This is a genomic window from Actinomadura sp. NEAU-AAG7, from assembly GCF_018603865.1.
Classification (GTDB): Bacteria; Actinomycetota; Actinomycetes; order Streptosporangiales; family Streptosporangiaceae; genus Spirillospora; species Spirillospora litoris.
The window spans coordinates 136,866-362,979 of the sequence record NZ_JAHFZY010000003.1 but is presented as its reverse complement, the minus strand read 5'-3'; the positions used below and the strand labels follow the sequence as shown (position 1 = coordinate 362,979).

Below are 226,114 nucleotides of genomic sequence, written 5' to 3'. Positions count from 1 at the left end.
ATCCCGACGAGCCGTCCCGCGCCGCTCCGCCGCAGCGCGGGCGCCAGCAGCCCGAGCGGCGCCGCCGCGCCGAAGACGACCGACTCGCAGCCCTCCGCGCGCAGCACCTCCCGCGCCCGGCGCAGCACGCCCGGCACCGGCAGCATCAGCGACCCCGGGTGCCGGACGACCGGGAACGGCTGCCGCGCGTCGAACCCCGCCGCGCCCTCCCACGCCGGCGCGTACACGACCACCGAGCCGGGCGGACGGCGCGCGGCGAGGCCGTGCACGAACGCCTGGATGCCGCCCGGACGCGGCGGGAAGTCGTTGGTGACGAAAAGCGTCCGGGTCATCGGCCGGGTCCGGAAGGCAAGCGGAGGGGCCCGCCACCGGACGTCCGGTGACGGGCCCCTGCCTGCGACATCGCGGCGGCGGTCAGCGGCTGAGCGGCCGGGACTCCCGGCCCTCGACCTCGCCGTGCCCACCCTCGCCGTGCTCGCCGTGCTCGTGCTCCTCGACGGGGATGTCGTCGAAGGTCCAGGCGCGGTTGAGGCGCGAGCGCAGATGCCCGAGCGGGCCCTTGGAGCCGGGCGCCGGGATCCCGCGGGCGTCCTTGGCGGGCGCCTCGGGACGGGTGTTCTCCTTGGACAGGATCGTCACCCGCTTCTCCTCGCGCGCGGGCTCGTGCCGCTCGGAGTACCGGCCGTCCGGCGACATCATGATGATGCCGGACTCCTCGCCGTGCCCGATGATGTTCGCGTCCTTGCGCTGGAGGCCCAGGCAGATCCGCTTGGTGATGACGAACGCCAGGTAGGGCCCGATGAAGATCCCCACGCGGAAGAACCACGTGATCCCGAACATCGACAGGTGGAACTTGTCGGCCAGCACGTCGTTGGCGCCCGCGATCCACAGCATCCCGTAGAACGTCACCGCGGCCATGCCCGTCGCCGTGCGGACCGGGGCGTTGCGCGGACGCGTGTTGACGTTGTGGTGCCGCTTGTCACCGGTCACCCACGCCTCGACGAACGGCCAGACGGCCGCGCCGGTGAAGATGATGCCGAGCGGCACCGTCGCCGGGATCAGCACGTTGAAGCTGACCGTGTGGCCCCAGGCCGAGATCTCCCAGTTCGGCATGATGCGCAGCGCGCCCTCCAGCACGCCCATGTACCAGTCGGGCTGGGAGCCCGCGGAGATCGCGCCGGGGTCGTAGGGGCCGAACAGCCAGATCGGGTTGATCTGGACGAACGCCCCCATCAGCGCGAGCACGCCGAAGGTGAACAGGAAGTAGGCGCCGGTCTTGGCCATGAACACCGGGTAGAACGGGTAGCCGTACACCTGCTGCTCGGTCTGGTTCTTGACCGGCATCGCGGTGTGCTTCTGGTGCCACATGATCATCATGTGCGCGGTGACCATGCCGAGGATCAGCCCCGGGATCAGCAGCACGTGGATGGTGAACAGCCGGGGCACGATGTCCTGGCCGGGGAACTCGCCGCCGAACAGGAACATGTACAGGTAGGTGCCGACCAGCGGGATCGACTCCGTGACGCCCTGGGTGATCCGCAGCCCGGTGCCCGACAGCAGGTCGTCGGGCAGCGAGTAGCCGAACAGGCCCTCCAGCATGCCGAGCGTGAACATGCCGATGCCGATGAGCCAGTTCAGCTCGCGCGGCTTGCGGTAGGCGCCGGTGAAGAACACCCGCAGCATGTGCGCCAAGATCGAAGCCATGAACAGGACCGCGGCCCAGTGGTGGATCTGCCGCATCAGCAGGCCGCCGCGCACGTCGAAGCTGATCTCCAGCGTCGAGGCGTAGGCCTGCGACATCTTCACGCCGTTCAGCTTCGTGTACGAGCCGTTGTACACGACCTCCTGCATGCTCGGCTGGAACCAGAGCGTCAGGAACGTCCCGGTCAGCAGCAGGATGATGAAGGAGTACAGGGCGATCTCGCCCAGCATGAACGACCAGTGGTCGGGGAAGACCTTCTTGAGGTTGCGCTTCATGAAGGTCGTGGAGCCGAGCCGGTCGTCGAGCCAGTTCAGCGAGGCGTCGACCGACTGCGGAGCTGTCGTCTGGCTCATCCGCGCTCCCAGAAGCTCGGGCCGATCGGCTCGTGGTAGTCGCTGGTGGCGACGATGTAGCCGTCCTCGACCGACAGCGGAAGCTGCGGCAGCGGACGGGCGGCCGGGCCGAACACGACCTTCGCGGCGTTGGTGGCGTCGAAGGTGGACTGGTGGCACGGGCACAGGATGTGGTGCGTGGTCTGCTCGTACAGCGCGGCCGGGCAGCCGACGTGCGTGCAGATCTTGGAGTAGGCCACGATGCCGTTGACGTGCCAGTTCTCGCGGCCCTTGGCGGGCTTGAACTCGTCCGCGGGCACGTTGATGAGGATGGTCACGGCCTTGGCGGTCTCGGTGAGCACCTGCTCCTCGGGGACGTGCTCCTCGATGCCCTCCGGCAGCACGGTGATCATCGAGCCGGGCGAGGAGAAGTCGCTGACCCGCAGCGGGCGGTTGGTGCCGTCCACGACGAGCCGGACGCCCTTCTTGCCCTGCTTGTGCGCCTCCTCGACGGCCTTGGCCCAGAAGGTGCTGCGGAGCTTCTTCTCCGGCAGCGGGCCGAGGTCGCGCAGCAGCACCAGCGGGGCGAGGCCGAGCGGGGCGGAGGCCAGCAGCAGCGTGCGGCGCAGCAGCGGCCGCTTGGTGATGCCGCTGTCGACCGCCCCCTCCATGAAGTCCTCGTTGAACCCGGCGCGGGTCTCCTCGTCGGCGGCCGGCAGGTGCCGCTCCTGGATGATCGGCTTGCTGGTCATCAGCCGCCGCACCCAGATCGTGACGCCGATCGCGAGGGCGAGGAACGACAGCGCCATCATGCCGCCGAGCCAGAAGTTGGACTCCCGGGCCCGGTCGACGCCGTGCATGCCGCCGTCGCGGCCGCTCCAGCCGATGTAGTAGGCGATGAAGCCCACGCTGCCCGCGAAGGCGAGCAGGAAGAACGTCGCGACGACGCGCTCGGCCCGCTTGGCCGACGCCTCGTCGAGCTGCTCTCCCGCGCCCGCCGGGGCCGAGATGTCGCCCTCGGCGAGCAGTTCCTTGTCCCTGGCGGGGGACGGCGTGCGGATCACCCGTTCGCGCGGGGCCTCCTCACGCCGGCCGTCCCCGCCGCGGGCGCCCCTGCGCGGCTCCTCCGAGCCGGCGGCGCCGGTGTCGTCCTTGTTGTCGTCGCTCATGGCTTCTTCAGCTTCTTCGGCTTCTTCGCGGTGATCCACATGGCGGCCAGCACCAGCAGGCCGATCCCGATCAGCCAGCCCGCCAGGCCCTCCGACACCGGACCGATGCGGCCGAGGCCGTTACCGCCCGGGTTCGGCTCCTCGCGCGTCTGGACGAGGTAGGCGATGATCGCCTGCTTGTCCTTGGGCGTGAGCGTGGTGTCGTTGAACACCGGCATCGCCTGCGGGCCGGTCAGCATGGCCTCGTAGATCTGGGTGGGCGTGACGTCGCTGTTGTTCAGCGGCGGGGCGTACTTGCCGCCGGTCAGCGCCCCGCCCTGGCCGGTGAAGTTGTGGCACTGGGCGCAGTTGGTGCGGAACAGCTTGCCGCCGAGGGCCACGTCGCCGGTCTTCGGGTCGACCGCCGAGGCCGGGGGGACGTCCGGGCCGTTGCCGAGCGAGGAGATGTAGGCGCGCAGGTCGGCCAGGTTCTTCTCGGCCTGCGCCTTCTGCTTCTCGGCCGCCTCCCGCTTCTCCTTCTCCTCGTAGTCGGTCTTGATCGAGGTGTCGAAGGGGGGGATCGGCTCCTTGCGCGGCATCTGCGCGCCCGGGTTCATCGCGGGCATGCGGCCCGTGCTGACCTGGAAGTCGACGGACGCGGCGCCGACGCCGATGAGGCTCGGGGCGATCGGCTTGCCCTTGGCGTCCTTGGTGCCCTCGGCGTTCAGGCCGTGGCAGCTGGCGCAGTTCTTGTTGAACAGCTGCTTGCCGTTGCCCAGGTCCTGCGCGGCCGCGGCGGTGCCCTCCGCCTCGGCGCGGCCGGTCTGCGGCGAGAAGCCGGCGTAGATGGCGCCGATCGCCGCCAGGGCCGCCAGCACGACGGCGTAGCCCGCCCAGGGGCGCCGTCGCCATGCGGTGATCCTTCTCACGGAAATCCCCGTTCGGGTCATGTCGTCTGGTGGTTCGAGCAGGTCGTCGAGCAGGTCACGGCGTCACGTCAGTCGAGCAGGTAGATGGTGGCGAACAGGCCGATCCACACCACGTCGACGAAGTGCCAGTAGTAGGACACGACGATCGCGCTCGTGGCCTGCTCGTGCGTCCAGCGCTTGGCGGCGTAGGTCCGCCCGAGGACGAACAGGAACGCGACGAGCCCGCCGGTGACGTGCAGGCCGTGGAAGCCGGTGGTCAGGTAGAAGACCGAGCCGTAGGCCGACGAGGACAGCGTGAGGCCGTCCTTGGTGACCAGGCTGTAGTACTCGTACGCCTGCCCGGCGACGAAGTAGGCGCCCATGAGGAACGACAGCACGTACCACTCGCGCAGCCCCCACCGCCGGAAGTTCAGCAGGCCGCCGTCCCGGCCGACCTTGCCCGCCTCCGCTTTGAACACGCCCATCTGGCACGTCACCGAGGACAGCACCAGGACGGTGGTGTTGACCGCCGACAGCGGCAGGTTCAGCGGGGCGCCGGGCCACGCGCCGTGCCCGGACTGGCCGATCGTCACGGAGCGGATCGTGAAGAACATCGCGAACAGCGCCGCGAAGAACATCAGCTCGGACGACAGCCAGACGATCGTCCCCACGCTGACCAGATTGGGACGGTTTGCCCGTGCGTGAGGTGTTGTCTCTATCGCGGATGCTGTCACGGGCAGCATTATTGCGCCCCTATCCAGTGATCGACGCATGACCCCCCTTCTAGAGTTCCCCGAGCGTGTCACGGCGCGTCGCGCCGGAGGACCTCTCCGGGGCTCTTGCCTGGCAGCGGCCGGGGGCGTATCTCGTGCGCACGCACGCGAAGCGGTACCCTTCGGTGCCATGAGCACCGCCCCGGAGAGCACGGAGAGCCCGATGAAGGTTCTCGTCTACAGCGACGACGCGAACACCCGCGCCCAGATCCGGATGGCGGTCGGACGCCGCCCCGCCGCGGACGTCCCGCGGGTCGAGTTCGTGGAGATCGCGACCCAGCCCGCCGTGGTGGCGCGCCTGGACGAGGGCGACATCGACGTGCTGGTCGTGGACGCCGAGGCCCAGCCCGCCGGGGGCCTCGGGGTGTGCCGGCAGGCCAAGGACGAGGTCTACGACTGCCCGCCGGTCCTGGCGATCATCGCCCGCCGCGACGACGGCTGGCTCGCGACCTGGTCGCGCGCCGACGCCGTGGTCAGCCTCCCGCTCGACCCGATGGCCCTCGCCACCGCGCTCGCCGGGCTGATGCGGCGGCGCGCCGAGAGCCGCCTGCCCGCCCTGTAGGCCCGACTCCTCAGGCGGGGCCTGGCAGGCACAGGCCGGGCAGGCCAGAACAGATTCAGCCCGGGGCGCACCGCCCCCGGACGAACTTCCCCGGAGCGACATGGACGCCCGCACGACGTGGCCCGCACTGCTGAACGCCCTCCTCGACGGCGACTCGCTGACCAGCGAGGAGACCGCCTGGGCCATGAACCAGATCATGGCCGGGGAGGCCACGGACGTGCAGATCGCGGGCTTCGCGGTCGCGATGCGGGCCAAGGGCGAGACGGTCGCCGAGGTGTCCGGCCTCGCCGACGGCATGATGGACAACGCCACCCCGATCACGGTGGCGGGCCGCTTCGCCGATCTGGTCGGCACGGGCGGCGACCGGGCCCACACCGTCAACATCTCCACGATGGCGGCCGTGGTGGGCGCCGCGGCCGGGGTGAAGGTCGTCAAGCACGGCAACCGGGCCGCCTCGTCCTCGTGCGGCGCCGCCGACCTGCTGGAGCACCTCGGCGTCGCGATCGACCTGCCGCCGGAGGCGACCGCGCGCGTCGCCGAGGAGACCGGCATCACGTTCTGCTTCGCGCCGATGTTCCACCCGGCGCTGCGCCACGCCTCCAAGGCGCGCGGCCAGCTGGGCACCCCGACGGTGTTCAACTTCCTCGGCCCGCTGACGAACCCGGCGCGGCCGCCCGCGCAGGCGGTGGGGGTGTTCCATCCCCGGATGGCGGAGGTCGTCGCGGGCGTGTTCGCCTCGCGCGGCTGCTCGTCGCTGGTGTTCCGGGGCGACGACGGGCTCGACGAGCTGACGACGACCGGCACGTCCACGGTGTGGGTGGTCCGCGACGGCGCGGCGGTGGAGACGACGTTCGACCCGTCCGACCTCGGGATCGCGCCCGCCAAGCCGGAGGACCTGCGCGGCGCCGACGCCGCGTTCAACGGCCGGGTGGCGCGCGAGGTGTTCGCGGGGGCGCCCGGCGCCGTCCGCGACATGGTGCTGCTGAACGCCGCCGCGCTGATCACCGCGTTCGAGGGCGCGCCGGCCGCCGCCGACCTCACCGCGACGCTGGGCGCCGGCTACGAGCGGGCTGCGGCGGCGATCGACTCCGGCGCCGCGAGCGCCCTGCTGGACCGCTGGATCGAGGTCTCGCGGGGCCTGCGCGCCTGACCCCCTCCGCGCCCTCACACAGCGCCCTCACACGACGCCCTCACACGACGCCCTCACACCGGCGAGCGGGCGCCGGAGGAGAGCCGCTGCGCGATCCAGATCGGGATCACCGACAGCACGATCATGGCGGCGGCCAGCACGTTGACGACCGGCGCCTGGTTCGGCCGGAACAGGTTGCCGAAGATCCAGATCGGCAGCGTCTGGGCGCCGGGCCCGGCGGTGAACGTGGTCACGATGATCTCGTCGAAGGACAGCGCGAACGACAGCAGCCCCCCGGCGAGCATCGCCGAGCGCAGCGCCGGGAACGTCACGTACCGGAGCGTCTGGAAGGTGTCGGCGCCGAGGTCGGCGGACGCCTCCTCCAGGCTGGTCCCGGTGCGGCGCAGCCGGGCGAGGACGTTGTTGTAGATCGTGACGACGCAGAACGTGGCGTGCCCGGCGATCACGGTGAACAGGCCGAGCCCGACGCCGAGCGGCTTCAGCACGACCTGGAAGGCGTTGCTGAGCGCGATGCCGGTGACGATGCCGGGCAGCGCGATCGGCAGCACGACGGCCAGCGACACGGCCTCGCGGCCGAAGAAGCGGTGCCGGGCCACCGCGAACGCGGCGGCCGTGCCGAGCACGAGCGCGATCGCCGTCGCGCCGAGCCCGGCCTTGACGCTGGTGAGCACGGCGCGCCGGGCGCCCGCGTCGTCCATCGCGTGCGCCCACCAGCGCCCGGTGAACGACGTCGGCGGCCACCCGAACGCCCGGTCGGCGTTGACGGAGTTGACCAGCACGACCAGCAGCGGGACGTAGATCACCGCCAGGCCGAGGACCAGCACGGCGCGCAGCGCGGCGCGGGCCGCGGGCGAGAGGGTCATCACAGCTCCCTGAGCGCGCCGGTGCGGCGGGCGGCGGCGAGGTAGGCCAGCATCACCACGACGGGGATCGTGGCGACGGCGGCGGCGAACGGCAGGTTGTTGGCGGCGCCGACGTTGTCGTAGACGACGTTGCCGAGCAGCTGTGTCCGGCCGCCGACGATCTTCACGGTGATGTAGTCGCCGAGCGACAGCGAGAACGTGAAGACCGACCCGGCGACCAGCGAGGGGAAGACCATCGGCAGCACGACGGCGCGGAGCGTGCGCAGCGGCCGCGCGCCGAGGTCGCCGGAGGCGTCCAGCAGCGAGTCGGGCAGCCGCTCCAGGCCCGTGTAGACGGGCAGGATCATGTACGGCAGCCACAGGTAGGCGAGCACGAGGACGGTCGCGGTCAGGCCGTAGCCCGGCCCCGACAGCCCGAACGGGCCGAGCGCCTCGTCGGCGAGGCCGCCGTGCGCCAGCATGACCCGCCACGCGTACGCCTTGACGAGGTAGGGCGCCCACAGCGGCGCGAGCACCGCGACGACCAGGTACGGCCGCCGGCGGGGCCTCACGACCTTGGCCATGGCGAACGCCATCGGCAGGCCGATCACCATGTCGATCAACGTGACGGCGGCGGCGACGCCCACGCTGCGCAGCGCGATCGTCCGGTAGACGGGCTCGTCCCAGAGCGTCTGGAAGTTGGCGAGCGTGTACTGGTGGACCACCTCGCCGGTGAAGGTGTCGGTCGTCCAGAACGCGGTCAGGAAGATCGCGGCGAGGGCGCCGAGGTAGCCGGGCACCAGCCAGGCGAGCGGGGCGCTCAGCAGCAGCGTCAGGCGCAGCCGGGGGCGGCGGTGCAGGACGGCCGCCGCCCGGCGCCGGGGACCCGGCGCCGGGCGGGCCGCGGCGGCGACGGCGGTCAGCCCTTGATCGTCGTCCACGCCTGGGTCCACTTGGAGTAGTCCACGCACTTGACGTCCTTGCGGCCGTCGAGGCACTGCGCGATCGGCGTCGTCCAGAAGCGCACCTTGGAGAAGTAGGTCTCGTCGGTGGCGTGGAAGGTGTCGCAGAACTTCCTGTCGGCGGTCAGCCCGCACGCCCTGGCGTTGGCGGGCGCCTCACCGAACCACTCGGCGACCTGGGCGTTCGCCTTCGGGGAGACGATCCAGTCCATCCACTTGTAGGCGCAGTTCGGGTTCTTGGCCTTGGCGCCGACCATCCAGGTGTCCGACCAGCCGGTCGAGCCCTCCTTCGGCAGCGCCACCTCCACCGGCGCCTTCTCGGCCTTGGCGAGGTTGGCGATGACCTGCCAGGTCGTCCCGAGCACCGAGTCGCCGCTCTTGAACGCCTGGACCTCCTTGGTGTAGTCCGACCAGTACTCGCCGATCAGGCCGCGCTGCGTCTTCAGCAGCGCGACGGCCGCGTCGAACTGCTTCTGGTCGAGCGCGTAGGGGTTCTTGATCCCGAGTTCGGGGCGCGAGGACATCAGGTACAGCGCCGCGTCCGCGATGTAGATCGGCGAGTCGTAGCCGGTGACCTTGCCCTTGTAGGGCGAGTTCGCGTCGAACACCGCGCCCCAGGACGTCGGCGCGGGCCTGACCTTGTCCGACCGCCACATCAGCAGGTTCGCGCCGCGCCCGTGCGGGATGCCGTAGGCGACGCCGTTCACCGAGTTCCACGGCTTGAGCTTCAGGCCGGGGAACACGTCGGCGTAGTTCGGCACCAGCGCGGTGTTGACGGGCGCGACCGTGCCGGAGGCGATGAGCCGCAGCGAGGCGTCGCCGGACGCGGACACGGCGTCGTACTCCCCCGTCCGCATCAGCGTGACCATCTCGTCGGACGTCCCGGCGATCTTGGTGTTGACCTTGCAGCCGGTCTGCTTCTCGAAGGGGTGGACCCAGTCGACCTTCTTGTCGTTGGAGCCGTCCTCGGCGTACCCGGCCCAGGCGACCAGGTTGACCCGGCCCTCGCCCGCGCCGAGCGACTGCCGCGCCGCGATCTTCGGGACGGTGAACCCGCCCTGCCCGGCACCGGTCGCCTTGCCTGCCGAATCGCCGTCGCCGCAGGCGCCGGTCAGTCCGATCGCCAGCGCTGCCGTGGCGGCGAGCGCCACGCGCGTGGACCACATGGGGAACTCCTTATTTCGGGGGGTGATGAAGGAGGTGTCGTGCGGTTCAGGAGGCGGGCGCCGCCTCGGCCGCGTCGCCCCGGCCGGCGTCCGCCACCCGGAACTCGTGCGCGGAGTGCCACCGGACCCGGACGCGGTCGCCCGGCCGGTGCGGCATGTCGTCCGAGGCCGCGAGGTTCTGCCGGAGCGCCACGACCCGCTCGCCCGAGTCCAGGTCGACGTGGACCCGGGTGAGCGCGCCCGCGTAGACGAGGTCGGCGACCGTGCCGAGCGCGTGCCGGTCCCCCTGGCCCGGCCCGCGCTCCGTGCCGACCCCGTCGAGCCCGTCGACCTGGAGCTTCTCCGGACGGACGCGGACGTCCCCGACGCGGTTGGAGGTGCCGACGAAGCCCGCCACGAACGCGGTCGCCGGACGCTCGTACAGCTGCGCCGGGGTGCCGACCTGCTCGATCCGGCCGCGGTCCATCACCGCGACCCGGTCGCTGAGCGTCAGCGCCTCCTCCTGGTCGTGGGTGACGAACACGAACGTGATCCCGGCGCGGCGCTGGATGGCCTTCAACTCGGCCTGCATCTCCTCGCGCAGCCGGAGGTCGAGCGCGCCGAGCGGCTCGTCCAGCAGCAGGACGCGGGGCTCGTTGACCAGCGCGCGGGCCAGCGCGACCCGCTGCCGCTGGCCGCCCGACAGCTCCGCCGGGCGCCGCGCCTCCATGCCCTCCAGCCGGACGCCGCGCAGCGCCTCCCGGGCCCGCGCGCGGCGCTCCGCGCGCGGCACCCGCCGCACCTTCAGCCCGTACTCGACGTTGCGGAGCACGTCCAGGTGCGGGAACAGCGCGTAGTCCTGGAAGACGGTGTTGACGTCGCGCTCGAACGGCGGGAGGGAGGTGACGTCACGGCCGGCCAGTTCGACCGTTCCAGCCGTGGGACGCTCGAACCCCGCGATCAGCCGGAGCACGGTCGTCTTGCCCGACCCGGACGGGCCGAGCATCGAGAAGAACTCGCCGTCCCCGATGTCGAGGTCGACGCCCGCGACCGCCTCGACCGCGCCGAAGCCCTTGCGGAGGTCGCGGATCCGCACCGCTGAAACCGACATGGGATGAAAACATATGGATTCATAAGTTTCAGTTCAAGTGATGATCCGGTATCACTGAGTCGACGCCGGCGGGAGGGGGCCCGATGGACAGCGCGCGTCCGGCCGTGTTCGCCCCGGTCGACAACACCGCGCGGGTGCACGCGGTGGTCCGCCGCCTCGGCGACGCGATTGCGCTCGGGCTGCTCGCCGACGGGGAGCAGCTGCCCAGCGAGACCGACCTCGCCGGGTATCTCGGCGTGTCGACGGTCACCCTACGCGAGGCGCTGATGGCCTTGCGTCAGCAGGGCCTCATCGAGACCCGGCGGGGACGCGGCGGCGGGAGCTTCGTCCGCACCCCGGCCCGCCCGTTCGACCTGGACGGGCGGCTGCGCCCGCTCGCCGCCGAGGAGCTGCGCGACCTCGGCGACCACTACGCGGCGATCGCGGGCGCCGCCGCGCGGCTGGCGGCGCTGCGCTCGCTGCCCGGCGACGTCGACCGGCTGCGGCGCTCGCTCGCCGAGATGGCCGAGGCCGACCCGGGCCCTCACCTGTGCCGCCTGGACGGGCGGTTCCACCTGGAGGTGGCCGCCGCGTCGCAGTCCGTCCGGCTCACCCGGGAGGAGATCCGGCTCCAGGCCGACATCGGGCCGCTGATCCTCGCCGCGCACGGGCGTCCCGAGGCCGGCGACCGGGTCCGCGCCGAGCACGCGGCGCTCGTCGAGGCGATCGCCCGGGGCGAGGAGGGGCGGGCCCGCGATGTCGCTGAAAGTCACGTCGCGAATGCGGTAGAACATCTGATTGAACGACGGCTCGCCCTCTGACCCCGAGGTGATCCATGCGCTCCGAGCTCCCGGTGGCCCGCCCGGCCGCCGGTGCGGCCGTCGGTGCCGCCGTCGGCGCCGCCGCCGCGCGCGTCCACGCGACCCTCGACGCGGTGTTCGCGACCGTGGCGGAGGTGCGCGACGCCTCGTCCCGGCGGCTCGCCGAGGTCGCCGCCGCCGGGCGCGCGCCCGTCCGCGCCGACCTCGCCCCGCTGCGCCCGCTGCTGCTCCCCCGCCTCGGCCCGCTGGTCTGCGGGCTGGGCTTCATCGCCGCCCCCGGCCTGCTCGCCGACGCCGCCTGGTACCTGGAGTGGTGGCAGACCGGGCCGGCGGGCGCGCCGTCCCAGCTCCTGCCCGACCTCGACCCCGAGAGCAGCGCCCTGTACGACTACACCGCCTGGGACTGGTTCACCGGCCCGCGCGGCGGCGCCGAGCGGACCGTCTGCGGCCCCTACGTCGACTACCTGTGCAGCGACGAGTACGTCCTCACGCTGTCGGCGCCGGTCCACGTCGAGGGGGTGTTCGCCGGGGTCGCCGCCGCCGACGTGTTCGCCCGCACCTTCGAGAACGAGATCGTCCCGGCGCTCCGCGAGATCCCCGCGCCCGCGTTCGTCGTCAACGCGCCGGGCCGCGTGATGGCCTCCAACACGGCGGCCTGGCCGCCCGGCGCCGTCTACCGGGGCGGGCGGGGCTTCGACGCCCGCCCCTGCGGAAGCACGGTGTCGCTGCTGGTGGGCGCCCGCTAGTCGGCGTCGGGCAGGCCGAGGGCGAACGCCTGCTCCAGGTCGTGCTGGGAGTAGGTGCGGAACGCGATGTGGGTCTCGGTGTCGAGGATGCCGGGCACCTTGTTGAGGCGCCCCGGGATCACGTCGTTCAGCTCGTCGTGCTCCCGGACGCGGACCATCGCCATGAGGTCGTGCTCACCGGTGACGGAGTAGACCTCGCTGACGCCGTCCAGCGCCGCGATCGTCTCGGCCACCTCGTGGATGCGCGCGACGTCGGCCTTGACGAACACGATGGCGGTGACCACCGGCACCCTCCCTGCACCTTCGCCCTGCACATGCGGATGCCCCAACCCTATCGGGCGGCCGCTCAGCCTCTGCTCAGGGCCACCGGGCGGCGCGCGGGGCCCGCGCGGCGGGCCAGCAGCGCGAAGACCACCCCGGCGGCGAAGCCGTAGATGTGCGCGGTGTAGGCGACGTCGCTCTCCTCGTCGCCGAGCGACAGCCACTGGAGCACGAACCAGTAGCCGAGCACCACCCACACCGGCAGCCGGACGACGATCACCGGCGGGACGTAGCTGACGATGCGGCCGCGCGGGTTGAGGATCGCGTAGGCGCCCATCACGCCCGCGATCGCGCCGGACGCGCCGATCAGCGGCACCGTCGACCCGGCCGAGGTGTAGGCGAAGCCGTAGACGGCGACGAGGCCGAACAGCAGGTAGGCGAGCAGGTAGCGCAGCCGTCCGAGCCGGTCCTCGACGCCCGCGCCGACGACGAACAGCGCCACCAGGTTGCCCACCAGGTGCAGGGCGCCCGAGTGCAGGAACATCGAGGTGAACGCGGACGTCCAGGGATGCTTGGCGAAGCGGGCGGGGCCGCACTCCTCGACGGCGTCCGCCGGGAGCGGCTGCTGGACGCCGGTGGTCAGCTCCTTCGGGACGGCGCCGTACTCGTGGCTGAACCGCACCGCCTCGCACTCGCGGGCGCGGTCCTCGCCGTACCAGGTGGCGAAGTTGGACATCGGGGTCAGCAGGAACACCACGACGTTGGCCGCGACCAGCAGATAGGTCACCCAGGGGACGCGCCGCGCGGGCTGGCTGTCGTAGAGAGGCACGGCCATGCGGTGTTCGACGTCCTCTCCGTCACCCGGCGCCCACCACCGGGACCTCGCCCGTCACTGTAGCCGCCGTCACCTCAGCGGGCGGCTCCGCCCGGACGACTCCGGGTCGTGGGCGGCGTAGGCGTTGTCGATCCAGCCGCGCAGACCCTCGGCGCCGTGGGCGGGGCACGTCCACTCGCCGTCCACCTCGACGAGGCGGACGCCGGGCAGGTCGAGCCAGCGCAGCACGCACTCCATCTCCTCGGCGGTCGCGCCGCCGCCCTGCGCGGTGCCGAGCGGTACGCCTCCGGGAGCGCCGCCGACGGGCGGGAAGACCGTCTCGGCGGTGGCGGTGAGGGCGTGCACGTAGGGCCAGGGGTCGGCGCGCGGCGGGACCGTTCCGGCCGCCGCGAGCCGCCCGTAGCGCACGACCGCCAGCTCCCAGCCGTTGTCGAAGGCCGGGCGCGCCGCCACGAGCTGCCGCAGCCGCGCGAACGCGGTGAGCCGCTGCCCGCGCGCGGCGGCGCGCACGAACGCGGCCAGCCGGTCGCGCTGGGCGGCGGCCTCCTCGTAGCGCAACTCGCGCGAGAGCCGGTCGATGCGGGCCCGCGCGGAGGCCACCACCGGGCGCGCGTCCCCCTCCATGATCTCCTGGGCGGCGGTGACGTGGGCGGTGTAGTCCTCCAAGGCCTCGCTGCCGTCGCAGGGCGCGCCGCAGTGGCCCATCTCGGCGAGCGCGCAGGCGTGCAGCCGCCCGGCCTCCACCAGCCGCAGCGTGATCCGCTGCGTGCACTGCCGCAGCGGGACGGCCTCGTGCAGCGCGGCGCGCGCCTCCTCGGCCTGCCGCCGCGAGGAGATCGGGCCGAGGTAGCGGGCGCCGTCGTCGCGGATCTCGCGGACGATCGACAGCCGCGGGAACGGCTCGGCGGTGAGCTTCAGCCACAGCGCCCGCTCGGGGAACTTCGAGCGGCGGTTGTAGCGGGGCTTGTGCTCGGCGATCAGCCGCAGCTCGCGGACCTCCGCCTCCAGGCCGGTCGCGCACACGATCGTCCGGATCCGCTCGGCGAGCCCCACCATCTCCCGGACGCGGCGCCGCGTCTCCGACCCGGTGAAGTAGCTGCGCACCCGCGACCGCAGGTCGCCGCTCTTGCCGACGTACAGCGCCTCGCCCGCGGCGTCCTCGAACAGGTACACGCCCGGCGCGGACGGGACGTCGTCGGCGAGGTGGCGCTTGCGGCGCTGCTCGGGGGTGGGCGCCTTGGCGAAGCCGCGCATCTCCTCCAGCGAGGTGACGCCGAACGAGCCGAGCCGCTCGATGAGCCCGTGCAGCACCTCGACGGTGGCGCGGGCGTCGGCGAGGGCGCGGTGCGTCGGCTCGGTCGCCGTGCGGAAGAACCGGGCGAGCGTGCCGAGCTTGCAGTTGGGCACCTCGTCCTTGGACAGGACGCGGCGCGCCAGGTCGACGGTGTCGACGACGGTGAACCTCGGCCAGGCGTAGCCGTGCTCGGCGCACGCCGCCTTGAGGAAGCCGATGTCGAAGGGCGCGTTGTGGGCGACGAGCACGCTGCCGCGCGCGAACTCCAGGAAGGCGGGGAGCACCGAGTCCATCCGGGGGGCGGCGGTCACCATCGCGGTGGTGATGCCGGTCAGCGCGGTGATGAACGGCGGGACGGGCCCGCCCGGGTCGACCAGCGTGCCGAGCTCGCCGAGCTCCTCCCCGCCGCGCACCTTCACCGCGCCGATCTCGGTGATGGCCGAGTCGGCCGCCGAGCCGCCGGTCGTCTCCAGGTCGACCACCACGAAGGTGACGCCGGACAGGGGCGTACCGAGGTCGTCCAGGGTGCCCTGGACGTGCGCAGCCGTCATGCCCGGGACCGTAGAGGACGCCACCGACAGAAGTCCGGGCCGCTAGGGTTGGTCCCGCGCCGGCACGTCCCGCCGGGTGGGGGCCACGGGGGACGGCTCGGGGGTTCGGCGCGTCCGGCCGATCTCCTGCACGGAGCAGGCCGTCCCTGCATTCCCGCTGGTTAGGGTGTGTGGCGCTCGGGAACACTCGGCCCACCGGCGGCAAGCCCGGAAGGAGCGGGACCATCGACAGCCCCGAAGCGAGCCCAGGCGCCCCCGAGCAGCTGGGCGGGCCTCTGCCGGAGGCCGTCCGGCAGGGCGTGGTGGAGGCGGCCGCCGAGCTGATCGGCGCGCTGCCGATCGACGAGGTGCCGATGCCGCTGCGCCGGTTCGCGCGGTTCGAGCGGCGCAAGCGCGCCAAGCTCGCCGGCCAGCACATCGCCGCGCTGCTGGAGAAGGACGACGGGTTCCGGCGGCGGGTCGCCGGGCCGCCGCGCGAGGCGCAGCCGGAGCTGGTGGAGGCGGTGGAGGGCGGCGACGTCCCGCCTGCGGCCGACCCCGTCCGCGTCGCGGTGCTGGCCTACCTGCTGCGCCCCCCCGGGTGGACGGGGCTGGTCGAGGCGGCGCGCGCGGAGCTGGAGCGCTCGGTGTCGGCGTCGGAGGAGGAGGCGGCCGAGCGCCGCTTCGCCGCGCTGCGCGAGGAGCTGGCCGCCGCCCGCGCGGCGCGCGCCGGGGAGGTCGAGAAGCTGCGCGCCGACCTGCGCGGCGCCAAGGCCGAGATCGCCGAGCTGCGCCGCAAGCTGCACGAGGCGCGGACGCGGGCGCGCGACGCGCAGGCGAGCGCCGAGCTGCTCGCGGCGGGCGCCGAGCGCGAGCTGGCCGCCGCGCGCGAGTCGACCGCCGCCGCCGACAAGGAGCTGCGCAAGCTGCGCGCCCGCGCCGCGCAGGCCGAGGCGGCGGCCGAGGCCGCCAAGCGGGCCGCGCGCGAGGGCCGCAACGTCGACGACGTCCGGCTGCGGATGCTGCTCGACACGCTGGTGGACGCGGCGCGCGGCGTGCGCACCGAGCTGGCGCTGCCCTCCACGATCGGGCGCCCGGCCGACGTCGTCGGCGCGCAGGAGCCCCACCGGGCGCTGCCGGGCCGCGTGCTGTCCGACAGCGACCCGCAGCTCCTCGACCAGCTGCTGACGCTGCCGCAGGTCCACCTCGTCGTGGACGGCTACAACGTCACCAAGACCGGCTACGGCGAGCTGCCCCTGTCGGACCAGCGCAACCGCCTCGTGTCGGGCCTCGGCGGCCTCGCCGCGCAGACCCGCGCCGAGGTGACGTGCGTGTTCGACGGCGCGGACCTGGACGCGCCGGTGCCCGTCGGGGCGCCGCGCGGGGTGCGGGTGCTGTTCAGCAACCCCGGGCAGACCGCCGACGAGCTGATCGGCGACCTGGTGCGGGCCGAGCCGCCCGGCCGGGCCGTCGTGGTGGTGTCGGCCGACCGCGAGGTCGCGGACGCGGCGCGCCGCGCCGGTGCGCGCCCCGCGCCGTCCACCCTGCTGCTGCGCCGCCTCGGCCGCTCCTGACCCGCCGGCGGCCGTCTTCTGCCCCCGCTGAACCGCTTGTGACCTGCGCGAACCCCGTTCCGACTGTCGGTGATCTTGGTATCACGGAAAGTGGACGTACGCGGGATAAGTCAATCAAGATGTGATGTTTCGGTTGTGACGGTTGTTGTGCCTCGCTAATGTCGTCCGCTGACGTCGTGGAGCGAGAGGGGCGAATTCGACCGTGGCCAGTGATCTCATCGGGGCCTCAGCGCAATCGCGTGACCGGCGGAGACATCGCGCGCCTGGTGGCGCGGCCCGTCGCGTGGTGGCAGTGGCCTGCCTCGCGGCGACGGCGTCCTTCGCCTTCCCCCCGGTGGTGGCGCACGCGGCGCCCAAGCCGAAGGCGGCGGACGTGCGCAAGAAGCTCACCAAGCTCAATGAGCAGGTTGACCAGAACGTCGAGAAGTACAACAAGGTCAACGAGCAGCTCAAGATCGCCAAGAAGAAGCTCGACGCCGCCAAGAAGTCGAGCAAGGGCGAGGAGACGGCGTTCGAGCGGCAGCGTTCCGCGATCGCGCAGATGGCGGCCGCCGCGTACAAGAACGGCAACACCACCGACGTGTCGGGTTTCGTCGGCAGCGACGACCCGCAGGCGATCCTCGACCAGGCGGCGGTCTTCACGCACCTGTCGCAGGAGCGCAGCTCGCAGCTCACCCAGTTCCTCGCGGCCACCCAGCGGCTGCGCCGGGAGCGGGCGACGGCCCAGAGCGCCTACGACGACGTCGCGGGCAAGGCCAAGGAGCTGAAGGACAAGAAGAAGGAGCTCGACAAGCAGGTCGAGCAGCAGAAGAAGCTGCTGGCCAAGCTGGGCGAGAAGTCGCCGAGCAAGTCCGGTGGCGGCGGCGGCACGGGCGGGACCTACAACGGCCCGGCCAGCGGCTCGGCGCGCACCGCGCTGAACTACGCCTACGCCCAGCTCGGCAAGCCGTACGTCTACGGCGCGGCGGGCCCGAACTCCTTCGACTGCTCCGGGCTGACCATGCGCGCCTGGGGCGCGGCGGGCGTCAGCATCACCCGCACGACGAACTCGCAGTTCGCGGCGACCAAGCGGGTCGACAAGAGCGACCTCCAGCCGGGCGACCTGGTGTTCTTCAGCAGCCTCGGGCACGTCGGCATGTACGTGGGCGGCGGCAAGATGATCCACGCCCCGCACACCGGCGACGTCGTCCGGATCGCCGACATCTCGTCGGGGTACTACGTCTCCAACTACTACGGCGCGGGACGTCCCTGAGCGACGATCCCCCCGCCATATCGGCAACGGACCAGGCTTTGACCTGGTCCGTTGTTGATTTTGGGGGGGTTTGCCTTCTGATGGGCCTTTGGTACCTTTGCACCACTCGGGCACCCGCCAGGCGCCCGAGCCCCGCGGCGCCCACCAGGCGTCACGGCCCCCGCGCGGCCCCGTCCAGGCGCCGCGTCCGGCGGCGCGCTCCACGTGCCGTCCCCCGATTTCAGGCCGGACCCGGCCGATCGTGCGCACGCCGACGCGTGCATGGCGCTGAGCGCGCGCCACGACGGTGCCCCAGGGTCCGGTGAGGCAACGCCGAGTCCGCGCCCGCGCGGAGCCGGGGAACCAATCGACCGGCGTCCGGGAGTCCGCTTCCGGACGGGCACACCGGTCCCCGGGGTGAATCGGCGCGTCCCTCCCGTCAGGTGAGAGCCGCCGTAGGGCCACTTCCACGCCCGAACCCGTCAGCTAACCCGGTAGGCGTCTTGGAAGAAGGAGTGATGCACACCCCCCGAACAAGCCACGGCCCGCCTGCGAGCGGGCCCCTCGGGCGTGGCCGCCGATTCAGCGCGCGGCCGCGCCCGGCCCTTTCCCGGGCGGCTTCCACGACGCTCATGACGTCCTGCATAGGATCACGCGCATGACCGACGGCCCCGGCCAGGAGGAACACGACGCGGCACCGGACGCCGCGCGGAGCGTTCCACAGGACGCCTCCCTCTCCCGCCGCGGGATCCTCGGCCTGGGCGCGGGGGGCGCCGCCCTGCTGCTCGCCGGCACCGCCGGCCTCGTCCACGCGCGCTCCGGCGACGGCCGCGCCGCGTCCGCGAAGGCCACCAGGGCGGCGGGCTCCTTCCACCCCGACGCGGCCGGGGACATCCTCGCCAACCGCGCGCGCGCCGTCTCCCGGGGCGACCGCGCCGCCTTCCTGGCCACCGTCGGCTCCGCGCCCGCCGCGTTCCAGCAGGCGCAGGCGGGCCTCTACGACAACCTCCGCCGCCTCCCCCTGGACGGATGGCGCGAGCGCGTCGTCGACACCCAGCACACCGACGCCGCGTCCGGGGTCACGGTCGTCCGCGCGGAGGTGCGCTACAGGCTGAAGGGCTTCGACCGGCACGAGGTCGCCCGCGCCCGCTACCTGTCCCTCGCCCCCCGCTCCGGCGGCTGGACGATCGTCGGCGACGGCACGTCCCACGGCCTCGCCGACGACGCCGAGATCTGGGACGGCGGGCCGCTGACCGCCGTGCACGGGCGGTCGTGCCTGGTCGTCGGGGACGCGTCCGGGCTGGACGGCTTCGCGCGCAGCCTGGACGCGGCCGTGCCCGTCGTCACCCGGGTGGTCGGCCGGGGCTGGGCGCAGCGGGCCGTCGCGCTCGTCCCCGCCGACGCGCGGCTGGCGGCCGCGCTCGCCGGGCAGGGCCAGGACCTCGGCGCGATCGCGGCGCTCGCCACCGTCGCCCCGCCGGCCGGGGAGGGCCCCGGCGAGGACCGCGTCATCATCTCCCCCGGCACCTTCGGACGCCTCAACGCCCTCGGCCGCGACGTCGTCCTCGCCCACGAGCTCACCCACGTCGCGACCGGCGGCGCCCGCGACCGCACCACCCCGCTGTGGCTGATCGAGGGCTTCGCCGACTACGTCGGGTACTCCGGGACCGAGATCACGGTGCGGTCGGCGGCCGGGGAGCTGGCCCGCGAGGTGGCCGCCGGGCGCCTCCCGGCCGCGCTGCCGGACGCGGCCGCCTTCACCGGCGCCTCGCCGCGGCTCTCACAGTCCTACCAGGAGGCCTGGCTCGCCTGCCGGATGATCGCGGACCGGTACGGTGAGGCGACGCTCGTGCGGCTGTACCGGGCCGCGGGGCGCGTCTCCGAGGCGGCCGCGCTGCGGGACGCGCTCGGCCTCACCCGGGACCGCCTCACCGCCCTGTGGCGCGACTACCTGAAGAAGGAGCTCCGTTGAGCCGACGTCCCCGGATCGCGGCCGCGGTCGCCGCCGCCGCGCTGTTCGCCGCGGTCGGCGCCGTCCTGGCGCTCACCACGCCGTGGAACCCGCTCCCCGGGCGCGTGCCGGGCGGCCGCGTGGAGGCCGACCCGTCCGCCGACTTCTCCGCCGCCGAGATCGCCCGCTCCCGCGCGTTCGACTCGGCCCTCAACCCGCCCGCCTACGCCGGCCTCCTCGTCGGCCTCGTGCTCGTGCTCGCGCTCGGCCTCACCCCGGCCGGATCGCGGCTGATCGGGTGGACGACGGCGCGCGTCCGCCGGTGGCCGCTGCGCGTCATGGCCGCCGCCGTCGCGCTGACGACGCTGCTGCGGGTGGCGGGGCTGCCGTTCGACCTGTGGGGCGAGTCCGTCCTGCGCCGCTACGGGCTGTCCACGCAGTCCTGGCCGCAGTGGCTGCTCGACCAGCTCAAGTCCCTCGCGGTCACCTGGGTGATCTACACGGTCGCGCTGCTGCTGCTCTACGCGGTGATGCGCCGCTTCCCCCGCTACTGGTGGACGGGCGCGGCCGCGGGCGGCTTCCTCCTCGTCGTCGCCGTCTCCTTCCTCTACCCCGTGGCCGTCGAGCCGGTGTTCAACAAGTTCCACTCGCTGCCGCAGGGGCGGCTTCGCAGCGACCTGCTCGCCATGGCCGACCGCGACGGCGTCCCGGTCAAGGACGTCCTGGTCGCCGACGCCTCCCGCCGGACGACCTCCCTGAACGCCTACGTGTCCGGGTTCGGCTCCACCCGCCGCATCGTCCTGTACGACACGCTGCTGCGCTCGCCGCGCCCGCGGATCGAGTCGATCGTCGGCCACGAGCTGGGCCACGCCAAGCGGGGCGACGTCCTGTGGGGGACGCTCGTGGGCGCCCTGGCCGTCGCGGGGGGCGTCTGCCTGCTGTACCTCCTGCTGACCTCCCCGCGCCTCCTGCGCCGCGCCGGAGTGCCCCCGGCCGAGGACTCCGACGTCCGGACGGCCGTGAACCCGCGCTCGCTGGCCCTCGTCCTCGCCCTCGTCGCGGCGGGGACGCAGATCGGCATGCCCGTCCAGAACCTCGTGAGCCGCCGCATCGAGGCCCGCGCGGACGCGCACGCCCTCGACCTCACCCGCGACCCGTCCACGTTCGTGTCGATGCAGCACGAGCTGGCCGTCCGCAACATCTCCGACCTGAGCCCCGACGCCCTCGAACACCTCCTGTGGCTGACCCACCCGTCCGCCCCCGACCGCATCGCCATGGCGAGAGACTGGGAGCGAATCCATGGCGCGCCCCTCGGCGTCAGGCGCTAGGGCGCCTTCCTTCAACGGGCCACGCGGCGATCGCGGGCATCGCTCCGACCTCGCCTGGCGGCTCGCTTCGCGATCAGACTCTCGCTTCGCTCGCATCTGCCTTCGGACGCGATCGCAACGCTTGCGGTGGTGTGCGGTCAGTTGCCCTTCGCGCCGGGCCGGGCCGGGGTGCCGGAACCGGGTTGGGCCGACAGGGTCGCCGCGTCCACGCGCGGCGCGGTCGTCACCGAGCGCTTGAGCGCGCTGCCCTTCACCCAGTCGTTCCAGCCGAGCTGCCAGTAGCCCCAGCCGTTGTCGGGCTCCAGTTCCCGGCTCGTGCCCGTCACCGTCACCGGGTCGCCCCGGTAGGCGTGGCGGTAGAACCACGCGGCGTTGGACGGGCTGATGTTGATGCAGCCGTGGCTCACGTTGTCGTGCCCCTGGCTGCCCACCGACCAGGGCGCGCTGTGGACGTACTCGCCGCTGCCGGAGATCTGCACGGCCTTGTAGACGGTCAGGCTGTAGTAGCCGGCGCAGCCGGGCCCGCAGCCCTCCCACTCCGACGTCATCACCGTGGGGTCCTTCTTGGCCATCGCCAGGTGGACGCCGTTGGTGGTGGTGTACTTGCGGGCCCCGCCCCGCCCCATGCTGGTCGGGATCGTCTTCACCTTCCGGCCGTTGAACCTCACCACCATCTTGTGGTTGTCCTCGCCGACGGTGGAGACGTGCTCGTCCCCGACCCTGAAGTCGACGCCGTAGTTCTTCACGCCGTAGACGTCCTTGCCGGTGCGGACCCCGGACAGGTGGGCGCGGAAGCTCACCTTCGTGTGCGCGGGCCAGTACTGCCTCGGACGGAACACCGCCTCCGGCCCCTCGTCGCCCTCGAACCAGTGCCAGGCGCCCTCGACGGGCCGGTCGGAGCGCACCTCCAGCGCCCGCTCCACCGCCGCCCGGTCGGTCACCTTCTTGTCGAACTTCAAGATGATCGGCATGCCGATCCCGACCGTCTCCCGGTCGGACGGCGCGTCCAGGCCCATCGCGCTCGTCGACCTCACCTGGGCGGTCGCGAACCGGCTGCTGACCGTCCGGCTCCTGCCGTCCCGGCCGACGGCCGTCGCGTTCACCGTGTACGAGCGGCCCGGGTCCAGCGTCCAGCGCGAACGCCACTGGCTCCGGTCCGCGCTGAGGACGCCCTCCACCGCCGACCCGCCGCTCGCCACCGTCACGTTCTCGATCGTGCCGCCCCGCGAGCGGACGGCGATCTGCCCGTCCGGCCGCAGCACGGCGCCGCCGCCCGGCGTCACCGCGACGCCGAGGTCGTCGTCCCTCGCCCCGCCGCCTCCTGAGCACCCGGCCGCGCTGCCCGCCGCGACGGCGGCGCAGGTCAGCAGCGCGGCGGTGCGCCTTCCTCGGTCCCTCGGTCCTGAGCCGCCCACGCGCACGGTAGCCCCCCGGTCGTCCCCGCTGGGCGAGAGAATCGTCTGCCCAGCCCCCGAAGCCGGAACGACGCCCAGATGAAAAGGCCGGTACCCACAAAAATGTCGGTACCGGCCCCTCTTGGGCTTCTTTTACTGCTCAGTGGGCGAAATGACCCCGGTAGTACTCGAAGACCAGACCGATCGTCGTCATGATGACCGCGGCACCGCCGAGGATCACCATCCACCAGCCGAACACCACGCCGAGGGCCACGCACGCGGCCGACAGCGCCAGGAACAGCGGCCACCAGCTGTGCGGGCTGAAGAAGCCCAGCTCGCCCGCAGCGTCGGCGATGTCGCCCTCCGGGTCGTCCTCGTACAGCGGGCCGTTGTTGGCCCGCTCAAGGCGCCGGACGGTGAAGTGGATGTAGAACCCGATGAGCCCGGCGAGGCCGATGGCGAGGGCGAGCGCGGTGGTGCCCGTCCAGTCACCCGACCACAGCCAGTACACGATGTCGGTGGCGAGGAAGAAGACCGCGCACCCGTAGAACATGAACGCCTGGACGCGCATCGGCTACTCCCCCTTCGCCCCGGACAGCTCGCCCTTGGCACCCACGTGCGGGTGGTGCAGGTCGAACGCCGGGCGCTCCGAGCGGATCTTCGGGATCGAGTTGAAGTTGTGCCGCGGCGGCGGGCACGAGGTCGCCCACTCCAGCGACGAGCCGTAGCCCCACGGGTCGTCCACCATCACCCGCTTGCCCTTCTTCGCGGTGATGTAGACGTTGTAGAAGAACGGCAGCATCGACAGCCCGAGGATGAACGAGAAGACCGTCGAGACCTGGTTGAGGCCCTCGAACTCGCTGGCGTAGTCGGCGTAGCGGCGCGGCATGCCCTCGGCGCCCAGCCAGTGCTGGATGAGGAACGTGCCGTGGAAGCCGATGAACAGCATCCAGAAGTGGACCTTGCCGAGCGTGTCGTTCAGCATCTTGCCGGTCCACTTCGGCCACCAGAAGTAGAAGCCCGCGAACATCGCGAACACCACGGTGCCGAACACCACGTAGTGGAAGTGCGCCACGACGAAGTAGGAGTCGGAGAGCTGGAAGTCCATCGGCGGCGAGGCGAGGATGACGCCGGTCAGGCCGCCGAACAGGAACGTCACGAGGAAGCCCAGCGACCACAGCATCGGCGACTCGAACGTCAGTTGCCCTCGCCAGATGGTCCCCACCCAGTTGAAGAACTTCACCCCCGTGGGCACGGCGATGAGGAACGTCATGAAGGAGAAGAACGGCAGCAGCACCTGGCCGGTCACGAACATGTGGTGCGCCCACACGGTGACCGACAGGCCCGCGATGCTGATCGTCGCGAACACCAGGCCGATGTAGCCGAACACCGGCTTGCGGCTGAACACCGGGAGGATCTCGGTCACGATGCCGAAGAAGGGCAACGCGATGATGTAGACCTCCGGATGCCCGAAGAACCAGAACAGGTGCTGCCACAGCAGCGCGCCGCCGTGCGCGGAGTCGAACACGTGCGCGCCGAGCTTGCGGTCGGCCTCCAGCGCCAGCAGCGCCGCGGCGAGCACCGGGAACGCCAGCAGGACGAGGATGGAGGTCAGCAGGATGTTCCAGGTGAAGATCGGCATCCGGAACATCGTCATGCCGGGGGCGCGCATGCACAGGATCGTGGTGATGAAGTTGACCGCGCCCATGATGGTGCCGAAGCCCGACATCGCCAGGCCCATGACCCACATGTCGCCGCCGACGCCCGGCGAGCGCACCGCGTCCGACAGCGGGGCGTAGGCGAACCAGCCGAAGCTGGCCGCGCCGCCCGGCGTCAGGAAGCCCGCGATGACGATGATGCTGCCGAACAGGAACAGCCAGTACGCCAGCATGTTCATCCGCGGGAACGCCACGTCGGGCGCGCCGATCTGCAGCGGCATGATGACGTTGGCGAAGCCCGCGAACAGCGGCGTCGCGAACATCAGCAGCATGATCGTGCCGTGCATGGTGAACAGCTGGTTGAACTGCTCGTTGCTGAAGATCTGGAGTTCGGGCTTGAACAGCTCGGCCCGCATCATCAGCGCGAGCACGCCGCCGATGAGGAACATCACGAACGACGTGATCAGGTAGAGGTAGCCGATCACCTTGTGGTCGGTGGACGACATCCACGAGGCGAGGATGCGCCCCTTGCTCGTCCGCGACGCGGCGACCGGCGTACTCGGTGCGTGACTGATCGTGGTCACTTGGCACCCCCCACGGCCTTGGCCTTGGACTCGGCGATGTACGCGGCGTACTGCTCGGGCGTCACGACCCGGAGCTGGAACAGCATCTTGCTGTGGTCGACGCCGCACAGCTCCGCGCAGCGGCCCTCATAGGTGCCGAGCTTGTTCGCGGTGAACTCGAACTCGTTGGTGTAGCCCGGCATGACGTCCTTCTTGTAAAGGAGCGCCGGGACCCAGAACGAGTGGATGACGTCGTTGGAGTGCAACCTGATCCGGACCGTCTTGCCGGACGGGATCGTCATCACCGGCTTGGGGCCGCCGTCGGCGTTCGGCGCGACCGGCTGCCCGATCTCGGAGGCGACGGTCTTCTCCTGACCGCCGATCTTCTCCTTGTAGTCGAACTGCCAGCTCCACTGGAAGCCGGTGACGTCGATGGTGACCGCGGGGTTGTCCGTGGTCTTCTCGACGAAGTTCTCGTCGCGGACGGTGAAGAAGAACAGCACCGCGATGATGACGAACGGGACCGCCGTGTAGAGGATCTCGATCGGCATGTTGTAGCGCACCTGCGGCGGCAGGTCGTCGGAGCGCTTGCGGTGGAACAGCACCGCCCAGATGATCAGGCCCCACACGACGGCACCGACGGCGAACGCCGCGATCCAGGACCCCTGCCACAGCTTCAGCATGCGCTCGGCCTGGGGCCCGATCGGCTCGGGCATGCCTAGGCGGGACGCCTCACCGCCGCACGCGGTGGCGGTCAGCGCCAGCAGCCCCAGCGCGCCGGCGCTTCTCAATGCGCGGCGACCGCGCACAGGCGTACGCCGCTCCCTAGAGCGGGTCGGACTCACGGAATGCCTTCCCCACGGATGAATGCCCGGTCGTCCGGGCGGATGAGATCAGTAGTCACGCATGTGGTGGACACCCTAGCGCGAGGGTCGCGCGTACCCCCGATCGGGTGCCCGGTTAGTGTTCTGGGCGTGGCCGACTCCAGCGCGCCGGGCGCCTATCTCGACGCCGCTTCCACCGAACCGCCGCATCCCGCGGCGCGGGCGGCGCTGCTGGAGGCGCTGGACGCGGGCTGGGCCGATCCCGCCAGGCTCTACGGGACGGCCCGGAGCACCCGCGTGCTGATGGACCGGGCGCGCGCGCGTGTCGCCGGTGTCCTGCGTGCCCGTCCGGACGAGGTGTCCTTCACGTCCTCGGGCACCCAGGCGGTGCACCTGGCGGTCCTCGGGGGGCTCCAGGCGCGCCGGCGGGCCGGGCGCCACCTGGTGGTCGGCGCCGTCGAGCACTCCAGCGTCCTGCACGCCGCCGAACTGCACGAGCAGGGCGGCGGCGAGGTCACGGTCGTCGGCGTCGACCGGACCGGCCGGGTCGACCCGGCCGCGTTCGGCGCCGCGCTCAGGCCCGACACCGCGCTGGCGTGCCTCCAGTCGGCCAACCACGAGGTGGGGACGCTCCAGCCCGTCGCGGAGGCCGCCGAGGCGTGCCGCGCGGCGGGCGTGCCGCTGTTCGTCGACGCCGCGCAGTCCCTCGGACGCGTGGACGTGCCGGACGGCTGGTCCTTCCTCGCCGGGAGTGCCCACAAATGGGGCGGACCCGCCGGAGTCGGGGTGCTGGTGATCCGCAAGGGCACCCGCTGGCGCTCCCCGCTGCCCGCCGACGAGCGCGAGGGGCGCCGCGTCCCCGGCTTCGAGAACGTCCCCGCCGTCGTCGCGGCGGCCGCCGCCCTGGAGGCGTTCCGGGCGGACATGGCGGACGAGGCGCCGCGCCTGTCCGCGCTCGTCGACCTCATCCGCGACCGCGTCCCGAGGGAGATCCCGGACGTCCAGGTGGTCGGCGACCCCGTCCGGCGGCTCCCCCACCTCGTCACCTTTTCGTGCCTGTATGTCGAGGGTGAGGCACTTCTCACCGAATTGGACAAGATGGGTTTCGCGGTTTCCTCGGGAAGCTCGTGTACGGCGGATACGCTGCGTCCAAGTCATGTCCTGGAGGCGATGGGAGTGATCACCCATGGGAACGTGCGGGTGTCGCTGCCGCGTGGCACCGGTCCGGCCGACGTCGACCGGTTCCTCGCCGTCCTCCCCGGCGCCGTCTCCCGGCTGCGCCGGTCGGCGATGAACACCCCAGAGACAGGGAGGCGGTCGCGCCCATGAGGTTCCGAGGCCGCGTCAAGGGCACCGCGCCCGCCACCCCCGCGCCGTCCCCCGCCGAGCCCGCGGGCCCGCCCCCCGTGCTGGTCATCGACGCGCTCGGCCGCAAGTGCCCGATCCCGATCATCATGCTCGCCGAGCGGATCCGCGAGGTCCCGGTCGGCGAGGTCGTCGCCGTCCTCGCCGACGACGCCGCCGCCCGCACCGACATCCCCGCCTGGTGCCGCATGAAGTCCCAGGACTTCGTCCGCGAGGAGACCCTCCCCCAGGGCGGCTGGGGCTTCCACATCCGCAGAACGTACTGAACCGCGCCGCCTCCGGCGCCGCGGCGAGCGGCGCTCCTATCACGCCCTCCACCCTCGTCACTCCGGCGCCAGCGCTCCCTGCGCTCCTCAGTCCACAGTGCGCGACACACGCCCATCGCGCCGCCTCCGGCGCCGCGGCGAGCGGCGCTCCCTTCGCGCCCTCTTCCCTCGTCACTCCGGTCGCCGGCGCTCCCTGCGCTCCTCAGTCCACAGTGCGCGGCACACGCCCATCGCGCCGCCTCCGGCGCCGCGGCGACCGGCGCTCTTTCCGCGCCCCCTTCCCTCGTCACTCCGGTCGCCGGCGCTCCCTGCGCTCCTCAGTCCAGAGGGCGCGGCGCCGCTCGCGACCTCTTGCGTGCCTGGATTGAGGGGTCCACGTACCTGAGTTGCGAATGGCCGCGTCCCTTGGGTGGGGCGCGGCCATTCGGCTCGTTCGGGTTACGGGTTCGGGGTGGTGATGTGGGGGGCGACCTCGTCGGCGGCCGCCTGGCCGTAGGTGGCGGCGAAGCGGTCGATGAAGGACCCGCGGGCCAGGGTGTACTCCTGCGGGCCCGCGGCCTCCAGGGCGTGCGCGGCGATGGCGTTGCCGACCTGGGCGGCGCGCTCCAGGGGCAGGCCCCAGGCGGTGGCCGACAGGAAGCCGCCGCGGAACGCGTCGCCGACGCCGGTCGGGTCGACGACGGAGTCGACGTGGACGGGCGGGACGTGCACGCCCTCCTCGCCCTCGCGGTCGATGACGACGCCCTTGGCGCCGAGCGTGGTGACGCGGACGCCGACGCGGGAGAGGATCTCCTCGCTCGACCAGCCGGTCTTCTCCTCGCTGAGGGCCTTCTCGTACTCGTTGGTGAACAGGTACGCGGCGCCGTCGACGAGGCGGCGGACGTCGGCGCCGTCCATGCGGGCGAGCTGCTGGGACGGGTCGGCCGCGAACGGGATCTCGCGGGTGCGGCACTCGTCGGTGTGGCGGAGCATCGCCTCGGGGTCGTTGGGGCTGACCACGACGAGGTCGAGGCCGCCGACGCGCTCGGCGACGGGACGCAGCTCGATGGAGCGGGCCTCGCTCATCGCCCCGGCGTAGAAGGTGGCGATCTGGTTCTGGTCCTGGTCGGTGGTGCACAGGAACCGGGCGGTGTGGTGGATCTCGGACACGTGGACGGACGCGGTGTCCACGCCGTGCCGTTCGAGCCAGGAGCGGTAGTCGGCGAAGTCGGCGCCGACGGAGCCGACGAGGATCGACTCCTTGCCGAGGCTGCCCATCCCGAAGCAGATGTTGGCGGCGATGCCGCCCCGGCGGATCTCCAGCTCGTCCACCAGGAACGAGAGCGACACCTGGTCGAGCTGGTCCGGGAGGAGCTGGTCGGTGAACCGTCCGGGGAAGGTCATGAGATGGTCGGTCGCAATGGAGCCTGTCACGGCGATGCGCACGGGCGTCGCTCTCCTCGTCGTGGTCGTCCGGCTTGTCACCGGCTGTTTCAACCCGGAAAGACTACTTCCATCGGAGCATACGAAACGGCCCTTGTGCGGCCATCGAGGATGCCTGGACACGACCGGCGGATGCGGCGCGTCCCCGGAAACGCCGAGGGCGGCCCGGAATCACACCGGACCGCCCTTCGGGCTCATCGACGCGGGACCTAGTTGAAGCTGTCACCGCAGGCGCAGGAGCCGGACGCGTTGGGGTTGTCGATCGTGAAGCCCTGCTTCTCGATCGAGTCGACGAAGTCGATGGTGGCGCCGGTCAGGTAGGGGGCGCTCATCCGGTCGACGCGGACCGACAGGCCGCCGAAGTCCTGGATCTGGTCGCCGTCCATCTCCCGCTCGTCGAAGAACAGCTGGTAGATCAGGCCGGAGCAGCCACCCGGCTGCACGGCGACCCGCAGGGCGAGGTCGTCGCGGCCCTCCTGCTCCAGAAGGCCACGCGCCTTCACGGCGGCGGCGTCGGTGAGGACGACGCCCTGCTGCGTGGTCTCCTGCGTGGTCTCGCCTGAAACCGTCATGTGTTCAGCTCCCGGGTTCTCGCTGCGCCGCTGGTGCGGCGAACCGTCGCTTGTCTCCGAGGACGTCGTTCGACCTCTTCCCGTAGGACAACGTACCTCCCCGCAGGGCCATTCCGCGTATCGGCGGGGTTTAACTCCCGGGAGGGGTGCGGTCTACGTCACACCGCCGGATCTGCCCGGATGTGCAATCATTAGTCGTCAGAGCGACGATAAGTCCGTCGCAGGAGGGAGTCTTCCCCGTGACCACCCCAGTGCGTGATCTTCCGCTGCTGCTGCTCGGCCAGGGCGCCGACCCGGCCAGCGAGCGCGGCGTGGACTGTCCGGGCGAGCTGCCGCCCGCGTCCGACCCCCGGCTGGTCGAGCGGGCCGCCGCCGCGAAGGCCGCGCTCGGCGACCGGGTGTTCGTCCTCGGCCACCACTACCAGCGCGACGAGGTCATCCGGTTCGCGGACGTCACCGGCGACTCCTTCAAGCTGGCCCAGCAGGCGGCGGCGCGCCCCGAGGCGCCCTACGTGGTGTTCTGCGGCGTGCACTTCATGGCGGAGTCGGCCGACATCCTGACCGCGGCCCACCAGCAGGTGATCCTCCCCGACCTCGGCGCGGGCTGCTCGATGGCCGACATGGCCACCTTCGACCAGGTCGAGGAGTGCTGGGACGTCCTGGAGGACGCCGGGATCGCCGACGACGTGGTCCCGGTGACCTACATGAACTCCTCGGCCGACATCAAGGGCTTCGTCGGACGGCACGGCGGCGTCGTGTGCACCTCCTCCAACGCCAGGCGGGCCCTGGAGTGGGCCTACTCCAAGGGGAAGAAGGTGCTGTTCCTGCCCGACCAGCACCTCGGCCGCAACACCGCCGTCCTGGAGATGGGCTTCTCGCTGGACGACTGCGTCGTCTACAGCCCGCACCGCCGCGACGGCGGCCTCGACCACCGGCGGCTGCGGGACGCGAAGATGATCCTCTGGCGCGGCCACTGCTCGGTGCACGGCCGGTTCAGCAAGGAGTCGGTGGACGACGTGCGGGCCCGCGTCCCCGGCGTGAACGTGCTCGTCCACCCCGAGTGCCGGCACGAGGTCGTCACCGCCGCGGACCGGATCGGCTCGACCGAGTACATCATCAAGGCGATCGAGGCGGCCGAGCCCGGGTCGTCGTGGGCGGTCGGGACGGAGCTGAACCTCGTCCGGCGGCTGGCGAACGCCCACCCCGACAAGAACGTGATGTTCCTCGACAAGACCGTCTGCTACTGCTCGACGATGAACCGGATCGACCTGCCGCACCTGGTCATGTCGCTGGAGACGCTGGCGCGCGGCGAGGTCGAGAACGTCATCACGGTGGACGAGGAGACCGCGCACTACGCCCGCGTGGCCCTCGACCAGATGCTCGCCCTGCCGTAGCGGAGGTCAGAGGCCGGGGGCGCCCCAGACGGGGAACCACCGGCCGAGGTCGTCCTCGAAGGGGAGGTCCGCGCCGATCGCGCCGCGCACCTGGAGTTCGAGCGCGTTGTCGCGCTTGTCGCCGGGAAGCGGCGCGAACGGGTAGAACGTGCCGCGCTTGTAGAGGTAGACGAGCGCGAGCCGCCGCCCGTCAAGGCCGGCGAACCCGGCGAGCGAGCACAGCAGGTGCGGGCCGAACCCGCCGCCCTCCAGCGTCGCGTTGACCGCGTGCAGGTCGGTGACCAGCGCGGGGAGCTCCTCCGGCGGATGCTCGGCGAGCAGCCAGGTGTACCCGTAGCCGTCGGTGCTGATCTCGACCTTCGGGCCCTCGTCGGCGTCGAGCAGTTCCTGGACGTCCTGCTGGAGCCGCGCGAACGCGCCGCCCTCGGCCGCGCGGAAGCACACCGAGCCGAGCCCGGTGGGCCGGAAGCCGGCGGCGGCCTCCAGTGTGATCGCGGCGGTGGACAGCCCGAACAGCCGGTCGAGGTCGGGCTTGACCGGCTTGGACCGGCCGAGCAGCGTGTCCAGGAATCCCATCAGGCTCCCCTGCTGAGCTGGTCGGAGATCGACGACAGCTGGGCGAGGCGGCGGTCGAGCGTCGGGTGGGTGGAGAACAGCGAGGAGACGCTGAAGCCCTTGCCGAACGCCGGGGTGAAGAAGAAGGCGTTGAACGCCTGCGCGGAGCGCAGGTCGTTGGTCGGGATCCGGGCGATCTCACCGGTGACCTTCGTCAGCGCGCTCGCCAGCGCGGACGGGCGGCCGGTCAGCAGCGCGGCGGCCCGGTCGGCCGACAGCTCCCGGTAGCGCGACAGCGCCCGGGTGAGCAGGAAGCTGACCGCGTACGCGACGGCGCTGACCGCGATCACGGCGAGCAGGATCAGGCCGGTGTTCTGGTCGCCGTCGCGGCGGTTGAAGCCGCCCCACAGGCCCCACTCCAGCCCGAACCGCGTGATCAGGCCCGCGCAGATGCCGAGGAACGAGGCGATCGTCATGACCGCGACGTCCTTGTGCGCGATGTGCGCCATCTCGTGCGCGAGGACGCCCTCCAGCTCGACCGGGTCGAGGCGGCGCATCAGGCCGGTCGTGACGCACACGACGGCCTTCTTCTGGTTGCGGCCGGTGGCGAACGCGTTCGGGACGTCGGTGTCGGTGATCGCGACGCGCGGCTTCGGCGCGTCCGACATCGCGCAGATCCGGTCGATGACGCCGTGCAGTTCGGGCGCCTCCTCCGGGGAGACCTCCCGCCCGTGCATGGCGAACATCGTCAGCTTGTCGGAGAAGAAGTACTGGACGAGGAGGAAGACCAGGGCGACGCCCAGCGCGATCATGCCGATGCTCGGTGAGATCACGAAGAACGCCGTGACGAAGACGACGTAGACCAGCCCCAGCAGGAACATGGTCACGAGCATGCGCGACGTGAGCCCCCGATCGGAGGCGTACCGCGTCCGGGCCATTTCTGATCTCCCCCGTTCTCCCGATTCACCTGTAGCAACGTCCGAGAGCCGGGTTTCGTGCCGGATCAGTCCGGAATGAGCCCCTCGTCACCCAGCATCGACCGGACCTCGTCGATGTGCGCGTCCGCCGGGGGGAGGATCAGCTCCGAGGGCGCGAGGCTGTCGGCCGGCAGCGGCTGGCCCACCTTGCGGACGTTCTCCAGCAGGGCGTGCAGCGCGGCGCGGAACGCCGTCTCGTCGTCGGCCTCGATCGCCTTCTCCAGCTCGGCGTCGAGGGTGTTGAGCGCCGAGAGGTCGGCGGCCGCCACGTCCAGCTGGCCCTCGCCCATCAGGCGGACGATCACTGGGCACCCCCGGGCTTCTGCGGCCACGGGGCCTGCTGCGGGGTGTCCTGGGCCTGCTGCTGCGCCTGCGCGGCCGAGGAGCCCTGGTTCAGCTCCTTGGGCGCGGGGCCCTGGCCCAGCTCGGCCTTGAGACGTTCCAGTTCGAGGTCGACGCCGGGCCCGGAGCCCATCCGGTCGAGCTCGGCCTGGATGTCGTCCTTGGGACCGGAGAAGTCCTCCAGGGCGCCGGAGGCGAGGAGTTCGTCGATGGCGCCCGCGCGGGCCTTCATCGTCTCGGTCTTCTCCTCGGCGCGCTGGATCGCCAGACCCACATCGCCCATCTCCTCGGAGATGCCGGAGAACGCCTCGTTGATCTTCGTCTGCGCCTCGGCGGCCGTGTAGGTCGCCTTGATCGTCTCCTTGCGGGTGCGGAAGGAGTCGACCTTGGCCTGGAGCCGCTGGGAGGCGAGCGTGAGCTTCTCCTCCTCGCCCTGCAACTGCTGGTACTGGGCGCGCAGGTCGCCGAGCTGGCCGTCGAGCCCGGCGCGGCGGGTCAGGGCCTCGCGGGCGAGGTCCTCGCGGCCCACCTGGAGGGCCTTCTTGCCCTGGTCGGTCAGCTTGTTCTGCTGACCTTCCAACTGGTTGATCTGCAGCTCAAGACGCTTGCGCGAGGTGGCGACGTCGGCGACACCCCGACGGACCTTCTGCAGCATCTCAAGCTGGCGCTGGTAGGAGTAGTCGAGCGTCTCGCGAGGATCCTCCATGCGGTCCAGGGCCTTGTTCGCCTTGGACTTGAAGATCATCGACATTCGCTTCATCACGCTCATCGCGCGGCGCCGGTCCCTTCGTGCTGTCGCCTCAGTCGCAAACTGGGCTCAATGACCACTGCTGGGGTTCTTATCACCCTACGCGTTAACGTCCCAGCCTTGCGAGATGTTGCCGTCAGAGCGTCGCAGTCCCCCCATGATCGCATGGGTACCCTTCCCCGGTTCGCGGACTCGATGCTCACGAATCTCGGACGCGCGCCGCCCGGTGTCCAGTTCCCTGTCCGGTTCCGGCGGTACGGCGGGTGACGGGTCAACTCCCCTCCCGCGGCCTCGGGACGCCCCACCGCGCGTCCTCCTCCCGCGCCCGCAGGAACCGGTCCACGACCTGCGCCGCGTGCGCGACGTCTCCCCCGCAGGGGAAGAGGAAGCCGCCCCTCCCCTTCGCGGCCTCGTGGAACCCCCACCCGCCCTTGGGCACGGCCAGCACGTTCAGAGTCGTCACGACGCCCTCGCCGTGGATCCGCAGGAGCGGCTGCCCCACCCGCGCGATCTCGGGACGGTCCGTCCGCACGCACCGCCACTCGAGCTCCTCCAGGACGGGCGCCAGCTCGTCCAGGTACCGGATGACGGTCTCCCGGTGCTGCTCCGTCCGCCACCGCAAATAACGGGACCGGAGCCTGCGCCGCACCTCGTATCCGGTCAGCGAAGTTCGACCCATGCGACCTTCCCTCCTTCGTTCGGCGGACGCACGCCCCGCGCCCGAACCGTCCCCCCGCCACGATCAGCGCCGGGCCGCGCTCCGGTGTCGCCGTGTCGAACCGCTGAGGACCGCCGAGGCGCGGGAGCCCCGGTCCTTCTTGGGCCGGGGCTCCCGCGTCTGGCGTCGTGGCGGGTGGGGGCCGGTAGGCTGATCCCCGTGTTCAAGCGTCGTAGCCCAGAAGCGCCGGAGAGCCCTCCGGAGGTCGTGAAGCCCGGAGGCAAGGGCCGTCCCACGCCCAAGCGCAGCGAGGCCGAGAAGCGCCGCCGCCAGCCGATCACGGCGCCTTCCACGCGCAAGGAGGCCTACAAGCGGGCCAGGGAGCGGCAGGCCGGCGAGCGGGTCAAGGCCAAGCAGGGCATGGCCAAGGGCGACGACAAGTACCTGCTCAAGCGCGACAAGGGGCCGGTGCGCAAGCTCGCCCGCAACTACGTGGACGCGCGCCGCACGTTCGGCTCGTACCTGATGTACGCGTTGTTCGCGGTCGTGATCCTCAGCCTGATGCCGATCCCCGCCGCGCGGCTGATGGGGCTGTTCGCGCCGCCGGTGGTGCTGCTGGTCGTCCTGGCGGAGGGCGTGTTCCTCAGCCGCGGGGTGAAGAAGCTGGCCTCGGAGCGGTATCCGGACGACGACCAGCGCGGCGTGGGCCTCTACGCGGCGATGCGCGCGATGCAGATCCGCAGGCTGCGGATGCCCGCCCCGGCGGTGAAGCTCGGCGAGAAGGACCGGGTCTGACCCCGGGGTCGCGATCACCGGCCGGATAGGGTTCCGGACATGGAGTTCCGATACCTCGGCCGGAGCGGTCTGAAGATCAGCGAGATCGCGTACGGCAACTGGCTCACCCACGGCTCCCAGGTCGAGGAGGACGCGGCGCACGCCTGTGTGCGCGCCGCCCTCGACGAGGGGATCACGACCTTCGACACCGCGGACGTCTACGCCGGGACGCGCGCCGAGGAGGTTCTCGGCCGCGCGCTCAAGGGCCAGCGCCGCGAGGGGCTGGAGATCTTCACGAAGGTCTTCTGGCCGACCGGGCCGGGCCCGAACGACCGCGGGCTGTCGCGCAAGCACATCATGGAGGGCATCGACGGCTCCCTGCGCCGCCTCGGCACCGACTACGTCGACCTTTACCAGGCGCACCGGTTCGACCACGAGACGCCGCTGGAGGAGACCCTCCGCGCGTTCGACGACCTCGTCCGGCGCGGCAAAGTCCTCTACGTCGGCGTGTCGGAGTGGCGCGCCGAGGAGATCGAGCGGGCCCTGAAGATCGCGGACGAGATGGGCTTCGACCGCCTGGTGTCCAACCAGCCGCAGTACTCGATGCTGTGGCGGGTGATCGAGGAGGAGGTCGTCCCGCTGTCGGAGCGCGAGGGCCTCGGCCAGGTCGTGTGGTCGCCGATCGCGCAGGGCGTGCTGACCGGCAAGTACCGCCCCGGGCAGCCGCTCCCGGCGGGCTCGCGCGCCACCGACGACAAGGGCGGCGCCAACATGATCAGCCGCTTCCTCGACGACGGGCTGCTGACCCGCGTGCAGAACCTGCGCCCGATCGCGGACGAGCTGGGCCTGTCGATGGCGCAGCTCGCGATCGCGTGGACGCTCCAGAACGCGAACGTGTCGGCGGCGATCGTCGGGGCGTCGCGCCCGGAGCAGGTGAGCGACAACGTGAAGGCCGCCGGGGTCAAGCTGGAGGCCGACGTGCTGCGGCGGATCGACGACGTGCTCGGCGACGCGGTGTTCCGCGACGCGTCCCACACCGTCAGCCCGCCCACCCGGCCGTGAGCGAGGGGCCGCGGGGCCCGGTGCCCCGCGGCCCTCGGCCGGTTCACTCGGGGTCGAGCAGGCTCATCCCGTAGACGACGTCCTCGCCGTCCAGCAGCGTCACCTTGTCGACCTCGTCGGCGCGCAGGCCGCGCCAGTTCTCACCCAGCCAGCTCTCCGCGTCCGCCTGGGTGGAGAACGTCTCCTCCGATACCCCGGCCGGGCGGCCGTCGGCCTTTTCCAAACGCCAGTTCCACGCCATGGCGACCTCCCTCGTCGGCCCGAACACTAGTCGCCTCGGCGTGTCGTGTCCGGTCAGGACGCGGCCTCACTCGTCCGGCGGCCTCACCGGCGCAGGGCGTAGGCGCGGATGGTGCTCTGCTCGACGGTGCCGCCCGCCGCGTCGACGGCGGTGGCGGAGAGGGAGACGTACTCGGCGTCCGCGGGGTGGCGGAGGTCGATGGCCCAGCCGTCCCCGGCGGGCCGGGTGGCGGCGTCCCGCCACGTCCGGCCGTCGTCGTAGGAGACGCGGACGCGGAGCCGCTTCACTCTGGGCGCCCCGGCCCCGGGCGGGGTCTGCACCTTGGCGCCGACGCGGTGTGCGGCACCGGCGAGGGCGCGGCTGTGGCCGTCGAGTCCCGCGTCGTAGCGCACCGCCATGAGCGGGGGCGCGGCCTCGGTGCCGGTGTGCGCCGAGGTGAAGGTCCAGGCCGCGTCGGTGCGGGTGCCCAGCGGCGACCACGGGACGTTCCGCTCGGCGGTGGTCTCCAACCTGTAGCGCCCGCCTCCGCCGGGGAGCGTGAAGGTGCCGAAACCGGCGTCCTGGCTCGTGCCGATCGGCCGTCCGTCCAGCTTCAGGGTCGTGCTGCCGGTGATGTGCCCGTCCTCCCAGGGGGCGTCCCGCGGCCCGACGTGGTTGGGGACGCCGTCGGAGAACAGGGACATGTTGACGTCCAGCTGGTCTTGGCGGCGGACGACGGCGGGGGTGAGGTCGCCGCCGTTCCAGTACGCCAGCGCGGGGGTGAGCGGGGCGGTGTTCCATCGCCGGGTGTACTCACCGGCGCTCGGGTAGCGCTCCCCGCTCTGGGTCGCCTCCAGGTTCTGGAAGGCGCAGTCGTCGCCGTCCATCAGCAGGTCGTCGCTCCACCGGACACCCGGGGTGGTGTGGACGGTGTGCTCCCCCGGCGCCGTGCCCGCCAGCAGGCCGTGCGAGACGATGACGGGCAGGTCGGGCAGGTCGGGCCCGGTCCAGGTCGAGACGCAGGCGGCGCGGCCGGGCGCGGGGTAGCCCGTGCGGACCGCGGCCAGGTCGGAGCGGTGGACCCGGAACACCGGCTCGTCGGGGATGCGGCCCTTCGAGGTGGTGAGCACGGAGTACTGGTACCGGCCCTCGCCCGTGCCGCCGGGCGTCCAGGTGGTGAAGACGTGGAGCGACACGCCGACCGCCGGGGAGACGTACAACCCGTTCTCCAGCGGGAGGCGGTAGGCGTGCCGCTCCCCCTTGGTCGTCATCGGGACGAGCACGTCGCCCAGGAACATCTTCGGGCCCGGGTCGTCCAGGCTCACCTCGACCTTCCTGGTGGTGCGGGCGTCCAGCAGGACGCCGGTGTCACCGGCGACCGTCACCGACGGCCGGATCACCAGGGCGGCGGCGTCGGGGCGGCCGGGCTCCCGCGTGCGGATCCAGGTGCCCACCCGGTACGTGCCCGGCGGCACCTCGACCTGCCCCGATCCCCCGGTGAACGTGCCGTGCACCTGTTCGCCGGTCGAAGGGTCGAAGACCCCGAAACTCTCGGCGTCGCCGTCGGCGGGCGCCTCACCGGCGCGGTCGAGGACCGACACCGTGAGCCGGTGGAGCGGGCCGGCCGCCCGCCGCCGGGGGGCGCGGGACGGCGACGCGGGCCTCGGTTCGATCATCCGTGGACCGTCCCGGAGCGCCGTCTCCTCCATCGTGCCTCCGACGGCCTGGCGGGGCGTACGGTTCGCGACGGGCGCGGACCGCGCGGCGGGGTCCGACGGGGGCGCGCCGACGCCGGACGCGACGACGACCGCGACGGCGCTCCCGAACAGGACCGGCAGGCCGCGGGTGGACGTGTCCATCTGGGCTCCTCTGTGTCGATCATCATCACGGGGTCTATGTCCGCGGCCGCCGTCCGGGTTCCCGGGGGCGCGCGGAACCCCCGGCTCGTCCGCGGACACAGAAGGGCATGAGATACGTGTCGACCGACCCGGACCCGACCGACGCCGAGATGTGGCGGCGGGCCGTCGAGGGCGAGGCCGAGGCGTTCGGGGTGCTGTTCGACCGGCACTCCCGCGCCGTCTACAACCACTGCTTCCGCCGCGCCGGCGACTGGTCGGCGGCGGAGGAGCTGACCTCGGTCGTGTTCCTTGAGGCGTGGCGCCGCCGCGCCGAGGTGCGGCTGGACGGCGACTCGGCCCTGCCCTGGCTGCTCGGCGTGGCCGCCAACGTCGCCCGCAACCGCGACCGCGCGCGGCGCCGGCACCGCGACGCGCTGGCCCGCCTCCCCGAGCGCCCGGACGCCTCCGACCACGCCGACGACGTGGCGGAGCGGCTCGACGCCGAACGGGCGATGGCGCGGCTCCTGCGCCTGGTGAGGCGGCTCTCCCCCGACGACCAGGACGTCCTCGCCCTGTGCGCGGCGGACGGGCTCAGCTACGCCCAGGCGGCCGTCGCCCTGGGGGTGCCGGTGGGGACCGTGCGGTCGCGCCTGTCCAGGGCGAAGTCGCGGCTGCGGGAGCTGGCGGCGAACGAGCCCCACGCGAACGGTGAACGCCACTCGGCGCTTCAGTCGACCCAGGAGGAACTGTGAACGAGTACTCGCCGCCTCGCGAGCGCGACCTGGACCCGGCGGCCGGTGCCGTACGGAGGCGGCACCTCGTCGAGGAGATCTCGCGGCCCGCCGGACGGCGCCGGATCGCCCGGCGCGGGCCCTGGATCGCGGGCGGGGTCGCCGCCCTCGTCCTGGCGGGCGGCGGCGTCGCCGTCGCCGGGGGCCTGCTGGACGACGGAGTGGAGCAGTCCCTGGCCACCGGCTGCTACGCGCGCGCGGACCTGCAAGCCGACACGACCGCCATCGGGACCGGCACCCTCGACCCGGTCGGCGAGTGCGCCGGGCTGTGGCGGGAGGGCGTCGTGCGAGAGGGCACACGCACGGCGCCGCCGCTCGTGGCCTGCGGCATGGACAAGGCGGTCGGGGTCTTCCCCGGCGACTCCGGGGTCTGCCGGAAGCTCGGACTGCGTCCGTGGCGCCCGCTCGCGGGCGCCGAGAGGACCCGGGCCCAGGCGCTCGCCAGGCTCCGGAAGGAGCTCGTGGCCGGGTTCAGCGCCCGCTGCGTCTCCGAGCGGAGGTCGATCGCGCTCGCCGAGGGGCGGCTCGCCGCCAACGGCCTGCCGGGATGGCGCGTGGTGACCGCCGAGTTCGGCCGCGTGCACGGACGGGACGGGCGCTGCGCCTCCTTCGGCGACATCGACCCGGAGACCCGGACCATCACCCTGACGGGGGTCCCCGCCGAATGAAGCCGGGCGGGCCCGCGGCCCGTGTCTCCAGGCCACCGTAGTATTCGCGGCGTCATGGACATTCAGCTTCTCGACCTCGCGGGTCCCGGCGGCTGGCCCGCGGCCGGGTGCGGGTGCGCGTCCTGCGGCCGGCTGCGCACCGCCGGGGTCTCGCACGGGCCGACGCGGGTCCTCATCGACGGCGTGCCGCTGGAGGATTGCGCCCGCGTCCCCGTGGCCGGGGGCCACGACGTCACCGGGCCGTCCGGTGGGCGTGCGCTGGTCTCGTCCGGGCCCGGGGCCGATCCCGAGCCGGGTGCGGGGGTGGTGTACGACGCCGTCCTGCTGGATCTGGTGGGGTCACCCGAGCATCTGGGACGGCTGCGCACGGCTGGGGCCGTCACGTCCGGGACCGAGGTTCTGGCCGTGCACGTCGACCACCGGATCCGTTCGGTCGAGGAGTTGGAGCGGCGGACGGCGTTCTGGCGGCGTCCGGCGGGCGGGCCCCACCGGACGCTGCTGCTGGGCGGCGCGCGGTCGGGGAAGTCGGCGGAGGCGGAGCTGCGGCTGGCCGCGTGCCCGGACGTGACCTACGTGGCGACCGGCGTGGTCCGCGCGGACGACCCGGAGTGGACGGCGCGCGTCGAGGCGCACAGGCGGCGGCGCCCGGAGTGGTGGCGGACGGTCGAGACCTCCGACCTCGGCGGCGTGCTCGGGGAGGCCGAGGGGGCGGTGCTGGTGGACGGCGTCGGCTCCTGGCTGGCGGTCGTGTTCGACGAGGAAGGGGCGTGGGACGACCCGGACCGCGTCCGGCCGCGTCTGGACGGTCTCGTCGACGCCTGGCGGCGCACGAGGTCCCGCGTCGTGGCGGTGAGCGACGAGGTCGGCCTGTCGGTGGTGCCCGCGACCCGGTCGGGACGGGCGTTCCGGGACGCGCTCGGGCACCTCAACCAGCGGCTCGCCGCCGAGTCCGAGGAGGCCGCGCTGGTCGTGGCGGGCCGCGTCACGGAGCTGGCGTGATCGCGGGGCTGCGGCTGGCCGTCACGCTCCTGACCGTCGTGCCGCTGCCGGCGGGGAGCGTCGACCGGGGCACCGCGCGGGCCGCGATGCTGACCGCGCCCGCCGTGGGGCTGGTCACCGGCGGCGCCGCGGCGCTGGTGCTCGTCGCGGGCGACGCGGCGGGGCTGTCGCCGCTGCTGCGCGCGGCGCTCGCGGTGGCGGCGACGGCGGTGCTCACGCGGGCGCTGCACCTGGACGGGCTCGCCGACCTGGCCGACGGGCTCGGCAGCGGCCGCCCGGCGGCGGAGGCGCTCGCGATCATGAAGCGGTCCGACATCGGGCCGTTCGGCGTGGTGACGCTGCTCCTGACCCTGCTCGTCCAGGTCGCGGCGCTCGCGTCCGCGCCGCATGGCGCCGTGGCCGCGGTCATCGGGGCCGTGACCGGGCGTGCGGCGCTGCCCTGGGCGTGCCGGGACGCCGTTCCGGCGGCGCGGCCGGGCGGGCTGGGCTCGCTGGTCGCGGGCACCGTCCCGACGCGGAACGCGCTGCTGGTCACCGGGCTCGTCGTCGTGGGCGCGGCCGCCGCCGGGGCGGCCGCGAGCGGGCCCGGCGGCGCGCCGCGCGCCGCCGCCGCCGTCCTGGTCGGGCTGGCGGCGGCGGCGCTGATGCTGCGGCACGCCGTCCGGCGGCTGGGCGGGGTCACCGGCGACGTCCTCGGCGCGCTGGTCGAGATCGCCGGGACCGCCGCCCTGATCACGCTGGCGCCGTGACCGCCCGGCGGGCGTAGGCGCGGACGTCGGCGTCCGGGTCGGTGCGGGCGCGGTCCAGCGCGGCGGCCACCTCCGGGGTCGCGGGGACGGCGGACAGCGCGATCACGGCGGCCTTGCGGACGTCGAGGTGCGGGTCGTCCAGCGCCTTGATCAGCGGCCCCGCGGCGACCTCCGGGTCGGCGGCGGCCAGGCCCCGCGCGGCGCCCGTCCTGACCTGCCAGGCGGGGTCGTGCAGGGCGCCGACGGCGGCGGCGGAGAGCGGCGGCGGGCAGCCGATCCCGGCGAGCGCCTCCAGCGCCGCCGCCCTGACCAGGTCGTCGCGGTCGCCGAGCAGCGCGCCCAGGGCGCCCGCCGCGGAGGCGGCGCCGATCGTGCCGAGGCCGTGCGCGACCGCGACCCGCACCTCGCGGGACGCGTCGCCGGAGGCCGCCGCCACCCGGTCGGAGGCGTCGTGGGCGACCAGGCCCCGCACGGCCTGGAGGCGGACGCGGTGGTCGGGGTCCCCGAGCGCGTCGCCGAACACCTCGGGCGAGCCGAGCCGCAGCGCGCGCAGGACGTCCAGGACGGCCGCCCGGACCTGCGCGTCCTCGCTCCCCAGCGCACCGGACAGCGCGTCCCGCACCTCGGGGGTCGCGGGCAGCACCTCGACCAGCTCGCGCAGCGCGGTCGCGGCGGCGCGCCGGACCGACCCGTGCCCGTCCCCGAGCGCGCACGCGAGGGCCCCCGCGACGCCGTCCGGCGCGACCTCGGTGAGGGTGGCGACGGCGGCGCGGCGGACCTTCGGGTCCGGGTCCTCCAGGTAGGGGGTGATCTCCTCGACGGGCGGCTCGGTCTCGGCGAGCCGCTGGAGCTCCAGCAGGTGCGGGGACCGGCCGATCGCGGTCGCCTGCCGCGTCGTGGCCGTGCCCGGAACCGGAGTGTGCGCGGCCGAGCGCGGCGCCTCCGGGGTCAGGACGACGACGGGCGTGTCCTCGGGCGGGACGGTGAACTCCTCCACCGGCACCAGGTAGGGCGCGACGGGACGCTTGAGGAACTCCATCGTCCCGTCGTCGCGGCGCCGCAGGTCGAGGTGGTACATCCAGGACGCGTCGTCGCGCTCGGGCAGGTCGGCGCGGTCGTGGTAGAGGCCCCAGCGGCTCTCGGTACGGGCCAGCGACGAGCGGGCCGCCATCTCCGCGCAGTCCCGGATGAACGTCACCTCCGCGCAGCGCATCAGCTCGTGCGGGGTCGTCGCGCCCATCTCGGCGATCTCCCCCTCCATCCGGGTGAAGGTCTCGACCGCGATGTCGAGCTTGGCCTGCGTCTTCGGCGGCGCGACGTAGTCGTTGACGAACCGGCGGAGCTTGTACTCGACCTGCGGCTGGGGCGGGCCGTCCGGGTGGCGCAGCGGGCGGTAGATCAGCTCGTGCGCCGCCGCGATCTGGTCCTCCGGCAGCGCGGCGAGGCCCTCGCCGTAGGTGCAGTAGGCGGAGGCGTGCGCGCCCGCCAGGTCACCGAACACGAACGCGCCGATCATGTAGTTGTGCGGGACGCAGGCCAGGTCGCCCGCCGCGTACAGGCCGGGGACCGTGGTGCGGGCGTTCTCGTCCACCCGGACTCCCGAGGCCGAGTGGCCGCCGCACAGCCCGATCTCGGAGATGTGCATCTCCACGTCGTGCGTCCGGTAGTCGTGGCCGCGTCCGGAGTGGAACGTGCCGCGCGTCGGCCGCTCGGTGGTGTGCAGGATGCTCTCCAGCGCCGACAGCGTCTCGTCCGGCAGGTGGGTGAGCTTGAGGTAGATGGGCCCGCGCGCGGAGTCGATCTCGCGCTTGACCTCCGCCATCATCTGCCCCGACCAGTAGTCGCAGTCGACGAACCGGGTGCCCTCGGCGTTCACCTGGTAGCCGCCGAACGGGTTGGCGACGTAGGCGCAGGCGGGCCCGTTGTAGTCCTTGATGAGCGGGTTGATCTGGAAGCACTCGATGCCGCTCAGCTCCGCGCCCGCGTGGTAGGCCATCGCGTAGCCGTCACCGGCGTTGGTGGGGTTCTCGTAGGTCCCGTAGAGGTAGCCGGACGCGGGGAGCCCGAGCCGCCCGGCCGCCCCGGTCGCGAGGATGACGGCGTTCGCCGACACCGTGACGAACTCGCCGGTGCGGGTGTCGAAGCCCACCGCCCCGACGGCCCGCCCGCCGGAGGTGAGGACGCGCACCGGCATGACGCGGTTCTCGATCCGCACCTTCTCCCGGATCGAGCGCTGCCGCAGCACCCGGTACAGCACCTTCTTGACGTCCTTGCCCTCCGGCATCGGCAGCACGTAGGAACCTGACCGGTGGACGCGCCGCACCGCGTACTCGCCGTGCTCGTCCTTCTCGAACTTCACGCCGTAGCGCTCCAGGCGCTTCACCATCGCGAACCCGCGCGTCGCCGTCTGGTGGACGGTCCGCTGGTCGACGATGCCGTCGTTGGCGCGGGTGATCTCGGCGACGTAGTCCTCGGGGGTGGCCTTGCCGGGGATGACCGCGTTGTTCACGCCGTCCATGCCCATCGCGAGGGCGCCCGAGTGCCGGACGTGCGCCTTCTCCAGCAGCAGCACCGACGACCCGTGCTCGGCGGCGGTGATCGCCGCCATCGTCCCGGCGGTGCCGCCGCCGACGACCAGCACGTCGCAGCTCAGCTCGCGCCGCCGCCCCACGGGCGGGATCTCCATCGGCACGGAGTTCTCCATCGGCACGGATGGGGTCTCCATCAGACGGCCTCCCTCTCCTCGACGCGCGTTTCCGGCCGCGCGTCCTGAACGACTTCGGGTGCGGCGCCGAGCGCCGCGAGCAGCAGGTCGCGGGACGCGGGGACGGGGAACTCGGCCGCCACGCCGACCGCGCCGAGCACCACGATCCGGTGCCCGAGCAGCAGCGCCTCGTCCACGTCGTGGGTGACGAACACGACGGTGGCGGGCGCGTCGGCGAGGACGTCCAGCAGCAGGCGCTGCATGCTCGCGCGGGTCTGCGCGTCCAGGGCGCCGAACGGCTCGTCCATGAGGATCGCGCGCGGACCGGCCGCGAGCGTGCGGGCGAGCTGGACGCGCTGGCGCATCCCGCCCGACAGCTCGCGCGGCAGCCGGTCGGCGGCGTCGCCGAGCCCGACCCGTTCGAGCCAGCGGGCCGCCGTCGCGCGGCGCTCCCCGCGCCGGACGCCGCGCAGCGCCAGCGCCAGCTCGACGTTGCGGCGCGCCGTGCGCCAGGGCAGCAGCGCGTCGTCCTGGAAGACGAGCGCGCGGTCGGCGGAGGTGCCGGTGACGGGCTCGCCGCCCGCGACGAGGCGTCCGGACGCGGCGGGCAGCAGCCCCGCGAACGCCCGCAGCAGCGTCGACTTGCCGCATCCCGACGGCCCGAGCACGACGAGGATCTCCCCCGCCGCGACCGCCAGGTTCAGCCCCGACACGACGGGCCGCCCGGCGTAGCCGAGCGTCACCCCCTCGGCCCGCAGGGACAGCGCCCCGTTCCCGCCCATCAGCGTTCCTCCCTCGGCAGCCAGCGGGTCAGCCTGCGGCCGGCCACCTCCACGGCGGCGGAGGTGAGCCAGCCGAGCAGCCCGATGGTGGCCATCCCGACGAGCACGCCGGGGTAGTCGACGATCGTGTACGCCTGCCAGGTGCGGTAGCCGACGCCGAAGTCGCCGGAGATCATCTCGGCGGAGATCACGCAGATCCACGCCACGCCCATCCCGATCGACAGGCCCCCGAACACCCCCGGCAGCACCCCGGGCAGGACGACGCGGAGCAGCACCCGCCACCGGCCCGCGCCGAGCGTCCGCACCGCGTCCTCCCAGACGACCGGGAGCGCCTTCACCGCGTGCCGGGTGCTGACCAGGACGGGGAAGAACCCGGCGGCGAACGTGATGAAGACGATCCCCTGCTCGTTCGCCGGGAACAGCAGGATCGCCACGGGCACCAGCGCGATCGCGGGGATCGGCCGCGCCACCTCGAACAGCGGCTGGAGCAGGTCGCCCGCCCAGCGCGACCGGGCGGTCGCGACGCCGAGGACGACGCCGAGCACGGCCGCCAGCGCGAACCCGGTGAGGATCCGGACGAGGCTCTGCGCGATGTCCTGCCAGAACTGGGCCTCCTCGACCTGGCGCCCGAACTCGCGCAGCACGTCCATCGGGCCGGGGAAGCGGTCGAAGCGCACCCAGAACCGGACGTTCGCCGCGGTGAGGATCTGCCAGGCCAGCAGCGCGGTCGCGAGCGACGCCGCCCGCACCGGCCACCGCAGGAGCCCGCTCACCCGCGCCCCGCCCGCGCGCCCCGCGCCCGTGCGCGTCGCGTCGGCGCGTGTCGCGTCGGCGCGCGGTCCCCTCGCCCGTGTCGCGGTCATGCGCGCTTCACCGCCTCGTCGTAGGCCACGACCCTGGCGCCGCCGTGCGCGGACACGTACTTCTGCGCGCCCTCCTGGGTGGCGAACGGCTTGAACCGCTTGGCGGCCCCGGCCGACGGGTCCTCGACCCAGACGTCCTTGTCGGCGAACCAGCGCGTCCCGGAGGCGGTGTCGGGGATGTAGGCGGCGCGGATCTGCTTGCCCTGGCCTTGCAGCGCCTTCACGTTCCGCAGCAGGCAGACGGGGTCGGCGACGGGACGCGTCCGCGGCTCGCCCTTCACCCACACCTCGCCCGCCGTGGCGGCGTCGCCCACCTTCGTCTTGCAGACCTCGTCCGTGCCGGTGATCGCGGCGGGGTTGGCGGTGGAGGCGGCCTGCCCGTCGTAGGACGGGCCGACGACCTTCCTGATGTAGGACTCGTTGACGAAGGGGTCCACCTGGAGCGGCGTCTGGATGACCCCGATCGACTTCAGGAACGGGACGTCCTGGACGAACGCGTCCCGCAGCGGCTTCTTCACGGTCGGGTCGAACGTCGCCACCCCGCCCGCGCCGTTGTAGAGGTAGACGGTCTCCACCGGCAGCCCCGTGGCCGACGCCACCGACTCCGCCGCCTCCAGGGGGTGGGCGTGCAGGTAGTTGGTCGCGTCGATCTGCGCTTGCAGGAACGCCCGCAGGATCTTCTCGTTGTCCTTGGCGTACTGCTTGCGGACGACCACGCCGTGGAACGTCGGCACGCCCAGCTGGCCTCCGTCGTAGAGCAGCCTGGCCTCGCCCCGGTTCACCAGCAGGCCGGGCCAGGCCACGAACTGCGCGAACGCCGCCGCGTGCCCCGACTGGAGCGCCGACGCGCCGACCGTGGGCTGCTGGTTCTCGACCTTGACGTCCTTGGACGGGTCGAGCCCGTACCGGCGCGCCGCCTGGACGAACGTCCCGTGCCCGGCGGACCCGACGCTCGCCGACACCGTCTTGCCCTTCAGGTCGCGCAGCGTCTTCGCCTTGGAGTCGTTCGCGACGACCACGCCGTTCAGCGACCCGCGCAGGTTGTAGCCGGTCACCGACACCCACTCGGTGGCGGCGTCGCCGCCCTGCGCCTGCGAGCGCGAGCCGTTGATCAGCAGCGGGTAGTCGCCCATCGAGCCGATGTCGATCTTCCCGGCGAGCATCTGCGCGGTGATCGGCGCGCCCGTGTCGTAGTCGCGCCACACGACGGAGTGCTTGTCCCCGCCGAGCTCCTTGAGGCGCTTCTCGAAGTAGCCCTGCGAGCGCAGCAGCGTGCCCGCGGTGACCGTGTTGATGGTCTTGGACTGGTAACCCACGACGATCTCGCCCGAGCCGCCCCCGCCCGAGGCGTTCCCCGCCACGGTGCAGCCGGCCAGCAGTGGAACCAGGGCGGCACCGGCCGCCAGCACTCTCTTCATCGGATATGTCCCTCAGCGCAGCAGATATGGCATGTTCACGGTCACGGCCCCGGTCGGACATCTGTCGGCGCACGGGCCGCAGTACCAGCACTCGTCCACGTGCATGTACGCCTTGCCGGTCTCGGGGTGGACGGCCAGCGCGTCCAGGGGGCAGACGTCGATGCACAGCGTGCAGCCGTCGATGCAGAGCGCCTCGTCCACGGTCACGGGGACGTCGGCACGGTTCGCCACGAGGGACATGGGCTTCTCCAGGGGTCTGCGGGCATGCGGAGGACACCGCGCGGCGCCGCGCGGCAGCGGTGCGGGAAGGGTGCGGGAAGGGGTGGGGTCAGGAGCGGTGCATGGAGCCGCTCATCGTGATGCGGTCGCCGCGGAACCGGATGAACTCCAGGTCGACCGGGCGGCCGTCCGCGAGGTGGGTGAGGCGCTCGACCATGAGCAGGGCGGTGCCGCGCGGGGCGTCGAGGGTCGCGGCGGAGTGCGGATCGGCGTTGACCGCCTCCAGCGTGACCTCGGCCCGGCCGAGCGGCTGCCCGGCGATCCGTTCGAGCAGGACGAAGATGTCGTTGTGCGCCAGGTCCTCGCCGAGCAGCGGCTCGCCGAGGTCGCGGGCGAGGTAGGTCAGGTCGAGCGAGAGCGGCAGCCCGTTCAGCCGCCGGATCCGCTCGACGTAGACGACGGGCTCGCCCTCGGGCAGCCGCAGCCGCGACGAGATCTCCCGGGACGGCGCGATCAGCCCGGTCGTGCGGACCTCGTTGGTCACCTCCCCGTGCTCGCGCAGCGTCTCGGCCAGCCCGAGCAGCCGCTCCAGCCCGTGCGGGTACTTCTCGGCGACCGCGAGCGTGCCGACCCCCGGACAGCGCTCGACCAGGCCCTCGGCGCGCAGCAGGTCCAGCGCGTCCCGGACGGCGTTGCGGGACGTGCCGAACTCCCGGACGAGATCGGCCTCGGCGGGCAGCGCGCCGCTGCGGAACTCCCCGTACAGCACCTGGCGGCGCAGCACGTCGGCCACCTGCCGCGCCCGGTCGGCGCGCAGCCGCCGCGCGTCCGACAGCGTCAGCGCCCCGGCCGCCTCGGCCCTGATCACGGCGTCTCTCCTGGTCACGCAGCTAAACCTACTAAAACAATCGGAATAGGTGAATAGAGGTTCCGCTACGCCACCCCGACACGCCGGGGAACCCCTTCTGACCTGCGGTTCGTCCCGTGACCAGCGGCGTTCCGCCACCCCGCCGCCGCCCCCGCGCACCCCCCGCACGCCCCCGGCCGCCGCGCGGCGCGCCCGCCGGGCGCCGGCGGGGGCGGGGTGGAGCGGTCCGGCGCGGCACGTTCCAGGAGGGTAAGGCTTGATCCAAAAGGGCGAAACCGGTCACCGGGAGGACTACCATCGGGCTACGTGACGAGCATCAGCCTTGACAGCGCGACCCCGGCCGATCTAGACGTCGACGCGATCGTGATCGGCGTCTCCCCAGCCGAGGCGGGAGCCGCCCCGGCCGCCGGTTCCGCGCCCTTCCTCCAGGACCTCGACCAGGCCCTCGGCGGACGGCTCGCGGACGCGCTGCGCGCACTCGGCGCCACCGGCAAGGCCGGAGAGGTCGTCAAACTCCCGACCCTCGGCGCCGTCCCCGCCCCGGTCATCTTGGCCGCGGGCCTGGGCGAGAGCCCCACCGTCGAAGACCTCCGCCGCGCGGCGGGCGCCGCCCTGCGCGCGCTCGCCGGCACCGCCCGGGTCGCCGTCGCCCTGCCCGCCGCCTCGGCCGGCGAGGTCGAGGGCGTCGCGCTCGGCGCGCTGCTCGGCGCCTACGCCTTCGACGCCTTCCGCACCGGCGACGGGCACAAGAGCCCGGTCGAGGACGTCCGCGTGGCCGGCCCCGCCGCCGGGCCGGGCGGCGAGGGCGCCGACGCGGCGCTGGAGCGCGCCCGCGTGCTCGCCTCCTCGATCAACCTCGTCCGCGACCTGGTCAACACGCCGCCCTCCCACCTGCCGCCCGAGGAGCTGGCCCACGAGGCCGAGCGGGTCGCCGCCGAGACCGGCCTCGCCATCGAGGTGCTCGACGAGAAGGCCCTGGTGGACGGCGGGTACGGCGGCATCGCGGGCGTCGGGCAGGGCTCGGTGAACCCGCCGCGCCTGGTCCGGCTCGCCTACTCCCACCCCGAGGCGTCCAAGACGCTCGCGCTGGTCGGCAAGGGCATCACGTTCGACTCGGGCGGCCTGTCGCTCAAGCCGTCGGAGTCCATGGACTGGATGAAGTCCGACATGGGCGGCGCGGGCGCGGTGCTCGGCGCGCTGGCCGCGATCGCCAAACTCGGCCCGAAGGTGAACGTCGTCGGCTACCTCGCGATCGCCGAGAACATGCCGAGCGGCACCGCCCAGCGCCCCTCCGACGTGCTGCGCATCTACGGCGGCAAGACCGTCGAGGTCCTCAACACCGACGCCGAGGGCCGCCTCGTCCTCGCCGACGCGCTCGTGCGCTCCGGTGAGGACGGCCCCGACCTGATCGTGGACGTGGCGACGCTGACCGGCGCCCAGCTGGTCGCGCTCGGCACCCGCACCGCCGGGGTCATGGCCAACGACGACGACGTCCGTGAGAAGGTTGTCGCGGCGGCCGGACGCGCCGGGGAGGCGGCCTGGGGCATGCCGCTGCCCGCCGACCTGCGCAAGGGCCTGGACTCCGCCGTCGCCGACATCGCCAACATCAGCGGCGAGCGCTGGGGCGGCATGCTGGTGGCCGGGGTCTTCCTCAAGGAGTTCGTGCCGGACGGCGTCAGGTGGGCCCACCTCGACATCGCCGGCCCGTCCTTCCACAAGGGCGAGCCCTACGGGTACACCCCGAAGGGCGGCACCGGCGCGGCGACCCGGACCCTCGTCCAGATCGCCGAGGACCTCGCCGACGGCACTCTGTAGGGGCCGCCCGAACCACCGGCGTGACAAGCTAATAGGTTTTTCTCGTGGCGGTGGGGGCCCGGACGCCCGAGCCCCCGCCCCGCCAGAGGCGCCGCGGCCCACGCGGCGTCAGATCGGGAAAGGGAGCGTCCAGTGGCCAACAGCGGCCCCTTCGACATCGTCGTCCTGGGTGCCGGCAGCGGCGGATACGCGTGCGCGCTGCGCGCCGCCGAGCTCGGCAAGTCCGTCGCCCTCGTCGAGCGGGACGACTCGCTCGGCGGCACCTGCCTCAACCGCGGCTGCATCCCCACCAAGGCGCTGCTGCACGCGGCCGAGATCGCCGACCAGTCCCGCGAGGCGGCGAAGTTCGGCGTGAAGGCGACGTTCGAGGGCATCGACGTCGCCGGAGTGAACGCCTACAAGGACAAGGTCGTCTCGACGACCGTCAAGGGCCTCACCGGGCTCATCAAGTCCAAGGGCATCGAGGTCGTGCACGGCACCGGCCGGCTGACCGGCGCGACCAGCGTCGAGGTCACGACGAACGACGGGCAGGTCAGGACGCTGGAGGGCGGCCACATCGTCCTCGGCACGGGGTCGGCCCCAAAGTCGCTGCCCGGCCTGGAGATCGACGGCGAGCGCGTCATCTCCAGCGACCACGCGCTGCGGCTCCAGCACGTCCCGGGCTCCGTCGTCATCCTCGGCGGCGGCGTGATCGGCGTCGAGTTCGCCAGCGTGTGGCGCTCGTTCGGCGCCGAGGTCACGATCGTCGAGGCGCTGCCGCACCTGCTGCCGCTGGAGGAGGAGTCCAGCTCCAAGCGGCTGGAGCGGGCCTTCCGCAAGCGCGGCATCAAGTACGAGCTCGGCACCCGCTTCGAGACCGCCAAGACCACCCAGGGCGGCGTGTCGGTCACCCTGGAGGGCGGCAAGACCATCGACGCCGAGATCCTGCTCGTCGCCGTCGGGCGCGGTCCCGTCTCCGACGGCATCGGGCTGGCCGAGGCGGGCGTGGAGACCGAGCGCGGGTTCGTCAAGGTCGACGAGCTGTGCCGGACGAGCGTCCCCACGATCTCGGCGGTCGGCGACCTGATCCCGACGCCGCAGCTGGCCCACGTCGGCTTCGCCGAGGGGATCCTCGTCGCCGAGCGGCTCGCCGGGCTCACCCCGCCGCCGATCGACTACGACGGCGTGCCGCGCATCACCTACTCCGACCCCGAGGTCGCGTCGGTGGGCATCACCACCGCCACCGCCCGGGAGCGCGGGTACGAGGTCAAGGAGGTCACCTACGACCTCGCCGGCAACCCCAAGAGCAAGATCCTGGGGACGCAGGGCGAGGTGAAGGTGATCGCCGCCGTGGACGGCCCCGTCCTCGGCCTGCACATGGTCGGCGCACGCGTCGGCGAGCTGATCGCGGAGGGTCAGCTCATCTACAACTGGGAGGCCCTGCCAGGCGAGGTCGCCCAGCTGATCCACCCCCACCCGACCCAGTCCGAGGCGGTCGGCGAGGCGCATCTGGCGCTCGCCGGCAAGCCATTGCACGTGCACGGCTGAACGCCGCGCGTATTTCTCGAAGGAGTCGCTGAGAGCCATGCCGGTCTCCGTCACTATGCCCCAGCTCGGCGAGAGCGTCACCGAGGGCACCGTCACCCGCTGGTTGAAGAAGGAGGGTGAGCGCGTCGAGACCGACGAGCCGCTTCTCGAAGTGTCGACCGACAAGGTCGACACCGAGATCCCTTCGCCCGCATCCGGCGTCCTGACCAGCATCACCGTCGCCGAGGACGAGACGGTGGAGGTCGGCGCCGAGCTCGCGATCATCGGGGACGAGGGCGCCGCGCCGGCCGGCGGCGACGCCCCCGCCGAGCAGGAGGCGCCCGCCCAGGAGGCTCCGGCGCAGGAGGCCCCGGCGCAGGAGGCCCCCGCCCAGGAGGCCCCCGCCGCGGAGTCCGCGCCCGCGCCGCAGGCGCCGCCGCCCGCCGCGTGGCCGCCGCCCGCGCAGCAGCAGCCCACGGCCCCGCCCGCCCCGGCTCCGGCGGCCCAGGCCCCGTCGGCTCCCGCGCCGGCTCCGGCGTCCCAGCCCGCTCCGGCGGCGCCCGCGCCCTCGGCTCCGGCCCCGGCGGCGCCGTCGGGCGACGGCCCGTACGTGACGCCGCTCGTCCGCAAGCTCGCGGCCGAGCACGACGTCGACCTGTCCGCGCTGAAGGGCACCGGCGTCGGCGGGCGCATCCGCAAGCAGGACGTCCTGGAGGCCGCCCGCGCCGCCCAGGCCGCCCGGCAGGCCGCGCCCGCCCCGGCCCCGGCGGCTCCGGCCGCCGCCCCGGCCGCCCCCGCCGCGCCGGCCCCGGCCGGACGGCACGCCGCCCCGGCGCCCGCGGGCGCCCCCGCCGAGCAGCTCGCGCTGCGCGGCCGCACCGAGAAGATGACCCGGATCCGGCAGACGATCGCCCGCCGCATGGTGGAGTCGCTCCAGGTCTCGGCGCAGCTCACCACCGTGGTCGAGGTCGACATCACCAAGATCGCGCGGCTGCGGGAGCGGGCCAGGGCCGACTTCCAGGCCCGCGAGGGCGTGAAGCTGTCGTTCCTGCCGTTCTTCGCGCTGGCGGCCGTCGAGGCGCTCAAGGCGCACCCGAAGGTCAACGCCGTCATCGACAGCGAGACCAACGAGGTCACCTACCACGACGTCGAGAACCTCGGCATGGCCGTGGACGTGCCCGAGCGGGGCCTGATGGTCCCTGTCGTCCACAACGCGGGCCAGCTGAACCTCGGCGGCCTCGCGCAGCGCATCGCCGACCTCGCCGAGCGCACCCGCACCAACAAGGTGAGCCCGGACGAGCTGTCGGGCGGCACGTTCACGCTGACCAACACCGGCAGCCGGGGCGCGCTGTTCGACACCCCGATCCTCAACCAGCCGCAGGTCGGCATGCTCGGCACCGGCGCCGTCGTCAAGCGCCCCGCCGTCATCGACGACCCCGACCTGGGCGAGGTCATCGCGGTCCGCTCGATCGTCTACCTGGCCCTCACCTACGACCACCGCCTGATCGACGGCGCCGACGCCGCCCGCTTCCTCGGCACGATCAAGCACCGCCTGGAGGAGGGCAACTTCGAGGCCGACCTCGGCCTCTGACCCCTCTCCGGCACCGCTCGTCCCGGGACCCCCGCCGCTCCCCGCGGAGCCGCGGGGGTCCCGTGCGCGCGGCCCGCGGCCGGGCGGGGTCCGGGGAAACCCGGGACCGGGGGCGAGTCCCGGCGACGGACGGCACCGCCCGCCTAGGCTGGGATCCATGAAGGTCACCGTGACGGGTTCGTCGGGACTGATCGGCGGCGCGCTCGTCCGGTCGCTGCGCGCGGACGGGCACGACGTCCTGCGGCTCGTGCGCCGCGAGCCCGCCGCCGACGACGAGGCGCGCTGGTCCCCCGCCGACGGCTGCGTCGACCGCGCGGCGGTCGAGGGCGCCGACGCCATCGTGCACCTCGCGGGCGCGGGCCTCGGCGACCGCCCCTGGACAAGCGCCTACAAACGGCGCATCCGCGACAGCCGGCTGGACGGCACCCGCTCCCTCGCCCAGGCGATCGCGGCGGCGGGCCGGCGGCCTCCCGTCCTGGTCAGCGGGTCGGCGATCGGCTACTACGGCGACACCGGCGGCCAGGAGGCCGACGAGAAGGCGGGCATGGGACGCGGGTTCCTCGCCGGGCTCGTCCGCGACTGGGAGGCCGCGGCGGAGCCCGCGCGGGAGGTCGGCGTCCGGGTCGTCCACCCCCGCACCGGGGTCGTGCTGGCCCGGTCGGGCGGGCTGCTCGGCCGGACGCTGCCGCTGTTCCGGCTCGGCCTCGGCGGCCGGCTCGGCGACGGCCGCCAGTGGACGAGCTGGATCTCGCTGGACGACCAGGTCGCGGCGCTGCGGTTCCTCATCGACCACGAGCTGTCGGGGCCCGTCAACCTCACCGCGCCGAACCCGGTGACCAACGCCGAGTACACGCGGGCGCTCGGCGCGGTGCTGCGGCGGCCGGCGCGGCTCGCCGTCCCCCGCTTCGCGCTGCGGGCGGTGCTCGGCGGGTTCGCCGACGAGGGACCGCTGATCAGCCAGCGCGTCCTGCCCCGCCGCCTGGAGGAGGCCGGGTTCCGGTTCGCGCACACCGAGGTCGGCGCGGCCCTGGAGGCCGTCCTCTGAGGCGCCCGCGGGCCCGGGGGCGGCGGCCCGAGCGCACGCTCCAAGCCACGGTCGCGGGTCCGGACCGCCAGGCTAGGGGTGTGGCCGGGGTATAGGCAGAACTCCGAGCAGGGCGTTAGACAGGTCGGTGAACACTGCCTAGAGGCCGTCCCGTAGGGCTCAAGAAACGTCAAAGTCGGGTCCGGTTCCGATCAGCGGTCCTACGGTAGCGATCAAGTACCCCGGCCCCGAGGAGGGCGCATGAGCACCGACGGACAGCCGCACATTCTCGCGATCGGCGGCGGCGGCTTCGTCCCCGACGGCCGCGACGGGCTCGCCCCGAGCCCGCTGCTGCGGTACGCGCTGGACCTGACCGGCCAGGACCGCCCGCGCGTCTGCTTCCTGCGGACGGCGGTCGGCGACGGCGCCGAGCACATCGCCCAGTCCTACGCCGCGTTCTCCACGATGGACGTCGAGGTCAGCCACCTGGCGCTGTTCCCCATGCCGAACGTCCCCGACATGCGGGGGCACCTGCTCACGCAGGACCTCGTCTACGTGTCCGGCGGCAGCGTCGCGAACCTGCTGGCCCTGTGGCGCCTGCACGGCCTCGACGACATGATGCGCGAGGCGTGGACGGAGGGCGTCGTCCTGGCCGGGCAGAGCGCGGGCGCGCTGTGCTGGCACGTCGGCGGCAACACCGACTCCTACGGCCCGCAGCTGCGCCCGCTGACCGACGGGCTCGGGTTCCTGCCGTACTCGTGCGGCGTGCACTACGACAGCGACCCCCAGCGCCGCCCGCTGCTCCAGCAGCTCGTCGGGGAGGGCACCCTCCCGGGCGGGTACGCGGCGGACGAGGGCGTGGGCCTGCACTACGTCGGCACGGAGTTCGTCCAGGCGGTCTCCTACCGCCCGGACGCGGGCGCCTACCGGCTCGAACCGGACGCCCCCGGCACCGCCAAGGAGACCCGCCTGGAGCCCCGCCTGCTGGCCGCTCTCTGACGCCGATCGCGGGTAAGTAAGCTGGCCCGCGTGAGCGATGTAGACGTACGCGAGGCACCCCGTCCCCTCCAGGCGACTCCGGGCACGGGAGAGCTGGTGGTCGTCCACGCGGGCTTCGGGACCGCCGCCGTCCCCTACCTGGACGGCTGGGCCCTTCAGAAGCGCACCCACGCCCTGCGCGTGGACGACCGGATCCCCGACACCGTCCTGCTGATGGAGCACGAGCCCGTGTTCACGGCGGGCAAGCGCACCGCGGCGGTCGACCGCCCGCTCGGCGACCCCGGCGCCCCCGTCGTGGACGTCGACCGCGGCGGCAAGATCACCTGGCACGGCCCCGGGCAGCTCACCGGCTACCCGATCGTGAAGCTCCCGGACCCCGTGGACGTGGTCGCCTACGTGCGGCTGCTGGAGCACATGATGATGGACGTCTGCACGGAACTCGGCCTGGAGACCGCCACCGTCGAGGGACGCAGCGGCCTGTGGGTGCGCGGCGTGCCCGACCGCAAGATCGGCTCCATCGGCATCCGGGTGTCCCAGGGCGTCGCGATGCACGGCTTCCAGCTCAACTGCGACAACGACATGGGCTGGTTCGACGCGATCATCGCGTGCGGCATCCGGGACGCGGGCTCCACCAACCTCAGCCGCGAACTCGGCCGCGAGGTCACGGTCGCCGAGATCACGCCGCTGGTCGAACGGCACCTGGCGGCCCGGCTCGGCGCCGCCGAGACCCTCCACCGCACCACCGCCCAACTGGGGGTCGTCGACTAGGTCGGGGGCCCACCGCCCTCGCCCACCGCCCTCGCCCGGCGGCTCGGGCGGCGACCGCGCCTCGGCGGGCGCGGCACCGCTTCGCGATCTTCGCGGTGGGGCTCGCCTCCGGCGTCGCCCCACCGCTCGGTCACGCGTGACGGCTGAGGCCGCGCGTGCGGCCGGGCGGGAACCGCCGCGCCCGGCCGCACGCTCCCCGGCGGCGCCATACCGGGACGGCCGTCACCTCGTGGGTGTCATCACCTTGTAGACGGCCTGGCCCTCGGTCGCGGCCGCGCCGAAGAACGCCGTCAGGCCCTCGTAGGCGGGGCGCAGGAAGCGGTCCCGGGCACTGCCGTCCAGGCCGCGGGCGTCCTGGACCCCGGCCTTCGCCATCGCCGCCGGGTCGAAGCGCCCGGCGATCTCGGCGAACGGGGTCGCGGCCAGGTGGTCGGCGGCGGGCTTGACCCGCTCGGGCGCGAGGTAGATCACGTCCATGCCCAGCTCGTCGGCGCCGTCCTCGGTGAGGAGCCGCCCGCCGCACACGGCGTCCGCCTCGGGCTGGCGTCCCTCCCACGGGTCGCCGGTGACGAGGTAGTGCATCGCCTGCCAGGCGCCGCCGAGATCGAACCCCTGCGGAGCGGCGCGCCTGCGCCAGTCGGGCGTCCCGAAGATGTGGCGGGCGATCCGGCCGGGATCCTGCTCTCCCTCCAGCACCGGCGGCACCCTGAGGTACGACATTGCCAGACCCACTGCGGCCCTCCAGCCAACGCTGTTGCGTAACGACAGGGAGTCACCTTAGAGAGATCCACTGGCGGCGACGGTGAAAACACGCGAATCGGCAAGCTGAGAGAGGTTCTTGTCATGCGTTCGAGATCACACCGATACGGGACGGCGGCGAGACGGCCCGGATGTGCCGGTTCCGGTGGTCGGGACGTACGCTGAGGGGGTGACGACGGTGACACCTGAGGGGCGCAAGCTCCTGCGCGTTGAGGCCCGCAACAGCCAGACCCCGATCGAGCGCAAGCCCGAATGGATCAAAACCCGGCTGAAGATGGGCCCGCAGTACAGGGAACTCACCAACCTGGTGAAGTCCGAGGGCCTGCACACCGTGTGCCAGGAGGCCGGCTGTCCCAACATCTTCGAATGCTGGGAGGACCGCGAGGCCACCTTCCTCATCGGCGGCGACCAGTGCACCCGGCGCTGCGACTTCTGCCAGATCGACACCGGCAAGCCCGCCGCGCTCGACCGCGACGAGCCGCGCCGCGTCGCCGAGTCCGTCGCCTCGATGGGCCTGCGCTACGCCACCGTCACCGGCGTCGCCCGCGACGACCTTGAGGACGGCGGCGCCTGGCTGTACGCCGAGACCGTCCGGCAGATCCACGCGGCCGTCCCCGGCTGCGGCGTCGAGCTGCTGATCCCCGACTTCAACGCCGACGAGGGCCAGCTCGCCGAGGTGTTCTCCGCCCGTCCCGAGGTGCTGGCGCACAACGTGGAGACGGTCCCGCGGATCTTCAAGCGGATCCGTCCCGGGTTCCGCTACGAGCGCTCGCTGGAGGTCATCACCCGGGCGCGGCGGGACGGCCTGGTCACCAAGTCCAACCTCATCCTCGGCATGGGCGAGACCCGCGAGGAGGTCTCCGAGGCCCTGCGCGACCTGCACGAGGCCGGCTGCGAGCTGATCACGATCACCCAGTACCTGCGGCCGAGCCCCCGCCACCACCCGGTCGAGCGGTGGGTGAAGCCCGAGGAGTTCGTCGAGCTGTCCGCCGAGGCGGAGGAGATCGGCTTCGCGGGCGTCATGTCCGGCCCGCTGGTGCGCTCCAGCTACCGCGCCGGGCGCCTCTACAAGCAGGCGGTCGAGGCCCGCGAGGCGTAGCCCCGCGGAGATTCGGACAGACGGGGTCCGAACGGGGTTTGCGGCACGACTATCCTTGGTCATATGACGAACAAGCCCACGGACGGGGCCCAGGAGCGTCCGGGCCGCTTCAAGCAGATCCGCATGGTCGCGCAGGTGCTCCGGCAGGCCGATCCGAAGGCCCTCCCGATCGTCTTCGCCTCGGCGCTCGGCACGCTGGTCGTGGTCGTGCTGGTCGGGCTGTTCATCAACCAGCTCTGGTTCTTCATCCCGCTGGCGGTCCTCGCCGCGTTCGCGGTCGGCATGATCGTCTTCGGGCAGCTCGCGCAGCGCGCCCAGTACAAGGTGATCGCCGGGCAGCCGGGCGCCGCCGCCGCGATCCTGAAGAACATGCGCGGCGGCTGGAGCGTCACCGAGGCGGTCAGCGGCAACCGCAACCTCGACATGGTGCACCGCGCGGTGGGCCGTCCGGGCGTCGTCCTGGTGTCGGAGGGCCCGCGCAACCGGGTCGGGCCGCTGCTCGGCGCCGAGAAGAAGCGCATCTCCCGCGCGGCGCAGCAGGTCCCGATCTACGACGTGCAGGTCGGCGACGACGAGGGCCAGATCCCGGTCGACAAGCTCCAGCGGCACCTGATGAAGCTCCCCCGCAACCTCACCAAGGCGCAGGTGTCGGAGCTGAACGACCGCCTCCAGGCGCTGCCCCGCTCGATGCAGATGCCCAAGGGCCCGATCCCCCGGGGCGCGAAGATGCCCAAGGGCCCCAAGCCCAAGATGCGCTGAGCCGACAATGCGCTGAGCCGAAAATACGCTGAGCCCGAAATGTGCTGAGCCCGAAATGCGCTGAGCCCAGCGAGCACAGGGCCAGCAGGCACAGGGGCCGGCCGCCCGCTACAGGTGGACGACGACGGTGTTCGCGGCCCGGTCGTGGAGGCCGCGGTAGTCCCGGTCCCACACCAGGGCCGGGACGACCAGGAGCAGCAGCAGCGCGCGGGCCAGCGCCCAGACGGGCCCCACCGGCCCGCCGTCCGGCCGGACGACCCGCAGCCCGCACAGGCGCTTGCCGAGCGTCGTCCCCGCGAGGCCGGTCAGCAGCCACGCCTGCACGCCGAAGACGATCAGCGTGCACAGGCTCCGCTCCGAGGGCGTCCACTCGAACGCCCGCGTGAGCAGGCTCGCGACCAGCATCGACAGGCCCCAGTCGACGAACAGCGCGACCAGCCGCCGCCCGTACCCCGCCACGGACCCGCTGCCGCTCGCCGGCAGCCCGAACCGCTCCCCCGGCCGCCCGAGGTCGGCCCCCGCCGCGCGCGCGCCGCTGAGCCACGTCTGCGTCCAGCGCGGCCCGGCACCCTTGGTCCCGACGCCCTGGTCCTCACCGCTCATGCCTCTACGCTATCCCGTCCCCTCGCGAGGTTCTGACCGGCTATCCCCGGGCAGGGAGAAGAGGGGTACGACGTGTGACGCTTAACACAGTCGAAACATATGAGACATAGCGGGGAAACGGCACGTACGTAGCCTTCACAGCCCAAGAGCGCCCATAGGAGGTCGGATGTTCAGCAGCGCCGACGAGGTCCTCGGCTTCATCAGGAACGAAGGTGTCCGTTTCGTCGACTGCCGTTTCGTGGATCTGCCGGGGAAGATGCAGCACTTCACCTTCCCGGTCGAGAGCTTCGGCGAAAGCGTGTTCACCGACGGGCTGATGTTCGACGGCTCCTCGGTCCGCGGATTCCAGGAGATCCACGAGTCGGACATGCTGCTGCTGCCCGACCCGTCCACCGCCGTCGTCGACCCGTTCCGCCAGCACAAGACGCTGATCCTGAACTTCTTCGTCCACGACCCGCTGACGGGCGAGCCCTACAGCCGCGACCCCCGCAACGTCGCGCGCAAGGCCGAGGACTACCTGCGCGGCACCGGCATCGCCGACACCTGCTACTTCGGCCCCGAGGCCGAGTTCTACATCTTCGACGACGTCCGCTTCGAGACCCGCCAGAACGCGGGCTACTACTACCTGGACTCGATCGAGGGCGCCTGGAACACCGGACGCGAGGAACCCGGCGGCAACCTCGGCGCCAAGCCGCCCTACAAGGGCGGCTACTTCCCCGTCCCGCCGATGGACCACTACACCGACCTGCGCTCGGAAATGGTCTCCCAGCTGCTCACGTCCGGCATCCACGTCGAGATGCAGCACCACGAGGTCGGCACCGCGGGCCAGGCCGAGATCGACTTCCGCTTCGACACGCTCCTGAAGACCGCCGACCAACTGCTCCTCTACAAGTACATCGTCAAGAACGTCGCGCGCGACGCGGGCAAGTCCGTCACGTTCATGCCGAAGCCGATCTTCGGCGACAACGGCTCCGGGATGCACTGCCACCAGTCCCTCTGGCGGGACGGCGCGCCCCTGTTCTACGACGAGGTCGGCTACGCGGGCCTGTCCGACAGCGCCCGCCACTACATCGGCGGCCTGCTCCGGCACGCCCCATCCCTGCTGGCCTTCACGAACCCGACGGTCAACAGCTACCACCGCCTCGTCCCGGGCTTCGAGGCGCCGGTCAACCTCGTCTACTCCCAGCGCAACCGCTCGGCCTGCATCCGCGTCCCGATCACGGGCTCGAACCCGAAGGCCAAGCGCATCGAGTTCCGCGTCCCCGACCCGTCCTGCAACCCCTACCTGGCCTTCTCCGCCATGCTCATGGCCGGGCTGGACGGCATCAAGAACAAGATCGAGCCCGCGGAGCCCGTCGACAAGGACCTGTACGAACTCCCGCCCGAGGAGGCCCGCGCGATCCCCCAGGTCCCCGGCAGCCTGCCCGAGGTCCTGGACGCCCTGGAGGCCGACCACGAGTACCTCCTCGAAGGCGGCGTCTTCACCCCCGACCTCATCGAGACCTACATCACGATGAAGCACGAATTCGAGATCGACCCGATCCGCCTGCGCCCCCACCCCCACGAATTCGAGCTGTACTACGACATCTAGCCCACCGGGGCGCGCTGACCAGGCATCCCGTCAGCGCGCCCCGGCCCGGCTCCGCAAGAAGTAACGCGGACGGTAATTCCTTCTTCACTCCCTGTCATGTCACCATCGGCCCGTGGCCAAGGACGAGGACGAGCCCGACCCCTGCGACACCTGCCGGGGACAGGCCGGATGGTGGGAGCACGGCAACGGGCAGAAGGACGTCGCCAAGCCGAAGCGCTGGATCAAGTGCACGGACTGCGACGGGAGAGGCCACAGGTGACCGCCCCTGACGATGCGCGGGCGTGCCCGGGGTGCCGGGGCAAGGGCGAGATCATCATGACGGGCCGGCGGGGCGGCAACTGGATCGGCGTCCGGTGCGAGGACTGCCGGGGCACCGGCCTGGACCGGCCGCCTGGGACGGCCCCCCGCTACGACGCGCGTGGATACAGGACCCCTGAGGACGGCGACGAGTACGACGAGGCCGTTCATGGACCGGTGGCGTCGTCCCCGCTCACGTCCGCGTCCGTCTGCGGGGCCTGCTACGGCGCGGGGGTCATGCTGGCGCGGAACGGCAGCCGGTCGCCCTGCCCGGCCTGCTCGTCGGACGAGAAGCCCGGCGCCTGAAGGTCCGCCCGTCCGGGACGCGCCGTTCCTCGTCCCGGACGGGCGGCGGGCACGGATCTCGGGGGCGACGGATCCGTGCCCGGTCGTGCGGCCTCGCTCTCAGCGATCCCAGGCGCCGGGCGTCCGGCCGCACGTCGGAGCGGGCGCGACGGTCGCCGCCGCGCAGTCGAGCGACCGCCGCGCCCACGTCATGAAGGCCCCGCCATACCGAGGGCACTCTCCGACCGGATCGCCATCAGGGCCTCTCGGCCTGGGCGACCGGCACCAGTTCCCAGGAGGGCGGCGCGGCGGCCAGCAACCGCGCGGAGACTCCTTTGCGAGCCCTGACGTCGCCCGCGCCCAACGCCGCGAGCGTGTCCTGCCACAACTCCAGCGACAGCAGCATGGACGCGCGCGTCACAAGCGCGCCGCCGGGGAATTCACCCGCCTCGACCCGCCGCAGCCGCACCCGCAACCCCTCGGCCGTGTCGGCGTCCACCTCGCTGACCACCGGGCCCCGGCCCGTCCGGTCGCCGTCGCGGACCTGCCCGGCCGAACGCGTCGCCCACCACCGCCCGGTATCGGTGTGAATGATCGACCAGGCCGAGAATTCCCGACGCAGCGCCGCTTTCTGCGCCTCGGCATCTCCCACACCCGGGCGCTGCTGTGGCTTCTCCATGAACCGAACCTCACTCTTGATCGGACCGCGAACTCGGTGCTCCTCCCCGACAGAAGCCAGTAAACCCACGCCGCGCTTCGCATCGATAGTGGACAATGGGAGCCATCACAAGGGCGCCAATCCTCCGACTCCCTTGGCCCCTCGGCCAGAGCGCCGCGTTTCGAAAGGATGCGCGTTATGAGCGAGTCCGACCGCCCCATATGGGCGATACGCCTGGAATCCGAGCGGACTCAGCGCGGATGGGGCAAATGGGACATGGCTCGCCAGCTGTTCTCGGCTTCGGGGATCACGAACCCGGCAACAAAGCAGGTCAAAGGACTAGCCAGGCAGATAACCCGCTGGGAGGCCGGTACGCACTGCCCGCAGGACTGGGCGGGCACCATTGCCGACTTGTTCGGCGTTGCGGCAGATGCGCTTTTTCCTCCGCCGCCGGAGGTGCCAGTACGATCTATCTCACAAGGCATTGGGCTGAACGATCTGCTTCGGGCAGACGAGATGCGCTTCGATCTCAGCCCCGAACCCCTGAAACACCGGCCGGCTTCCCAGGATCGCTTGGCGGCCGAGTGTATCGTGGCACTTGGCATCAATCCCGACGTTGGGGACAGCGTGAGACGCCGTGCAGTGATTCAACTCCTGGCCACTCTCGGTGCAAGCGCAGGCGCCGCCCCGCTGCACCGCATCGCTGATCTGATCCTGACCGCCGCGCCCCGTGATTTGGACGAATGGCACCTCGCGTGTGCCGACCACCTGCACGCATTGCGCACACGTCCTGCCGTCCAAGCCCGTGAAGACCTGGTGTCCGACCTACTGGCCCTCAACGGTCACCTGGCCGAAGCCAAGGACGGCTACCTCACCGAACTGCAACGGGTCGAGGCCGTCCTGGCGATGCTTCACGCGCATCTGTCAGCGCGGCTGGCCGAGCACGGGGAGGCCATTCGATGGTGGCGGACGGCACGCGCCGCCGCCGACAGCACCGGAGACCTCGACCTGCGGCTGATGATCCGATGCGAGGAGGCCGGTGTGGGGCTGTACGGTCAGCGAGATGTGGGAACGGTGCTGGCTCTCGTGCGGCAGGCAGAGCAGATCGCCGGGACCGCTCCGTCCTTCTGGAGGGCCGACCTCGCCGGCACCCGCGCCAAGGCGCTCTCCCTACTCGGCCAGCATGGGCAAGCAATAAAAGCTCTGAATGTCACCGTCGAATATGGCGGGCCCGATACACCCCCCAGCATCCTGCCTACCTTGTGGAGCGGCTCCCAACCTCTCTTCGCCCAGAGCTGGGTACACGCGGGTGCGGGCAACGAGCGCGAGGCCGATCAAGCACGCGACCTGCTCCTGTCCCGTCCCAGCCACCGGGGCGGCGAAACGCCGTACGCGGCCAACGTGCGCCTTCATGAAGCCCTGTGCACGATCACCAATGGCGGTGTCGACCAAGGCGCGACCCAGGCCGCGCAAGTCCTGGACGCCGTTCCACCTGGCTGTGTCACCCAATTCACCACGGCGACCGGAATGTTCATCCTCCGCGCCGTCCCACACGAACAGCAGCGACGCCCCGCCGTTCTCGAATTCCGTGAGGTGCTGGCCAGGACCGCTCCCAAACCGGGCTCTCCCGCGTGAGGAGTGGCGGCGCGTCGGCCGGGCGTCCTGAGGGGACGCCCGGCCGGCGGGCTACTTCCAGGGCCAGTCGGCGTTGTGGCCCGCTTCCAGGAGCGGGATCATCCTGAACGTGTGGTCGGTCATACCGCCCAGCTCATGGCGCAGTCCCGTGCCGGACGGGATCGCGCCGTGCTTGTACCCGGCCAGGTTGAAGCCGTACATCGGGACGTGCGCGGGCACCGCCTCGGTGACGCTGCCGCCCCAACTACTGAACGTCTGCATGTCCGACAGGATGATCACGCGGTCGTGGCCGCGGTAGGTCGCCCGCACCGAGTCGGCGATGCGGGTGCCGTGGCCCACCTCGCCGATCCGCTCCACGAAGCGCTCCACCTCGCGCAGCACGGACGCCCCGCGCGGCACCTCGTGGCGGAACACCCCGTCCGCGAAGCCGTGCAGGTCGACGTCGGCGCCGCGGGCGGCGAGGGTGACGCCGAACAGGGCGGCCATCTGCGCGTAGGTCATCTTCGACCGCGCCGAGACGCCCACGGACGTCATCGACCCGGAGGTGTCCACGAGGACGAGCGTGCGCCCCGGGAACTCCGGCACGTTCGCGGTGGCGGCGGTGAGCGCCTTGTCCAGGGCGCGGCCCCAGCGCAGCGACCGCGCCGCCAGGTGCGCGGAGAAGAACCGGAACGGGAACTGCCGCGACCGCGCGACCTGGCCGGGGTCGGCGAGCCGCGCCGCGACCTGGTCGGCGACCTCGTCGGGGACTCCCGCCTCGTCGAAGTTGCGCAGGTTGCGCAGCAGCGCCATGTAGCCCATGGACGGGATGACCGCGCTCCAGGCGGCGGCGTCCATCGGCCCCTGGAGCCAGCCCGCGAGCCGCTCCCAGGTGAACCCGGCGCCCGCCAGACCGCCCGGTGAGGTGGTCAGCGACGGGTCGAGCACGTGCGCGCGGCGGCGCTCGACGGGCAGGGCCGCGAGGGCCCGCGCCGAGGTGAGGACGCGCAGCCGCTCCGGGATCGGCTCGTCGCGGTCGTGGCGCCGGTCGAGGGCGTGCTTGAACAGCTCGCCCTGCCACGGCTTGCCGGCGGCCGGGGACGGGTGGACGAGGTCGATGACGTCGCCGAAGCGGAAGCCGCGCGCGGCGGTGTCGTACTTCAGCAGCGACCGCTCGCCGTAGAGCCGCTGGACGGCGTCGGCGACGCCGCGCTTGACCGGCTTCGGGATCGCGCGCCCGTAGGTGGACGTCCAGTACGCGAGGGCCTCGCCGGGCTCGTCGGCGCGCTGGAGCACGCTCGCGACGAGCTGCCGGTTGCCGCCGTGCAGCCCGACGGTGAGCCGCGCCCGGACGGCCTCCAGCGCGGCGACCACGGGGGCCGAGCGCAGGTTCGCCTCGCCGCGCAGCCAGCGGACGAACGCGGCCGTCCACTCGATGTCGTCGATGGCCACGCGGTGGACGAGGTCGCGGAAGCGGGCGTCGCGGTCGGCGGCCTTCTCGTAGAAGGTGTCCTCACCGGCCATGTGGGAGACCGCCAGGAGGAACAGCTCGCCCTTGGCGTCGCGCGCGTAGCCGGGCGCGCCCTCGTGGGTGCGGCCGGAGGGCCTCGTCCCGGAACGGACGGGACCGGAGGCGGCCGCGCGGGCCTTGCCGTGGTTGAACTTCGCCATGGGGGGTTCCTTCCATGAGCGGTGGGAGCACGTTCGCGGGGGTGCCCGAGGTCAGAATCGGCTACGGTCCGCAGCCCATTGCTCTACTCATCTGAGCTACACCGCCTTTGGCGGTGGCGGGACTTGAACCCGCGACCCATGGATTAGAATGTGAAGTATCCGTTGCCTTCGCACCGGGCACCCCGCGAATATGGTGCTCCCCCCGAGATCGATGCGGTGTACGGAACCGCCCCGCCGAGGTGGGGCGTCAGGCCCGTGGGCGGGCCTGCGAGGAGTCGAACCCAGAAGTATCCGTGCACCTGCGCACCGGGAGGTGCGTGTTCAGTTGTGGAGGCGCCCGAGTTCAGGGTCGGCGAAGGTGACAAAGCGTTCTACCCATTGAACTACACGAGCCGGAGCCCGCGGCGGGACTCGAACCCGCAACCTCTCGATTCCAATTCGAAGTAACCCTCGCCTGCGCACCGGGCGCCTCTTCAGTTGTGCGTCCTTCCGAGTACGCATGCGGCCTCAGGCGGCTCCAAGGAGAGAATCCTGGGTGAGAAGTAGCCTGTGGCCTTCGCACCGGAAGGGCGATGTCCTTAGAAAACCATTGTGCCTCGCTTGCGCACAACCGAATTAAATGCGCTTTCCGCGACGCGGCGGAGCGGTGGCATCATGTGCCCGGAGAGTGAGGGAGTACCGGTTGATGGCGCAGGATGCCCGGATCGACGGCCCGCGGCCGAGGAGCGTCCAGCCCAGGGAGCTGCTGCGGGGCGGGCGCGCCCTGCTCGGCGCCGCGCGCGGACTGCTGGAGGACCACCGGCGGGCGGTGGCGGAGGTGCACGCGGCGCTCGAACCGCTTCGGCTGGACGCGGCGCGCCGCCATCTGGCGTCGATCCCCGTCGCCCGGCTCAAGGACGTGACCCGCGGGCGCCTCCGCCTCGGCCCGCTGGAGCAGGCCGGGCTGAAGACCGTGCTGGACGTCCTCGACGCCACCCCGTACCGCCTCCAGCTCCTTCCCGGCATCGGCCCGCAGACCGCGAACCGGTTCCACGCCGCCGCCGGGCAGCTCGCGGACGCGGCGGCCGCCACGGCCGGCGTCCGGATCGACGCCGAGCGGCGCGACGAGCGGACCACCCCCCTGGTCGTCGCGCTGCACCGGATGGTGGACGCCGGGCCCGACCTGCCACGGGCGCGGGCCGCCGCCGCCCGGCTGGAGGCGGAGTTGGAGCCGCTCGTCCGGGAGGCGCGGCCCGAGGCGTCGTGGTGGCGGAGGGCGCTCTGCGGGAGGCGCAGGCGGGAGCGGGCGCGAAAGGCGCTCGGCGAACTCCGGCGGGTCCTGGACGCGCCCGGCACCGGCCTCCTCATCTCGCAGGCGTCGGTCGACCTGCTGCGCCCGGCGGTCTCGGCGGACGAGGCGTGGATCGACTTCGAGCTGCGCGCGTCCGACTACCAGACGCTGCTGGCGGAGCTGGCCGCGCTGGATCCCGAGCGCGACGCGGCGGAGGGGTTCCTGCCCCGCGACATCGCGGCCAGGGTCAAGGCCCAGCCGCTCGACGACACCTACCGGCGGGTCTCGCTGCGCGGGTACCAGGCGTTCGGGGCGAGGTTCGCGCTCGTCCAGCGCAGGGTGATCCTCGGGGACGAGATGGGGCTCGGCAAGACCGTCCAGGCGATCGCCGCGATCGCGCACCTGCGGTCGGAGGGCGCCACGCACTTCCTGGTGGCGTGCCCGGCGAGCGTGCTGGTCAACTGGGTGCGGGAGATCGAGGCGCGCAGCACGCTGGCGGCGCGTCCGGTGCACGGGCCGGGGCGGGCGGCGGCGCTCGCGGACTGGGCCGCCGCGGGCGGCATCGCGGTCGCGACGCTGGACTCGCTGCACGCGCTCGACGTCCCCGGGGACCTGCCGCTCGGCATGTTCGTCGTGGACGAGGCGCACTACGCCAAGAACCACGAGACGCGGCGCGCGAGGGCCGTCGCGGCGTGGTGCGCGCGGACGGACCGCGTCCTGTTCCTCACCGGCACGCCGATGGAGAACCGCGTCGAGGAGTTCCGGAGCCTGGTGGCGCACCTGCGGCCCGAGGTGGCCGCGCGGGTCGCCCGGCGGGACGCGGTGGTCGGCGCGGCGGCGTTCCGCAAGGCCGTCGCGCCCGTCTACCTGCGCCGCAACCAGCGCGACGTGCTGCTGGAGCTGCCCGAGGTCGTGCACGTGGACGAGTGGGAGGAGTTCGGCCCGGCCGACGAGGCGGCCTACCGGAGCGCGGTCGCCGAGGGCAACTTCATGGCGATGCGCCGCGCCGCCTACGCCGTCCCGGCGGAGTCGGCGAAGCTCGCGCGGCTGAAGGAGCTGGTGGAGGAGGCCGCCGCGAACGAGCTGAAGGTCGTGGTGTTCTCCTATTTCCGGGACGTGCTCGCCGCCGTCCGGGACGCGGTCGGCGACGGCGCGCGGGGGCCGATCGACGGCGCGGCCACGGCGGAGCGGCGGCAGGCGCTGGTGGACGCGTTCACCGCCGAGCCCGGCCACGCGGTGCTGCTCGCGCAGATCCAGGCGGGCGGGGTCGGCCTCAACCTCCAGGCGGCGTCCGTGGTGATCATCTGTGAGCCGCAGGTGAAGCCGACCACCGAGACCCAGGCGGTCGCCCGCGCGCACCGGATGGGCCAGGCGCGCACCGTGCAGGTGCACCGGCTGCTCACGCCGGGCGGCGTGGACCAGCGGATGCTGGAGATCCTGGGGGCCAAGTCGCGGCTGTTCGACGCGTACGCGCGGCGCAGCCACCTGGCCGAGCGGGCGCCGGACGCGGTCGACGTCTCCGAGCAGTCCCTCGCCCGGCAGATCGTCGAGGAGGAGCGGGAACGCCTCGGCACGTCCTGAGCGGGACGTGTCCGAGCGGGGAAGAACCGGCGGGGCGGCCGTGTTGCGACGGACGAGCATCGAGCGGAGGAGACGTCATGGCCGAGGTCAGGGTGGAGCGCACCGAGGACGGGTTCCGGGCGGTCAACGACCGGGGCGCGAGCGTCGCGATCGGGGACGGCGACACCGACGGGGTCTTCACGCCGGTGGAGCTGCTGCTGGCGGCGCTCGGCGGCTGCGAGCTGGTCACCGTGGAGCCGCTGACGGCCCAGCGGGGGCACCGGCTGGCGCGGCTGGCCGCGACCGTCCAGGCCGACAAGATCGCCACCAGCGCGCTCGGCACGATCACGGTCACCTACGACGTGGAGCTGCCCGAGGGCGACGAGAAGGCGGCGGAGGTGCTGAAGGGCGTGGCCGCGCGCGTCCACGACAAGTACTGCACGGTCGGGAACGCGCTCAGGGAGCCGATGAAGGTCGATCAGATCGTCCCGTGAGGCCCTTGGGCTCCGCGGGTTCCTGGGGCCCCTTGTCCGGGGGGCAGACCGTCCCGGCCGGGGGGACGGTGCCCTGGAGGAGGTAGGCGTCCACGGTCCGGCGGACGCAGGCGTCGCCGGTGTCGTAGGCGCCGTGCCCCTCCCCCTTGAGGGTGAGGAGCGTCGCCTGCCCGCCGAGTGCCTTGGTCAGGGCGGGCGCCCACGCGTAGGGGGTGGCGGGGTCGCCGGTGTTGCCGACGACGAGGATCGGGGCGGCGGACGGCGCGGACACCTCGCGCGCCGCCGCGTCCCCCGCGACCGGCCAGCCGGTGCACTGGAGCAGGCCCCACGCCAGCGCCGGCCCGAACACCGGGGACGCGGCGCGGAAGCGCGGCAGCAGCCGCCGGACGTCGGCCGGGGCGTAGCGCGCGGTGGTGTCCGCGCAGGCGATCGCGGTGTTGGCGGCGGACAGGTTCGTGTAGGAGCCGTCGGGGCGGCGGCCGTTGCCCGCGTCGGCGAGGGCGCGCAGCAGGGTCCCGTCGCGGCGGGTGGCGGCGTCCACCAGGCCCTGCGCGAGGATCGGCCACGCCCGCCGGGAGTAGAGCGCGGCGGTGACGCCGCTGGTCGCGAGCCGCTCGGTCAGCCTCCGCCCGCCGCGCGCGGGCAGCGGCGCCCGGTCGAGCCGGGTGAGCAGCCGCCGGACGGACGCGGCGACGCCCGGCCCGTCGGCGCCGAGCGGGCAGGCGCGTTCGCCGAGCGCGGCGCAGGCCGCCCCGAACGCGCCGAGCGCCCGCTGGAACGCCTCGGCCTGCTGGAGCGCCTGCTCGGCCGGGTCCACGGCGGTGTCCACCGCCCCGTCGAGGACGGCGCGGCCGACGCTGCCGGGGTGCCGGTGGGCGTAGCTGCCGCCGAGCCAGGTGCCGTAGGAGATGCCGAAGTAGTGGAGCCGGGGGTCGCCGAGCGCGGCGCGGACCAGGTCCATGTCGCGGGCGGCGCTGACCGTCCCGACATGCGGGAGGAGCGCGCCCGACCGGGTCTGGCACCCCCGGTTGTAGGACGCCTCGTCCGCGGCGAACGCCCGCTCCTCGGCGGCGGTGTCGGGGGTGCCCTCCCGCGCGGTCAGGACGTCCATGCGGCGGTCGTCGACGCAGGTGACGGGGGCGCTGCGGCCGACGCCGCGCGGGTCGAAGCCGACCAGGTCGTAGCGGGTGTTCAGGCGCGCGTAGTCGCCGGCGGCATGGGCGAGGGTGTCGACGCCCTCGCCGCCGGGGCCGCCGAAGTTGAACAGCAGCGACCCGATACGGTGGGCCGAGTCGGTCGCCGGGACGCGGATCAGCGCGACGCCGATCGTCTCCCCCGAGGGCCTGTCATGGTCCAGCGGGACCCGCACCGTGGTGCAGCGGAACCCGGCGGGCGGCGGCTTCGCCCCGGGGTCCGGCTCGGGCAGACCCGTGCAGCGCTTCCACACGAGCCGCTCGGGCGGCGCGTCTCCGGGCCCCTTGGACGGTGAGCGACCGGACCAGTCGGACGGTGACCGCACCGACCGGATCGACGGCGACGCGGCGTCCGGGACCAGACCGAAAGCGGTCAGGATCGCAGCGAATACCACCACTTTGCCGGGTATCGAGGTGATCCTGGCCATTCGTCCCCCCGTTCGGTTCACGGGGGGCGGCCTGGACCTACCCGGTGCCTCCTATGCTGATGCCTGATCAACTTCATAGGCTCCGCGCGGGGAGCCGTCTCAGGGGTGAGGTTCCCCTGAGACCCCTCCCCCGAAAGTCCGGATACCGCATCAGGGTCGTACTACTCAAGTCTGAGACGAAGACCATTCGGCGCGGTGATCTCAATCAGGGGGCCGCGAGGCAAAGATAGGTAGCATGGCCCAGACCGCCCCCCCAGCAGCCCACCGAGGCCAGGCCCGAACGGCCCGGCGAGGTGGGCCGCGCCAGCCCGCCGAGACGGCACGTCGCCGGGTGCTCAAGGCACCGCCGGTGTGGCGCGAGCTCCTGCTGATCGCGCTCTTCTACTCCGGCTACACGCTGACGCGCATCGTCCTCGTCCAGGACGGCACCGGTCCGGCGTTCGAGCACGCCAGACAGATCCTCCACGTCGAGCGGTTCCTGGGCATCGACGTGGAGCTGGGCCTGAACCAGACGCTGCTGGACGTGCCCTGGCTGGCGCGCACCGCGAACCTGTTCTACGCCACGATGCACTTCATCGTGACGGCCGGGATCGTCGTGTGGCTGTACCGGTACCGCCCGCGGGAGTACCGCTGGCTCCGGACGTCGATCATGGTGGCCACGGGCCTGGCGCTGATCGGCTTCTGGCTCTACCCGCTCGCGCCGCCGCGCTTCCTCGGCAGCGAGGGGTTCGTCGACCCGGTGACCGCGCTGCACTCCGTCGGCCTGTACGCCAGCGACGCCTCGGGCAGCCTCACCAACCAGTACGCCGCGATGCCGTCCATGCACGCGGGGTGGGCGCTGTGGTGCGGGTTCATCCTGGTCAAGATGGCCACCCAGCGCTGGGCCAAGATCGTCGGGGTGCTCTACCCCGCCACGACGGTGTTCGTGATCCTGTCCACCGCCAACCACTACCTCATGGACGCGATCGTCGGCATCGCGATCATCGCGGGCGCGCTCGGCCTGTCCTGGATGCTCTACATGCGCTGCCCCCAGCGGCTGCTGGACGCCCGGCACGCGGTGTCGGCGCGGCTGGGCCGCCCCTGGGACCGCGGCACGGCGCGCACCCTCGCGACGAGGGTCGGCGCGGCGTTCGGCGCGGGCGCCTCCGTGACGGCCACGCACGTCCCGGTGCGGGCCACCGCCGGCACCTCGGCCGGTTCCGCGGCGCGGAGCACGGCGCGGGCCACCGCCAGCGCCGCCGCGACGAGCGCGGCCAAGAGCGCGGCCCGCACGGCCGCCCGGGTCGCCGAGTCCGGGCGGACCCGCGCGGACTCGGCCACGGCCGGGGGTGCGTCCGGCTCCGCCATTTGACACGATAGGAAGGGTGGCCAGGTCAGGGCACCCTTCCGGGTCCGGCCGCGGCGCCGGGGGCGACGTGGCGGGGGGCCGGCTCACGGCCGCCTTCGCGATCCGCGTCCGGCCGCGGCTCTGGTCGGAGCTGCTCCTGCTGGTGGTCTGCTACGGCGCGTACCAACTGGTGCGGAACCTCGTCCCGGTCGATCCGGCGACGGCGGCGCACCGGGCCCGCGAGATCCTCGAAGTGGAGTACTCGCTCCACCTGGACGTCGAGTACGACGTTAACCGGGTGTTCGCGGGGCACGGATGGCTGGCGACCGCCGGGAACTACTTCTACGCCACGATGCACTTCGCCGCGACCGTCGCCGTGATGGTGTGGCTCTACGTCCGCAGACCCGCCCGGTACGCGGTGTACCGGACGCTCCTGTTCGCCACGACGCTGCTGGGCCTCCTCGGCTTCTGGCTGTTCCCGCTGGCCCCGCCGCGGATGCTGCCCGGCTTCACCGACACCGTGGCCGTCTTCGGGACCTGGGGCTTCTACGGCTCCGGGCCCACCGCGTCGGTCACCAACCAGTTCGCGGCGATGCCGTCCATGCACACCGCCTGGTCGCTGTGGTGCGCGGCGGCGGTGATCGGCGTCGTCCGGCGGCGGTGGGCGTGGCTGGCCCTGCTCTATCCCGCGCTCACGATCGTCGTGATCGTGGGGACGGCCAACCACTTCCTCCTGGACGCGGCGGGCGGCGTGGGCGCCCTCGCGGGCGGCGCGCTGATCGCGATCCCGGCCCGGGAGCTCGCCTGGCGCCTCGTCCCGGCCCGCCCCTGCGCGACGGCCGCACCGCTCCGTGATCATCCTGCGGGCGGATCCCCTCCGCCATCTCCGCCCACGGGCTGGTAGAGCGCTCACGCGACCCGGACCCCCGGTCATGCGCGCCCGCCCGAGCGCCGCTACTCGTCGGCGCCATAGAACACACGTTCGACCACACCGCGGGCGCGGCGGGTGCGGCGGCGGTAGTCCTCCAGCAGGTCGCCCGGCCCGGGGTAGCCGAGCACGCTGGCGACGGCGGTGCGCTCGCGGTGGTGCTCGCTCGGCAGCAGGTCCGACGCCCGGCCCCGGACCAGCATGAGCGAGCCGCGGATGCGGGTGGCCAGGCACCACGCCTCGGCCAGGACGGACGCGTCCTCCTCCTCCAGCAGGCCCGCGCCGACCGCCGCGTCCAGCGCGGCGAGGGTCCGGGTCGTGCGCAGCGCGGGGACGGCGTGGGCGTGCCGGAGCTGGAGGAGCTGCGCGACCCACTCGACGTCGGCGAGGCCGCCGGAGCCGAGCTTGGTGTGTAGGGAGCGGTCGACGCCGTGCGGCAGCCGCTCGGACTCCATCCGCGCCTTGAGCCGCCGGATCTGCCGGACCGCCGCCTCGTCGACGCCGCCCTCGGGGAAGCGGATCGGGTCGATCAGCGCGCGGAAGCCCTCGCACAGCCCCGGGTCGCCGATGAGGGGGTCGGCGCGCAGCAGCGCCTGCGCCTCCCACGGCTGCGACCAGCGGGCGTAGTAGGCGGCGTAGGAGGCGAGCGTCCGCACGAGCGGGCCCTGGCGGCCCTCGGGACGCAGGTTCGGGTCGATGTCCAGCGGCGGGTCGGGGGCGGGCAGCGACAGCAGCCGCCGCAGCTCCTCGGCGACGCCGTGCGCGGCGCGGCCCGCGGCCCGCTCGTCGGCGCCGGGGAGCGGGTCGTGGACGAACATCACGTCGGCGTCGCTGCCGTAGCCGAGTTCGTGGCCGCCGAACCGGCCCATCGCGACCACCGCGATCCGGGTCGGCAGCGCCTCCCCGGTGGCCCGCTCGACCTTGCTGACGGCGGCGCGCAGCGCGGCCTCGATCGTCACGGCGGCGATGTCGGTGAGCGCGAGCCCCACCGCCTCGACCTCGGCCAGGCCGAGCAGGTCGGCGACCGCGACCCGGAACAGCTCGCGGCGGCGCAGCGCGCGCACGACCCCGACCGCGTCCTCGGCGGCCGACGCCGACGGGGCGCCCGCGTCCGGCTGGGTGTGCCGGCGGACGGCCGCGAACGCCTCGGCGCGCAGCGAGGCCCGCGGCCGGGGCGCGAGGTCGGCGGCGCTGCCGAGCGTCGCGACCGCCTCGGGCGCGCGCAGCAGCAGGTCGGTGGCGTAGCGGCTGGAGCCGAGCAGCCACGCCATCCGCTCGGCGACGACCACCTCGTCGCGCAGCAGCCGCAGGTACCAGGGGGTGGTGCCGAGCGCGTCGCTGACCTTCCGGAACCCGAGCAGGCCCTCGTCGGGGTCGGGGGCGTCGGCGAACCAGCCGAGCATGACCGGCAGCAGCGTCCGCTGGATCGCCGCGCGCCGCGACACCCCGGCGGTGAGCGCCTCGATGTGCCGGAGGGCGCCCGCCGGGTCGGCGTAGCCGAGCGCCTCCAGCCGGGCGCGCGCGGCCTCGGGCGTGAGCCGCGCCTCCTCCCCCGGCAGCCGGGCGACCGCCGGGAGCAGCGGGCGGTAGAACAGCTTCTCGTGGATCCGGCGGACCTTCCGCGCCTGCCGCCGCCACTCCCCCGTGAACTCCCGGACCGGGTCGGGGCGCAGGCCGAGGGCCCGGCCGAGGCGCCGCAGCCCGGCCTCGTCGTCGGGGACGAGATGGGTGCGGCGCAGCCGGTGCAGCTGCACCAGGTGCTCGACGCGCCGCAGGAACCGGTACGCGGTCGCGAGGGACGCGGCGTCGTCGCGCCCGACGTAGCCGCCGCGCGACAGCTCCGACAGCGCGTCCAGCGTGGTGGGGCTGCGCAGCGTCTCGTCGGCCCGGCCGTGGACGAGCTGGAGGAGCTGCACCGCGAACTCCACGTCGCGCAGCCCGCCGGGGCCGAGCTTGAGCTGCCGCTCGGCCTCGCCGGTGCGCCGGTCGAGGTCGGCCTCCACCCGGCGCCGCATGGCCTGGACGTCGGCGACGAAGCTCTCGCCCTCGGCGGCCCGCCACACGATCGGGGTGATCGCCTCCATGTAGCGGGCGCCGAGGCCGGGATCGCCCGCGACCGGCCGCGCCTTGAGCAGCGCCTGGAACTCCCAGGTCTTGGCCCAGCGCTCGTAGTAGGCGCGGTGGCTGGCGAGGGTCCGCACGAGCGGCCCGGACCTCCCCTCGGGGCGCAGCGCCGCGTCCACCTCCCACAGCGACCCCTCCGGGGTACTGGCCGAGCAGGCCCGCATGGTCGCCGAGGCGAGCCGGGTCGCGACGCGCAGCGCGGCGTCCTCGCCGTGCCCCTCCCGGGCCTCCGCCACGAAGACCACATCGACGTCGGAGACGTAGTTCAGCTCCCGGCCGCCGCACTTGCCCATCCCGATCACCGCGAGGCGGCAGGCGTCGTGCCCGGGGACCTCCGCGCGGGCGATCGCGAGCCCGGCCTCCAGCGCGGCGGCGGCGAGGTCGGCGAGCGCGGCGGCGACGTCCGCGACGTCCAGGTCGCCGCACAGGTCGCGGCCGGCGAGCGCGAGCAGCCGCCGCCGGTAGGCGACCCGCAGCGCCGCGAGGACGCCGGGGCCCCGCGCGACGGGGTCGGCGGCGGAGGCGTCGGCGCCCACGGCCTCCAGCAGCCCGGCGCGCGGGTCCCCCAGCGGCGCGCCGCCGTCGCGCAGGACGCGCCAGTCCCCGGCGTGCCGGACGAGGTGGTCGGCGAGCGCGGCGCTGACCCCGAGCACCCTGGTCAGCCGGGCCCGGGTCTCGGGCTCGGCGTCGAGCGCCGCCCGCAGCTCGGGGCCGGGCGCGGCGTCCAGGAGCCGGAGCAGGCCGTCCAGCGCGAGGTCGGGGTCGGCGGTGGCGCCGAGCGCCTCCAGCAGGCCGTCGCCGAGGGGGGCGGTCCCGGCGCGCTCGGCCTCGGCGATGAGCCGCCCGGCCCGGCCCGTGTCGGTGAACCCGAGCCGCGCCAGCCGTCCCACGAGCGAGGGACGGCGGTCGCTCCACGGATCGCCCACGACGCGGCCGGGCCGCTACAGGACGGCCATGAGCCGCTTGCGTTCGAACACCGTCACCTCGCGCCGGTACTCCTCCCACTCCTGGCGCTTGTTGCGCAGGAAGAAGTCGAAGACGTGCTCCCCGAGGACGTCGGCGACCAGCTCGCTGCGCTCCATCGCGTGGATCGCCTCGTCGAGGTTCTGCGGCAGCGGCTCGATGCCGAGCGCGCGCCGCTCGGCGGGGGTCAGCGCCCACACGTCGTCCTCGGCGCCCGGCGGCAGCTCGTAGCCCTCCTCGATGCCGCGCAGCCCGGCGCCGAGGATCGCCGCGAACGCGAGGTAGGGGTTGGCGGCGGTGTCCAGCGAGCGGAACTCGATGCGGGTCGAGTGGCCCTTGTGCGGCTTGTACATCGGCACGCGGACGAGCGCGGACCGGTTGTTGTGCCCCCAGCAGATGTAGGACGGCGCCTCTCCCCCGGCGCCCGCGGCCGAGCCGACGCCGCCCCACAGCCGCTTGTAGGAGTTCACCCACTGGTTGCAGACGGCGGTGATCTCGGCGGAGTGCCGCAGCAGCCCCGCGATGAACGCGCGCCCGACCTTGGACAGCTTGTACTCGGCGCCGGGCTCGTAGAAGGCGTTGCGGTCGCCCTCGAACAGCGACATGTGGGTGTGCATGCCCGAGCCGGGGTGCTCGGTGAAGGGCTTCGGCATGAACGAGGCGAACACGCCCTGCTCCAGCGCGACCTCCTTCATCACCAGCCGGAACGTCATGATGTTGTCGGCGGTGGTGAGCGCGTCGGCGTAGCGGAGGTCGATCTCCTGCTGGCCGGGGGCGCCCTCGTGGTGGCTGAACTCCACCGAGATGCCCATGGCCTCCAGCATCGTGATCGCGTTGCGCCGGAAGTCGTGCGCGGCGCTGTGCGGGGTGTGGTCGAAGTAGCCGCCCGCGTCCGCCGGCTCGGGCTCGCGGCCGTCCTCGGGACGGTCGTTGAGCAGGAAGAACTCGATCTCGGGATGGGTGTAGAAGGTGAACCCGAGGTCGGCGGCGCGGGCGAGGGCCCGTTTGAGGACGTAGCGGGGGTCGGCGAAGCTCGGCGTGCCGTCGGGCATGAGGATGTCGCAGAACATCCGGCCGACGCCCGGCGACTCCGAGCGCCATGGCAGCACCTGGAAGGTGGACGGGTCGGGCTTGGCGATCATGTCGGCCTCGTACACGCGGGCGAAGCCCTCGATCGCCGAGCCGTCGAAGCCGATGCCCTCGCCGAAGGCGCCCTCCAGTTCGGCGGGGGCGACCGCCACCGACTTCAGGAACCCGAGCACGTCGGTGAACCACAGCCGGATGAAGCGGATGTCGCGCTCCTCCAGCGTGCGGAGCACGAACTCCTGCTGTCGCTCCAAAGCCTTCTCCCTCGATGGTGCCTGCCGGGTTCGTCGGCAGGGTGTGCCAGCTGGGCGTGCCCCGCAGGTCAGGGGCTACGCGCCGACCCCCGGCTACTTCGCAGTATGCCCGTCCGCTGTTACCGCGACGTTACGCGGCCGACGTCCTGACCGGAACATATCCGACCCTTCACCTCTCACCCCCCTGCACACGCGCGGCGGCCGGATCAAGGACGCGGGACAGGAACTCCCGCGTCCGCTCGTGGTCGGGGTCGGTGACCATCCGGGCCGCCTCCCCCTGCTCGACGATCACGCCGCCGTCCATGAACGCGACCCGGTCGGCGACCTCGCGGGCGAAGCTCATCTCGTGGGTGACGACGAGCATGGTCATGCCCGCCTCCGCGAGCCCGCGCATGACGCCGAGGACGTCGCCGACGAGTTCGGGGTCCAGCGCGGACGTCGGCTCGTCGAACAGCATCACCTCGGGCCCCATCGCGAGCGCGCGGGCGATCGCGACGCGCTGCTGCTGCCCGCCCGACAGCTGCGCCGGGTAGGCGCCGACCTTGTCCGCCAGCCCGACCCGCTCCAGGTTCTCCCGCGCGATCCGCTCGGCGTCCCGCTTCCCGCGCCGCAGCACCTTGCGCTGCGCGACCGCCACGTTCCCGAGCGCGGTGAGGTGCGGGAACAGGTTGAACGACTGGAACACCATGCCGATCCGGCGGCGGACGGCGTCGATGTCGACGTCGGGGTCGGTGACCTCCGCGCCCGCGACCCGGACCGTTCCGGCGGACGGCTCCTCCAGCAGGTTCACGCAGCGCAGCAGCGTCGACTTCCCCGAGCCGGACGGCCCGATGACGCACACCACCTCGCCCGCGTCCACGCGGAAGTCGATGCCGCGCAGCACCTCGTTCGCCCCGAACGACTTGTGCAGCCCGCTGATCTCGATCGCGCCCGCGTCCGCTCCGGCGGGTTCACCGGTACGGGTCATCGCTGCCCCCTGCGCTGCCGCGCCTCCAGCCGTCTGGCCAGCAGGCTCAGCGGGATGGTGATGATCAGATAGCAGATCCCGGCCACGATGATCGGGGTGGTGTTGCCCTTCTGCCCGGCGAGGTCGCGGCCGAACTTGGTGAGCTCGCGCTGCTCCAGCGTGATGCCGAGGAACAGCACGAGCGAGGAGTCCTTGCACAGCAGCACGACCTGGTTGGTCAGCGGGGGGATCACGATCCGGAACGCCTGCGGGAGGATGATCGTCCACATCGCCCGGCCCTGCGACATGCCGAGCGAGCGCGCGGCCTCCACCTGCCCGCGCGGGACGGCCTCGATGCCCGCGCGGATCGTCTCGGCGATGTAGGCGGTGGCGGCCAGGCCGAGCGCGAGCCCCGCCTGCCCGACGGCGCCGCCGGGGATCTCCGTGCCGGGGAAGGCCAGCGGCACGCCGACCGCCACGAAGATGAAGATCAGCAGCAGCGGCAGGCCGCGGAAGACCTCGATGTAGGCGGTGGCGAGCCACCGGTAGGGGGCCGCGGTCGACAGCCGCATCAGCGCGACCACCAGCCCGCCCGCCAGGCCGAGGCCGAACCCGGCCGCCGTGTAGACGGCGGTGTTGCGCAGCCCGACCGTGATGATGTCGGGGAAGAGCTGCTCGGCGACCTCCTGTTTGGCGAAGTTCTCCCGCAGCGTGGGCCAGTCGGCCAGCAGCGCGACGACCACGACCGCGGCGGCGAACAGCGTGTACTGCGCGCCCAGGGACAGCCGCCGGCGGCGGCGCCGCGGCATGCCCGCGAAGAGGCCGCGGGCCGGGCCGCGCGAGGCGGCGGCGTCCACCGGCTCGACCGTCACGACGGGCCTCCCGCCGGCGGCATCGCGCCGATCCACCTCTCGTAGATCCGCTTGTAGGTGCCGTCGGCCTTGGCCTGCGCGAGGACCTGGTTCACCAGCTCGACGAGCTTCGGGTTGTGGCCCTTGCGGATCCAGAACCCGTACTGCTCGCCGGTGTTGAGGTTCGCGACGATCTCCAGGCCCGCGTTCGCCGGGTCCTTGAGCCAGCCCTTGACGACCGGGTCGTCCTGGACGATGACCTTGACCTGGCCGGTGCGCAGGCCGTCCAGCTCGGCGCCGGAGTTGTCGAAGGAGACCGGGTCGAAGCCCTTGCCCTTGACGTAGTCCTCGCCGGTCGTCCCGGCCTGCGCGCCGAGCTTGAGGTCCTTGGCCTTGACGGCGTCCAGCGAGGTGACGCCGCTGCCCTTCTTCGCCAGCAGCGACTGCGTGGCGTCGAAGTAGGGCTTGGTCACGTCCATGAACTCGACCCGGTCGGGCTTGATCGTCATGCCGCCCATGACGATGTCGCATTTCCCGGCGTTCAGCGCGGCGCCGGTCCGCATCGTCTCGAACTGGGTGTCGACGATCTTCTGCGTCACGCCGAGGCGCTTCGCGACGAGGTCGACCAGGTCGACGTCGAAGCCGACGACCTTTCCTCCCTGTTCCACCTGGAACGGCGGGTACGGCAGGTGGGTGCAGGAGGTCAGCGCGTCCTTCTTGATGAGCTTCACCCCCTGCACGGTGGCGCCCTTGTCGCCGTTTCCGCAGGACGTCGCGGTCAGCGCCAGGGCGGCCAGTCCGGTTCCGAGCGCCCAACGTGCGGTCCGTCTGGTCACATGTCCTCCTGTGTCGGTGTTTCGTTGCCGGTCTTCGTCGTCGGTCCGTTCGGCTGTCCCATTCGTCTCCGGTCTCGTGATCATCGGAGAACACCGCGGCCCGCCGCACGATCGGCGGGCCCGTCCGTGACCGTCCCCTCAATCCCGTTTCCCCAAAAATTGACGTGGCGATCATGGTTCTGACCGGTGGTGGTCATTAGCGTGGGCCGGGTCGTGGACATCTCACTTCTTCTCTCGACGTCGGACCGGGTGGCCCCGCTGGCCGCCCCGTCGGCCATGCACCCGGAGTCCTGGCAGCTGTGCGCGCAGGTCGAGTCCTGGGCGCGCGGCCGGGGCCTGGTGCTCGGCGACCCCGACACCTCGCCGCTCGGCCGGGCCAGGTGCGAGCGGCTGGCGGCGCGGGTCTTCCCCGGCGCCGACCTCGTCGCCGTGGACCTGTTCGCCCGCTGGCTGACCTGGGCGCTCGCGCTGGACGACACGCTCGACCACCCGCCGCTCGCCGACAGCGGCAGCGCCGTCCACGCCCTGTACGACGACCTGCTGCGCGCGATGCGGCGCGGGCACGCCCGGCCGGGCGCCCGCCCGCTGGAGGCGGCGCTGGTGGAGCTGTGGGACGCCACGTCCCGCTCCATGAGCCGCGACTGGCGCCGCCGGTTCATGCTGCAACTGGAGGCGCACCGGGACGGCTGCGCCGAGGAGGCCGTCAACCGCCGCATCGGGCACGTCCCGGCGCCCGCCGCGTACACGGCGCTGCGGCGGCGCGCGTGCCCGCCGTTCCTGTACGACCTGATCGAGCCGGTGCTCGGCGTGGAGCTGGCGCCGCGGCTGCTGCGCACGCCCGGCTGGAAGACGCTCGCGCACAGCGTCGCCGACGTCGTCGCGTGGACGAACGACCTCGCCTCGCACGACCTGGAGTCGGCGCGCGGCGACGTCCACAACTACCCGGCCGTGCTCGCCGCCGCGCACGGCGTGGACGCGGCGCGCGCGGGCGACATGGTCGTCGAGCGGGTCGCCGAGCGGATCGAGGACGCCTGGAAGGCGGCCCGGGGGCTGCCCGACATGCTCGAACGGCTGCACCTGAACGCCGCGCAGCGCGCCGCCGCCGCGCAGGTCGTCAAGGTGCTGCTGGACACCCCCCGCGCGCACCTGGACTGGCTCGCCGAGTCGGGCCGCTACGAGTCCGGCGGCTCGGTGACGTCCCTGCGCCTGGACGCCCTGGCCTCGCTGCGCTGAGCGCTGTTGGCGGTCAGCGCGTCGCCCTCGGGGGTGCGGACGTACAGGACGCTGCGCCCCATCCGGTGCCCGGACACCAGGCCGCAGGCGCGCAGCACGCCGAGGTGCTGGCTGACCGCGCCCGCCGTGACGTCCATCCGCGCGGCCAGCTCCGTCGTGGACGCGGGGGCGGCGAGCGCGATGAGCAGCTCGGCGCGGCGGCGGCCGACCAGCGCGGCGAGCGCGTCCGGCACGCGGGACCCGGCGCCGCGCCCGCCCGACTCCCACAGCGTCGCGACGCCGGTCGGCGGGTAGCTGAGCATCGCCTGGTAGGGCGGCAGCATCACCGACACGCTCGGCCACACGAACACGCTCGGGACCAGGAGCAGCCCGCTCCCGGCCAGCTCGCCGTGGTGGTGCCAGCGCCGGTCGATGAACAGCCGCCCGGCGCGCCAGGCGACCGCCTCGTGGAGGTCGGCGAACACGCCCTCGGCGCCCCGCGCGGCCAGCGCGCGGGTGCGGCGCAGGACGTCGCCCTCCAGCAGGTCGCGGACGCGCGGCCAGAACGGCTCCACGGCGGCGGCCCAGTAGCGTTCGAGGGCGTCGGCGATGTCCGCCAGGGCGCGCTCCGGGTCGTCGGCGAGCGCCAGCCGCTCCGGCCCGGCGCTGCCGCCGCGCTCCGTCCAGCGCAGCTCGGCGGCGACCACCTCCGGAGGCGTCGCGCGGACGACGTCCAGCTCGGCCCGCAGGTCGGGCAGCGGTGTCACCGGCGGCGGGGTGAGGAAGTCGGGGATGTAGCCCCAGGGCTTGACGAGCACGTGCAGCAGACCCAGGTCGAGGCCGTCCAGGCCGGGACGGACGGCGCGCACCCACGGCAGGTGCAGCGCGTGCCCCGACGGGTCGCCGAGGACCCGCAGGCTGCGCACCATCTCCCACAGCGGGGAGAACGCGAACCGGACGCGCGCGACGTCGTCCGGGGCGAACACCAGCTCGATCATTTAGCACAGGCTAAATCATTGTCGCCGCCGCCGGGGTGGACCGCACCATCGGTGGGTGGCCACCCTGGAAGACGCTCCCGTCGGCATGCCGCCGTCCACCGGCCGGCTCGCCGCGTTCCTGCACCCCCGCGTCGGCGGGTTCCCCCGCACGTTCTGGTTCCTGTGGGCGGGCACCCTGCTCAACCGCCTCGGGACGATGGTCGAGCCGTTCATGGGGCTCTACCTGACGACGACGCGGGGGCTGTCGCTCGCCGAGGCCGGCGCGGTCATGGCGGTGATCGGCGCGGGCTCGTTCGCCGGGCAGCTCGCGGGCGGCGCGCTCGCCGACCGCCTCGGCCGCCGCGCGACGCTGACGTTCGCGACCGTCGGCACCGGCGTCGCGATGCTCGCGCTCGGCTACGCGCAGGGCCTGCCCGCGATCATCGTGTCCGCGCTGGTGTTCGGGCTGCTGCTGGACATGTACCGGCCCGCCTCGCAGGCGATGGTGGCCGACCTCGTCTCCCCCTCCGACCGCCCGCGCGCGTTCGGGCTGCTGTTCTGGGCGGTCAACCTCGGCTGGGCGGTCGCGATGGTGCTCGGCGGGACGCTCGCGCAGCAGGGGTTCCTGTGGCTGTTCTGGATCGACGCGCTGACCTGCGCGGCGTTCGGGCTCCTGGTCTGGCGCGCCGTCCCCGAGACGCGGACCCGCGCGGCCGCGGACGCGCCGCCCGGCGGGTTCGGCCGGGTGCTGCGCGACCGGGTCATGGTCGCCTACGCGCTGGTCGCGCTGGTCTACACGTTCGTGCTGATGCAGTGCCTGACCACGATGCCGCTCGCGATGAAGGAGGAGGGCCTCGGCCCGCGCGACTACGGCGTGGCGTTCGCGGCCAACGGCGTCCTGATCATCATCGTCCAGCCGCTGGTCAACGCGTGGCTGGCGCGGCGCGACCACAGCCTCGTGATGGCCGCCGGGTTCTGCCTGGTCGGCCTCGGGTTCGGGTCGATGGCGTTCGCCTCGACGCTCGCCGGGTACATCGCGGCGATCCTGGTGTGGACGATCGGGGAGATCATGGCCGCGTCGGTCCTGCAGGCCGTCGTCGCCGACCTCGCCCCGCCCCACCTGCGCGGACGCTACAGCGGCCTGTACGGGATGGCGTGGTCGGGCGGGTTCCTGCTGGCGCCGCTCGGCGGCACCCTGCTGCTGGACGCCGGGGGCGGCCCCGCGCTGTGGCTGACCTGCCTGGCACTCGGCCTCGCGGCGGCCGCGGCGCAGCTCGCGCTCGGCCCCGCGATCCGGCGCCGCCACGCCCTCGCCTTTTCGTCACAGTGACGAAACTCGCCCGGCAAATCGGGCCGGGACGAATTAGGCTGTGATCGTGGCACAGCTCAGGATCGCGCTCGCGCAGGTGAACCCGACCGTCGGCGACCTCGGCGGCAACGCCGACCTGATCGTGGAGTGGGCCCGGCGCGCCGCCGCCGCGGGCGCGCACCTGGTCGCCTTCCCCGAGATGATGCTGACCGGCTACCCGGTGGAGGACCTCGCGCTGCGCGGCTCCTTCGTCGAGGCGTCCCAGCGGGCGCTGGCGGGCGTCGCCCGCCGCCTCGCCGCCGAGGGCCTCGGCGACCTCGCGGTCGTCACCGGCTACCTCGACCGCCAGGTGGTGGGGCTCGCCCGCGACCCGAGCCGTCCCGGCCGCCCCGCCGGGTCGCCGCTCAACGCCGCCGCGTGGCTGCACGGCGGCGAGGTGCTCGTCCGCTCCGCCAAGCACCACCTGCCGAACTACGGCGTGTTCGACGAGTACCGGATCTTCGTGCGCGGCGACCGGCTGCCCGTCGTCCGGCTGCACGGCGTGGACGTCGCCACCGTCATCTGCGAGGACCTCTGGCAGGACGGCGGCCCCGTCGGCGTCACCGCCACCGCGGGCGCCGGGCTGCTGCTCGCCCTCAACGCCTCCCCCTACGAGCGCGACAAGGACGACGTCCGCCTCGACCTGTGCGCCGAGCGCGCCCGCGAGGCCGGCTGCGCGCTCGCCTACGTCAACATGGTCGGCGGCCAGGACGAGCTCGTCTTCGACGGCGACTCCGTCATCGTCGGCGCCGACGGAACGCTCCTCGCCCGCGGCCCGCAGTTCGCCGAGCACCTGCTCGTCGCCGACCTCGCGCTGCCCGCGGCCGACCCGTCCGCCCGTCCGGGCCGCACCCCCGTGGACGCGGGGGACGGCACCACCATCACCGTCGACCGGCGCACGCTCTCCGACGCGACGCTGCCCGCCTACCCCGTCGAGCCGCAGTCCGTCGCCGAACCCCTGGACGACCTCGCCGAGGTGTACGCGGCGCTCGTGCTCGGCACCCGCGACTACGTCCGCAAGAACGGCTTCCGCTCGGTGCTGCTCGGCCTGTCCGGCGGCATCGACTCCGCGCTCGTCGCGACCATCGCCGCGGACGCGATCGGCCCCGAGAACGTGCACGCCGTCCTGCTGCCGAGCCGCTACTCCTCCGAAGGATCGGTCACCGACGCCGAGGACCTCGTCAAGCGGCAGGGGATCAACTCGCGGATCGTCCCGATCGGCGGCATGGTCGAGGCGTTCGAGGCCGAACTCGACCTGCACGGCCTCGCCGCCGAGAACCTCCAGGCCCGCATCCGCGCGAACGTGTGGATGGGGCTGTCGAACGAGCACGGCCACCTCGTGCTGACCGGCGGTAACAAGAGCGAGCTGGCCACCGGCTACTCCACCCTCTACGGCGACTCCGCGGGCGGCTTCGGCCCCATCAAGGACCTCACCAAGACGATGGTGTGGGCCCTCGCCCGCTGGCGCGACACCGTCCCGGACGGCGGCGGCCTGCCGTTCCTGCACCCGTTCGCGCAGGAGCCGATCCCCGAGGCGATCATCGTCAAGGAGCCGTCGGCGGAGCTGCGCCCCGACCAGCGCGACCGCGACTCGCTGCCCGACTACGCCGTCCTGGACCCGCTCATCGTCGACTACGTCGAGCGCGACCTCGGCCGCGACGCCCTCGTCGCCGCCGGCCACGACCCCGCCCTGGTCGAGCGCGTGATCCGCCTGGTCGACCTCGCCGAGTACAAGCGCCGCCAGTACCCGCCCGGCCCGAAGACCACCCCCAAGAACTTCGGCCGCGACCGGCGCCTGCCGATCACCAATCGCTGGCGCGAACCGTCCGCCGGCTGAGAGGCCGCGCGTGGCTGACCGACGGGACGCCGAACCCTCGGCGGACGACCTGCTCAAGCACGACGTGCACGGCGACCCGCTCCTGCGCAGGATCGGCAGGGGCGCCGCCCGGCCGTTCCGCACGTCCCCGGACGTCCAGGCGCTGGCCGATCACGGCCGCTGGGTCCAGCACCCGGTCACCACCGGGCGCCGGATCGCCGTGACGGGCATCCGCGGCGGATCGGGCAAGAGCACGGTCTCCGCGCTGATCTCCTCGGTCTTCGCCCGCTACCGGCAGGACCGCGTGCTCGCGCTGGACGTCGACCCGGAACTCGGCTCGCTGCCGCTGCGGCTCGGCGTCCCCGCCGGACGCCCGCTCGCCGACCTGGCCCGCGCCGACCTCCGCACGGCCTCCTTCGCCGAGGTCGAGCCCTACCTGACCCGCCTCGGCGAGCACTTCTGGGCCCTCCCCGGCTCCCAGGGCGCGGTCGCGGGCGCCGGTCTGGACGCCGCCGTCTACCAGGCGGCCGGCCTGCCGCTGAGCCGCTTCTTCGGGGTGACGGTGGCCGACTGCGGCGTCGGCGTCCACACCCCTCTGCACCACGCCGTCCTGGCGGGCGCGCACGCGCAGGTCATGGTCACCCCGGCCACCCCGGAGGGCGCCGCGAGCGCGGGCCGGGCCCTGGACTTCCTCTCGGCGGGCCCCCTGGCCCGCGTCGTCCCCCGGACGATCGTGGTGTTCACCGCCCACCACCCCCAGGGCCGCCGCCGCACGATCGACGTGGCGAAGGCCAGCGAGATCCTCCACGACGTCGGAGCGGAGGCCCTCTTCCTGGACCACGACCGCCACCTGGCGGCGGGCACCCGCATGGACCCCGCCCGCCTCGCCTACGCCACCCGCGTCACCGCGATAGCGATAGCCGCGGCCTCCCTCCACCGCGCCCTCTCCGGCTGACCTCCGCGGCCGGGCGCCGAGGGCGCGCGGCCGCCCCGGGTCATTCGCGGTGGTGGCTTTCGCCGGGCCAGGAGGAGACCTGGTCGGCGGGGTCGGGGTCGACGCCGGGGACGATCTGCTCGCACCAGACGACCTTGCCGGACGCGGTGCGGCGGGTGCCCCAGCGGTGGGCCAGCTGGCTGACGACGAGGAGGCCGCGGCCGTTCTCGTCGTCGTCCTCGGCGCGGCGGAGGCGGGGCAGGGCGGCAGAACGGTCCAGTACCTCGCACACGAGGGTGCGCTCCAGCAGCAGGCGCAGCTCGATGGGGCCGTGCGCGTAGCGCATGGCGTTGGTGATGAGCTCGGACGCCAGCAGCTGCGTGGTGTAGTCGAGGTCCTCCAGGCCCCACTCCTCCAGGCGGGTGCGGACGTGGCCCCGCGCGCGGCGGACCGCGGCCGGGTCGGCCGGAAGGGACCAGGAGGCGCAGCGGTCCTCGGGGAGGCGGCGCAGCCGGGCGATGAGGACGGCGATGTCGTCGCGGTGCTGGTCGGCGTAGACGCCGTCGAGCGTGGCCTTGGCGAGGTCCTCCATGGGACGCTCCACCGAGCCGGGGCCGAAGATGCCGCGCAGCCGCGCGAGGCCGTCGTCGATGTCGCGGCCGCGGTTCTCGACGAGGCCGTCGGTGTAGATGACGAAGAGGCTGCCGTCCTCGACGGTGAACTCGCGGCTCTCGATGGCCTGGCCGCCCGCGACGCCGAGCGGCGGCGCGGGCGGGACCTGGAGGTACTCGTTGTCTCCGGCGGGGCCGGCGAGCAGCGGCGGCAGGTGCCCGGCGGAGGCGATCTCGATCGTGCCGCTCGTCGCGTCGTAGACCGCGTACACGCAGGTCGCGAAGTGGGGTTCCTGCTCGCCCAGCTCGATCATCAGCTCGTGCATGACGTGCAGGGCGTCGGCGGGCGGGAGTTCGAGGTTCGCGAGCGTGTGCAGCGCGGTGCGGAGCCGTCCCATCGTGACGGCGGCGCGGACGCCGTGCCCGGCGACGTCGCCGACGATCAGCGCGACGCGGGCGCCGGGCAGCGCGATCGACTCATACCAGTCGCCGCCGACCTCGACGAGCTTGCTGCCGGGCAGGTAGCGGTGCCGGACCTCGACCGAGGACGGCGCCGACAGCCGGTTCGGGAGCAGGCTGCGCTGGAGCGCGAGCGCGGTGGCGCGCTCGCGGCTGAACAGCCGCGCGTTGTCGATGACGATCGCGGCGCGGGCGGCGAACTCCATGCCGATCTCGACGTCGTAGGCGTCGAACTTGCGGAAGCCGGGGACGCGGGTGCAGGCGATGAAGCCGAGCAGGGTGTCGCGCGCGATCATCGGCAGCAGCACCATCGACACGCCCTTGAGCAGGTCGCCCGCGGGGCCGCGGCGCCACTTGGTGCCGATGGAGCCCGCGGCGTCCTCGTCGATGTGGGGCAGGTGGACGGGGCGGGCGGTGTCCATCACCTCGCGGTAGGGGGTGCCCTCGGGGAACACCAGCACCTCGCCGACGGGGAACGCCGACGTCCACGCCGGGTTGCCGTCGTCGGAGGTCACCGCGATGCGGCGCAGCACCGCCGAGCCGGACTCGCTGTGCACCTCGTCGGCCGCGACGAGGCTCTCCAGCACCAGGACGGACGCGGCCGTGCAGAAGTGCGGGACGACCGCGTCCACGAGCCCGCGCGCGGACTGGTCGAGGTCGAGCGAGGCGCCGAACCGGGTGACCTGGTCGTCCATCAGCGCGCGGCGCATGAGCGCCGGGTCCTGGTAGCGCTCGCTGGGCGGCAGCGCCACCCGGACGAACAGCAGCCCGGCCGCGGCGCCGGCCTCGTCGCCCACCATCGGCTGCGCGGTGACGACCGCGTCGGTGACGGTCCGGTCGCCGCGCAGCACCGGCAGGACGGCGGTGCGCTCCTGCCCCGCGCCGATCGCCTCCAGCAGGGTTTCGAGTTCGGCCTTGCCCTCGTCGCCCACCAGATCGGCGGCGGGACGGCCGATCAGGTCCCCCGTCGTGCGGCCGATGACGGTTCCCACGTTCGGCCCGCACTGCACGACCCGCCGGACCCCGTCGATACCGAGGACCAGGGTCCGGGACGCGGAATCGGCGGCGGGTGCATCGCCTCGCGGCGCCATGACGGATCTCACCTGACGCGCTCCAGAAAGCCGTTCGTCTTAGCACTACCCAGCGACAGTATGGGGCATGACTAGGGATCAGGGGAGAAGATCACGGTTACCGTTGGAAAACTGATTCCGTTTTCAACTGCCGGGGGCGCCGATGCCGCGGATCAGGGTGTCGACGACGGTCTCGGCGTAGCCGTCGGGCAGCGCCTCGCCCGGCACCCGGGTCGACAGCGATCCGACGAGCATCGTGACCCCCACCTCCAGGTCGAGGTCGGCGCGCAGCTCGCCGCCGCGCACGCCCCGGGCCAGCACCGCGCGGATGACGTCGCGGCGCGGTTCGATGACGTCCTGCCGGTAGCGGGCGTACAGGGTGGGGTGCTTCTCCGCGCTGCCGACCACGTTCCAGAAGCACTTGGCGTACTTCCGCTTGCGTTCGGCGCCCATCGCGAGCGCGAGCTCCAGGAGGTCCTCGCGGACGGACCCGCCGGACGGCTCGGGCAGCGGCGCCTTCACCGTCGCGAGCGCGTGCACGATCAGCGCCTCCTTGTTGGGCCAGCGCCGGTAGATCGTGGCCTTGCCGACGCCGGCGCGGGAGGCGACCGCCTCGATGGTCACGCCCGCGACCCCCGACTCCGCGGCGAGCAGGTCGAGCGTGGCCTCGACGATGGCCCGCTCGGCCCGTTCGCTGCGCGGCCGTCCCGCCCGCCGCTCGGTCGTGGTCTCAGTCATCGGTGCTCACGCTCTCACACTCCGGCCGTCTCCTGCTCGGACGTCCGCTGGCTCGCCTCCGCGGGCGGCGCGGCCTGGCGTCCGGGCATCCACTTGAGCACCACCAGCGCGCCGAGGAAGGCGATGACGGCGGCGGCCGCGGACGCGGTGTGCATGGCGTGGACGAACGCCGCGTCGGCGTGGTCGACCAGCGTCTGCCCGCCGACGCCGTGGGCGCCCGCGATGGACTCCCCGGCCGCGTCCCGCGCGCCCGCCGGGAGCGCGGCGAGGTCGTCGCCGAGGTCGCCCCGGTAGACGGACGCGACGACGGAGCCGAGCACGGCCACGCCCATCGCGACGGCGACCTGCCGGGCGACGTTGTTGATGGCCGACCCGGCGCCCGCCTTCTCGCGGGGCAGCGCCGACATGACCGACTCGGTCGCGGGCGGCATCACGTTGGCCATCCCGGCACCCTGGAAGAAGAACACGGCGGCGAGGATCCACAGCGGCGTGTCGGTGCCGACGAAGTGGTAGCCGACCAGCGCTGCCGCGACCAGCAGCAGCCCGGACGTGCAGACCGCCTTCGCGCCGAACCGGCGCACCATCGCGGCGCTGCGGGTGGAGAACAGCAGCTGCGCCACGGCGAACGGCAGCACCATCGCGCCGGACTCCAGCGGCGACAGCCCGCGGACCGACTGCATGTAGAAGTTGGCGAAGAAGAACACGCCCGCCGCGGCGAAGAAGCACAGCGCGATGGAGGCGACGGCCGCCGACATCCGGGGGTCCTTGAACAGCGCCACGTCGAAGGCGGGCGAGGGGGTGCGGGCCTCGTGCCAGACGAACAGCGCGAGCACGGCCGCTCCGGCGAGGATCGGGCCGAGCACGGCGGGCTCCAGCCAGGCGCCCTTCTCGCCGCCCTGGATGATCCCGTAGGACAGGACGACCAGCCCGATCACCGAGAGCACGACGCCCAGCGGGTCGAGCCGTCCGGGGCTCGGGTTGCGCGACTCGGGGACGAGGACCGCCATCAGCGCGACGCCCACGACGATGACGGGCACGTTGATCAGGAAGACCGAGCCCCACCAGAAGTGGGCGAGCAGCAGGCCGCCGGTGAGCGGGCCGATCGCCACGCCCATCCCGACCGCGCCGGCCCAGATGCCGATCGCGCGGGGCCGCTCGTGCGGCTCGAACACGTTGGTGATGATCGACAGCGTCTGCGGCATCACCGCGGCGCCGCCGAGGCCCATCAGGGCGCGGGCGTAGATCAGCTGGTCGGGCGACTGCGCGTACGCCGAGGCGAGCGAGGCGACGGCGAACACCGCCATGCCGCCGATCAGCACCTTCTTGCGGCCGAGCCGGTCGCCGAGCACCCCGAAGGTGAACAGCAGCCCGGCGAAGACCAGGGTGTAGGAGTTGATCGACCACTCAAGCTGGCTCTGGGTCGCCCCCAGGCCCTTGTCGGGGTCGGCGATGGTCTTGAGCGCCACGTTCAGGATGGTGTTGTCGAGCACCACCACGAGCAGGCTCACGGTCAGCACGCCGAGGATGGCCCAGCGTCGCCGTTGGATGGTCTCCGAGTCCAAAGCAGTCCTCATCGATACTTCTGCGTCCGGTCATGGGCGCGGGCACGCCCACACCGATACGGAACCGTATCGTTTCGCAATTCATTCCCCGTCGGGCGGGGGAATGCGGCGGGGTTCCCGAATCGTTTCGAAGGTGGCACGATCGGACCGTCCGGGTACGCCACCGTGGCGCCTCGAGACCGGAGGTACACCATGTCTTCTGCCATGCCCGCATCCCCCGCGAACCCGACCGCACTGTACGGCGGTACGAGTGGACGGCGGGTCACCGTGCGCGACATCGCGGCCGCCAAGCAGCGCCACGAGAAGTGGCCCATGCTCACCGCCTACGACGCCCTCACCGCGCGGATCTTCGACGAGGCGGGCATCCCCGTCCTGCTCGTCGGCGACTCCGCCGCCATGGTCGTCTACGGCCACGACTCCACGATCCCCGTCACCGTGGACGACCTGATCCCGCTCACCGCCGCCGTCGTGCGCGGGTCCAAGCGGGCGATGGTCGTCGCGGACCTCCCGTTCGGCTCCTACCAGACCGGCGTCGCCGACGCGCTGGCCGCCGCCACCCGCTTCCTCAAGGAGACCGGCGCGCACGCCGTCAAGCTGGAGGGCGGCCGCCGGATCCTGCCGCAGGTCGAGTCGATGGTCGCGGCCGGGATCCCGGTCATGGGCCACCTCGGCCTCACCCCGCAGTCGGTGAACGCCTTCGGCGGATACCGCGTCCAGGGGCGCGGCCAGTCCGGCGAGGAGCTGATGGCCGACGCCAAGGCGCTGGAGGCGGCCGGGGCGTTCGCGGTCGTGCTCGAATGCGTCCCCGAGGACCTCGCCGCGCGCGTCACCGCGTCGCTGTCGGTGCCGACGATCGGCATCGGCGGCGGCAACCAGACCGACGCGCAGGTCCTCGTCTGGCAGGACATGGCGGGCCTCACCCCGCACACCGCGAAGTTCGTCAAGCGCTTCGCCGAGGTCGGCGCGCTGCTCGGCGACGCCGCCCGCGCCTACGCCGACGAGGTCGTGAGCGGCGTCTACCCGGCGCCGGAGCACTCCTACCGGTAGGTCTCCGCCTCGGCCCGGGCGGACCCGCCCGGGCCGAGGCCCCGCCTCCCGCCCGGGGCGGTCAGCGGTCGGGGTTGGCCCGCGCCGGTTCCAGGGGCCGCCCGCCCTCGTGGGTCCCGCCGTCGCGCGGCGGCGGGACGCGGCCCGCCTCGCCCTCGTCGGCCGTGATCTCGGCGCGCAGCGTGTCGACCGCCGCGCGCAGGACGTCGGGGCCCGCCACGTTCATCAGCAGCAGCCCGAGGTTGAGGGCCATCTGCCCGTCGGTCATCTCGCTGCCCGCGAGGGCGTCCACGGCGGTGCGCAGGTCGGCCTGGTCCTCGGCGGAGACGTTCTGCAGGAGGCCGAGGCAGTAGGTCGGGAGCGCGAGCTTCGACTTGCGGAACGACACCCCCCGCATGATCTCGCCCGCCTCCTGCGCGCGGGTCTTGGCCTGCATCCGGTCGACCCCCCGGTCGGCGGCGGCCAGCAGCGAGGTCAGCAGCGTGCTCGGGCCGACCGCGACGTCCTCGTCGCCGACCCGGACGGTGAACACCGCGCTGCGGAACACCATCATCGAGCCGAGGCTGGCGACCAGCACCTGCGTCGCGGCGACCACGTGCGGGGACTGGACGCCGAACCTCCAGTCGAAGGTGTGCAGGAGGAGCAGGGACCCGGCCCCCGCTCCCCCGTTGATCAGCACGTACGCCCAGGTGCTCGGCACCCGGACGAGCGTGGTGGGGCGGTCGCGGTACCGGCTGACCAGCTCGGCGACGCCGACCAGGCAGCTCAGCGACACCGCGACGACGTACCCGATCATCGTGCCCCGCTCGTCTCCGGGCGCCGCGCGCCCGCGCTCATCCCTCGCTCATCGCTCGGCCGGCCTCACGACTCGGTCAGCCTGACGACCTCGTCGATCTCGCGGTCGACCGCGACGAGGCCGCGCTCGCGCAGCGTGTCGACGGCGTCCGCGACCTCCAGCAGGCCGAGCCGCGTGGCGTGGTGGATCTGCTCCAGCGACAGCGGCGCGCTCGCCGCCCGGAGCTGGCCCAGCACGCGGCGGCACGCGTCCTCCTGGCCGGGCTCGGCGGCGGGCTCGGCGGCGGGGCCGTGCGCGGGGCCGGGCTCCCCCGGCGGCCTGCGCTCCCCGGCGGGCGCCGCGCCGGGCGGCGCCACCCCCGCCGCCCGCCCCGGAGGGGCGAGGAAGGCGCTCCACGGGTCGGCCGACCGGTTCTGCCTCATCTCCACCTGCCCTGTCGAACACCGATCATAGACGGCGCGGGGGCCGCCGCGGCGGCGTCGCCGGGGTCGTCCGCGCTCCGGTGCCGGCTCCGGCACCAGCATCTTGGACGCGCGTCCGGCGGCTACCGCTCCCGCCAGTCTTCCCTTCTGCTGTGGGCTTCGCCACGTGGCCCGGGGTCACGGTGCCCTGACCGGTCCCCGCACGGTCGCACGCGGGTCACACGTCGGTGACGCGGAGCCCCGCGTGCGCCTTGTAGCGGCGGTTGATGGAGATGAGGTTCGCGGTGAACGCCTCGACCTGGTGGGCGTTGTGCAGCCGTCCGCCGTAGACGCCGCGCATGCCGGGGATGCGGCCCGCGAGCGCCTGGACGAGGTCGGTCGCCTCCCGGTCGTCGCCGAGCACGAGGACGTCCAGCGCCATCTCCTCCACCTCGGGGTCGAGCAGCAGCTTGGCCGAGACGTGGTGGAACGCGGCGACGACGCGGCTGTCGGGCAGGACGGACGCGGCCTGCTGCGCCGCGCTGCCCTCCTCGACCGGCAGCGCGAACGCGCCCTTGCCCTTCTCGAAGCCGAGCGGGTTCACGCAGTCCACGACGATCTTCCCGGCCAGCTCGGCGCGCAGCGACTCCAGCGTCGCGCGGTGGCCGTCCCAGGGCACCGCGACGATCACCACGTCGGCCCCGCCCGCGGCGGCGGGGTTCTCCGCGCCCGAGACCGGCAGGTCGGCGCCGAGGTCGGCGGCGGCCTCGCGGGCGCGCTCGGCCCTGCGCGACCCGATGACCACCCGGTGCCCGGCGAGCGCGAACCGGCGCGCGAGCCCCTTGCCCTGGTCGCCGGTGCCGCCGAGGATGCCGATCGTGAGGCCGCCGGCGTCCGGAAGGTCGTGGGGGGTGCTCTGCTGCTCAGTCATGCCGCCGAGTCTGCCAGGCGGCCTTCGGGCGGGGAGCGCGGACCCGGGCGCAGGGGTCCGGCGGCGGCGGACGCCTTCCGGAAACGGCCTGTGGGCGGGCGTCCGGTGCGGCACCATGGTCCCGTGGACGCCGAGCAGGTCACGATGTTGCGCGAGGTGCTGTCGAGCACGGGCTGGCTGGAGCGGACGCGGGAGTTCGGGCGCGCGCTGCGGGTCACCTCCAGGACCCCGGGCGGGCTGCTGCTGGTCGGCACCCCCGGCGAGGACCCCTGGCACATGGCGGCGCACCTGGACGACGAGAGCCGCTTCGGCGACGCGCCCGGCCTCGCCCCCACGCTGGTGCGCTGGTCGCCGCCGCGGGACGCGCCCGCGCACCTGCGGATCGGGATGGAGCGGCTGGAGGCGGCCGAGCGCGGCGAGACGCTGCTCGTCGTCGCCGAGGAGGGCGCCCCCGTCCCGCTGCTGGAGCGGGTCGACGACGCCCGCCGCACCGGCGCGCGGGTCCTCGCGCTGGAGGGCGGCGACCGCGAGCTGCGCGGCCTCGCGCACGAGGCGCTGACCGTCCCGCCGGCGGAGGCGCTGCTGTCCTTCGACGGCGCGCAGCACCTGGTCAGCAGCGCCGCGGGCGAGGACCCCGGCCGCGCCCGGCGCGGCGCCCCCGACCCGCGCGGCCTGCGCGGACGCCTCGCCCGGCTCCTCGACGCCGTCAGCGGCCCCGTCGTCGACTGACCCGCGGGGTCAGTCCTCGTTCCGCTCGCGCCACTGCTCGTTGCGCTCGCGGGCCCGCTCCATGGCGTGCGACGCCGCGTCCTGCGAGGCGTAGGGGCCCATCCGGTCCTTGTTCGGGCAGCCCGGCCCGTGCTCGGCCTTCATGTGCTTCAGGCAGAACCACCAGTCACCCTCGTCACCGGCCATCGGCACTCCCTTCGATCTGGCGTCGGCACGTGATTCGTGCCCCGGACGCGCTGACTACACTCCATGACTATGACGACCCAACTGCTCCGGCCCGGCACCGTCTCGCCGATGCGGAAGGTCCCCGCGCACATCCCGCGCCCGGAGTACGTCGGCAAGAAGAAGCCGAAGACCGGCGAGCCGGACGTGAAGACACCGGAGATCATCGAGCGGATGCGGGTGGCGGGCAAGGTCGCCGCGCAGGCGCTCGACGAGGTCGGCAAGCACGTCCGGCCCGGGATCACCACCGACGAGCTGGACGTCATCGGGCACGAGTTCATGCTGGACCACGGCGCCTACCCCTCCACGCTCGGCTACCGGGGCTTCCCCAAGTCGCTGTGCACCTCGCTGAACGAGGTGATCTGCCACGGCATCCCCGACGACACCGTCCTGCGCGACGGCGACATCATCAACATCGACATCACCGCGTTCGTGGACGGCGTGCACGGCGACACCGACGCGACGTTCCTGTGCGGCGAGGTCGACGAGGAGTCGAGGCTGCTGGTGGAGCGCACCCGCGAGGCGACCATGCGGGGCATCCGCGCGGTGCGTCCGGGGCGGGCGCTGAACGTGATCGGGCGGGTCATCGAGTCCTACGCCAAGCGGTTCGGGTACGGGGTCGTCCGCGACTTCACCGGGCACGGGATCGGCACGACGTTCCACTCCGGGCTCGCCGTCCCGCACTACGACGACCCGGGCGCCACGACGATCATCGAGCCGGGCATGACGTTCACGATCGAGCCGATGCTGACGCTCGGCACCTACGACTACGACATCTGGGCCGACGGCTGGACCGTCGTCACCAAGGACCGCAGGCGCACCGCGCAGTTCGAGCACACGATCCTGGTGACCGAGGACGGGCACGAGATCCTCACCCTGCCGTGACGGTCCGATGATCTAGAGTCCGAACCACGCCACCTCCGGTCCGGGAGGCACCGCCAGATGAACGCGCCAGCGCCCTACGAGCCGAGGGTCCCGACCGACGACATGCCGCCCGGCCGCGCCGCGCTGAGCGTGACGTGGGCGGCGCTGCCGTTCCTGACGCTCGGCTACGCGACGGCGTTCACGTTCGCGGCGGCGGCCCTGTGGCGGCGGACCACGCACCTGGTGGTCGCCTCCGCCGTCTACATCTCCCTGTTCGCGCTGATGCTGTTCCTGGCGCCGCAGATGGGCGGCGAGGACGGCACGCAGCGCGCGGTCGGGGTGCTGCTGTTCCTGCTCGCGGTCGTGGGGTGCGGGCACGCGTTCCTGATCCGCCGCCGCGTGTTCGACCCGGACGGGCTGGCGGGCATGGGCAACGACGCGGTCGTGGAGCGCGTGCGCCGGCGGCGGCTGCTGCGCGAGAAGGCCCGCGCGCTGGCCGCCTCCGACCCCGGCCTCGCCAAGGAGCTGCGCATCGGCCGCCCCGACCTGCCGCACCAGTTCCAGGACGGCGGGCTCGTCGACGTCAACCACGCGCCCGTGCGGGCGCTGACGCTGCTGCCCGGCGTCACCACGGAGCTGGCGGAGCGGATCGAGCGGGTGCGCACCGAGACGGGCGGGTTCGTGTCCGCCGAGGAGCTGTCGGCGGTGGCGGGCCTGCCGCCCGACCTGACCGCCGACCTCGCCGACTACGCCGTCTTCATCCGCTGACTCCCCGCCGAAGGGGTGGGTACGTAGCCGGGTGTGACCCCGAAGAAGCCGAAGAGGACGCCGGCGAAGAGGAAGGGCGACCGGCTCGCCGAGTACCGGGGCAGGCGCGACGCCTCACGGACGCCCGAGCCCGTCCCGGACGAGAAGGCGCTGCCGCACGGCGACGACGACACGTTCGTCGTGCAGGAGCACCACGCCCGCAGCCTGCACTGGGACCTGCGGTTCGAGCGCGACGGGGTGCTGGTGTCGTGGGCCGTCCCCAAGGGCCTGCCGTGGTCGCCCGAGACCGACCACCTCGCCGTCCACACCGAGGACCATCCGCTGGAGTACGCGACGTTCGAGGGCGACATCCCGCGCGGCGAGTACGGCGGCGGCGAGGTCGTCATCTGGGACCGCGGGACCTACGAGACGGAGAAGTGGTCCGAGCGCGAGGTGAAGGTGATCATCCACGGCTCGCGCGTGTCCGGCCGGTACGTGCTGTTCCGGACGCGGGGGAAGAACTGGATGATCCACCGCATGGACCCGCCCGCCGACCCCGGGGCCGAGCCGCTGCCCGAGCGGCTGCGCCCGATGCGTCCGGTGCGGCGGGCCCGGCTCCCCCTCGACCGGGAGGCGTGGGGGTTCGAGTTCGCCTTCGGCGGCCGGCGGCTGCTGGCCTACGTCGAGGGCGGCCGGACGCGGTTCACCGACGGCCGGGGCCGCGCGGTGGACGGCCCCGGCCGCCTCGGCTCCCGGCTCGGCGCCGCGCTCGGCGCCCGTCCCGCGCTGCTGGACGGGGAGCTGGCCGTCCTGGAGGGCCGCGAGACCTACATGGTCTTCGACGTGCCGCACCTGGACGGCCGCCCGCTGCTGGACGTCCCCTACGGGGAGCGCCGGGAGACGCTCGACGGGCTGGAGCTGTCGGGTCCGCTGTGGCGGACCGCTCCCTGGTATCCGGGCGACGGCGACCCCGTCCGGGAGGCCGCCCGCGCGCAGGACCTGCCGGGGGTGGTCGCCAAGCGCCTGGACTCCCCCTACCGGCCGGGCGAGGAGTCGGACGCCTGGCGCCTCATCCCGGTCGGCTCCCGGTAACCGGCGGCCCCGGTGGCTCAGTACGCCACGGTGATGCGGCGGCCCACGGCCTCGCTCTTCTCCAGCTCGTCCACCAGGGCGATCGCGTAGTCCTCGGCGCTGATGGCGCTGTTGCCGTCGGCGTCGGAGAGCAGTTGGTCGCCGCCCAGGCGGAACGTGCCGGTGCGCTCGCCGGGCTCGATCAGCGCGGCGGGCGAGATGTAGGTCCAGTCGAGGTCGCCGGCCTCGGCCCTGATCACGTCGAGCAGCGCGCCGTGCGCGAGCGCCTCGGCCTTGTAGGCGTCGGGGAACCCGGGGGTGTCCACGAGCCGGACGCCCGGCGCCGCCTCCAGGCTGCCCGCGCCGCCCACGACGACCAGGCGGCGCACGCCTGCGGCGCGCAGCCCGGCGAGGACGCCGCGCCCGGCCGCGAGCAGCGGCCCCTCCGCCTCCGAGCCGTCGCGGGGCGGCGCGATCGCGAGCACGGCGGCGTCGTGGCCCTTTGCGAGCGCGGCCACGGCGGCGGCGTCGCCCGCCTCGGCCTTCGCGGTGCCCTCCGCCCCGCTCCGGGTCACGCCGGTGACCTCGTGGCCCCGGCCGCGCGCTTCCGCGGCCACCCGCGAGCCGACCATCCCGGTCGCGCCGATCAGCAGAATCCTCATTGAGACCTCCCTCGACAGCCTTACCCGGCCGAAGGTATCCATCGGATACCGCTTACTTCAAAGTTCCGCGCTTACCCCGAGGTTCCGTTGGTACCCTTCGGAAACCATGAGAGGCGACCCTTTTGACCCGAACTGCCCCACCCGGCTGATCCTCGACCGCATCGGCGACAAATGGTCGGTGCTCGTCGTCCTGACCCTGTCCGACGGCCCGCGCCGCTTCTCCCGGCTGCGCGACACGATCGGCGGCGTCACGCCCAAGGTGCTCACCCAGACGCTGCGCGCGATGGAGCGCGACGGCCTGCTCACCCGGCAGGTCTTCGCCGAGGTCCCGCCGCGCGTGGAGTACGCCCTCACCCCGCTCGGCCACTCGCTGCGGCGCCCGATCGAGGCGGTCGCCGAGTGGGCGCAGGAGAACGTCGGGGCCGTCATCGCCGCCCGCGAACGGGCCCTCCTCGGCGAGGCCCCGGCGGACGCGCGGCACGCGCCCGCCCACCCCGCCGCCCGCTGACGGCACGGAACCCCCGGCCGCCGCCCGGCATCAAACGGACGTGGTGGCCGGTTCCGGCGCGTCGCCACCGAAAACGATCAATAGCGGGCTAGAGTCCGGCCGTGCGGGCGGGTTTCTCGCGGGGGCGACCCCGACCCCCCGGACGGGTGGGACCGGTGGGAAGGCGGGGGATCCGGGCATGATGGGGAAGACGCACGCGCTGAGCGGCGCGCTCGCGTGGCTGGCGGCCGTGCCCCTGATCGCGCAGGAGCGGCTGATCGGCGACCACGCCGTCGCCCTGACGGCCGAGCAGGTCGCGGCGGGCGCGGTGGTGTGCGCGGGCGCGGCGATCCTGCCCGACATCGACCACCACAACGGGCGCATCGCCAACACGTTCGGCCCCATCACCCACGGGATGTGCAAGGGGATCGGGAAGATCTCCGGCGGGCACCGGCAGGCCACCCACTCGATCCTGTTCGCGGTCGGCGTCGGCTGGGCGATGGACGCGCTCGCCACCCACTACGTCTACGCGTGGTGGGCCTGCCTGTTCATGATCGTCGGACTGGGGCTGCGGGGCGTCGGGTTCGACTTCGAGGGCAAGGAGCCGCAGTCCGCGCTGGCCGACTGCGCGCTCGCCGCGTTCGCCGTCTGGCTCATGCACGACCTCGACATGAGCTTCGTCGGCTTCGCGGTCACGCTGGGCTGCCTCGCGCACGTCGCCGGGGACTGCCTGACCCCGCGCGGCTGCCCGGTGTTCTGGCCGCTGCGATGGCGGATCGACATCCCGATCGTCCCGCGCACGGACGGCAAGGTGGAGCGCTTCGTGGTCGCGCCCGCGCTCACGCTCGGCATCGCGATCCTCGCGGTGCGGTCGGTGCTCGGCGACGTGACCACCGAGTGGCTGACCAAGGGCTGACCCGGCGCGGGCCGGTGCCGGAGGCGCTCAGTCCAGCAGGTCCTGGAACTGCGCGCAGCTGATCCTCCCCCATCCGTGCTGGTCGGGTGCGGGCCCGTTCCAGAGCTGGACGCGCTCGACGCCGCTGATGGCCTGGGCGGTGCAGGCGATCTGGGCGAGCGCCAGGCGGGACCAGCGCCAGCGGCGGCGCTCGTCCGTGGGCACCTGGTCGACGATCAGCACCGAGGGGTCGCCCACCACCCGGGCCACGAGGGTGTGGGCCACCTCGGTGTGCAGCCCGAGGGCGAGGTCCGAGGCGGTGGGCGGCACCGACAGCTGGCCGATGGACAGGTAGGGCTGCCCCGGCAGCCCCGGGCGGACGACCGGCACCAGCCGGTCGCCGCGCACCAGGTAGACGGTGATCGCGGCGGCCTGGCTGCCGGCCGCGACCGGGCGGTCGCCCGCGCTGAGGACGCCGGTCGGCCGCACCCCGCACCCCGACGCGAGGACGCCGCCGAGCAGCACGGCGGCGAGCGCGGCCGCGAGCACGGCGGCACCGTGGCGCCTCATCCGTCCTCCCGGTCCGGGATCCACAGCGTGAACACCGCCCCCTCCGCGGCAGGCCGGTCCTCTTCGGGGGCACCGTCTCCCGCGCCCGCCGGAGCCCCCTTGTTCGCGGCCTCCAGCACGCCCCCGTGCAGCATGGCGTTCTCCTTCGCGATCGACAGGCCGAGGCCGCTGCCCTCGCTGCGCGTCCGGGCGGCCTCGGCCTTGACGAAGCGGTCGAAGACCACGGCGACGAGGTCGCCGGGCAGGCCGGGGCCGTGGTCCTCGACGACCAGCGAGAGCCCGCGGACGCCCGCCCGCCCGGCGCGGCCGAAGCGCAGCGTCACCGGCGGGCGGCCGTGCCGCAGCGCGTTGCCGACGAGGTTGGCGACGATGACGTCGAACCGGCGGGGGTCGAGGCGGGCGACCAGGTCGGCGGGGCCGGTCACCGTCAGCTCGCCGGTCCAGCCGCGCGCGTGCAGGGTCGCCGCGACGGCGTCGGCCACGTTCACCTCGTCCAGGACGAGCGCGGCGGCGCCCGCGTCGAACCTGCTGATCTCGATCAGGTGCTCGACGAGCGTGCCGAGGCGGCGGGTCTCGCGGGCGACGAGCCCGGCCGCGCTGTCCTCGCCCTCGCCGCCGGCGTCGGCGGCGAGCACGTCGGTCGCCGCGACCATCGAGGTCAGCGGGGTGCGCAGCTCGTGGGAGACGTCGGCGACGAACCGGCGGGACGCCCGCTCCATCGCGCGCAGCTCGGTCACCGTCCGCTCCAGCGCCTCGGCGGTGCGGTTGAAGGTGCGGGCGAGGTCGGCCAGCTCGTCGCGGCCCCGCACCGCCACCCGCGTCTCCAGCTCGCCCTCGCCGAGCGCGCGGGCCGCCGCGCCGAGCCGCCGCACCGGTTGCAGCACGCCGCGGGTGGCCAGCACCGCGAGCGCGAGCGCGAGCACCAGCGCCAGCGCGTTCTCGATCATCAGGACGCGGGTCAGCGACGCGAGGTCCCGCACCTCCTGGCGCAGGCTGGCGGTGACGTAGACGGTCGGCGGCGTCGTCCGCTCGCCTCCCCCCTCGCCCCTGCGGAAGCCGGTGACGTGCGTGCCGACCAGCAGGTAGGGGGTGCCGTTCCGCACGACGCGCTGAAATGCCAGCTGCTGCTGGGCCCGCCGCGCGAACTCCGCGCTGACCGGCACGTCCAGCAGGCCGGAGGCGGGGATGGCCAGGTCGCCCTCGTTGCGGGTCGGCACGGCCACCGCCTTGCGCCCGGGAGGCGCGGAGAGGGCGTCCACGAGCTGGGCGCCGAGGAACCCGCTGACGTCGGGCGGCAGCTCGGGCGGCACCTGCCGGGTCAGCGTCTGCCGGACGTCGGTGAGCACCGCGTCCTGGGCGCGCTGGAGCGTCGCGCGGCGCAGCAGCACGTAGGCGACGCCGGAGGCGAACATCGAGGCCAGCAGCGCGACCGCGGTGAAGGCCGCCGCGAGCCGCACCCGCAGCCCGGTGAACCAGCGGGTGCGGACGCGCTCACCGCGCCGCCGCGCCCGGCGCCGCAGCCCGGCGATCATGTGGCCGCGAACCGGTAGCCGAACCCCCGGACGGTCTCGATCAGCCGGGGCTCGGCCGGCTCGTCCTCGATCTTGGCGCGGACGCGCTGCACGCAGGCGTCGACCAGCCGCGAGTCGCCGGGGTACTCGTGCTCCCACACCGCCGACAGCAGGTGCTGGCGGGTCAGCGCCTGGCCCGGCCGCCGGGACAGCTCCAGCAGCAGCCGCAGCTCGGTCGGGGTGAGCCTGATGTCGGCGCCCGCCTTGGTCACCTTCAGCGAGGCCCGGTCGATGACGAGGTCGCCGTGGCTGGAGCGGTCGAGCGAGGTCTGGTCCGCCCGGCGCAGGACGGCGCGGATGCGGGCGTCCAGGACGCGCGGCTCGACGGGCTTGACCACGTAGTCGTCGGCGCCCGCCTCCAGCCCGAGCACCACGTCCAGGTCGTCGCCGCGCGCGGTCAGCAGGATGACCGGGAGCCCCCCGCCACCGCCGCCGAGGTCGTCGCGGCGGATGCGGCGGCAGACCTCGATCCCGTCGATGCCGGGCAGCATCACGTCCAGGATCGCGATCTCGGGCGGACGGGCGCGCAGCGCCTCCAGCCCGTCCTCGCCGGTCGCCCGGGACGTCACGCTGTGCCCGAGCCGGGAGAGCGCCAGCTCCAGCGCGACCCGGGCGGAGGGATCGTCCTCGACGAAGAGAATGCTGGCCATCCGGACATTATTGGACATCGGCGCCACCACCTCCGGCCATGTCACAAGATCCAGACAATTCCCGGACAAGATCATGACAGCCGGCGGGGACCGTGGTGTCCATGACGCTCGCCAAGGTCCCGCCGCGGCGGGTCGTCCCACCATCGCCCCCGCGGCCGGCGCCGCGCAGGCTGGCTGCCCTACCGTGGCTGCTGGTCGCGGGGGTCGTCGCCCAGGTGTGCGTCCGGCTCTGGTTCGCCCGCGCCCGGACGGGCCCGGTCGCCGACCCCGACGAGACGGGCTACCTGCTCGTGGCCCGGTGGCTGGCCGGCGGGCACGGGGCCGACTACTCGGGCCACACCTTCTACCAGGGCGGGTACCCGCTGCTGCTCGTCCCGGCGAACTGGCTGAGCGACGACCTGATGACGGTCTACACGCTCGCCATGGCGACCAACGCGCTGATCGGCGCGGCGCTGTTCCCGCTCGGGTACCTGGCGCTGCGCCGGCTCGGGCTCGCGCGGCGCCCGGCGCTGCCGCTGGCGTGGGCGGCGGCGCTGCTCCCGGAGACCACGTTCTTCGGCGCGTTCACGCTGACCGACGCGGTGCTGCCGACGCTGGTCCTCGCGTGGCTGCTGGCGCTGGACCGCTTCGTGCGGGACGGGCGGACCGGCTCGGCCGTCCTCGCGAGCGCCGCCGCGTCCTACCTGGCGTCGGTCCACATGCGCGGGACGATGCTGCTGGCCGTCCACGGCGCGGTCCTGGGCCTGCTCCTCCTCGCGGTGGTCCTCGTGCGGTGGCGGCGCGTGGCGGCCGCCGTCGGAGCCGACCGCACGGCGGCGATCACCCGCCGGGCGCGCGGCACGGCCGCCGGGCTCGCCGTCGCCGCCGCCGGGTACGCGGCGGGGGCGGCGCTGAACGCGCGCGTCAAGGCGGAGATGTACCCGGACGGCGCCAAGGACCACCTGGGCATCATGACGTCCCGGCTCACGTCGGTGTCCGGGCAGGAGTGGGCGCTGTCGGGCTCGGCCGGGCAGGTCTGGTACATGATCGTCGCGACCTGGGGGCTGGCCGGGATCGGGCTCGCCGCCGTCCTCGCGACGCCGCTGCGCCGCCGGGCCCCGGCCGCGGACCGCGTGATGGCCGCCGTGCTGCTGGTCGCCACCGCCGGCGTCGCCTACTCCTCCTCCGCCGCGCTGCCCGACGAGCACCGCATCGGCAACTACGCCTACGGGCGCTACCTGTCGTGCATCGTGCTGGTGTACGCGCTGGTCGGAGCGGTGGCGCTGCTGCGGTCGAGGACGCGGCGCGCCGCCCAGCTCACGGCGGCGGGGGCGCTCCTGCTCTCCGGATCGGCCGCGTGGGTCACCGCCTACGCGGGCGACAGGCTGGAGACCTTCGGCTTCATCGCGTTCGACTTCCCCGAGCCCATGTTCCTGACCGGGGACCGCACCGCGCTGCACATGCCGGAGGTCACGCTCGCGGGCGCGGGGCTGCTGTGCTGCGCGCTGCTGCTGACGCGGGCGCGCGTCCCCCGGGTCGCGGCCCTGCTGCTGGCGGGCGGCCTGGTCGGGATCAACCTCGCCGCGATGACGTTCGCGATGGGCCCGAAGCAGGACCGCGTCCGCCCCGCCTCGCCGCTGGCCGGGCCGCAGGCGGGCGGCGTCGTCGTGGACCAGTCGGTCTACTGGGTCCTCAGGGTCAAGTTCCAGTACCCGGTGGACTGGACGCGCGTCGAGCGCCCCTACGGCCAGCGGAACCGGCCGCCCGCGCCCGGCGTGTGCACCGTCGTGCTGCCGCTGCCGAACGGCACGGCCCCCGAGGCGTCCTGGCCCGCGCACCCGCCCGCCTGGCGGTTCCGCGCGGGGCGCGCCTACTCCACCGGATGGGTGACCTGGTGGGATCCGGCGTGCCCGGCCGCCCGCCGATGACGCTCCGGCGCCGGGACACCCGCCGGGTCGCCCGCCGGGTCAGTAGCGGGTGACGAGCGCGATGCGGTCGTGGTCGACCAGGAAGCCGTCGGAGACGAACGTCACCTGGCCGCCGTACTCCAGCGCGGTCTCGATGACGTCGTCGACGGCGTCGTCCACCACGTCCGCGCCGCGCAGCACGCCCGGCATGCCCTCGACCGGGACGAGGTCGTTCTCGGTCCGCACGGCGGGCGCGTAGTAGCCGCGCTCGACGACCAGGTGCTCGCCGCGCCCCTCCTCGACCAGCCGCGCGACCTCGCACAGCCCGCCCGCGTAGCGCTGGGCGCCGCGGGCGCCCTCCAGCTCGGTGAGCACGGCGACCTCGCGGCGGTCCTCGTAGGCGGCCAGCGCCGGGCGGGCCGCCTCGACCAGCGCGCTCGGCGCCGCGCCCTCGTGGCTGCCGTCGACGCGCCCGGCCACCCGGATGTGCGGGCCCGCGACCTCGTCGAAGAACGCCTGGTGGCGCGTCACGCCCGCGACGACCAGCGGGCGGCGGTCCCGGGCGAGGACCCGGTCGAGCGCGGCCACGACGTCGCGCATCATCCGGCGGTGGCGCTCGTCGCCGTTCTGCGCGCCGCGCGGGGACTGGCGGCCCGAGCCCTCCTCGTCCAGCCGGTCCGGCCCGACGGGGAAACCGTCGCGGACGTGCTCGGTGAGGTCGGCGCCCTCGCCGCCGTCGCCGTCCCAGAGCCGGGACGCCTGGTCGGACAGGGACAGCAGCCAGTAGCGGAGGGTGCGGGTGTGGTCGGCGACGAGGTCGCGGGTGGCGAACCCGGAGTCGACGACGACCCGCTCGTCCACCGGCTGGCCGACCGTGAACGCGTGGTGCTCGCCGCCGGGCGCGGCGAACAGCACCAGCCCGTCGGCGGGGTGGCGCGGGTCGAGGTCGCCGGCCGCCCGCTCCAGCCCGCGCAGGACGTGGTCGGCGGCGTCGGGCGTGACGCGGACGTCGGCGTCGAGGCGGCGGCGCACCTCGGCGAGGAGGTTGCGGAGGCGGATCGGGTCCTGGCGGTTGGCCGGGGCGGCGCGGTGGGTCGGCATCAGCACCGAGACGGCGGGATAGGCCCTCGGTTTGCGCAGGTCGGCAAGGGTGGCAGCGTCCATGATCCCCCGATCGGTAGCGTGCTCCACTGCTGTCTCTTTTCTACCCACACCTACGTAAACGAGGGGTAAGTGCCGTTTGAGGATCGTGCCCGGGCCGCCCGCTCGCCGCCCCCTGGCGGTCAGGCGCGCAGGCCGTCCAGCGCCACCCTCGTGAGGGCGTCGTCCGCGCGGGCGCCGGGGCGGCAGACCACGACGCTGAGCAGCTCGACGACCTCGCGGGGGCTGATGTCGCCGCGGACCGTCCCCTCCTCCTGGGCCTGCCGGGCGAGCGCTTCGAGCAGGCCGTTGAGCTCGTCCTGCAACTCCAGCCGCTCCTCCGGCGCCTCGTTCTCCTCGGCGAGCGCCTTGATGAGCGCGAGCGGCTGGCCCGCGCAGTAGCCGACGTAGCGCGCGATCACGTCCCGGCGCGAGAGGTCCTGCTCCGCCAGCGACCGCAGCCCCGTGCGCAGGCAGCGCAGCGACCGACCGGCGATCTCCTCCACCAGCGCCCGCCGGTCGGGGAAGTGCCGGTAGAGCGTGCCCACGCCGAGGCCCGCGGCCCGCGCGATCTCCTCCATGGACGCGGCGGGCCCGCTCCCCGCGAACCGGTCGAGGGCCGCCTCGACGATCAGCTCGCGGTTGCGCCGCGCGTCGGCTCGCACCGTCCCGCCCCCTCTCCGGCCCGGTCGCCGTCACCGGAATCCGGAATTCAGTTTATCCTGGCGGAACCTGAAGCTCCGATTCATGTTGGAGGACGCCATGCGCATCGGACTGTTCGCCCCCGCCGGAGGCGCACCCCTGGAGGACGCCGTCGGGTGGACGCGCGCCGCCGCGGCCGCCGGCCTCGACAGCGTGTTCTACGGCCACGTCAACGGCTGGGACGCGCTGATGGTCGCCGCGCTCGCCGGACGCGAGGCCCCCGGGATCGAGGTCGGCACCGCCGTCATGCCGACCTACCCCCGGCACCCGCTCGCGCTCGCGAGCCAGGCGCTGACCGCGCAGGCGATGAGCGGCGGCCGGTTCACGCTCGGCGTCGGGCCGAGCCACCGGGCGGTGATCGAGGACGCGCACGGCCTCCCCTACGGGCGGCCGGTGCGGCACGTCCGGGAGTACCTGGCGGCGCTGCGGCCGCTGCTGCGCGGCGAGGACGTCCGCTACGAGGGCGAGACGGTGAAGGTCGCGGCGCGGGTCGACGCCCCGGGCGCCGAGCCGCCCCAGGTGATCGTCTCCGCGCTGGGCCCGCTGATGCTCAAGGCCGCCGGGGAGCTGGCCGACGGCGTGACGACCACCTGGACGGGGGCGGACGCGATCGCCGACCACATCGTGCCGTCGGTCACCGCCGCGGCGGAGGGGGCGGGGCGTCCGGCGCCGCGCGTCCTCGCGGGCGTCCTCGTCGCGCTCACGGCCGACCCGGACGGCGTGCGCGCCGCCATCGCCGACCGGTACGGCTTCGCCTCGGACTTCCCCGGGTACCGCGCGGTCCTCGACCGGCAGGGCCTCGCGGGCGTCCACGAGACCGTCGTCGCGGGCGACGAGCGGACCGTCGAGCGTGAGCTGCGCCGGTTCGCCGACGCGGGCGCGACCGACCTGCTGATCAGCCCGTTCGGCGACGCGGCGGCCCGGGAGCGCGTCATCGCCTTCGCCGCCGCGCTCCGGCGGCCCGACCCGGCCGTCAGCCGGGGGTGATGAAGCCCGTCTCGTAGGCGAGGATGACCGCCTGCGTCCGGTCGCGGGCCTGGAGCTTGCCGAGGACGTTGCCGACGTGCGTCTTCACCGTCTGCGGGCTGACGAACAGCTCCTGGGCGATCTCGGCGTTGGAGTGGCCCTTGGCCACCAGCCGCAGCACGTCCGCCTCGCGCTCGGTGAGCCGCCCGTGCCAGGGCGCCGAGCCCGGGGCGTCCCCCGCGGGGCCGTGCGAGGCGGCCAGCGCGCGGATCGCGGCGGGGAACAGCAGGGTGTCGCCGTGCGCGACCATCCGGACGGCCTGGAGGATCTCCTCCGGGCGCGTCCGCTTGAGCAGGAAGCCGTTCGCGCCCGCCTTCAGCGCGTCGTAGACGTACTCGTCGTTCTCGAACGTGGTGACGACGATGATCCGGGGCGGCTCGGGAACGGTGTCGAGGATGCGCCGGGTGGCCTGGATGCCGTCCAGCCTCGGCATCCGCACGTCCATCAGGATGACGTCGGGGCGCAGCCGCGACACCGCCCCCGGCACCTCGGCGCCGTCGGAGGCCTCGCCGACCACGGCCAGGTCGTCCTCGGCGTTGATGATCGCCGCGAGCCCCGCCCGGATCAGCCGCTCGTCGTCGACCAGCAGCACCTTGATCGTCATGTCCCGGACCTTAGCGGCAGCGACACGTGGATCCGCCACCCGCCCTCCTCCGGACCGGCGGACATCTCGCCGCGCAGCACGGTCACGCGCTCGCGGATCCCGTCCAGGCCGCGCCCGCCGCCGTGCCGGGACGCCTCGCCGCCGGGCGCGCCGAGCGGATTGCTCATCTCCATCTCCAACCGCTCCCCCACCACGCCGAGGCGGAGCCGCACCGGGACCTTCCCGGCGTGCCGCAGCGCGTTCGTCAGCCCCTCCTGCACGATCCGGTACGCCTCCCGGGACACGGCGGCGGGCACCTGCCCGACCTCCGCGCCCACCTCCGAGTCGAGCTTCACGCCGGCGATCCGCGTCTGCTCCAGCAGCCGTCCGAGGTCGGCGAGCGTCGGCTGCGGCGCCGTGCGGGACGGGTCCTCGCGCAGCAGCCCGAGGACGTGGTCGAGGTCCTCCAGCGCGGCCCGCGCCGACTCCTCGATCGCGCCGAGCGCCTCCCGCGCGAACGCCGGGTCGCTGTCGAGGACGCGCCCGGCGGCGCCCGCCTGGAGCGTCACGACGCTGAGCGCGTGCCCGACCGAGTCGTGCAGCTCGCGGGCCAGCCGGTTGCGCTCGGCGAGCTTGACCGCCCGCGCCTGCACGGCGGCGAGCCGCTCGGCGGCCGACGGGCCGAGGAAGCGCGGCGCGAGCCGGGACAGCAGCGCGCCCGCCCCCACGATCACCGCGAGCAGCGCCGCGAGCGCCACGAGACCCGCGAACGGCGTCGGCCACTGGGGCCAGTAGTCCCGCCAGCCCCACGCCTCCATGAACCGCGTGTCCCAGCCGACGGCGGGCGCGAGGAGCAGCACGAGCGCGAACGGCGGCACGGCCAGGCTCAGGCCGCTGACCACCACGCCCGCGAACAGGTGCAGCGTGAACCACGCGCCCGCGCGGACGCGGCTCTCCCACGTCCGCGCCGACCCGGGCACGAGCGCGGCGGCGGGCCCGGCGAGCAGCTCCTTGGCGAGCGAGCCCTCCAGCAGCCGCACGGTCGGGACGAGCCCGGTCACGAACGTCGCCGCGCCCGGCATCACCAGCAGCATCAGCACGCTCTCGACGAAGTTGCTGCCGATCGGAAGAACGGGGATGAGGCTGATCGCGAGGAACCAGTACGGCATGAGCAGCGCGCCGCCCACGACGAGATGCGACCAGCGCCGCCAGGTCGTGCGCCGGGCGAGCGGGCCGAGTACGAGCGTCACGCCCCCGATCCTCGCAGATCACGGCGCCGCGCCCCTCCCCCGCGAGGGGGAGGGGCCGGGGCGCTCAGGAGGGGGCCTTGCCCGCGTCGTCGTCGTGCCCGTCCCCCTCGACCGCCTCCGCCAACTCGGGCTCGGGCCCGGGCCCGGCGGTGGGCTCGTCCTTCTCCCCGCCGCCCTTGGCGGCGCGGTCGCGCTCGGCGAGCTTGGCGAGGCGGGCGTTGTAGGCGGCCAGCTCGTCGTCGCGGGGGTCGCCGCCGGGCGCCCCGGCGCGGTCGGCCCTGCGGTCCAGCCGCCGGGCCTGCCGCTGGTCGTCGAAGTACCACTGGAACGCCAGGAAGATCAGGACGATGAACGTCGGGATCTCGCCGAAGCCCCACGCGATCGCGCCGCCGTTGTGCTGGTCGTTCAGGACGGTGCCGCCCCACGGCGGGTCGACGGCCTGGTACCAGCCGCGCGCCAGCGGCTGGCTGAGGTTCATCAGCGCGATGCCGAAGAACGCGTGGAACGGCATCGTGACGAACAGCAGCATCAGCCGGCCCGGGTAGGGCAGCTTCTTCGGCGCCGGGTCGACACCGAGCAGCACCCAGAAGAACAGCGACCCGGCGAGCAGGAAGTGCAGCGTCATCGCGATGTGCCCGAGATGGTTGCGCATCGCGGACTCGAACAGCGAGGTGAAGTACAGGACGAACGTCCCCGCCACGAAGATCACCGTGGCGACCGCCGGGTGCGCGACGATCGCGGTGAACCGGCTGTGCAGCGCCGCCGTCAGCCACTCGCGCGGCCCCCGGTCGCCGCGGATCGCGGCGGGCTTCAGCGCGCGCAGCGCGAGCGTCACCGGGGCGCCGACGACCAGGAAGATCGGCGTCAGCATGTTCAGCACCATGTGCTGCACCATGTGGACGCTGAACAGGATCTGCGAGTACTTCGCGACGCCCGTCTCGGTCACGAGCAGGATCGTGAGCAGCCCGACGAACCAGGAGACGGTGCGTCCCATCGGCCAGGAGTCGCCGCGCCGCCGCAGCCGGACGACACCGGCGAGGTAGACCCCGCCGAGCACGGCGACCAGCGCGGCGAACGTGAAGTCGAACTGGCCGAGCTGCGCGAGCCGTCCGGCGGTGAGCTCGGGCGGCATGTCGAAGCCGACCAGCGCCTTGACCGGCGTCTCCTCGCCGGTCGGCGGGGGCGGCGCGGTGCGCGCCAGCGCCACGGCGAGGCCCACCGTCGAGGCCATCACCACGACCTCGGCGCTCGCCAGCCGCGTGAACGCCCACGGCCTGCGGTCGGCGAGGGCGGGCAGCGTCCGGTTCCGGTGCCACCAGCCGACGTAGCCGAGGACGGCGAACGCCGCGATCTTGCCGAGCGCGAGCCGTCCGTAGTCGGTGTCGACCATCTCGGCGGGATCGGGCAGCCGGGAGATCACGTTGACGAAGCCGCTGACGCCGACGGTGACGTAGCACCACAGCGCCATGCGGCTGAACCGCTCGGCCATCACCGGCAGCCTGTCGCGGCCCAGCAGCGCGTGCGCGGCGACCACGATCAGGCCGCCGACCCAGGGCGCGATCGCGGCGACGTGCAGGGCGACGCCGGTCACGGCGACCGAGTGGTTCGCGGCGGAGGCCGAGTGCCCGGTCAGCGGCGGCGGCAGCAGCGCCGCGCCCGCCAGCGCCAGCAGCCCGAACGTCGCGGCCGGGGTGGTGGTCGTGCGGGCCAGCAGCGCCACGACGACGGCGAGCAGCACCACGAGCATCAGCGCGGTGCCCTGCGGCAGCGACCCGACGTAGCTGCTCAGCTCGCTGCCGGTGACGACCTCGCCGACCGGCTGGCCGAGCACGTCCGCGACCGTGAACACGAGGTTGGCCGCGGCGGCCGCGGCCCAGGCGGCGGCGGTCCAGGACGCGGCGCGCAGGTAGCCGACGGCGTCCGCCGACAGCGTGCCGGTGCCCTGCCTGGCGCCCGCGGCCTGCCGTCCGCCGCGCGCGGTCTCCAGCGGGAGCAGCACGGCGGCGGCCAGCAGCGTGCCGATGGTCAGCGTGGCCGCGAGGTCCATCACCATCCGGGAGCCGGGCAGCCCCCAGCGGGTGACGACGCCCGCGTCGCCGAGGCCCGGGATGACCTTCTCGGTGACCGAGCCGCCGAGGATCAGCCCCGCCACCAGGACCACGACGGCCGCGACCGAGGCGGCGGCGGCGGTGCGGGCGACCGCGAGGACGCCGCTCCTGCCCACCGCGCCCGCGCCCCGGCCCGCCGCGTCCCTGCCCGCCGCGCCCTTACTCACCGCTGCCCCTACTCACCGCTGTCGGCCGCCGGGTGCTTGCGCCTGGCCCGGAGCACGATGACCACGCCGATCAGGATGCCGACGAGCACGCCGCCGCCGATCAGCACCCACATGACCGTGCCGGAGCCGCCGTCGTCCTTCTCGGCCTGCTCCTGGTCGATCTTGAGGGGCTGCTCGTTGGTCGTGGCGGCGGCGCCCGTCTGCTCCTGGGCGCCGACACCGCCGGCGCTCGGGGACGCCGCGGGCTTGTCGCCGGTCCCGCCGCCGCCCTCGGTGCCCGCGCCGGCGCCCGCGCCGTCGGCGGTCGCGGTGAACTTCAGGTCGTCGCCCTCGATCGGGTGGCCGTCCTCGCCGACCACCCGGTAGGCGACCGTGTAGGACCCGGCGGGCAGGGCGCCCGTCAGCTTCTGCGTGACGGTCGTCCCCGACCGCTCGGCCTCGCCCGCCTGGAACGTCTTGTTCGCCTTGTCCCGGACGATCACCTTGGCGACGCTGATCTTGTCGCTGAAGACGAGCTTGACCTCGGTCACCGGGCCCGCCGACGCGCCCTTGCCGGGCGTGCTGCTGACCAGCTTGGTGTGGGCGAGCGCCGGGGTCGCGGTGACGGTGCCGAGGGCGAGGGCGACGGCGGCGGCGAGGCCGAGCCGGCGCAGCGGCCGGCGGGGCGTGTGGATCTTCATGGGCGGCCGGGTTCTCCAGTGGTGGATGGGGTGGGCCCCCAGCCTACTGACGCCCCGGCGTTACCAGACCCTGGCCCGGCAGCACATATGGAGCAGCGAGACGGTCCAGATCGTCCGCGAATGCCGCGGGGAGAGGGATTCCCATGGTCAGGCCGGGGCCGGCCCAGGTCAGCAGTCGCATCCGCAGCAGTCGCAGTCCCCGCAGCAGTCGCAGCAGTCGCAGCACCCGTCGCAGTGCCGGGTGCACCAGCAGCGGTCGCCGCAGCTCTTCGCGTGGTACTCGCTCCACTCGGGCTGGAAGACGCCGCAGGTGAAGCAGACGGCCGCGCCGGTCAGGCACGGCACCGGCCAGCCGGGGCGCCGGTCCGGGGGCCGGTGGCCGTGCCCTCCGCCACCGCCCCAGCCGCCACCGCCGCCACCGCCGCCCCAGCCGTCCCCGCCGCCGTTGCCCCAGTCCTGCGGCTCGCCGGTGCGCCGGGGCGGCGGGTACTGGCCGGGCGAGTAGCCGGGAGGCGGCGGGTACTGACCGGGCGGGTACTGCCCGTGCGGCGGCTGCCCGGGGGCGGGCGGGTAGGCGGCGAACACCCGGTCGGCGGTGCGGCGCACCTCGCGGCCCAGCAGCGCCCGGACGAGGCGCGGGTTCTCCATCTCCACCTCCGCCAGCGCGAGCCGCAGCCCGTGCAGCGCGTCCTCGACGTGGCGGCGCGCCTGCCCGGGGGTGGTGCCGGTGGCCAGGAGCGGGTTGTAGGCGCCGGACGCCCGGTCGGCGGCGACGTCCTCGACGGCGTCGACCAGGTGCGCGACGCGGCCGAAGAACCGGCCCGCCTCGGCGAGCGGCTCGGCGTTGCCCTCCCGTCCCGCGAGGACGGCGGTGTGCGCGAACACGGCCGCGACGGCGGTCTCGGTCGGCTCGGTCAGCTCCAGCAGCCCGAGTCCGGGCGCCGCCTCCAGCAGCGGCTGCCGCGCCACCGCGTCCCGCAGGACGGAGGGGTCGAAGCCGACCGCCGCGCCGGTGCGGGCGCCCGCCGCGTCCCACCGTCCGGCCACCCGGCCCGCGGCGGCCGCGACGAGGCGGCGGGCGTAGGGGCCGTCGCCGTCGGCCACGTGGTCGCGGGTCTTGCCCGCCGCGAGCAGCAGGGAGGCGGCGGCGGCGAGCTGCGCGCCGCGCGCCTTCGCGGTCACGACCTCGGCGGTCTTCAGCCCGCGCAGCGCGCACGGCCCGGCCTTGCGGCGCGGCGACAGCTCCGGCGCCTGCGCCTCGGCGAGCACCGACACCAGCAGCCCGTCATAGTTGGTGACGAGCCGCGCGGCGTGGCCGTGCTCGGCCCGCAGCGTCAGGCACAGCCCGCACAGGTGGGCCATCCAGTCCTTGAAGAGCGACCCGCACAGGACATGCCTGCACGGGCGTACGACACCGAACATTCCCGAAGAACTCCCCACCTGAGGCGACTCGCTGCATTACCGCTTTCATGATCACGTAGATGATCATTTCCGGCGGACCGGCCCCCCGGTACGTCCCCGGGTCAGACGCCCACGCAGGTCAGCGCGCGGCGGTAGGCGGCCATCTGCGGCTCGTCGGCCGGGCCCGTCGCCGCCAGCACCTCGGCGAGGTCGAACCACGCCTGCGCGGCCTCGCGGGAGGACTCCATCTCCTCCAGGCAGGTCGCGGCGCGGGTGAGCACCTCGGCGGCGCGCTCGCGGCGGCCCAGCCGCACGCACGCCTCGCCGAGCACGGTCAGCGCCCCGGCGGTCGCCCGGCGCGGCGCGTCCCCGAGCAGGTCGATGGCCTCCTCGGCGAGCCGCACCGACTCGGCGGGGCGGCCGAGCACGGTCTCGGCGCGGGCCAGCTCGGTCAGGCACCAGGCGACGTCGATCTCCCCGGCGGAGCTGGCGGTGATCTCGCCGCGCACCCGGTTCAGCATCTCGCGGGCGCGGGCGGCCTGGTCGGGACGGGCGCGCAGCAGCAGCCCGGCGTGGATGACGCGGAGCCGGTTGAGGTTGCGCGGGTCCTCGCCGTCCCCGGCGAGCATCAGCGCCCGCTCGGCGAGGGCGACGCCCTCCTCGTACTCGCCGCGGATCTCGGCGACGTAGGCGGCCTCCCAGTAGGCGACCATGCGGGCGCGCGGCGTACCGATCCGCTCGGCGCGCTCGACGAGCTGGGCGGCCAGGTGCCGGGCCCGGACGAGGTCGCCGCGCTCGATGAACGCCGACAGCAGCGCGGCGCCGAGGTGGACGGCCGCGTCGGTGGAGTCGGCGCCGGTGGAGATCAGGTGCCGCAGCGCGCCCTCGGCGGCCTGCACGCCCGCGCTGATGTCGCCGCGCTCGCGCAGGCAGCGGCTGAGCGCGACATGGACCTTCGCCCAGTGGTCGAGGTCGGCCTCGGCGGAGGCCTCCTCGGTCAGCTCCAGCAGCCCGGTGATCGCCTCCTCCAGGTCGCCGGACGCCTCCAGCGCCAGCGCGTAGCCCCACCGCGCCTGGTGCAGCATCTCCGGCAGCGCGACCGCGTCGGAGTTGGCGAGCACCTCGGCGAACCGGGCCCGCGCCTCGGCGGCGGCGCCGTTCTGCAGCGCGATCTCGGCGTAGTCGAGCGTGACGCGCAGCTCGTCCACCACGTCCTCGCTGACGCCGCTGACCAGGTAGGTGGCCGAGCAGTTCAGCTTCGCGGCGAGCAGGTCGACCACGCTCGGGGCGGGCACCCGCTTGTCGCTCTCGATCAGCGAGATGTAGCTGTCGGACAGCTCGGGGAAGGCGAGCTGCGCCTGGCTCACGCCCTGCCGGATCCGCAGGGCGCGGATGCGCTGCCCCAGTGTCTCCCGGTCCATCGTTTGACCACCGCCTACAAGGTGCTCGCCCAGCGCGTGGCGCGCGGGGCGAGGAAGAAGTCGACTCGATCCTCTAGTGTGCCGAGGTCACGGCCCGTCAGGTCCGCTATTCGCCGGATACGGTACCGAAGCGTGTTCAGTTGGACGCGCAGCCGTGTCGCCGGGCACGCCGGGAGCGGCCCGCCCGCCCGCCGCGTTCGCCGATTCTGGCATTTCACACCTGGGCAGGCTATAGCGGACGCCGCTCGTCACGCAGCACGGGACCGAAATCACCGCCGCGCGCCACCTCGCTCCACGGTTCCGGGCGGCCTGCGGCTAACCTGACCTCGCCGTTTCCCGAGACCCCGCGCCGAACCGGAGCGTCCGCATGTCCCTGTCCAAGAACGCCCAGGCCGACCCGCCCCCGTCCGGGCCGCTGGACCGGTGGTTCGACCTGACCGGACGGGGGACGAGCGTCGCGCGGGAGCTGCGCGGCGGGGTCACGACGTTCTTCGCGATGGCCTACATCATCCTGCTGAACCCGATCATCCTCGGCAAGGCGCGCGACGTCACCGGCGCGGCGCTGTCGGTCCCGCAGCTCACCACCATGACCGCGCTGTCGGCGGCGGTCACCACGGTGATCATGGGGCTGGTCGGCAACGCGCCGCTCGCGCTGGCCGCCGGGCTCGGCATCAACGCGGTCGTGGCGTTCCAGGCGGCGCCCGTGATGACCTGGCCGCAGGCGATGGGCCTGGTGGTGATCGAGGGCGTGATCATCGTCGTGCTGGCGCTGACCGGCATCCGCGAGCGGATCATGAACTCGATCCCGCTGGCGCTCAAGCACGCGATCGCGGTCGGCATCGGCGCGTTCCTCGCGCTGGTCGGCCTGGTCGACGCCGGGTTCGTCACCTCCAGCGCCACGAGCCCGCCGCTGGCGCTCGGCACCGGCGGCCACCTGGAGACCTGGCCGACGCTGGTGTTCGCGGGCACGCTGCTGCTGATGATCGCCCTGTACGCGCGGCGGATGCCGGGCGCGATCCTGCTCAGCATCATCGTCGGGACGGTCGCGGCCGTGGTCATCGAGGCGAACGCCTCGATCCCCAAGGGCGGCTGGGGCGTGGTCACCCCCGACATGCCCGACAAGCTGTTCGCCGCGCCCGACTTCGGGCTGTTCGGCGAGGTCGACCTGTTCGGCGGGTTCGGCCGCGCCGGGGTCATCACCGCGCTGGTCGTGCTGTTCACCCTCGTCCTGTCCGGGTTCTTCGACGCGATGGGCACGATCCTCGGGATCAGCGACGAGGCGGGGCTCGTCGGCGAGCGCGGCGAGGTGCCGAGGCTCGGCCGCATCCTGTCGGTGGACGGGCTGTCGGCCGCGTTCGGCGGCCTCACCAGCTCCTCGGCGAACACGGTGTTCGTCGAGTCGGCCGCCGGCGTCGGCGAGGGCGCCCGCACCGGCCTGGCCAACCTCGCCACCGGCGCGCTGTTCGCGGCGACGCTGCTGCTCACCCCGCTGGCCGCGGTCGTCCCCGCGCAGGCCGCCGCGCCCGCGCTGGTCGTGGTCGGCGCGCTGATGATGACCCAGGTCGCCAAGGTCGACTGGAGCGACCTGGAGATCACGATCCCGGCCTTCCTGACCATCGTGCTGATGCCGTTCACCTACTCGATCACGATCGGGATCGGCGGCGGGATGGTCGGCTACGCGGCCATCAAGATCGCGGTCGGCAGGTGGCGCGAGGTGTCGGTGTGGCTGTGGCCGGTGGTGGCCTTGTTCCTCGTCTTCTTCGCGATTCACCCCATTGAGGAGTGGCTGAACGTCAAGTAATCGCCTCCAGCGCCGTCCTCTCCGCCGGTTTCGATGTCCCGGACCCCGTTCCGGGTGTCAAATAGTGCCGTCATGGCGTAAGCAGAAGGTAGAGGCTTACCTCCCGGCGTGAAAGGCATGGCTGTGGCGTCCGCGGACTCTCCCCCCCACCCGTCCCCGCGCGGCCACGTCCTGCTGGCCCCGGGCCGGTTCCGCGGGGCGCTGAGCGCCGCCGAGGTCGCCGCGCACCTGGCGGCCGGGCTGCGCCGCGTCCGGCCGGACGTCCCGCTGGTCGAGCTGCCCGTCGCCGACGGCGGCGACGGCACCGTCGACGCGGCGGTCGCGGCCGGGTGGCGGCGGGTCGAGGTCGAGGTGTGCGGGCCCACCGGGCGCCCCGTCACCGCGCGGCTGGCGCTGCGCGGGCAGAGCGCGGTGGTGGAGCTGGCCGAGGCGTCCGGGCTGCGGCGGCTCCCGGGCGGGCGGCCCCGCCCGCTCGTCGCCTCCAGCGTCGGAACGGGCCAGCTCCTCGGCCACGCGGTGCGGCTCGGCGCCCGCCGCATCGTGCTCGGGCTCGGCGGCGGCGCCTGCACCGACGGCGGCGCGGGCCTCGTCCAGGGGCTCGGCGGGCGGCTGCTGGACGCGCTCGGCAAGGACCTGCCGCCCGGCGGCGCCGCGCTGCGCTCGCTGCACGCGCTCGACCTGCGCGGCCTGCCCGACCTGTCCTCCGTCGAGGTGGTCGTCGCGGGCGAGGCCGCCGGGCCGCTGCTCGGCCGCGGCGGCGCGGCGGCGGTGGGCGGGCCGCGCCGGGGCGCGAGCCGCGACGAGGTCGCGCTGCTGGACGCGGGGCTGCGCCGCTGGGCCGACCTCGCGGAGGCGGCGTCCCGGCGCGCCTCCCGCGACCTGCCGGGCGCGGGAGCCAGCGGCGGCGTCGGGTTCGCGGCGCTCGCCTTCCTCGGCGCGCGGATCGAGCCCGGCGCCTCCCTGATGCTCGACCTGCTCGGCTTCGCCGAGAAGGCCCGCGGCGCGCACCTGGTCGTCACCGGCGAGGGCTCGCTCGACAGCCGCTCCCTGCGCGGCGCCGCGCCGATGGGCGTCGCGCGGGCGGCGGCGCGGGCGGGCGCCCCGGTCGTCGCGGTCGCCGGGCAGCGCGCCCTCACCGGCGAGCGGCTCCGCCGGGCCCGGATCCAGGCGGTGTACGCGCTCGCCGACATCGAGCCCGACGAGGAGCGCCGCGTCCGGCGGTCGGGGGCGCTGCTGGAGCAGCTCACGGTCGCGATCGCCGACGAGTGGCTGCCCCCCTCGGGGCTGCCGCCGGTGCGGCCGTCCGTGCCGCCGCCCGCGCCGCCGTCCGAGCCGTGAGCGGATCGCTCCATTCCGGGCCCGGCGCGGGTCGCCGGCGGCGGGTTCTGGGCCCCTGTATTGCTTTACACAGTGTTATCGAAATCGCCGATGCGTTTGCATCCTGCTCATGGCGGGGTGCGCGCGCGGGCCCCCACGCTGGAGGCGTAGCCCCTGCCAGCAGGTCCTGGTCAGCGTTGACGGAGGAGCGGCCGTGAAGATCGGCGTCCCGCAAGAGATAAAGAACCACGAGTACCGGGTGGCCATCACCCCGGCGGGCGTGCACGAGCTCAGCCGGCACGGCCACGAGGTGTTCGTCGAGCGCGGCGCCGGGCTCGGCTCGGCGATCCCCGACGAGGACTTCACCGCCGCCGGCGCCAAGATCCTGGACGGCCCCGACGAGGTGTGGGCCGAGGGCGACCTGATCCTCAAGGTCAAGGAGCCGATCGCGGCGGAGTACCACCGGATGCGCTCGGGCCAGACGCTGTTCACCTACCTGCACCTCGCCGCGTCCCGCGAGTGCACCGACGCCCTGCTGGCGTCCGGGGTGACGGCGGTCGCCTACGAGACCGTCCAGCTGCCCGACCGCTCGCTGCCGCTGCTGGCGCCGATGTCGGAGGTCGCCGGACGGCTCGCCCCGCAGGTCGGCGCCTACAACCTGATGGCCTTCAACGGCGGGCGCGGCGTGCTGCCCGGCGGGGTGCCCGGGGTGGCGCCCGCGAAGGTCGTGGTGATCGGCGGCGGCGTGTCCGGGCTGAACGCGGCGCAGATCGCGGTCGGCATGGGCGCCGACGTGACGATCCTCGACGTCAACGTCGACCGGCTCCGCCACATCGACGCGATCTACCAGGGCCGGCTGCGGACGCTGGTGTCCAACTCGCTGACGATCGAGCAGCAGGTGCGCGCCGCCGACCTCGTCATCGGCGCCGTGCTGATCCCCGGCGCCAAGGCACCGACGCTGGTGTCCAACGACCTCGTCGCCGGGATGAAGTCGGGCTCGGTGCTCGTCGACATCGCGATCGACCAGGGCGGCTGCTTCGAGGACTCCCGTCCCACCACGCACGCCGACCCCACCTACCGCGTGCACGACTCGATCTTCTACTGCGTCGCGAACATGCCCGGCTCGGTGCCGAACACCTCCACCTACGCCCTCACGAACGTGACGCTGCCCTACGCGGTCGCGATCGCCGACAAGGGCTGGCGGCAGGCCCTGCGCGACAACACCGCGCTCGCCCTCGGCCTCAACACCCACGCGGGCGAACTCGTCTACGACCACGTCGCCGAGGCCCACGGGCTCCCCCACACCACCCTGGCCTCCGTCCTCGCCTGATCGAACCCGCCCCCGTGGGCCCTACAGTGGGGCCCATGGGGGAACTGATCGTCCTGCGGCACGGCGAGACCGAGTGGAGCCGCGCCGGACGCCACACCGGCCGCACCGACCTTCCGCTGACCGAGCACGGCGAGCGGCAGGCGCGGGCGCTCGCCGCGCCGCTGGAGGCGCGCCGGATCGTCCGCACCGTGTGCAGCCCGGCCGAGCGCGCCCGCCGCACCGCCGAGCTGGCCGGGCTCGCGGTGGACGACGTGGACCCCGACCTGTGGGAGTGGGACTACGGCGGCTACGAGGGCATCACGTCGGCGGAGATCCGCGAGCACCGCCCCGACTGGTACCTGTGGGACGACGGGGTGGTCCCGGGCGACGCCGAGCACCCCGGGGAGAGCGTCGAGAGCGTCGGCGCCCGCGTGGACGCGGTGCTGGCGCGCGTGCGGCCGCTTCTGGACGACGGCGACGTCGCGCTGGTCGCGCACGGGCATGTGCTGCGCGTCCTCACCGCCCGCCACCTCGGCCTGGAACCCGCGCTCGGACGCCTGTTCGCGCTGGGCAACGGCACCGTCTCGACGCTCGGCGCCGAGCACGGGCGGCCGGTGGTCACGTCCTGGAACACCCCGGCGGGCTGACCGCGCGGTGCCCGCCGCCACGAGCGCGGGCGCGGAGCACACGTCACCTAGCGCATAGGATACCCCTAGGGGGATCATCCCCGAGGGGTACCCCCGGAGCCGCCCCGAGATCGATTGCGAGGACGGACATGGCGACCAGCGAGACCCCCACCCGCGGGTACACCGCGACCAAGGACCAGTTGCAGACCCGGCTCCGCCGGATCGAGGGCCAGGTGCGCGGCATCGACCGCATGGTCGAGGACGACCGCTACTGCATCGACGTGCTCACCCAGATCAGCGCCGTCCAGGCCGCGCTGGACAAGGTGGCCCTCGGCCTGCTGGACGGGCACGTGCGGCACTGCGTCGCCGAAGGCGCCGAGGAGGGCAAGGGCGAGGCGATGTCGACCGAGCTGATGGCCGCCGTCGGCCGCCTCATGCGCCGAGGGTGAATTCATCGAAGCCCCGGCCCAGGGCACTCGCCTGGCGCCTCGGGGCGTGACCGCGCCTTGGGCGGGCGCGGCATCGCTTCGCGATCTTCCCAATGGGGGCTCGCCGCCGGCGTCGCCCCCATCGCTCAGCCGCGCGCCCGCGTGACGGCCGAGGTCTCTCTGGGGCTTCGCTAGTCCTCGCGGTCCTGGGACGACGGCGCGATCGGGCAGACCACCTGGAAGCCCGGGGCCCCGGCGACGTCCTCGGGGGCGGGGGACTTGGTCTCGGGGTCCGGGTCGTCCAGGGCGGCGACCTCCATCATGTGGATCATCGTGCGCCAGCCCTCCAGGAAGTGGCGGCGTTCGACCGGGCCGAGCGCCTCCAGCGTCATCCGGAGCGGGCGCAGGCGCCGCCAGGCGAAGCGCTCGACGCGCTCGCGGTGGTTCTCGTGCAGGGTGACGATCATGCGGCGGCGGTCGCGGGGGTCCGGGCTGCGCTCGACGAAGCCGCCGCGCTGGAGTTCGCCGACGAGCTGGCTGACGGTGGCGGGGCTGAGCGCCATGTGCCGGGCGAGCACGCCGACGGACACCGGGCCGTTCAGCACGAGCGCGAACAGCACGGGCACGTGCCGGGGCCCGAGACCGGCCTCCTCGCAGAGCTTGAGCAGTTCCCGGGCCTCGGCGTGGCGGCCCGAGGACTTCATCGTCCGCACCATCCGGCCCATGAGCTGGATCACCGTCTCCAGGTCGGCGTCGACCGAATTTTCGGCGCTACCTGAATCGTCGGTCATGTCTTGAAGTTCAACATATTTCGTGGTGCACTGCCAACACGTTGAAGTTCAAGACGTTTACCTAGTCACGCGAACGACCAAGGGGACCCGACCATGACCGAGAGCCCTCCCGCCAAGCTCGCGCCGCCCGGCACGGGCGCGGCCGACCCCCCGTCGGACAGGCTGGACCGGCAGGTGATCGTGCTCGGCCTCGTCATCGTGGCGGGCACGATTATGGCGATCCTGGACACCACGATCGTCAACGTGGCGCTCCAGACGCTGGGCCACGACTTCGACGCGGGCCTGTCCACCATCCAGTGGGTGATCACCGGCTACATGCTCGCGCTCGGCACCGTCATCCCGCTCACCGGCTGGGCCATCGACCGCTTCGGCGGGCGGCGCGTGTGGATGTCCTCGATCGTGTTGTTCGTCCTCGGGTCGGCCCTGTCGGGCGCGGCCTGGAACATCGAGTCGCTCATCGCCTTCCGGGTGGTGCAGGGGCTCGGCGGCGGCATGCTGATGCCGACCGGCATGGCGATCTTGACGATGGCCGCCGGGCCGCGCCGGATCGGCCGGATCATGAGCATCGTCGGCGTGCCGATGCTGCTCGGGCCGGTACTCGGGCCGGTGCTCGGCGGCTGGCTCGTCCAGGACGTCGACTGGCGCTGGATCTTCTTCGTGAACCTTCCGGTCGGCGCGGCCGCGCTGGCGCTGGCGTGGTGGAAGGTGCCGCACGAGCACGGTGAGCGGGAAGGCCGCGCCTCCACGGCGCTCGACCTGCGCGGGCTGTTCCTGCTGCCGCCCGGTTTCGTCCTGCTGATCTACGGGCTGTCGACCGCGAGCAGCAACGGGGGCTTCGGCGACGCGGCCACGATCGGCTGGCTGGTCGCCGGGTTGGTGCTGCTGGCGCTGTTCGTGCCGCACAGCCTGCAACGCAAGGAGAAGTCCCTGATCGACGTCCGGCTCTTCGCCGACCGGACGTTCGCGACCGCCTCGCTCGCGATCTTCCTCGTCGGCATCGCGCTGCTCGGGTCGATGCTGCTGATCCCGCTCTACTACCAGAGCGCGCGCGGCGAGGGCGCGCTCGCCGCCGGGCTGCTGCTCGTCCCGCAGGGCCTCGGCGCCGCGACCGCGATGCCGCTCGCGGGCGTGATCACCGACAAGTTCGGCGCCGGACGGATCGTCCCGGTCGGCATCGTGCTGCTGTGCGTCGGGACCGTCCCGTTCGCGCTGGTGGACGCGGACACCTCCTACTGGCTGCTCGGCTCCGCGCTGTTCGTGCGCGGCCTCGGGCTCGGCTCCACGATGATGCCGACGATGTCGGCCGCGCTGGTCACGCTGAACCGGGCGGCGATGTCGCGCGCGTCCAGCTCGCTCCAGATCCTCGTCCAGCTCGGCGGCTCGGTCGGGACGGCGCTGCTGGCGGTCATCCTGTCCCGCCAGATCAACGACCGGATCCCGCGGTCGGGCGGCGGCGGTGGCGCGGGCGGCATGGGCGAGATCCCCGACCGCGTGCGCGAGCAGATCGCGCCGAAGCTGGCGGACGCGTTCGGCAGCACGTTCTGGATCTCGCTCGCGCTGACGGCCGTGATGATCGTCCCGGCGCTGCTCCTCCCCCGCCAGGGCGTCCGCGCCAAAAACGCACCGCCGCCGGTGGGCTGAGGCCGCCCCCGGCGACCTCAGCCGTCGCGCGGGCGCGTGGCCGAGCGGTGGGGCCGACGCCGCGGGCGCGGCCCCACCGCGAAGATCGCGAAGCGAGGGCCGCGCCCGCCGAGGCACGGTCAGGGCACGGGCCGCCAGGCGAGTGGCGTGGGCCGGACTCAGGTGGACACGGCGTCCTCGTCGGCGTCGGCCTCCTCGTCGGCCTCCTCGTCGGCGTCCGGCTCGGTCTGCTCGGCGACCCAGGCGAGGTAGTCCATGCTGCCCGCGACGACGGGCGTCGCGATGATCTCCGGGGTGTCGTAGGAGTGCCCGTCGGTGATCAGCGAGGCCAGCTCGTCGAAGCGGTCGGCGGTGGTCTTGAAGACCACCATCCACTCCTCGGCCGACTCGATCTCGCCCTCCCACCAGTAGGTGCTGGCGACCGGGCCGACGAGCTGGGCGCACGCCGCGAGCCGCTCGGCGACGGCGGACTTGGCCAGCTCGGCCGCCTCGGGACGGGAGTCGGTCGTGGTCGTCACCTGGACGTAAGACTGCGCCATGGCCCCACTCCTTCCCGTTCGCCGCCCGGACACGCCTTGACCGGCCACGACCTAGCGCGCCGGGGTGAGGACCATCGCGCTGCCGCCACCGCGCCTGACCGGCTCGGCGACCGCCTGGACCAGGCCCGGCCGCAGGAACTCCAGCGCGGTCGCGGCGCCGATCACCTCGCGCGGCGGGCCGGGGAAGGGCTCGATCCGGTGCCCCCGCGCGGCGAGCGCCCGGCCGTAGGCGGAGATGAACGCCGGCTCGGCGAACACCTGCGGGGTGTTGCGCTGCGTCGCGCGCGGCGCGGCGAGGGCCTGCGGCAGGTCCATGCCGAGGTCGATCCGGTTGACCAGGATCTGCAGGACGGTCGTGATGATCGTCGATCCGCCGGGGGTGCCGACCGCGAGTTTCGGCCGCCCGTCCTTCAGGACGATCGTCGGGGCCATGCTGCTGCGCGGGCGCTTGTGCGGGCCGGGCAGGTTCGGGTCGGGCGGGGAGCCGGGCGCGGGCGGCTGCATGCTGAAGTCGGTCAGCTCGTTGTTGAGCAGGAACCCGCGGCCGGGGACGGTGATGCCGCTGCCGCCGAACTGTTCGAGGGTGACGTTGTAGGCGACGACGTTCCCCCACTTGTCGGCGACGACCAGGTGGGTGGTCTGCGGGCCCTCGTAGGCGAGCGCGCGGGTCTGGGTGCCGGGCGGGACGCACGGGTCGTAGCGCCCGTCGGGACTGCCGGGCGCGACGGGCGCGACCGCGGCCCGGTCGGGCCGGATGAGGCACGCGCGCTCGCGGGCGAACCCGGAGGAGAGCAGTTCGTCGAGCGGCACGTCCACCTGGGAGGGGTCGCCGACGTAGCGGCCCCGGTCGGCGTAGGCGAGCTTGGACGCCTCCAGGTAGTAGTGCAGCGCGGTGGCGGGGTCCTTGGCGTCCAGCCGGAAGTTGCCGAGGATGTTGAGCGCCTCGCCCACGGTGGACCCGCCGGACGAGGAGGGCGGCTCCCCGTAGACGTCCAGCCCCCGGTAGGCGACGTGGGTGGGCTCCCGGCGCTGCGCGCGGTAGGCCCGCAGGTCGCCCCGCCTCATCAGGCCGGGACGCACCTTGCGCCCGGCGGCGGGATCGACCGGCGGCCTGGCGGCCGTCCGCGCGACCTCGTCGCCGAGCCCGCCCCCGTACATCCAGCGCGGGCCACGCCTGCCCAGCTCGCGGTAGGTGCGCGCGAGGTCGGGGTTGCGGAACACCGAGCCGACCTCGGGGAGCCTCCCGCCGGGCAGGAACAGCTCGCGGGTCGGGACGATGTCGCGGAACCGCGCCTCGTTGGCGGCGGTCTGGTCGCGGAACTCCTGGTCGACGACGAAGCCGTGCTCGGCCGTGCGGATCGCGGGCTTGAGGAGCGTGCGCAGGTCGCGGGTGCCGAAGCGGCGGAGCGCGAGGTCCCACTGGGCGAGGGTGCCGGGGACGCCGACGCTGAGCCCGCTGGTCACGGCCTCGTCGAACGGGATCGCCTTGCCGGTGGCGGGGTCGAGGAAGGAGTCGGCCCGCATCGTCCTCGGCGCGGTCTCGCGGCCGTCGAAGGCGTGGACGCGGCGGGTCCTCGCGTCGTAGTAGGTGAGGTATCCGCCGCCGCCGATCGCGGCGACGTACGGCTCGGTGACGCCGAGGGTCGCGGACGCGGCGACCGCGGCGTCCATCGCGTTGCCGCCGCGGCGGAGCACCTCCAGGGCGGCGGCGCTGGCGTCCGGGTCGACGGTGGAGACGGCGCCGCCGTAGCCGGTGGCGACGGGCTGCTTGGCGGGCTGCTCGGCGGGCGGGGTGTGCGGGGCCGGGGACGAGGCGGGCGCCGCGCCGGCGGTGGCGGGGACCACCAGGGACGCGGCCACGGCGAGCGCCGCCACGGCGGCCGAGCGGCGGAGGGCATTCGAGGACGACGGGCTGCGGGACACCGAACCTCCTGGGGAACGCGGCGCCCCTACCGTGCCACCGATCCCGGTGGCGCGCCAGCGCCCGCACCGTCCGGCCCCGGACGCGCTTCCCCCGCTCTCCAGGACCCGCCGATGCGGCCTTGGAGAGCCGGCGAGTGGGGACGCGCAGGCGACACCCGCATTCGCGAAAGGGCGGTGAAAAGATCGACTACTCGCGACGAATCCGATTCGGTCTTCGCCCAGCGTGAGCGGCCGATTCCCCTTCGACACCGCACCCCGCCCGACCGGCGCCGGACGACATCAAGACGACATCAATCCGCCAGAAATCATTGCGATTATGCTCATACCTGGTGAATTCTTAGGGACCTTCGACCTGCCGACTTCTCGCGAACAGCGGCGCGGGTTCAGGCCAGGGGGGACACCTATGACCTGGGACATCCGCATGCGCAACAACATGTTCCGGCGCCTGCCGGTCGAGCAGGCCACCGGCCGGCTCTATGGCGGCCGGCACCGCCTCCGCGTGGTCTACCGGACGCGCGACCTCATCGTGCTCGGCCTCGGGGTAATGATCGGTTCCGGCATATTCAAGATCGCCGGAGAGCAGGCCACCGCGACCGCGGGGCCCGGGGTGCTCATCTCCTTCCTGATCGCCGGCGGCGTGTGCCTGCTGACCGCGCTCGCCTACGCCGAACTGTCGTCGATCATCCCGGTCGCGGGGAGCGCCTACTCCTTCAGCTACGTCGCGTTCGGGGAGGTGTGGGCCTGGGTCGTCGGCTGGTCGCTGGTGATGGAGCTGCTGCTGGCCTCCTCGGTGCTCGCGCGGGTCTGGTCGCTGTACGCGACGCAGGCGCTGCACGACTTCGGGGTGTCGGTCCCCTCGTGGCTCGGCGACCTGATCGGGCAGCAGAAGGGGCCCGACCTGTTCGCGTTCGGCATCCTGCTCCTGCTCATCATCATGCTCGCGACCGGCAGCCGGATGAGCCTGCGGACGCTCTGGTTCATGGTCATGGCGAAGGTCATCGTCATCGGGCTGGTCATCGCGACCGGGCTGAAGTTCTTCCACCCGGGCAACCTCACCCCGCTCACCCCGCCCTCCAAGCCCGCCCCGAACGGCGACCAGACGGTGCTGGACGCGGTGCTCGGCGCGTTCGGCAGCGGCACGCCGCACGTGTTCGGCGTCTGGGGCGTGTTCGCCGCCGCGCCCGCCATCGCCTTCGCCTACATCGGCTTCGACCTGATCGCGACCGCCTCGGAGGAGACCGACGACGCGCCCCGCAAGGTGCCGCGCGGCATCCTCATCACGCTGGTCACCGCCGTCGTGCTGTACGTGGCGGTCGCGCTCGCGCTCGTCGGCATGGTCGGCATGGACGGGTTCGCGAAGCTGAACTCCGACAAGCTGCTGCTCGCCGCCGCGTTCGACTCGGTCGGCGCGGGCGCGATGGGCAAGATCGTCGATGTCGGCGCGATGCTCGGGCTGACCACCGTGATGCTGGTGCTGCTGATCAGCCTGACGCGGGTGGTGTTCTCGATGTCGCGGGACGGGCTGCTGCCGCGCCCGCTCGCCGGGATGAGCCGCTACAAGGTGCCCTCCCGCGCGACGCTGCTGTCGGGCGGCGCCGCGCTGGTGACCTCGCAGACCATCGACGTGCTCACGCTGGAGCAGCTCGTCGTGCTCGGGACGCTGTTCGCGTTCCTGTTCGTCGCCGCCGCCGTGCTGGCGCTGCGCCGCGACCGGCCCGACCTGCACCGCCCGTTCAGGGTCCCGGCGGCGCCGGTCACCGCCGTGGTGACGATCGTCGCGGTCGGCTGGCTGATGCTGAACATCAAGGTCCAGACGTGGGGTTACTTCACGATCTGGATGGTCGCGGGCCTGCTGCTGTACCTCGCCTACGGGCGCCGCAAGAGCCAGATGAAGCTGCTGCTGGAGGAGCCGGCGCCCGAGCGCCCGGTCGCCGCGCCGATGGCCGCCGCCCCGCCGCCCGGCGCCGCCGTCTTCCCCGGCACGCGCGCCTCCGCGCCGCACGCCGCGCCCACCCCGCAGGGGACGGCCCCGCAGGGCGTCCAGCGGACCGGCGGGTACCTCAACCTCGGCCAGTCCACCGGGCAGCACCCGACGGGCGTGTACTCCTCCGGCGAGCACGGCCCGGGGCAGTACGGGTCCGGGACGTTCGGCTCGGGGGAGTACGGCTCGGGAGACTACGGCTCGGGCGGGTACGGCTCGGGCGAGTTCGGGTCCGGCGAGTTCGGGTCGGGCGAGTTCGGGTCGGGCGGGCACGCGTCCGGACGGCAGGGCTCGGGCGCCTACGGGCAGGGCCGGCGCGGGCCGGGGCCGTCCGCGTCCAGCCCGTCCGACTCCTACGGAGCCATCCCGTACGGGTCCAGCGGGTACGAGTCGGTGCCGCGTCCGACCGACCCGGGGCAGAGCCGGCCGGAGACGCCCTACTCCTCGGGGAACTTCCCGACCGGCCAGTATCCGGCCGGGGGGCAGCCGGGCGGCCGGCCCCCGAACGCCCCCTACACCTCCGACCGGCAGCGGCACGGCGGCTGGCACGACGACGAGCAGGAGGAACCGCCGAGCACCGGCGGACGCCACCGCCGCTGAGCGGATCCTCCCCCAGGCCATCGCACGACCCGAGAGCGCCGTCTCCCCTCCCCGGGAGGCGGCGCTCCCGCTTTGGGACTGGACACCCGGCCGTTCTGCGGGCTATGTTCTTCTCATAGCGAGATGAACTCAATATGAGACTTACTCAGAACGAGTCTGACAGCGGGGAGCGGGCGCATGACCTCGGATCCGGGACGCGACGAGAGCGAGTTCCTGGCGAACTACGATCCGCGCGACTACGACCCGGTCTCGGTGACCGTGGACGTGGTGGCCCTGACGATCCGCGACGGCGCCCTGCACGTGCTGCTGGTGCGGCGCGGCGCCGCGCCGTTCGCGGGGATGTGGGCGCTGCCCGGCGGGTTCGTCCAGGCGGGCGGTCCGCTCCAGGGCACCGAGGCGGAGGACCTGTCCGAGGCGGCGGTCCGCGAGCTGGCCGAGGAGACCGGGCTCAGCGCCAAGGGCGGGGAGCTCGGACGCGTCCACCTGGAGCAGCTCGGCACCTACGGCGCGCCGGGCCGCGACCCGCGCATGCGCGTCATCTCCGTCGCCTACCTGGCGTTCGCGCCGGAGCTGCCCGACCCCGAGGCGGGCGGCGACGCGGCCGACGCGGCCTGGGTCGCGGTCGGCGCGCTCGGCCTGACCGAGGCGGGCGACCAGCGTCCCGGCACCACCCGGCGGCTGGCGTTCGACCACGCGCGGATCCTGTCGGACGGGCTGGAGCGCGCCCGCGCCAAGCTGGAGTACGCGCCGCTCGCGACCGCCTTCTGCGCCCCCGAGTTCACGATCCCCGAGCTGCGCGCCGTGTACGAGGCGGTGTGGGGCGAGGAGCTGCACGCCGGCAACTTCCACCGGAAGGTCCTGTCGGTGCCCGGGTTCGTGGAGAGCACGGGGGCGACGTCCGACAAGGGCGGGCGGCGCGGCGGCCCCCGGCCCCGGCTGTACCGGGCGGGCGACGCGCGGCTGCTGCACCCGGCGCTGCTGCGCCCGAGCCGCGAGGAGGAGATCCGATGACACCGCGCGCCGGCGAGCTGGACGAGGCGCTCGCCCTGCTCGACCGGGCCCGCGTCCCGGCGGACCTGTTCGGCGACGACGCCGCCGAGGCCGCGCGCCGCTACCGGCGGCTGGCGCGGCTCCTCCACCCGGACGCGACGCGGGGGCGGACGCGCGCGGCCTTCATCCGGCTGACCGCGCTGTGGCGCGCCCACACCGGCGCCGACGCGTCCGTGATCACCACCCGGCGGCACTCCTACCGCGTCACCGGGGACCCGGTCCGCGGCGACCTCGCGCAGCTCTACGCGGCGGAGCCGGACGGCGCGCGGGTGCTGCTGAAGATGCCGCGCGACCCGCGCGACGGCGACCTCCTCGAACGCGAGGCGGTGGCGCTGCGGCAGCTCCCCAAGGACGGCGACGGGCGGTTCCTGCCGTACGTGCCGCGCCTGGTCGAGTCGTTCCGCCACCGGGACGAGGCGTCCGGCGCGCAGCGCCAGGTCAACGCGCTCGCCGCGCTGGAGGGCTTCCACACCCTGGCCGAGGTGCGGCGGGCGTTCCCCGGCGGCCTCGACCCGCGCGACGCGGCCTGGATGTGGCGGCGGCTGCTGGTCGGCCTCGGGTTCGCCCATCGCGCGGGCGTCCTGCACGGCGCGGTGCTGCCCGACCACGTCATGATCCACCCGGCGGAGCACGGGCTGGTGCTCGTCGACTGGTGCTACTCGGTGCCCGGCTGCTACGCGGGCACCGACCCCTCGGGGCGCGTCCCCGCGATGGTCGACCGGTACGCCGACTGGTATCCGCCGGAGGTCCCGGCACGCGGGACCGCGTCCCCGGCCACCGACATCTTCATGGCCACCCGCTGCGTGACCGAGCTGATGGGCGACCGCGCGCCGAAGGCCATGCGGGCGTTCGCGCGGGGCTGCCTGCTGCCCGCGCAGCGGCGCCGCCCGTCCGACGCCTGGCGGCTGCTGGAGGAGCTGGACGAGCTGCTCGAACGGCTCTACGGTCCCCGCCGCTTCCGCCCCTTCCACCTGCCCGAACAGAACTGAGGGAGACGACCATGGGAAGCGGTAACTGGTCCACCGACGTCTACGCCGCGCGCCGCAGCTACCGGGCGGCCACCGGCGCGAGCGCGTTCGCCTACAGCGACGGCGGCGCGACCACCGTCCACCCCGACCTCGACCCGCGCGGCGTGACCGTCCGGGAGAGCCGGGACTCCGAGGACCACCCCGAGTCGCTGGCGATCGCGGTGCTGTTCGATGTGACGGGCTCGATGGGCGGCGTGCCGCGCACGCTCCAGACCAAGCTGCCCGACCTGCTCGGGCTGCTGCTGCGCAAGGGGTACGTCGAGCACCCGCACATCCTGTTCGGCGCGGTCGGCGACGCGACCTGCGACCGGGCGCCGCTCCAGATCGGCCAGTTCGAGGCCGACAACCGCATGGACGACGACCTCGGCAAGATCCTGCTGGAGGGCGGGGGCGGCGGCCAGATGCGCGAGTCCTACGAGCTGGCGATGTACTTCATGGCCCGGCACACCGCGATCGACTGCTTCGAGAAGCGGGGCAGGCGCGGCTACCTCTTCATGATCGGCGACGAGCTGGGCTACCCGAAGGTGCGGCGGAGCGAGATCGCGAAGATCATCGGGGACGAGGCCCGGCAGGACGTCCCGATCGCCGACATGGTCCGCGAGCTCCAGCGCATGTACGAGGTGTACTTCATCATCCCCGAGGGCGGCTACCACTCCGGCAAGCGCGAGCTGAAGGACTTCTGGCAGGGGCTCCTCGGCCAGCACGTCCTGTACCTGGACGACCCGGGCGCGGTCTGCGAGACGATCGCGCTGACCATCGGGCTCGGCGAGGACGCGATCGACCTCGGCGAGGGCCTGGAGCACCTGGAGGAGGCGGGATCGGACGCGGGGGCGTCGGTCTCGCGCGCGCTGGCCCGGCTGGACGCCTCGCGCGCGCCGGTCGCGGTGTCGGCCACCCCGCCGGGGCTGGACGCGTCCGGCCCGGCCGCGACGACGCGGCTCTAGGGGCCCGGGGCATGGGCGGCGTCAGGGGGAACGTCATCGTCGTCGACCTCGGATTCGGGGACGCGGGCAAGGGCACGGTCGTCGACCACCTGTGCGCCGCGTCCCCGGCCCCGCCGACGGTCGTCAGGTTCAACGGGGGCGCGCAGGCGGCCCACAACGTCGTCGCGGCGGACGGGCGGCACCACACGTTCGCGCAGTTCGGGTCGGGCACGTTCACGCCGGGCGTGCGGACGCACCTGTCGCGGTTCATGCTCGTGGACCCGCTGGCGCTCGCCGCCGAGGCCGACCACCTGCGCTCCCTCGGCGTGGGCGACGCGCTCGCCCGGCTGACCGTCGACCGCGACGCGCTGCTGACGACGCCCTACCACCGCGCCGCGAACCGGGCGCGGGAGGCGGCGCGCGGCGCGGCCCGGCACGGGTCCTGCGGGATGGGCGTGGGCGAGACGGCGTCCTACGCGCTCGACCACGACGACGCGCCCCGCGCGGGCGACTGCCTGTCCCCGGCCCGGCTGCGGCGCCGCCTCGCCGCGCTCCGCGACCGGTACCGCGACGAGTTCCCGCCCGGATCGGGTGAGGACGTCCCGGACGTGGAGGCGTGCGCGGACGCGTTCGCCGCGTTCGCCGAGCGCGTCCGGATGGTCGGCGGCGGGCACCTGCGCCGCGTCCTGCGGGAGGGCGGCGCGGTGTTCGAGGGCGCGCAGGGCGTCCTGCTGGACGAGTGGCACGGCTTCCACCCGTACACGACGTGGTCGACGACGACGTTCGCGAACGCCGAGGCCCTGCTCGGCGAGGCGGAGGCGAGCGCGGCCCGGCTCGGCGTGCTGCGCGCGTACGCGACGCGCCACGGCCCCGGGCCCTTCGTCACCGAGGACGCGGCGCTCACCGGCGCGCTGCCCGACCCGCACAACGGGACGGGCCGCTGGCAGGGGGCGTTCCGCGTCGGCCACCTCGACGCCGTGGCGCTCCGGTACGCGCTGGAGGTGTGCGGCGGCGTCGACGGTCTGGCGGTCACGCATCTGGACGTCGCAGGGGCACGTCCCGACCTGCGTGTCTGCCGGGCCTACGCGATGGACGGCGAACAGGTCGCCCGGCTCCCGGCGGGCCCGGCCGACCTGGACCGCCAGGCGGCGCTGACCCGGCGCCTGTTCGCCGCCCGTCCCGTCTACGAGCCGCTCGGCCGCCCGGAGGAGACGATCGAGGACGCGCTGGGGGCGCCGATCGTCCTCCGCTCGTACGGGCCGGCGGCCGCCGACAAGCGCGCGGCGGCGCCGCTCGGGGCCGCCCATTGACCCGCCGCCGGGGAGCGTCCATGATCGCGCTGTACGCCGCGGACCCCCCGGAGGTGGACGTTGCTCCCCCGCTCCCTGACCGCCGTCCTGACCGCCGCCGTGACGCTCGCGGCGCTGACCGCGCCGCCCTCGTCGCGGGCCGCGGCCGCGCCCGACGGCGACGGCTGCGACCCGATCGACCCGGCCGCCTGCCTGCTGCCGTTCCCGAACGACTGGTACACGGACCCGGACCCGGACACGCCGACCGGCCGCCGCGTCCACATGCGGACGACGCTCCGCAACGCCTCCGGCGCGCCCGTCGCGCCCGGCGAGTGGAACCGCGCGGACGGGTTCTCGCCCGGGTCGATGCTGCTCAGCCGCGTCCCGGGCGTCGACCTGGAGCGCAGCGGCGCGGCGCCGGTCACCGACATCGGCGCGTCGCTGCGCCCGGACGCGCCGATCGTGGTCCTGGACACCGCGACCGGGGAGCGCTGGCCGTACTGGGCGGAGCTGGACGCGAACGCGCCGGACGCGCGCAAGGCGCTGATCGTCCGTCCGGCGCGCAACTTCCGGGAGGGGCACCGCTACGTCGTCGCCCTGCGGAACCTGCGCGACGCCTCTGGTGACCGGATCCGGCCGGGCGCGGCGTTCGCGCGGATCCTCGGCCCGACGCTGCCCGCCTCCGACCCGCTGAGCGCGCGGCAGCGGGACGAGCGGCGCGTCCTCGCCGACCTCGCCGCGCACGGCGTGCGCCGCGACGGCCTCTACCTGGCCTGGGACTTCACGGTCGCGAGCCGCGAGAGCCTGACCGGGCCGATGCTGCGCATCCGCGACGAGACCCTGCGCGACCTCGGCGGCCGGTCCCCGAGGTTCCAGGTCACGCGGGTGACCGACGACGTGGACGGGCTGATCGCCCGCGAGGTGAAGGGCGTCGTGTGGGCGCCGAGCTACCTCGACCGGCCGGGCGGGCCGCCCGGGTCGGCGTTCCACCGGGGCCCGGACGGGCTCCCGGCCCGGCTGCCGGGCAACGAGCAGGCCGTCCCGTTCCAGTGCGAGATCCCGAGGTCGGCGTTCTCGCGGCCCGCCCGTCCCGCCCTCTACGGGCACGGGCTGCTCGGCGCCGAGCGCGAGGTGGGCGCGGGGAGCGTCAAGGCGATGGCGGCCGAGCACGGCTTCGCGTTCTGCGGGACGAAGTGGATCGGCATGGCCGACGAGGACATCCCGAACGACCTCGCGGCGCTCGCCGACCTCACCCACTTCCGGACCGTCGCCGACCGCCTCCAGCAGGGCCTGCTCGGCTTCGTCGTCCTCGGCCGCGCCATGACCCGGGGCTTCGCCTCGGACCGGGCGTTCCAGGACGACTCCGGTGCCTCCCTCATCGACACGCGGGAGCCGCTGGCCTACGACGGCAACAGCCAGGGCGGGATCATGGGCGGGGCGCTGACCGCCGTGTCGCCCGACCTCCGGCGCGCCGTCCTCGGCGTCCCGGCGATGAACTACAGCACGCTGCTCAACCGCAGCGTCGACTTCGCCGCGTTCGGCAAGGCCCTCGACGCGTCCTACCCCGACAAGCTCGACCAGCAGATCGGGCTCGGGCTGCTCCAGATGCTGTGGGACCGGGGCGAGGCCGACGGCTACGCCTGGCACCTCACGCGGCGCCCGCTGCCGGGGACGCCGCGCCACCGGGTGCTCATGCACACCGCGTTCGGCGACCACCAGGTCGCGACCGTCGCCGCCGAGGTCGAGGCCCGGACGATCGGCGCCCGCGTGCACGCGCCGTTCCTCTCCCCCGGCCGCAGCCCGGACAAGGTCCCGTTCTGGGGCATCCCCAGGTTCGGCCCGTCCCATGACGGGTCCGCGATCGTCGTGTGGGACAGCGGCTCGCCCGCCCCGCCGACGACGAACACACCGCCGGCGCAGGGCCGCGACCCGCACAGCGACCCGCGCGACAGCGCGGACGCGCGCCGGCAGAAGGCGATCTTCCTCAAGACCGGCCGGGTCGTGGACGTGTGCGGAGGAGGCCCCTGCATGATCACACCGTGACCCGCCGGCTGAGATGATCGGTCCATGCTGCAGATCTGCCCGAACGGGACACGGAGCGGAAGCGACCACCCGGCCGTGCCGGTCACGCCCTCGGCGGTGGGCGCGGCGGTCCGCGCCGCCGCCGAGGTCGGCGCGCGGGACGCGCACGTCCACTGCAAGGACGGCGCGGGCGGCGACACCATCGAGCCCGCGCACGTCGCGGCCACCCTCACCGCCGTCCGCGAGGCCGCGCCCGGCGTCACCGTCGGCGTCACCACCGGCGCCTGGACGGCGCCCGACCCCGCCGAACGCGCCGCGCTCGTCCGCTCCTGGACGGTGCTGCCCGACCACGCCTCGGTGAACTTCCACGAGCCGGGCGCCGAACTCGTCGCCGGGACCCTGCTCGACCTGGGCGTCGGCGTCGAGGCGGGCATCTTCTCCGGCACCGACGCGGCCGAGCGGTTCCTCGCCTGGCCGCACGCGGGCCGCGTGCTGCGCGTCCTCGCCGAGGTCACCGACACCGACCCGGAGACCGCGAGGGACACCGCCAAGGACCTCCTGCACGCCCTGCGCGCGGGCCACGAGCGCCCGATCCTGCTGCACGGCGAGGACGGCGGCGCCTGGCCCGTGCTCCGCTTCGCCGCCCGCCGCGGCCTGGACACCCGCATCGGCCTGGAGGACACGCTCACGCTGCCGGACGGCTCGCCCGCCGCCGACAACACCGCCCTCGTCCAGACCGCCCGCGCCCTCATCACCACGGTCTGACTCCGAGCGGTTCCGGACGGCGCGGGCCGGGGCGGTCAGGAGTCGGCCAGGTACCGCTCCACCGAGGCGACCTTGCCGTCGAGCGCGCCCGCCACCCCCGGGCGCACGTCGGCCTTCACCACCAGGCTCACCCGGGGGGCCCGCGCGGCGACGGCGTCGGTGGCCGCCTTCACCACCGCCATCACCTCGTCCCACTCCCCCTCGACGGTGGTGAACATCGCGTCGGTCCGGTTGGGCAGGCCGCTGGCCCGCACCACCCGTACCGCCTCCGCGACGAGTTCACCGACGTCCTCGCCGGTGCCGAGCGGGGTCACCGAGAACGCGACGAGCACAGCGCACCTCCTGGCCTGCGACTACACGACCTGCCGTACCACGATCTCATTCAGCCGCCGCTCCACGATCACCCCCACCGGCCAGTCGCGGACCAGGCAGCGCAGCAGCGCCGCCTCGTGCTCGGCGAACGAGGGGTCGCACCCCTGCTGCTCCAGGCTCGACCGGATCGCCTCGACGTAGTCGTCGCCGGTGAACCCGGGGATCTCCCGGACCATCGCGGTCGTGGTGGCGCGGTGGGAGTTCAGCCCGGCGAACGAGCGGCCGCAGCCGCAGCCGCCGTCGGGGTCGTCCCGGTCGCGGGCGCAGACGACCCCGATGTGCACCAGTTCTCCCTCGACGCACCAGTCGAAGTCGTTGTCGCGGTATCCCTGGCCGGTGTCGGTGGCGGTGAGCAGTTTCATGGCCATGCCTCCTCGGCAACCCCGTCGGCGCGTCCGTGGACCCGGCCACGGTACGCCGGACCTCCGACATTCGGCCCGTCCCCTTCCCATCCCGGCCTGGGATCCGGCCCCCGTGCGCCCGTCCCCTCCGTGACGTAACGTCGCGAATATGAGCGAAGCCAGCAGCGGAACCAGCGAGGTCCTCGTCCGGCGCGACGGCGCGTTCACCACGATCACGATGAACCGCCCGCGCCGCCGCAACGCCCTCTCCCGCGCCTTCCTGCTCCAGCTCACCGCCGCGTTCGAGGAGGCGGCGGCCACCGACGCGCGCGGGATCGTGCTCGCCGCGAACGGGCCGGTGTTCTCCGCCGGGCACGACTTCGCGGACATGGCGGGCGCGTCCCACGCCGACGTCCGCGCCCTGCTGCGGACCTGCACCGAGCTGATGCTGACGATCCAGTCCGTCCCGCAGGTCGTGGTCGCCCGCGTGCACGGGCTGGCGACCGCCGCGGGCTGCCAGCTCGCCGCGAGCTGCGACCTCGCGGTCGCGGCGCGGAGCGCGGGGTTCGCCGCGCCCGGCGGCAAGGGCGGCTGGTTCTGCCACACGCCGCTCGTCGCGATCTCCCACAACGTCGGCCGCAAGCGCGCCGCCGAGATGGCGCTGACCGGCGAGGTCGTGGACGCCGCGACCGCCGCCGAGTGGGGCCTGGTCAACTACACGGTCCCCGACGACGAGCTCGACAAGGCCGTCCAAGACCTGCTCCAGCGCGCCACGCGGGGCAGCCCCCGCAGCAAGGCGCTCGGCAAGCAGGCCATGTACGCGCAGTTCGACCGTCCCGAGGACGACGCCTACGCCTACGCGATCGAGGTCATGGCCGCGTCGAGCCAGACGCCCGAGGCGCAGGAGGGCATGCGCGCGTTCCTGGACAAGCGCCACCCCGACTGGCCCGCATAGCGAAACGGCCCGCCGCCCCTGGGAGCGGGGCGGCGGGCCGGAGATCAGGCCGCCGGGGCTAGCTGGTCCGGCGCGGAACGGTGCAGCCGGCCCGGTTCAGGTCGAGGACGCTGCCGGGCGCGATGCAGGAGGCGAGGATGTAGGTCTGCTGCGCGTAGCCGATGTTGGCGCGCACCGTCACCCGGCCGCTCTCGTCGACCTCGCACGGGTTGTTGAGCGTGCAGCGGCCGCCGCTCTCGTTGATGGTGTTGTTGGCGCCGACGACCTTGCCGGTCGCGGCGTCGATGACCGGCGAGCCCGACGTCCCGCCGATGACGTTGCACTCGGAGGTGTAGCGGAGCGAGTCCTTCCAGGTCCACGCGGCCTCGCGGACCCGGTAGGCGAAGCCGTCCAGGCGGCACGAGTAGATCCGCTTCCAGTACCCGGACACGACCCGCAGGCTCGCGCCCGCGGTCGGGTGGTCGAGCGACAGCTGCAGCGCCGGGGTGTTGTTGTAGCGCTGCTTGATGTCGGCGTAGGTGCTGCTGAGCTTGTACAGCGCCACGTCGGTGTCGGTCATGGTCGCGTACAGCAGCGTCGTCGCGCGCAGGGTGCCGAGCGACCGGCTGCCGCTCGGGTCGAGCAGGCTGAACGTCCTGCTGGACGACCGGTTGGTGATGACCTGCCCGGCGCCGGGCTCGCCGCCCTCGTAGCAGTGGCCGTTGGTCAGCACCAGCGCCGGGTCGCTGTCGGCGGCGGTCGGCGTCCGCACCAGCGAGCCCGAGCAGTTGTTGAGCGCGACGATGCCGGTGAAGTCGATGGCCTTGACCGGCGCGGGAGCGGGCGCCGGGGCGGCGGAGGCGACGGATCCGGTCACGGACGCGGCGCCGAACACGGCGGCGGCGATCACGCCGAGGAGGCGTCTGGACATGGCGGGGGGTCCTCTCGATGGGATGGACGAGCGGGCAGACCGACGCGGGCGCGCACCGAAGCCGGATCGCGGCGCCGGCTTCGCCCACGTCGGCGCGATGGTAGCCGCGAACCCGCGGGCCGAGAAGCCTCCATTCCGCCGACCTGCGGCGACACCGCGGATCAGGCACGCATTGCCTAACCGTTCGGCCTGCCCTCCTTCACCACCACGGTCTCCAGGTAGGCGGCGTCGGCGACGAGCGTCCCGTCACCGGCGCGGTCGGCCGACCGCCACACCTCCGCCATGTCGTCCCGCAGGGCCGCCCGCCGCTCCTCGCCGAGCGCCGCGAGCGCGCCCCGCGCGGGCCCGTACCACTCGGCGAGGAACCCGACCGCGAACTCCACGCTCGGATAGCGGAACGGCTGCGTCCGCGTGGCCGTCCGGAGCGTCCCGTGCCCGCCGAACAGCTCCCGCACCCGCCGCGCGGTGCCCCACCCGAACGGCGACGGGACGCCCGGCGGCGGCGCGAGGTACCTCCCGATCGCCGCCGCGTACGCGCCGACCACCCCGTCGGGGCGCCACGCCAGCAGGCCGATGCGCCCGCCCGGCCGGACGACGCGCAGCAGCTCGGCCGCCACCCGCTCCTGGTCGGGCGCGAACATGGCGCCGAACGTGGACATCACCACGTCGAAGGACCCGTCCGCGAACGGCAGGTCCTGCGCGTCCGCGACGCGGACGTCGAGTTCGAGGCCCTCGACCCCCGCCAGCCGCCGCGCGGCCTCCAGCGACTCGGGGACGAAGTCGCTCGCCACGACCTCGCAGAAGCGGCGGGCCGCCGCGATCGACGCCGTGCCCGTCCCGGCCGCCACGTCCAGGACGCGCTCCCGGGCGCGCAGGTCCAGTTCCTCGCACAGCCGCTCGGCGTACAGCGGCGGGGTGCGCGCGGCCAGCATGCTCAGGTCGCCGAGGCCCCAGGCCCGGCGCTGGGCCTGGGTGACGGCGGAGAAGTCGCTCATGCCCCGACGCTAGGAGCGGCGCGCCTCCCGCGGCTTCGCCCGGACGGCCCATCCCTCCGCGCCGTATGGCCCGTCCGGGCCATACGGCCGCGCCGCGTACGCGGCCGCCGCCGCCCGCGACGGCAGGCCGAGGCGGGCGAGGATGTCGGCGACGTGCCGTTTCACCGTGTGCGGGCTGAGGACGAACCGCTCGGCGATCTGGGCGTTGGTCAGGCCGTCCGCGACCAGCGCCAGGACCTCGGCCTGCCGCGCGGTGAGCCCGGCGGGCGGGCCCGGCTCCCCGGCGAGGGTCCGCGCCCGTCCGGCGTCGGCGGCGGCGCCCAACCGGACGAAGGCCCCCAGCGCCGCGCGTGCCTCCCGGGCCGCCGCCGCGTCCCGCCCGGCGGCGCGCAGCACGGCCGCGAGGTCGAGGCGGGCGCGGGCCGCGTCGTAGGGGCCGCGCGTCCGCTCGAACAGCGCGACCGCCCGCGCGAGCGGCGGCGTCGCCCCGGCCGGGTCGCCGAGCGCGCCGCACGCGACACCCCGCGCCCACAGCGCGGACGCGGCGAGCGCCCCGCCCCCGATCCCGGCCAGCTCCTCGACGGGACCGGCCAGCGCGTCCACGAGCCCGGCCGCCGCCGACGCGCGCACGAGGACCTCCAAGACCGGGACGCGCTCCAGCCGGTCGTCCGGCGCCATCCCGTCCAGGACCATCCGGGCGGTCTCCACGGCGGCCAGCGGATCGCCCCGGTCGACGAGCAGCTCGGCCCGCCCGACCCGGGCCGCGGGCACGGCGGGCTCCCGGGCGAACAGCGCGTCCGCCTCGTCCCACCGGCCCTGGCGCCGCCGCAGCTCGCCGAGCCGCGCCCACACCTGCGCCGCGACGAGCGGACGGTCCCCGACCCGGCCCGCCGCGCGCAGGAGCTGGTCCTCCGCCTCCGCCCAGTCGCCCCGCCACAGCAGGACGGCGCTGTAGTGCGTCCGGCACTGAGAGAACGGCGACCCGAGATCCAGGCGCCGGCAGAAGTCCATCACGCGTCCGCACCACTGCTCGGCCCGCTCCCAGTCGCGGGTCCACTCGCACCCCTGGACGAGGTAGCAGCTCGGGATCCACACCGACGCGGCCTCGCTGACCTCCCCGGCGAGCGCGGCGGCGGCCGCCTCGTCCAGCAGCGCCATCCCCTCCCCGGTCAGCCCCTGGGACACGCGCACCACCCCCGCGAGCGCCATCCCCTGGATCTCCAGGTCCGCGGAGCCGAGCCGCCGCCCGATCGCCGCCGCCCGCTCCGCGAGGTCGAGCGCCGGCACGAGCTCGCCCCCCGCCCGCGCGGCCATCCCCTCGAACAGCGCGAGCAGCCCGTGCTCCTCCCCCTCGGGCACCCCCGCGAGCAGCCGCCCGGCCCGCCGGAACCACCCCTGCGCGACCGCCGTCTCCCCCCGGAACTGAACGGCCCCGTTCCCCAGCCACACCGCGGCCCGCGCGGCGGACCGGTCGTCTCCCGAAGCCCGGTGGCACCGGTAGGCCTGCTCGTACCGCGCCGTCATCTCGGCGTCGTCGTCGAGCCACCACGAGGCCGCCGCGATCCCCTCGGCCGCCGCCCCCTCGGCCGCCCCGTCCGCCAGCGCCCGCTCGAACACCTCCCGCGCGGCCCCCCACGCCCCGCGCCGAAGCAGCCCCCGCCCCTCCCCAAGCAGATCCCGCGTCCCCATCACCAGGCCATCATCGCCGAACACAACGAACACGGACACGCCCCCAGAGGTGCAACCAAAGCCCTACATCAAGAGCCCAGACGTCACGCGCTGCAAGAACAAGGAGACCCAAGCCCCGGGGGCGAAGCCCGGGGGGCAAGGGGCGAAGCCCCAAAAGCGCGCGCAGCGCGCGTCGGGGGCGTGGGGGCGAAGCCCCCACATCGGGGGTCTGGGGGTCGCCCCCCAGAGAGAAGCGAGGTGACGGCGAAGCCGCGCGAAGCGCGGCGAGCAACCACCATCCCGGGGGTCTGGGGGTCGCCCCCCAGAGGGCATTGCGGGTCCGGCGAAGCCGCACGCGGAGCGTGCGGCGAGCACGGCTCACCGACCTCGTAGGGCGGGCGGGACTCGAACCCGCGACCGGAAGATTATGAGTCTTCTGCTCTGACCAGCTGAGCTACCGCCCCTGGGGCGTGCCCGCGGGTGCCGTGGCGGGCCGGGGGCGTGCCGCGTGCCATCTTAGCGGCGGGGTCTTCGGCGGGGCCACCGGGAAAGTCCTTCTGACTTCCGGAGGGGGTCCGCATCACTCTGGAGGACGAGGCGAATCAGACCTCCTGCCGAGTGACGGGCGAGTGGGCGCGTCGATAGTGTCCGGCGTATGCCCAGACGCATCCTCGTCCTCGTCCATGCCCTGCTCGCGATGGTGGTGGTCACCGCCTGCGACGGCGGCGGGAAGGGCGGGTCGGAGAAGGCCGACTTCGACGCGGCGGGCACGCTGCGGCAGGCGTCCTCGACGATGGCGGGGACGCGGAGCGTCGCGCTGCGGATGGAGTCGGAGGGCAAGCCGCCGATCTCGGTGAAGGGCGGCGACATGAAGCTGCTGCGCAACGGGGACGGGCAGGGGACGCTGAAGGTGTCCCGGTCGGGGATGGACGTGGAGATGAAGGTCGTCGCGTCCGGGAACACGGTGTACATCGGCGGGGCGACGGGCGGCTGGCAGAAGGTCCCGAAGGTGCTGGCGGCGACGCAGTACGACACCTCGGCGGTGCTGGACCCGGAGCGGGGCATCGCGAAGCTGCTGGGCTCGTTGCAGGCGCCGAAGGCGGAGGCCGTCGAGAAGGTGGACGGCAAGGAGGCGTACCGGATCGCGGCGCGGCTGCCGAAGGACCGGGTGGCGGGGCTGCTGCCGGGGATCGACACCGACATCGACGGGAAGGTGTGGATCCGCGAGTCCGACCACCGGCTCGTGAAGGTGCGGGGGGTGTTCCCGGGCGGCAAGGACTCGGTGGAGATCACGTTCACCGAGTTCGACGCCGCCTACACGATCAGCCCGCCGAAGTGAGCGGGCGGTGACGGGGGCGCGGCGCCGGGTCGCGGCCGGGGCCGGGGGCGCGGTCGTCCTGCTGGCGGCGCTGGACGCCTATGTCGTCACGACGATCCTGGTCCCGGTGATCAAGGATCTGGGCATCCCGGTGAACCGGCTGGAGCGGCTGACGCCCGTCCTGACCGGGTTCCTGCTGGGGTACGTGGCGGCGATGCCGCTGCTCGGGCAGGTGTCGGACCGGTTCGGGCGGCGCGCGGTCCTCCAGGCGTGCCTGCTGTTCTTCGGTGCGGGCTCGGTCGTGACGGCGCTGGCGCAGGGGGTGCCGGTGCTGACGGCGGGGCGCGTCGTGCAGGGCGTGGCGGGCGGCGCGCTGCTGCCGGTGACGATGGCGCTGGCCGGCGACCTGTGGGACGGGCGGCAGCGTCCGGTGGTGCTGGGCGCGGTGGGCGCGGCGCAGGAGCTCGGCAGCGTGCTCGGCCCGCTGTACGGGGCGGGGGTCGCGGCGGCGCTGGACTGGCGGGCGATCTTCTGGATCAACGTGCCGCTGGTGGCGCTGGCGATGGCGGCGGTGCAGTACGCGGTGCCCGGCGGGAGGCCGCGCGGGCCGCGTCCCGGGGTGGACGTGGTGGGCGGGCTGCTGCTGGCGACGGGGCTGAGCCTGCTGGTCGCGGGGGTGTACAACCCCGAGCCCGAGGAGTCGGCGCTGCCGCCGTGGGGTCCGCCGCTGCTGGGCGGGGGCGTGCTGGCGCTGGTGGTGTTCGCGGTGTGGGAGGCGCGGTCCCGGACGCGGCTGCTGGATCTGAGCGGCGCGCGGCGCGGGCCGCTGCTGGCGACGCTCGGGGTGAGCCTGCTGTCGGGCGCGGCGCTGATGGTGACGCTGGTGGACGTGGTGCTGGTGGCCAAGACGCTGCTGGACAAGGACTCGGTCGACGGCGCGCTCGTGCTGACCCGGTTCCTGGTGGCGCTGCCGGTCGCGGCGGTCGCCGGGGGCGTGGCCGCGCGGCGGTTCGGGGAGCGGTGGCCGATGGCGGCGGGGATGGCGGTCGCGGCGGCCGGCTACCTGCTGGTCGCGGGCTGGCCCGCCGACCCGGCGGGCGCCTCCTACGGGCCGCTGCCCCGCATGGACGTCGATCTCGTCGTGACGGGGCTCGGGCTCGGGCTGGTGATCGCGCCGGTGTCGTCGGCGGTGCTCGGGTTCGTCCCGGCGGCGCGGCACGGCGTCGCGTCGGCGGCGGTGGTCGTCGCGCGGATGATGGGGATGCTGCTCGGGGTGGCGGCGCTGTCGGCGTGGGGCTTCTACCGCTTCCGCACGCTGACGGCGGACCTGCGGACGCCGCTGCCGTTCGGGATTTCGGACGCGGAGTTCGAGCGCCGCCTGAAGATCTACGATGCGGCGCTGCGCGCGGCGCTGCGCACCGAGTACCGGGAGATCTTCCTGATCACGGCGGGTCTGTGCGCGCTGGGGGCGGTGCTGGCGCTGGCGGTGGGCCCCCGGCGGGACGGCGCCGAACCGGTCGCGGAGGCCGAGGAGAGCCTGCTTCCGGCGGGCTGACCGCGCGCCGGCCGCCGCGGCCCGCCGGCCGGATGCGGCCGACCGTTCACGTCCCACCGTTCACAGCGGCCACGTCCTTCCCGTCCCTCCCGCGGGGGCCCGTTAGCGTGTCGTGCCACCCGGAGGCCGTGCCGGCGAGGTTTCGGTCACCGGGCCGGCATACCGGGCGGTAAATGGGAAAGGTTTTGGCCACAGGCTATGTGCCGATCAACGAGCTCGGGAATATCCTGGAAAAAGAAGGCTAAAGGCCTCTTGCCGGGAGGGCACTCCCCGGGGAGGTGACACGGATGCGCAGGTTCGGCGTCGGCCGTGGAGGCGGACCGCTCACACGGCTGCGGCGGCGGCTCGGCCTGGAGCACAACGAGCTGCGCCGCCGGGTCGACCGTGTCCAGCGCACGGTCGCGCTCGTCCTGATGGTGCTGCTGCTCGCCGCGGCGCCACCGCTCGCCGCCTGGACCAGTGCCTGGTCCTACGACTCGGGCGTCCGCGCCGAACGCGCCGAACGCGCGACCCGCCACCAGGTGGTCGCGACCGTCACCTCGACCGGCGGCGTCGGCTCCGCCGGGGACCGCTACGTCCACGAGACCGTCCAGGCGACCTGGCCGGGCGCCGACGGCAAGCCCCGCGCGGGGACGCTCCCGAGCTGGAAGAACGCCAAGGTGGGCACGCACCGGACGATCTGGGTCGACCGGGCGGCCGAGCCGTCGGTCCGGCCCCGCCCGCACAGCCGCACGGTGACCGACGCCGTCTACGCCGCCGCCGCGACCGTCCTCGGCCTGTCGATGCCGCTGCTGCTGGCCTACGCGCTCGTCCGGCGGCGCTGCGACCGGTACCGCGACGAGCTGTGGGAGGCGGACTGGGCCCGCATGGACGCCGACGCGGGCCACAACCCCCGCTCCTGACGCCGGCCCTCCCGCTATCGCTCGGCGACGAGGCGCGCCGCGATCCGGTCGAGGGCGGCCAGGTCCTCCGGCGGCAGTTCGCGCAGTTCGGGCGGCGGGGTGCCGAGGATGCGCTGGGCCCGCGCGGCGACCTCGCGTCCCGCCTCGGTGATGGTCACGATCTTGGAGCGGCGGTCGGCGTGGTTGGTGGTGCGCTCGACGAGCCCGCGCTCGACCAGGTCGTCCACCAGGAGACTCGTGTAGGGACGGTCGGTCAGCAGCACCTCGGCGAGTTCCCCGAGCGTCAGCGGCCCGGCCGCGAGGCGGCGCAGCGCCCTGGTGCGGGTGAAGCTCATCCCGGTCGCGGCGGCGACCTCCCGGCGCCGGTCGCCGCGCTCGTGCAGCAGGATCCGCAGGTTCTGCCAGGCGCGGGCCGCGAGGTCGGGCCCGGTCGGCGGGGACTCGGGCAGCGGGGACTCCGGCGGCGGGGACTCGGTCATCGGGTGCTCGCTCCGCTCACGGGACGCAGGTTCGGCTCGTGGTCGAACAGGTCGCGGACCCGGGCGGCCGAGCGCGCGGCGCGGCCTCCGGTGGTGACCGTGCCGAGCACGAGCACGGCGGCGGCGCACCCCGCGAGCACCCAGTATGCCGGGCGCGCGGCGGCGACGAACCCGGCCGCGGCGTCCGCCTCCCGCCCGGACCCGGCCCCGGCGGCGAGGACGGCGCCGATCACCGCGACGCCGAGCGCCTGCCCGACCTGGCGGCTGGTGGAGGCGACGGCCGCGGCGACGCCCGCCTGCGACCGCGGCATCCCGGACACGGCGGTGTTGGTGATCGGCGCGTTCACCATCCCGAACCCGATGCCGAACAGCACGTACGCGGCGAACAGCGTCACGTCGCGGGTCTCGGCGTCCAGCGCCGCGAACATCAGCCCGCTGGCGAGCATCGCGGCCCCGGCGATCTGGAGCGGGAGCCGGGGGCCGCGGGAGCCGACGAGCCGTCCCGACAGCGGGCCGCAGACGGCGGTCATGACCGCCATCGGCAGCAGGAACAGCCCCGCGTGCAGCGCCGACAGGCCCCGCACGTTCTGGAGGTAGAGCGCGTTCACGAACAGGAACCCGGCGAGGGCGGCGAACCCGGAGACGGCGATGACGGTGGCGCCGGAGAACGGCACGCTGCGGAAGAACCGCAGGTCGATGATCGGCTCGGCGGCGCGCCGGGTGTGCAGCACGAACCCGGCGAGCGCGAGGACGGCCACGAGCGCGCCGCCGGCGACGGCGGGCGAGAGCGGGCCCCGGCCCGGCGCCTCGATGATCGCGTACGACAGCGTCGCGAGCAGCACGACCATCAGGCCCTGGCCGGCCGGGTCGAGGCGGCGCGGACGCGGCGCCCGCGACTCGGGGACGAACAGCGCCGTCAGCACGAGCGCCGCCGCCCCGATCGGCAGGTTGAGCCAGAAGATCGCCCGCCAGCCGACCGAGTCGACCAGGACGCCGCCGACGATCGGGCCCATCGCCATGCTGAGCCCGACGACGCCGCCCCACACGCCGATGGCGCGGGCGCGCTCGCGCGGCTCGGTGAACACGTTCGTGATGATCGACATGGCGACGGGGTTGAGCATCGAGCCGCCCACGGCCTGGACGACGCGCGCCGCGACGAGCCAGCCGAGCGTGGGCGCGAGGCTGCACAGCACCGATCCGAGGACGAACAGCGCGAGCCCGGTCTGGAAGACGCGGCGGCGGCCGATCCGGTCGGCGGTGGCGCCCGCCAGGATCAGCAGCGAGGCCAGCACGATCAGGTAGGCGTCGATCGTCCACTGGAGCCCGGACACCGACGCGCCGAAGTCGCGCTGGAGCGCGGGGAGGGCGACGTTCAGGATCGTGTTGTCCAGGCTGACGATCAGCAGGCTCAGGCAGCAGATGGCGAGCACCAGCATCCGCCGGCGGGGGGAGAGTTCGGGCACGGGGAACCTCCAATGGTTATATCCCTAAAACCATTGGGGTTCTACAACTATTCCCGGGCGGCGGCGAGGGCGGCCGCACGCCGCCTGGCGACCGGGACGACCAGCGGCGTCCCGGTCTCGGGGCACTCGATCACCCGGCAGGGCAGCCTGAAGACCTCCTCGACCAGCTCGGCGGTCACCACGGCGGACGGGTCGCCCTCCGCCACGACGCGTCCGTCGCGCATCGCGAGGAGGTGCGTGGCGTAGCGGGCGGCGTGGTTCAGGTCGTGCAGTACGGCGACGATCGTCCGGCCCTCCTCGTGGAGCCGCGCGCACAGGTCGAGGACCTCGATCTGGTGCGCGATGTCCAGGTAGGTCGTCGGCTCGTCCAGCAGCAGCAGCGGGGTCTGCTGGGCGAGGGCCATCGCGATCCACACGCGCTGGCGCTGGCCGCCCGACAGCTCGTCCACCGCCCGGTCGGCGAGCCCGTCCACGCCGGTGGCCTCCATCGACTCGGCGACGACCCGCTCGTCCTCGCGCGACCACTGCCGCAGCAGGCCCTGGTGCGGGTACCGGCCGCGCGCGACCAGGTCGGCGACCGCGATGCCCTCCGGCGCGATCGAGGACTGCGGCAGCAGCCCGAGCGTCCGCGCCAGCTTCTTGGCGGGCCAGCCCGCGATGGGGCGGCCGTCCAGCACGACCGACCCGGCCGACGGCTTGAGGATCCGGGCGAGCGCCCGCAGCAGCGTCGACTTCCCGCACGCGTTCGGGCCGACGATCACGGTGAACGAGCCGTCGGGGATGGCGACGTCCAGCCCCTCGGCGACGGTCCGCCGGTCGTAGGCGAGCGTCAGCCCGGTCCCGGTCAGGCGGGGGCCGGTCGCGTTCGTTGCCGTCATCAGATCCGTCCCGTCTTGCGTTCGGTCACGAGGAGCCAGACCAGGTACCCGCCGCCGAGCAGGCCGGTCACCACGCCGACCGGGAGCCGGCGCTCCGCGAAGGCGTGCTGCGCGATCCAGTCGGCGGCCACCAGCAGCGCCGCGCCCATGCAGAGCGCGGGCAGCAGGTTCGGCCCGGTCGTGCGGGTGAGGCGCCGGGCGAGCTGCGGCGCGGTGAGCGCGACGAACGACACCGGGCCGGCCGCCGCCGCCGCGAGCGAGGTGAGCAGCACGGCCGCCACCAGCATGATCGTCCGGACCCGCTCGATCGGGACGCCCAGGCCGTGCGCCGCGTCGTCGCCCATCTCCAGCATCCGCAGCGCCCGCCCGCATCCGGCGAGGACCAGCGGCCCGAGGACGGCGAGCGCGACGAGCAGCGGCGCGGAGTCCGACCAGTCGCGCCCGTCCAGGCTGCCGGTCAGCCACAGGACCGCGCGGGCCGCGTCGGTGATGTTCGCCTGGGTGAGCAGGTAGCCGTTCACGCCGGTGAGGATCGCGGCGACGCCGATGCCGACGAGGATGAGCCGCTGGCCGTGCGCGGCGCCGCGCCCGGCGACCGCGTACACCAGCAGCCCGGTCGCGAGCCCGCCCGCGGCGGCGCCCGAGGCGACCGCGACGCTGCCGCCGCCCGTCAGCACGACGACCGCGAGCACGCCGGACGCCGCGCCCTGGCTGAACCCCAGGATGTCGGGGCTGCCGAGCGGGTTGCGGACGAGCGACTGGAAGACGGCCCCGGACAGCCCGAGCGCGGCCCCGACCGCGAGCGCGGTGCCGACCCGGGGCAGCCGGATCTCGTTGACGATGAGCGAATCGGCGGGCGAGCCGCGCCCGGCGAGCGTCGCCACGACGTCCGCCGGGCCCATCGGGAAGTCGCCGCTGCCGATCAGCAGGACGCCCAGCCCGAGCGCGGCCAGCAGGCAGGCACCGGACACGGCGAACGCGCGCGGCCGGAACCGGAACGACATGCCGCCGGGCGTCCGGACGGTCGCGAACCGCGGTGCCCGGCTCATGCCGCCGCCCCGCCGCGCGGCCGCCGGGCGAGGCGCGGCCGCCGCACGAAGTACAGGAACACCGGCCCGCCGAGCACGACCATGACGATCCCCACCTGGAGTTCGGACGGCCGGACGAGGACGCGTCCGAGCACGTCCGCGCCCAGCATCAGCGCGGGCGCCAGCACCGCGCAGTACGGCAGCAGCCAGCGCAGGTCGGGCCCGGTCAGCGCGCGGACCAGGTGCGGCACCATCAGCCCGACGAAGATGATCGGCCCGCACGCCGCCGTCGCCGCCCCGCTCAGCAGCGTCACCGCGGCGATGGCGGCGATCCGCGCGCGGGCGGGCCGGGCGCCGAGCGCGCGCGCCGCGTCCTCGCCCATCGCCATCGCGTTCAGCGGGCGCGCGAGCAGCAGCGCGAGCGCGAGGCCCGCGAGCACGAACGGCGCGACGCGCACGACCGTGGAGGGCTGCGCGGCGGCGAGGGAGCCGACCGTCCAGAACCGCATCCGGTCGAGGGAGGCGGTGTCGAGGAGCTGCACCGCGCTGACGTAGGAGTACAGCGCCGCGTTCAGCGCGGACCCGGCCAGCGCGAGCCGCGCCGGGGTCGCGCCGCGTCCGCCGCCGACCGCGTAGAGCAGGACGGCCACCACCCCGGCGCCCGCGAACGCGAACCACACGAACCCGGCGAACGAGGAGATGCCGAGAAAGGAGATCGCGGAGACGACGGCGGCGGACGCGCCCGCGTTGACGCCGAGCAGCCCCGGGTCGGCGAGCGGGTTGCGGGTGAGCGCCTGCATCACCGCGCCCGCGAGGCCGAGCGCGACACCGGCGAGGAGACCGAGCAGCGTCCGGGGCAGCCGCATCCGGTGGACGACGGTGTAGCTCGCGGAGTCCTCGTGGAGGAGACCGTTCCACGCCTGCCCGACCGACAGCGGCCGGGCGCCGACCGCGAGGCTCAGCACGAGGACGGCGAGCAGCAGCGCCAGGGCGCCGAGCAGCCCGGCGGCGCGCATGCCGGAACGCGCGCGCACGGCGGTCCGCGGGACCGCGGCACCGGCCACGGCCTGTGGCGACTTCATCAAGGACACGGGCGAGGCTCCGGGGGGACGGGCCGGGGGGCCGCACCGCCCCCACCATCGAACATCGACTTAGGTTAGGTTAACCTAAGCGCCCATCGGGTCGGAATCCAACCCACACCGACCGCTTTCAACCCCTCATCACACCGATCCGCGCACCGTCGCACGACCGCAGGAGAAGCAACCGGAATGTCGAACATCGGGGCCCGTCACCTCACCCGCCGCGGCCTGCTGGGCGCGGGCGGCGCCGTCGCCCTCGCGGCCCTCACCGGCGCGTGCGGCGGCGACGACGGCGGGGACGCCGCCGCCTCGCCCGGCGGCGGAGCCTGGTCGTTCACCGACGACCGGGGCACCAGGGTGGAGCTGAAGGCCCGTCCGAAACGCGTCGTCGGCTACGTCGGCACGGCCGCCGCGCTCTACGACTTCGGCGTCGACGAGCAGCTCGTCGGCGTGTTCGGCCCGACGAGGCTGAAGGACGGCAAGCCCGACCCGCAGGCCGGGAACCTGCCCGTCGACCGGCTCACCTCCATCGGCAACGCCTTCGGCGAGTTCAACATCGAGAAGTACGCGGCGCTGCGCCCCGACCTGCTCGTCGACAACATGTTCGTGAAGGGCGAGCTGTTCTACGTTCCCGTGGAGAGCAAGGACAAGATCTACGCGCTGGCGAAGAGCGTCGCGCTGTCCACCGGCGCCGTCCCGCTGCCGAGGCCCATCGAGCGGACGGCCGCGCTGGCCGCCGCGCTCGGCGCCGACCTGAAGGCGCCCGAGGTCACGGCCGCGAAGGCCCGCTTCGACAAGGCGGCCGAGGCGCTGCGCGCCGCCGCCAGGGGCAACCCGGGGCTGAAGGTGCTGGCCGCGTCCGCGAGCCCGGACCTGTTCTACGCCTCCAGCCCGGCCAAGAACACCGACCTCATCTACTTCAAGGAGCTCGGCGTCGACCTGATCGTGCCGGCCCGGCTCGACACCAACGGCTACTTCGAGAACCTGAGCTGGGAGAACGCCGACCGCTACCGGGCCGACGTGATCATGCTCGACAGCCGCACGCAGGCGCTCCAGCCGAAGGACCTCGGCTCCAAGCCGTCCTGGGGCGACCTGCCCGCGGTGAGGGCCGGGCAGGTCATCCCCTGGCAGCCCGAGCCCCGCTTCTCCTACGAGGGCTGCGCGCCGATCCTTGAGGCCCTCGCGACGTCCATCAAGTCCGCCAAGAAGACCGGTTGAGGAGAGACCAGATGACGGCTCCGGCCGACCCGTACGGATTCTTCGAACTGCACGTCCTGCGGTGCGCGCCGCTCGGCCCGTCGATGGTGCGCGTCACCTTCGGCGGGGCGTGCCTGGACGCCTCCGCGAGCGGCACCGACGCGTTCGTGTCCAGCGGGCGCGACCAGCGTTTCAAGCTGTTCCTCCCCCACCCGCACCAGGACGCGCCGGTGATGCCCGCCGACTGGTCGCCCGACACCTGGTTCGCCGACTGGCGCGCCATGGACCCGGCCGAGCGCGGCATCATGCGCTCCTACACCGTCCGCGCCCAGCGCCCCGGCGAACTGGACGTGGACTTCGTCCTGCACCTGGACGGCGCGTCCGGCCCGGCGGCGCGGTGGGCGGCGGCGGCGCGGCCGGGCGACCGGGTCGTCGTGCTCGGGCCCACCGGCCCGGACAACGGCGGCTACGACTTCCGTCCGCCGCCCGGCGCGCCGGTGCTCATCGCGGGCGACCTGACCGCGCTGCCCGCCGTCGCGGGCAACCTCGCCTGGCTGCCCGCCGGGACCCCCGCGCGGGTGTGGGTCGAGGCGCCGGACGCCGCCGACCACCAGGACCTGCCGACCGAGGCCGACGCCGACGTCGCGTGGGTCTCCCCCGGCGGGCTGCTGGAGGCCGTCCGCGCCGCGACCGTCCCGGACGGGACCTACGCGTGGATCGCGGGCGAGTCCGCCACCGTCAAGGCGCTGCGGCGGCACCTGGTCAACGAGCGCGGCATGGACCGCCGCTCGGTCACCTTCACCGGCTACTGGCGGCGCGGCGCGACCGAGGAGGACCTGCTCGCCGAGGTCGTCGCGGGCGGCAGCCCCGCCACCGAGGAGTGACGCGGGGCCTCACCCACCGTCCGGGGGACGGCGCGCCGCGTCGCCCCCGGACACCGTTTCGCCCCCGGACGCCGTTTCGTGTCCGGACACCGTTCCGGCCTCCGTCGCGGCCTCGGCGGGTGCCGGGGCGTCCTGGTGTCCCGGCCACCAGGCGGCATGCCCGAGCAGCACCGTCACCGCCGGGACGAGGAACATCGACATCACGAACGCCGCGAGGATGACGCCGAGCGCCACCGTCGTCCCCATCTCCTGCATCGCGTCGGCCTCGGCGAGCAGGAACGTCGCGAAGCTGCCCGCGAGGATGAGCCCGGCGGAGGCGACGGTCGGCGCGGCCTGCTCGAACGCGTGCGCGACGCCCCGCCGGGGCGGGTGCCCGGCCCGTGCCTCCTCGCGCAGCCGCGCGATGACGAGGATGTTGTAGTCGGTGCCGAGCGCGGTCACGAACAGGTACACGATCAGCGGCAGGAAGAAGATCACGCCCGTGTGGCCCTCGCCCCACTGGAACAGCGCCACGCTCGCGCCGACGGTCCCGAGGAAGCTCAGCACCACGGCGATCATCAGGTAGACCGGTGCGACGACGCTGCGCAGCAGCAGCCCGAGGATGAGCGCGATCAGCAGCCCGGCGATGGGGAACACGACCGTGTAGTCGCGGTTCATCGCCTTCTGGAGGTCGACCATGACGGCGGTCTGCCCGCCCACGACCACCTCAGTGCCCGGCGGCGCCGCCGCGTGCGCGGCGTCGCGGACGGGCCCGGCGACGGCGTCCATCGCCTCCTTCGACAGCGGGTCGGTGCTGAGCTGCGCCTCGATCAGCGCGGTGCGCCCGTCGACGCCGGGCACCGGCGGGGTGACCGCCGCGACGCCGCTCGCCGTCCGCAGCCGCGCCGCGACCCGCTCCGGCACCCCGGGCGCGAGCGGCGCGGCGCCGTGCACGAACACCTGCGTGGCGTCCTCGGCCCCGGCGGGGAAGCCCTTCTCCAGGTCGTCCAGGCCCTTGGCCGCCTCCGTCCCGGGCGGCGCGGAGGCCATGTTGAAGTTCGCGCTGAACCCGAGCGCGCACACCGACAGCGCCACCAGGACGGCGCCCGACACCAGCGCCACCGGCCACGGGCTCCGCCCGATGAAGGCTCCGAGCCGCCCCGCCCTGCGGTGCGGCGGCTCCGCCCGCCACGACCGGCTCGGCCAGAACACCTTCGCGCCGAGCAGCGACACCACGGCCGGGATCAGCGTCAGCGCCGCGACGAGCGTCGTCGCGACCGCGATGCCCATCGCCGGGCCCATCGTCTTCAGCATCCCGAGCGAGGCCAGGATCAGCGCGCTGAACGCCACGATGACCGCGCAGGCCGCCGAGGCGATCACCTCGCCGACCCGCTCGACCGCCGCGACCATCGCGGTCTTCCCGTCCTCGCCGGCCCGCAGCCGCTCCCGGTAGCGGAACAGCAGGAACAGGATGTAGTCGGTCCCGACGCCGAACAGCACGATCGGCATCAGCGACTGCGTCAGGCTGTCGCCCTTGAGGTCGAACACCTTGTTGACGGTGCCGATCAGCGCCAGCGCCACCGTCATCACCAGGCCCACCGTGACCAGCGGCAGGAACGCCGCGACCACGCTGCGGAACGTGAAGATCAGCAGTACGAAGATCACCACGACCGTGGCGCCGAGCGTGATCGCGTCGCTGCGCTCGTAGGACTTCTGCGCGTCGGCGTTGATCGCCGCGTTCCCGGTGACGCGGGCGGTCACGCCGGTGCCGCGCGTCCCGTCCGCCAGCCGGTCGCGCATCCGGTCGATGGCCCGGGTGACGTCGGGGTCGTCGAAGCTCTCCGAGGTGAACCGCACATTGATCATCTCGACCAGGCGGTTGCGCGCGAGGGCCCCCACCGACACGCGCTGGACGCCCTGGAGCCGGTCGTCCTCCAGCATCCGGCTCAGCCGCATCGTGACCATCCGGTCGGCCTCGGTCAGCGGGCCGCCGTCCGCGCGCGTCACGGCGATGATCGCGAGCTGCCCCCGGGTCTGCGGGAACGCGTCCCGGGTGAGGTCGAGCGCCCGCACCGACTCATACGAGCCGGGCAGGAAGTCCGTCTGCTCGGTGCTGGCCTTGAAGCGCGGCGCGAAGCCGGCCAGCAGCACGGCCGCGACCACCCACGCCGCGATGACCCACCATCGGCGCCGCACCACGAACCGCGCCAGCCCACCGAACATAGAGGCCCCCCGAAGATCACTCCATCCCCGGACGACCTCCTACCCACCGCAACGAACCAGACACACCGGGCGACCACCCCCGTCCCGGACGGGGCACATGTGGTTCGAACGCGTTCCACTGTTGTCGATCCAATTTTCATTGGAGCGATCCATTGTGGATACGCAGTCGAAATTTCAGTTCTTGTCCACCGATTGAACTGCGGTTATGGTCCCAATAATTAGTATACTTTCCTAATAGAAAGGACCAGGTCCACCGTGGCCACCAGCCGCTCCCCCCTCCGGACGCTCCTCTCCGGATGTACAGCGCTCCTCCTGATGCTCGGCCTATCCCTGGCCGTGACAACCCCCGCCCATGCCGAGGGCCCCACCGCCGCCTGCCGCACCGTCCAGGAATGGGGCGGCGGAGCCCAGTACGCATGCACCATCACCAACGGCGGCGGCTCCTCCATGTCGAACTGGAAACTGGAGTTCGACCTGGGATCCAACGTGCAGATGGGTTCGTACTGGGACGCCGTGCTCACCAGTTCGGGCAGCCATCACACCTTCGCCGGACGTGACTACAACTCCACGATCGCCTCCGGAGGCTCGGCGACCTTCGGGTTCCTGGTGTCCTACAGCGGGACGCTCGCCGGGCCGCAGAACTGCCGGCTCGACGGCCGGCCCTGCGAGGGCGCGCCCACGGACGCGGCGCCGAGCGTCCCGGCCAACCTGCGCACCACCGAGGTGACCGCCGACTCGGTCTCGCTCGCGTGGGACGCCTCGACCGACGACCACGGCATCAAGAACTACGACGTGCTGAACGGCACGACCGTCGCCGCGACCGTCACCGGCACCAGCGCGAAGATCACCGGCCTCGCCGCGGGCACCCGCTACTCCTTCAGCATCCGGGCCCGCGACACCGCCGACCAGCTCTCCGCCGCCACCGACGCGGTCACCGTCACCACCACCGGCACGGGCGAGGACACCCCGCCCTCCAAGCCGGCCGACCTGCGCGTCACCAAGACGACCGGCGACTCGGTCGCGCTCGCCTGGACCGCCGCCACCGACGACCACGGCGTGACCGGGTACGACGTCCTGCAGAACGGCTCGGTCGTCCAGTCGGTGACCGGCACGACCGCCACCGTCTCCGGCCTGACCGCGGGCAGCTACAAGTTCACGGTCCGCGCCAAGGACTCCGCCGGCCAGACCTCCGCCCTCAGCAACGAGGTCACCGCCACCGTCGGCCCCGGCACCGGGGGCTGCCGCCCCGACGGCCTCTACCAGACGCCGGGCGTCACCCCGAACTACTGCGAGACCTACGACAACGACGGCCGCGAGAAGATGGGCACCGGCCACCAGCGCCGCTCCATCGGCTACTTCACCGGCTGGCGCGACGGCAAGAACAACACCCCCCGCTACCTCGCCAGCGACATCCCGTGGGACAAGATCACCCACATCAACTACGCGTTCGCGCACATCGACAACCAGAACAAGGTCTCGGTCGGCGGCAGCAACGCCGACAACCCGGCCATCGGTGAGGAGTGGCCCGGCGTCAAGGGCGCGGAGATGGACCCCGCCTACTCCTACAAGGGCCACTTCAACCTTCTCAACAAGTTCAAGAAGCAGCACCCGAACGTGAAGACGCTCGTCTCGATCGGCGGCTGGGCGGAGAGCGGCGGCTACATCGACGACAGCGGCAAGCGCATCGCGTCCGGCGGCTTCTACACGCTGACCGACAGCCAGGCGAAGATCAACACCTTCGCCGACTCGGTCGTCTCGTTCGTCCGCCAGTACGGCTTCAACGGCGCCGACATCGACTACGAGTACGCCACCTCGATGAAGTACGCCGGCCACCCCGACGACTTCACCTTCTCCAACGCGCGCCGCGACAAGCTGATGGCCGGCTACGTGGCCCTCATGAAGACGCTGCGCGAGAAGCTGGACGCGGCCAGCGCCGCCGACGGCAAGTACTACATGCTGACCGCCGCCGTCTCGGCCTCCGGCTGGATCCTGCGCGGCCACGACACCTACCAGGTCACCCCGTACCTGGACTACGCCAACATCATGACCTACGACCTGCACGGGTCGTGGAACCACTTCGTCGGCCCGAACGCCGCCCTCTACGACGACGGCAAGGACAACGAGCAGGTCGACGGCGGCGTGTACAACGCCTACGGGATGGGCTATCTGAACACGGACTGGGCCTACCACTACTTCCACGGCGCGATGCAGGCCGGACGCATCAACATCGGCCTGCCCTTCTACACCCGCGGCTGGCGCGACGTCACCGGCGGGACGAACGGGCTGTGGGGCAAGGCCGCGCTCCCCAACCAGAAGGAGTGCCCGCCGGGCACCGGCGGCACCGTCGGGTCCACGACCCCCTGCGGCAACGGCGCCATCGGCCTCGACAACCTCTGGCACGACCTGGACGACAAGGGCAAGGAGCAGGCCTCGGGCAGCAACCCGATGTGGCACGCCAAGAACCTGGAGAAGGGCATCCAGGGCAGCTACATCGGCGCCTACGGCCTCGACCCCGCCAAGGACCCCGACGACCGCCTCACCGGCACCTACACCCGCCAGTACGACAACACGATGCGCTCGCCGTGGCTGTGGAACAGCACCAAGAAGGTCTTCCTGTCCACCGAGGACGACCAGTCGGTGGCCGCCAAGGCCCAGTACGTGATCGACAAGGGCATCGGCGGCGTCATGTTCTGGGAGCTCGCCGGTGACTACGCCTGGGACCCGTCCCGCAACGAGGGCAAGGGCGAGTACTTCATCGGCAACACGCTCACGACCCTGATCGACGACAAGCTCAAGACGGCCGGGCCGTACCAGAACCTCAAGTCCGACCACGCCATGCCCACCGACCTCCTCAACGTGAAGGTCGACCTCGTCAACTTCCCCGTGGGCGACGCCAACTACCCCATCAGCCCGAAGTTCCAGATCACCAACAACTCGGGCCAGACCATCCCGGGCGGTGCCGTGCTGAAGTTCGACTACGGCACCTCGGCCCCGGCCTCGATGACCCAGCAGTCCGGCTGGACCCTCTCCGTCCAGGCGGGCCACAACGGCAACAACACCGGCGGCCTGAAGGGCGACTTCCACCGGGCCACGATGACCATCCCGAGCTACACGAGCATCCCCAACGGCAGCAGCGCCACGGTGGCCCTCAGCTACCAGCTGCCGATCGCCACACCGTCCAACTTCGTCCTCACCTTCGGAGGCAAGTCCTACGCCCTGTCCCAGGACAACCCCAGAACCGCCTCGGTAGGCGGCCTGCGCCGCTGACCCCGACCCTCTGACGCAGGGCGCATGCCACCGGGCATGCGCCCTGCTCCATTTGGGAGCCCATCGAAATCGGTCGCACTGCGCGAACCATCACAACCCGACCGGATCTACGTTGTAGGGTACGGTCGACCAGCGGTCGACCCGTCCCCGTGCCCGTATACCCGCCGAGACGTGCCGCCCGAAGAAGGTCGGCTCCCCTCGAAGGCGACGAGACGAAGTTGAGGACCCCCGGCGAATGTGTCATCGCAAACGCGCGGCTCCCCCGCACCGGACGAATTCCTCAGGCCCACCCCCGCCCTTCGGCGACCCGACGCGGTCGCACCCCGCATCGCGACGGCCCCACTCCTAACACCGCCGATATCCCAGGAGGGCGATTGCCCATGAAAGCGGCGACGCCGTGAACGCGACGGCCCCCAAGACCTTCAAGGCGACCGCCACGCGTCCGCTGCCGGGCGCCCTGATCGCCGCCGGCGTCTGCGTCGCGGCCCTGGCGACCGCGGTGGCCGTGCTCGCCGTCCAGGGCTCACCGGTCATCGTCGTGCCGGCCCTGTTCATCTCCGCGGCGACCCTGTGGCCGGCCATCTCGTTGTCCAAACAGGTGCGGGCATTTCCAAAAGTGCACGTCGATTCGGGCGGGATGACGGTATCCGCGCAGAGCCACGAATGGCGCATCCTCTGGGAGCATGCCACGCAGGTGGCGGTGGTCCCGATGCACGGCCTCTCGAACCACGGATGGCTGGTCGTCTGGCCGCGGGAGGGAATCGCCAAACCGGCCCCCCGGCCGCACTTCCCCGAATGGCGGCCCGAACTGTCGGCGATAAAGTTCTGCGACCTGGACCTCCTCGGGGCCTCCCGCCCCGAGGCGATCGAGACGATCAAGAAGGCGGCCGGGCCGCTGTGGACCGACACGCCACCGCGCGTCGAACAGCGCCCGTGACGAGACTGGATGGAGAGCGACCATGGGAGCAACCGGTTTCCCGGAATTCGACCGGGAACTGAGCAAGCTCACTGAACAACTGAACCTGGCCATGGACATCCCCGAGCGGGTGGCCGCCGTCAAGGGCGAGGGCGAGTCCGCCGACCGCTTCGTCAAGGTCGTCGTCGACTCGACGGGGAAGCTGGAGAGCCTGGAGATCAACCCCCGGGCCATGCGCGGTGACTCCCAGACGCTCACGGAGTCCATCACCGCCGCCTACACCATCGCCTACGACGCGATGCAGAAGCAGATCCAGGAGATCATCGCGCCGGCGACCGAGGGCAGCGAGATGTTCGCGAAGATCGCGGAGGACCGGGCCGCCGAGGCGGGACTGGTCGACAGCCCGGAGGAGGTGGCGCGGGCGATCAGCGCCGCCCCCGACCCGGTCAGGGAAATGATGGCCCAGCTGGACAAGCTCAAGCGACTCTTCTGACCCGCTCCCCACCCACACCCCCGGAGGCCGGCATGGCAAACCTTCATTTCGACGAGAACTCGATCTACGCGGGCGCCCAGGCGATGAACGACCTGCCCCGCGCGCACATGGCCGCGGCGAAGAAGTACGTCGACAGCGACACCGAGCTCGGCATGACCGCGCTGGGCATCGTCGGCATCCCCGCGATCTCGACCTACAACGGCATGCGCCACGAGATGCAGGGCAACATCAAGAGCGGCCTCGACACGATCCAGAAGCTCGCCGACGGGCTCGCCACCGTCGCGAAGAACTACGGCAAGGCCAACGCCGCCAGCACGATCCAGGCGGGCGCCCAGGCGATCCCCTACGCCCCGGTGAAGCCGGTGGGCAGCGACGTCGGCACCCCCGAGGGCTGGGCGATGGCCGTCCCCGGCGGCCCCATGCTCGTCATCCGCGCGCTCGCCATCTACATCGGGCTCTCCAGTTGCAGCGCGGTCGACAAGCTGTGTCTCATCTCGCTCGGCATGTGGCGGCTCTTCAAGCCCGACGACGACAACCTCAACAAGGTCGCGGAGGCCTGGGTCCAGATCGAGAAGCAGCTCGGCGCGACCAAGACCACGGTGGAGACCATCACCAAGAACCAGCTGGGGCCGACGAGGTGGAAGACCGAGGGCGCCGACAACTCCAAGGCCAGCTTCGAGAACTTCATGAGCCTCACCTTCTTCAGTGAGCTGGACGAGACGAAGAGCCGCGTCGGCACCACCCACGAGAAGCTCCGCGGCATGAAGGAGGACCTCAACCTCGTCCAGAGCGTCTTCTTCGTCTACGTCATGGCCTGCCTCGCCGCGCTCATCACCGCCTTCATCGCGTCCTTCTACCCGCCCCTCAAACCCGCGGCCGAAGCGGCGAAGAAGGCCGTCGCCACCCTCCTGTCCATCGGCACCGCCGGCGCCCTGGCCGCGATCCTCGCCCTCGCCGCCAGCAAGCTGAGCGACATCGGCTCGATGTGGTTCGGCCGCGAGCAGGCCTTCCAACCGAACCGCATCAACGAGGACGGCCTCACCACGAACTTCTCCGACGTCAACAAGATGAACTGGAACTGGACCGGCGGCCAGGTCCGCCAGCCGTAGCGGCGGAGCGATCCGGTATTCGCCGAGGCTGCGAGGGCGCGTAGGCGCGGGATGGTTTCGGCCCGTCCTTCCCCATCGGACGGGCCCGATCCAAAGCGTCCTGCGCGCCTTCAAAGGCGACCGCCGCCGAAATCCCCTGCTTGTGAAATAGTGCGGTCGGCGGTGTAATGACCGCATGGGAGATCTCTTAAGATCGAAAAGCGTATTCCTGGTTGGATTCGTCGCCGTCGCGACGGCGACGATCGAACCACCGGCGAACGCGGCCCCCTTGCCCAAATGGGCCATCGTGAACCTCGGCGTACTTCCAGGTGGCAACACCAGCCGCGCGACCGCCGTCAACGACCAAGGTGTCATCGCCGGTTACAGCAACACGGCCAAAGGCACTTATCACGCGGTCCGCTGGAACCCCACCGGAGGCATAACCGACCTCGGTCTCCTCCCCGGCGGCACCTACAGCTACGCCCACGGAATCAACAACCGCGGCGAAATCGTCGGCTACGCGAACACCGCCAACGGCACCGACCGCGCCGTGCGCTGGGCTCCGAACGGAGCCATCACCGATCTCGGCACCCTCCCAGGCCGCTCCGGCGGCTACGCCGCGGCGATCAACGACACCGGGGCCGTGGTCGGCTACACGCCGATCCAGGCCGGGGTCTTCCACGCGGTGAGATGGAAGCCGGGAGGCCCCGTTTCCGACCTCGGTACGACCTCCCCGCTGGGCTCGACCACCGCCGCCGCGATCAACAAGAGCGGCGTCGTGGCCGGGACCACCTTCGAGGGATCTCAGGGGCGCGACTACCAGGCCGTCACCTGGGCCGCGGGAAGCACCAAGCTCGTCGCGCTTCCGCCACTGCCCGGCGGCGGCCCGCACAGCAGCGCGGAGGGCGTCAGCGACAAGGGATTGATCGTCGGCTATTCGCAGTCCGACCGCAATGTTCCCAACATCTATCCCATCCACGCGGCCCTGTGGGCCCGTGGCGCCGCCACGCCCACCGACCTCGGCACGCTGACCGGCGCCGGCGGCCAAAGCCTCGCGAACGGCGTCAACGCCACGGGCACCATCGTCGGCGCCTCGACGACGAGCACGCCCGGCGACAACCAGGCGGTCCTGTGGAAACAGGACAAGACCGGTTGGCACATAGCGCCACTGCCCCAACTGCCGCTCGGCAAGCAGAGCGAGGCGACGGCGGTCAACAGCACGGACGGGGTGGTGGGCGAGGCGTCCACCGTGACCGGTCAGAAGTTCGCGGTCCGCTGGAAGCAGTGACCCCGCACCCGGCCTCGGGACGCCCTCTCCCACCTGGCCACAGCGAACCCTCTTCCGCTCCCAAGACCGACCTGGTCAGCCAGTTAGTCAGGTGGGGATGAGAAAGGCCCCGGTCCGGGTTTGTGGACGGGGCCTGACCTGCGACATGGGAGCATGTTCTTGCTCCCGCGATTGGACTCGAACCAATAACCTGCCGGTTAACAGCCGGCTGCTCTGCCGATTGAGCTACGCGGGATCGTGATGCCGGGTCGGGGCGGGGCCCCGGCGGCGGGTCTAGGTTAGCGCATGTCCGGGGCTGTTCGCGCACGCGTTTCCGGGTGGGCGGGTGGAGGGGCCGATCGTGGGTAGGGGTCGGGGCACGTTACCCGCAGGAACCTGGGAGTTGACATGAAGTACACGTTCATCGCGGGCGCCGCGGTCGGCTACGTCCTCGGGACGCGGGCCGGGCGGGAGCGGTTCGAGCAGCTCAAGCGGTGGTCGCGGCAGGTGTCGGAGAACCCGAGCGTGCAGGACGCGACGGAGCGGCTGCGGTTGAAGGGCGGCGAGGTCGCCGAGGCGGCGAAGGGCAAGGCCGGGAGCATCGCCTCGTCGGCGAAGGAGCGCGTGCCGCATCAGGGCGGGCAGGATGCCGAGGAGGCCGAGGAGCCGTCGGTCCGGCCCGGTTAGAGGCCGGTCTGGCGGCGCAGGTCCTCCAGGATCTGCTCGGCCTGGGCGCGCAGGCCCGGGTCCTCCGGGTCGAGGCCCGCCTCGAAGACGAAGGACCAGCGGACGTCGCCGCCGGTGGCGGGGCGGCGGCCGGCGATGCGGACCTTGCCGCCGCCGGGGAGCCGCGCCTGGTGGCTGACGGCGACGGTCGCGGTGACGCGTTCGCGGACGGTCTCGGGGACCGAGCCCGGGTCGGTCAGGCGGACGTGGTGCTCGGCGCCCCCCGAGGTCTCCTGGACGTGGAGCCAGCCGTCCTTCCAGGAGGCGTGGTCGACGCGCTCCCACGGGACGCGGGTGAAGCCGCCCTCGGGGGTCGGGACGTGCAGGGCCGTGGTGGTGGCCGCGACGTGGGAGCCGCCCCGGGTGGCGGCGGAGGCGAGGACGCGTTCGCCGCGTTCCAGGGTGACGCCGGCGGGCACCCGGCCTCGGAGTAGGCGCATGCCCCAACCGTAGGCGATCAGACGGCCTGGGGGGCGTGCCGGGCGCCGAGGAGGTCCAGGACGAGGGCGGCCGACCAGGAGTGGTCGTGGGAGCCGCGGCCGGTCCCGTCGAAGGGGTCGAAGAACTCGCGGAAGCCGGACTGGCGGACGAGGCGCATCGTCGACCCGTACAGCAGGTCGGCGATCACCGGCAGGCCGTGGCCGAGGGAGCCGTACCACAGCAGCCAGTTCGTGCTCACCCAGGTGGGGCCGCGCCAGTAGCCGCCGCGGTCGAAGGCGGGGGCCTGGATGTCGCAGGTGGGGACGGGGTATCCGGCGGCCCCGGCGAAGCGGGCCGACAGGAGCAGGTCGACGAGGCTGCGCACGATCGGGGACGGCAGCCCCGGGTCCAGCAGGGGGCCGAACGAGCCCGCGGTGATGACGGGCAGCAGGCGGCCGTCGCGCAGGTCGCGGCCCCGGAAGCAGCCGGTCTCGGCGTCCCAGAGCCGGTCGAGGAGGGCGTCGTGGATGCGCTGCGCGCCGTCGCGGTGGGGGGCGGGGTCGGCGCCGACGAGCGCCGCGAGTTCGGCGAGGGCGTGGGTCGAGGCGAGGTAGGTGGCGTTGACCAGGGGGTCCTCGACGGCGAACGGGTGCGCGTCGCGGAGGTAGCCGGGCCGGTATCCGGCGTCGCGCATGAGGGTGACGAGGCGGACGTAGCGGTCGTGGTCCTCGCCGGTGGGGTGGGCGCGGGGGACGCGGGCGGGCGCGTAGGCGGTGGGCGGGAGCTGGAGCGCGGCGAGGGGCCGGTCCCAGGCGGGGCTGTTGTCCTGGCCCGACTCCCAGGGGTGGCAGATCGCGATGAGGCCGCCGGAGCCGAGGTCGCGGTGGCGGGCCAGGTAGCGGTGCTGGGCGACGAGCATCGGGTAGAGGCGGGCGAGGAACGCGCGGCCGGCGTCCCCGTCGGCGGCGCACTCGTACAGGCGGAGCGCGGCGAGGGCGTGCAGCGGGGGCGGGGTGAGGCCGGAGGTGTGCACGCCCCGGGGCGCGCCCGGCTGGTCCTCGCTGCGCCACAGGTCGGGCCCGGGGAAGAACGCGCGCCGGGCGAGGGTGGGGTTGAAGACGAGGTGCGGGAGCATCCCGTCCGCCCACTGGCCCCGGAACAGCGACAGCAGCTCGGCCTCGGCGCGGGCGGGGCGGTGGCGGGCCAGGCCCATGCTCACGAAGGCGGAGTCGAGGCTCCACTGGTGCGGGTAGAGGCCGGGGGACGCGGCGGTGGCGGCACCGGTCCAGTTGGCGTCCAGCACGCGGGCCGCGGCCTGCCACAGCGCGGTCTCGTCGCCGGTGAGTCGGGGGCTCATGCGCTCAGGGTGACCTCCCCGCTCGGATCCTCACCGTGATTGTGACCGGGGAAGCGGCCCACGACGAGCCCCTGGCGCCGATTGTCCTATTTGTTGTGATTATTCCGACGCGACGAGGTCGAGGAGCCGGGCGGCGATCTCCTCGCCCGCGCGGATCCCGCGGGACGCGGTGACGGCGGCGGTCGGCGACGTCCAGCCGGTGTCGTGCAGTTCGCCGTGCGCGGGACGGACGGACGCGGCGGCCGCGGCGAGCAGTTCGGCGTCCAGCAGCGAGTCCCCGGCGGCGAGCATGCGGGACGCGCCGGTGCGGCGGGCGACCTCGGCGGCGGCGGCCGACTTGGTCAGCGACGCGGGCAGGCAGTAGACCTTGCGCCCCTGGAGGGACGTGCGCCAGCCGCGTTCGGCGCACCAGCCGGTGAGGTCCTCGACCCAGCCGGCGGGGAGCGCGGCGCGGTCGACGACCAGGTAGGCGAACAGGCCGGAGGCGGTGCGGCGCTTCAGGACGAAGTCGCCGCCCACGCGGACCAGGTGGTCCTGGACCTCGGCGAGCGGCGCGCATCCGGAGCCGACCCGGGCGCGGACCTCAGCCGACCAGGACGGGTCGTCCTGGCCGTCCACGAGCAGGTGCCCGCCGTTCGCGCAGATCGCGTAGGCGGGCGGCTTCTCCAGCAGGTGGACGCGGCCGTACTGCTCGGGCGTCCGCGTCGTCGTGGGCACGAACGCGGCGGCCCTGGCGAGCGCCTCCAGGGTCTGCGCGGCCGTCTCCGTGACGTAGGAGAGCGGGGCACCCTGGTAGAACTCGACGCAGAGCAGGCGCGGCATGGCCTCGTCGGGCCCCTCCAGGGCGAACGCGGCGGCGGAGTAGATGAGCGTGCGGTCGAGGTCCGCGCACACCAGGACGGTCACTGGACGGCTCCCTTGCCGAACTTGGGGTGGATCAGGCCCACGCACGCGTACGGGATGTCGTCCGTTTCCAGGACGGGCACACCGCGTTCCTCCGCGAGGACGCGGATATGCGTCAGATCGGCCTCGGCGCCGGGGCGGGCGAGCACCTTCCAGGGGACGCGGCGCAGCAGCACCCGGGTGGTCTCCCCCACGCCCGGCTTGATGAGGTTGAGGTCGTCCACGCCGTGGGCGGCGCCGACCCTGCGGACCGCCTCCCACCCCGACCAGTCGGGGGCGCGGTCGGATGCGCGCAGGTCCGGGAAGTCCTTCGCGACCCGCTCGGCGACGTCCGCGAAGCGCGCGCACACGGTGTCGAGGAAATGGGCGGAGACGTCGTCAGCGGCGAGGTCCGCATAGAACTTCGCCCCGTGGAAGTCACCGGGGCCGATCAGTTCGTCGTTCAGGACCGTCCGGCTGACGAGACCGGACACGGTCGAGTTCAGGCACGCCGACGGGATCAGGAAATCGTCCCTGGTCCCGTAGAGGGGCGTGCACCGCCCCGGGTCGGCCAGGACGGCGAGGTCCGGCGAGAACCGGGCGGCGACGTCCCCGCAGGGGGCGTCCTCGGACAGCGCGGCGATGAGCTGGCGGGAGATGGCGCCCTTGCCCGTCCAGCCGTCCACGAACATGACCGCGGACGGGTCGTGGTGCTCGGCCAGGTACCGCAGCGCGACGGTGTCGACGCCCCGCCCCCGGACGATGCTGACGGCGTAGTGCGGCAGGTCGAGGCCGTGGGCGAACCGCGCCCAGCGGCGGACGAGGATCCCGACCGGCGTCCCGGCGCGGGCCAGCGAGGCGAGGACGGCGTCCGGGCCGCGCTCGGCGAGGATCGTCTCGCCGACCAGGCCCGCCGCGTAGGCGAGCCGCTCCGCCGACTCCTCCAGCGTCCGCTGGAACAGCCGCCGGTACTCGGGGCCCGGCTGGTACTCCACCGGCAGCGACTCGGCGTAGTGCGCGCGGCCCGCCTGGATCGCCGCCTCGCGTTCCTCGGTGGGCGCCTCCAGGCGCGCGTGGGACAGGTCCTTGAGCAGCCACGCGACGTCCTCCGCCGGATAGCTGCCGAAGTGCGGGCCGTAGAGCGGCGTGGGGAGGTTCACGGCGTGCTCCGCTGGGAGGGGACGGTCACCAGCAGCACCGGGGCGAGCGCTCGCAGCATCTCCAGGAGGCCCTGGGCGAGGTCGCCGGTGTCGCCGACGTCGTCCACGACGAACACGATCGTGTCGAAGGACGCGTCCACGTTGTAGGCGTAGCGCTCCCGTGTGCCGTCGGCGGGGTCGTCGTGCGCGGGGAAGGCCAGCCGGGTCCTGATCGCGTAGCCCGGGTCGTCCACGGCCAGGACGGGCGACCGGCTCGTCGTCGAGTACCGGACGTCCACGCCCGGCAGCGCGTCCGCGAGCGCCTCCGCCAGCCGCAGGGGCGCGTACATCAGTTCCTCGAAGCCGAGCACGAGCACGCGGGCGGCGGCGCCGAGATGCCCCTTGAGGGCGTCGCCCATGCGCGGCAGTTCCTTCTCCAGGTGCGCGCGGTGGGTGGGAAGGAACCCGTGCCGCCCGCCGTCCGGCAGGCCGCGCGGCCAGTGCGCGGAGACGCGGGTCACGTCGAAGCGGCCCGGGGCGGCCTCCGGCAAGGCCCGGGTGGACAGTTCGGCCACGAGCGCCTGCCCCGCCTCCAGAACCCCCTCCGGCAGTTCCACACGGCCGTGGGCGAGCGCCACGGCGTCTATGCGCACGCCCAGGCGGTCGGCCAGCGCCCGCATGCGGGCGCGGTCGTCCTCGCCCCTCAGGTCGACCAGCGCGGCCAGCACGTAATGGCGGCGCGGGCGGACGGCGTGCAGCGCCTCGATCGTGTTGAGGACGGTCCGCCCCGTGGACAGCTCGTCGTCCACCAGCACGGCGGGCACGTCCCGGTCCAGCGCGGACGGGTCGCCCGGCAGCAGCAGATGGCTCGTGGCGTGGCTGTGCTCCTCCTCGAACCCGCCGTAGGTGGAGAAGCCCCCGACCGGACGGCGCGTGGAGTGCAGGTAGTAGGCGCCGCCCAGAGCGTCCGCGACGGAATGCCCCAGCGCCGTCGCCGTTTCCGCGTAGCCGAGCACGAAGGCGTCCACGGGCGCGGCGGGCGTCCGCAAGGCGTCGCGGAGCCGTGCGGCCGCGCCGTCCACGCCGCGGAGCGCGCCGGTGAGGAACGTCCCGCCGCGGGGCTCCTCCGGGCGCAGCCGCGCGCGCACGAGATCGCCCAGCAGGAGCCCCGCGCCGTAGACGAGGCGCGGGTCGGTCGGGACGTGCTTGCCCAGCACGGCCGACACCAGCAGATGCGCCCGGCGCGGGTTCCGCCGGACCGCGAGCCCGACCAGATCGGCCAGATCGGCCAGCCCCGCACCGGCCGCCGCCGCGCCGTCGGCCAGCCGTACGTCCAGGCGGGCCGCGACCCACTCCCCCGGCCAGGTCACCGGCTGCCCGCCGCGTCCAGCAGCTCGACGAACGTGACGTCCTCGGCCGCGACCCCGAACACCCGGGCGCGCAGCATCAGCCGCTCCGCCCACGCGCGGTGCGGCTTCGCCTCGTTCATCTTGTTCGCGTACGCGCTGGCCATGACGCCCCCTCCGGCGACGCCCAGGATGTCGGCGGCGTCGCTGTACTCCTCGTGCGTCACGACCGACAGCGCGTGCACGGCCGCCACATGGCTCGGATGGATCACGGTCTTGCCGGTGAGGCCGTTCGCCTTGTCCAGGTGCACCTCGCGGATCAGCCCGTCCAGGTCGGAGGTGATCAGCCGCTGCCGCAGCGGCGCGGCGTGCTGCCGGTCGAACGGCGACTGCCGCAGCTGCGGCTTGAACATCCGCTCGCCCGCCGAGAAGTACTCCCACACCGGGCCCGTCACGACGAACCCGCTGCCGTCCACGCGGCCGAGGACGTTGACGACGTCGCAGATCACGCTCGCGACCGGGCGGATGTCGTAGATCGTCAGGTCCGGCGGGCGGCGCAGCCCGTAGGCCGCCGACATGTCGGTGGCGCCGAGCCGCACCGCGAGGATCCGCTCCCGGTGCTTGGCGAGCAGCCGCGCCACGTCGTTCAGCAGCTCGGTGCGCGTCTCGCTGTACACCGCCTCCGGGCTCTCGATCACCGGCATCGCCAGCAGCCGCAGCCCGGTGCGCGCGGACGTCTCCTCCAGCGCCTCCAGGAACGCTCCACCCGTCACGCCCGTGAACTTCGGCAGGACGAACCCGGTGACCAGCGACGCGGCCTCCCCGAGCCGGGCGATCAGGTCGCCCACCTGGCCCGGCTCGCGGATCCGGATGAACAGCAGCGGCAGCTCGGTGCCGCGGCGCCGCAGCTCCCGCAGCTGCGCCACCGCGTTGGCCTCGGCCGCCGGGACCTCGTCGTCGGCGACCGAGTCCTCCAGGCACACGACCATGCTCATCACGCCCCGCCGCGCGGCCTTCTCGATGTCGCCGGCGAGGAGGGGACGCGTCGCGGGGCAGTAGAGCGTCGCGCCCAGCGCGACCGCGAGCACCTCCGGCTCGTCGTGCCGGTCGAAGCACCGCGGATGCCGGTAGAAGAGGTGCTTGCGATGCGCGGTGTCAACGTGATCGAAATGCCGCATTCACAAAGTTCCCCTCAGGATCAGACCGCTGCGCGCGGATCGTCGGCCGCCTATCGGACCCTCCCCCGGAACCCTTCAAGAATAGACGCCGAGGGCATGCATTCACCGGTGGCACCGGGCGCGGAAGCGCGGATCGACCCCACTGGAACGGCACGTGACGATACCGTCACCATCCGTCACGAATCCCCCGTGGGCCCCGAACCCCGCGCCCCCGCGTTCAGACCGGCGGTACGGCCGGTGTCACAGGTGCGGCGCCACGTCCGGGAGGAGGTGCTGGAACGTGCGGCCGTTCGCGGTCGCGCCGATCGCCGTCATCGACCAGCCCGCCCCGTCCCGCGACACCTTCGCCATGATCTGCGCGTTGTGCTCGCCCGCGCCGCTCAGGTCGTAGCGGGCGATCTCCTGCCCGGTGCTCTCGTCCACCAGGCGGCAGAACGCGTTCTCGATCTGCGAGAAGTCCTGGCCGGTGAAGGAGTTCACCGTGAACACCAGTTGGACGACGTTCGCGGGGACGCCCTGGAGGTCGACGTTGATGACCTCGTCGTCGCCCTCGCCCGCGCCGGTCAGGTTGTCGCCGGTGTGCAGGACCGAGCCGTCCTTGCTGCGGAGCTGGCGGAACCACACCTGGTCGGCGAGGTTGCCGCTGCCGTCGAACAGCAGGCAGGACGCGTCCAGGTCGATGGACTGGGCCTTGGACTTGCCGAACCGGCCCTTCTTGGCGACCGCGTCCCAGCCGAGGCCCATCCTGACCCGGGTGAGCGTGCCCCCGCCGGGCTTGTCCAGGGAGACCCTCTGCCCCTTCTGCAACGAGATCGACATCGTCGGCTCCTTCGGTGGTGATTCCTACGGATGAACGCGGGGTGAGAACATTTCGGCAAGGCCCGGCTGATCAAACCCGGCTGATCAGAGCCGGCCGGACCCCGCCGCTCAGACCTTGCCCGCGTGGAGCCGTTCGTCCTCACCGGCCTCGGCGGCCGGACCGCCGCCCGCGCCCCGGTTGCGGACCACCGACGACACGAACGCGGCGATGATCAGGCCCGCGCCGAGCCCACCGGTGATCCACTCGGGGACGTGGTGGCCGATGCTGACCAGCATGCAGACGGCCAGCGCGCCGATCGCCCAGTGCGCGCCGTGCTCCAGGTAGACGTACTCGTGCAGGGTGCCCTTGCGGACGAGGAACACCGTCAGCGACCGGATGTACATGGCGCCGATGCCGAGGCCCAGCGCGATGATGATCGGGTCGGTGCTGATCGCGAACGCGCCGATGACGCCGTCGAAGCTGAACGAGGCGTCCAGGACCTCCAGGTAGAGGAACAGGAAGAACCCCGCCTTGCCGGTGGCGAGCGCCAGCGAACTCGGCCCGGACCGCCCGGACGAGCCCCGCTCGGCGCCCTCCGCGCCGTCCTCGTCCCCGTCCTCGTCGTCCTCGTCGTCGCCCGCCTCGGAGAACAGCTCGCCCAGCCCGTTGACCAGGATGTAGGTCACCATGCCGAGCACACCCGCGATCATGACGTTGCCCGGGTCGTCGGCCGACAGCCACGCCACGAACGCCAGCGAGCCGCCCGCGACGACCACCGCGAGCTGGTCCAGCTTGCCGATCCGGGCGAGCGGCTTCTCCAGCCACGGCAGCCACTTCTCGGCCCGCTCCTCGAACACGAAGTCCAGGAAGAGCATCATCAGGAACATGCCGCCGAACGCCGCGATCATCGGGTAGGCGTCGTTCATCAGCTCGTGGTACCGGTGCGAGTCGTTGAGCGCCAGGTCGACGGCCTCGACGGGGTTCAGCTTGGCGGTGATCCCCACGATGAGCAGCGGGAACACCAGCCGCATGCCGAACACGGCGATGGCGATGCCGACGGTCAGGAAGATCTTCTGCCAGAACTCGCTCATCCGGTCGAGGACCTTGGCGTTGACCACGGCGTTGTCGAACGAGAGGGAGATCTCAAGGACGGCCAGCACGGCCACCAGCGCGAGACCTGTGGCGTTGCCGTACAGCAGGGCGATCAGCAGGCCCACGACCGTGACGACGAAGGACCACCCGAAGGTGCGAAGAATCATGCGCGTATTTCTGCTAGGGAGGACGGCCCGCGACGGGCCGGCCGGCGTGCGGGGAAGGCCGGCCCTCAGCCGACGTTGACGCCGAAGTCCATCGCGATGCCGGCGAGACCCGAGGCATACCCCTGGCCGACGGCTCTGAACTTCCATTCGCCGCTGTGGCGGTAGAGCTCGCCGAACACCATGGCCGTCTCGGTGGAGGCGTCCTCGGTGAGGTCGAAGCGGGCGAGCTCGTTGCCGTCGGCGCGGTTGACGATGCGGATGAACGCGTTGCGGACCTGGCCGAAGTTCTGCTGCCGGTTGTCGGCGTCGTAGATCGACACCGGGAACACGACCCGCTCGCACTCGGCCGGGACACCGGTGAGGTCGACGTTGATCGACTCGTCGTCGCCCTCCCCCTCACCGGTCAGGTTGTCGCCGGTGTGCTCGACCGACCCGTCCGGGCTCTTCAGGTTGTTGAAGAACACGAAGTGCTGGTCGGACATGACCTTGCCGGACGCGTCGAGCATCAGCGCCGAGGCGTCGAGGTCGAAGTCGGCGCCCGTGGTGGCGCGCACGTCCCAGCCGAGGCCGACGGACACGGCGCTCAGGTTCGGGGCGGCCTTCGTCAGCGAGACGTTGCCGCCCTTGGCGAGTGAGACTCCCATTCGGGCCACTCCCTTCCCGTGGTGGGGTCCGGTGAGGACGATCGGATCGTGTGTTCGGTGATGGACGGGTGATGGACGGGTGCTGGACGGATGCTGGGCGGATGCGAAGGGCGTCCGGGACGGCCCGCCCGGACGCGGGCCCGGCCGGACGCGGGGTCAGAGGTTGACGCCGAAGTCGGTGGCGATCCCGGCCAGGCCCGAGGCGTAGCCCTGGCCGACGGCGCGGAACTTCCACTCCGCGCCCGACCGGTACAGCTCGCCGAAGACCATCGCGGTCTCCATCGAGGCGTCCTCGGACAGGTCGTAGCGCGCCATCTCCGCCCCGTCGCTCTGGTTCAGGACGCGGATGTAGGCGTTGCGGACCTGCCCGAAGTTCTGGCCGCGGGTGTCGGCGTCGTAGATCGACACCGCGAACGCGACCCGCTCGGCGGTGGCGGGCAGCGCGCCGAAGTTCACCTTGAGCTGCTCGTCGTCGCCCTCGCCCTCGCCGGTGGTGTTGTCGCCGGTGTGCTCGACGCCGCCGTCCGGGGTGCGCAGGTTGTTGAAGAACACGAAGTGCTGGTCGGTGAGGATCTTCCCGGCGGCGTCCAGCACCAGGGCGGAGGCGTCCAGGTCGAAGTCGGTGCCGGTCGTGGTCCGCAGGTCCCAGCCGAGGCCGACGGTCACCGCGCTCAGCCCCGGTGCCTGCTTGGTGAGCGAGACATTGCCGCCCTTGCTGAGACTGACGCCCACTGTGTTCCTCCAAGATCGCATGCCGTATCGGACGCCCCGGGCGTCACGCTATATCGACGTAGCAGTGATGCTATCCGTTCCCTACGTTGCGAAGGCATTACCTCAGGGGGGCTCGTCACACGGCCGGGGCCGGGGTACGCGAAAGCGCTCCGACTGCGCCAGACTGGGCACGAGGCGAAGGAGGGGGGCGGTCTTGCGGGGACCGGGCGACCAGCGGCGGCGTGGCCGGGGCGCGCAGGCGGCGGCCGCCGCGATCGAGGCGCGCGAGGCGGCCGCCGCCGCCTTCTACGACATGGACCAGGCGCAGAAGTACCTCGACGGCCGGGTCACCGTCTTCGAGGACCTCGACGCGGCCGCGGCGGCCCCGGCGCGGCGGGAGTTCACCGCGCTCGCCGAGTCCGCCGACGCCGCCTCGGTGGCCTACATCTCCGTCCTGGACGCCCACGACCTCGACGACCAGGAGCGGACGGCCGCCGAGTACGACGCCGCCCGGCGCGCGTTCGTCGCGTCCACCGAGCGGTTGCAGCAGGTCGCGCGCGACCTGAACGGGTTCGCCGAGCGCCTCGCGCCGGGGATGGCGCGCCTGGAGGCCGCGCTCGACCGGCTTCCGCCCCGCCTGGCCGCCGCCCGCGACGCCGTCGCCGCCGCCGAGGCCGCCGTGGCCGCCGCCAGGGAGGCCGGGATGGACGCCTCCGACCCCGAGGCGGAGCTGGCCCGCGCGAAGCAGGGCCTGGCCCGGCTCGGCGCGCAGGGGCTCGGCGGGCTCGGCCTCGACGGCGCGCTGCGCGCGGCCGAGGAGACCCGCGCGATCGCCGAGGCCGCCCGGGAGGCCGCCGCGGAGCTGCCGCGGATGGCCGGGAAGGTCCGCAACTCGCTCGCGTCCGTGCGGACCAGGGTGGACGTCGTCGCGGGCCGCATGGAGCCCGTCAGGCGGGCGATGAAGACGCTGCTGCGCGGCTACTCGCAGGCGTGCTGGCAGGACCTGCGCGGCGCGCCCGAGGCCATCGAGTCGGGGGTCACGCGGGCCCGCGAGCGGCTGAACGAGGCGTCCGCGCACGTCTCCCGCGCCGAGTGGAAGCAGGCGCAGCAGGCGCTCACCGCCGCGCGCACCGAGCTGAACGCCGCCGACCGCCGCGCCGGGCAGGTCACGGGCCGCGTCGCCGAGCTGGAGGCCGTCGCCGCCGACCCCGCGGCGCCGGTGGAGTCGGTGCGGTTCGCCGTCCGCGACGCGCAGCGCCTCGCCATGGCGCAGCCCGGCGGCGCCGCGCCGCGGCACGCCCGCGTCCTCGACTCGCTCGTCGAACGGCTGGAGCGGGCCCCCGGGACGCTCACCGGAGCCCACCCCGACTACTGGGCCTACCTGCGGGAGCTGGACGCCATCAAGACCGCCGCCGGTGACGTCGTCACCCGCATCCGCGCGGAACGAGCGGGTTCCTAGGGGCTATCCGAACAGGGTCTCGCCCCAGTAGCCGCCTTCCTTGACGCCCGGGGGGCAGGCGAAGACGCCGGAGCCCACGTGCTGGACGTACTCGTTCATCGCGTCCGCGGCCAGGGACTGCTGCACGCGGATGAACCCCGTGCGCGGGTCGCGCTGGAAGGCGATGAAGAACAGGCCCGCCTCCAGGCGTCCCAGGCCGTCGGAGCCGTCGGTGAAGGAGTAGCCGCGCCGCAGGATGCGCGTCCCGCCGTTGGAGTCGGGGTGGGCGAGGCGGACGTGCGCGTCGGGCTTCATCCGCGACAGGACGATCGCGTCGCGCTCCTTGCGCGCGCCCGCCGGGGCCCCCTCGCCCTTGCTGCGGCCGAAGACGTCCTCCTGCTCGCGCAGGGACGTGCGGTCCCATGTCTCGATGTGCATGCGGATGCGGCGCGCGACGAGGTAGGAGCCGCCCGCCATCCAGTCGGAGCCGTCGCCTCCGGACGCCCAGACGTGCTTGCCGAGCAGGGCGTCGTCGGTCCCGGCGATGTTCTCGGTGCCGTCCTTGAAGCCGAACAGGTTGCGCGGGGTCTGCGCGTCCGGCGTCGTCGAGGACGTCTTGCCGAACCCGAGCTGCGACCAGCGGACCGCGACGACCCCGAACCCGATGCGCGCCAGGTTCCGGATCGCGTGCACCGCGACCTGCGGGTCGTCCGCGCACGCCTGCACGGCGATGTCGCCGCCGCTGCGCGCGGGGTCGAGGTTGTCGCCGGGGAAGTGCGGCAGGTCGACGAGCGCGGGCGGGCGCCGCGCGCCGATCCCGAACCGGTCCTTGCCGTCCTTGGCGAACAGGGAGGGGCCGAAGCCGATCGTCAGCGTGAGCCGGGACGGCGGCAGCCCCTCGGCCTCGCCGGTGTCGTCGGGCGGCGCCACCGCGGGCCCGCCGGTCGCACCCTGCCCGACCGGGCGGCCCGCCGTCATCGCGGCGGCGGCCGCCGTCCAGTCCTTCAGCATCCGGACGAGCTTCGCGCGGTCGCCGGTGGTCACGTCGAACGCCGCGAAGTGCAGCCGGTCCTGGACGGGGGTGGCGATGCCCGCCTGGTGGGCGCCGTGGAAGGGGACGGCGCCGCCGGCCGCCGGGTCGTCGTCCTCCTCGGCGACCGCGACCCGGTCGAGCCCGGCCCCGGCGGCGGCGCCGACGAGCAGGCTCGCGCCGCCGAACCCGAGCATCCGCCGCCGCGACATCCGCGACACCGCGGACCCGTCCGCGGGTTCGGTCACGGGCATCGCCGCGTCCTGCCCCTCGGGACGGTCCCCGGGACCGGCGCCGGTCATTTCGCCACCGCCCCCGCGAGCTTGGAGAGCGGCTCGCCGAGCGCGTTCACGGCGTCGGCGAGCTTCTTGCGGTCGTCCTTGCCGACCTTGTCGTAGGAGACGTAGCCGTCGCCCTTCTCATACTTCTCCAACAGCGCCTCGACCGCGCCGAAGTTGTCGTCGAGGTCCTTGGCGAGCTGCGCGTCCTTCTCCTGGACGACCGGCTTGAGCAGCTCGTACACCTTCCGCGCGCCGTCCACGTTGGCCTTGAAGTCGACGAGGTCGGTGTGGCTGAAGGTCTCCTCCTCACCGGTGACCTTGCCGGTCGCGACCTCGTCCAGCAGCTCCTTGGCGCCGGCGGCCATGTCGTTGACCGGGTCGAGGGTCAGGCCGGGCAGCCGCCCCTTCAGGACGGCGAGGTCGGCCAGCAGCCGGTCGCCGTACTCCTCCTTGCCCTTGACCGAGCCGTCCTTCCAGAGCGCCTTCTCCAGCAGGTGCCAGCCGGACCAGTCCTTCTTCTCCGCCGGGCTGAGGTCGGCCTCGCGCGCGTCGACCTTCGGGTCGATGTCGCCGAACTTCTCCGCGACGGGCTCGATCGCCTCCCAGCCGACCCGGGACGGCGCGTACAGCTCCTTGGCCTTGTCCACGTCGTTCTTCTTCACCGCGTCCACGAACAGCCGCGTCTTGGCGATCGTGTCGTCGACCTGGGCGATGACGTAGGCCTTGTAGTCGGCGGCGGCCTTGGTGAGCCGCTGGTCGCCGGTCCCGTTCGCCTGGCCGCTGACCGTGATGTCCTGCGAGGGGCCCTTGCCGGTCTGCCCCGCGCTGCACAGCAGCTTGTAGGTGCCCGCCGGGAGGCTCACGACGAAGTCGACCTTGGTGCCGGGGCCGATGTTCTCGCGCTCGGCGAGGATCTTGCCGTCGGGCTTGAGCACCTCGAACTCGTTGACCTTCGACCCCTTGTTGGAGACCTTGAAGGTCGTCTTGCCCGCCGGGAGGTCCTTCTTCGCCACCTCGCAGGAGTCGTCGGTGGCGGTGACGGCGATGGAGTCGGTCGCCTCGGCCTCGCCGTCGTCACCGCCGCACGCCGAAAGGAGGGACATCGACACGGCGGCGACACCGGCGATGGCGAGCGCGGAGGCGCGGCGCGCCGGGACGCGACGTACCGGGGCACTACGCACGGGGACAGGACGCATGGGGGGCTCCAGGGCGGGCAAATTGGTTAGGCTCGCCTAAATTAGCCAAAGCTAACCTCAGTCCGTCAAGTCGCCCCCGCGACAGTGAGTCATCCCACCCCCGAGCCGATCACGGCGGGGCCGTGAGCTGGGACGCGAGGGTCAGCGGGGACGGTCGTGCAGCCCCATCGTCAGGTTGCGCGCGGCCATCGGCGGGCCGCCCGGCTGGTGCCCTTGCTGAGGAGACTGCGGGTGGCCCTGCTGGTGGCCCTGCTGGTGGCCCTGGTAGGGGGGCTGCTGCTGCGGCATCTGCTGCATGTGGTCGCGGCCCTGCGCGGCGGGTTCGGCCCAGACGGCCGTCCCGTAGGCGCACACCTCGTATCCGCCGCCGACCGCGGCCGTGTCGAAGCGCATGCCGACGACCGTGTTCGCGCCCTTGCGGCGCGCCTCCTCGCCGAGCCGGTCGACCGCCTCGCGGCGCGCCGCCGCCAGCCCGGCCGACGGCTGCTCGCCCGTCACCCGGAACGTCGCGCTGCTGCCGGGCTGCCCGTGCTGCCCGTGCCCGCCCCTGCCCTGATCGGTCTGGACGGCCGTCCCCAGGACCTCGCCGAGCACGCTGCGGATCTCGTATCCGGCCACGCCGTCAGTCGTCACGATCAGCATGCGACCACGGTAATCCACCGGGCGGACAGTTGGGGCCGCGACACCCGGCCGTCACCCCCGGGCACGCGGCACCGACCGTCGTGGTCCTCCCGGCGGGCGGCCGGAAGGACCACCGTCGAGCCGGCGCCCGGCCAGGGGTTCAATCCAGGTACTCACGGAGCATCTGCGCGCGTGAGGGGTGCCGCAGCTTCGCCAGGGTCTTCGACTCGATCTGGCGGATCCGCTCGCGCGTGACGCCGAACTCCCTGCCGACCTCCTCCAGCGTGCGGGGGTGCCCGTCGGTCAGGCCGAAGCGCAGCTGGATGATGCGCTGCTCCCGTTCCGACAGCGTGCCGAGGATGTCCTCCAGCTGGTCCTGGAGCAGGATGAACGCCGCCGCCTCGATCGGCACGACGGCGTCCGCGTCCTCGATGAAGTCGCCGAGGTCGGAGTCCTCCTCGCCGATCGGCGACTGGAGCGACACCGGCTCCTGCGCGATCCGCTGGATCTCCACGACCCGGACGGGCGAGAGCCCCATCTCCAGGCCGATCTCCTCCGGGGTCGGCTCGCGGCCGAGGTCCTGGTGGAGCTGGCGCTGCACGCGGACCAGCTTGTTGATCGTCTCCACCATGTGCACCGGGATGCGGATGGTCCGCGCCTGGTCGGCGATCGCCCGGGTGATCGCCTGCCGGATCCACCAGGTGGCGTAGGTGGAGAACTTGAACCCCTTCGTGTAGTCGAACTTCTCGACCGCACGGATCAGCCCGAGATTTCCCTCCTGGATGAGGTCGAGGAAGAGCATTCCCCGGCCCACATAGCGTTTCGCGATCGAGACCACCAGCCGCAGGTTGGCCTCGATCAGGCGTTGCTTCGCCCGCACTCCGTCGCGGGCGAGCAGTTCGAGGTCGATGCGCTCGCCCCGGGAGAGGATCGCGACCTGCGCCATCTTCTCCTCGGCGAACAGCCCCGCCTCGATCGATTTCGCGAGTTCTACTTCATCTTCTGCCGTGAGAAGCGGTACGCGACCGATCTCTCTCAGGTAGATCCGAACCAGGTCGCTGGTCGGCGCCCGCTTGCCGAGGTCTCCCTCATCCGCTCGCGCGACGTCCTCGGTCTCCTGCTGAGATTCGAGGACCTCCACCCCCTGCTCTGCGAGCATCCGGACGACCCTTTCCAGGGAGTCGTCCGGCAAGTCCGAGCGATCGAGCGCGGCAGCGACGTCATCGACGGTCACACCGCCGCGCTCTCTGCCGCGTGCGACGAGGTCCGCCACCTGATCAACCGATGGCGCCTCGCTAGGCAGCACCGAAGGGCCCACGCAGACAGTTTGCGTCAAATGCGGGCTAGATCACAGGACCTATTTTGCGGACATTTGACTTACTGTGCCCCAAGGCCCCGTTCCCGCAACACCCGTCGCTGCTGCTCACGCGCGACAAGATCGCCGAAGAGCCGGGCGTACTCCTCCGGCGCCTCGTCCGGATTCAGCCGCTGGAGTTTAGACTTCACGTCCGCGATCATTCGGGTGAGCTGGCGCTCCTGTATTCGGGCCAGCAGTTCGACGGCATAACGGTCATCCGATTCATGGGCGGACCGCACCGGCTCGACGCCCAGCATCGTGATCAAATCCTTGACCTGCGTGTTCGGGGCCTGCTCCAGCAGCAGCGCGACCCACTCGGCGACCGCACCCGCCGCCGTCACGCCGCCCGCCGCCGCGATCACCGTCCGCACCGCCGCGTGCGGCGGCGCGAGGAACGCCTCCGCCGGGACCTCGTCGAATCCCGGTCCGAGCGCCGCCGGACGCTGCACGGCGAGCTTCAGCAACTCGCGCTCCCGCTGCACCTCGGGGTCGTTCGGGTCGTAGCCGGGACGGCCCGCCGCGCCGCCGTTCTCCTCGCCCTCGTGCCCGTTCGCGCCGCGGCCGTTTCCGGCCTGCCCCGCCGCGCCGTGGCCGTTCGCCGCCTGCCCGTTCCCGGGCCGGCCTCCTCCGGCCCGCGCTCCGCCCGCCCGGTCGTCTCCGAAGCGGGGGTCGCCGGGGCGCCCGTTCGCGGCGCGGCCGCGGCCCTGGCTCTGGCGCCGCGCCGCGAGTTCGCGGACGCGGCCGAGCACGAACTGCTCGTCCATGATCCCGAGCCAGCGGTCGAGGCTGACCGCGTACATCTGGCGGAGCGCGCGGTCCTTGATGGAGGCGACGACGGGGGCGGCGGCGTCCAGGGCGCCGAGCCGCCCCTCGGCGGTGTCGAGGTCGTGCTGCTCGATCGCGCTGCGCACCGCGAACTCAAACAGCGGCAGCCGGGAGGCGACCAGGTCGCGCACCGCCGCGTCGCCGTGCCGGATCCGCAGGTCGCAGGGGTCGAGCCCGTCCGGCTGGACGGCGACGAACGTCTGCGTGACGAACTTCTGCTCGTCGGCGAACGCGCGCAGCGCCGCCTTCTGCCCGGCCGAGTCGCCGTCGAAGGTGAAGATCACCTCACCACGGAACTCGTCCTGGTCCATCAGGAGCCGGCGCAGGATCTTGATGTGGTCGTCGCCGAACGCCGTGCCGGACGTGGCGATCGCGGTCTTGACGCCGGCCAGGTGGCAGGCCATCACGTCGGTGTAGCCCTCGACCACCACGGCCTGCCGCCGCCGGGCGATCTCCTTCTTGGCGAGGTCGGCCCCGTACAGCACCGAGCCCTTGTGGAACAGCGGCGACTCGGGCGTGTTCAGGTACTTGGGGCCGTCATCGTCGTCGTAGAGGCGGCGCGCGCCGAAGCCGATGACGTCGCCGCTCAGGTCGCGGATCGGCCACATCAGCCGGCCGCGGAACCGGTCCATCGGGCCGCGCCTGCCCTCCTTGGCGAGCCCGCCCGCGATGACGTCGCGGTCGGCGAACCCCCGCGCGCGCAGGTGCCGGACGAGGCCCTCCCACTCGCGCGGCGCGAACCCGACGCCGAAGTGGGCCGCGTCGGCCGCCTCGAACCCCCGCTCGGACAGGAACTTGCGGCCGATCGCGCCCTCGGGCGAGGACAGGTGCTCCACGTAGTACTCGGCGGCGGCCTTGTGCGCCTCCAGCAGCCGGGCGCGCTGCCCGGTGTCCTGCCGGGGGCCGCGTCCGCCGCCGTCCTCGTAGCGGAGCTGGATGCCGGCCTGGGCCGCGAGCCGCTCGACGGCCTCGGAGAACGACAGGTGCTCGATCTCCTGGACGAACTTGATGACGTCGCCGCCGGCCTCGCAGCCGAAGCAGAAGTACAGGCCGCGCGAGGGCGTCACGTTGAACGAGGGCGACTTCTCGTCGTGGAAGGGGCACAGGCCCTTGAGGTTGCCGCCGCCCGCGCTGCGCAGCTGGAGATACTCGCCGATCACGGCGTCGATGGACGACCGCTCCCGAACGAGCGCGATGTCCTCATTGCGAATCCGGCCTGCCACGACGAAGGAGTCTACGGCGGTGCCACGACATCCGGCGCATCACACCGCGCCCGCTGCCCGCCCCGCACCCGCGCGGGCCGGATACTGGAGAGTATGAGGAGATCGCTGGTGTGGGTGAAGCCGGAGGGCGCGGAACTCGCGGAGGCCGAGCTGGGCCAGGGTCGGATGGCCGCGACCGGGACGGCCGTCGGCGGGGACCCGCTCCCCTACCGCCTGGAGTACGAGCTGACGACGGGCGACCGGTACGTGACGGCGCGGCTGGCCGTCCGGGCGACGGGCGTGGACGCCCGCACCGGCCCGTGGCGCAGATGGCTGGAACTGGTCAACCGGCCCGAGGGCGAGTGGAAGGTGACGGCCCGCGCCGAGGGGCACGTGCCGATGCCGCCGCCGGGCGGGGACGCGACCGTGCTGCGCGGCGCCCTGGACTGCGACCTCGGCCTGTCGCCGCTCACCAACACGATGCCGGTGCTGCGTGACGGCCTGCTGGACGGCGTGCCGGGCCCCGCCGCCTCGGTCGAGTACCTGATGGCGTGGGTGTCGGTCCCGGACCTGGTGGTGACGCCGTCCCGGCAGAGGTACACCTTCCTCCGCCGGGACGGCGACCGGAGCGTGGTCCGCTTCTCCAGCCCGGGGTTCACCGAGGAGATCGTCTTCGACCGGGACGGCCTGGTCGTCGACTACCCCGCGATCGGCCGGGCCGTACGGCCCTGAGCCGTGCGGCGGCCGCTAGCGGACCCGGAAGCGGTCGAACAGCCGGTACATGAACTCCGTGCCCTGCTGGAGCGCGGCGACGGAGATCCGCTCGTCGTTGCCGTGCATCGTGACGAGCTGGTCGTTGTCGAGGACGTAGGGGTAGACGCCGTAGCCGGGCACGCCCCGCGACGTCCACGGCCCCAGGCTCGTCCCCGCCTCGAACAGCGCGGGCGCGAACACCGCGCCCGGGTAGGTCTTCGCGGCGGCGGCACTGATCGCGGTGTAGAGCGGCGAGTCGATGCTGGAGGGCGCCTTGGCGGACGTCGCGTCCAGCCGCTTGAGCGCGTCCTCCTCGGACTCGCCGGGGTTCCCCGCGAGCCTCACGGTCACGTCCCGGCCCGCGAGCCGCTTGCGGAACTCGGCCAGGAACTCGCGCGGACGCTGCCCGCCCGGCACGCCCCGGCAGTTGAGGCGCAGCGTGGCGGTGGAGGGGATGACGTTCTCCTTGTAGCCCGCGTCCTCGATGACGAACGCGTGCGTCGTGCGCAGCAGCGCGCTGTGCAGCCACGGATAGGAACTGCGCTTGACGACCAGCGCCGCCGCCCGCTCCCGGGCGTGCTGCGAGCGCGCCGAGAGCAGGAGCCGCAGCGCCCGCTGGAACGGCGCGTCACGGGTCGCCTTGGCCAGCGCGGTGAAGTACTCGCGGGTGACGGGGGTCAGCGCGACCGGCGCCAGCCAGGTGTCGACGGCGGCCACCGCGCGCGAGAGCCTGGCGATGGCCGAGTCCGGGTTGGGCTTGGAGGAGTGGGTGGCGGTGCCGTTCGCGACGAGGTCGAGGTTGAAGTAGACCTTGTCCTGGCGGGTGACGGTGATCAGCATGGGCGTCCTCTGGTCCTTCTGGGCGAGGAACCAGCCGCCCTCCGTGAGGACCATGCCCGCGTTGATCTTGTCCCAGTGGTTCTGGGCGAGCCATCCGGAGCCGTACGGCCCGGACTCCTCGTCGCAGTCGGTGAGGACGATGATGTCCCGGTCGAACCGCCCGCCCTCCTTGAGGTGGCGCAGGAGCGCGGTGATGAACGCGGCGTTGGCGCCCTTCATGTCGAGCGCCCCGCGCCCGTAGACCTCACCGTCCCTCACCACCCCGGCGAACGGGTCGACGGACCATTTGTCACGTTCCACAGGGACGACGTCGGAGTGGCCGAGCAGCAGCAGCGGGGGCGCCGCGGTGGTGCCCTTGATCCGGGCGATGAGGTGGACGTTGTCCTTCTTCGGCGTCGGGACGATCTCGGCGGAGACCCCCGCCGACTCCCAGACGGACTTCAGCATCTCCGCGTGCGGGCGGGTGACGCCGCCCTCGCCGAAGTTCTGCGTGTCGAAGGCCAGCATGCGCTTGAGCAGGGCGAGCGGGTCGAGGTCGGCCGGGGCGATCCCGGCGCTCGCGCCCGCCGCCGGCGCCGCGCGGCCGCCGGTCGAGGCGGCGGCCGTGCCGCCCGCGAGCGCGCCGCCCGCGAGCAGGACGGCGCCCGCCCCGGTGTGGTGCAGGAAGGCGCGCCGGGAGAACCTCGGGGACGCGCCGGACGGGGGGTCGTCGCTGTGGTGGGAGTCGGCCGGTGGGGAGACGGACATGGAGAGCTCCTCCTGAACCCTGGACGGGTGGCCCTGGACGGGCCGGGCGGGAACCCGGCGCCCGCGCCGAGCCGTCAGGGAGCCCCCGCGCGGTTCGCCGCCCCCGCCCTGCCACGCAGCCTCGCACGAACGGGAGATGATCTCCAGGAGGACCCGCAAGGGCGGGAACGGCCTTGACTTCGGCAAAGACCCCTAATTTCGGTCCTGGCCGAACCCGGCCTGGTTAACCGCGAGTAACTCCGGGTGGGCTATGGACAAACGCTGCGTCGCACGATGCAATGACGCACCAAAGTTCGACCCACCCCCAGGCGGCGCCCATGACCGATGTTGTGCTCGACGGCGTCGAGAAGGTCTACCCCAGCGGCCACACCGCCGTGCGCAACATGCGGCTGCGCATCAACGACGGCGAGCTGTTCGTCCTCCTCGGCCCGTCCGGCTGCGGCAAGTCCACGATCCTGCGCATGATCGCCGGGCTGGAGGAGATCACCTCCGGGATCCTGTGGCTGAACGGAGCCGTCGCCAACGAGCTCCAACCCCGGGATCGGAACGTGGCAATGGTGTTCCAGGAGGGCGCGCTCTACCCGCACCGCACCGTCCGGGGCAACATGATGTTCCCGCTGGAGGTGTCGGGCGACGACCGCGCCCAGGCGACCGCGAAGGTCGTCGAGCTGGCCCGCGCGCTCGGCCTCAACACGATGATCGACCGGCTGCCGGGCACGCTGTCGGGCGGGCAGCGCCAGCGCGCCGCGATCGGGCGGGCGCTGATCCGCGAGCCGTCGCTGTTCCTGATGGACGAGCCGCTGTCCAGCCTGGACGCGGGCCTGCGCACCGAGCTGCGCGTCGAGATCGCCGCGTTGGTACGCTCCAGCGGCACCACCACCGTCTACGTCACCCACGACCAGGTCGAGGCCATGACGATGGCCGACCGCATGGCGGTGCTGCGCGACGGCGTCCTGGAGGACGTCGGCACGCCCGAGCAGGTCTACGCCGACCCCGCGACGGCGTTCGTCGCGGCGTTCCTCAGCAACCCGCCGATGAACATGTTCCAGGCGACGCTGTGGGCGGTCGAGGGCGAGGGCCTGCTGCTCGACCTCGGCCCGCAGCGCCTCAACCTCCCCTGGGACGACCCGCGCGCCGCGTCGCTGATCAGCCATCACGGGCAGTCGGTGATCGTCGGCATCCGGCCAGACACGCTGGTCCCGATCGAGGCGGGCTCCCCGGCGCGTCCCGGCACCGTCCTGTCCGGGCAGGTGCGGGCCCTTGAGTTCCACGGGCACGAGTGGCTCGCCTACGCCGAGGCGGGCATCCCGACCGTCGAGGCGAGCGAGGTCGGACGGGTCGCGCCGCCCGCCCCGCCCGAGCCCGAGCCGACCCGCCTCGTCGACCGGCTCCGCGCCCTGCTGGGCGGGCGCGCCGAGGGCGGCGGCGAGCCCGCGCCCGAGGAGCACGCCGGCCACCACCGCCGCTCCGACCTGATCTTCCGCGCCGGGCCCGGCGGCCGCCCGAACCGCGGCGACCGCGTCGCGCTGACCGTCGACCTGGACCGGATCCTGCTGTTCGGCGCCGACGGCCGCCGCGTCACACCCGTCCCGCGATGACCTCGCGCAGCCGCCCGAACCCCGCGTCGATCTCCGGCAGCGTCACGGCCCCGTAGCCGAGCACCAGGCCCGGCCCGCCCCGCCCGGTGACGGCGAACTCCGACAGCGCGAACAGCCCGATCCCCTCGGCGAGGGCACGGCGGGCGAGCGCCGCGTCGTCCGTCCCGTCCGGGAGGGTGGCGCTGAGGTGCAGCCCCGCCACCGACGGGATGACCGTGAGCCCGCTGCCGGACGCGGCGCCGACCAGCTCCGTGATCCGCTCGTGCCGCGCCTGGTACTCGCGCCGCGACCGGCGGAGGTGGCGCGCCAGCAGGCCCTCGTCGATGAACCGGGCGAGCGCCGCCTGCGTCGGCATGTCCGCGTGCCAGGACGAGACGTAGCGCGCCATGCGGAACGCGCGGTGCAACGACGGGGGCGCCACCAGGAACCCCAGCCGCAGCACCGGACGCATGATCTTGGAGAACGTGCCCATGTAGAGCACCCGGCCGTCCTCGTCGAGGCTCTGCAGCGGCTCGATCGGGCGTCCCGCGTAGCGGTACTCGGTGTCGTAGTCGTCCTCGACGACCACCACGTCGCGCCGCCGCGCCCAGTCGAGCAGCGCCCGCCGCCTCGGCAGCGACATCGGCATGCCCAGCGGGAACTGGTGGGACGGCGTGACGTAGACGGCCCGCGCGTCCTCCGGGAGCGCGTCGACCCGCAGGCCCTCCGCGTCCACCGGAACGCCCCGCACCCGCATCCCCGCCGCCGTCAGCAGCAGCCGCGCGGGCGGGTACCCCGGGTCCTCGACGGCCACCACGTCCCCCGGCTCCAGCAGTACCCGCACGATCAGGTCCAGGGCCTGCTGGATCCCCGAGGTGACGACGACGTCGCCCGCCCCGGCCCGCACCGACCGCGAGACCCCGACGTGCCGGGCGATGGCCCGCCGCAGGTCGAGCAGCCCCGCGGGGTCCCCCGCCGCGGCCGGGTCGTCCAGCGCCGACGGCCGCAGCCGCCCCGCCATGATCCGCCGCCACGACTCGTAGGGGAACAGCCGCACGTCGGGGACCCCGACGCGGAAGTCCCACCGCACGCCCGGCGTCCACGCGGGCCACACCGTGATCTCGTCCCAGATCGGCCGCGGCCGCAGCGGCGACGCCTCCGGCGCCCCCCGCGACACCGGCCCGGCCTCCTGGACGAACGTCCCGGCGCCCACCCGCCCGTCGAGGAACCCCTCCGCCGTCAGCCGGTCGTAGGCGACCGCGACCGTGTTGCGGGAGATCTCCAGCCGCCGCGCCAGCTCCCGCGTCGGCGGCAGCGCCTCGCCCGCGCGCAGCCGCCCGTCCAGGATCGCCGCGCGGAGCTGCCGGTAGATCTGCCCGGCGAGGTCCTTGCGGCCCTCCAGGCTCACATGCAGATCCACGCCCCGACCCTAAATCGGCTCAGCCAGTTCCTGCAATTTTGGCCCTGTACTTGGGCCTCTCCGGGTTCCTAGCGTGGGCACCATGCTTTCCGAACTCCTGAACACCGACTTCCGCCCCCTGGACCGGAAGGCGTGCGACCTCTACCTCTCCGCCGTCGAGCAGGTGCGGCCCGCGCAGCTCGCACTCCCGACCCCCTGCGCCGACTGGACCCTGCACGGCCTGCTCCGCCACCAGGTCAGCCAGGACGAGGGCTTCGCCGCCGCCGCGCGCGGTGAGGGCGCCCGCCTCTCCCACTGGCGCGACGGGGACCTCGGCACCGACCACGTCGCCGCCGCGAAGACGTCCGCCGAACTCGTCACGGCCGCCTTCGCCGAGGCGTCCCTCGACCAGGAGTTCATCCTCCCCGAGGTCCGCGAGGGCGGCGGCTTCCCCGCCGCCCTGGCGATCAGCTTCCACTTCGTCGACCTGGTCGTCCACGCCTGGGACGTCGCCACCGCGATCGGCGCCCCCTGGGAGCCGTCCGAGGAGCTGCTCACCGCGTCCCTCAAGGTCGCCGCCATCGTCCCCGACGACGGCCGCGGCCCCGGCGCGAGCTTCGACAGGCCCGTCGCGTCCGCCCCGGGCGACGCCCCCGGCAGGCGCCTGCTCAGCCTCCTCGGCCGCACCCCATGAGGATCTGGAGGACCCACTGGACCCGCGGCCCCGTCGCCGCCGAGGGCACGGTCCTGGTCAGCGTCACCGACTTCACCGGCAGGGCCCGCGACTTCCCGGCGATCTACAAGGCCGGGATGGACCTCCGCCGCGCCTGGCCCGACATGGAGGGCGCCGTCGGCCTCTGGCTCTGGGCGAGCCCCGGCCGCCGCCGCACCGGCTCGGTCTCGGTCTGGCGCGGCGAGGCCGACCTGCTCCGCTTCGTCGGCTGGAAACCGCACGTCGCGATCATGCGCCGCTTCCGCGACCGGGGCACCCTCGTCTCCCACACCTGGGAGACCGACGACTTCGCCCCGCCCACGACCTGGGCCCGCGCGGAGGAACTCCTGACCGGCACGCGCCGGCCGCCGCTGACCGCGACGAGCGGGGGCCGTAGCGGTTGAACGGGGGCGGGTGGGGTCAGGCGCCCGCGTGCACGGCCTCGGCCGGAGCGGCCTCGCAGAGCGCCCCCTGGTAGAAGCCGATCTTCCAGTGGATCTGCTCCTGCTGCTCGCGCAGCCGGGCGATCTGCTCCTCCACCCGCCGATCGTGGTCCCGCAGCAGCTCAAGACGCTCCTGGACGGTCCCGTCACCGCCCCGGGCGAGCTCGGAGTAGCGCAGCATCTCCGCGATCGGCATCCCGGTCTCGCGCAGGCACCGCAACATCCTCAGCCACACCAGGTCGTCGTCGCTGAACACCCGCCGACCGGACGAGTTGCGCGCGATGTCCGCCAGCAACCCGATCTTCTCGTAGTAGCGCAACGTGTCGATGCTGAACCCGCTCTTCTCAGCGGTCTCTGCCGGGGAGTAGCTCACCCGCCCAGAATCGCACCTGGAGCACACTCCAGGTCAACCGGCCGGCGTGCCCGTCCCGCCGTCCCGCCGGGCGCCGTCGATGACGGCGTCCAGGAGCGAGCGGGAGCGCCGCAGATCCTCGATCATGCGATCGATGCGGTCCCGCTCCACCATCAACTCGCCCACCAGGGACTCGCCCGCCGGACCCTCCCCGCACAGCGAGGGCAGCAGCGTGACGATCTTCGAGCTGCACAGACCCGCGGCGTAGAGCTCCTGGATCCGCCGCACCCGGGCCACCGCCGTCTCCGCGTACTCCCGGTGCCCGCCCGGCGTCCGCTCGGCGGGCAGCAGGCCCTCCTGCTCGTAGTAGCGCAACGAGCGCCCGCTGACGCCCGTACGCCGGGCCAGCTCACCGATTCGCATGATGCAGATCACATCATTTCCCTTTGATTCTTACATCGGCGTCAACTTCTACGTTAACCGCATGACGCACGAAACGATCGCCTCCCCCCTCCTCACACCCGCCCGCCTCGGCACGCACGAGCTGGCGAACCGCCTGGTCGTCGCCCCCATGACCCGCACCCGCGCGAAGCGCGACGGCACCCCCACCCCGCTCATGGCCGAGTACTACGCCCAGCGCGCCACGGCCGGAGCGATCATCGCCGAGGCGGCCACCCCGAACGCGGCCGGCCAGACGTATCCGAACATCACCGCCCTGCACACCGACACCCACACCGACGGATGGCGCCAGGTCACCAGGGCCGTCCGAGCCGCCGGCGGCGGCCCGATGTTCCTCCAGATCCAGCACGGCGGACGCATCGGGCACCCCGACACCAGCGGCCTCACCCCCATGGCCCCCTCACCGATCCCGCTGCCCGACCCGATCCACACCCCGTCGGGCCTCCAGCAGGCGGTCACCCCACGCGAGATGACCCCCGACGACATCAGGCAGACCATCGACGACTTCGCGCGCACCGCCCGCCGCGCCGTCGAGGCGGGCTTCGCCGGGGTCGAGGTCCACAGCGCCAACGGCTACCTGCTGCACCAGTTCCTGGCCGCCGGCACCAACCGGCGCACCGACGCCTACGGCGGAGGCGTCGACAACCGCATCCGCTTCACCACCGAGGTCGTCGCCGCCGTCGCGGCCGCGATCGGCGCCGAGCGCACCGGCCTGCGCGTCTCCCCCGGCAAGGCCGTCAACGGCATCACCGAGACCGATACCGACGACCTCTACCCGGCCCTGATCGAGGCCACCGGCGAAGATCTCGCCTACCTCCACATCGCCTTCGCCGACCCGGCCCGGCCGCTCTTCGCCCGGCTGCGCGGACTCCGGACCGGCACGCTGATCGCCAACCCCGTCCTGCCCGCCGAGCGGATCCCCGCCGACGGCGGCCGGGAGGCCGCCGAACGCCTCCTGGACGCCGGCGCCGACCTCATCGCCCTGGGCCGCCCCTTCCTCGCCAATCCCGACCTGGTCGACCGCATCCGCACCGGCGCCCCGGTCAACGCCGTCCGCGCCGAGTACACGATGTACACCGGCGGCCCCACCGGGTACACCGACTACCCCACCCTGGACCCCGCGGACCGGTGATGTGACCGGACCACGGGCTGGAAGGTGACGACCAACCCCGGCCGGTTCCGCGAGGGGCGATTCATGATCTGGACGGGTGGCGCGCCGTCTCCGCGGTTTGACCTGGAGTGGACTCCAGATCGCATAGTTGCCTCACGACGACCACTGGCGAGGAGCCGGAGAGGATCTTCCATGCGTATCGGGCTTCAGGTTCCCAGCTTCACCTACCCCGGCGGCCCGGAACAGATCGGGCCGACGTTCGGCCGGATCGCCCGTGAGGCCGACGAGGCGGGCCTGCACTCGTTCTGGGTGATGGACCATTTCTTCCAGATCCACCAGGTGGGGCCGTCGGAGGAGCCGATGCTGGAGGCCTACTCGTCCCTCGCGTACGCGGCGGCGCTGACGGAGCGGATCACGCTCGGCGCGCTGGTCACGGGTGTCACCTACCGGCATCCCGGCATCCTGGTCAAAACCGTGACGACGCTGGACGTCCTCTCAGGCGGTCGGGCGTGGCTGGGCATAGGCGCGGCGTGGAACGACGAGGAGTCGAGAGGGCTCGGCGTCGCCTTCCCGCCGACGGCGGAGAGGTTCGAGCGGCTGGAGGAGACGCTGAAGATCGCCGGTCAGATGTGGAGGGGCGACGAATCGCCGTTCAAAGGCAGGCACTTCGAGCTGGAGCGCCCGCTGAACTCTCCACCCGCCGTCCGGCGTCCCCATCCGCCCGTCCTCATCGGCGGCGGCGGCGAGAAGAAGACGCTGCGGTTCGTCGCCAAGTACGCCGACGCGTGCAACCTCTCCGACAACGACGAGCTGCCGAGGAAGCTGGACGTGCTGCGCGAGCACTGCGACCGGGAAGGGCGCGACTACGACGAGATCGAGAAGACGACGATCACCGCCGCGGAAGAGCCCTCGGTCGGTGCCGCCGTGGACACCATCGGGCGTCTGGCCGAGCGCGGCGTCGACCACGTGATCTTCAGTCAGCTCACCGGCCAGGAGTTGACCGCGATACTGGCGGAGGCCCTGCCGCAGACCGAGAAGATCACCCCGGCCGGCCGGTGAGCCGACCGGCCGGGAAGGAGCCCCGCGCGCCGTACGCCCTCGGACGAAGGCGCGCGGGGCAGCCCTAGGGCAGGATCAACGAGGGGTGGGTTCGAGCCGCAACGGCACCCCGAACAGGTTGAGCGCGTTGATCAGCGATACCAGCGCGACGAGATCACCGCGCTCGCGCGGGTCCGGGTAGTGCTTGCACAGCTCCTCCCAGAGTTCGTCACTGACCGGCTCGCGGCGGGTGACGGCCTCGGTGTAGGCGAGGGCGGCGCGCTCCGCCTCGCTGTAGAGGTATGAATTGCGCCAGATGGTCGTGTGGTGCATGCGCTCCTCGGTGTCGCCCTTCGCACGGGCGTCTCTGATGTGGATGTCGACGCAGTACGCGCAGCCGTTCAGCTGCGACGCGCGGATCTTGATGAGCTCCTGCACCTTGCCGTCCAGCGGCCCCTTCCGGATGAGGCGTGCCAGGTTCATGAACCCGCTGTAGACCTCGGGTGTCGCTTCCTGCAAGAGCATGCGTGCCATGGTCGCTCCCTCGTGGACGTCGCTGTCGCCAGGGAGACGCCGCAGGCCGCTCACCTGTGACAGCGGACGAGCCAGGGAAAATGACTACCGCGAGCGGACGTGGAGCGTGGGGAGCTTGTCGGGGTTGATCACGCGGCGGTAGGCGGTGATGCGCCCGTTCTCGATCTCCACGGTGTCGATGGCCCGGACACGGTGGCCGCCCGGCCCTCCGGGACCGATGGCGCCGAGGACGAGCAGCGCCGGTTCGCCGTTGACCTCGGCCGGAGTGAAGCGCACCGACTTCTGCCGCCCGACCCGCAGCAGGATGGCGGCGACCCGTGCCGCACCCCGGATGATCTTGCGGGCGGCGAAGACCTTGCCGCCGCCGTCCGTCGTGTAGGTCGCGTCCGGGTCGAGCAGCTCCATCAGCGCCGTCGCGTCGCCCTTCTCGTAGGCGGCGCGGAACGCGGTGAGCACCCGCTCCCGCTCGGTCCGCGACGGCGGACGGGCGGGACGCGCGGCCGCGACCTTGCGCCCGGCGCGGGAGGCGAGTTGGCGGCACGCGGCGGGCGACTTCCCGAGCACCTCGGCGATCTGCTCGTAGGGCACGTCGAACGCGCGGCGCAGGACGAAGGCGACCCGCTCGGGCGGCGACAGCTCCTCCAGGACCAGCATCATCGCGGTGCCGACGGTGTCGTCCACGAGGACCTTGTCGGCGATGTCGGGGCCGGTCAGCAGCGGTTCGGGCAGCCACGGCCCGACGTAGTCGACGCGGCGCGCGCGGGCGGTGCCGAGCACGTCGTAGGCGCGGCGCGCGGCGACGGTGACGAGCCAGGCCCGCAGGTCGCGGACGTCGTCCAGCGACTCCTGGGCGGCGGCGCGCAGCCAGACGTCCTGGACGATGTCCTCGGCGTCGGCGACGCTGCCGGTGACGCGGTAGGCGACGCCGAACACGGCGGGGCGGTGCCGGTCCCACTCGTCGTCGAGCCGGCTCGGCCGGTCCTGGAGGTTCGTGCTCATGATGTGTACGACCCCGCCGCGGCGCCGAGCATTCCCGGCCGGCTCAGGCGGTCGCGGGCGTGAAGACCCATTTCCGGTACGACCAGTAGCGGAACGCGGCGCCGAACCCGACCCCCGCCAGCAGCCCGAGGTTGTAGGACAGGCCGCCGTGCAGGCCGAGGGTGTAGTAGGTGAAGCCGGTGCAGAGGACCTGGATCAGCAGGCCGACGCCGTTGAGCGCGAAGAAGACGACGACCTCGCGGCCGGAGCCGTCGCTGTCGCGGTGCCGGAAGGTCCAGAAGCGGTTGGCGAGGTAGGAGGTGATCGTGGACACCACGGTCGGCACCACGACGCTCGTCACGGGGCTGCCGCCGAGCCAGGCGCGCATCAGGTTCGCGCCGAAGATCGTGATGAGGGTACCGACGCCTCCCACGAAGCCGAAGCTCAGCAGCTCGCGAAAGAACGTGCGGTAGGCCGAGGCGGACGCGACCGATTTGACCGGTCTTGACCGCTGCATGGTGCTCACTCGCCCAGACCTTACCCGAGCGGTACATACGCCAAGGTCACAACCCGGGCAAAAGATCAGCCGCCGGCGGTGGCGGCGGCCGGGGCCAGCAGGAATATCAGGCCGACGAGCGCGACCGGGACGGCCAGCGCCCAGCCGAGCCCGACGCCCTGCGCGACGAAGCCGATGACGGGCGGCCCGCCGAGCAGCCCGCCGTAGCCGATGGCGGTGACGCGGGAGATGCCGGTCGCGGCGGGGACGCCGGGCACGTTCCCGGCGGCGCTGAAGGTGACGGGCGCGACGACGGCGACACCGAGCCCGAACAGCGTGAACCCGGCCACGGCGGCGACCGGGTCGTGGGCGGCGAGCCCGAGGGCGAGGCCGCCGGCGGCGAGCAGCGACCCGGCGCGCATCACCCGGACGGGACCGAACCGCGCGACGACCCGGTCCCCGGTGAGCCGCCCGACGGTCATGGCGACCGCGCAGCCGGCGAAGCCGAGCCCGGCGGTCCCGGGCCCGGTGCCGAGGTTCTCCCGCAGGTAGATCGCGCTCCAGTCGGCCATGGCGCCCTCGCCGACGAAGGAGCACAGGCCGATGATCCCGAGCGTCAGGAGCAGCCACCTGCGGGCCGGGCGGGGCGGATCACCGCCGGTCGCGGCCGGCGGTGCCTCGGGCACGAGGTCGGCGGAACGATCCAGCAGATTCCGGCAGCCGACCAGCAGGACCACCGCCAGGACGACCGTCGCCGCGGGGAGATGCGCCGCGACCGGGACGTGGGCGTGCGCCGCGGCGGAGCCCACGAGGGCGGCCACGAGGGTCCCGATGCTGAACCAGCCGTGCATGCCCGACATCAGGGGCCGCCCGTAGTCGCGTTCGACGGCGACGCCCTGGGCGTTCATGGCCACGTCCATCACGCCGAGCGCGGCCCCGAACAGCAGCAGGGCGAACAGCAGCGCGCCGAGGTTCCAGGCGAGCCCGAGCGGGATGAGCGACAGCGCCCCCGCGAACCCGCCCAGCAGCGTCGTCGTGCGGCTGCCCAGGCGGGCGACGAGCGACCCGGTGAACCGGACGGCGATGGCGACCCCGACGGGCGCGCCGAGCAGCGCGACGCCCATCGCGCCCTCGCCCAGCCCGAGGTTCTCCTTGATCTGGGGGATCCGGGGGACCCAGGTGACCCCGATCAGCCCGTGGACGGTGAACGCCACCGTCACCGCGACCCGTGCCCGGACGGGCGGCGCGATCTCCTCCGTCACCACCCGGCCGACCCTACGTGCCCCGGCTCCCGCGCGGAACCGGTCCCGGACGAAAAAGATCATCGCCTCAGGTAGAGCCCACCGGAAAGCGGAGTCCGCGGAGCCGGACCCTCGAAGAGAACTACGGGACCAGGTCGGCGAGGGGCGTTCCGGGGTCGGTCAGGCGGGCCTTGTCGACGGCCTGGCCGGAGCGGATCAGGGCCTGGACGTCGCCGGTCACGTCCCACACGTTGACGTTCATGCCGCCGACCACCCGGCCGCCCGACAGCCAGAACGCGATGAACTCGCGGCCCTCGACGTCCCCCCGGTGGACGACCTCGTCGTACTCGCCGGGCGAGGCGACCCCCGACATCTCCATGCCCAGGTCGTACTGGTCGGAGAAGAAGTAGGGGACGCGGTCGTAGCTGACGTCCCGCCCGAGCATGGCGCGCGCGGCGGCGGGGCCGCCGTTCAGCGCGTTCGCCCAGTGCTCGACCCGGACCCGGCGGCCGAGCAGCGGGTTGTAGGCGTTGGCGACGTCCCCGGCGGCGTGGACGTCGGGGTCGGACGTGCGGAGCGAGGCGTCGACGAGCACGCCGTCGGAGACCTCCAGGCCCGCCTCCTCCGCGAGCCGGGTGTTGGGCCGGACGCCGATGCCGACGATCACCACGTCCGCCGGGATCTCGGCGCCGCCCGAGGTGACGACCGCCGACACCTGCCCCGCGCCCCAGAACCCGGCGACGCCCTGGTCGAGCCGCAGGTCGACGCCGTGCTCGCGGTGCAGCGCGGCGAACATCCCGCCGATCTCGGGGCCGACGGAGGCGTGCAGCGGGGCGGGCTCCGGCTCGATCACCGTCACGTCGTTGCCGTAGGCGCGCGCCGCGGCGGCGGTCTCCAGCCCGATCCAGCCGGCCCCGGCGACGACCACGCGGCGGCCGCCGTGCGCGATCGCCTGCTTCAGCGCGGCCGAGTCGGCCATGCTGCGCAGGTAGTGGATGCCCTGGAGCCTGGCGCCGGGAACCTCCAGGCGCCGCGGGGAGGCGCCGGTCGCCAGCAGCAGCTTGTCGTAGCCCACCGGCTCCTTGGTCGACAGCCGCACCTCGTGCGCGGCCGGGTCGATGGAGGCGACCGCGACGCCGAGCCGCAGCTCGACGTCGTGCTTGTCGTACCAGTCGGCCTCGTGGACGTGGGCCTTGTCGCGCGGTTCCTTGTCGAGGAGGAAGCCCTTGGACAGCGGGGGCCGCTCGTAGGGGCGCTCGATCTCCTCGCCGACCAGCACCACCCGTCCGGCGAAGCCCTCCTCGCGGAGCGTCTCGGCCGCCTTGGCCCCGGCCAGGCCGGCGCCTGCGATGACGAACGTCCCCTCGGGCATGACGACCTCCTGTAGGTGACCCCTTCTCATCCGGACTGCCCTACTGCGTCGTCCCTACAGCGGCCTCTGAGCTGAGACGAGAGTCATCGTCCGCGTGCCGGAGCGTGCGCCCCGGCGCCTTCCACGCTAGCTCAGCGGGTCTCGCCGCCGAGCATGGCGTGCCGGGCGACCGCCGAGAGATCGGTCAGCGAGGCGATCTGGTCGATGACGGCGCGCAGCCGGGCGGCGTCGTCGGCCGCGGCGGTGAACGCCTCCCGGAATCCGGCGTCGAGGGTCTCGGGCGCCCCGGCGACCATCATCTCGGCCAGCTCGGTGACCAGCGTCCGCTGCCGGGCCCTGACCTCCTCGTGGCTGATCCACACGTAGTGCGCCGTGATGCCCTTGAGCAGGGCGTTCTCCAGCCGCTGCGCGCGCGGGACGATCAGCTGCGCCGCGTACCGGGTGAGCGGGCGGGGGCCGTAGGCCTCCCGGGTCGCGGTCTCGGCGGCGAGGCAGAACCGCCCGATGAGCGTGCTGGTGAGGTTCTTGAGGGCGGCGAGGCTGCGCGGGGTGCCGTCGTAGCGGTCGGGCCAGTACGGCTCGGCGAGCAGCGTCGTGAACCGCTCCTCCAGCTCCGCGAGGTCGGCGTCGGCGCAGTACAGCTTGGTGGCGGTGGCGGCGACCAGGCGCCGCTCGGCGGGGTCGGCGAGCCGCGCGAAGTCGATGTGCCCGGCGACCAGCGCGTCCTCCAGGTCGTGGACGGAGTAGGCGACGTCGTCGCTCCAGTCCATGACCTGCGCCTCGAAGCACGGGCGGCCCTCGGGCGCGCCTTCCCGGACCCAGGCGGCGACGTCGCGGTCGTCGTCGTACACGCCGAACTTGCCGTTGACCGCCTCGTCCTGCGCCCACGGGTACTTCATCGCCGCGTCCAGGGCGGCGCGGGTGAGGTTGAGGCCGACGCTGCGGCCGTGCAGGGGCGGGCCGTCCGGGGCGAACGACTTGGGCTCCAGCCGGGTCAGGACGCGCAGGCTCTGCGCGTTGCCCTCGAACCCGCCGCAGTCGCGGGCGACGATGTCGAGCGCGAACTCGCCGTTGTGCCCGAACGGCGGATGCCCGATGTCGTGGGACAGGCACGCGGTCTCGACGAGGTCGGGGTCGCAGCCGAGGGACTTGCCGAGCTCCCGGCCCACCTGCGCGCACTCCAGCGAGTGGGTCAGCCGGGTGCGCAGGCTCTGCACGGTGTCGGCGCCCGCGTCGGCGCCGGGCGAGGCGACCTGGGTCTTGGCGGCGAGCCTGCGCAGCGCGGCGCTGTGCAGGACGCGGGCGCGGTCGCGCTCGAACGCGGTCCGGTCGCGGCGCTTGGCGGGCTCGGGCGCCCACCGCCGCCGGTCACCCGCCGAGTAGCCGCGGCCGCGCTCAGCTTGGTCGGTCATACTCGTCCAGTACCCGCTTGATCGGTCATGTGCCTCAAGGATAGGACCGGGCCGTGACGGCGGGGTGGCGATCGGGAAAGGCCACCGTGTCAGGGACTCGGCGTCCCGGTGGGCGACCCGCCGGGCGGCGCGGGCGCCGTCGGGTCACCGTGGATGATCTTGATGGTCTCGCTGGGCGTCTTCACGCTCTTGCCCAGCAGGACGTAGGACAGGTAGCCGCCCGTCTCCCGCACGATGTACTGGAACTGGGTGTCGCGGGTCTGGACGCTCGGGCCGCTGCGGGTGGGCGACGCGGCGGCGTGGATGCCGTTGTCCTCGGCCATCCGCTTGGAGCGCAGCCCGTGCCAGGGGTCGGTGACGATCACGCCGGACGACCAGTGCAGCCGCTCGAACTCCTTGCCGACCGCCTTGAAGCTCTCCAGCGTGTCGCGCCCGACCGGCACCGCGACGACCTTGGAGGCCGGGACGCCGCCCTTGCGGATCAGCCACTTCCGGCCGGACTCGGCCTCGGTGAAGTTGTCGCCGGGCGCCTTGCCGCCCACGGTGACGATCGCGGGCGCCACGCCGGCGCGGTAGAGGTCGAGGGCGTGCTGGAGCCGCCATTGCAGCGTCGGGGACGGGACGCCGTTGTACTGCGCGGCGCCGAGCACGATGATCGCGTCGGAGCGGGGCCGCTCGTCTTGGCGGGCCTGGTACCAGACCCGCGCGGCGACGGTCAGCGGCGTCAGCACCGCGATGGCGACGATCCCGGCGATGACGGCCAGCGGCACCGTGACCCAGAGCGGGCGCCTGCGCCGCCCGGCGGGCGCCCCGTCGCCCTCGGAACCGTGGTCGGCCTCGCCGCGCGGGCGTACGTCCTCGTCGTCCGGCTCCAGGTCCGGCAACCCCATTTCCACCGTCATCGCATCGGCCACGTTAGTGAGATGGTCCGCCGCGCGTGCGAAGTTCACAAGTCCGGCGTGTCGTCCCCGCCACATTCCGTTCCCGGCGCCGGAGGCGCACGGGGACGACACGCCCGACCGGCTAGCGGCTGTCGCCGCCCCCGGAGGCTCCGCCCGCCCCCGCGGCCGCCGCCTCGATCGCCGCGCGGCCCGCCTCCAGCCGGGCGACCGGGATGCGGAACGGCGAGCAGGACACGTAGTCCAGCCCGACCTCGTGGCAGAAGTGGACGGAGTCGGGGTCGCCGCCGTGCTCGCCGCAGATCCCGAGCTTGATCCCGGGCCGCGCCCTGCGGCCCTCCTCGGCGGCGATGCGGACGAGCCGCCCGACGCCGTCGCGGTCGAGGGTCTCGAACGGCGACACGCCGAAGATGCCGAGCTCCAGGTAGCGGGAGAAGAACGCGGCCTCGACGTCGTCGCGGGAGAAGCCCCAGGTCGTCTGCGTGAGGTCGTTGGTGCCGAAGGAGAAGAACTCGGCGGCCTCGGCGATCTGCCCGGCGGTCAGCGCGGCCCTGGGCAGCTCGATCATCGTGCCGATCAGCGCCGGGACGTCGACCCCGGTGGCGTCGCGCACCTCGTCCAGGATGGCGCGGGCCTCCTCGCGGACGGCCTCCAGCTCCTGCACGGCGCCCACGAGCGGGATCATGATCTCCGGACGGGGGTCGCCGCCCGCCCGCCGCCGCGACGCCGCGGCCTCGGCTATCGCTCGAACCTGCATCGAGAACAGCCCGGGAATCGCCAAACCCAGGCGCACACCCCGCAGTCCCAACATAGGGTTCTGTTCGTGCAGTCGGTTGACTGCGTCGAGCAGTCTCCGGTCCTGCGGGTCCGCGCCGTCCCCGGCGAGGGCCACCCTGACCGACAGCTCGGTGATGTCGGGGAGGAACTCGTGCAGCGGCGGGTCGATGAGCCGGATCGTGACCGGCAGCCCGTCCATGGCCTCGAAGATGCCCTCGAAGTCCTGCCGCTGGAGCGGTTCGAGGGCGTCCAGCGCCGCCCGGCGGCCGGCGTCGTCCTCGGCGAGGATCAGCTTCTCCACGAGCCGCCGGCGGTCGCCGAGGAACATGTGCTCGGTGCGGCAGAGCCCGATCCCGGCGGCGCCGAAGCGGCGGGCGCGGGCGGAGTCCTCGGGGTTGTCGGCGTTCGCGCGGACCTTCAGCGCGGCCCGCGCGTCGGCGTGCGCCATGATCCGGTCGACGGCCTCGACCAGCTCGCCGCCGCCCGCCGCGGTCAGCCCGCCCTCGAAGTAGCGGACGACGGGAGAGTCCTCCACGGGCACCTCGCCGAGGTAGACCTCGCCCGACGAGCCGTCGATGGAGATCACCTCGCCCTCCCCCACGGTGACGCCGCCGGGCGCGGTGAAGCGCCCCGCCTTGACGTCCACGTCCAGCTCCTCGGCGCCGCAGACGCACGTCTTGCCCATGCCGCGCGCGACGACGGCGGCGTGCGAGGTCTTGCCGCCCCGGGAGGTCAGCACGCCCTTGGCCGCGACCATCCCGGCGAGGTCGTCGGGGTTGGTCTCGCGGCGGACGAGGATGACGTCCTCGCCGCGCCCGGCCAGCTCCACGGCCCGCTCGGAGGTGAACACGGCCTTGCCGACGGCGGCGCCGGGCGAGGCGTTCATGCCCTTGGTCAGCCTGGTGACGTCGCCGACCTCCTCGCCGGTGGCGAAGCGCGGGAACATGAGCTGGGCGAGCTGGCCGCCGGTGACGCGGCGGGTCGCCTCGTCCACGTCGATGAGGCCCTGGTCGAGGAGCTGGCAGGCGATGCGGAACGCGGCGCCGGCGGTGCGCTTGCCGACCCGGGTCTGGAGCATCCACAGCTTGCCGCGCTCGATCGTGAACTCGATGTCGCACATGTCGCGGTAGTGGTTCTCCAGCGTCTCCATGATCTCCAGGAGGCGGTCGTAGGAGTCCCTGTCGATGCGCTCCAGCTCGGTCAGCGGCACCGTGTTGCGGATGCCGGCGACGACGTCCTCGCCCTGCGCGTTCTGGAGGTAGTCGCCGTAGACGCCCTGCTGCCCGGTCGCGGGGTCGCGGGTGAAGGCGACGCCCGTCCCCGAGTCCGCGCCGAGGTTGCCGAAGACCATCGAGCAGATGTTCACGGCGGTGCCGAGGTCGACGGGGATGCGCTCCTGGCGGCGGTACAGGATCGCGCGGGGGGCGTTCCAGGAGTCGAACACGGCGGCGACGGCGAGGTCCATCTGCTCGCGCGGGTCGGCGGGGAACTCCCGTCCCGCCCGGTCGCGCACGATGCCCTTGAAGCGCCCGACGAGCTCGCGGTAGTCCTCCGCGAGCAGGTCGGCGTCGTCCTTGGTGCCGCGGGCCTCCTTGACGTCCTCGACCGCGTCCTCGAAGAGGTCGCCGTCGATGCCGAGGACGGTCTTGCCGAACATCTGGATCAGCCGCCGGTAGGAGTCCCACGCGAACCGCTCGTCGCCCGACTGGGCGGCGAGGCCGCGCACCGACTCGTCGTTCAGCCCGACGTTGAGGACGGTCTCCATCATCCCCGGCATGCTGAACTTGGCCCCCGACCGCACGCTGACCAGCAGCGGGTCGTCGGGGTGGCCGAGCCGCTTGCCCATCGCCCGCTCCAGCGCGGCGAGGTGCCGGTCCACCTCGTCCGCCAGCCCCTCGGGCGGCGACCCGTGCGCGAGGTAGTGCCGGCACGCCTCCGCGGTGATCGTGAATCCGGGAGGGACCGGCAGGCCGAGGTTGGTCATCTCGGCCAGGTTGGCGCCCTTGCCTCCCAGCAGATCCTTGAGGTCCTTGTTTCCCTCAGTGAAGTCGTACACGAACTTCGCCACGGGGAGCTCCTTCTCGCTCCGGTTCCACCCAGCGGCAGTGCCGGACCCCGCTCCCCCGGGGACGGCCGCCGTCGCGACTCCCCAGGCGACGGTGTCTGCGCAGGCGACGGCGTTTCCCCAGGCGGCGGACGGTCCGCTGCCCTGTTTGCCCGGACTGTACCCGCGATGTCGGGTCTTGCTCGGCGCCCCGTCCTCGGCAGCGCGTCTGCCCAGCTCAGAGGCCGGATAGTGGTCTAATCCAGTCCACCGGGACGGGTGCCGGGACGGGCGGGGAAGCCGCGGTCGGACGGCAGGACGGGCGAGGGGGCACCCCCGCCCGCCGTGGCGTACGCATCGCGCTAGAGAGGGAATGATGGATCAGGGAGGTGAGGTCGTGAGGCCGAAGGTCGCGGGTGGCCGGGCGGGAGATCCGTTCGCCCCCATCGCCGATTTCGGGTTCCTGTCCGACTGCGAGACGACCGCGCTGGTCGCCCCGAGCGGCAACATCGAGTGGATGTGCCTGCCGCGGATGGACTCGCCCAGCGTGTTCGGTTCCATCCTGGACCGGGACGCCGGGTACTTCCGGGTCGGCCCGGCCGGTGTGGAGGTTCCCGCCGCGCAACGCTACATACCCGGCACGATGGTGATGGAGACCACGTGGTGGGTGCACGGCGGCTGGCTGGTGGTGACCGACGCCCTGCTCATGGGGCCCTGGCACCACGAGACGGAGCGCTCCCACACCCACCGCAGGGCGCCCACCGACTACGACGCCGACCACGTCCTGCTGCGGATGGTGCGGTGCGTGAACGGGCAGGTCCAGGTCCGGCTCGACTGCATGCCGGTCTTCGACTACGGGCAGACGCCCGCGCGCTGGGAGCACACCGGCTCGGGCTACCACGAGGCGGTCGCGCGCGGGAACGGGATCGGGCTGCGGCTCACCACCGACATGAACGTCGGTTTCGAGGGGTCGCTCGCCACGTCCAGGACGCTGCTCAAGCAGGGCGAGGCGCGGTTCGTGGCGCTGTCGTGGAGCGAGCACGAGGCGCCCTCCAGCTACGAGGACGCGCAGGAGCGGCTCGTCTGGACCGTCCACCACTGGCAGCACTGGCTGGACCGGGGCCGCTTCCCCGACCATCCGTGGCGCAGCCACCTGCAGCGCAGCGCGCTGACGCTGAAGGGGCTGACGTTCGCGCCGTCGGGGGCGGTGGCCGCCGCCGCGACGACGTCGCTGCCCGAGACGCCGGGCGGGGACCGGAACTGGGACTACCGCTACACCTGGATCCGCGACTCCACGATGGCGCTGTGGGCGTTCTACACGCTCGGCTACGACTGGGAGGCCAACGACTTCTTCTACTTCATCACCGACGTCGCCGAGGCGGCCGAGGGCAAGCTCCAGATCATGTACGGGCTGGACGGGCGGGAGGAGCTGCCCGAGTCGACGCTGGAGCACCTGTCCGGCTACGACAACGCCCGCCCGGTGCGCATCGGCAACGAGGCGTACATGCAGGCGCAGCACGACGTGTGGGGCGCGATCATCGGCTCCATCTACCTGTTCGTGCGCAAGCGCGACCGGCTCGACGACCGGCTCTGGAAGATCGTCGTCAAGCAGGTCGAGGACGCCCTCGCCAACTGGAGGATCCCGGACTGCGGCATGTGGGAGGTGCGCGGGGAGCCGCAGCACTTCACCTCGTCCAAGATCTTCTGCTGGGTGGCGGCCGAGCGCGGCGCGCGGCTCGCGCGGGTGCGCGGCGACCAGGACCGGGCGGTCCGCTGGCAGGACGCGGCCGATGAGATCCACGCCGACGTGCTCGCCAACGCGCTCGACGAGCGGGGCGTGTTCACCGCGCACTACGGGGCGACGACGCTGGACGCGTCGGCGCTGCTGATCCCGCTGCTGGGGTTCCTGCCCGCCGACGACAAGCGGGTGCGCGAGACCGTGCTCGCGATCGCCGACGAGCTGTCGGAGGACGACCTCGTCCTGCGGTACCGGGCGACCGAGACCGACGACGGCTTCGAGTCGGAGGAGGGCACGTTCACGATCTGCTCGTTCTGGCTGGTCAGCACGCTGGTGATGATCGGTGAGCTGGAGCGGGCGCGGGCATTGTGCGAGAAGCTGCTCTCCTACGCGAGCCCGTTGCAGCTGTACGCCGAGGAGATCGACCCGCACACCGGGCGGCACCTCGGCAACTTCCCGCAGGCGTTCACGCATCTGGCGCTGATCAACGCGGTGATGCAGGTCATCATGGCGGAGAGCGAGGAGCACCAGCCGCCGCTCGCCTGAGCGGCGGCCGGTCCGTGGCCGGGTGCGTCCCCCGGCCACGGGGATCGACTCAACCCGCGGTGACGCGGTCCAGGGGCGCGGGCTCGATGGTGCCCTTCGCCTTGAGGTAGGCGATGAACGCCTCGCGGTCGGGCAGCTCGTTGCGGTAGGCGTCCCCGAACCCGGTGAACGCGGTGTAGCCGTCCGCGCCGATCAGCGTGTAGGCGAGCGCGGCCAGCCGGTACCGGCGCGCCGGGTCGAGCGGGCGGCCGCCGACGCTGACGTCCGCGGGGTTCACGCGGTCGCCCTCCGGACGGGACGCGTCGTACCGGTACCGGACGTTCCCGGACACCGCGAACGGCGCGAACTTCCCGCCCTGCCACTGCTGCTCCAGGGCCTGGTGGATCTGCTCGCCGGTCACCGAGACGGTCAGGACCGGATTGCCGTACCCGTAGGCGTTCCACGCCTCGCCGAACGTCACGCGGCCGTCCTCGTCACCGGCGCCGGTCCCCTTGGCGTAGGGCAGGTCGCGGGAGACGGCGTTGGAGCCCGTACGCGGCCTGGTCGCGACGAGGGCGAGGTCGGCGCGGCCCTTCCGGGACCGCCCGGCCGTCCAGTACTGGACGTCGGCCGCCAGGTCGCCCATGGTGCTCTCGCCCTGGGCGTTCTGCGTCCGGGTGAAGTCGCCCTTCTGCCGGGCGACGGGCTCGGCGAACCGCTGGGCGCCGCGCGCCGTCCAGTAGTCGGCGATCCTCTTGACCTCGGGGTCGGCGGGGACGTCGCGGGTCACGGGGTGGTTGACGGCCCTGCTCTCGCCCCGCAGCACCTCGCCGCTCCTGTCGAGCCGCAGGTCGATCTCGCTGATCAGGCGGCCGTGGTTGAGGCCCTCGATCACCGGGCGGGGGGCGCCCGCCGGGTCGGGGAGCACGCAGTTGAACCCGGCGTGCCAGTGCCCGGTGAAGATCGCGTCGATCTCGGGGGACGCCTGCCTGGCGAAGTCGATGACCGGGCCCCGGGGGTTGTTGCAGCCGTTGAAGCCCGCGCCGTCCGCCGTGCCGCCGTCGTGGACGTTGGCGACGATCGCCCGCACGCCCTGCCGCCTCAGCTCCGCCGCGTACCGGTTCGCGGTCTCCAGCAGCGGGAGCGCGCGCAGGTCGGGCTGGTAGGAGGTCGAGCCGACGGGCGTGTCGGGGACGGTCAGGTTGATGAACCCGACCGGCATCCTGCGGCCGCGGTCGCCGCGCACCCACTCGATGTTGTAGGGCGGCAGGATCGGCCGGCCCGACCGGGCGCTGACGATGTTGCCGCTGAGGAAGGGGAACCGCGCGCCCCGGAACCGCTTGCCGGTCGAGTCGGTGAAGCAGCTGTCGACGTTCACCTCGCCGAAGCAGCGGCCGCGCTCCATGTGGTCCTTGAGGAACCCGGCGGACACGTCCAGCTCGTGGTTGCCGGTCGCCGAGAACCGGATGCCGAGCTTGTTGAGGACCTCGACGGTGGGCTCGTCGCGGAAGGCGTCGACCTCGAACGGCCAGCCGCTGAAGTTGTCCCCGACCGAGAACAGGATCGAGTTGCGCCGGCCCTCGCGCAGCCGCTTGAGGTGCGCGGCGTTGTACGCGGCGCCGCCCACCTTGATCTTCGTGCCGTCCGGGAGCTGCACCTCGCCGTTCGCGGCGTCGTTGTAGGGCTGGAGGTAGCCGTGGAAGTCGGTGATGGAGAGGAGCTGGACGTCGACGGGGGCCGCCTGCCCTGCGTGCGCGGCGGGGACCGCCGTGCCGGCCGCGAGCGCGACCAGGGCCGGCAGGCCCAACCATCGGGACGAACGAGACACAAGTAAACCTTCCGCAGCAATGGGACGAATCTGGAGAAGATCACCAGTGCCGGGTGTCCGGCCGGAGGAGTGGAGATCATCATCGGGTGAACGGCGACCGGCGGCGCGTCACCTGGCACGTTCCATGATCACAACTTGACTACGGACTTTGCGGACAATGCCGTTTTTGTCGGACGCCCTGGTTACCGTCCCGGACGTGATCACGCCACCGAACGACGACCCGCCCTCCGAGGAGCCCCCGCCTCACCCCGCCCCGGCCTGGGCCCCGGTGGCCCCGCCGCCCCCGGCCGACGCGACCATGCCGCCCCTGATGCCGGGAGCGGCGCAGTGGCCCGAGCCGGAGGGGCACCCCTACGGGACGGGGCTACCGCCCCTGGACCGTCCGACGAGCAAACTGGCGATCACCACGATCGTCACCGGGGTGCTCGGGCTGGTCGTCCTCACGGTGGTGTTCGCGATCGCCGCGCTCGTGCGGATCCGGCGCACCGGCGAGCGCGGCCGGGCGCTGGTCGTCGGCGGCCTCGCCGCGGCCCTGTCCTGGGTGGTGGTCGCGGCGGTGTTCGCGGCGGTCCTGACCACGCTGGACGTGGCGGACCCGACCGCCGCCGGGGACGCGGCGCGCGTCCAGCCCTATCCCAGGGTCGGCGAGTGCTTCGACCTCCCGAGCGGCCGGGAGGTCCCCGACACCGCGATCATCGCGTGCGACCGCCCGCACGAGGCGGAGGTCGTCCTCGCCTTCGACCTGCCGGACGGCCCCTGGCCCGGCCAGGTCGAGGTGGGCGAGACCGGCCGCGCGGGCTGCGACCGGCACGTGCGGCAGCGCTTCCACACCCGCGTGCCGGTCGAGGACGGAGAGGTGATCACGCTCTCTCCGCAGCGGGACGCCTGGCCGCGCGACCGCACCGTGCGGTGCGCGGTCGCCGGGCCGCAGACCTTCCGGCTCACCGGGCCGGTGAGCGCCCTCGGCTACCGGGTGCGGATATGGGACGAACTCCGGACCGGCGACTGCTTCGACAAGCCGAAGAAGGGCGGGGAGACCCTGCGCCTCATCGACTGCGCGAAGCGGCACGACGCGCAGCTGATGGACCGCTTCTCGCTGCCGCGCGGCCGGTACCCGGGCACCAGGGCCGCCGAGCGGAAGGCCCGCCAGGGGTGCATGCGCAGGGTCCTGGACATGTTCCGCGAGCACCGGCCGCGAGTGCCGGTGGACACCTGGTTCGGCTACCCGAGCGCGGAGACGTGGGCGGCGGGCAACCGCGTGGTCGTCTGCTACGTGACGGCCGCCAAGGGCGGCAGCCGGCTGAGCGAGCCGGTCGTCCCCCCGCCCGCTCGCGCCTGAACAGGGCCGCGCCTGGGCCGGGCGGTGACGGACCAATGACTCTAGGCAATGATCACAACTTGAAGTCAACTACTGTCAATGGAGGCCGCCTCCGGCGGCGCTCGCTAGGGTCCCTCCGTGAGCATGCCACCAAATACTGACAACGTTTCGGAGAGGCCCGAACCTCCAGCGGACTGGGCTCTCCCGGGGGAGCCCTCGCCCCCGTCCTCAGGTCCGGCCGGGCCGCCTCCTCCCCCTGGCCCGGCCGGACCCCCTCCACCCCCGTTCCCCGGCTTCCCCGGCCCGGACCCCGGCGCCCCGCGGCGCAGGGACCCGCTCGCGATCGTCGCGCTCGCCACCGGGCTCTGCGGGCTGGCGCTGTTCGGCATCGGCTTCGGCATCGCCGCGCTGGTGCGGATCCGGCGGCACGGCGACAAGGGCAGGGGGCTCGCGATCGGCGGCATCGTCGCGTCCCTCACCTGGGTCGTGGGCGTGGTGGTCGTGGTCGCCGTGATGGTCGGCTCGCTGTTCTCACCCGACCGGGACGAGGCGGGGCACATCCGCGGCAGCGGCAAGGTGCTCGTCGGGACGCTGCGGGTCGGCGACTGCTTCACCGGGGTCGACAACAGCGGCCGCGACCGCCTCGTGACCGCGTTGCCGTGCACCCGTCCGCACGACGCCGAGATCGTCGCGGAGGCGCGGCTGGCCGACGGTCCCTATCCGGGCGCGCGGGAGGCGAACCTCCAGGCGTCCGAGGTGTGCCGGAAGAACCTCCGGGCGCTGCTGAAGAGCCGGTTCGCCCAGGAACTGGATCTCTACGCGATCCAGCCGGACGGCGCGGCCTGGAAGAGGGGCGAGCGGGACGTGCTGTGCGCGTACCGCTACACAGGGCGGGGTTCGCTCACGACGCCGCTCGCCCAGACGGTGGACCAGGCTCTCCGACCTCTCGGGGAGTTCGTTCTCGGCGACTGCTTCGGAAAGGTGGGCGACAGGACCACGAACCTGCGGGCCCGGTCTTGCGCTCGCCCGCACTGGACCGAGGTGTACTGGGTGCAGAACCTGCCCGCCGGCCGCTATCCCGGGGAGAAGGCGGTCGAGGACCGGGCCGAGAAGCTCTGCGACCGACGCGCGAAGCAGGCGTTCTCCCCCCGCCACTCGCCGGACCAGATCCTGTGGCTCTACCCCGAGGCGGCCCATTGGTCGACGGACATCCGCCAGGTCGCCTGCCTTGGCGCGACCGTCGGGAAGCCGACGAAGGGGTCCTTCCTCCGGAAGTGAGCGCCTAGACGACGGCACCGGAGTCCCCCGGGGCGCGCCGGGCCCGCTTCGCGCCCGCGGCCGGGCGCGGCCGGGGCGGCGGCGTCCGGGAGAACCGCTCAAGGACGACGGCCAGCGGCGTCGCGGTGAAGACGCTGGACCAGGTCCCGACGCCGATGCCGACCAGCAGCGCGATCGCGAAGTCGGTGAGGGAGTCGCCGCCGAGCACCGCGAGCGCCGCCAGGATGAACACGGCGCCCATCCCGGTGTTGACGGTGCGCGGGACGGTCTGGAGCGCGCCCAGGTTCGCGACCTGCGCGAACGGCGCGCCCGGACGCGCGCCCCACAGCTCCCGCACGCGGTCGAACACCACGACCGAGTCGTTCACCGAGTAGCCGATGATCGTGAGCAGCGCGGCGAGGAACACCCCGTCGATCGGCTTGCCCAGCCAGGCGAACACGCCGGTGACCACGAGCACGTCGTGCAGCATCGCGAGGACGGCGCCGGCGCCGAAGCTCCAGCGGAACCGGATCGTCAGGTAGGCGAGCTGGACGGCGAGCGCGACACCGAGCGCGATCATCGCCTTGACCCGCAGCTCACCGCCGAGGCTGGGCCCGATCAGCTCGTCGCGCTGCTTGGTGGCGGTGCCGCCCTTCTCGGCGAGCGCCTCCTGGACGCGCTTCTCCTGGGCGTTGTCGAGGCCCGAGGTCCGGACGGAGATGCCGTCGTCGCCGGAGGTCTGCACGACGGCGCGCGGGAACCCGGCCGAGGCGACGGCGGAGCGCGCGGTGTCGATGTCCACGTGCCGCGACGTGGAGTACTCGACGAGCCGCCCGCCGGTGAACTCCACGCCCCAGTTCAGGCCGCGCGAGAAGATCCCCGTCACGGCGAGGGCGACCGCGAGCGCGGACACCCCGAGCCAGAGCCCGCGCCGCCGCATCAGGTCCGGCCGGCGCTCCTCCAGCAGGCGGCGGATCCGCCCGGCCCCGCCGAGCCCGCCCGCCGTCGAGCGGCCGAGCCGGGGCATGCGGGCGAGGGCGGCGTCGGTGAGCACGCGGCTGAGCAGCATCGCCGACACCAGTGAGCCCAGCACGCCGATCGTCAGCGTGACCCCGAAGCCCTTCACCGGCCCGGAGGCCAGGAAGAACAGCAGCCCTCCGGCCAGCAGCGTCGTGACGGCGGAGTCGGCGATCGCCGACCAGGCCCGGTCGAAGCCGATCGCGAGCGCGGCGCGCGGCGTCCGTCCGGGCACGGCGGCGCGCTCCTCCCTGGCCCGCTCGAACGCCAGCACGTTCGCGTCGATCGCCATGCCGACGGCCAGCACGAACCCGGCCAGGCCGGGCAGCGTCAGCGTGGCGCCGACCGCGACGAGCGCGGCGTAGGAGATGAGCGCGTACCCGGCGAGCGCGACGGTCGCCAGCAGCCCGACGAGCCGGTAGACGGCGACGATGAACAGCCCGGTCAGCAGGACGCCGATCACGGCGGCGCGCGCGCTCGCGTCGATCGCCGCTTCGCCCAGCGTGGGGCCCACCACCCGCTGCTCGATGATCGTCACCGGCACGGGCAGCGCGCCGCCCTCGACCAGCGCCGCGAGGTCCTTGGCCTCCTTCGCGCCGAAGTTCCCGGTGATCTGGGTGGACCCGCCGGTGATCCCGACCCCGCAGGCGACGCTCCCGGTCACCTGCGGGGAGGAGATCACCCGTCCGTCCAGGACGATCGCGACGCGCCGCTCGTCCCCGGCCGCGCAGGCGGCCTTGGCGGTCAGCCTCTCCCAGGTGCGGCCTCCGTCGCCGCGGAAGCCGATGTCGACGGCCCAGCCGCCGAGGCCCTGCGGGTCGAGGCTCGCGGACGCCGAGCCGATGCCGTCGCCGGTGAGCGCGGCGGGCCCGATCGTGATCGGACGGCCGCTCTCGTCCTGGATCGTCCGCTCCCCCCGCTGCGGCGGCGCAGCGCTGACGGGATGGGCGGTGAGCTGTGCGGTCCTGCCGAACACCGACGCGGCGTGCGAGGGGTCCTGGACGTCGGGCAGCTCGACGATCAGCCGCCGGTCGCCGGACCGGGTGATCGAGGACTCGGCGACGCCGAGCGCGTCGATCCGGCGGTGCAGCACCTCCCGGGCGCGGTCGGTGGACTCCCGGTCGGCCTTCGCGGCCGGGGAGTCCCGCGTCTCCAGGACGATCTGGGTGCCGCCGCGCAGGTCGAGGCCGAGCTTGGCGGGTCTGGTCAGGGTGAGGAACAGCGACGAGGCGAGCACGGCGAACGCCAGTACCGCCCGCACCACGTTGGCGCGAGACAAGGGGAGGACCTCCACACGGAGCTTCGGCGCCGACGCCGGGAGGGGCGTGCGGCACCGCGGACAGGAACGGCTAGATCCCTGTGGAGGCGGGCGGGGATCGGCCGCGCGGCGCGTCCCCGAAGGCGGCGGAGGGGCGCGAGGGCGCCCGCGCCGGACGGTCGAGCCACGCGGGCGGCGGCCCGACCTGGAGTTCGGACGCGGGCAGGGCCGCGTGCGAGACGTGCGGCGGCGCGGCGGTGGTGTGCCGCGCGGCGGCCGTGGCGGCGGCCTCGGCGGCGTTTGTGGTCTCGGCGTGCCCGTCCCGGTGGCGGTCGGCGGTCCGGCCGCGCGCCGGAGCCTTGGCCGCCGCCGAGGTGACGGAGGTGACGCTGGTGACGGAGGTCGCGGAGGCGGGTGCTCCGGCCGGGGCGGCCACGAAGCCGACCAGGCCCAGCGCGATGACGACCAGCCGCGCGAGCCGCCCGACCGGTGCCGGCGGGACGCGGAGGTCGCGCGTGTCGGCCACCCGTCCCTCCCTCGGTTCGATCGCGTGCCGTCGGTGATCACGCAGAGGCGCGGACTCGGCGCCCGTCCCGCCCAACCTAGCCCAAGAACGCGGTGCTCCCCGCCTCGCTCGACGTTCGTCCAGCGCAGCCGTCAAGCCCTGGTAAGGCCACAATGATCTGGCGCCGCAGCGTCACCGTCCGGCCACGGCCCCGGCTTACCGTGACGAGGTCACAAAAGGGACAAGGAGGATCAAATGCGAAAAGTCAGACAGCGCAGGGCCGCCGCCGCGGTGTTCGGCGCGGCGGCCGTGGTCGCCCTCACCGCACCGGCCCCGCCCGCATCAGCCGCCCCAGCCGCCTCGGCCGCGTCGACGACCGTCCGGACCGGATCCGCCACCGCCGGCCCCTACTCGGGCAACGTGCGGGCGCTGCTGCTCGGCAGCGCCACCATGTCCACCGCGGCGAGCAGCGGGAGCTGCACGGAGGCGACGCTGACCGGGTCGGTGCGGTCGGACGGCGGCGGCCTGTCCGTCGGCGGCGTGGTCTTCAGCACGGGCGGCGGCCCCTGCACGGGCAGCGCGCCCGCGACGATCACCGGCGCGAACCTGCCCTGGACCGGCGGCTCGATCGCCTTCGACCCCGCCCGCACCGGCGGCCGGGACGGCACCGCCACGTTCGCGGGGTTCAGCGCCAGGGTCGTCGTGAGCCTGGGCGGCGCCACGGTCACCTGCGTGTACGGCGCCGACGTCGTCGCCGACGCCTACAACCGCGACAACGCCTCCCGGCCCGTGCCGGACGACGACCAGACCCAGCTCAGGTTGCGGGACGCCAAGATCCTCAAGCAGGCGGGCAGCGACCCGGGCTGCCCGCCCGACGGCACCTACAACGCCACCTACCGGCTGCTCGGCGAGAGGACGGCCGGGTCCGGGACCTTCGACCAGCCCCTCTACGTGACCGGCTGACGCTCCCCCCGCAGAACCCGCTCCCGAAAAGCCTGCTCCCAGAACCGCGCGGGCCGCCCCCCAGGCGAGGGGCGGCCCGTCGAGGCGGATGATCAGCAGCCGACGAGCTGCGCGGCCAGGAACGACTCGACCTGGCTGAGCGCGATGCGCTCCTGGCTCATCGAGTCGCGCTCGCGGACGGTGACGGCATCGTCGTCGAGGGTGTCGAAGTCGACGGTGACGCAGAACGGCGTGCCGATCTCGTCCTGGCGGCGGTAGCGGCGGCCGATGGCGCCCGCGTCGTCGAAGTCGACGTTCCAGTTGCGGCGGAGCTGCGCGGCAAGGTCGCGGGCCTTCGGCGACAGGTCGGTGTTGCGCGACAGCGGCAGCACCGCGACCTTGACCGGGGCGAGCCGCCGGTCGAGCCGCATGACGACGCGCTTCTCCAGCTTGCCCTTGGCGTTGGGCGCCTCGTCCTCGGCGTAGGCGTCCATCATGAACGTGAGCGTGCAGCGGTCGACGCCGGCCGCGGGCTCGATCACGTACGGGGTGAAGCGGTCCCCGGACTCCTGGTCGAAGAACGACAGGTCGGCGCCGGACGCCTTGGCGTGCGTCGTCAGGTCGAAGTCGGTGCGGTTGGCGACGCCCTCCAGCTCGCCCCACTCGGCGCCGACGAAGTCGAAGCGGTACTCGACGTCCACCGTGCGCTTGGAGTAGTGCGACAGCTTCTCGGCCGGGTGCTCGTACAGCCGCAGGTTCTCCTTGCGGACGCCGAGGTCGACGTACCACTGGAAGCGCTCGTCGATCCAGTACTGGTGCCATTCCTCGTCGCTGCCGGGCTTGACGAAGAACTCCATCTCCATCTGCTCGAACTCGCGCGTGCGGAAGATGAAGTTGCCGGGCGTGACCTCGTTGCGGAACGACTTGCCGATCTGCCCGATGCCGAAGGGCACCTTGCGGCGCGCCGACTGCTGGACGTTCAGGTAGTTGATGAAGATGCCCTGCGCCGTCTCGGGACGCAGGTAGGCCAGGCCCGACTCGTCCTCGACGACGCCGAGGTAGGTCTTGAGCAGGCCGTTGAACATCTTCGGCTCGGTGAAGGAGCCCTTCACGCCGCAGTTGGGGCAGGTGATGTCGGCCAGGCCCCCGGCGGGCGGGCGGCCGTGCTTGGCCTCGTAGGCCTCTTCGAGGTGGTCGGCGCGGAAGCGCTTGTGGCACGACTGGCACTCGGTGAGCGGGTCGACGAACGCCTGGACGTGGCCGCTGGCCTCCCACACCTCGCGCGCCAGGATGACGCAGGAGTCGAGGCCCACGACGTCGTCGCGGCCCTGCACCATGGACTTCCACCACTGGCGCTTGACGTTGTTCTTCAGCTCCACGCCGAGCGGGCCGTAGTCCCAGGAGGCGCGGAGCCCGCCGTAGATCTCACTCGACGGGTAGACCAGGCCCCGCCGTTTGGCGAGGTTGACGATCGTGTCCAGCACATCTGAGCGGCGTGCCATGAGAGGTTCTCCATCCGGCTGGCGGTCGGCGGGACAGTGCGTGCGCCCCCTGGGCCCCGCCGGGCGGCGGGCGGGTGGCGCGTGTGATCCCCGATGAACGCATCGCGACGGTCGGCCGCGATGCCGCCGTGAGGCCCGGACGTCGCCCGGCGCCTCCGGGCACCGCCCAGCTTAGGGCACGGTGGCCGGTCGGGTGTCAGTAGACGCTCCCGTCGACGATGTTGCTGTCGATGTTGAGCGTCACGCCGCCGTGCCGCTCCCGGTGGCCGCCCCGGTACTGCTTGATCCGCCGGTGCGGCGTCCACCAGTGGTCGGGCAGGTAGGGATCGCCGTACACGCGGGCCCTGCCGTCCCAGTTGGCGAACCAGACGCAGCCGGGCCTGGCGATCCGGGCGGACCGTCCGACGTCGCGGATGCCGGAGGCGGCGCTGCTGTACAGGCACGGCTTGTAGTTCTCGCTCTTCAGCCGCTTCACCCACCCGTTGACGAAGCGCAGGACGGCCCTCCGGCACGCGGTGTTCCCCCGGTAGGCCTCCATGTCGAAGTAGATCGGCTTGTGGGGCGGGATGCCGAGCGCCCTGGCCCTGCGCGCGGCGTCCACGGCCGCCTTCCGGCCCTTGGACGCGGCGTTCCCGGCGGTGAACCGCTGCGGGCGGCTCCCGCAGGGCGCCTGGAGCCCGACGTAGGTGGGGGTGATGCGGTAGCCCATCTTCCGGACCTTCCGCACCCAGCCCGGGGTGAGGTTGGGCTGGGCGCACCCCCGGGCCGCGCCGCCGATGTAGATGTTGGTGATCTTGAACGAGGGCCGCCACGCCCGCATCGAGGAGAGCGCCGGGGCCGTGCAGGTGTCGAACCCCCTGCCCGCCGCCCACGCGCCCTCCGCCTTCGTCTCGTCGCCGCCGCCGTCCCCCTGGGCGCCGTCGTCGCCGTCCTCGCCGTCCGGGCCCGGGGGGCCGATGAAGGGCGGCATCGCGAAGGACGGGTCGTCGGTGGGGTCGGTGGGCGGATCCGGCTCCCCCGGCCGGTGGTGGCCGGGTGGCACGGCGGGCCCGGCCGGGTCCAGGCGGGTGCCGCGCAGCAGCCACTGGAGCAGGGACGGGTCCGTCCCGTACACGCCGGTGATCGCGACGCCGGCCTCGGGCAGCGCGAGGCGCGCCTCCTGGCCCGTGCTCCGCCGGACGGTGTAGGAGGCGAGCCTGCTCCCCCGCACGATCGTCCGGGACGAGGCGCCCGGGCCGCCGTCCGCCTCCGGCCGCCCGTCGAGCGGCTGCACGTGGACGGCCTCGGTGCGGCCGACCACGCGGGCCGGGCAGTCGGGCTGCGGTCCGGGGCGTCCGAGGTACACGGCGTGCCGGTCGTAGCGGACGCAGCGGGAGGGGTCGCGGTCGAGCCGGTACACCGTCCAGCCCTCGGGGACGGGCACGCGCACGCCGTGGTAGCGGACCGTCCGCGCCCCTCCGGGGCCGTCCTCGGCCGCGCCGGTCAGCGCCGCGGCCGGCGGCCGCGCGGCGGCGGGCCACAGGCAGGCGAGGAGGGGCGCGGCGACCGCCACCCCGAGGACTCCGCTGAGCTGGACGGCATGGCGCATCACATCTCCCCCGAACCCCGACGCGCGCCCCGCCCGGCGGCCCTGTCCCCCGCGCGGCGGGCGGCATGATCGTGATGCGGCAAAGATGACCATGGACGGACAGGGTGAAACCGGGCCAGGACGCTTCTTGCCCGGCGGTTGCCCTTATCTGGACCGGCCCCGACCGGGCCCCGCCGCCCCCGGCCGGCCCCGGCCGGGCCGCGGGTCGGCTCAGGCGGAGCTGACGACTTCGTAGGCGCCGGGCTCGTCCACCGCCATGGCGGCGAGCGGGATGAACTCCAGCCGCACCTCGTAGCCGCCGAGCGCGCGGCGGTAGTACCCCGCACCGTCCCACTCGGTGACCAGCGCCCACAGGCCCGGCTCGTCGACGGTCCTGGCGAGGCGGCCGGAGCGGAAGCCGGGGCTGGCCGACAGCGTCCGCAGCAGGGCCGTCATGCGGGCGGCGAAGTCGCCCGCGCCCTCACCTGGCACGCGGTACCGGGTTATCGCGATCATCGCCCCATCCTCGCAGTACCTTGGCCCCGTGAGCACACGAGGCGGGCGGCCGGAGACCCCGGCGACGGGCATGCGGGCGACGGTCGAGCGGTGGAGCGCGGCTCCCGTGGTGTTCCTGCACCGGATGCCGAGGGCGGCGCTGCTGGCGGCGGTGTTCGTCCTGCTGGTGGTCGGCATGGTCGGGACGGGCTGGGTCGCCGCCGCCGGGCTGCTGGTCCTCGCGGTGGCGCTGGGCTGGTTCGCCTACCTCAACTGGCCCGCGCTGGACCCGCAGGGACGCGTGTTGCGGGTGGTGGCTCTGACCGTCCTGACCGGATTCGCCCTGGCCAGGGCCTTCGGACGGTTTTGACAATCATTTTCATCTTCATCCATAATCGTTCCGTGCTGACCCCCTGGAACACCGCTCCACGCTCGGACACCGCACCCACCGACACCCATCCCGCCCACACCCCGCGCAGGGCGGCCGTCGCCGTCGCCGGGCTCACCGCGCTCGCCGGGCTGGCGGGCTGCGGCGGCGCCGGCGCCGACGGCCCGTCCGGCCGCCTGGACGTCGTCGCCTCGTTCTACCCGGCCGCCTGGCTGGCGAAGGAGGTCGGCGGGCCCGACGTCGCCGTCCAGACGCTGACCAGACCGGGCGCCGAACCGCACGACCTGGAACTGACCGCCAAGCAGGTCGCCCGGATCGAGAAGGCGGGCCTCGCCGTCTACGTGAAGGGCGTCCAGCCCGCCGTGGACGACGCCGTCGCCAAGCACGCCAAGGACACCTCGCTGGACGCCGCGAGCCTCGTCAGGACGCTGCCGCCGCCCGCCGAGGACGAGGAGGAGCACGAGCACGGGCACGGCGGCGGCAAGGCCCACTTCGACCCGCACATATGGCTGGACCCCAGCCGCATGGCCACCGTCGCCACCGCGCTCGGCGGCAAGCTGGCCGCCGCCGACCCCGAGCACGCCGCCGCCTACAAGGAACGTGCCAACACCGTCGCCGCCAAGCTGACCGGCCTCGACCGCCGCTACCGCGACGGGCTGAGGACCTGCGGGCGCCGGTCGATCGTCACCGCGCACGCCGCGTTCGGCTACCTCGCCGAGCGGTACGGCCTCCGGCAGGTGTCGATCGCGGGCGTGGACCCGACCAGCGAGCCGTCCCCCCGGCGGCTCGCCGAGCTGACGGGGCAGATCAGGGCGGCGGGCGCGACCACCGTGTTCACCGAGACGCTGGTCAGCCCCAAGGTCGGGGAGGCGCTCGCGCGCGAGGCGGGGGTGCGGACGGCGGTCCTCGACCCCGTGGAGGGCGTCGAGAGCGGCTCGTCCGACGACTACATGACGATCATGGAGAAGAACCTGGCCGTGCTGCGTCCCGCGCTGGGGTGCTCATGAGCGCGCCGCCCTTCGCGATGACGGCCGGGACCGTCCGGCGCGACGGCCGCGCGGTGCTCGACGCCGTCGACCTGGAGGTGGCCCCCGGCGACGTCCTCGCGGTCATGGGGCCGAACGGGGCGGGCAAGTCCACCCTGGTCAAGGCGCTGCTCGGGCTCGTCCCGCTGGCGGGCGGGCGCACCGAGATCTACGGCGTGCCGCCCGGCCGGTTCCGCGACTGGCGGCGCGTCGGGTACGTGCCGCAGCGGCTGCCGATGGGCGGCGGCGTACCCTCGACGGTCCGGGAGGTCGTCGCGTCCGGACGCGTCGCGCGGCAGTCGCGCTGGCGGCCCGCCTCGGCCGCCGACCGCGCCGCCGTCGACCGGGCGCTGGAGGCCGCCGGCCTCACCGCGCTCGCCCGCGAGTCGGCGCACCTGCTGTCGGGCGGGCAGCAGCAGCGGGTGCTGATCGCCCGCGCGCTCGCCGGGGAGCCCGACGTGTTCGTGCTGGACGAGCCGACCGCCGGGGTGGACGCGGGCAACCAGGCCGCGCTCGCGGCGACCCTGCGCGACCTGGCCGGGACCGGGCGCACCGTCGTCCTCGTCGCGCACGAGCTCGGCCCCATGGAACCGGTCGTCACGAGGACGGTCGAGCTGGAGCACGGGCGCCTCGTCCGCGACACCTCCTCGCCCGCGGACATGAGGGAAAGCGCGTGATGGGGATGCTGGAGTACGACTTCATGCGGGTCGCGCTGGTGATGGCGGTGCTGATCGGGCTGACCGCGCCCGCCGTCGGCACGTTCATCGTGCAGCGCCGGCTGTCGCTGCTCGGCGACGGCGTCGGGCACATCGCGCTCACCGGCATCGGGCTCGGCCTGCTCACCGGCACCTCGCCCGTCCTCGGCGCGCTGGTCGTGGCGGTGCTCGGCGCGGTCGCGATCGAGGTGCTGCGCGCCCGCAGCCGCAGCGGCGCCGACGTCGCGCTCGCGCTGCTGTTCTACGGCGGGCTCGCGGGCGGCGTGCTGCTGACCGACGCGGAGGGCGGCGGCGGGACGAGCCTCCAGTCCTACCTGTTCGGCTCGATCAGCAGCGTCACGGTGGACGACCTGTACGTGGTGGCCGCCCTCGCCGCCGTCGTCCTCGGGGTCGTGGCGCTGTTCGGCCGCGAGCTGTTCCTGCTGTGCCAGGACGAGGAGGTCGCGCGGGCGTCCGGGCTGCCCGTCCGGTTCCTGAGCGCGCTGGTCGCGGTCACGGCGGCGGTCACCGTCGTCATCGCGATGCGCGCGATCGGGCTGCTGCTGGTCAGCGCGCTCATGGTCGTCCCGGTCGCGGCGGCGCAGCAGCTCACCCGCGGTTTCCGCGCCACGATGCTGCTGGCGATGGCGGCCGGTGTACTGTCGGCCGTAGCGGGGCTGGCCGGCTCCTTCGAGTACGATCTTCCCCCGGGACCCTCGATCGTGCTGCTGGCGCTCACCCTGTTCGTCGCGGCAGTCCTCGGGGGGACGCTGGTGCGACGCGCACGCGCTCGGGCCGCGGCCGGGAGGAGGATTCCCGCCGTCCGGTCCGGGGTGGACGCCGAGGCGGAGGTGCTTGGGGGATGACGACGGCCCGCCGGGACGCGGTGCGGGAGATGCTGGCGGGCTGCGAGGGTTTCCGCAGCGCGCAGGACATCTACGCCGACCTGCGCGCGGACGGTTCCAAGATCGGCCTGACCACGGTCTACCGGGCGCTGCAGGCGCTCAGCGACTCCGGTGAGGTCGACGTGCTGCGCACCGACGAGGGCGAGGCCGTGTACCGCGCCTGCCGCACCGAGCAGCACCACCACCATCTCGTGTGCCGCGACTGCGGGCGCACGGTCGAGGTGGAGGGCCCGGCCGTGGAGCGCTGGGCCGACGCGATCGGCGCCGAGCACGGGTTCGTCGACATCACCCACACCGTCGAGGTCTTCGGCACCTGCGCCGACTGCGCCGCCCGCGCGTCCCGCTGAGCCGCCGCCCCTCCCCCGCCCCGGCCCGGGAGGTTCGCACGCGGGCGGTGATCGGGCCGCCGCCGCCATGGTGAAGAATCGGGGGCATGGCTACCACTCGCACCGCTAACGCACACTGGGAAGGCCCGCTCCTCCAGGGCGAGGGCACGGTTTCGCTGGACTCGTCCGGCATCGGCACGTTCGACGTCAACTGGCCCTCGCGCGCCGAGCAGGCCGACGGGCGCACCAGCCCCGAGGAGCTCATCGCCGCCGCCCACTCCACCTGCTACTCGATGGCGCTCTCGCACGGCCTCGCCGGCGCGGGCACGCCGCCGGAGAAGGTCGACACCAGGGCGGACGTCACCTTCCAGCCGGGCGAGGGGATCACCGGCATCCACCTCACCGTCCGCGCCACCGTGCCCGGCCTGTCGGCCGCCGACTTCGAGAAGGCGGCGCTGGCGGCCAAGGACGGCTGCCCGGTCAGCCAGGCGCTGAAGGGCACCACGATCACCCTGGACGCCGCCCTGGCGTGACCTTTCGGTTCTCCGTCCTGCCGGGGTCGTGGACGGCCCCGGCAGGGAACCCCCGACGAGGTCAGGTGGCCGCCGCGGGCGCCACCGGGTTCGGGAGCGCGCCCCCGTAGCGGCGGTCCCGGGAGGCGTACAGCTCGCAGGCGTGCCAGAGGTGCCGGCGGTCGAAGTCGGGCCACAGCGTGTCGAGGAAGACCATCTCCGCGTAGGCCGACTGCCAGAGCAGGAAGTTCGACGTGCGCTGCTCGCCCGACGAGCGCAGGAACAGGTCCACGTCCGGGATGCCGGGCTCGTCGAGGTAGCGCGCGAACACCTTCTCGTTGATCTTGTCGGGGTTCAGCCGCCCGTCCCGGACGTCGCGGGCGATCGCCGCCGCCGCGTCCGCGATCTCGGCGCGGCCCCCGTAGTTCACGCAGAACTGGAGGGTGAGGACGTCGTTGCCGCGCGTCATCTCCTCGGCGGTCTCCAGCTCCTTGATGACGCTGCGCCACAGCTTCGGGCGGCGCCCCGCCCACCGCACCCGGACGCCCATCGAGTCGAGCTGGTCGCGGCGGCGGCGGATCACGTCCCGGTTGAAGCCCATGAGGAAGCGCACCTCGTCGGGCGACCGCTTCCAGTTCTCGGTCGAGAACGCGTACGCCGACAGGTAGGGGACGCCCAGCTCGATCGCGCCCATGATCACGTCGAAGAGCGAGTCCTCGCCGCGTCTGTGCCCCTCGGTGCGCGGCAGCCCGCGCCCCTTGGCCCAGCGGCCGTTGCCGTCCATGACGATGGCGACGTGCCGGGGCACCAGGTCCGCGGGGATCGGGGGCGGCACGGCGCCGTCCCGATGCGGTTCCGGAGGCGAAACGGCCCTGCTCAAACTCTCTCCCGGTTGGTGTCGTCGTTGGTGTCGTCGCCGATGCTCCCGCCGGAGCCCTCGGTGCCGCGCTCCACGTGGCGCAGGGAGCGGATCCCGTGCTCCAGGTGCCACTGGAGGTAGGCGGCCACCAAGCCGCTGCACTCGGCGCGGTGGCGCGGGTCGCTGCCGTCGGCGTACTCCCACTCGCCGCGCAGCAGCGCCAGCATCAGCGCGAACGTCGGCGGCGCCGGGGTCGCGGCGCCGGGCTGGCGGCAGTTGGCGCACACCGCGCCGCCCGCCGCGATCGCGAACCCGCGCAGCCCGCCGCGGGTGCCGCAGCGGCAGCACTCGTCCAGCGCCGGGGCCCAGCCCGCGACCGACAGTGACCGCAGCAGGTAGGCGTCCAGGACGAGGCGCGGGTCGTGGCTGCGCTCCACCAGCGTGCGCAGCCCCCCGACCAGCAGCAGGAACTGCCGCAGCGCGGGCTCGCCCTCGTCGCCGGCGAGCCGCTCGGCCGTCTCCAGCATCGCCGTGCCCGCCGTGTAGCGGGGATAGTCGGCGACCAGGCCCTCCCCGTACGGCCGGAGCGTCTCGGCCTGGGTGATCAGGTCGAGCGAGCGCCGCTCGTACAGTTGCAGGTCCACGTGGGTGAACGGCTCCAGCCGCGCCCCGAACCTGGACTTGGTCTTGCGGACGCCCTTCGCCGCGGCGCGGATCCGGCCGGTGCGCCGGGTCAGCACCGTCACGATGCGGTCGGCCTCGCCCAGCTTCTGGGTGCGCAGGACGATGCCTTCGTCGCGGTAGAGGGTCACCCGTTCATTCTGGCGCACGTCACGGCCTGCCCCGCTGCCAGCCCGGTCATCTCCGCAGGATCTTCACAAGTCCCCCGGACGATCTCCCTCGGTTCTGTTGCCATTACGTTACGTGACCGGATTCGGCCGCCACCGTCCCGTGTGAAAACGTGGTCTGGATCACGTTGAACTGGCAGCGTTGTGGCATGAGATGCCACATCGTGCCGCCGCACATGCTGGAACGCATCGCTACCGACGCAGGTGACCCGGCACTGCGCGCCCGCGCCCGCCGGACCCTGGCCCTCACCTCCGCCCACTCCTCCGAGCGCCGTACGCTCGCGCCCACCGCGCCCGAGCCCAACGAGGACTTCGTCCCCAACCGGACGATCCACGACGCCGAGCACCGCGAGCGGCTCCCCGGCCGGACCGTCCGCGCCGAGGGGGCGCCCGCCACCGGGGACAAGGTCGTCGACCAGTCCTACGACTGGCTCGGCGTGACCTTCGACTTCTTCGAGGCCGCCTACCGCCGCAACTCCATCGACGGCGCCGGGCTGCCGCTGGTCTCCACCGTCCACTACGGCGACGATTACGACAACGCGTTCTGGAACGGCGAGCAGATGGTCTACGGGGACGGTGACGGCGTCCTGTTCACCGAGTTCACCGGCCCGCTCGACGTCACCGGCCACGAGCTCACCCACGGCATCACCCAGTACACCGCCGGCCTGGAGTACTACAGCCAGCCCGGCGCGCTCAACGAGTCGGTCTCGGACGTGTTCGGCTCGCTGATCAAGCAGTGGCACCTCGACCAGACCGCCGACCAGGCCGACTGGCTGATCGGCGCGGGCCTGCTCGCCGAGGGGGTGCGCGGGATCGCGCTCCGCTCGCTCAAGGCCCCCGGAACGGCCTACGATGATCCGCGACTCGGCAAGGATCCCCAACCAGGCCACATGGACCACTACGTCGACACCTACCGCGACAACGGCGGCGTCCACATCAACTCCGGAATCCCGAACCACGCCTTCTACCTCGCCGCGACCTCCATCGGAGGCCACGCCTGGGAGAAGGCCGGACGGGTCTGGTACGACACGCTCACCGGCGGCAGACTGGAGTCCGACAGCGACTTCAAGAGGTTCGCCGCCGCCACCATCGCGACCGCGACCGACCTGTACGGCGCGGACGGCACCGAGACCAGGGCGATACGCGAGGCGTGGAACGGGGTAGGCGTCTCACCGTGAGTGGGCCGGAACGGAAAACGCAGTGAAGGTGACAGTCGTCCGCAGCGGGGGCTTCGCCGGCATCGAGCAGCGGGCCGAGTCCGACAGCGCCCGCGATCCCGTGCTGGCAAGGCTCGTCGACCGTGTCGATCTCGAACGGGTGCCGCCGCCCGGCCGGATCCCCGACCAGTTCCTCTACGAGATCGACATCGACGGCGACCGCACCACCGTGGGCGAGGCCCAGCTGCACGGCCCGCTCCGCGAACTGGTCCACCACGTCCTCGGCCACGCCCGCTGACCGCGCACGCCGGCCGGTCGTCCGGGCGCCGAACGACAAGGCACTCGAACCGGGGGGCACTCGAACCAGGGGGGCACTCGGACCACGGGGCACTCGAACCGAACGACGGGGCGCTCGAACCACGGGGCGCTCGATGGACCGGGGCGGCCCGTCCCAGCCGGGACGGGCCGCCGCACCGGCATGCCCGGCGCCCGGCGTGTCAGGCGCGGTCCACCCGGTTGACCGCCGACAGCATGGCCTTCAGCGACGCGGTCACGATGTTGCCGTCGATCCCGACGCCCCACACCGACGTGCCGTTCACGTCGCACTCGACGTAGGCGGCGGCGCGGGCGTCGCCGCCGGCGCTCATGGCGTGCTCGGCGTAGTCGAGGACGCGGACGCCGATGCCGACGGAGGCCAGCGCGTCCTCGAAGGCCGAGACGGGCCCGTTGCCGACGCCCTCGATCTCGCGGATCTCGCCGTCCAGGCGGATGTCGCAGCTCAGCGCGTCCTTCTCGGCCACCCGGGAGGTCGCGCGGTGGGCGAGCAGGCCGACGCGCGGGCCGTTGTGCAGGAACTCGGTCTGGAAGATCTCCCACATGCGCTCGGCGGTGACCTCGCCCCCCTCGCTGTCGGTGTGCCGCTGCACGATCCGGGAGAACTCGATCTGGAGGCGGCGCGGCAGCTCCAGCGAGTGCTCGGACTTCATGATGTAGGCGACGCCGCCCTTGCCCGACTGGCTGTTGACGCGGATCACGGCCTCGTAGGTGCGGCCGACGTCGTGCGGGTCGATCGGCAGGTAGGGGATCTCCCAGCGGTGCTGCTCCACCGGGGTCCCGGCGGCCCGCGCGTCCCGCCTGAGGTGGTCGAAGCCCTTGTTGATGGCGTCCTGGTGGGAGCCGGAGAACGCGGTGTAGACCAGGTCGCCGCCGTAGGGGTGCCGCTCGTGGACGGGCAGCTGGTTGCAGTACTCGACCGTCCGGCGGATCTCGTCGATGTCGGAGAAGTCGATCCGCGGGTCCACGCCCTGGGTGAACAGGTTCAGGCCGAGCGTGACCAGGCAGACGTTGCCGGTGCGCTCGCCGTTGCCGAACAGGCAGCCCTCGATGCGGTCGGCGCCCGCCTGGTAGCCGAGCTCGGCGGCGGCGACGGCGGTGCCGCGGTCGTTGTGGGGGTGCAGCGACAGGATGACGGAGTCGCGGTAGGCGAGGTTCCGGTTCATCCACTCGATCTGGTCGGCGTACACGTTCGGGGTGGCCATCTCGACGGTCGCCGGCAGGTTGACGATGACCTTGCGGTCGGGCGTCGGCCGCCACACGTCGTTGACGGCGTTGCAGATCTCGACGGCGTACTCCAGCTCGGTGCCGGTGAAGGACTCCGGCGAGTACTGGAAGTGGATCTCGGTGTCGCCCATGTCCTCGGCGAGCTTGGCGCACAGCTTGGCGCCCTCGACGGCGATCGCGGTGATCCCGTCGCGGTCCTGCCCGAACACGACGCGGCGCTGGAGCGTGCTCGTCGAGTTGTACAGGTGGACGATGGCCCGCCGGGCGCCGCGCAGCGACTCGAAGGTCCGCTCGATCAGCTCGGGCCGCGCCTGCGTCAGGACCTGGATCACCACGTCCTCGGGGACGCGGTCCTCCTCGATGATCTGCCGGATGAAGTCGTAGTCGGTCTGGCTCGCGGCGGGGAACCCGACCTCGATCTCCTTGTAGCCCATCCGTACCAGCAGCTCGAACATCCTGAGCTTGCGGTCGGCGTCCATCGGGTCGATCAGGGCCTGGTTGCCGTCGCGCAGGTCCACCGCGCACCAGCGCGGCGCCTCGGTGATGACCCGGTCCGGCCAGGTGCGGTCGGCGAGCCGGACGGGCTCGACGGGGCGGTAGCGGTGGAAGGGCATGCCCGAGGGCTGTTGCTGCGGATACATCCGTGGTGGTCTCTCTGCTCAGATCCTGCGGCCGACGTCCGACACGTCAAGGCTCCGCAGCGAGGGAGCCGACCTCGTCACAGGCCCCCGCTGCGGCCGCTAAGGAGGAGCAGCACACGCGACACGCTGCAAAGTTAACAGACCGCATCCGACTTACGGAAATGACGTCCCGCATGGTGAGACGTGCGCGTCTCGCGCCCGCGGCCGGGGGACGAGCACCGACAGGCAGGTCACGCAGCCTTCGAGGGCCTCGAACTCGCTGATGTCGACGGTCGTGACGCGCAGGCCGTCGGCGGCGAGCTGGGCGGCGGTGCGCGGCGCCGCCGCCGAGATCAGGACGTGGGCGGGGCCGAGCCCGACGACCTGCGCGCCCGCCGGCTCGCCCGCGACCCGCATGCACGGCAGGACGGAGGTGTCCACGAGCTCGGGCACACCGATGATCGTCCCGTCGGGCAGCGCGGTGATCGCCGACTTCAGGTGCACGCAGCCGCGCGTGTCGACGGGCACGACCCGCCGCCCGCCCAGCAGGTGGGCGAGCTGGCAGATGCCCTCCTCGTTGGTGCGGGCGCCGCGTCCGACGTAGACGGTGCCGCCCGCGTGCAGGACGTCGCCGCCGTCCAACGTGCCCGGCTCGGTGATCCGCTCGACCCGAAGGCCGAGGTCGCGCACCGCCGCCTCGGCGCCGGGGACCTCGCCCCTGCGGCGCGTCTCGCCGGACCGGCCGAGGACCGCGAGGTCGCCGCAGACGACCACGGCGTCCTCGACGAACACGGCGTCGGGGTGGGCGTCGGCGGGCGCGACCGGGCGGACCCGCCAGCCCGCCTCGCCCAGTGCCGCGACGTAGTCCCCGTGCTGGCGCGCGGCGAGCGCGGTGTCCACCTCGCGGCGGTCGCGGTGGGTGACGATCCCGTCGGCGAGGCGCGGGCCGGGATCGCGGACGAGCGCCGTCCCGGGCCGCTCGATCACCGCGCTCCCGGTCGGCGCGCTCCCGATCACCCGGCCCCCGGTCACCGTGCCGCCCCCTCCGTCATCACGATCACGCCGAGAGCGTACGCCCGGGACATGCCGAGCAGCTCGGCGATCCGGTGCAGGGCCTGCCGCTCCCCGTCGCCGAGCGGCCCGTCCGCCAGGCCGATCCGGACGACCTGCGCGAGGAACCACTCCTTGGCCTCGACGGCGAGCTGCGCGCCCGCCCGCGCGACGTCGCGCTCCAGCAGCTCGTCCCGCAGCCGGAGGTCGGCGTCGATGTCGGCGTCGGCGTAGCCGGGCTCGCCGTAGCCGAGCACGGTGGTCGCGGCGCGGGCGCGGGCCGTCCCGTCGGAGGGGTCGCCCGAGCGCAGCACCAGCGTCGCGGCGGCGCGCATGCCCGCGGGCAGCGCCGCCGCCATCTGCTGGGCGGTCGGGATCGCCAGCGCCGACACCGGGAAGCGGCGGCGGCAGGTGCGGCACTCGGCGGCCTGGCCGAGCCGCCACAGCGGCACCAGCGGGACGAAGAACACGGTGAGCCAGCGGCGTCCGGTCCGCCTCCGGTAGGCACGGTCACCGCCGCAGTGGGGGCAGTGGAACGTGCCGTCACTGACCGTACGGAACACCGCCGTCAGTCCGAAAACGAGCAACACCGGGGCTCTCCTCCCATAACGGACGCTTTCCAAACTACCGACCCGGGAGCCCCGCCGTGGCCGTCCCGGCCAAGGCGGGCCCTCCCCTTACGCTGGGTCCATGACCGGTGACCTGGGTTCCGACGCGGACGGCACGCGGGCGCGCCCGTCCGCGCGCTCCACCGCACGGCCGGAGTTCCTGCCGCACGACGAGGGCTCCCCGGCGCCCGCCGACCCGTCCGGCGGAGCGGTGCCGCCGCCGGATCCCGTGCCGTCCCGGCGGTACGGCGCCGTCTGGGACCTCGCCATGATCGCCGCCGCGGCCACGATGCTGGTCTCGGCGTTCCTGCCGTGGGCGCGGGCGGAGGTGGTCGTCGACCTGTTCGGCCGCTCGCTCTCGCGCGACGCCGGCAGCGTGGCGGGCATCGACGCCGACGACCTGGTCGTCGCGGTCCCGGCGCTGGCCGTGGTCGCGATCGTCCTGGCCTGCTGGGACCTGCTCGGCCGGGACTCCCGGATCGGCGGGCTCGCCGCCGTCCCCGCCGTCCTGGCGCTGCTGGCCTGCGGGGTCTTCGTCCTCCGCCTGGGCGACGTGCGCGACGACCTGCCCGGCGGGGTGCCGGGCGGCGGCCTGGACGTCGGCTACCAGATCTCCGTCCGCTACGGCTGGTACCTGGCGGTCGCGGCGTCGCTGCTGCTGATCGGGTGCAGCCTGGCCCGGCCGATCAGCGACCGGATGCTCGCCCCGCGTCCCGGGCCCGCGTACGGCGACCGGCCCCACGCCTGGAATCAGGGCGAGTACGGGCAGCACCGCGAGTACGGCGAGTACGCCGTCTGGCCCCAGCCGCAGGAGCGGCCCGCGAGTGGGGACGAGACCCCGGAGGAGCCGTCGGGAAGATCCTGGCCCAGGCCCGACTGACCGCCGCTCAGTCGTAGAAGCCGAGGCGCCGGAGCTGCTTGGGGTCGCGCTGCCAGTCCTTGAGGACGCTGACGCGCAGGTCGAGGAAGACCTTGGTGCCGAGGAGCGCCTCGATCTGCCGTCGGGCGGCGGCGCCGACCTCGCGGAGCCGGGCGCCCTTGTGGCCGATGATGATCCCCTTCTGGCTGGACCGCTCGACGAACAGGTGCGCGTAGATGTCGACGAGGTCGGCGCGCCCGCCCCGGTTCTCGCGGGCGGCCATCTCGTCCACGACCACGGCGATCGAGTGCGGCAGCTCGTCGCGGACGCCCTCCAGCGCGGCCTCGCGGATCAGCTCGGCGACCAGGACCTGCTCGGGCTCGTCGGTGAGGTCGCCCTCGGGGTAGAGCGGCGGGCCCTCGGGCAGGTGGGAGATCAGCAGGTCGCCGGCGAGGTCGACCTGGAAGCCGCCGTCGGCCGAGCAGGGCACGATGTCGGCGAACTCGCCGAGCCCCCCGACGGCCAGGAGCTGCTCGGCGACCCGCTCGGGGGCGGCCAGGTCGGTCTTGGTCACGATCGCCACGACCGGCGTCCCCTTCACGGCGGCCAGCTCGCGCGCGATGTACTTGTCGCCGGGGCCGACGGGCTGGTCGGCGGGCACGCAGAACCCGATCACGTCCACCTCGGTCAGCGTGGAGCGGACGAGGCTGTCGAGCCGCTCGCCGAGCAGCGTGCGGGGCTTGTGCAGGCCGGGGGTGTCGACGACGACGAGCTGCGCGCCGGGCCGGTGCACGATGCCCCGGATGGCGCGCCGGGTGGTCTGCGGGCGGCTGCTGGTGATCGCGACCTTGGTGCCGACCAGCGCGTTCATCAGCGTGGACTTGCCCACGTTCGGGCGCCCGACGAAGCAGGCGAACCCGGCGCGGTGCTCGCCCGCCGGACGTCGGTCGGTCATGTCTCCCAGCGTTGTCACCCTCCGATTGTCCCCCACGCGCCGCCCCGCCCGGTCCAACGCCGGTGCTCAGGCGGCGGGAGAGCCCAGGCAGCGGAGGGCGTCGTCGGCCTTCTCGACCCAGTGGTCGGCGCCCAGGCGGCGGGCCACCCGGGCGGCCTCGCGGTAGTGGGCGGCGGTGACGCGCGCGGGGCGCTCCAGGAACAGCGCCAGGTCGCCGAGGACGTGCGCGACGGGCCCGATGGTGGCGACGGCGGTTCCGCCGCCGGTGACGTGCTGCTCGTAGGGCAGGAGGGCCGCGTAGGCCCGCTCGGCCAGGTCGCGGTCGCCGAGCGCGATCGCGCGCAGCGCCCGGATGGCCATCGAGAGGTCGAAGAAGTAGTCGAGCCGGACGGGCCCCGTCCCGGCCACGGCGGCGCGGGCCTCGGCGGTGCGTCCGGCGGCGGCCAGCGCGAGCGCGTGGACGTCGGCGATCGGCTCGATGCCCGGCCACCGGCGGTGCAGCCAGCCGGCCTCCTCGGCCATCTCCCCGGCCCGGCCCTGGACGAGCCGCACGCAGAACGCGGCGAGGAACAGCATGCCGCGCTCGTCGAACCAGATGCTGGCCCGGCCGATGGCGCCGCCCACCTCCTCGTAGGCGCGCTCGGCGGCCTCCGGGCGGGCGGTGAAGGCCTGCTGGAGGCCCGTGTACCAGGTGGCGATCTGCGCGAGCAGCGGCAGCCCGTACTGGTCGGCGAGGCGGGCGCCCTCGGCGAGCTGCCGGCTCGCGGCGGGCAGGTCCAGCGCGGAGATGGCGTTCTGCTGGAGCTGGAGGTGCGCGAGGACGAGGTAGGTGGCGAGGTCGTGCTCGCGCGCGAGGGCGAGCAGCTCGGTCGCGATCGCGCGGCGCGCGGCCAGGCCGTCCGCCGTGCGGTAGGAGTTGATGTAGCGGCCGTTGAGCGCGACGGCGATCAGCTCGGGGTCGCCGAGTTCGCGGGCGAGCGCGACCGCCTCCCCGGACGCGGTGACGCCCACGTCGCGCTGCTGCCCCTCCATCTCCAGCGCCATCGTGGTGAGCAGCCGGACGCGCAGCTCCGGCTCGCCCTCCGGCAGCCGGTCGAGCGCCTCGGCGGTGGCGTCGACGACGGCCTGGTCGAGCGTCCCGTACTCGCGGGCCGTCCACAGGGTGGGGCCGTCGAAGGCGACGATGACCCGGGCCAGGAGCCGGACGTCGCCGAGCGCGCGGGCGTCGGCGATCGCGGCCTGGCGGCGGCGCCGGGCGGCGACGACGTCCCCGGCGAGGGCGGACGCGCGGATCGCGGAGACCTCGGCCTCCAGCCGGTCGCGGGTCGCCTCGGGGCCCCGCGCGCGCAGCGTCTCGACGGCGCGGACCCACAGGTCGGCGGCGGCCGCGTGCGCGAAGCGGGCCTCGGCGGCCTCGGCGGCGAGCCGCGCGTACCGGACGGCCTTGCCGGAGTCGGTGCCGGACTCCAGGTAGTGGTGGGCGATCGCGGCGACCTCGTCGGGGCTGTGCCGCTCCAGCGCGGCGGCGACCCGGCCGTGGCCGCGGACGCGGCGGGCCCGCGAGATCCCGGTGTAGAGGGTGTCGCGGACGAGGGCGTGCGCGAACCGCATCCGGCCCGGCGCGGGCTCGGTGACCAGCCCGGACGCCAGGCCCGCCTCGACGGCGTCGAGCACGGCGTCCTCGTCGCCCGTCAGGTCGGTCAGCACGCCGAGGGGCGCGTCTCGGCCGATGACGGCGGCGTCGCGCAGGACGGCCTGCGCGGGCTCGGGCAGCCGCGCGATCCGGCGGCGCAGCACGTCGCCGACCCCGGCGGGGACGCGGCGGGTCGCGGCGGGCAGGCCCTCGGCCTCCAGGAGCCGGGCGGTCTCGCGGGTGAAGAACGGGTTCCCGGCGGTCCGCTCGGCGATCGCCGACAGCTCGGCGTCGCCGAGGCGGGCGTCGCAGGTGTCGCGGACGAGCGCGGCGACCTCGGGCACCGACAGCCCGCCGAGGTCGATCCGGTCGGGCTCGTGCCGGGCGAGCAGGGCGAGGGCGGCGGCGAGCCGCTCGGGCACCTCGGTCTGCCGGAACGTCGTCACCAGCAGGACGGGGCGGTCCCTGAGCCGCTCGGCGAGGCGCGTCAGCAGCGCGAGCGTCTCCTCGTCGGCCCAGTGGAGGTCGTCCAGGACGAGCAGCAGCGGCGCGTGGCCCGCGACCTCGTCGAGGTAGTCGCCCACGGCCAGGTGGAGCCGGAACCGGCCGGTGCCCGCGTCGGCCCCCGAGGCGCCCGAAGGCCCGGTCGCCGCGTCGTCCAGGAGCGGGCCGAGGCGGGCGGCGAGGGCGGGCTCGGGCGGGACGGCGGCGGTCAGCTCGTGCAGCAGCTCGGCCCAGGGCCAGGCCGCCGGGGCGCCGCCGGTCTCGGGGGCGCGGCCCCAGGCGCGGGTCCAGCCGCGGTCGCCGAGCGTGCGCGCGAACCGCTCGACCAGGGCGGTCTTGCCCATGCCCGCGTCGCCGCCGACGATGACGACGCCGCGCCGTCCCGCGGCGGCGGCGCGCGCGGCCTCCTCAAGCCGCGCCAGCTCGCTCTCGCGTCCGACGAACGCCGTCCCCCGGGTCACCGGCGCGGCGCTCTCCGGGGGCGCGGCGGCGAGGCGCAGCACCGGGCGCGGGGCGTCCGCCGGAGCGCCGACCGCCGGGTCCAGGGACGGCGCCTGGGCGAGGATGTCGGACTCCAGGCGGCGCAGGGCGGGGCCCGGGTCGACGCCCAGCTCCTCGGTGAGCGCCGTGCGGGCGCGGCGGAGCGCGGCGAGGGCGTCGCCCTGGCGCCCGGCGCGGTAGAGGGCGAGCGCGAGCAGCCGCCAGCCCTCCTCGCGCAGCGGGTTGGCGGCGGTGTGGGCCTCCAGGTCGGGGACGGCCTCGGGCGCCGCGCCGAGCCGCAGCGTCGCCTCGGCCCGCCGCTCGACCGCGAGGCGGCGCCGCTCCTCCAGCCGGGCGGCCTCGGCGGCGGCCCAGGGCAGCC

Annotated in this window: 207 protein-coding genes, 3 tRNA genes and 1 riboswitch (2 of these 211 only partly in view); of the genes, 91 read left to right on the top strand and 119 right to left on the bottom strand. The window is 73.4% G+C overall.

Annotated features, from left to right (window positions below; translation table 11 throughout):
• The 5 genes from KLI87_RS16265 to KLI87_RS16245 form a co-directional block, all read right to left on the bottom strand.
• Positions 1-332: the 5' end (the start) of a glycosyltransferase family 4 protein gene (locus KLI87_RS16265; protein ID WP_214617741.1), read on the bottom strand. Its footprint begins 796 nt before the window's first position; only the first 332 of its 1,128 coding nucleotides appear in the window; its start codon is at positions 330-332; the stop codon falls past the left edge of the window.
• An 82-nt stretch (positions 333-414) separates the two neighbouring features.
• Complete coding sequence (locus tag KLI87_RS16260; protein ID WP_214617740.1) at positions 415-2,055, bottom strand: ubiquinol-cytochrome c reductase cytochrome b subunit; 1,641 nt, start codon at positions 2,053-2,055, stop codon at positions 415-417.
• The gene (locus tag KLI87_RS16255) at positions 2,052-3,203 is read right to left on the bottom strand and encodes a ubiquinol-cytochrome c reductase iron-sulfur subunit (RefSeq protein WP_156221037.1); all 1,152 of its coding nucleotides are present in this window, start codon (positions 3,201-3,203) and stop codon (positions 2,052-2,054) included. The genes KLI87_RS16260 and KLI87_RS16255 overlap by 4 nt, the downstream gene beginning before the upstream one ends.
• Entirely contained in the window at positions 3,200-4,111 is a 912-nt protein-coding gene (locus KLI87_RS16250; RefSeq protein WP_214617739.1) for a c-type cytochrome, read from the bottom strand. Before KLI87_RS16250 ends, KLI87_RS16255 begins: the two co-directional genes overlap by 4 nt.
• A 68-nt stretch (positions 4,112-4,179) precedes the next feature.
• Positions 4,180-4,833 (bottom strand): heme-copper oxidase subunit III, encoded by a 654-nt coding sequence (locus tag KLI87_RS16245; protein WP_173390992.1) that lies wholly within the window; start codon positions 4,831-4,833, stop codon positions 4,180-4,182.
• Positions 4,834-4,993: 160 nt separating this feature from the next.
• Here KLI87_RS16245 and KLI87_RS16240 point away from each other — a divergent pair, with 160 nt between their 5' ends.
• Both KLI87_RS16240 and trpD read left to right on the top strand, forming a co-directional pair.
• A complete protein-coding gene (locus KLI87_RS16240; protein WP_156221040.1) occupies positions 4,994-5,425 on the top strand; it encodes a response regulator transcription factor in 432 nt (143 codons plus the stop codon).
• A 100-nt stretch (positions 5,426-5,525) separates the two neighbouring features.
• Entirely contained in the window at positions 5,526-6,575 is a 1,050-nt protein-coding gene (gene trpD / locus KLI87_RS16235) for an anthranilate phosphoribosyltransferase (protein ID WP_214617737.1), read from the top strand.
• 53 nt (positions 6,576-6,628) lie between these two features.
• Here the strand turns inward: trpD and KLI87_RS16230 are convergent, their stop codons facing one another.
• From KLI87_RS16230 to KLI87_RS16215, 4 genes are read right to left on the bottom strand one after another with little or no spacing between them, the layout of a single operon-like run.
• Complete coding sequence (locus KLI87_RS16230) at positions 6,629-7,438, bottom strand: ABC transporter permease (protein ID WP_156221042.1); 810 nt, start codon at positions 7,436-7,438, stop codon at positions 6,629-6,631.
• Positions 7,438-8,358 (bottom strand): ABC transporter permease, encoded by a 921-nt coding sequence (locus tag KLI87_RS41540; RefSeq protein ID WP_214617736.1) that lies wholly within the window; start codon positions 8,356-8,358, stop codon positions 7,438-7,440. The genes KLI87_RS16230 and KLI87_RS41540 overlap by 1 nt, the downstream gene beginning before the upstream one ends.
• Complete coding sequence (locus tag KLI87_RS16220) at positions 8,337-9,545, bottom strand: ABC transporter substrate-binding protein (protein WP_156221043.1); 1,209 nt, start codon at positions 9,543-9,545, stop codon at positions 8,337-8,339. Before KLI87_RS16220 ends, KLI87_RS41540 begins: the two co-directional genes overlap by 22 nt.
• A 46-nt stretch (positions 9,546-9,591) precedes the next feature.
• Positions 9,592-10,635, bottom strand: coding sequence for an ABC transporter ATP-binding protein (locus KLI87_RS16215; RefSeq protein ID WP_214617735.1), 1,044 nt, complete (start codon positions 10,633-10,635; stop codon positions 9,592-9,594).
• 83 nt (positions 10,636-10,718) lie between these two features.
• Between KLI87_RS16215 and KLI87_RS16210 the strand changes: the two genes are divergently transcribed.
• Together KLI87_RS16210 and KLI87_RS16205 are read left to right on the top strand one after the other, a co-directional pair.
• Entirely contained in the window at positions 10,719-11,435 is a 717-nt protein-coding gene (locus tag KLI87_RS16210) for a FadR/GntR family transcriptional regulator (RefSeq protein WP_156221045.1), read from the top strand.
• 14 nt (positions 11,436-11,449) lie between these two features.
• Positions 11,450-12,181, top strand: coding sequence for a cache domain-containing protein (locus KLI87_RS16205; RefSeq protein ID WP_214617734.1), 732 nt, complete (start codon positions 11,450-11,452; stop codon positions 12,179-12,181).
• Here KLI87_RS16205 and KLI87_RS16200 read toward each other — a convergent pair.
• The 3 genes from KLI87_RS16200 to KLI87_RS16190 all read right to left on the bottom strand — a co-directional run bounded on the left by KLI87_RS16200 (position 12,178) and on the right by KLI87_RS16190 (position 15,122).
• Positions 12,178-12,465, bottom strand: a complete 288-nt coding sequence (locus KLI87_RS16200; protein ID WP_214617733.1) for an Lrp/AsnC family transcriptional regulator — start codon at positions 12,463-12,465, stop codon at positions 12,178-12,180. The two genes, KLI87_RS16205 and KLI87_RS16200, sit on opposite strands and share 4 nt — an antisense overlap.
• 62 nt (positions 12,466-12,527) lie before the next feature.
• Entirely contained in the window at positions 12,528-13,277 is a 750-nt protein-coding gene (locus KLI87_RS16195) for a rhomboid family intramembrane serine protease (protein ID WP_214617732.1), read from the bottom strand.
• A gap of 69 nt (positions 13,278-13,346) precedes the next feature.
• Positions 13,347-15,122 carry a DEDD exonuclease domain-containing protein gene (locus KLI87_RS16190; RefSeq protein ID WP_214617731.1) on the bottom strand — a complete coding sequence of 592 codons (1,776 nt, stop codon included), beginning with the start codon at positions 15,120-15,122 and terminating at the stop codon, positions 13,347-13,349.
• A 170-nt stretch (positions 15,123-15,292) separates the two neighbouring features.
• Between KLI87_RS16190 and KLI87_RS16185 the strand changes: the two genes are divergently transcribed.
• From KLI87_RS16185 to KLI87_RS16170, 4 genes are all read left to right on the top strand, one after another.
• A complete protein-coding gene (locus KLI87_RS16185; protein ID WP_308166036.1) occupies positions 15,293-16,675 on the top strand; it encodes an NYN domain-containing protein in 1,383 nt (460 codons plus the stop codon).
• 286 nt (positions 16,676-16,961) lie between these two features.
• Complete coding sequence (locus KLI87_RS41000; protein ID WP_308166035.1) at positions 16,962-17,927, top strand: C40 family peptidase; 966 nt, start codon at positions 16,962-16,964, stop codon at positions 17,925-17,927.
• Between the two features lie 300 nt (positions 17,928-18,227).
• Positions 18,228-18,421, top strand: a riboswitch (cyclic di-AMP (ydaO/yuaA leader).
• A gap of 143 nt (positions 18,422-18,564) precedes the next feature.
• Complete coding sequence (locus KLI87_RS16175; RefSeq protein WP_214617730.1) at positions 18,565-19,878, top strand: basic secretory family protein; 1,314 nt, start codon at positions 18,565-18,567, stop codon at positions 19,876-19,878.
• A complete protein-coding gene (locus KLI87_RS16170) occupies positions 19,875-21,185 on the top strand; it encodes a M48 family metallopeptidase (RefSeq protein ID WP_214617729.1) in 1,311 nt (436 codons plus the stop codon). Before KLI87_RS16175 ends, KLI87_RS16170 begins: the two co-directional genes overlap by 4 nt.
• Before the next feature lie 137 nt (positions 21,186-21,322).
• Here KLI87_RS16170 and KLI87_RS16165 read toward each other — a convergent pair whose 3' ends face one another.
• The 4 genes from KLI87_RS16165 to coxB all read right to left on the bottom strand — a co-directional run bounded on the left by KLI87_RS16165 (position 21,323) and on the right by coxB (position 25,591).
• Entirely contained in the window at positions 21,323-22,600 is a 1,278-nt protein-coding gene (locus KLI87_RS16165) for an Ig-like domain-containing protein (RefSeq protein WP_308166034.1), read from the bottom strand.
• Positions 22,601-22,739: 139 nt separating this feature from the next.
• Complete coding sequence (locus tag KLI87_RS16160; RefSeq protein WP_156219435.1) at positions 22,740-23,150, bottom strand: cytochrome c oxidase subunit 4; 411 nt, start codon at positions 23,148-23,150, stop codon at positions 22,740-22,742.
• Positions 23,151-23,153: 3 nt separating this feature from the next.
• The gene (gene ctaD, locus KLI87_RS16155; RefSeq protein ID WP_156219500.1) at positions 23,154-24,743 is read right to left on the bottom strand and encodes a cytochrome c oxidase subunit I; all 1,590 of its coding nucleotides are present in this window, start codon (positions 24,741-24,743) and stop codon (positions 23,154-23,156) included.
• A gap of 74 nt (positions 24,744-24,817) precedes the next feature.
• Positions 24,818-25,591: a cytochrome c oxidase subunit II gene (gene coxB, locus KLI87_RS16150; RefSeq protein ID WP_156219434.1), complete on the bottom strand. Its 774-nt coding sequence runs from the start codon at positions 25,589-25,591 to the stop codon at positions 24,818-24,820.
• A gap of 183 nt (positions 25,592-25,774) precedes the next feature.
• Between coxB and KLI87_RS16145 the strand changes: the two genes are divergently transcribed.
• Together KLI87_RS16145 and KLI87_RS16140 are read left to right on the top strand one after the other, a co-directional pair.
• Positions 25,775-26,953 (top strand): aminotransferase class V-fold PLP-dependent enzyme, encoded by a 1,179-nt coding sequence (locus KLI87_RS16145; RefSeq protein WP_308166033.1) that lies wholly within the window; start codon positions 25,775-25,777, stop codon positions 26,951-26,953.
• A complete protein-coding gene (locus KLI87_RS16140) occupies positions 26,950-27,255 on the top strand; it encodes a sulfurtransferase TusA family protein (protein WP_156219432.1) in 306 nt (101 codons plus the stop codon). The genes KLI87_RS16145 and KLI87_RS16140 overlap by 4 nt, the downstream gene beginning before the upstream one ends.
• 438 nt (positions 27,256-27,693) lie before the next feature.
• Here KLI87_RS16140 and KLI87_RS16135 read toward each other — a convergent pair whose 3' ends face one another.
• Together KLI87_RS16135 and KLI87_RS16130 are read right to left on the bottom strand one after the other, a co-directional pair.
• The gene (locus KLI87_RS16135) at positions 27,694-28,680 is read right to left on the bottom strand and encodes a carbohydrate kinase family protein (RefSeq protein WP_214617725.1); all 987 of its coding nucleotides are present in this window, start codon (positions 28,678-28,680) and stop codon (positions 27,694-27,696) included.
• Positions 28,681-28,886: 206 nt separating this feature from the next.
• Positions 28,887-29,249, bottom strand: coding sequence for an iron-sulfur cluster assembly accessory protein (locus KLI87_RS16130; protein WP_156219431.1), 363 nt, complete (start codon positions 29,247-29,249; stop codon positions 28,887-28,889).
• 239 nt (positions 29,250-29,488) lie between these two features.
• Between KLI87_RS16130 and nadA the strand changes: the two genes are divergently transcribed.
• Positions 29,489-30,643 carry a quinolinate synthase NadA gene (gene nadA / locus KLI87_RS16125; protein WP_214617724.1) on the top strand — a complete coding sequence of 385 codons (1,155 nt, stop codon included), beginning with the start codon at positions 29,489-29,491 and terminating at the stop codon, positions 30,641-30,643.
• A gap of 6 nt (positions 30,644-30,649) precedes the next feature.
• Here nadA and KLI87_RS16120 read toward each other — a convergent pair whose 3' ends face one another.
• From KLI87_RS16120 to KLI87_RS40065, 5 genes are all read right to left on the bottom strand, one after another.
• Entirely contained in the window at positions 30,650-31,219 is a 570-nt protein-coding gene (locus tag KLI87_RS16120; RefSeq protein WP_214617723.1) for a hypothetical protein, read from the bottom strand.
• Complete coding sequence (htpX, locus tag KLI87_RS16115; protein WP_156219429.1) at positions 31,219-32,136, bottom strand: zinc metalloprotease HtpX; 918 nt, start codon at positions 32,134-32,136, stop codon at positions 31,219-31,221. The genes KLI87_RS16120 and htpX overlap by 1 nt, the downstream gene beginning before the upstream one ends.
• 65 nt (positions 32,137-32,201) lie before the next feature.
• Entirely contained in the window at positions 32,202-32,480 is a 279-nt protein-coding gene (locus KLI87_RS16110; RefSeq protein ID WP_214617722.1) for a hypothetical protein, read from the bottom strand.
• Complete coding sequence (locus KLI87_RS16105; protein WP_214617721.1) at positions 32,477-33,286, bottom strand: PspA/IM30 family protein; 810 nt, start codon at positions 33,284-33,286, stop codon at positions 32,477-32,479. The genes KLI87_RS16110 and KLI87_RS16105 overlap by 4 nt, the downstream gene beginning before the upstream one ends.
• Before the next feature lie 250 nt (positions 33,287-33,536).
• Positions 33,537-33,944, bottom strand: coding sequence for a hypothetical protein (locus tag KLI87_RS40065; RefSeq protein WP_250903911.1), 408 nt, complete (start codon positions 33,942-33,944; stop codon positions 33,537-33,539).
• 198 nt (positions 33,945-34,142) lie between these two features.
• Here KLI87_RS40065 and KLI87_RS40060 point away from each other — a divergent pair, with 198 nt between their 5' ends.
• Positions 34,143-34,718 (top strand): DUF3043 domain-containing protein, encoded by a 576-nt coding sequence (locus KLI87_RS40060; protein ID WP_308166032.1) that lies wholly within the window; start codon positions 34,143-34,145, stop codon positions 34,716-34,718.
• A 39-nt stretch (positions 34,719-34,757) separates the two neighbouring features.
• Positions 34,758-35,759: an aldo/keto reductase family protein gene (locus tag KLI87_RS16095; protein WP_214617719.1), complete on the top strand. Its 1,002-nt coding sequence runs from the start codon at positions 34,758-34,760 to the stop codon at positions 35,757-35,759.
• Positions 35,760-35,802: 43 nt separating this feature from the next.
• Here the strand turns inward: KLI87_RS16095 and KLI87_RS16090 are convergent, their stop codons facing one another.
• Entirely contained in the window at positions 35,803-36,000 is a 198-nt protein-coding gene (locus tag KLI87_RS16090; protein WP_156219425.1) for a hypothetical protein, read from the bottom strand.
• 83 nt (positions 36,001-36,083) lie between these two features.
• A complete protein-coding gene (locus KLI87_RS16085; protein WP_214617718.1) occupies positions 36,084-37,838 on the bottom strand; it encodes a hypothetical protein in 1,755 nt (584 codons plus the stop codon).
• A gap of 107 nt (positions 37,839-37,945) precedes the next feature.
• Here KLI87_RS16085 and KLI87_RS16080 point away from each other — a divergent pair, with 107 nt between their 5' ends.
• From KLI87_RS16080 to KLI87_RS16065, 4 genes are read left to right on the top strand one after another with little or no spacing between them, the layout of a single operon-like run.
• Positions 37,946-38,569, top strand: a complete 624-nt coding sequence (locus KLI87_RS16080) for an RNA polymerase sigma factor (RefSeq protein WP_156219423.1) — start codon at positions 37,946-37,948, stop codon at positions 38,567-38,569.
• Positions 38,566-39,276, top strand: a complete 711-nt coding sequence (locus KLI87_RS16075) for a hypothetical protein (RefSeq protein WP_214617717.1) — start codon at positions 38,566-38,568, stop codon at positions 39,274-39,276. The genes KLI87_RS16080 and KLI87_RS16075 overlap by 4 nt, the downstream gene beginning before the upstream one ends.
• A 54-nt stretch (positions 39,277-39,330) precedes the next feature.
• Positions 39,331-40,275 (top strand): bifunctional adenosylcobinamide kinase/adenosylcobinamide-phosphate guanylyltransferase, encoded by a 945-nt coding sequence (locus KLI87_RS16070; protein WP_214617716.1) that lies wholly within the window; start codon positions 39,331-39,333, stop codon positions 40,273-40,275.
• Positions 40,272-41,024 (top strand): adenosylcobinamide-GDP ribazoletransferase, encoded by a 753-nt coding sequence (locus KLI87_RS16065; RefSeq protein ID WP_308166031.1) that lies wholly within the window; start codon positions 40,272-40,274, stop codon positions 41,022-41,024. Before KLI87_RS16070 ends, KLI87_RS16065 begins: the two co-directional genes overlap by 4 nt.
• Here the strand turns inward: KLI87_RS16065 and KLI87_RS16060 are convergent.
• From KLI87_RS16060 to KLI87_RS16035, 6 genes are all read right to left on the bottom strand, one after another.
• On the bottom strand, positions 41,008-43,749 hold the full coding sequence (locus KLI87_RS16060; protein ID WP_250903910.1) for a fumarate reductase/succinate dehydrogenase flavoprotein subunit: 2,742 nt from the start codon (positions 43,747-43,749) through the stop codon (positions 41,008-41,010). The genes KLI87_RS16065 and KLI87_RS16060 overlap by 17 nt on opposite strands.
• Positions 43,749-44,510 carry an ABC transporter ATP-binding protein gene (locus KLI87_RS16055; protein ID WP_214617715.1) on the bottom strand — a complete coding sequence of 254 codons (762 nt, stop codon included), beginning with the start codon at positions 44,508-44,510 and terminating at the stop codon, positions 43,749-43,751. Before KLI87_RS16055 ends, KLI87_RS16060 begins: the two co-directional genes overlap by 1 nt.
• On the bottom strand, positions 44,510-45,373 hold the full coding sequence (locus KLI87_RS16050) for an ABC transporter permease (RefSeq protein WP_214617714.1): 864 nt from the start codon (positions 45,371-45,373) through the stop codon (positions 44,510-44,512). Before KLI87_RS16050 ends, KLI87_RS16055 begins: the two co-directional genes overlap by 1 nt.
• Entirely contained in the window at positions 45,370-46,791 is a 1,422-nt protein-coding gene (locus KLI87_RS16045; RefSeq protein ID WP_214617713.1) for an ABC transporter substrate-binding protein, read from the bottom strand. Before KLI87_RS16045 ends, KLI87_RS16050 begins: the two co-directional genes overlap by 4 nt.
• Positions 46,792-46,803: 12 nt before the next feature.
• Positions 46,804-47,031 (bottom strand): ferredoxin family protein, encoded by a 228-nt coding sequence (locus KLI87_RS16040; RefSeq protein ID WP_156219417.1) that lies wholly within the window; start codon positions 47,029-47,031, stop codon positions 46,804-46,806.
• Positions 47,032-47,119: 88 nt separating this feature from the next.
• Complete coding sequence (locus KLI87_RS16035; protein ID WP_308166030.1) at positions 47,120-47,896, bottom strand: GntR family transcriptional regulator; 777 nt, start codon at positions 47,894-47,896, stop codon at positions 47,120-47,122.
• Between the two features lie 288 nt (positions 47,897-48,184).
• Between KLI87_RS16035 and KLI87_RS16030 the strand changes: the two genes are divergently transcribed.
• The 6 genes from KLI87_RS16030 to lipB all read left to right on the top strand — a co-directional run bounded on the left by KLI87_RS16030 (position 48,185) and on the right by lipB (position 55,581).
• A complete protein-coding gene (locus KLI87_RS16030; protein ID WP_214617712.1) occupies positions 48,185-49,693 on the top strand; it encodes a leucyl aminopeptidase in 1,509 nt (502 codons plus the stop codon).
• A gap of 132 nt (positions 49,694-49,825) precedes the next feature.
• Positions 49,826-51,220, top strand: coding sequence for a dihydrolipoyl dehydrogenase (gene lpdA / locus KLI87_RS16025; RefSeq protein WP_214617711.1), 1,395 nt, complete (start codon positions 49,826-49,828; stop codon positions 51,218-51,220).
• Between the two features lie 37 nt (positions 51,221-51,257).
• Positions 51,258-52,790 carry a 2-oxoglutarate dehydrogenase, E2 component, dihydrolipoamide succinyltransferase gene (gene sucB, locus KLI87_RS16020; RefSeq protein WP_214617710.1) on the top strand — a complete coding sequence of 511 codons (1,533 nt, stop codon included), beginning with the start codon at positions 51,258-51,260 and terminating at the stop codon, positions 52,788-52,790.
• A gap of 157 nt (positions 52,791-52,947) precedes the next feature.
• Positions 52,948-53,835, top strand: a complete 888-nt coding sequence (locus tag KLI87_RS16015) for a TIGR01777 family oxidoreductase (RefSeq protein WP_156219415.1) — start codon at positions 52,948-52,950, stop codon at positions 53,833-53,835.
• 240 nt (positions 53,836-54,075) lie between these two features.
• Positions 54,076-54,813 (top strand): peptidase E, encoded by a 738-nt coding sequence (locus tag KLI87_RS16010; RefSeq protein ID WP_214617709.1) that lies wholly within the window; start codon positions 54,076-54,078, stop codon positions 54,811-54,813.
• Between the two features lie 93 nt (positions 54,814-54,906).
• Positions 54,907-55,581 carry a lipoyl(octanoyl) transferase LipB gene (gene lipB, locus KLI87_RS16005; protein WP_250903961.1) on the top strand — a complete coding sequence of 225 codons (675 nt, stop codon included), beginning with the start codon at positions 54,907-54,909 and terminating at the stop codon, positions 55,579-55,581.
• 222 nt (positions 55,582-55,803) lie between these two features.
• On the opposite strand, the gene KLI87_RS16000 is transcribed toward lipB, so the two are convergent.
• A complete protein-coding gene (locus KLI87_RS16000; protein ID WP_156219413.1) occupies positions 55,804-56,301 on the bottom strand; it encodes a YfbM family protein in 498 nt (165 codons plus the stop codon).
• 208 nt (positions 56,302-56,509) lie between these two features.
• Between KLI87_RS16000 and lipA the strand changes: the two genes are divergently transcribed.
• Both lipA and KLI87_RS15990 read left to right on the top strand, forming a co-directional pair.
• Entirely contained in the window at positions 56,510-57,439 is a 930-nt protein-coding gene (lipA, locus tag KLI87_RS15995; RefSeq protein WP_214617706.1) for a lipoyl synthase, read from the top strand.
• A 63-nt stretch (positions 57,440-57,502) separates the two neighbouring features.
• The gene (locus tag KLI87_RS15990) at positions 57,503-58,198 is read left to right on the top strand and encodes a DUF4191 domain-containing protein (protein ID WP_156219412.1); all 696 of its coding nucleotides are present in this window, start codon (positions 57,503-57,505) and stop codon (positions 58,196-58,198) included.
• A 108-nt stretch (positions 58,199-58,306) separates the two neighbouring features.
• Here the strand turns inward: KLI87_RS15990 and KLI87_RS15985 are convergent, their stop codons facing one another.
• The gene (locus KLI87_RS15985) at positions 58,307-58,801 is read right to left on the bottom strand and encodes an RDD family protein (protein WP_156219411.1); all 495 of its coding nucleotides are present in this window, start codon (positions 58,799-58,801) and stop codon (positions 58,307-58,309) included.
• A 166-nt stretch (positions 58,802-58,967) separates the two neighbouring features.
• Between KLI87_RS15985 and glnA (KLI87_RS15980) the strand changes: the two genes are divergently transcribed.
• The 3 genes from glnA (KLI87_RS15980) to KLI87_RS15970 all read left to right on the top strand — a co-directional run bounded on the left by glnA (KLI87_RS15980) (position 58,968) and on the right by KLI87_RS15970 (position 60,995).
• On the top strand, positions 58,968-60,392 hold the full coding sequence (glnA, locus tag KLI87_RS15980; RefSeq protein WP_214617705.1) for a type I glutamate--ammonia ligase: 1,425 nt from the start codon (positions 58,968-58,970) through the stop codon (positions 60,390-60,392).
• A 112-nt stretch (positions 60,393-60,504) separates the two neighbouring features.
• Positions 60,505-60,651: a hypothetical protein gene (locus tag KLI87_RS15975; protein WP_156219409.1), complete on the top strand. Its 147-nt coding sequence runs from the start codon at positions 60,505-60,507 to the stop codon at positions 60,649-60,651.
• A complete protein-coding gene (locus KLI87_RS15970; protein ID WP_214617704.1) occupies positions 60,648-60,995 on the top strand; it encodes a hypothetical protein in 348 nt (115 codons plus the stop codon). Before KLI87_RS15975 ends, KLI87_RS15970 begins: the two co-directional genes overlap by 4 nt.
• A gap of 235 nt (positions 60,996-61,230) precedes the next feature.
• On the opposite strand, the gene KLI87_RS15965 is transcribed toward KLI87_RS15970, so the two are convergent.
• Complete coding sequence (locus KLI87_RS15965; protein WP_214617703.1) at positions 61,231-61,653, bottom strand: hypothetical protein; 423 nt, start codon at positions 61,651-61,653, stop codon at positions 61,231-61,233.
• A gap of 177 nt (positions 61,654-61,830) precedes the next feature.
• On the opposite strand from KLI87_RS15965, the gene KLI87_RS15960 reads away from it, so the two are divergent.
• The gene (locus KLI87_RS15960) at positions 61,831-63,267 is read left to right on the top strand and encodes a hypothetical protein (protein WP_214617702.1); all 1,437 of its coding nucleotides are present in this window, start codon (positions 61,831-61,833) and stop codon (positions 63,265-63,267) included.
• A 51-nt stretch (positions 63,268-63,318) separates the two neighbouring features.
• On the opposite strand, the gene KLI87_RS15955 is transcribed toward KLI87_RS15960, so the two are convergent.
• Together KLI87_RS15955 and KLI87_RS15950 are read right to left on the bottom strand one after the other, a co-directional pair.
• Positions 63,319-64,917, bottom strand: a complete 1,599-nt coding sequence (locus KLI87_RS15955; protein ID WP_214617701.1) for a TROVE domain-containing protein — start codon at positions 64,915-64,917, stop codon at positions 63,319-63,321.
• Positions 64,918-65,313: 396 nt separating this feature from the next.
• Positions 65,314-65,384, bottom strand: a tRNA-Ser gene (locus tag KLI87_RS15950).
• Between the two features lie 218 nt (positions 65,385-65,602).
• On the opposite strand from KLI87_RS15950, the gene KLI87_RS15945 reads away from it, so the two are divergent.
• Entirely contained in the window at positions 65,603-67,768 is a 2,166-nt protein-coding gene (locus KLI87_RS15945; protein ID WP_214617700.1) for a DEAD/DEAH box helicase, read from the top strand.
• 77 nt (positions 67,769-67,845) lie between these two features.
• Positions 67,846-68,241: an OsmC family protein gene (locus KLI87_RS15940; protein ID WP_156219403.1), complete on the top strand. Its 396-nt coding sequence runs from the start codon at positions 67,846-67,848 to the stop codon at positions 68,239-68,241.
• On the opposite strand, the gene KLI87_RS15935 is transcribed toward KLI87_RS15940, so the two are convergent.
• Positions 68,204-69,832 (bottom strand): alpha/beta hydrolase, encoded by a 1,629-nt coding sequence (locus KLI87_RS15935; protein ID WP_308166029.1) that lies wholly within the window; start codon positions 69,830-69,832, stop codon positions 68,204-68,206. The genes KLI87_RS15940 and KLI87_RS15935 overlap by 38 nt on opposite strands.
• Positions 69,833-70,211: 379 nt before the next feature.
• On the opposite strand from KLI87_RS15935, the gene KLI87_RS15930 reads away from it, so the two are divergent.
• Together KLI87_RS15930 and KLI87_RS15925 are read left to right on the top strand one after the other, a co-directional pair.
• Positions 70,212-71,213 carry a phosphatase PAP2 family protein gene (locus KLI87_RS15930; RefSeq protein ID WP_214617698.1) on the top strand — a complete coding sequence of 334 codons (1,002 nt, stop codon included), beginning with the start codon at positions 70,212-70,214 and terminating at the stop codon, positions 71,211-71,213.
• Positions 71,214-71,226: 13 nt separating this feature from the next.
• The gene (locus KLI87_RS15925; protein ID WP_308166028.1) at positions 71,227-72,093 is read left to right on the top strand and encodes a phosphatase PAP2 family protein; all 867 of its coding nucleotides are present in this window, start codon (positions 71,227-71,229) and stop codon (positions 72,091-72,093) included.
• Between the two features lie 50 nt (positions 72,094-72,143).
• On the opposite strand, the gene KLI87_RS15920 is transcribed toward KLI87_RS15925, so the two are convergent.
• From KLI87_RS15920 to KLI87_RS15900, 5 genes are all read right to left on the bottom strand, one after another.
• On the bottom strand, positions 72,144-75,167 hold the full coding sequence (locus KLI87_RS15920) for a bifunctional [glutamine synthetase] adenylyltransferase/[glutamine synthetase]-adenylyl-L-tyrosine phosphorylase (RefSeq protein WP_214617697.1): 3,024 nt from the start codon (positions 75,165-75,167) through the stop codon (positions 72,144-72,146).
• Between the two features lie 15 nt (positions 75,168-75,182).
• A complete protein-coding gene (gene glnA / locus KLI87_RS15915) occupies positions 75,183-76,544 on the bottom strand; it encodes a type I glutamate--ammonia ligase (RefSeq protein WP_156219401.1) in 1,362 nt (453 codons plus the stop codon).
• Positions 76,545-76,713: 169 nt separating this feature from the next.
• Entirely contained in the window at positions 76,714-77,511 is a 798-nt protein-coding gene (locus tag KLI87_RS15910) for an amino acid ABC transporter ATP-binding protein (RefSeq protein WP_156219400.1), read from the bottom strand.
• A complete protein-coding gene (locus KLI87_RS15905; RefSeq protein ID WP_308166027.1) occupies positions 77,508-78,362 on the bottom strand; it encodes an amino acid ABC transporter permease in 855 nt (284 codons plus the stop codon). The genes KLI87_RS15910 and KLI87_RS15905 overlap by 4 nt, the downstream gene beginning before the upstream one ends.
• A complete protein-coding gene (locus KLI87_RS15900; RefSeq protein WP_308166026.1) occupies positions 78,359-79,177 on the bottom strand; it encodes an ABC transporter substrate-binding protein in 819 nt (272 codons plus the stop codon). The genes KLI87_RS15905 and KLI87_RS15900 overlap by 4 nt, the downstream gene beginning before the upstream one ends.
• A gap of 186 nt (positions 79,178-79,363) precedes the next feature.
• On the opposite strand from KLI87_RS15900, the gene KLI87_RS15895 reads away from it, so the two are divergent.
• Positions 79,364-80,410 (top strand): terpene synthase family protein, encoded by a 1,047-nt coding sequence (locus KLI87_RS15895; protein ID WP_308166025.1) that lies wholly within the window; start codon positions 79,364-79,366, stop codon positions 80,408-80,410.
• On the opposite strand, the gene KLI87_RS15890 is transcribed toward KLI87_RS15895, so the two are convergent.
• A complete protein-coding gene (locus KLI87_RS15890; RefSeq protein WP_156219398.1) occupies positions 80,350-81,387 on the bottom strand; it encodes a DUF5937 family protein in 1,038 nt (345 codons plus the stop codon). The two genes, KLI87_RS15895 and KLI87_RS15890, sit on opposite strands and share 61 nt — an antisense overlap.
• Before the next feature lie 55 nt (positions 81,388-81,442).
• Here KLI87_RS15890 and KLI87_RS15885 point away from each other — a divergent pair, with 55 nt between their 5' ends.
• From KLI87_RS15885 to KLI87_RS15875, 3 genes are read left to right on the top strand one after another with little or no spacing between them, the layout of a single operon-like run.
• Positions 81,443-82,696, top strand: coding sequence for an MFS transporter (locus KLI87_RS15885; RefSeq protein WP_308166024.1), 1,254 nt, complete (start codon positions 81,443-81,445; stop codon positions 82,694-82,696).
• 46 nt (positions 82,697-82,742) lie between these two features.
• Positions 82,743-84,551 carry an NAD+ synthase gene (locus KLI87_RS15880; protein WP_214617695.1) on the top strand — a complete coding sequence of 603 codons (1,809 nt, stop codon included), beginning with the start codon at positions 82,743-82,745 and terminating at the stop codon, positions 84,549-84,551.
• A 10-nt stretch (positions 84,552-84,561) separates the two neighbouring features.
• Entirely contained in the window at positions 84,562-85,485 is a 924-nt protein-coding gene (locus KLI87_RS15875) for a hypothetical protein (protein WP_214617694.1), read from the top strand.
• 40 nt (positions 85,486-85,525) lie between these two features.
• Here KLI87_RS15875 and KLI87_RS15870 read toward each other — a convergent pair whose 3' ends face one another.
• The 3 genes from KLI87_RS15870 to KLI87_RS15860 form a co-directional block, all read right to left on the bottom strand.
• Entirely contained in the window at positions 85,526-87,625 is a 2,100-nt protein-coding gene (locus KLI87_RS15870) for a SpoIIE family protein phosphatase (RefSeq protein ID WP_156219396.1), read from the bottom strand.
• Between the two features lie 123 nt (positions 87,626-87,748).
• On the bottom strand, positions 87,749-88,342 hold the full coding sequence (locus tag KLI87_RS15865; protein WP_156219395.1) for a TetR/AcrR family transcriptional regulator: 594 nt from the start codon (positions 88,340-88,342) through the stop codon (positions 87,749-87,751).
• A 14-nt stretch (positions 88,343-88,356) separates the two neighbouring features.
• Positions 88,357-89,916: an MFS transporter gene (locus tag KLI87_RS15860; protein ID WP_214617693.1), complete on the bottom strand. Its 1,560-nt coding sequence runs from the start codon at positions 89,914-89,916 to the stop codon at positions 88,357-88,359.
• 180 nt (positions 89,917-90,096) lie between these two features.
• Between KLI87_RS15860 and panB the strand changes: the two genes are divergently transcribed.
• Positions 90,097-90,951 (top strand): 3-methyl-2-oxobutanoate hydroxymethyltransferase, encoded by an 855-nt coding sequence (gene panB, locus KLI87_RS15855; RefSeq protein ID WP_156219393.1) that lies wholly within the window; start codon positions 90,097-90,099, stop codon positions 90,949-90,951.
• Between the two features lie 61 nt (positions 90,952-91,012).
• Here the strand turns inward: panB and KLI87_RS15850 are convergent, their stop codons facing one another.
• The 3 genes from KLI87_RS15850 to npdG form a co-directional block, all read right to left on the bottom strand.
• Positions 91,013-91,747, bottom strand: coding sequence for a hypothetical protein (locus tag KLI87_RS15850; protein WP_246250467.1), 735 nt, complete (start codon positions 91,745-91,747; stop codon positions 91,013-91,015).
• A 65-nt stretch (positions 91,748-91,812) separates the two neighbouring features.
• Positions 91,813-92,169 (bottom strand): hypothetical protein, encoded by a 357-nt coding sequence (locus KLI87_RS15845; protein ID WP_156219392.1) that lies wholly within the window; start codon positions 92,167-92,169, stop codon positions 91,813-91,815.
• Positions 92,170-92,386: 217 nt separating this feature from the next.
• On the bottom strand, positions 92,387-93,079 hold the full coding sequence (gene npdG / locus KLI87_RS15840; RefSeq protein WP_214617692.1) for an NADPH-dependent F420 reductase: 693 nt from the start codon (positions 93,077-93,079) through the stop codon (positions 92,387-92,389).
• 123 nt (positions 93,080-93,202) lie between these two features.
• Here npdG and KLI87_RS15835 point away from each other — a divergent pair, with 123 nt between their 5' ends.
• Entirely contained in the window at positions 93,203-93,808 is a 606-nt protein-coding gene (locus KLI87_RS15835; protein ID WP_214617691.1) for a hypothetical protein, read from the top strand.
• A 9-nt stretch (positions 93,809-93,817) separates the two neighbouring features.
• On the opposite strand, the gene KLI87_RS15830 is transcribed toward KLI87_RS15835, so the two are convergent.
• Entirely contained in the window at positions 93,818-93,994 is a 177-nt protein-coding gene (locus tag KLI87_RS15830; RefSeq protein ID WP_214617690.1) for a hypothetical protein, read from the bottom strand.
• 69 nt (positions 93,995-94,063) lie between these two features.
• On the opposite strand from KLI87_RS15830, the gene map reads away from it, so the two are divergent.
• Genes map through KLI87_RS15815 form a run of 3 tightly spaced genes read left to right on the top strand, consistent with a single transcriptional unit; the run spans position 94,064 to position 96,733 of the window.
• Positions 94,064-94,915 (top strand): type I methionyl aminopeptidase, encoded by an 852-nt coding sequence (gene map, locus KLI87_RS15825; protein WP_156219390.1) that lies wholly within the window; start codon positions 94,064-94,066, stop codon positions 94,913-94,915.
• Between the two features lie 57 nt (positions 94,916-94,972).
• On the top strand, positions 94,973-95,662 hold the full coding sequence (locus tag KLI87_RS15820; protein ID WP_214617689.1) for a helix-hairpin-helix domain-containing protein: 690 nt from the start codon (positions 94,973-94,975) through the stop codon (positions 95,660-95,662).
• 33 nt (positions 95,663-95,695) lie between these two features.
• Complete coding sequence (locus tag KLI87_RS15815; protein ID WP_214617688.1) at positions 95,696-96,733, top strand: DNA polymerase ligase N-terminal domain-containing protein; 1,038 nt, start codon at positions 95,696-95,698, stop codon at positions 96,731-96,733.
• A gap of 17 nt (positions 96,734-96,750) precedes the next feature.
• Here KLI87_RS15815 and KLI87_RS15810 read toward each other — a convergent pair whose 3' ends face one another.
• Entirely contained in the window at positions 96,751-97,374 is a 624-nt protein-coding gene (locus tag KLI87_RS15810; RefSeq protein ID WP_214617687.1) for an NAD(P)-dependent oxidoreductase, read from the bottom strand.
• A gap of 106 nt (positions 97,375-97,480) precedes the next feature.
• On the opposite strand from KLI87_RS15810, the gene KLI87_RS15805 reads away from it, so the two are divergent.
• On the top strand, positions 97,481-97,882 hold the full coding sequence (locus KLI87_RS15805) for a helix-turn-helix domain-containing protein (RefSeq protein WP_156219387.1): 402 nt from the start codon (positions 97,481-97,483) through the stop codon (positions 97,880-97,882).
• A gap of 178 nt (positions 97,883-98,060) precedes the next feature.
• A complete protein-coding gene (locus tag KLI87_RS15800) occupies positions 98,061-98,777 on the top strand; it encodes a metal-dependent hydrolase (RefSeq protein ID WP_173390894.1) in 717 nt (238 codons plus the stop codon).
• Between the two features lie 27 nt (positions 98,778-98,804).
• Here KLI87_RS15800 and KLI87_RS15795 read toward each other — a convergent pair whose 3' ends face one another.
• Genes KLI87_RS15795 through KLI87_RS15785 form a run of 3 tightly spaced genes read right to left on the bottom strand, consistent with a single transcriptional unit; the run spans position 98,805 to position 101,547 of the window.
• Complete coding sequence (locus KLI87_RS15795) at positions 98,805-99,326, bottom strand: hypothetical protein (protein WP_156219386.1); 522 nt, start codon at positions 99,324-99,326, stop codon at positions 98,805-98,807.
• The gene (locus KLI87_RS15790) at positions 99,323-100,858 is read right to left on the bottom strand and encodes an ATP-binding protein (RefSeq protein WP_214617686.1); all 1,536 of its coding nucleotides are present in this window, start codon (positions 100,856-100,858) and stop codon (positions 99,323-99,325) included. Before KLI87_RS15790 ends, KLI87_RS15795 begins: the two co-directional genes overlap by 4 nt.
• The gene (locus KLI87_RS15785; RefSeq protein WP_156219384.1) at positions 100,855-101,547 is read right to left on the bottom strand and encodes a response regulator transcription factor; all 693 of its coding nucleotides are present in this window, start codon (positions 101,545-101,547) and stop codon (positions 100,855-100,857) included. The genes KLI87_RS15790 and KLI87_RS15785 overlap by 4 nt, the downstream gene beginning before the upstream one ends.
• A 101-nt stretch (positions 101,548-101,648) precedes the next feature.
• Here KLI87_RS15785 and KLI87_RS15780 point away from each other — a divergent pair, with 101 nt between their 5' ends.
• Complete coding sequence (locus KLI87_RS15780; RefSeq protein ID WP_156219383.1) at positions 101,649-103,454, top strand: hypothetical protein; 1,806 nt, start codon at positions 101,649-101,651, stop codon at positions 103,452-103,454.
• A 39-nt stretch (positions 103,455-103,493) separates the two neighbouring features.
• Here the strand turns inward: KLI87_RS15780 and KLI87_RS15775 are convergent, their stop codons facing one another.
• Together KLI87_RS15775 and KLI87_RS15770 are read right to left on the bottom strand one after the other, a co-directional pair.
• Positions 103,494-104,597, bottom strand: coding sequence for a hypothetical protein (locus tag KLI87_RS15775; protein ID WP_214617685.1), 1,104 nt, complete (start codon positions 104,595-104,597; stop codon positions 103,494-103,496).
• Between the two features lie 119 nt (positions 104,598-104,716).
• Positions 104,717-105,238: a TetR/AcrR family transcriptional regulator gene (locus KLI87_RS15770; protein ID WP_214617684.1), complete on the bottom strand. Its 522-nt coding sequence runs from the start codon at positions 105,236-105,238 to the stop codon at positions 104,717-104,719.
• A 97-nt stretch (positions 105,239-105,335) separates the two neighbouring features.
• On the opposite strand from KLI87_RS15770, the gene KLI87_RS15765 reads away from it, so the two are divergent.
• A complete protein-coding gene (locus KLI87_RS15765; RefSeq protein ID WP_214617683.1) occupies positions 105,336-106,262 on the top strand; it encodes a TIGR03564 family F420-dependent LLM class oxidoreductase in 927 nt (308 codons plus the stop codon).
• Here the strand turns inward: KLI87_RS15765 and KLI87_RS15760 are convergent.
• The 7 genes from KLI87_RS15760 to KLI87_RS15730 all read right to left on the bottom strand — a co-directional run bounded on the left by KLI87_RS15760 (position 106,249) and on the right by KLI87_RS15730 (position 114,129).
• Positions 106,249-106,905 carry a response regulator transcription factor gene (locus tag KLI87_RS15760; RefSeq protein ID WP_156219380.1) on the bottom strand — a complete coding sequence of 219 codons (657 nt, stop codon included), beginning with the start codon at positions 106,903-106,905 and terminating at the stop codon, positions 106,249-106,251. The two genes, KLI87_RS15765 and KLI87_RS15760, sit on opposite strands and share 14 nt — an antisense overlap.
• Complete coding sequence (locus tag KLI87_RS41535; RefSeq protein WP_308166023.1) at positions 106,902-108,134, bottom strand: histidine kinase; 1,233 nt, start codon at positions 108,132-108,134, stop codon at positions 106,902-106,904. The genes KLI87_RS15760 and KLI87_RS41535 overlap by 4 nt, the downstream gene beginning before the upstream one ends.
• 64 nt (positions 108,135-108,198) lie before the next feature.
• Positions 108,199-110,409, bottom strand: coding sequence for a bifunctional copper resistance protein CopD/cytochrome c oxidase assembly protein (locus KLI87_RS15750; protein ID WP_214617682.1), 2,211 nt, complete (start codon positions 110,407-110,409; stop codon positions 108,199-108,201).
• Positions 110,410-110,417: 8 nt separating this feature from the next.
• Positions 110,418-111,089 (bottom strand): copper resistance protein CopC, encoded by a 672-nt coding sequence (locus tag KLI87_RS15745; protein WP_214617681.1) that lies wholly within the window; start codon positions 111,087-111,089, stop codon positions 110,418-110,420.
• Positions 111,090-111,257: 168 nt separating this feature from the next.
• Positions 111,258-112,511: a DUF5685 family protein gene (locus tag KLI87_RS15740; protein ID WP_214617680.1), complete on the bottom strand. Its 1,254-nt coding sequence runs from the start codon at positions 112,509-112,511 to the stop codon at positions 111,258-111,260.
• A gap of 101 nt (positions 112,512-112,612) precedes the next feature.
• Positions 112,613-113,911, bottom strand: coding sequence for a helix-turn-helix domain-containing protein (locus tag KLI87_RS15735; protein ID WP_156219377.1), 1,299 nt, complete (start codon positions 113,909-113,911; stop codon positions 112,613-112,615).
• A 14-nt stretch (positions 113,912-113,925) separates the two neighbouring features.
• Positions 113,926-114,129, bottom strand: coding sequence for a helix-turn-helix domain-containing protein (locus KLI87_RS15730; RefSeq protein WP_374225450.1), 204 nt, complete (start codon positions 114,127-114,129; stop codon positions 113,926-113,928).
• Between the two features lie 149 nt (positions 114,130-114,278).
• Here KLI87_RS15730 and KLI87_RS15725 point away from each other — a divergent pair, with 149 nt between their 5' ends.
• The 5 genes from KLI87_RS15725 to KLI87_RS15705 all read left to right on the top strand — a co-directional run bounded on the left by KLI87_RS15725 (position 114,279) and on the right by KLI87_RS15705 (position 119,413).
• Positions 114,279-115,712, top strand: coding sequence for an NCS2 family permease (locus KLI87_RS15725; RefSeq protein WP_214617679.1), 1,434 nt, complete (start codon positions 114,279-114,281; stop codon positions 115,710-115,712).
• Positions 115,713-115,829: 117 nt separating this feature from the next.
• Positions 115,830-117,050 carry a glycerate kinase gene (locus tag KLI87_RS15720; RefSeq protein WP_214617678.1) on the top strand — a complete coding sequence of 407 codons (1,221 nt, stop codon included), beginning with the start codon at positions 115,830-115,832 and terminating at the stop codon, positions 117,048-117,050.
• A 193-nt stretch (positions 117,051-117,243) separates the two neighbouring features.
• Positions 117,244-118,359, top strand: coding sequence for an alanine dehydrogenase (ald, locus tag KLI87_RS15715; RefSeq protein WP_214617677.1), 1,116 nt, complete (start codon positions 117,244-117,246; stop codon positions 118,357-118,359).
• A gap of 35 nt (positions 118,360-118,394) precedes the next feature.
• On the top strand, positions 118,395-118,985 hold the full coding sequence (locus KLI87_RS15710) for a histidine phosphatase family protein (RefSeq protein WP_156219372.1): 591 nt from the start codon (positions 118,395-118,397) through the stop codon (positions 118,983-118,985).
• A gap of 128 nt (positions 118,986-119,113) precedes the next feature.
• Positions 119,114-119,413: a metal-sensitive transcriptional regulator gene (locus tag KLI87_RS15705; RefSeq protein WP_156219371.1), complete on the top strand. Its 300-nt coding sequence runs from the start codon at positions 119,114-119,116 to the stop codon at positions 119,411-119,413.
• 170 nt (positions 119,414-119,583) lie between these two features.
• Here KLI87_RS15705 and KLI87_RS15700 read toward each other — a convergent pair whose 3' ends face one another.
• Positions 119,584-120,183 carry a MarR family winged helix-turn-helix transcriptional regulator gene (locus KLI87_RS15700; RefSeq protein WP_156219370.1) on the bottom strand — a complete coding sequence of 200 codons (600 nt, stop codon included), beginning with the start codon at positions 120,181-120,183 and terminating at the stop codon, positions 119,584-119,586.
• A gap of 93 nt (positions 120,184-120,276) precedes the next feature.
• On the opposite strand from KLI87_RS15700, the gene KLI87_RS15695 reads away from it, so the two are divergent.
• Positions 120,277-121,824, top strand: a complete 1,548-nt coding sequence (locus tag KLI87_RS15695; RefSeq protein WP_214617676.1) for a DHA2 family efflux MFS transporter permease subunit — start codon at positions 120,277-120,279, stop codon at positions 121,822-121,824.
• A 158-nt stretch (positions 121,825-121,982) separates the two neighbouring features.
• Here the strand turns inward: KLI87_RS15695 and cutA are convergent, their stop codons facing one another.
• Positions 121,983-122,363 carry a divalent-cation tolerance protein CutA gene (cutA, locus tag KLI87_RS15690; RefSeq protein ID WP_214617675.1) on the bottom strand — a complete coding sequence of 127 codons (381 nt, stop codon included), beginning with the start codon at positions 122,361-122,363 and terminating at the stop codon, positions 121,983-121,985.
• A gap of 51 nt (positions 122,364-122,414) precedes the next feature.
• Positions 122,415-124,286, bottom strand: a complete 1,872-nt coding sequence (gene ggt / locus KLI87_RS15685) for a gamma-glutamyltransferase (protein WP_308166022.1) — start codon at positions 124,284-124,286, stop codon at positions 122,415-122,417.
• A 403-nt stretch (positions 124,287-124,689) separates the two neighbouring features.
• On the opposite strand from ggt, the gene KLI87_RS15680 reads away from it, so the two are divergent.
• The 7 genes from KLI87_RS15680 (at position 124,690) to KLI87_RS15650 (ending at position 133,944) form a co-directional block, all read left to right on the top strand.
• Positions 124,690-126,867, top strand: coding sequence for an APC family permease (locus KLI87_RS15680; protein ID WP_250903908.1), 2,178 nt, complete (start codon positions 124,690-124,692; stop codon positions 126,865-126,867).
• A gap of 177 nt (positions 126,868-127,044) precedes the next feature.
• The gene (locus KLI87_RS15675; protein ID WP_156219366.1) at positions 127,045-127,878 is read left to right on the top strand and encodes an NUDIX domain-containing protein; all 834 of its coding nucleotides are present in this window, start codon (positions 127,045-127,047) and stop codon (positions 127,876-127,878) included.
• A complete protein-coding gene (locus KLI87_RS15670; RefSeq protein ID WP_156219365.1) occupies positions 127,875-128,906 on the top strand; it encodes a molecular chaperone DnaJ in 1,032 nt (343 codons plus the stop codon). Before KLI87_RS15675 ends, KLI87_RS15670 begins: the two co-directional genes overlap by 4 nt.
• An 11-nt stretch (positions 128,907-128,917) precedes the next feature.
• Entirely contained in the window at positions 128,918-129,889 is a 972-nt protein-coding gene (locus KLI87_RS15665; protein WP_214617674.1) for a hypothetical protein, read from the top strand.
• 11 nt (positions 129,890-129,900) lie between these two features.
• Entirely contained in the window at positions 129,901-131,178 is a 1,278-nt protein-coding gene (locus KLI87_RS15660; RefSeq protein WP_214617673.1) for an adenylosuccinate synthetase, read from the top strand.
• 60 nt (positions 131,179-131,238) lie between these two features.
• A complete protein-coding gene (locus tag KLI87_RS15655) occupies positions 131,239-133,200 on the top strand; it encodes a hypothetical protein (protein WP_214617672.1) in 1,962 nt (653 codons plus the stop codon).
• Between the two features lie 24 nt (positions 133,201-133,224).
• Positions 133,225-133,944 carry a 3-keto-5-aminohexanoate cleavage protein gene (locus KLI87_RS15650; RefSeq protein WP_214617671.1) on the top strand — a complete coding sequence of 240 codons (720 nt, stop codon included), beginning with the start codon at positions 133,225-133,227 and terminating at the stop codon, positions 133,942-133,944.
• Positions 133,945-133,979: 35 nt separating this feature from the next.
• Here KLI87_RS15650 and KLI87_RS15645 read toward each other — a convergent pair whose 3' ends face one another.
• Together KLI87_RS15645 and KLI87_RS15640 are read right to left on the bottom strand one after the other, a co-directional pair.
• Entirely contained in the window at positions 133,980-134,276 is a 297-nt protein-coding gene (locus KLI87_RS15645; RefSeq protein ID WP_214617670.1) for an MTH1187 family thiamine-binding protein, read from the bottom strand.
• Positions 134,277-134,297: 21 nt separating this feature from the next.
• The gene (locus tag KLI87_RS15640; RefSeq protein WP_156219360.1) at positions 134,298-134,678 is read right to left on the bottom strand and encodes a hypothetical protein; all 381 of its coding nucleotides are present in this window, start codon (positions 134,676-134,678) and stop codon (positions 134,298-134,300) included.
• 148 nt (positions 134,679-134,826) lie between these two features.
• Between KLI87_RS15640 and KLI87_RS15635 the strand changes: the two genes are divergently transcribed.
• Complete coding sequence (locus KLI87_RS15635) at positions 134,827-135,612, top strand: enoyl-CoA hydratase-related protein (protein ID WP_214617669.1); 786 nt, start codon at positions 134,827-134,829, stop codon at positions 135,610-135,612.
• Between the two features lie 58 nt (positions 135,613-135,670).
• Here KLI87_RS15635 and KLI87_RS15630 read toward each other — a convergent pair whose 3' ends face one another.
• The 4 genes from KLI87_RS15630 to KLI87_RS15615 all read right to left on the bottom strand — a co-directional run bounded on the left by KLI87_RS15630 (position 135,671) and on the right by KLI87_RS15615 (position 139,649).
• Positions 135,671-136,522: a serine protease gene (locus KLI87_RS15630; RefSeq protein WP_156219358.1), complete on the bottom strand. Its 852-nt coding sequence runs from the start codon at positions 136,520-136,522 to the stop codon at positions 135,671-135,673.
• A gap of 176 nt (positions 136,523-136,698) precedes the next feature.
• Positions 136,699-137,517, bottom strand: coding sequence for a class I SAM-dependent methyltransferase (locus tag KLI87_RS15625; RefSeq protein ID WP_214617668.1), 819 nt, complete (start codon positions 137,515-137,517; stop codon positions 136,699-136,701).
• Positions 137,518-137,526: 9 nt separating this feature from the next.
• Positions 137,527-139,245 carry a helix-turn-helix transcriptional regulator gene (locus KLI87_RS41530; RefSeq protein WP_214617667.1) on the bottom strand — a complete coding sequence of 573 codons (1,719 nt, stop codon included), beginning with the start codon at positions 139,243-139,245 and terminating at the stop codon, positions 137,527-137,529.
• Positions 139,246-139,575: 330 nt separating this feature from the next.
• Positions 139,576-139,649, bottom strand: a tRNA-Ile gene (locus KLI87_RS15615).
• A 191-nt stretch (positions 139,650-139,840) separates the two neighbouring features.
• On the opposite strand from KLI87_RS15615, the gene KLI87_RS15610 reads away from it, so the two are divergent.
• From KLI87_RS15610 to KLI87_RS15600, 3 genes are all read left to right on the top strand, one after another.
• A complete protein-coding gene (locus KLI87_RS15610) occupies positions 139,841-140,524 on the top strand; it encodes an LppX_LprAFG lipoprotein (RefSeq protein WP_156219355.1) in 684 nt (227 codons plus the stop codon).
• A gap of 7 nt (positions 140,525-140,531) precedes the next feature.
• On the top strand, positions 140,532-142,058 hold the full coding sequence (locus KLI87_RS15605; RefSeq protein WP_214617666.1) for an MFS transporter: 1,527 nt from the start codon (positions 140,532-140,534) through the stop codon (positions 142,056-142,058).
• A gap of 287 nt (positions 142,059-142,345) precedes the next feature.
• On the top strand, positions 142,346-142,960 hold the full coding sequence (locus KLI87_RS15600) for a hypothetical protein (protein ID WP_156219354.1): 615 nt from the start codon (positions 142,346-142,348) through the stop codon (positions 142,958-142,960).
• Positions 142,961-142,974: 14 nt separating this feature from the next.
• On the opposite strand, the gene KLI87_RS15595 is transcribed toward KLI87_RS15600, so the two are convergent.
• Genes KLI87_RS15595 through KLI87_RS15575 form a run of 5 tightly spaced genes read right to left on the bottom strand, consistent with a single transcriptional unit; the run spans position 142,975 to position 147,890 of the window.
• Positions 142,975-143,439 carry a MarR family winged helix-turn-helix transcriptional regulator gene (locus KLI87_RS15595; protein WP_214617665.1) on the bottom strand — a complete coding sequence of 155 codons (465 nt, stop codon included), beginning with the start codon at positions 143,437-143,439 and terminating at the stop codon, positions 142,975-142,977.
• Positions 143,436-144,902: an MFS transporter gene (locus tag KLI87_RS15590; protein ID WP_214617664.1), complete on the bottom strand. Its 1,467-nt coding sequence runs from the start codon at positions 144,900-144,902 to the stop codon at positions 143,436-143,438. The genes KLI87_RS15595 and KLI87_RS15590 overlap by 4 nt, the downstream gene beginning before the upstream one ends.
• Positions 144,903-144,949: 47 nt before the next feature.
• A complete protein-coding gene (locus tag KLI87_RS15585; RefSeq protein WP_214617663.1) occupies positions 144,950-145,780 on the bottom strand; it encodes an ABC transporter ATP-binding protein in 831 nt (276 codons plus the stop codon).
• Positions 145,780-146,829, bottom strand: coding sequence for an iron chelate uptake ABC transporter family permease subunit (locus tag KLI87_RS15580; RefSeq protein WP_214617662.1), 1,050 nt, complete (start codon positions 146,827-146,829; stop codon positions 145,780-145,782). The genes KLI87_RS15585 and KLI87_RS15580 overlap by 1 nt, the downstream gene beginning before the upstream one ends.
• Positions 146,826-147,890, bottom strand: coding sequence for an iron ABC transporter permease (locus KLI87_RS15575; protein ID WP_214617661.1), 1,065 nt, complete (start codon positions 147,888-147,890; stop codon positions 146,826-146,828). The genes KLI87_RS15580 and KLI87_RS15575 overlap by 4 nt, the downstream gene beginning before the upstream one ends.
• A 186-nt stretch (positions 147,891-148,076) precedes the next feature.
• Here KLI87_RS15575 and KLI87_RS15570 point away from each other — a divergent pair, with 186 nt between their 5' ends.
• Together KLI87_RS15570 and KLI87_RS15565 are read left to right on the top strand one after the other, a co-directional pair.
• Positions 148,077-149,105 (top strand): ABC transporter substrate-binding protein, encoded by a 1,029-nt coding sequence (locus KLI87_RS15570; protein WP_214617660.1) that lies wholly within the window; start codon positions 148,077-148,079, stop codon positions 149,103-149,105.
• A gap of 11 nt (positions 149,106-149,116) precedes the next feature.
• A complete protein-coding gene (locus KLI87_RS15565; protein ID WP_156219348.1) occupies positions 149,117-149,968 on the top strand; it encodes a siderophore-interacting protein in 852 nt (283 codons plus the stop codon).
• A gap of 9 nt (positions 149,969-149,977) precedes the next feature.
• Here KLI87_RS15565 and KLI87_RS15560 read toward each other — a convergent pair whose 3' ends face one another.
• Complete coding sequence (locus KLI87_RS15560) at positions 149,978-152,170, bottom strand: MMPL family transporter (RefSeq protein WP_214617659.1); 2,193 nt, start codon at positions 152,168-152,170, stop codon at positions 149,978-149,980.
• A 336-nt stretch (positions 152,171-152,506) separates the two neighbouring features.
• Between KLI87_RS15560 and KLI87_RS15555 the strand changes: the two genes are divergently transcribed.
• From KLI87_RS15555 to KLI87_RS15535, 5 genes are all read left to right on the top strand, one after another.
• The gene (locus KLI87_RS15555) at positions 152,507-155,437 is read left to right on the top strand and encodes a glycosyl hydrolase family 18 protein (RefSeq protein ID WP_308166021.1); all 2,931 of its coding nucleotides are present in this window, start codon (positions 152,507-152,509) and stop codon (positions 155,435-155,437) included.
• A 397-nt stretch (positions 155,438-155,834) separates the two neighbouring features.
• A complete protein-coding gene (locus tag KLI87_RS15550; protein ID WP_214617657.1) occupies positions 155,835-156,374 on the top strand; it encodes a hypothetical protein in 540 nt (179 codons plus the stop codon).
• Positions 156,375-156,396: 22 nt separating this feature from the next.
• Entirely contained in the window at positions 156,397-156,846 is a 450-nt protein-coding gene (locus KLI87_RS15545; RefSeq protein ID WP_156219344.1) for a YbaB/EbfC family nucleoid-associated protein, read from the top strand.
• A 32-nt stretch (positions 156,847-156,878) separates the two neighbouring features.
• Positions 156,879-157,955, top strand: coding sequence for a hypothetical protein (locus KLI87_RS15540; RefSeq protein ID WP_214617656.1), 1,077 nt, complete (start codon positions 156,879-156,881; stop codon positions 157,953-157,955).
• Between the two features lie 175 nt (positions 157,956-158,130).
• On the top strand, positions 158,131-159,222 hold the full coding sequence (locus KLI87_RS15535; protein WP_214617655.1) for a hypothetical protein: 1,092 nt from the start codon (positions 158,131-158,133) through the stop codon (positions 159,220-159,222).
• 162 nt (positions 159,223-159,384) lie between these two features.
• On the opposite strand, the gene KLI87_RS15530 is transcribed toward KLI87_RS15535, so the two are convergent.
• Positions 159,385-159,457 (bottom strand) — tRNA-Asn (locus KLI87_RS15530).
• A gap of 152 nt (positions 159,458-159,609) precedes the next feature.
• On the opposite strand from KLI87_RS15530, the gene KLI87_RS15525 reads away from it, so the two are divergent.
• Complete coding sequence (locus KLI87_RS15525) at positions 159,610-159,888, top strand: YtxH domain-containing protein (RefSeq protein WP_214617654.1); 279 nt, start codon at positions 159,610-159,612, stop codon at positions 159,886-159,888.
• On the opposite strand, the gene KLI87_RS15520 is transcribed toward KLI87_RS15525, so the two are convergent.
• The 10 genes from KLI87_RS15520 to KLI87_RS15475 all read right to left on the bottom strand — a co-directional run bounded on the left by KLI87_RS15520 (position 159,885) and on the right by KLI87_RS15475 (position 169,683).
• Positions 159,885-160,367: a hypothetical protein gene (locus KLI87_RS15520; protein WP_214617653.1), complete on the bottom strand. Its 483-nt coding sequence runs from the start codon at positions 160,365-160,367 to the stop codon at positions 159,885-159,887. The two genes, KLI87_RS15525 and KLI87_RS15520, sit on opposite strands and share 4 nt — an antisense overlap.
• Before the next feature lie 17 nt (positions 160,368-160,384).
• Entirely contained in the window at positions 160,385-161,704 is a 1,320-nt protein-coding gene (locus KLI87_RS15515) for a hypothetical protein (protein WP_214617652.1), read from the bottom strand.
• 99 nt (positions 161,705-161,803) lie between these two features.
• On the bottom strand, positions 161,804-162,610 hold the full coding sequence (locus KLI87_RS15510; protein ID WP_214617651.1) for an HAD family hydrolase: 807 nt from the start codon (positions 162,608-162,610) through the stop codon (positions 161,804-161,806).
• Positions 162,607-163,746 carry a cysteine protease StiP family protein gene (locus KLI87_RS41525; RefSeq protein WP_173390888.1) on the bottom strand — a complete coding sequence of 380 codons (1,140 nt, stop codon included), beginning with the start codon at positions 163,744-163,746 and terminating at the stop codon, positions 162,607-162,609. Before KLI87_RS41525 ends, KLI87_RS15510 begins: the two co-directional genes overlap by 4 nt.
• On the bottom strand, positions 163,743-165,095 hold the full coding sequence (locus KLI87_RS15500) for a phosphoribosyltransferase family protein (protein ID WP_214617650.1): 1,353 nt from the start codon (positions 165,093-165,095) through the stop codon (positions 163,743-163,745). Before KLI87_RS15500 ends, KLI87_RS41525 begins: the two co-directional genes overlap by 4 nt.
• Entirely contained in the window at positions 165,092-166,249 is a 1,158-nt protein-coding gene (locus KLI87_RS15495) for an HpcH/HpaI aldolase/citrate lyase family protein (protein WP_156219336.1), read from the bottom strand. Before KLI87_RS15495 ends, KLI87_RS15500 begins: the two co-directional genes overlap by 4 nt.
• Before the next feature lie 240 nt (positions 166,250-166,489).
• Positions 166,490-167,068: a TerD family protein gene (locus KLI87_RS15490; RefSeq protein ID WP_156219335.1), complete on the bottom strand. Its 579-nt coding sequence runs from the start codon at positions 167,066-167,068 to the stop codon at positions 166,490-166,492.
• 108 nt (positions 167,069-167,176) lie between these two features.
• Entirely contained in the window at positions 167,177-168,307 is a 1,131-nt protein-coding gene (locus tag KLI87_RS15485; RefSeq protein WP_214617649.1) for a DUF475 domain-containing protein, read from the bottom strand.
• Positions 168,308-168,372: 65 nt separating this feature from the next.
• The gene (locus KLI87_RS15480; protein ID WP_156219333.1) at positions 168,373-168,951 is read right to left on the bottom strand and encodes a TerD family protein; all 579 of its coding nucleotides are present in this window, start codon (positions 168,949-168,951) and stop codon (positions 168,373-168,375) included.
• Positions 168,952-169,107: 156 nt separating this feature from the next.
• Entirely contained in the window at positions 169,108-169,683 is a 576-nt protein-coding gene (locus tag KLI87_RS15475) for a TerD family protein (RefSeq protein ID WP_214617648.1), read from the bottom strand.
• 193 nt (positions 169,684-169,876) lie between these two features.
• Here KLI87_RS15475 and KLI87_RS15470 point away from each other — a divergent pair, with 193 nt between their 5' ends.
• Positions 169,877-171,121 (top strand): molecular chaperone DnaJ, encoded by a 1,245-nt coding sequence (locus KLI87_RS15470; RefSeq protein WP_156219331.1) that lies wholly within the window; start codon positions 169,877-169,879, stop codon positions 171,119-171,121.
• Between the two features lie 3 nt (positions 171,122-171,124).
• On the opposite strand, the gene efeB is transcribed toward KLI87_RS15470, so the two are convergent.
• From efeB to dnaG, 5 genes are all read right to left on the bottom strand, one after another.
• Positions 171,125-172,432, bottom strand: coding sequence for an iron uptake transporter deferrochelatase/peroxidase subunit (gene efeB / locus KLI87_RS15465; RefSeq protein ID WP_250903907.1), 1,308 nt, complete (start codon positions 172,430-172,432; stop codon positions 171,125-171,127).
• Positions 172,429-173,592, bottom strand: coding sequence for an iron uptake system protein EfeO (efeO, locus tag KLI87_RS15460; protein WP_214617647.1), 1,164 nt, complete (start codon positions 173,590-173,592; stop codon positions 172,429-172,431). Before efeO ends, efeB begins: the two co-directional genes overlap by 4 nt.
• Before the next feature lie 156 nt (positions 173,593-173,748).
• Entirely contained in the window at positions 173,749-174,249 is a 501-nt protein-coding gene (locus KLI87_RS15455) for a YbjQ family protein (RefSeq protein WP_214617646.1), read from the bottom strand.
• A gap of 139 nt (positions 174,250-174,388) precedes the next feature.
• Positions 174,389-175,534: an RNA polymerase sigma factor RpoD gene (rpoD, locus tag KLI87_RS15450; protein WP_214618073.1), complete on the bottom strand. Its 1,146-nt coding sequence runs from the start codon at positions 175,532-175,534 to the stop codon at positions 174,389-174,391.
• Positions 175,535-175,605: 71 nt separating this feature from the next.
• Positions 175,606-177,633, bottom strand: a complete 2,028-nt coding sequence (dnaG, locus tag KLI87_RS15445; protein ID WP_214617645.1) for a DNA primase — start codon at positions 177,631-177,633, stop codon at positions 175,606-175,608.
• A 93-nt stretch (positions 177,634-177,726) separates the two neighbouring features.
• Between dnaG and KLI87_RS15440 the strand changes: the two genes are divergently transcribed.
• Entirely contained in the window at positions 177,727-178,344 is a 618-nt protein-coding gene (locus KLI87_RS15440; protein WP_214617644.1) for a putative glycolipid-binding domain-containing protein, read from the top strand.
• A 15-nt stretch (positions 178,345-178,359) separates the two neighbouring features.
• Here the strand turns inward: KLI87_RS15440 and KLI87_RS15435 are convergent, their stop codons facing one another.
• A complete protein-coding gene (locus KLI87_RS15435; RefSeq protein WP_214617643.1) occupies positions 178,360-179,952 on the bottom strand; it encodes a M20/M25/M40 family metallo-hydrolase in 1,593 nt (530 codons plus the stop codon).
• Positions 179,953-180,269: 317 nt separating this feature from the next.
• Between KLI87_RS15435 and KLI87_RS15430 the strand changes: the two genes are divergently transcribed.
• Positions 180,270-181,550, top strand: a complete 1,281-nt coding sequence (locus KLI87_RS15430; RefSeq protein ID WP_156219325.1) for an ABC transporter ATP-binding protein — start codon at positions 180,270-180,272, stop codon at positions 181,548-181,550.
• Here KLI87_RS15430 and KLI87_RS15425 read toward each other — a convergent pair.
• Positions 181,531-182,949: a PLP-dependent aminotransferase family protein gene (locus tag KLI87_RS15425; protein ID WP_214617642.1), complete on the bottom strand. Its 1,419-nt coding sequence runs from the start codon at positions 182,947-182,949 to the stop codon at positions 181,531-181,533. The two genes, KLI87_RS15430 and KLI87_RS15425, sit on opposite strands and share 20 nt — an antisense overlap.
• 82 nt (positions 182,950-183,031) lie before the next feature.
• Here KLI87_RS15425 and KLI87_RS15420 point away from each other — a divergent pair, with 82 nt between their 5' ends.
• Both KLI87_RS15420 and KLI87_RS15415 read left to right on the top strand, forming a co-directional pair.
• Entirely contained in the window at positions 183,032-183,622 is a 591-nt protein-coding gene (locus KLI87_RS15420) for a TIGR03086 family metal-binding protein (RefSeq protein WP_156219324.1), read from the top strand.
• Positions 183,619-184,044: a hypothetical protein gene (locus KLI87_RS15415; RefSeq protein ID WP_156219323.1), complete on the top strand. Its 426-nt coding sequence runs from the start codon at positions 183,619-183,621 to the stop codon at positions 184,042-184,044. The genes KLI87_RS15420 and KLI87_RS15415 overlap by 4 nt, the downstream gene beginning before the upstream one ends.
• 16 nt (positions 184,045-184,060) lie before the next feature.
• Here KLI87_RS15415 and KLI87_RS15410 read toward each other — a convergent pair whose 3' ends face one another.
• The gene (locus KLI87_RS15410) at positions 184,061-184,456 is read right to left on the bottom strand and encodes a MerR family transcriptional regulator (protein ID WP_214617641.1); all 396 of its coding nucleotides are present in this window, start codon (positions 184,454-184,456) and stop codon (positions 184,061-184,063) included.
• Positions 184,457-184,489: 33 nt separating this feature from the next.
• Positions 184,490-184,858, bottom strand: a complete 369-nt coding sequence (locus tag KLI87_RS15405; protein ID WP_156219322.1) for a MerR family transcriptional regulator — start codon at positions 184,856-184,858, stop codon at positions 184,490-184,492.
• Between the two features lie 61 nt (positions 184,859-184,919).
• On the opposite strand from KLI87_RS15405, the gene KLI87_RS15400 reads away from it, so the two are divergent.
• Both KLI87_RS15400 and KLI87_RS15395 read left to right on the top strand, forming a co-directional pair.
• A complete protein-coding gene (locus KLI87_RS15400; RefSeq protein WP_214617640.1) occupies positions 184,920-186,026 on the top strand; it encodes an alkene reductase in 1,107 nt (368 codons plus the stop codon).
• A 171-nt stretch (positions 186,027-186,197) separates the two neighbouring features.
• Positions 186,198-187,064 carry an LLM class F420-dependent oxidoreductase gene (locus KLI87_RS15395; RefSeq protein WP_214617639.1) on the top strand — a complete coding sequence of 289 codons (867 nt, stop codon included), beginning with the start codon at positions 186,198-186,200 and terminating at the stop codon, positions 187,062-187,064.
• Positions 187,065-187,139: 75 nt separating this feature from the next.
• Here KLI87_RS15395 and KLI87_RS15390 read toward each other — a convergent pair whose 3' ends face one another.
• The 8 genes from KLI87_RS15390 to ppdK all read right to left on the bottom strand — a co-directional run bounded on the left by KLI87_RS15390 (position 187,140) and on the right by ppdK (position 196,820).
• The gene (locus KLI87_RS15390; RefSeq protein WP_156219319.1) at positions 187,140-187,577 is read right to left on the bottom strand and encodes a carboxymuconolactone decarboxylase family protein; all 438 of its coding nucleotides are present in this window, start codon (positions 187,575-187,577) and stop codon (positions 187,140-187,142) included.
• An 84-nt stretch (positions 187,578-187,661) separates the two neighbouring features.
• Complete coding sequence (gene sigJ / locus KLI87_RS15385) at positions 187,662-188,576, bottom strand: RNA polymerase sigma factor SigJ (RefSeq protein ID WP_156219318.1); 915 nt, start codon at positions 188,574-188,576, stop codon at positions 187,662-187,664.
• A gap of 43 nt (positions 188,577-188,619) precedes the next feature.
• Positions 188,620-189,072, bottom strand: coding sequence for a GtrA family protein (locus KLI87_RS15380; RefSeq protein ID WP_156219475.1), 453 nt, complete (start codon positions 189,070-189,072; stop codon positions 188,620-188,622).
• A 65-nt stretch (positions 189,073-189,137) separates the two neighbouring features.
• Positions 189,138-190,316 carry an MFS transporter gene (locus KLI87_RS15375; RefSeq protein WP_214617637.1) on the bottom strand — a complete coding sequence of 393 codons (1,179 nt, stop codon included), beginning with the start codon at positions 190,314-190,316 and terminating at the stop codon, positions 189,138-189,140.
• Positions 190,317-190,434: 118 nt separating this feature from the next.
• Positions 190,435-191,664 (bottom strand): NAD(P)/FAD-dependent oxidoreductase, encoded by a 1,230-nt coding sequence (locus tag KLI87_RS15370; RefSeq protein ID WP_156219316.1) that lies wholly within the window; start codon positions 191,662-191,664, stop codon positions 190,435-190,437.
• Positions 191,665-191,795: 131 nt separating this feature from the next.
• The gene (locus KLI87_RS15365; RefSeq protein ID WP_214617635.1) at positions 191,796-193,076 is read right to left on the bottom strand and encodes a deoxyguanosinetriphosphate triphosphohydrolase; all 1,281 of its coding nucleotides are present in this window, start codon (positions 193,074-193,076) and stop codon (positions 191,796-191,798) included.
• Positions 193,077-193,165: 89 nt separating this feature from the next.
• The gene (locus KLI87_RS15360) at positions 193,166-193,966 is read right to left on the bottom strand and encodes a YdcF family protein (RefSeq protein ID WP_250903906.1); all 801 of its coding nucleotides are present in this window, start codon (positions 193,964-193,966) and stop codon (positions 193,166-193,168) included.
• Between the two features lie 133 nt (positions 193,967-194,099).
• Complete coding sequence (gene ppdK / locus KLI87_RS15355; protein WP_214617633.1) at positions 194,100-196,820, bottom strand: pyruvate, phosphate dikinase; 2,721 nt, start codon at positions 196,818-196,820, stop codon at positions 194,100-194,102.
• Positions 196,821-197,193: 373 nt separating this feature from the next.
• Here ppdK and KLI87_RS15350 point away from each other — a divergent pair, with 373 nt between their 5' ends.
• Positions 197,194-199,080, top strand: coding sequence for a glycoside hydrolase family 15 protein (locus tag KLI87_RS15350; protein ID WP_308166020.1), 1,887 nt, complete (start codon positions 197,194-197,196; stop codon positions 199,078-199,080).
• A 49-nt stretch (positions 199,081-199,129) separates the two neighbouring features.
• On the opposite strand, the gene KLI87_RS40990 is transcribed toward KLI87_RS15350, so the two are convergent.
• A complete protein-coding gene (locus tag KLI87_RS40990; protein WP_214617632.1) occupies positions 199,130-200,887 on the bottom strand; it encodes a bifunctional UDP-sugar hydrolase/5'-nucleotidase in 1,758 nt (585 codons plus the stop codon).
• A gap of 196 nt (positions 200,888-201,083) precedes the next feature.
• Between KLI87_RS40990 and KLI87_RS15340 the strand changes: the two genes are divergently transcribed.
• Positions 201,084-202,226 (top strand): DUF4190 domain-containing protein, encoded by a 1,143-nt coding sequence (locus KLI87_RS15340; RefSeq protein WP_214617631.1) that lies wholly within the window; start codon positions 201,084-201,086, stop codon positions 202,224-202,226.
• Between the two features lie 123 nt (positions 202,227-202,349).
• Positions 202,350-203,483, top strand: a complete 1,134-nt coding sequence (locus tag KLI87_RS15335) for a DUF4190 domain-containing protein (protein WP_250903944.1) — start codon at positions 202,350-202,352, stop codon at positions 203,481-203,483.
• 4 nt (positions 203,484-203,487) lie between these two features.
• Here the strand turns inward: KLI87_RS15335 and secD are convergent, their stop codons facing one another.
• Positions 203,488-205,758: a protein translocase subunit SecD gene (gene secD, locus KLI87_RS15330; RefSeq protein WP_214617629.1), complete on the bottom strand. Its 2,271-nt coding sequence runs from the start codon at positions 205,756-205,758 to the stop codon at positions 203,488-203,490.
• A gap of 70 nt (positions 205,759-205,828) precedes the next feature.
• Entirely contained in the window at positions 205,829-206,263 is a 435-nt protein-coding gene (locus KLI87_RS15325; protein WP_156219309.1) for a hypothetical protein, read from the bottom strand.
• Positions 206,264-206,497: 234 nt separating this feature from the next.
• On the opposite strand from KLI87_RS15325, the gene KLI87_RS15320 reads away from it, so the two are divergent.
• Entirely contained in the window at positions 206,498-207,205 is a 708-nt protein-coding gene (locus tag KLI87_RS15320; RefSeq protein WP_214617628.1) for a hypothetical protein, read from the top strand.
• Between the two features lie 92 nt (positions 207,206-207,297).
• Here the strand turns inward: KLI87_RS15320 and KLI87_RS15315 are convergent, their stop codons facing one another.
• The 3 genes from KLI87_RS15315 to KLI87_RS15305 all read right to left on the bottom strand — a co-directional run bounded on the left by KLI87_RS15315 (position 207,298) and on the right by KLI87_RS15305 (position 210,769).
• Positions 207,298-208,686, bottom strand: coding sequence for a glycine--tRNA ligase (locus tag KLI87_RS15315; protein WP_156219307.1), 1,389 nt, complete (start codon positions 208,684-208,686; stop codon positions 207,298-207,300).
• A 196-nt stretch (positions 208,687-208,882) separates the two neighbouring features.
• Entirely contained in the window at positions 208,883-210,274 is a 1,392-nt protein-coding gene (locus KLI87_RS15310) for a DUF1906 domain-containing protein (RefSeq protein WP_214617627.1), read from the bottom strand.
• Between the two features lie 210 nt (positions 210,275-210,484).
• Positions 210,485-210,769, bottom strand: a complete 285-nt coding sequence (locus tag KLI87_RS15305) for an antibiotic biosynthesis monooxygenase (protein ID WP_214617626.1) — start codon at positions 210,767-210,769, stop codon at positions 210,485-210,487.
• 28 nt (positions 210,770-210,797) lie between these two features.
• Between KLI87_RS15305 and KLI87_RS15300 the strand changes: the two genes are divergently transcribed.
• The 6 genes from KLI87_RS15300 to KLI87_RS15275 all read left to right on the top strand — a co-directional run bounded on the left by KLI87_RS15300 (position 210,798) and on the right by KLI87_RS15275 (position 214,620).
• The gene (locus KLI87_RS15300) at positions 210,798-211,118 is read left to right on the top strand and encodes a DUF6703 family protein (protein WP_156219304.1); all 321 of its coding nucleotides are present in this window, start codon (positions 210,798-210,800) and stop codon (positions 211,116-211,118) included.
• A 32-nt stretch (positions 211,119-211,150) separates the two neighbouring features.
• Positions 211,151-212,143, top strand: a complete 993-nt coding sequence (locus KLI87_RS15295; RefSeq protein WP_308166019.1) for a metal ABC transporter substrate-binding protein — start codon at positions 211,151-211,153, stop codon at positions 212,141-212,143.
• Positions 212,140-212,838 (top strand): metal ABC transporter ATP-binding protein, encoded by a 699-nt coding sequence (locus tag KLI87_RS15290; protein WP_156219303.1) that lies wholly within the window; start codon positions 212,140-212,142, stop codon positions 212,836-212,838. The genes KLI87_RS15295 and KLI87_RS15290 overlap by 4 nt, the downstream gene beginning before the upstream one ends.
• On the top strand, positions 212,835-213,722 hold the full coding sequence (locus KLI87_RS15285) for a metal ABC transporter permease (RefSeq protein ID WP_214617625.1): 888 nt from the start codon (positions 212,835-212,837) through the stop codon (positions 213,720-213,722). The genes KLI87_RS15290 and KLI87_RS15285 overlap by 4 nt, the downstream gene beginning before the upstream one ends.
• Complete coding sequence (locus tag KLI87_RS15280; RefSeq protein ID WP_156219301.1) at positions 213,719-214,108, top strand: Fur family transcriptional regulator; 390 nt, start codon at positions 213,719-213,721, stop codon at positions 214,106-214,108. Before KLI87_RS15285 ends, KLI87_RS15280 begins: the two co-directional genes overlap by 4 nt.
• 86 nt (positions 214,109-214,194) lie before the next feature.
• Entirely contained in the window at positions 214,195-214,620 is a 426-nt protein-coding gene (locus KLI87_RS15275; RefSeq protein ID WP_156219300.1) for an OsmC family protein, read from the top strand.
• A 61-nt stretch (positions 214,621-214,681) separates the two neighbouring features.
• Here the strand turns inward: KLI87_RS15275 and KLI87_RS15270 are convergent, their stop codons facing one another.
• Both KLI87_RS15270 and recO read right to left on the bottom strand, forming a co-directional pair.
• A complete protein-coding gene (locus tag KLI87_RS15270; protein WP_156219299.1) occupies positions 214,682-215,479 on the bottom strand; it encodes an isoprenyl transferase in 798 nt (265 codons plus the stop codon).
• The gene (gene recO, locus KLI87_RS15265) at positions 215,476-216,270 is read right to left on the bottom strand and encodes a DNA repair protein RecO (RefSeq protein ID WP_214617624.1); all 795 of its coding nucleotides are present in this window, start codon (positions 216,268-216,270) and stop codon (positions 215,476-215,478) included. Before recO ends, KLI87_RS15270 begins: the two co-directional genes overlap by 4 nt.
• 185 nt (positions 216,271-216,455) lie before the next feature.
• On the opposite strand from recO, the gene KLI87_RS15260 reads away from it, so the two are divergent.
• Positions 216,456-217,484 carry a M4 family metallopeptidase gene (locus tag KLI87_RS15260; RefSeq protein WP_156219298.1) on the top strand — a complete coding sequence of 343 codons (1,029 nt, stop codon included), beginning with the start codon at positions 216,456-216,458 and terminating at the stop codon, positions 217,482-217,484.
• A gap of 22 nt (positions 217,485-217,506) precedes the next feature.
• Positions 217,507-217,761, top strand: a complete 255-nt coding sequence (locus tag KLI87_RS15255) for a protealysin inhibitor emfourin (protein WP_214617623.1) — start codon at positions 217,507-217,509, stop codon at positions 217,759-217,761.
• Positions 217,762-217,960: 199 nt separating this feature from the next.
• Here KLI87_RS15255 and leuA read toward each other — a convergent pair whose 3' ends face one another.
• The 3 genes from leuA to KLI87_RS15240 all read right to left on the bottom strand — a co-directional run bounded on the left by leuA (position 217,961) and on the right by KLI87_RS15240 (position 221,283).
• The gene (leuA, locus tag KLI87_RS15250) at positions 217,961-219,664 is read right to left on the bottom strand and encodes a 2-isopropylmalate synthase (protein ID WP_214617622.1); all 1,704 of its coding nucleotides are present in this window, start codon (positions 219,662-219,664) and stop codon (positions 217,961-217,963) included.
• A 153-nt stretch (positions 219,665-219,817) separates the two neighbouring features.
• Complete coding sequence (gene ddaH, locus KLI87_RS15245; protein WP_308166018.1) at positions 219,818-220,675, bottom strand: dimethylargininase; 858 nt, start codon at positions 220,673-220,675, stop codon at positions 219,818-219,820.
• Positions 220,672-221,283 carry a hypothetical protein gene (locus KLI87_RS15240; protein WP_173390892.1) on the bottom strand — a complete coding sequence of 204 codons (612 nt, stop codon included), beginning with the start codon at positions 221,281-221,283 and terminating at the stop codon, positions 220,672-220,674. The genes ddaH and KLI87_RS15240 overlap by 4 nt, the downstream gene beginning before the upstream one ends.
• Positions 221,284-221,383: 100 nt before the next feature.
• Between KLI87_RS15240 and KLI87_RS15235 the strand changes: the two genes are divergently transcribed.
• On the top strand, positions 221,384-222,181 hold the full coding sequence (locus KLI87_RS15235; RefSeq protein ID WP_156219296.1) for a hypothetical protein: 798 nt from the start codon (positions 221,384-221,386) through the stop codon (positions 222,179-222,181).
• Positions 222,182-222,188: 7 nt separating this feature from the next.
• Here the strand turns inward: KLI87_RS15235 and era are convergent, their stop codons facing one another.
• Together era and KLI87_RS15225 are read right to left on the bottom strand one after the other, a co-directional pair.
• Complete coding sequence (gene era, locus KLI87_RS15230; RefSeq protein WP_156219295.1) at positions 222,189-223,115, bottom strand: GTPase Era; 927 nt, start codon at positions 223,113-223,115, stop codon at positions 222,189-222,191.
• Between the two features lie 66 nt (positions 223,116-223,181).
• On the bottom strand, positions 223,182-226,114 hold the 3' portion of the coding sequence (locus KLI87_RS15225; RefSeq protein WP_214617621.1) for an AfsR/SARP family transcriptional regulator. 445 nt of this gene lie beyond the right edge of the window; 2,933 of the gene's 3,378 nt are visible here — the last part of the coding sequence; its start codon lies off the right edge, out of view; its stop codon occupies positions 223,182-223,184.

Bases quoted from the DNA above. Each gene is read 5' to 3' on its own strand.
- KLI87_RS15540 (WP_214617656.1), top strand. From the start codon at position 156,879: ATGGCAAACCTTCATTTCGACGAGAACTCGATCTACGCGGGCGCCCAG.
- leuA (WP_214617622.1), bottom strand. From the start codon at position 219,664: ATGTATCCGCAGCAACAGCCCTCGGGCATGCCCTTCCACCGCTACCGC.
- KLI87_RS16175 (WP_214617730.1), top strand. From the start codon at position 18,565: ATGACCGACGGCCCCGGCCAGGAGGAACACGACGCGGCACCGGACGCC.
- KLI87_RS15455 (WP_214617646.1), bottom strand. From the start codon at position 174,249: ATGCTGATCGTGACGACTGACGGCGTGGCCGGATACGAGATCCGCAGC.
- KLI87_RS15405 (WP_156219322.1), bottom strand. From the start codon at position 184,858: ATGCGAATCGGTGAGCTGGCCCGGCGTACGGGCGTCAGCGGGCGCTCG.
- sucB (WP_214617710.1), top strand. From the start codon at position 51,258: ATGCCGGTCTCCGTCACTATGCCCCAGCTCGGCGAGAGCGTCACCGAG.
- KLI87_RS15800 (WP_173390894.1), top strand. From the start codon at position 98,061: ATGATGGGGAAGACGCACGCGCTGAGCGGCGCGCTCGCGTGGCTGGCG.
- KLI87_RS16230 (WP_156221042.1), bottom strand. From the start codon at position 7,438: ATGACCCTCTCGCCCGCGGCCCGCGCCGCGCTGCGCGCCGTGCTGGTC.
- KLI87_RS15830 (WP_214617690.1), bottom strand. From the start codon at position 93,994: ATGGCCGGTGACGAGGGTGACTGGTGGTTCTGCCTGAAGCACATGAAG.
- KLI87_RS15585 (WP_214617663.1), bottom strand. From the start codon at position 145,780: ATGACGGCAACGAACGCGACCGGCCCCCGCCTGACCGGGACCGGGCTG.
- KLI87_RS15665 (WP_214617674.1), top strand. From the start codon at position 128,918: ATGGGAAGCGGTAACTGGTCCACCGACGTCTACGCCGCGCGCCGCAGC.
- KLI87_RS15570 (WP_214617660.1), top strand. From the start codon at position 148,077: ATGTCGAACATCGGGGCCCGTCACCTCACCCGCCGCGGCCTGCTGGGC.
- KLI87_RS15495 (WP_156219336.1), bottom strand. From the start codon at position 166,249: ATGCGGCATTTCGATCACGTTGACACCGCGCATCGCAAGCACCTCTTC.
- KLI87_RS16105 (WP_214617721.1), bottom strand. From the start codon at position 33,286: ATGAGCGTGATGAAGCGAATGTCGATGATCTTCAAGTCCAAGGCGAAC.
- KLI87_RS15525 (WP_214617654.1), top strand. From the start codon at position 159,610: ATGAAGTACACGTTCATCGCGGGCGCCGCGGTCGGCTACGTCCTCGGG.
- KLI87_RS15700 (WP_156219370.1), bottom strand. From the start codon at position 120,183: ATGACCGACGATTCAGGTAGCGCCGAAAATTCGGTCGACGCCGACCTG.
- KLI87_RS15490 (WP_156219335.1), bottom strand. From the start codon at position 167,068: ATGTCGATCTCGTTGCAGAAGGGGCAGAGGGTCTCCCTGGACAAGCCC.
- KLI87_RS15985 (WP_156219411.1), bottom strand. From the start codon at position 58,801: ATGAGCGGTGAGGACCAGGGCGTCGGGACCAAGGGTGCCGGGCCGCGC.
- KLI87_RS15735 (WP_156219377.1), bottom strand. From the start codon at position 113,911: ATGGACCGGGAGACACTGGGGCAGCGCATCCGCGCCCTGCGGATCCGG.
- KLI87_RS15865 (WP_156219395.1), bottom strand. From the start codon at position 88,342: ATGACTGAGACCACGACCGAGCGGCGGGCGGGACGGCCGCGCAGCGAA.
- KLI87_RS15305 (WP_214617626.1), bottom strand. From the start codon at position 210,769: ATGATCGCGATAACCCGGTACCGCGTGCCAGGTGAGGGCGCGGGCGAC.
- KLI87_RS15695 (WP_214617676.1), top strand. From the start codon at position 120,277: ATGACCGAGAGCCCTCCCGCCAAGCTCGCGCCGCCCGGCACGGGCGCG.
- KLI87_RS15580 (WP_214617662.1), bottom strand. From the start codon at position 146,829: ATGAGCCGGGCACCGCGGTTCGCGACCGTCCGGACGCCCGGCGGCATG.
- cutA (WP_214617675.1), bottom strand. From the start codon at position 122,363: ATGGCGCAGTCTTACGTCCAGGTGACGACCACGACCGACTCCCGTCCC.
- KLI87_RS15675 (WP_156219366.1), top strand. From the start codon at position 127,045: ATGACCTCGGATCCGGGACGCGACGAGAGCGAGTTCCTGGCGAACTAC.
- KLI87_RS15890 (WP_156219398.1), bottom strand. From the start codon at position 81,387: ATGATCGAGCTGGTGTTCGCCCCGGACGACGTCGCGCGCGTCCGGTTC.
- sigJ (WP_156219318.1), bottom strand. From the start codon at position 188,576: ATGAGCACGAACCTCCAGGACCGGCCGAGCCGGCTCGACGACGAGTGG.
- KLI87_RS15965 (WP_214617703.1), bottom strand. From the start codon at position 61,653: ATGGAGAAGCCACAGCAGCGCCCGGGTGTGGGAGATGCCGAGGCGCAG.
- KLI87_RS16090 (WP_156219425.1), bottom strand. From the start codon at position 36,000: ATGGCGTGGAACTGGCGTTTGGAAAAGGCCGACGGCCGCCCGGCCGGG.
- KLI87_RS15775 (WP_214617685.1), bottom strand. From the start codon at position 104,597: ATGGACGCTGCCACCCTTGCCGACCTGCGCAAACCGAGGGCCTATCCC.
- map (WP_156219390.1), top strand. From the start codon at position 94,064: ATGACGACCCAACTGCTCCGGCCCGGCACCGTCTCGCCGATGCGGAAG.
- KLI87_RS16015 (WP_156219415.1), top strand. From the start codon at position 52,948: ATGAAGGTCACCGTGACGGGTTCGTCGGGACTGATCGGCGGCGCGCTC.
- KLI87_RS15760 (WP_156219380.1), bottom strand. From the start codon at position 106,905: ATGACGATCAAGGTGCTGCTGGTCGACGACGAGCGGCTGATCCGGGCG.
- KLI87_RS16120 (WP_214617723.1), bottom strand. From the start codon at position 31,219: ATGGGATTCCTGGACACGCTGCTCGGCCGGTCCAAGCCGGTCAAGCCC.
- KLI87_RS15765 (WP_214617683.1), top strand. From the start codon at position 105,336: ATGCGCATCGGACTGTTCGCCCCCGCCGGAGGCGCACCCCTGGAGGAC.
- KLI87_RS16050 (WP_214617714.1), bottom strand. From the start codon at position 45,373: ATGACCGCGACACGGGCGAGGGGACCGCGCGCCGACGCGACACGCGCC.
- efeB (WP_250903907.1), bottom strand. From the start codon at position 172,432: ATGACCGGCGCCGGTCCCGGGGACCGTCCCGAGGGGCAGGACGCGGCG.
- KLI87_RS15710 (WP_156219372.1), top strand. From the start codon at position 118,395: ATGGGGGAACTGATCGTCCTGCGGCACGGCGAGACCGAGTGGAGCCGC.
- KLI87_RS15955 (WP_214617701.1), bottom strand. From the start codon at position 64,917: ATGGCGAAGTTCAACCACGGCAAGGCCCGCGCGGCCGCCTCCGGTCCC.
- KLI87_RS16195 (WP_214617732.1), bottom strand. From the start codon at position 13,277: ATGGCCGTGCCTCTCTACGACAGCCAGCCCGCGCGGCGCGTCCCCTGG.
- KLI87_RS15335 (WP_250903944.1), top strand. From the start codon at position 202,350: ATGCCACCAAATACTGACAACGTTTCGGAGAGGCCCGAACCTCCAGCG.
- KLI87_RS16040 (WP_156219417.1), bottom strand. From the start codon at position 47,031: ATGTCCCTCGTGGCGAACCGTGCCGACGTCCCCGTGACCGTGGACGAG.
- KLI87_RS15705 (WP_156219371.1), top strand. From the start codon at position 119,114: ATGGCGACCAGCGAGACCCCCACCCGCGGGTACACCGCGACCAAGGAC.
- KLI87_RS16080 (WP_156219423.1), top strand. From the start codon at position 37,946: ATGAGATACGTGTCGACCGACCCGGACCCGACCGACGCCGAGATGTGG.
- KLI87_RS15850 (WP_246250467.1), bottom strand. From the start codon at position 91,747: ATGATCGGGTACGTCGTCGCGGTGTCGCTGAGCTGCCTGGTCGGCGTC.
- KLI87_RS15600 (WP_156219354.1), top strand. From the start codon at position 142,346: ATGCGCAGGTTCGGCGTCGGCCGTGGAGGCGGACCGCTCACACGGCTG.
- KLI87_RS16140 (WP_156219432.1), top strand. From the start codon at position 26,950: ATGAGGTTCCGAGGCCGCGTCAAGGGCACCGCGCCCGCCACCCCCGCG.
- KLI87_RS16205 (WP_214617734.1), top strand. From the start codon at position 11,450: ATGCGCTCCGAGCTCCCGGTGGCCCGCCCGGCCGCCGGTGCGGCCGTC.
- KLI87_RS15680 (WP_250903908.1), top strand. From the start codon at position 124,690: ATGACCTGGGACATCCGCATGCGCAACAACATGTTCCGGCGCCTGCCG.
- KLI87_RS15910 (WP_156219400.1), bottom strand. From the start codon at position 77,511: ATGACCCGTACCGGTGAACCCGCCGGAGCGGACGCGGGCGCGATCGAG.
- KLI87_RS15795 (WP_156219386.1), bottom strand. From the start codon at position 99,326: ATGAGGCGCCACGGTGCCGCCGTGCTCGCGGCCGCGCTCGCCGCCGTG.
- trpD (WP_214617737.1), top strand. From the start codon at position 5,526: ATGGACGCCCGCACGACGTGGCCCGCACTGCTGAACGCCCTCCTCGAC.
- KLI87_RS15515 (WP_214617652.1), bottom strand. From the start codon at position 161,704: ATGAGCCCCCGACTCACCGGCGACGAGACCGCGCTGTGGCAGGCCGCG.
- KLI87_RS15630 (WP_156219358.1), bottom strand. From the start codon at position 136,522: ATGTCCAGACGCCTCCTCGGCGTGATCGCCGCCGCCGTGTTCGGCGCC.
- KLI87_RS16160 (WP_156219435.1), bottom strand. From the start codon at position 23,150: ATGCGCGTCCAGGCGTTCATGTTCTACGGGTGCGCGGTCTTCTTCCTC.
- KLI87_RS15520 (WP_214617653.1), bottom strand. From the start codon at position 160,367: ATGCGCCTACTCCGAGGCCGGGTGCCCGCCGGCGTCACCCTGGAACGC.
- KLI87_RS15430 (WP_156219325.1), top strand. From the start codon at position 180,270: ATGACCGATGTTGTGCTCGACGGCGTCGAGAAGGTCTACCCCAGCGGC.
- KLI87_RS16190 (WP_214617731.1), bottom strand. From the start codon at position 15,122: ATGACGGCTGCGCACGTCCAGGGCACCCTGGACGACCTCGGTACGCCC.
- KLI87_RS15660 (WP_214617673.1), top strand. From the start codon at position 129,901: ATGGGCGGCGTCAGGGGGAACGTCATCGTCGTCGACCTCGGATTCGGG.
- KLI87_RS16070 (WP_214617716.1), top strand. From the start codon at position 39,331: ATGGACATTCAGCTTCTCGACCTCGCGGGTCCCGGCGGCTGGCCCGCG.
- panB (WP_156219393.1), top strand. From the start codon at position 90,097: ATGTCTTCTGCCATGCCCGCATCCCCCGCGAACCCGACCGCACTGTAC.
- KLI87_RS15790 (WP_214617686.1), bottom strand. From the start codon at position 100,858: ATGATCGCCGGGCTGCGGCGCCGGGCGCGGCGGCGCGGTGAGCGCGTC.
- KLI87_RS15860 (WP_214617693.1), bottom strand. From the start codon at position 89,916: ATGAGGACTGCTTTGGACTCGGAGACCATCCAACGGCGACGCTGGGCC.
- glnA (WP_214617705.1), top strand. From the start codon at position 58,968: ATGTTCAGCAGCGCCGACGAGGTCCTCGGCTTCATCAGGAACGAAGGT.
- KLI87_RS15805 (WP_156219387.1), top strand. From the start codon at position 97,481: ATGAGAGGCGACCCTTTTGACCCGAACTGCCCCACCCGGCTGATCCTC.
- KLI87_RS16240 (WP_156221040.1), top strand. From the start codon at position 4,994: ATGAGCACCGCCCCGGAGAGCACGGAGAGCCCGATGAAGGTTCTCGTC.
- KLI87_RS15635 (WP_214617669.1), top strand. From the start codon at position 134,827: ATGAGCGAAGCCAGCAGCGGAACCAGCGAGGTCCTCGTCCGGCGCGAC.
- KLI87_RS15480 (WP_156219333.1), bottom strand. From the start codon at position 168,951: ATGGGAGTCTCACTCGCCAAGGGCGGCAACGTCTCGCTGACGAAGGCC.
- KLI87_RS15610 (WP_156219355.1), top strand. From the start codon at position 139,841: ATGCCCAGACGCATCCTCGTCCTCGTCCATGCCCTGCTCGCGATGGTG.
- KLI87_RS16045 (WP_214617713.1), bottom strand. From the start codon at position 46,791: ATGAAGAGAGTGCTGGCGGCCGGTGCCGCCCTGGTTCCACTGCTGGCC.
- KLI87_RS16220 (WP_156221043.1), bottom strand. From the start codon at position 9,545: ATGTGGTCCACGCGCGTGGCGCTCGCCGCCACGGCAGCGCTGGCGATC.
- KLI87_RS16085 (WP_214617718.1), bottom strand. From the start codon at position 37,838: ATGGACACGTCCACCCGCGGCCTGCCGGTCCTGTTCGGGAGCGCCGTC.
- KLI87_RS15740 (WP_214617680.1), bottom strand. From the start codon at position 112,511: ATGTTCGGTGTCGTACGCCCGTGCAGGCATGTCCTGTGCGGGTCGCTC.
- KLI87_RS15315 (WP_156219307.1), bottom strand. From the start codon at position 208,686: ATGGCACGCCGCTCAGATGTGCTGGACACGATCGTCAACCTCGCCAAA.
- KLI87_RS15535 (WP_214617655.1), top strand. From the start codon at position 158,131: ATGGGAGATCTCTTAAGATCGAAAAGCGTATTCCTGGTTGGATTCGTC.
- KLI87_RS15940 (WP_156219403.1), top strand. From the start codon at position 67,846: ATGGCCGAGGTCAGGGTGGAGCGCACCGAGGACGGGTTCCGGGCGGTC.
- KLI87_RS15640 (WP_156219360.1), bottom strand. From the start codon at position 134,678: ATGAAACTGCTCACCGCCACCGACACCGGCCAGGGATACCGCGACAAC.
- KLI87_RS15785 (WP_156219384.1), bottom strand. From the start codon at position 101,547: ATGGCCAGCATTCTCTTCGTCGAGGACGATCCCTCCGCCCGGGTCGCG.
- KLI87_RS15275 (WP_156219300.1), top strand. From the start codon at position 214,195: ATGGCTACCACTCGCACCGCTAACGCACACTGGGAAGGCCCGCTCCTC.
- KLI87_RS15945 (WP_214617700.1), top strand. From the start codon at position 65,603: ATGGCGCAGGATGCCCGGATCGACGGCCCGCGGCCGAGGAGCGTCCAG.
- KLI87_RS15400 (WP_214617640.1), top strand. From the start codon at position 184,920: ATGACGCACGAAACGATCGCCTCCCCCCTCCTCACACCCGCCCGCCTC.
- KLI87_RS15280 (WP_156219301.1), top strand. From the start codon at position 213,719: ATGACGACGGCCCGCCGGGACGCGGTGCGGGAGATGCTGGCGGGCTGC.
- KLI87_RS15310 (WP_214617627.1), bottom strand. From the start codon at position 210,274: ATGCGCCATGCCGTCCAGCTCAGCGGAGTCCTCGGGGTGGCGGTCGCC.
- KLI87_RS15415 (WP_156219323.1), top strand. From the start codon at position 183,619: ATGAGGATCTGGAGGACCCACTGGACCCGCGGCCCCGTCGCCGCCGAG.
- KLI87_RS15420 (WP_156219324.1), top strand. From the start codon at position 183,032: ATGCTTTCCGAACTCCTGAACACCGACTTCCGCCCCCTGGACCGGAAG.
- KLI87_RS15845 (WP_156219392.1), bottom strand. From the start codon at position 92,169: ATGAGGCAGAACCGGTCGGCCGACCCGTGGAGCGCCTTCCTCGCCCCT.
- KLI87_RS15725 (WP_214617679.1), top strand. From the start codon at position 114,279: ATGTCCCTGTCCAAGAACGCCCAGGCCGACCCGCCCCCGTCCGGGCCG.
- KLI87_RS16255 (WP_156221037.1), bottom strand. From the start codon at position 3,203: ATGAGCGACGACAACAAGGACGACACCGGCGCCGCCGGCTCGGAGGAG.
- KLI87_RS15395 (WP_214617639.1), top strand. From the start codon at position 186,198: ATGCGTATCGGGCTTCAGGTTCCCAGCTTCACCTACCCCGGCGGCCCG.
- KLI87_RS16260 (WP_214617740.1), bottom strand. From the start codon at position 2,055: ATGAGCCAGACGACAGCTCCGCAGTCGGTCGACGCCTCGCTGAACTGG.
- KLI87_RS16055 (WP_214617715.1), bottom strand. From the start codon at position 44,510: ATGGGCGGGAACGGGGCGCTGTCCCTGCGGGCCGAGGGGGTGACGCTC.
- htpX (WP_156219429.1), bottom strand. From the start codon at position 32,136: ATGGCCCGGACGCGGTACGCCTCCGATCGGGGGCTCACGTCGCGCATG.
- KLI87_RS15290 (WP_156219303.1), top strand. From the start codon at position 212,140: ATGAGCGCGCCGCCCTTCGCGATGACGGCCGGGACCGTCCGGCGCGAC.
- KLI87_RS16010 (WP_214617709.1), top strand. From the start codon at position 54,076: ATGAGCACCGACGGACAGCCGCACATTCTCGCGATCGGCGGCGGCGGC.
- KLI87_RS15390 (WP_156219319.1), bottom strand. From the start codon at position 187,577: ATGGCACGCATGCTCTTGCAGGAAGCGACACCCGAGGTCTACAGCGGG.
- KLI87_RS15625 (WP_214617668.1), bottom strand. From the start codon at position 137,517: ATGAGCGACTTCTCCGCCGTCACCCAGGCCCAGCGCCGGGCCTGGGGC.
- KLI87_RS15650 (WP_214617671.1), top strand. From the start codon at position 133,225: ATGCTGCAGATCTGCCCGAACGGGACACGGAGCGGAAGCGACCACCCG.
- KLI87_RS16130 (WP_156219431.1), bottom strand. From the start codon at position 29,249: ATGACGGTTTCAGGCGAGACCACGCAGGAGACCACGCAGCAGGGCGTC.
- KLI87_RS40065 (WP_250903911.1), bottom strand. From the start codon at position 33,944: ATGGGTCGAACTTCGCTGACCGGATACGAGGTGCGGCGCAGGCTCCGG.
- KLI87_RS15870 (WP_156219396.1), bottom strand. From the start codon at position 87,625: ATGGCGCCGCGAGGCGATGCACCCGCCGCCGATTCCGCGTCCCGGACC.
- KLI87_RS15820 (WP_214617689.1), top strand. From the start codon at position 94,973: ATGAACGCGCCAGCGCCCTACGAGCCGAGGGTCCCGACCGACGACATG.
- KLI87_RS15960 (WP_214617702.1), top strand. From the start codon at position 61,831: ATGAGCGAGTCCGACCGCCCCATATGGGCGATACGCCTGGAATCCGAG.
- ctaD (WP_156219500.1), bottom strand. From the start codon at position 24,743: ATGTCGTCCACCGACCACAAGGTGATCGGCTACCTCTACCTGATCACG.
- KLI87_RS15575 (WP_214617661.1), bottom strand. From the start codon at position 147,890: ATGAAGTCGCCACAGGCCGTGGCCGGTGCCGCGGTCCCGCGGACCGCC.
- era (WP_156219295.1), bottom strand. From the start codon at position 223,115: ATGACCGACCGACGTCCGGCGGGCGAGCACCGCGCCGGGTTCGCCTGC.
- KLI87_RS15560 (WP_214617659.1), bottom strand. From the start codon at position 152,170: ATGTTCGGTGGGCTGGCGCGGTTCGTGGTGCGGCGCCGATGGTGGGTC.
- KLI87_RS15370 (WP_156219316.1), bottom strand. From the start codon at position 191,664: ATGCCCGAGGGGACGTTCGTCATCGCAGGCGCCGGCCTGGCCGGGGCC.
- KLI87_RS15235 (WP_156219296.1), top strand. From the start codon at position 221,384: ATGACCGGTGACCTGGGTTCCGACGCGGACGGCACGCGGGCGCGCCCG.
- KLI87_RS15595 (WP_214617665.1), bottom strand. From the start codon at position 143,439: ATGACCGAGTCCCCGCCGCCGGAGTCCCCGCTGCCCGAGTCCCCGCCG.
- KLI87_RS15565 (WP_156219348.1), top strand. From the start codon at position 149,117: ATGACGGCTCCGGCCGACCCGTACGGATTCTTCGAACTGCACGTCCTG.
- KLI87_RS15990 (WP_156219412.1), top strand. From the start codon at position 57,503: ATGACGAACAAGCCCACGGACGGGGCCCAGGAGCGTCCGGGCCGCTTC.
- npdG (WP_214617692.1), bottom strand. From the start codon at position 93,079: ATGACTGAGCAGCAGAGCACCCCCCACGACCTTCCGGACGCCGGCGGC.
- KLI87_RS15670 (WP_156219365.1), top strand. From the start codon at position 127,875: ATGACACCGCGCGCCGGCGAGCTGGACGAGGCGCTCGCCCTGCTCGAC.
- KLI87_RS16210 (WP_156221045.1), top strand. From the start codon at position 10,719: ATGGACAGCGCGCGTCCGGCCGTGTTCGCCCCGGTCGACAACACCGCG.
- KLI87_RS15720 (WP_214617678.1), top strand. From the start codon at position 115,830: ATGGCTGTGGCGTCCGCGGACTCTCCCCCCCACCCGTCCCCGCGCGGC.
- KLI87_RS15320 (WP_214617628.1), top strand. From the start codon at position 206,498: ATGCGAAAAGTCAGACAGCGCAGGGCCGCCGCCGCGGTGTTCGGCGCG.
- KLI87_RS16245 (WP_173390992.1), bottom strand. From the start codon at position 4,833: ATGCTGCCCGTGACAGCATCCGCGATAGAGACAACACCTCACGCACGG.
- KLI87_RS15360 (WP_250903906.1), bottom strand. From the start codon at position 193,966: ATGGGGTTGCCGGACCTGGAGCCGGACGACGAGGACGTACGCCCGCGC.
- KLI87_RS16000 (WP_156219413.1), bottom strand. From the start codon at position 56,301: ATGTCGTACCTCAGGGTGCCGCCGGTGCTGGAGGGAGAGCAGGATCCC.
- KLI87_RS15745 (WP_214617681.1), bottom strand. From the start codon at position 111,089: ATGAAGATCCACACGCCCCGCCGGCCGCTGCGCCGGCTCGGCCTCGCC.
- KLI87_RS16095 (WP_214617719.1), top strand. From the start codon at position 34,758: ATGGAGTTCCGATACCTCGGCCGGAGCGGTCTGAAGATCAGCGAGATC.
- KLI87_RS15365 (WP_214617635.1), bottom strand. From the start codon at position 193,076: ATGACCGACCAAGCTGAGCGCGGCCGCGGCTACTCGGCGGGTGACCGG.
- KLI87_RS15810 (WP_214617687.1), bottom strand. From the start codon at position 97,374: ATGAGGATTCTGCTGATCGGCGCGACCGGGATGGTCGGCTCGCGGGTG.
- KLI87_RS15780 (WP_156219383.1), top strand. From the start codon at position 101,649: ATGACGCTCGCCAAGGTCCCGCCGCGGCGGGTCGTCCCACCATCGCCC.
- KLI87_RS15440 (WP_214617644.1), top strand. From the start codon at position 177,727: ATGAGGAGATCGCTGGTGTGGGTGAAGCCGGAGGGCGCGGAACTCGCG.
- KLI87_RS15485 (WP_214617649.1), bottom strand. From the start codon at position 168,307: ATGATTCTTCGCACCTTCGGGTGGTCCTTCGTCGTCACGGTCGTGGGC.
- KLI87_RS15380 (WP_156219475.1), bottom strand. From the start codon at position 189,072: ATGCAGCGGTCAAGACCGGTCAAATCGGTCGCGTCCGCCTCGGCCTAC.
- KLI87_RS15545 (WP_156219344.1), top strand. From the start codon at position 156,397: ATGGGAGCAACCGGTTTCCCGGAATTCGACCGGGAACTGAGCAAGCTC.
- KLI87_RS16215 (WP_214617735.1), bottom strand. From the start codon at position 10,635: ATGTCGGTTTCAGCGGTGCGGATCCGCGACCTCCGCAAGGGCTTCGGC.
- KLI87_RS15435 (WP_214617643.1), bottom strand. From the start codon at position 179,952: ATGTCCGTCTCCCCACCGGCCGACTCCCACCACAGCGACGACCCCCCG.
- KLI87_RS15260 (WP_156219298.1), top strand. From the start codon at position 216,456: ATGAGATGCCACATCGTGCCGCCGCACATGCTGGAACGCATCGCTACC.
- KLI87_RS16060 (WP_250903910.1), bottom strand. From the start codon at position 43,749: ATGGAGACCCCATCCGTGCCGATGGAGAACTCCGTGCCGATGGAGATC.